Below are 230686 nucleotides of genomic sequence, written 5' to 3'. Positions count from 1 at the left end.
TAATTCCAGACCCGGGAATCATCTCCAAGATTGACCTTTCACTAAGCAATAAATTTCTCTTGGCAATTTATTGCCTAGTGAAAGACCGAGCTTGAAGACTTTGCCCGAACTTGGGCTTAGCAAAGGCTCCAAGTCGTGTCCACAGCGTTCCAGCCAAATTTTCTTTGCTATGGAGGACGGAATATTACTACTAACCGAAACTAAGAAAGAACCAGAATACAGTCTTATCGGACTATTATTCTAAAATGTTCTCTATCTTTTTAAAAATTAATTCTATTCAGTTTTGGCATCCCCAGAGTCAGCTTTTTTAGCAGATTTCTTCTCTGGTTTCTTACGATGAATCATACGGTCATCGTGCCACTTAGTCAAACTGATCAATGACGACAAGGTCAATGGCAAGATAATGACTAAGATAATCAAACCAAAGATTACACCTAAGGCCACTTGAATCAAGGTTGTAACACCTGAAGGAATCAAAGCAGCGAAGGTACCGCTCAAAATGATAGCCGCTGAAATAACCACGGTTCCAATGGCAGTAGCTGCGTTGAGCATTCGATCTTTCAAATCAGGCATTGGTTCATCCTTGAATCTGACCATCAAGAAGATACTGTAATCGACACCCAAAGCCATCAACATGATGAAGGTAAAGAACGGTGTGTTCCAACTCAATAAGTTGTCACCAAGCACACTCTTTGAGAAGATTCTCGTAATACCTAAAGCAGCTTCGTATGCTAACAACAAAGTTCCAATAATTGTCATTGGTTGCAAGATTGATTCAGTAACAACAATCAAGGCAATTCCGATACCGATAGTCATGATCAAAGCTGTTCTTCCAAAGTCGCCGTTAGCTAAGGTTCTCAAATCATTATTTTGAGAAGTTTCACCACCGACAGCCACTCTAGCATTCTTCAATGAACTGTGTTTTAGTTGAGCTTTCATATCAGTTTGAATCGTCTTCAATTGCTTAGAAGTAGTCTCACTATTAGGATCACCCTTGAAGACTAGAGTAATTGTAGCAATCTTACGATTGTTATCCATATAAGCATTCAATGCTGGTTTGAAAGCTTTACTCTTAATAGTCTCTTTAGGTAGATAGAAGGTATCACCAACGTAAGACTTACGTAAACCATCCAAATAAGTCTTCATAGTCGTGTTACCGTTAGCAATCGTCTCTAATCCACTGTCGGCAGAAACTAGACCTTCTTCCAACTGTGTAACTTGAGAACTCATTTGTTTGAATTGAGTATTCATTTGTTGAACACCGCTATTAACAGTTGCTGAACCAGTAGCTAAACTTTGTCCACCACTAGTCAAAGTTGAATTGGATGCTACCAACGTATTAGTACCACTGGCTAGTTGTGACATTCCTGAAGTCAAGGTAGGAATTTGTCCTTGTAATTGACTCATTCCACTTGAAACAGCGCTAGAACCACTGCTCAATTGACTAATAGCACTTTGTAATTGACTGATCTCACCAGCTGCAGCACTAGTATCTTGTCCTGAACTTTGTAGTAAGGTCAATAATTGTGTAGCTTGTCCTGATAAAGCACTAACTTGTGATTGTAGTTGGCTTAATCCAGATGTTAATTGTTGTGAGCTACTTGTTAAAGTCGAAACGCCACTACTCAACGTAGGCAACTGACTATTAGCGCTTTGCAAGCCATTATTAACAGTTGAAACACCAGAAGTATATTGATCAATTCCACTGGATAATTGTTGTGCACCGGCTTGCAATTGACTAGTTCCATCCGCTAACTCTTGAACTTGCGAAACACTGCCACTGATATTGGCACTTTGTAATTGCGAACTGGCTGAGTTCAAACCAGATTTGATTTTTTCTAGACCCTTAGTTGAAGTGTTCAAACCATTAGTAATCGTTACTAATTGATTCTTTAAGTACATACTCTTGATTTTTGAACCACCAGGTTGAGTGGCTGAAGTAACTGTCTTAACACCTGGTTCTTGCTTAAGATATTGAGTTAATTTGTCAATATCAGCTAAATTTTCTTGAGTCGTTAATTTAGATTTGCTTTGAATATAAATCGTTGCTGGAGCCGACATACCTTTACTGAAATGACTTTGAATAACTTTGTAGCCATATTTAGCTTGATAGCTGTCAGGCACCTCATCGGCATTATTGAAGTTCAAAGTTGAACTATCGTTCATCAAGAAAGGAACTGCTGCTACGGCAATAATTCCTAAGATAACTACTGGATATGCTAGAGCAGCACGTGATAATCCATACCAGATGTGACTCTTGCCACCACCTGCATTGACTTTACTTGGCCAAAACATTTTCTTGCCTAAAGCCTGCATAAAGAACATGTTCAAAGTCAATAAGACAGCTAATAAAACTAGTACACCGATAGCTACTCCGACAGCACTTTGATAGAAGGAGAATTTAGCTAACGAAAGAACGGAAAATCCAATTAAAACAGAAATTCCACTGTAAAGGATCGTTCGACCACCATGTATTTGAGCATCGTGAGCCGCTTCTTTAGCCGACAATCCCCGAGCCAACGCTCCTTTAAAGTAATTGTAGAGCAAAATATTATAATCAGTTCCAATACCAAACAAGACCACTACTAAAAATACTTGGGTAAAGTTAGAAATTGGGAAATTCATCTTTTCTGCAAGATTCATGACGATACTTAACGATGTAACAAAGGCCACACCAACGTTTAGCAAGGAAATCAATGGAACTATTGGTGAACGGAAAACTAAGATCAAAACGATAAAGATGAAAATTATCGCAATTACTTCAGTTTTTTGAATTCCCTTTTCTGTAACCGTTGAGAATTCATCGTTCAACACATCGGCACCAGTTACATACGTTTTAATTCCCGAAATCTTAAGTTGATTCTTTAATTTATTAACTTGTTGACCAACTGCTTTGTCATCTTTGACAGTCACTTGAGCCAACTGAGTCGTTTTATCCTTTGCAATCAACTGTTTCTTAGTTTGAGCGTTATCGCTAGGACCCATGACCTTTTTAATTTTCAGCGATTTTTCACTGCTCAATTGATTTAGTTTATTATCAATTTTACTCGATTGACTGGGAGTTAATTTGGCACCATTGCCATTTTTGAAGACAACGGTATAAGTAATAACCGATTTATTGCCATTAGCCTTCTTTTCAATCTTTGAGGCTTTTTGACTTTCGGTATAACTAGGTAAAGTGATATTCCCCTTGTTTCTGACCAATTGCGAAACATTAGGCATCATTACTAACGCTGCTACTACCACAATGATCCAGCCAATTAACGCTATAAGATACTTATTTTTAATCTTTCCCACAAGAATAGCTACTATATCAAACACGGAATTATGCTTTATACATAATCAGAAAAAATATAGTTTTTCCTTTCTCGAATTTATTAGTCATGATAATGCAGACATCACTACAATAAATTGATTAAGATCATTAAATTTAATTCGGCATAATCACCACATCCATGTTCATATTTCCTCATGCGTATCATGCCATATTAATCTTTTTATTACTAGAAATTTGCAATGCATATCACAATTATGAATATCGAATATATACTTTCTGAAAATTCATTCTCAATCATAAAATTATCGGTTTATTTATACAAGAGACAATAATTTTATATTAGCTCATATTTTGACACTTATTTAAATATGCAAAAATTTAGACATTAGTGAATATGGAATCAAGGAAATTCTTATGTTAGGCTTAAATTAGATTTCATTTGGGGGAAATATATATGAAGATAGATGTGACTAAACACCTGACCTTAGGAGCTAAAAGAACATTAAAAGCTTTTCGAATTGCTATGTTTGAGGAATTAAGCGAAAAAGAATTTGATAAAATCACAGTTAATGATATTTGCCAAAGAAGCGAATACCCAAGAGCTACCTTTTACAACTATTTCGATGACAAAATCGACTTACTTCAATATCTCTGGTCCTACATTGCTAAAGATGTACTCGAACAGTTATCAAAGGATACCTCTGATCGTAATACTTTGGTGAACGTTTTTAATTTATTACTGGGATTTTTCCACAGCAATGAATCACTTTTGAACAGCATTAAGCAAAATAATGGAGTTAATTCACACCTTTGGCACAATATGTCCGGATATTTAAAAAACGAGGTCAACAAGGTAGTCTACCAATATTGTGCTGACAATCCTTCCAATCAAGTTCCTGCCAAAATGCTGTCACGTTTTTTCAGCGATCTGTTAATTGGGATGCTCGAATGGTGTCTATTCGATGAACCTGAAATTGATACTAAAACAGCCGATGATTACTTAAATGCTTTATTAAATGGAAAATTTTAACAAAAAAAAGAGCTCGCAAAATGCGAACTCTTTTTTTTAATACAAATTACTTGTTTAGATATTCTTCAACAAGCTTCTTGTTATCTTCATTAGTGATTGATTCATTAACAGCACGGTCAGCTAATGTAGCTAAGTCCTTTGTGCTCAACTTCTTCATCAAACTTCTTACACGAAGTACTGATGTTGCACTCATTGAGTATTCATCAAGACCCATGCTCAATAGTAGTGGAAGCATTGTGTTGTCACCAGCAGCTTCACCACACATACCAGCCCACTTGCCTTCTTTATGAGCTGATTCAATAACATGTTTGATCAATCTCAAGATTGAAGGGTTATATGGTTGGTATAGGTATGAAACGTGTTCATTACCACGATCAGCAGCCATAGTATATTGAATCAAATCATTTGTTCCAATACTGAAGAAGTCAACTTCTTTAGCAAATTGGTCAGCAAGAACAGCAGCTGCAGGAACTTCCATCATCATTCCTAATTGAATGTCGTCGGAAACCTTAACGCCGTCGTTAACTAAGTTAGCCTTTTCTTCTTCAAAGACCTTCTTAGCATCTCTAAATTCTTGCAATGTACCAATCATTGGGAACATGATACGTAAGTTACCAAAAGCAGATGCACGTAGCAAGGCTCTTAGTTGTGTTCTGAAGATTTCTTGTCTATCCAAACTGATACGGATAGCACGGTAACCTAGGAATGGGTTCATTTCTTCTGGAAGTGGTAGGTATGGCAAGTGTTTGTCACCACCGATATCCATTGTACGGACAACGACTGGCTTACCTTTCATTCCTTCAAGAACCTTCTTGTAGGCCTCAAATTGATCATCTTCAGTTGGAAGTTTATCTGATTGCATGTACAAGAATTCTGTACGATACAAACCGACACCTTCGGCACCATTTTCAATAACACCTTGTAAATCATCAGGAGTACCGATATTAGCAGCAATGTCAAAGTGATTGCCATCAGCTGTAACTGAAGGTTCGTCCTTTAATTTTTCCCATTCTGCTTTTTCTTCGGCAAACTTCTTGGCTAATTCAGTGTAATGTTTGATATCGTCATCAGTAGGTTCAACAATTGCAGCACCGTCTAAACCATCAACGATGACTGTATCGCCTTCTTTAACGTCTTTAGTGATTGTATCTGTACCAACAACAGCAGGTAGTTCCAAAGAACGAGCCATAATAGCTGAGTGGGCTGTACGACCACCAATATCAGTAACGAAACCTTTAACATACTTTTTGTTTAATTGAGCAGTATCACTTGGTGTCAAATCATGAGCAACGATAACGACTTCGTGGTCGATCAATGCTGGATTTGGTAATGCTACACCTAGTAGATGAGCCATAACACGCTTTGTGACATCGCGTACATCGGCTGCTCTTTCTTGCATATATGGGTTGTCTGTCATTCCTTCAAAGATAGCAATGAAGTTTTCTGATACATCGTGCAATGCTTGTTCTGCATTAACATTCTTATCTTTTACTTCTTGTTCAACGGCACCCGTAAATTCTGGATCAGCCAAAATCATCTTATGTGCATCAAAGACTTGAGCTTCTTCTTCACCTAGAGATTCCTTAGCGGTATCTCTGATTTTTGTTAGTTCATCATCTGATGTTGAAATAGCATCTTTAAGACGACTGATTTCTGCATCAGCATCTGAAATACTTTTCTTAGTGAAAGACAAATCTGGTTGAACTAAAAGGTATGCTTCTGCAGTTGCGATACCATCACTAGCTGCAATCCCTTTAATAGTTTTAACCATTATTCTGCCAAACCTTCCTTTGTCATTGTATCTGTAATAGCTACGATTGCGTCAGCAGCATCGTCACCATCGGCTGTAATTGTAACGTCAGCACCTTGGCCAACACCTAGTGACATAACACCCATGATTGACTTCAAGTTTACTGATTTACCTGAAAATTCGATGTTGATGTCTGAGCTGAACTTGCTAGCTGCTTGTACCAACATAGTAGCTGGACGTGCGTGGATTCCTGTTTCTGCAATAATGTGAAATTCTTTCTTTTCCATAATAAATACCTCACCATATAGTTATAAAATTCTGTAGTAATACTACAAATATTCACTAATTAATTTACCATTATCTTTCATTTTTCACAAGGGGCATGCTCAAAAAAAGTTAATATAAGTCAACTGCGATAAGACGTTTAACGCTTACAACGCTACTGCCTGAAAGCGTTTATATTATCAAACTTTTTCAAAGAAATTTGAAAAAATATTTTTATCTACTATTAATATAATAAAATTTTTCAATCTCAAGACTTAGCACTTGCATTCGTCGAGTGCTAATTATATACTACCGTTGTATCCTGTGATAGAGGAAAGGTGGGGTGCGTATGTTATGTCAGAATTGTCATAAGAATGAAGCAACAATTCATCTTTATACAAGTGTTAACGGTCAAAGGACAGAAATCAATCTCTGCCAAAACTGTTATCAAAAATTAAGAAATCAAGCTAACGAAGGTATGAATAATATGGCACAAAATCCGAACGGTGGATTTTCTAGTTTTGAAGACTTGTTCAACGCCTTAAACGGCGCACAACAACCTAATGCTTTCGAGCAACAAGGTCCCCAAACCCAAACTGGTGGCGGCAATGGAAATGGTCGCAGACCTAGAGGTAACGGAGTCTTAGATCAATACGGTGTCGATCTTACTGACCTTGCTAAAAAAGGACAGATTGATCCGGTCATTGGTCGTGACAAGGAAATTAATCGAGTAATTGAAATATTAAATAGAAGAACTAAGAACAACCCTGTTTTAATTGGTGAAGCAGGTGTTGGTAAAACTGCTGTTGTTGAAGGTCTTGCTCAAAAGATTGTTGATGGCGATGTACCAGAAAAACTACAAAACAAACATGTTGTACGTTTAGACGTTGTTTCCCTAGTTCAAGGTACTGGTGTCCGTGGTCAATTTGAACAAAGAATGCAACAACTTATCAACGAACTCCAAAAGAATAAGAATATCATCCTCTTCATTGATGAAATTCACGAAATCGTTGGTGCTGGTAACGCTGAAGGTGGCATGGATGCTGGGAACGTTTTGAAACCTGCCCTAGCTCGTGGCGACATTCAACTAGTCGGTGCAACCACTTTAAATGAATATCGGACCATTGAAAAAGACTCTGCCCTAGAACGTCGTCTTCAACCCGTTCAAGTCAACGAGCCAACAGTCGATGAAACTGTTCAAATTCTCAAGGGTCTTCAACCTAAATATGAAGATTATCATCACGTTAAATACTCTAATGAGGCTATCAAGGCTGCTGCTGAACTATCAGCTCGTTACATTCAAGATAGATTCTTGCCTGATAAAGCCATTGATTTGATCGATGAAGCTGGTTCAAAGAAGAATCTACAAATCAATCACGTTGACGTAGCTGACTTAGACAACAAGATCTCTGATGCTGAAGTCCAAAAGCAAGCTGCCCTACGTAATGAAGATTACGAAAAAGCCGCTTATTATCGTGATCAAGTTACAAAATTCCAAGATATGAAGAACAGCAACAAAGATGAACCCGCTGGTCAAAATATCGTTACCGATAAAGAAATCGAAAAAATTATCGAAGAAAAGACCAACATCCCTGTCGGTGAATTACAATCTAACGAACAAGCTCAATTAAAGAACTTGGAACCAGATTTGAAGAAGCACTTGATTGGTCAAGATAAGGCCGTCGGTGATGTAGCACGTGCAATTCGTCGTAACAGAGTTGGTTTTAACAAGTCCGGTCGTCCAATCGGTTCCTTCCTATTCGTTGGACCTACTGGTGTTGGTAAAACTGAACTTGCTAAACAACTTGCTCGTGAACTATTCGGTTCTGAGGATTCAATGATTCGTTTCGACATGTCTGAGTACATGGAAAAGCATTCAATTTCTAAGTTGATCGGTTCGCCTCCAGGGTATGTCGGTTACGAAGAAGCCGGTCAATTGACTGAAAAAGTTCGTCGTAATCCATACAGTCTAGTTCTACTAGATGAAATTGAAAAGGCTCATCCTGATGTTATGCACATGTTCTTGCAGATCCTCGATGACGGTCGTTTGACAGACTCTCAAGGTAGAACTGTCAGTTTCAAAGACACTATCATCATCATGACTTCAAATGCCGGACAAGGTGTGCAAGAAGCTAATGTCGGATTCAGTGCTGAAGCAAATGGTCAAACAAATTCAATCATGAATCGCTTATCTGAATACTTCAAACCAGAATTCTTAAACAGATTCGATGGTATCGTTGAATTCAACTCCTTGACTAAGGACAACCTCTTGAAGATCGTCGACTTAATGCTAGATGACACCAACAAGATGATTGCTGATCAAGGTCTAAGCATTCATGTAACTAAAGATGCTAAAGATAAATTAGTTGATTTGGGCTACAACCCTAAGATGGGTGCTCGTCCACTTCGTCGTGTGATTGAAGAACAAATTGAAGATAAAGTTGCCGACTACTTCTTAGATCATCCAAAGGATAAACAACTAGAAGCTCACGTCGACAAAGATGAAATTAAAATTTCTAAGTATAGTGCACCTGATACTGAAGAATAATTAGTGGTGCTAAACAAAAACACGAAGCCATTTGCTTCGTGTTTTTTTGTATCATAATTAATCTTTTTCAGTTTTAAGAACTTTACCCTTTTGAGCATGAATTTGCACTTCAGTTTCAGAACTGCCATTAACTACTTTAACTTCCCAAAAAGTCACGCCTAAGTCTTGCTCTAATTTAAATTCCGTAGCTTTTCCACCTTTAGCAGCTTTTTGAGCAATTTGAGCAGCCTTTTTTAAACTGATTATCTTTTTCAGATTTAACTTTTCTGTCTTAGCTTCAGAACGGTCTTCTTCATCCAAAGGTTCTTCTGACTTTTGCTTAATCTTCTTATTGATGGCATTAATGTTGAGCTGATATTCGGTCGTTTTGTCAGCACCCTCAATCGTATAAACTGGCTTGCCCAAATGCTTTTCCAATTCAATCGAAACAATATCAGCTTTAGGAAAGTTCTTTTGATAGACTTTGATGGCCTCATTGACGCTGACCTTAGTTTTTTCGACTAACTCACTATTAGCTGCTGAGTTATTGTCAGAACTATTAGATCCGTTAGAACAACCAACAATCACTCCTGTCATCAACAATAAAACGATTCCCAAAAAATACTTTTTCATTAATATCACCCACCTCTATTTTTACATTATCTTAATTATATTGGAACATTGTGATTTTTACCAAAAAAACGAAGCGGACATTTATCCACTTCGTTTTTTAAATACTGTCGGTAAAGACCCAGTTTAATTTCGTTTCGTAATTACCTGAGGCATTTAATTGCTTATTGTCCAATTCTAAAAGGATTCCTTTATCTGCTTGCCAGCTTAAAGAAGTCATTTCTTGACCCGATTTTGTTTGAGAAATGATGGCTGAACCAGTTAATAAGTCCTGTTCATAATCGTCATCAAAAAATTTCAAATGTCCAGCCAAGGTATTCTTGCTATCTTCACTAACAAAATCACTGTCTTGAGAAACTGACAAGGTGATTGGTGTTTTATCTCTTCTCATATCGTCGACGTCCATAACATTATCTGGCCAATTGCTCTCATTGTTTTGGCGGAAAATCACTTGATCGTTGCCAATTGGTTTGATTGAACCATAGTCAATATCTTTGATCGTATACTCCAATTTATTAGTCGTTAAATTCAAAGAACGTGGCGTACCGATTTTTTGGACACTGCTTCCGGAATCATCTGTTCCCGTCAAATAAGCAATTGAACGATAACTTTCACGCTTATTGACTGTCCCTACCGTGGTATCAACTACCAAATCGGCTGACTTCTGAATACCTAGATTGATATTCTTTACAATTAGAGTCAATTCATTGGAATCCGAATCTTTTTTGACTTCATAATCCGTATCACTTAATTCTTGATCATCCAAAGTAACCTTATTAATCGTTGTTCCAGCACGTAATGGCAAATTGTACGTTGCATCTTTTAGTTGTCCGCTACTACTATTGTTAGTAATAGTGGTTTTAAAGACTACATTATCATCGCTATTAACGTCATAGAGATTGGTCGAATTATCACTGCTATTGTCAAAGGTCTTATTTTCCAAAGTATCTTCTAGAGAAATATCCGGACCTCCATCGGGTAAAACGTGCAAAGTTGCTTCATTAGTCGTATACTCATAAGTTTTACCATTAGCTTTAACCGTGATATAAGCAAAGAATAACGTACCATCATCATTTAAAGTCGTCTTAGGAGTTGTATGTGAAGTTGCATTATTACCAACTTCGATTTCTGATTGTTCATGCGTAATTGGATCTTCTTTGAACCAACGAATCGAATAATTCATATCTTCCTGTTCATCAAACTCGCCAATATTACCCATCAATTCAAATTTAGCGGTTTCTCCGGCTTTGACAGTTTGATCTTCCAAACCACCACCAACGGTAACTTCAGCACTGCCAGAAACCTTAGTACCGTCATTGTTGATAGCTGTTGCCGTTACCGTAACAACTCCCGATTTAGTTCTCGTATTAGCCGTGATCAATCCGGAATCTTCATCAATCGTTGCTAAATCAGTATTATCGATGCTCCACTTGATATCGCCAGTAAAATTAGTAGGCGTAACTTTAGCGTGAGCATAAGTTGAAGTTGTAGTAATTTCGGAATCATAGTTATAAATATAATCATCATCGACTGAAACCTCAACGTCAGTTGCAGAAACGTGTTTATCTAAGGCATGAACAGCCGCAACTTTTGAATAGACGGTTGGTGCAAGAATCGTTGGAATTGCCATGTACCACTGTACTTCCTGTTGATAATATTTCGTACCTATTTCTTTAGGAGTAACTGTTAAATTCTTCTTTGTTCCACCATTCTTTTTAGAGACTTCAGTCCATTTTGTTCCATCAGTTGTTTCATACCATTGATAGTGTGCCCATGATGTTATAGTAAAAAGTGCTGTCCAAAAGGATCTCCCTTGGTCAGTTCTCAGAGTTGTCGAACTATCAACTACGGTATAGTTATTTGGTTGTGGCTGGAGATTATAACCAGATGTCATCCAAATACCTAAAAATTTTCTAACATCTCCAGTTGGTGTTTTATAAGGTGTGATATCTTCTACGGGAATCTCTTCATTGGCCGATACTTCTCGCTGAATCTTGTCAGAGAAAAGGCATGCAGCCATAAATGTTAACATGGCAATTAGGAAAGCCCATTTAACGTTTAATTTCTTCATGATGAAACCCCTTTCTTCATATTAGCGAAGAAATTATATCACGATACAAATAGTATATTAATTCACATTACACAATATTATTTTTATAAAAGTGATATATGTTTTAAGACGATTCATTTGACTTTTAGAAAAAAATTTATTCCATAATACTCACTTGTGGCAAAATTGTTAAAAAAGTCTTTACTGTTTATTATTTTTCCTTTAAATATCTTTAAGATACCTATATAAAAGGAATCCTACTGATTTTTTCATGTTAGAATGACAATAATTTAATGTTAGAAGGGAATTATTATGGGAAAGAAAACTCGTCAGCACCATTTTTCCCATAACGGGGAAAAGACTATGGAAAATGATGTATTATCACCTAAAATCAAAAAATTAACCCGCGATGATGTTGAGATCAAGGTCCACTATGTCAATTCTTTGGGTAAAGATATCGCTAAACCGGTCACTATCAAAGGCCATTATTTAGATAAATTAGATATTCCTTGGCAAGAAATACCCGGATATGTTTTGTCCTCAGTAACTAACTTCCAACAAACATTCATCCCCAATTCTGACGGAATCTATCTAGTTTATGCCAGTCAGCTTTCGGCTCCGGTAATTGTTTACCATCGCAATACTGAAGGTAAATTGATTTCTGATCCGCAATACTTGGTTGGTGACTTAAATCGCGAATTCGATACGCAACCTTTAGAAGAAGCTGACCATTTCTTAGTCCACTCTCCTAAAAAAGCTAACGGTCAATTCACATCTAAAGTTCAGGAACAAGAATATATTTACAATGTTCTTCCTATTAAAAAATATCGAACTAATAAAGACCTATTCGTCGAAACTTCCGCTAACGTAAAAGTCTTTGATCAACCACTCAATAAAGTTCCTCTAGAAAAAACTTTGCCTTACGGAACTTCTTGGAAAGTCTATCGAGCTGTTCAAGAAACATACAACGGAACAGTTTGGTACAACTTGGGTGGCAATACTTGGGTTCCTAGTACTGAAAGTATCGCTACTAAAATCATCAAACAAACATCACCTCGTCAAGAAATGTTGAACAGTCCACTTGCTCAATCGGCCGAAAATATCAGTTACACTTACTCGGTTATCGACAACATGCCAATCAATAAGGCTGTCAAAATCATGTATTATCGTGACCAATACATCACTGCTTGGAAGACTCCTTACGGTGACATGGACAATCAACGCTATCAAGGTGGTCAAAATGTTTTTGTTAAACAATTGGTCCAACTCGACAACTACAGCGTTTGGGCTGAATTAAAAGATGGCTACTATATTGAAAGTAAATATTTAAATATTTAGGATCAAAAGACCTCGCTAGAAATTAATCTAACGAGGTCTTTTTTTACATATCACTATCAACTAAGGTCCAAGTTAATTCACTTGAATATTCTCCTGGCAAATTCAAACCATTTAATTGTAACAAGATACCTTCATCACTATCCCAAGCGTCAGCAACATCAGTGACCTTATCAACTTTTCCACCAGTTGAGTCATAAGCTATCAATTGTTTCTCATCTATTAAGGAACGAACGTCATCATTTTCATCTTTGAAAATCATCCCAGCGTTCATAACCGTATTAAAATTATTTTCTAAAACAAAGTCACTCGTCTGTTGAGCAAATAATTGACATTTGGCATTGTAACTATTTACCTTTACATCCCAATCTCCTTGACGTGAAATCAACTTTTTTCCACCTAAGTTAACTGGATTGAAGCGGTAATCGTTTACGTCTAGTGACAGATCTTTATTTTGGTAAATAACTGAATAATTGATAGTGTTGCTCTTTCTACCATAATTATCGTAAGTAATCAGACTAATTTCATTCTCTTCCTTAGTTGAAAGATTCAAATCACCCCAGTCAAAGAAACTTTCAAAGTCAGCCGTTTGTAAGAATTTTTCAACGTTTGTTCCCTGGTTAAAGTCTATATGAGTATCAATATTGGGGCTAGAATAAAATTCACGCAAATCAGTTTGAGAAATATAATAATTTTCACCGTCAGTATATGTAATAAGTATACTTTGGATGGTTATCATGAAAGATACTTCTAGCTACAATAACCGGCGATTCAGTAGTTATTTCTGAATGCAACTTAGGTACATTGATCGTATAGACTAAGGTATTAGACTTGTAAGTACCATCCTGGACCGTCACATAAATTTCATTTTTTCCTTCTCTTAACCCAGGGTGTTTACTATCTTTTATTATTTTATCAAAATCATTAAAATCAATTCCAACTGTAACGTTATTTAAGATTGGTTTGATTCTCAGATCGATTTTTCCTTCAGTATTATAAACTGCAACTGGATCTTGCTCACCTAATTCAGTCTTAATAACATACGAAACTTTTGACCCATCTGTAGAAGTAAATTTTGAATTATCACTATAGTAAAATGACCCTAATAAAGTTACTGGATCATTATTATCAACAGTAATATTTTGCGTTGATTCGTCGGCCTTTGCAATCAATTCTTTTTCTAACACGTCATAAGTGTAAGTTAATGTATTAGACTTTCTAACTCCATCTGTTACATAAACATCAATCGTATTTTTACCAACTTTTAAGTCAGTTCCTAATACTTCTCGGGAATAGTCTAATGAGGCTACTGGCTTATTTTTATCATAAATGTAAGTGAAATCTTCACCATTAATAATGTGATGCCAGACCATTATTGAGGGATAAAAGTCTGCATCGTTATCATATTTCAAAGTAGCTTCTAATGATGACTTTTGATGCGTATAAAGTGAATGGTCTAATTTATCGGAAGTTATGATTAAATTGGTAAAATCTGCAACATTAATCGTATATTCAATCGAATTAGAAACGCGATTCATACTATCAACTGCATACACTTGAACCTTATTTTCGCCAACTTTCAACCAACTATTATTAGTTGACGCAGAAATCATAGAAATATCAAAATCAGCTGATAATTCATCACTAGCAATCATCAAGCTACCATTGGCTAAACGTGTTTTACCATTAATAACAGTATAGACTTTCGTATCACTATCCATCTTCGAACCATTTGTATACTTTAACTTTCCTGACAAATTAAAATCATCTTCATAAGCGACGTCTTTGGTTAACTCGTCAGTAGTTTCAGCTTCCAAACTGTCGTTGATAATAAACGAAGGACTCATTGCATCATCAATATAATATTGTCCCTTATATGAAATGTGCTTATTAGCAACAGTCGTTGACGTTTTATCAGCGTTTGCTTGACCGTACAATTGAATTGACAACTTTTCATTTTCAACTTTCAAAGCGCCTAGTTTTAAATTAATGATCTGATTACCGTCAGCATCCGTAGTAATATCACTGACAGAAATATCAGTCGTTTTGTCATTGTTGCCATCACTGTAAATAATTTGACCGATTGTATCGTCGGCTAAATCTTCATTAATACCTAGTTTAAAATCAACTTGTTCAGGTAAATTAATGACAGTGGTTAATTCTCCTGTACCAGTAAAACCAGAATTATAAATGATCTCATAATCGAATCTTAATTTATCTTTATTAGAAACGTTGAATTTGGGATCATCCTTTGACTCTGTAGTTTCCTTTTTTTCCAAATCACTAATTTTACGTCCTAACTTTCCTGAAGAATCGTACTGCGACAAATCATATAATGACGTTGAAGCATCGGCATTAGCAACGTTAGGCATTTGTTGGAATAAAATTGCATAATCTTTAGGAACTGAATTTGGAGAACCAGTAGCGGCTGTAAAGCCCCACCTTACCTTGGTATTACCACTATCTCCCTTAATTTTACTAATATCAATTTCTTGATTTATTCTTTTATCCCAATTGCGATAAGACTTAGCTGTTCCGTCGTAATTTTTATCATTGTAAATATAAGAAATATGGGCGGCATTAGAGCCCTCAGTTGGCGGAGTGTAATCCACTGTAATGTGGCGCCAAGAATTGTCTGTCGATTCATCAAAATCATATCCAGATAAGTATAAGTTATGAATCTGCCCTTTATGATTTAAACCATAGTGAAAGTATTCTAGACCTAAAAAAGAGGTTTCCATAAATCCTTCATATGTATCACTTTCTCCAGGATATCCAAAAGCAATATGTTGTCCTTTAACCATATTAGAACCCGAGGTCGATAAACCATCAAAGAAATCATCAATATAATTTGTGTACATCACAAATTTATTAGCATTTCTGATCGTGTCGAACTCCAAAGCTATACTGTTTTGAATAGCACTTTTATCCAAATCAAATGTTCTACCAGACAAGACAGTCTTATTAGAGGGCGGATCGTATCCATCTTGACCACTACCCCATACCCCCAAAGTTTCTCCATAAGCTGGGTCTTCGAAGTACTCCTGAGCACCTCTAGCAATAGCTAAATCACCACGACTATCATTTTGTATAACAAGAGCGATTCCATCTGAAGTTTTACCTGATTCTGGATCAGTTTCATCATAAAAAGTATCACCCAAATAAATCCAAGCTGAAATTGTTTGTCTTTTTGTTAGGTCAAAATAGTTATAATATTTTGAATTGTCATTTGGATCTTTATAGGTTCCCCAAAATGCGGCTATTTGGTTTTGATCTCCACCGCTATCTAACATTTGTATGATTTCAGTTGGATTATTGTATGTACTATTGCCTTTCTCAATAATTGTAGCTTGATTCTTGAATGGTTCGCCTTCTCTTCGAGAATATTCTTCTGGAAGTGTTAAAAATTCTTTGACATCTATTCCTTCAGGGGCAGCTTTATAAACTTCCTCTTTAGTTGGTGCAGCTGCTAATACGTTATTTATTTCTAAGAAACCGATTAGGAATGATATAAAGAATAAGGCTAATGTTATGACACAAAGCTTCTTCTTTTTCATTTTTATTTCCCCTTAATAACAATAATTATTCGCCACATACATAATTTTTTAATCATTTATGTATAATTATTTTACTATATAAAAACGATTAATTTGATTCACAAACGGTAAAGACTACTTTTCATTACCAGAAAACGATTACAAAGAAATCCCATTAAATTGATATTTTCCAATAGAAAACATCCAATTTAATGGGATTTTGATATCTAACTATTTTTAATAACCAAACCGGTAATAACATCAGCACAATCTTCACAAGCATCGAGCACTCGTTCAAAACCAGCATAAACTTTTTGCCAACGAATAACGTCGATTGGATCAATATCTTCTTCTCTAAATAATTGACTGAGCTCTTTAGTATAAAGATTGTCTCCTAAGGATTCAATATGATTAGCTTGGTCGACGTTTTTTTGTAAAGTCTTGGAATTTTTATAATGTGAAAACTCACGGACTGATTGCTGAACGGCTTTAACAGCTTGGCAAATCAAATCCATAAATTCTTCTGTGTTTGGACGTAATTCCTGCACATTTAGATAATGAAATTCATAAGTCAAACCATTGATACCATCAATGATATTGTCTAATTTATCAACTAATTGAACGATATCTTCACGGTCGATTGGCGTGATAAAAGAAATATACAATTCGTGCATGATTTCCTTAACATCCTCATCACCATCAGCTTCAATTTCATGTATCTTTTGGCTCTGCTCCAACAATTTCTTAGTATCAAAATTATTTATAATTTCATTGAGCAATTCACTAGATTTTAATGCATCACTCGACATATGCTCCATTGCAATAAAAAAATCAAACTTCTTCTTTTTGAAAACCATCTCGTTTGCCCCCTAGAAAATTGCCATAAATAATTTTGACATAAAGTAAGCTATCAAGCCACAGCCAGGAAAAGTTAAGACCCACGCTAAGACCATATCTCGAACGACGCTCCAATCAACGGAAGAAAATCTTTTCGCAGCACCAGCTCCCATGATTGCGGTTGTTTTAGTATGCGTAGTTGAAACCGGAATTCCAAATAAAGATGAGAAAAACAACGTGATTGCTGCACCCAAATCGGCAGAAAAACCTTGATATCTCTCCAACTTAACCATATCCATCCCAACAGATTTAATGATCCGCATTCCACCAACTGAAGTTCCTAATCCCATCGTGACTGAACACAAGACCATGACCCAAATCGGAATTGCGAAACCACCGCCAGCCGTCTTACCAACCAAACCATTGTAATAAAGTGTCAACATGAATACGCCCATGAACTTTTGCCCATCTTGAGCACCATGCAAGAAAGCCATTGCCATTGCACTGAGAGCTTGTCCAACGGTGAAGAATTTATTGGCAATCAAACGATTGATTGGTCGAAAGATTAAAATAACGAGTTTGGTAATGATATAGCCACCACCGAGTCCAAAAACAGTTGAAACAATCAAACCAATGATGACTTTCCACCACTCTGTCATATTAACTGCGTTCAGACCACCCAAGGCCATCGCTGCTCCAGTTAACCCAGCAATCAAAGCATGCGACTCACTTGTAGGAATTCCAAACCACCAAGCTGCTACCGCCCAAGTGACAATAGCAAACAAAGAAGCTGCTAAAGCAATCTGACTAGTATTGCCTGCACCATCAAAACTGACGATATTACTGATTGTTTCCGCGACTTGAGCATTGAAAAAGGTCATTACTAAAGCACCCAAAAAGTTCATTACTACCGCAATATAGATAGCAATATTAGGTCGTAATACTCTAGTCGATACTGCTGTAGCAATAGCATTGGGCGCATCGGTCCAACCATTAACAAAAACCACTGCCATAACTAATACGATTGTTACGATCAAAGCAACATTCATAATGACACCCACTTCATTATTTTTATTCTATATATTTATGATAGCGTATTCTAAAAGTGATGTCTTTAACAAATCGAAATTAATTATAAGTTTGTACTAAAATTCCGTCCTCCACAGCAAAGCAAACTTGGCTGGAACAATGTGGGCACGACTTGGAGCCTTTGCTAAGACCAAAACCGGGCAAAGTCTTCAAGCTCGACCTTATTCTAAGCAATAAATTGCTAAGAATAATTTCACATTTGAGCCAATTTGCTTTGCTGTTTCGGACTGGATAGTGGTTTTATTTCTTATATAAACAGATTAATAGCACCTACCCCATCTAGTAGATGCTATTTTCGAATCATATAAAAATAAAAGAAATTGCCCATTAAGAAACCAAAAAATCAGTAATGATCTTTTGTATTTTTAGATTATCATCTGGGGTACCAATGGATAGCCGTAACCAACTAGGACGCAATCCAGTTCTAATTAAATAACCATTCTTTAACAAAACTTGAGCTAACTCTTGGGCTGAATCTGCTTTAAAGAATATGAAATTGGCCTGACTGTGATAAAATTTCAAACCTAATTTTTGGAAAAGCTCTTCATACTTAGCTCGTTCGATTGCGTTTTTAGCAACAACTTCATCGACAAAACTTTGATCTTTGAAGGCTGCAATCGCTGCAGTTTGGGCTATTGAGCTGACATTATAAGGCAGACGAACCTTTTGAACTTCACCTGCGATTTGATTTGAAAAGACTGCATATCCTACTCGAAAATTAGCGAGGCCATATGCTTTAGAAAAAGTACGCATAACGACGATATTTGGATATTTCTTAGTTAGATTCATCGCTGTCGTGGGATTTTCTTCCGTCACAAAATCAATATAAGCTTCATCGACTAGGACCATTGTTTCTTTGGGAACTTGCTTAACAAATTCTTCGATTGACGACACGGTCTCATAAGTACCAGTAGGATTATTCGGATTGCACAACCAAACCAATTTAGTTTTAGCAGTAATATTTTTTAACAATGCGGAAAAATCTATTTGACCATTTTCTTTAGTAGCAACTTCCTTAATAACTGCTTCTTCAATTTCAGCGTGCAGTGCATATTCCGAAAATGTCGGCACGCTGACGAGTTCTTCATCCCCCGGTTGTAAAAAGACTCGCGATAGCATAACTATGACTTCGTCTAACCCAACGCCAAAGACAATCTGACTAGGATCTAGAGAAAATTTTTCGGCCACTAAATTACGTAATTCTTGAGCTGAACTATCTGGATAGCGATTGCTTAAATCGTAGTTCCAATTCAAAATAGCTTCTTTAACTTTAGGTGAGGTCCCGTAAGGATTCTCATTAGCTGACAAACGGACAATTTTCTCAAGTCCTAATTCTTCTTGTAATTGTTGTAACGGTTTCTCTGGAATATATGGGTTCAATTCTTGAATGATTTTCTTCATATTAATAGCCTCTTACAAATCTTTGATTTCAGGACGATCTTTAAACTGACTCATCAGACCTTCTCTTTTAGCCAATTCTTCTTTGATCTGGTCAAAAGTGACGCCCTGTTGAGCCCATAAAACGCAAAGGTGATACAACAAATCAGCCGATTCGTAGACTAATTCGCCATCACCACGTTTTTTGCCGGGATTCTTAGCAGCAACGATCACTTCGGTTGACTCTTCACCGACCTTTTTTAAAATTTTATCCAAACCTTCAGAAAACAAATAATCAGTATATGAACCCTTCTTAGGATTGTTTTGACGCTCTTTGACTAAGTTATATAATTCATCTAAATTTTGCATAATTAACCTTCTCTCACGGGATTAAAAAAACAAGTTCGATTGCCGGTATGACAAGCTGGACCATGAGGATTGACCGTAACTAATAAAGTATCGAGATCACAGTCTAAAGTTAAATCAATGACATCTTGGGTATTGCTACTAGTTTCGCCTTTATGCCATAAACATTTTCTAGAACGCGACCAAAACCACGTTTGACCACTAGTTAGAGTTTTTTGATAGCTCTCTTGATTCATCCAAGCAACCATTAAGACATCTTTAGTTGTTGCATCGACCACGACAGTAGTTAAGAGCCCTTTTGAAAAATCTGGTTGTATCATCTAACAATCACTCCTTTGGATTTTAGAGATTTTTTCACATCCGCAATTGTTAATTCGCCAAAATGAAAGACTGAAGCTGCTAAAGCTCCATCAACATCGGCTTTTAAGAAAGCTTGACTGAAATCTTCGACTTTGCCTGCACCACCTGAAGCAATGATTGGTACGTCAACTACTTGATTGAGTGCTTGATATAATTCAATATCAAAGCCATCTTTAGTACCATCTTTATCCATACTCGTGACTAACAATTCTCCTGCTCCAAGTTCAACGACTTTCTTAGCCCAAGCTATTGCATCCAAATCAGTCTTTTTTTGTCCACCATTTACATAAACGACGTATTTGTCGGCTATCTTTTTAACATCGATAGCAACTACGATACATTGATTGCCAAATTTTTGAGCACCTTGACTGATCAATTGAGGATTATTGACGGCAGCTGAATTAATAGCAATCTTATCTGCTCCAACTTTTAAAAGTCGATCCATGCCAGCCACCGATTTAATTCCCCCACCAATGGTCAAAGGCATGAAAACTTGCCGGGAAACTTTTTCTACCATATTAATTGTTGTCTGTCGTTTTTGATTCGTTGCAGAAATATCCAAGAACACCAATTCATCTGCACCTTGCTTTTGATATTCGGCTGCTATTTCAACGGGATCGCCGACATCAGTTAAATTTACGAAATTAACGCCTTTCTTGACACGACCGTCATCGACATCAAGACAAGGAATAATTCTTTTGGCTAACATTTTTCCACCTCCAAAATTTGAGCTAGAGAAATCGTCTTTTCAAAGATAGCTTTGCCGATAATACTCTGATCAATTCCCATTCTTTTCAAAGCTTTTAAATCTTCAATATTACGAATTCCACCGCTAGCAATTAAATTTACCTGTGGAATTTCTTCTTTCAAATCTCCCAATAAATTTAGATTAGGACCTTGCATCGTACCATCTCGACTGACATCCGTGACGATGAAGTTTTTGGCTCCAAATTCATTCATTTTAGCAATCAAGCTGCTCATTTTTACCTTTGACTGCTCCAACCAGCCTTCAGTCGCTACTTGTCCATTCTTACCGTCAATTCCAATAGCAATTTTTGAAGCGCCGAAATCATCGATCAACTGTTTCACCAACTGAGGATTTTTCAAAGCTGCTGAACCAATTACAATTCGATCAATTCCTAATTTCAAATATTGTTGAGCAATTTGATAAGTTCTAATACCACCGCCCAGTTCCAAAAAGCCAGTGAAAACTTGACGAATTTGTCTGATTATTGCGAGATTTTCTGGCTGGCCACTTTTAGCTCCATCCAAATCAACTAAATGCAGCTGCTTAACACCAGATATTTCAATCTGCTTTGCCTGTTGTATTGGATTAGCGTTAATCATCGTCACTACTTGATAATCACCTTGAAACAAACGTACGCTTTGACCATTTTTTAAATCAATTGCGGGAAAAATCATCTTCATTCACCATCCTTTGGAAATTCTTCAACAAATCTAATCCGACTTGACCGCTCTTCTCGGGATGAAATTGCATGCCGACAACTTTGCCATTCTGAACTAAGCTAGGAATCAATTGCCCATAATCTACTCCGGCTACAATGTTTTCCAAAGAACAGTCTGCATAGTAAGAATGAACGAAATAAGTGTATCTTTGATCGATTGGAAAACTAGTTTGTATGAAAGCTTGATTTTGATTCCAACCCATTTGTGGGATTTTTAGTTGGCGTTTGGGGATTGCTTTGACCTGACCTTTAATAAAACCTAAGCCTTTAGTAAGTCCGTATTCTTCACTAGATTCGAACAACAATTGCATTCCTAGACAAATGCCTAATATGGGAATTTGCTTTTCTTTGACTTGTTTCAAAACTGACACTAAATTACGGTCTTCTAGAGCTTGCATGGCTGGCTTGAATGCCCCCACTCCGGGTAAAATTACCGCTTCTGCTTGAAGGATAGTTGTCGGATCAGCCGTTAATTGATTTTTTATTTGTAAATAATCTAAGGCTTTTTTGAGATTTTGGGTGTTTCCAGTATCATAATCGACGATTGCAAACATCAGATCACACCTTTCGTAGAATTGACTCCAATAATTTCAGGATTAACTGTTACTGCTTGACGTAAAGCTCGACCGAAGGCCTTGAATAAGCTCTCTACCTTGTGGTGAGTATTTCGACCATAAAGGATTCGAGCGTGCAAATTCATTTCAGCGCTGAAAGCAACAGCTTGGAAAAAATCTTCGACCGTTTCAGTATCTAAACCACCCAAACGAGGATTTTCGAACAAAGCATCAAAGACTAAATATGAGCGACCACTGAGATCCAAACTGACCTGACCTAAAGTTTCATCCATTGGTACGAATTGAGTTCCAAATCTTTCGATACCGACTTTTTGACCTAACGCCTGCTTGATACATTCACCCAAAACGATACCGGTATCTTCAGTCGTGTGATGTGGATCAACGTCTAAATCGCCATTAACTTTCACTACCAAACCAAAGCGTCCGTGTTTAGCGAAGAGGTTCAACATGTGATTCAAAAAACCAATCCCAGTGTCAATATCTACTTGACTCTGATCATCCAAATTCAATGTCATCTTAATTTGTGTTTCCTTAGTATTGCGTTCAATCGTTGCTTGTCTCATCTTTTTTCCCTCGCATTATTCATAATATTTATCAAATCTTGATTCGATGGCTCTTGCGTGTGCTTCCAATCCTTCTACTCGTGCTAATGTCGTAATAGCTTTGGCCTCTTTAGCTAGTGCCGGCTTTGTGTATTGAATAAATGAAGTTCTTTTAACGAAATCATATACGCCTAGTGGAGATGAAAATCTGGCTGTACCACCCGTTGGTAAGATGTGATTAGGACCAGCAACGTAATCTCCCAATGGTTCAGAAGCATATTTGCCTAAGAAAACTGATCCGGCATTTTTAATTTGATTGAGATATTGAGTTGGATTTTCCAATTGAATTTCCAAGTGTTCTGGTGCTATCAAATTCATCAAAGTAAACATATCAGCTGGTTCTTTTACGATAGCAATGAATCCTTTGTTCAAAACTGATGCTTGAGCAATCTCTTGTCGTGGCAAGGTCTTTAGTTGTAAATCAACGTTTTGACTGACTGCTTGGGCTAATTTTTCACTGTCGGTTACTAAGATAGGACGAGCTAATTTATCATGCTCTGCTTGGGATAGTAAATCAGCTGCTAACTGTTTAGGATCAGCCTGGTCGTCTGCTATAATACCAATTTCTGAAGGACCCGCCACCATATCGATAGCTACCTGGCCAAAAACTTGTTTCTTGGCAGTTGCAACAAAGATATTTCCGGGACCAACAATCTTGTCAACTCGTGGAATTGTCTCTGTTCCAAAAGCTAAAGCAGCAATTGCTTGAGCACCGCCAACTTGATAAATTGAATCGATTCCAGCAATCTTGGCAGCAGCTAAAACAGCCTTAGAAATACCATCTTTTTGTGGTGGCGTAACCATGATTATTTCTTTGACCCCAGCAATCTTGGCAGGTAGAGCACTCATTAAAATTGTTGAAGGATAAGCAGCCGTGCCACCAGGAACGTATAAGCCAACCTTTTCCAAAGGCAATAATTTTTGACCTCGCAAAACACCGACCTGCTCTGAATCGATGAAACCCTTGCTGACTTCTTTTTGGTGAAAACTTGTGATATTTTTCTTTGCTAATAACAAAGCTTGTTTGACATTTTCGTCTAAAGTTTCGTAAGCTTCGTCAATCACCGCTTGATCTAATTTAAAATCGGTCAATTTCACTTGATCAAATTTTTCTTCATAATTACGAACAGCCGTATCACCATTTTCAGCAACTTGTTCAATAATCTGACTAACGGCCTGTTCAACCTTTGGATCCGTCAATTGACGTGTTTTGTTTTGAACGATTTGTTCCAATTCAGTTAAGCTCTTTTGATAAATTTTCATTTTTACCTGCCTCTTTTTTCTTCTTTCTTAAATTTAATTAGATTTAAAGTGCCGTCACTCTCGACTAGATAACGTCTTCTGTTATTTATTCCAAATAATTAAGAAAATAAAATAGAATTTCTATCTAGTCCGGAATAGTAAAGAAAATTGGCTCAAATGTGAAATTTCTCTTGGCAATTTATTGCCTAGTGAAAGGTCGAGCTTGAAGACTTTGCCTGGTTTTGGTCTTAGCAAAGGCTCCAAGTCGTGCCCACATTGTTCCAACCAAATTTTCTTTGCTATGGAGGACGGAATACTTACACTAACCAAGATTAAGAAAGAGCCTTTTCTTCAGTAACGACTTTTTTTAGTTGATCTACAAACTCAAAAATTTCTTGGGGATGCTGTTTCAAAGCCATACGATTGACGACTACCCGAGTGGAAACCTTATTCAAATAATCAAAAACTTTTAAATTGTTTTCACGTAATGTGGTTCCTGTTTCAGTAATATCAACGATGGCATCTGTCAAACCGATTAAAGGTGCTAATTCGACTGATCCTTCAATCTTGATTATTTCCACATCTTGACCAAGAGTATCGAAATAATCTTTGGTGATATTGGGATATTTAGTTCCAATAATCTTTCGTTTAGGTTCATCTGGGTCGAAGTCGTTAGTCGATGCTAAGACAAATTGACATTTTCCCGTCTGTAAATCTAGCAATTCATATTGGCTGTTGCGATGTTCGGTCAAAATATCGCTACCGACAATGCCTATATCGACTACTCCTCGTTCCAAAAAAGTTGTGACATCAGGACCTTTGGCTAAGATAAATTCAAAAGGTTGTGATGTGGAATTAAATATCAAACGCCTTTTTTTATTTCGTAACTGGGTACAATCAATTCCGGCTTTTTCTAATAGTGGAATGACTTGCTTTTCAACTCGACCTTTAGTTAGAGCTATTTTCAAATTCATCTTCATCCTCCTCAATATCAATCAATTTAGCTTGAAGTTTTTGAGCCTCTTTTACAGCCTCTACTTTCGTATTACTCAAAGATAAAGTCGCATTTGGCAATTTCTTTACCAGTGCTTGTGCCTTTGACCAATTCTTTATCGAACTAAAGACTAATGTTTTTGGTATACGATTGAATTTTTTTACACATAAGTCTGTTAATAAGTCGATGTCAATTCCCATACCTACTGCTGGTTCATTTTGAGCTTGAAAATTAGCTAATAAATTGTCATAACGTCCGCCACTGAAAATATAATCTTCCCCACTTTTGGCGAACCCTCGAAAGGTCAAACCAGTGTAATATTGCTGTGGAGCACGACTACTTAAATCGATGGCCAATTGTTGCTTGGGAAGAACCTGTCTAACTAAGAGAACAATTTCTTTGATTTTTTTCAATCGTAATGTCACTGATTCCGGCAACTCATATTGATTTAATTCTTGGAAAATAACATCTGGTTCTCCAAAAAGTCGCGGCCATTTTTTTAACAAAGGATACAAACGCTGATCTTCAAAAGAGGATATCAAGCGTTCATATTCAGTTATTTTTTTATCGAACAAGGCTTGAGCTATTTGCCTTCTCAAATCAACATCAGTAGTAAAAATATCGAGAAAGATTTTGGCAAAATCGGCATATCCTAATTCAATCGTTATTTGTTCATCTAAAATTTCTTGGCTCAAATCATAAATATTAATCAGACATTCCAATTCAGCTTTGGTCGACTGATAACCAACCAATTCAATTCCCGCTTGAGTCAGTTGATTGTATGAACCAGAAAGGCTGCGACTAAGTCGAAAAATATCACCCACGTAACAAAATTTTTGTGGCAAAGGAATACTTGTTGAGCTGAGAAATCTCGCAATTGGTAAGGTCAAGTCAGGTCTTAAAACAATCGTGTCGCCTTCTTGATCCAACAAGCGATACATTTTTGAATTGACCAATTGGTAAGGTTGAAAAACGGCTTGTTTCTCAATGATTGGCGTCGAGATTCTTGCAAAGCCTAAATTATTAAAATGTCGTTGAATCACCCCGATAATGCGTTGCTTTTCTTCAGAACGAACACCAAATTCATCTCGAGTTCCCAATGGTAATAAATTGTTTTTCATTTTCTTGACCTCCCCTGAAATAAAAAATTAGATAAAAAAATCCCCTTAGCAAAATAAATTGCTAAGAGGACGTAATTTGCGCGGTTCCACCTCATTTCGTCTAACCCTTGCGGATTAAACCTCACGTTGGCTGAGTCAACTCGGATAACGAAACCGATCGGCAAAGCCTACTTTGTTCAGCTCTGCAATTCATAGGTGTGGATTCACTGACCACCATGTTCTCTTTCCACTGCCAAGAACTCTCTGTAAAGGTCGGGTCAACTACTTTTCCTAATCATTATTTTTATCATTAAAATTAAATTTAAATTAGAATTATTAGATATCATTTAAATTGTTTCTAATGATATAAGCTGCTTTTTAATTTGTCAAGTTTAATTTAGCACTTTTACTAAATGATAACCCCGACCAACTGACAAAATATCGTGAGCATCGGATCCATAAATTAGCGGTATGTCTAACTTTTGGGCACGAGTTAAAATCGATTGGCCTGGATAAAAATCATTGCAAAAAGGTTTATACAATCCAGCTAAATTTAAATCCAATTGTCGATCTTGTTGTTTAACATCTTGCAAAATTTCATCAACCAACAGTAAATTCTTCTCGTCATAGTGACTTGGTAAATGGAAATAGTCTTGATACTTTCTGACTAAACTCATGTGACCAATTCTGATTGGACGATAAGTTCCTAAATCCGCCTGAACAGAATTTCTAACTGTTTGAAAATAATGCGTAAAGACATCTTGAGGTCGTTCTAATAAGCTTTTGAATCCTTGTTGAAAATCATCCACGCCAAAATCAACGCACCATAACTTCTGATCAGTTCCTCGCATAAAGTGAACTGACAAAATATTTTCTTGCGTTCTAGGGCCATATTCATCCAAAAAATCTTTAGTCCAGTCTTCAAAACCTGGCAAATAATCCACTTCAAAACCAATCGTAATTTTAATTTCAGATTGATACTTCTTTTGCAAACGGGTCATTTCCTGAAAGTATTTTTCCAAGTCAGAACTTGCCATTGAAGCTTCAGTCAGCCCCTCTTCAGTTCCTGCATAGTCATCTTTAAAGTCCGGTGGCAAAGGTGCATGTTCAGTAATACAGTACTTCTTGAAACCCAACTTGATTGCCCGTTGGATCATTAATTCAGCGTCTTGACCACTGCCATGTGGACAAAACTGTGTATGCGTGTGTCCATCAGTTAACATTTCAATCACCTCGTTTTAATAATTGAAGCACTTTTTCTAATTTTGAACAGTGAACTACATCGGCACTAAAGTACCGAGCTTCTAGGAACATTCCATACTTGCCAACTAGTATTTCAACTAGTCAGTAGAGGCCAGAACTATTTTACTAAGGCTTGTTCCAAGCCATTATTTAATATATTTTTACTTGCATTGATGTCGCGATCATGATGAATACCACAACTAGGACAATCCCATTCTCTAATATCTAACTCATGTTTACCATCATCGTAACCACAGTTGGAACAGATTTGACTAGTCTTGAATGGATTAACAACCAGAAATTTCTTACCGTACCATTCACATTTGTATTCAAGCATTAACCTTAATGCTCTCCATGATTGGTTAGCAATAGCACGTGATAGTTTATGATTACCAAGAAGATTTTTGGTTTTCAAATCTTCAATAACAATCAAATCATTATTCTCAACTAATTCACGAGTTATTTTATGAAGGTAGTTTTTTCGTTGGTTAGCAATTTTCTCACTATACTTAGCTACCATGAGTTTTGCCCTCATATAGTTCGAATATTGTTCTAAAGGCTTTGGATCAATCAATCCAAATTTCTTTTTATACTGAATATCCCTTAGAGCTTGATTACGTCTTCTAGCTAATCGTTTTTCCCAATAGTGTTTCTTTTTAGCAAGTTTCCTATCAAAACGGATAGTCTTATACTTACTTCCGTCTGAACAGATTACTAGGTCACAAACACCCATATCAAGACCGACAGACCTGTTTGTCCTTGGTAATTGAGTAATATCTTCATCAACCGTAAGAATAGCGTAATATTTGTTAGTCAATGATTTACGAATAGTCACGTACTTGATTACACTAGGAATTGATTTTTTGTTCTTATATTTCATTACTCCAAGTTTAGGTAACTTGATATAAGAATCATCAAGTATTGCAACATTGTTATTAACAAATTTAGATTGATAACTTTGTTTTGGATATTTCTTACTTTTGAATCGTGGAAACTTACGCTTTTTACTAAAGAAACCTTTATAAGCCTCAAATAAATCTTTATTAGAAACTTGAAGACTAGTGCTTTCAGCTTTCTTTAGCCAAGTGTGTTCTTTTTTGAAAGTTGTTAAAATATAGTTCAAGTCGAATGCTTTCAAAGATTTCAAATCAGGATTATTTTCATGACGTTTGATCATCATGTCTAACATATTGTTCCAAACAAAACGATTAGCGCCAAAATTATATTCAATCAGTTCCTTTTGGTAACTATCTGGATAAATACGTAGTTTGATACCCTTTAAGACCATATGAACCCTCTCCCATGATTTGGTATCGTAATTATATCACATAAGGGGAACATATGTTTGCAAAAATACCTCAAATCGCATAAATCATTGATTCATCACAGCAATAAATTACCGTATTTTCTCAATTAGCGATTTTTATAAAAAAAGACCTTCCGGTCTTATAAAACATTTCCCAAAGCAAAAACCAAAGGAATCGTAATTAAACTCAAAATTGTCGACAAACTCATCAAAGAAATTGCTGGAGCAGCATCCCCTTGTGCCTGTAAAGTGAACAAAACTACTAATCCAGCAACTGGACAGGCTGCCATCACTACTGTTGTATAAAAGGCAATGCCAGTCACTCCCAAAAATTGCAGGATGAAAATAGCGATAATTGGAAATAGTAAATTACGTAAGATAATCGTCAAACCAATTTCTTTGTTCAACATCTTTTTACTAAAAGTGATATTCCCCAAACTGTTACCAATAACAATCATCGATAAAGGCGTATTGACAGAACCGATGTATTTGATGATTTGGTTAGGAACGCTGGGAATCTTAATTGAAAAAACAAACAAGAAAACGCCCAAAACAATTGCAATAATATTTGGATTCAATAAAACCTGCTGCCAATCAGTTTTCTCCTCATTTTCATTAGTTTTAAATAGAGAAACTCCTTGAGTCCAACTAAAAATATTAAAACCTGCCAAAGATACGACCGCAAAAAATACTCCCGGTGCACCGAATAAAGAACTGATCAGAGGAATCCCCATAAAACCGGCATTCGAATAAATACTGCCATATTGGGCAATACGTCTGAGATTCTCATTTTTTAAACGTCCAAAAACTAACTTGGCAACAATAATCTCTACAACGTACAAGATGACAACTCCCAAAATTGCCAACAAAAATTGCTTGATCCGTGAATCAGAATAAGGTTGTTCAAAAGCGTTGATGATTAAACATGGTGAAACGATATACAACAAGACGTTGGTTAAATCACTAGAGGTTTGTGCGTGCATAAATTTTAACTTATTGATCAAAACCCCAATCAGCATTAAACCAAACATCAAAATGATTTGATTTATCAATTGTCCAATATTCATAAATATATTCCCCTCTTTGGTTAATACATTATACAAATATTTTATGCCAAAAAGCGATTTTTATTAAAAATAGTGTAAAACTTTTGATTCTTTTCCAAATTTGGTTAGTGTTAAAATTCTGTCCTCCATAGCAAAAAGCATCTATTCGGACAGCATTAAATCCGAACAGATGCTTCGATAAATCTTTTTTATTTTTTCAAATACGACGACTAGTTGATGGGAAACCTAATTGTTCACGATACTTGGCTACTGTCCGACGAGCAATTTTTAATCCATCTTCTTGTAGCATGTCGGAAATCTTTTGGTCACTCAATGGTTTCTTTTTATCTTCATCATTGATGATATCTTTGATCTTAACTTTAACTTGATCAACTGACTTATCCTCACCCACAGTTACCTTACTACGACGGGAGAAGAAACGCTTCAATTCAAAAATACCAAAGTCAGTCTGAATGTATTTACCATTGATTGTTCGACTGACTGTTGATTCACTGATCTGCAACTTTTGAGCAACATCCCTGATCAATAGTGGCTCTAAGGCTTGAGTATTTTGCATGAAGAACTGATATTGAGCTCTGACAATACATCTACCAATGATTGAAATAGTATCAATTCGACGTTGTAAATTGTATTCCAAAGTCTTGTATTGATTATATTTATCGTGAATATATTTTTGAACATCATCATCGGTTGATTTAACTAAGCGGTCATATGTTTCTTCAGCGAAAACCAACTGTGGTTGTCCATATTTAGTGATCGACAAAGTCAATTTATCTTGATTCTTTTTAACTTGCAATTCTGGGACGACATACTGTTCATTTTGTGATGTATATCTTTGACCCGGATTAGCTGACAACGATTGAATAAAACTAATATCTTTTTGCAACTCAACATTAGAAATCTTCAAACTACGCTTCAATTGCTTCCACTCATGTTTAGTGAATAATTCAAAGTTATCGCTCAACATGGACATAACCTCTGCGTTGGCGTTATCTGCTTGAGCTTGCAAGTATAAGCACTCTCTTAAATCACGAGCTCCAATCCCTGGAGGGTCTAATTGTTGCAACAATGTTTTGGCATCGAGCAACATAATTGGCGTAATATCTTTTACTTCCTCAAAAATTTCTTTATCTGACAAAGTCAAATAACCATTTGGATCTAATTGTTCAATCAAATAAATAACTAAGTCCCGCAAAGGTGTCTTTCTCATCGTTAACTGGACTTGATCTAATAAATATTCAAATAATGATTGTTGTTCATCTTTAATTTGATATGAAGTATTATTACTATTTTCAATAAATGGCATATCCAAATTGACATGGACGTCAAATAATGGATTCTCCAAACTTTGTTCATTTAAATAATCTGCTAAATCAATTGCATCAGACTGCAATATTAAAATGGACTGACGCATACCTTGAGTCAAAGACAATCCCTGAACTTGTTTTTGATTCAAGTTTTGTTTTAATTCCATCAGATTCACTCCCTTCTTAACAACGCTTTCATTTAATAACTAATATAATGATAGCGCTTTTTAAGTAATTTGTATTCCTCTCTAAAAAATTAATTTTCCAAATTACGGTTAATATCCAAAAAGCTCTTTAATCCTGATGAATTAAGCCGGATCAGACGATCTCTAAATTCACTTCTATCAAGATGCACTTGTCCATCGTTATATATCCGAAACAGCATCAAAGTATTACGAATCAAAAAACTAGCACAGACATAGGCGTCCAATTTACAAAGATCAAATTCTTTTAAAATAGCATCAGCCAAACCTCTGGAAACCATTGTCTCTACTTGTTGTCCGATAAAACTATAATCGGCCGACGTCATCATGAAAGTATAGAATTCTCGTGATTGGGAAAAGAAATCAAATACTTTATCGAAGATAAACCCAGGGACTGACAAACCTTCTCTAAGTGGCTTTTCCAAAATCAACTGTAAAATTTTTTCAGAAATTTCATCCGCAACCATTGCTGAAAAGTCGTCGATTGAATCGTAGTGCAAATAAAAAGTCTTCCGATTGATCTGAGCTGTTTTAGTTAATTGCTTAACTGTAATATCTCGGTACCTAGTTGTCTTAGCTAATTTTTTAAACGCTAATTGTAAGGATTGATTAGTTTTTTGTACACGTCGATCAACTTTTTCCATTATCCTCACCACCACTATTTTTGGCATCACTATAACATATTTTAGTTAATAATTTGTTTCGATTTTTTATAACTTTCAAGTAAAAACACTTCAAATCAATAGATAAAACGTCCATGGATTTGAAGTGTTTTTATTTGCATCTCTATGATTGGTATATATAAGAAATATTATCACAATGGTATAATTAATTAATTGATCTATTTTATTTACTTGTTTTTGACTAGGTCATATACTCTAGTTGTAACGAGAATATGTATGGGTTCGGCACCAATAATAAAGTTACTATTTTTTAATAACTTATCGCATTATAAGGGAGATGCTTTTTAATGAAAATGAAAAAATCATTGATTGTTGCATCCTTAATCGGATTGTTTCTAGCATTTCTAATCTTCTTTGTTCCCCAAATTTCAGTTCAAGCTGCTACAACGACGACAACTCCAACTGAGACCACGACCTCTCCGCCTGGGAGCACTGCAACTACAACAACCGCTCCAACGACTAGCACGACGAGTCAAACGACATCTACTAGTCCAACGATAACGCCTAAAGCTTTGACAATCACTGGCTTAGGTGCTGAAGATGCTACTTTGACTGATATCAACGGTAACCCGGTTACTCCAAGTGATAACTTATATACTTGGTTAAATTACAAAGTAAATTATAACTGGAGTATTCCTGATGGCGTTCAAATCAATACTGGCGACACAACTCAATTTACTTTACCTGAAGGTGTCGTTGCCAATGCTGATTTGTCTTTCCCTATTTACAATAGTAGTAACGTCGAAATTGGTACAGCTACTATCAAAAATGGTGAAACAGTTGGTACCTTAACATTCAACGACGTCCTATCCAATACTAATGCTAATCGTAAAGGTACTTTGACCTTAGTTGCAAAAGGTACTAATACTAGCAATAATACTGAAGGCGAAGATTGGATGTTTAACAAATTAGGTTGGGTCTCTGGGTTTGATGCTAACAACGTTCCAAATGAATTGACTTGGAATATTGCTTTTAACCCTAACGAGCACAACTTAAGTGGCGTTGTTATCACTGATACTTTAGGTCCTAACCAAGAGTACATCCCCGGTTCTTTGAGTGCTATCGGTGGATCTTACGGAACTGGTGGTTTTGTAAGCAATGGTCAACAACTAAATCCAACAGTAACTACTGATGGCAACAAAGTTATCATCTCCTTCCCAGAAAATGTAACTACTGCCGTTGATATTTACTACAGAGTTAAAGTTACCGGAACTAATGCAGATGGTTCAACTACTTGGACTAACAACGCAACCATGGCTTCAAGCGAAGGATCATACAACATTAGTGCCTCCACTTCTTGGGGTGGTTTCGGAACTGGTAATGGTGATGAAAATGTCGGATCTATTTCCTTGCAAAAGACTGATTCAGCCACTGGCAAAGCTTTGAGTGGTGCTGAATATCAATTAGCTAACGGAACTGGCTACGTCATTATTTCAAATGCTGAAACTGATGAAAATGGTCAAATCAATATCAAGAATTTACCTTATGGTTCTTATACCATGACCGAAGTAAAAGCTCCTGATGGTTATTTGATCAATTCCAGTCCAATCGAATTCACTATTCCAGATGCTGACGGCAACACTGATCTCAAAGTCAGTCAAGCCGATAAATCTATTCCTGGTTCAGTCATCTTAACTAAAGCAGATGCTGAAACTAAGAATCCTATTGCTGGCGCTACCTTCGAATTATTAGATAGTACTGGTAAAGTTATCCAAAGTGGACTTGTAACTGACAGTAGCGGTAAATTGGCTATCGACGACTTGCCTGTTGGCGACTACTCCTTAGTTGAAACTGCTGCCGCTCCCGGTTATGAATTGGATGCTACACCATTGAACTTTACAATTGCTTTAAATCAAACTACTCCATTGGCTCTTGAAAAATTCAACACTGCCCTTGATACCACACCAGAAACTGGTAGCGTTGTTTTAACAAAAGTTGATTCCAGCGATATTAGTAAAGTTTTGCCTGGCGCTGTTTATGATTTGGTAGATAGCACTGGAGCAATTCTTCAAACTGGTTTGACTACTGATTCCAATGGTCAAATCACTGTTCCTGATTTACCAACTGGTACTTATTCATTCGTCGAAACTAAAGCTCCTGAAGGCTATCAATCAAGTCTTCAACCAATCAGCTTTACTATTTCTAAAGGTGAAACTACTCAAGTAGAAGCTAAGGATACTTTAATTGAAGAAGATATCCCTGTAGTACCCGGAGAACCTGAAAAACCTGGTACTACAACACCTCCTACAACAAGTCCAGAAAATCCAAGTACCACTGAACCTCCTGTAACTGGTCCAACAAATCCTAGTGAACCCGAAAATCCTGGTACTGTTGAACCTCCTACAACTAATCCAACAAATCCTAGTGAACCTGAAGCTCCAAGTACTACTGAACCTCCTGTAACTAATCCAGAAAGTCCTAGTCAACCTGAAAACCCAGGTACTACTGAACCTCCTGTAATTAATCCAGAAAGTCCTGAAGAACCTGAAACTCCAAGTACTACTGAACCTTCTGTAACTAGTCCAGAAAGTCCTAGTCAACCTGAAGCTCCAAGCAACGCTGAACCTGTTTATCCAGAAATTCCTGGCACACAAGGCGTTGAAGAAGCCCCTAGTTCTTCCACACCATATCCAGTGATTCCTGGTACATCATCCAATATGAGTCCTAGTTTGAAACCATCTGTTCCAACTAGTGGAACAAGCACTTCAACAATTCCTACTTCTGGTCAATCATCATACGAAAAAGGCACATTCCCACAAACTGGTAATGAAAACGGCTTATTCATGATGATTAGCGGATTGTTTATCGCTTTGTTCTTACTTCTCAAATATTGGATCAAGAAGCTTAGTTATTAAGCTTTCTGAAAAAGAAGATCTTGCAATCATATTTTGATTTGCGAGGTCTTCTTTTTATATACACAATGGCTACACGTCAAACAACCCTTTTGAAAAATAATAAGTTATTATATCTTTTGATAACAGAATATTAATAAAAACCTAGCTATCTTTTTCAGAAAATTAATTTATATTGTATGTAGTTCAAAGGAGATAAAAATCATGAAATTAGTTCAAAAGAGTCTTTTGTTCGCTTCATTATTTGCTGTCGGAATGGGTGCTGCAACTATCCCCGTTATTACTAATGGCAACGGTGCTGTTCAAGCTGCCACAGTCGTCAAAGGTACAACTGCCAATGCTTACTTCTTCAAAATTGGCAAGGATAAATTTGTCAAAGGCGAAGATGTCAAGATCTTAACTAACGACAATCAAACTGATGAAGACATGGTTTCAACTATCGAAGCTAACGACTACCGTTTGGAAGTAAATGTCCCTAAAGCTCAACTTTACAATAAAAAAGGTGAAAAGATTGGCAAATGCTTAACTCAAGGTACCGTCTGCAAGATTGGTGACCAAAACGCCTTTTACAATCATACCTACTACAAAGATTACAAAGGCAATATCTCACAAATGAACAACAGCACCTTGATTTCATAGACATTTCGACAACGTCTTGAAAGCACTACTTGATCATTTATGAGTTAAGATATTTTTGATAACAAATTAATCGTTATCATTTTATTACTGAAAGTTAGTTCAAGGAGATAAAAATTATGAAATTAATTCAAAAAAGTCTTTTGTTTGCTTCATTGCTATCCGCTGGTGCTTCAGTAACTACTATTATCCCAGCCGTTTCTAACGTAGCCGTAGTTCAAGCTGCCACGAAATGCAGTTCTAGTTCAAAGATCAAAGTTAAGGTAGCTAAAGCTCAACTATATAATGAAAAAGGCAAGAAATTATCTCGTTGTTTAACTAAAGGTAAGACTTGCACACCTAAAGAAAAGACCTCAATCAAAGGTCAAAAGTATTACAAAGTTGGCAAAGATGAATTCGTCAAAGTTAATGATGTATCCTTAGAAAAATAGGATCTCTCAAAAATAGCCCCGTTGAAATTTTCAACAGGACTATTTTTTGTTGATTAATAAAAAATTCTCACTCCAAATGATGGTTTGAAACTATTTGAAATTGAATCTATCTTCACATTAGTACCAGGTTTTAAAGCATTGAGATATTGGTTATTGCCAAGATACAAACCGACGTGATAAGTTGCTCCGGCATTTCCCCAAAAGACTAGGTCTCCACGTTCCAATTGATTGACGGAAACCTTAGTTCCAGCAGATTCTTGAGGAACCGTCCAACCACCGATATTTTGACCAGTTACTTGACGAAAGACATATTGCATTAGTCCCGAACAGTCAAAATTATTTGGACCTTTACCATTCCAAACGTAAGGTTTACCCAATTGTTGTTTAGCAACATTGACGATTTCTTCTATTACTTCACTTCTAGTTTTACCATTCAGACTAACCGGACTTCTCTTCACGGATATTTCACTGACGGCAGTTGATGGCAACCAGCCGCCGTCACTCTTCTCATACCAAATTGTATTGCCAGTCAAAACAGTTGAAACTACTTGTTCAATTTTACCAGCATCGATGCTGCTATTCGTTGCCGAATTAAAATTGCCATCAGAATAAATAGCCGTCTTCTTGTCTGCTTTTACTGCAGCATAATTTGGATCCCAGACTTGAGCTGCTGATTGAGTAAATTTATCATTATGAATCTTGGTAAAAGCTCCTGAAATCCACTGATTACTACCGATTTCATACCAAGCATCCCCATTGAAATCAACTACTTTATCAAAGAACTTCCAACTAGTTCCATTGGCTAATTTTCTACCTGTAGCGACCTTGTCATTTCCAAAACCCTGCCATAAATCGAGTCCAACATCTGAAGCATAAGCAATTGTAGCTGTTCCGGTATTTTCAACTTCGAGGCCATTGTACTTTGTCGCATCATTGCTGTTGATCCACATGTCAGTAGCGATTTGATACCAAGTCTTACCGTCAGCATTATCAACTCGACTATACTTCCACATGCTACCTACGGACAATTTGTTGTCAGCTGCAGTATACCTGCCATCGCTATAACTGTAGACTAAAGCTCCGTTATTTCCGACTTTGACAGTTCCAGCGCTAGCTTGCCCGTGTTGCAATTCCACATCGCTTGCTTTGACAAACTCATTAGTTGCGACACGATAGACCGAACCGACACCATTCAAATCGATTCTTTGATCAGTGACCCAAGGCGTATTATTAGCTAAAGCTCGGTTACCAATCAATTTCCCTTCATTATTGTACAGACGCGCCATATTCTTAGTTGTGACGACTCCCTTAATACTGTCAGCTTTGACTGGCTTAGCAATCGCCATCGTCCCTAAAATACTGGCACTAATTAAAAAAGTCGTGATAATTTCTTTCTTCATAAACGTTTTACCCCTATAAAACAATTTATAATTACACCATTAGTGTAGTATTTTCCTGAATCAAGTACAATCAAAAAAACATCTATTCAGACATAGTTCGTTGCGACTAACCTGAATAGATGCATTTTTTTATATATTTTTTTTATCCACTAAGTATTTAACGAGAATAGTATTTTTTTCATAAACTTCAATTGATTTTAGTTTAAATCCAATTGGTTGATGATTCTTGCTAAAGGCACCGTTAAATACTGGAGTACTATCGGTTGTTCCATCGATAGCGGGGGCAATAACAAAATTAACCTCATCACATAGACCAGCGGAAACAAAACTCCAATTTAGGATTCCACCACCACCTAGCATGACATGCGTCATATTGAGCTTAGAATACAGTTTTGACAACATTAATTCTAAATCGATTTCAGTAGCTCCACAGATTATGTAAGGGATATTTTTTTTTCTTAAAAAAGCTTTATACTTATTTGATACTTGCTCAGTAATAACTTCCAGAACATTTGCAGAATGACCATTATAAGCTGTTAAATTACTCTCCCATCCCAATTTTCCAGTACGATCTAAGGCAATATAGTATCGGCTAGCATTTTGGTCTGGCAAGAAATCGCCACTAGGTACAGGTACATCGTTTTCGGGCAGGCTTGAAATTTCGTGAGTAAAGTATGAAAGTGAAGTTTTACTACCATAAAGCCATCCTTGAAAGTGGAAATTTTCACCATCCTTATCGTCAAAATTAAATTCATTAAAGACTTTTCCGGACTCTTTGGCAGCAGGCGCTTTGCCAAAAGGACCTGTAATTTGACCATCAATGGACATGAGAATATAAAGTGTTACAAAAGGTCGTTTAATCATTCGTTAGGTCTCCTCTATATTATTTATATAATTAACATAAGATTGTTAGACGTTAAGCTATAATTTAATTTAGGAAATACTCAAATTGTATTTCTGAGCCTCACATATAGCTGTTTAACATTTTAAAAGTATAACGCTATTTTAGTGAATGTAAATAACAACAAGATATTTTGGGATAAATGTAATAATGATAAAATTTGAAAATAAGATAAAAAATGCCCTATTCGATTGTAACTTTCTTGAACGACTAATTTGTTTTAGAAAATCGCTTTTTGTTTGGCATAGCAGTTGATAGTTATTTCTATAATAAAAAAAATATAATAAAGAAATGGGAGAATTCCGATGGAACTAAGAGCATTAAACTATTTTTACGTCGTGGCAAACGAATCAAATATTACTAAAGCTGCCGAAACATTACATGTCACCCAGCCAACCTTATCACGCCAGATTAAGCAACTGGAAGATGAATTGGGTACTAAATTATTTGCCCGAGGTCAACATGGTATAACGTTAACAAACGATGGTCGACTATTACGGCATCGTGCTGCCGATATTTTAGGATTAGTTGAAAAAACTGAACTTGAAATTTCTAGAAATGATCAGTTTATTTCTGGTGAAATCCGTTTAGGATGTGGTGAATTAAAAAGCATGAATCAACTAGCAACTAGTATGTCCGAATTTCGACATCTCTATCCAGAAGTTAGTTTTCATATGCATACTGGAGCTGCGAGTGAAATTAAGGATCGATTGCATCAAGGTTTATTAGACGTTGGCCTACTGATGAATCCAACGGACCTAGGAGATTACAATTCCCTTGAACTGAATGAACAGGAGAAAATCGGAGTATTAATTGCCGAAGATTCTCCACTTGCTAATTTGGATGAGATCCATGCCAAGGATCTAGAGAATGTACCGCTCATCATGATGAACCAACTTATGGTTCGTAATAGTGTCATCAACTGGTTAGGTGATTTTTACAGTTCTAGTAATGTAGTGGCAACTTATAACTTACTTTATAATGCTGCATTGCTAGCACGTACTGGTGCGGGTGTTGCATTTGGATTGAGCCTAGATAGTCATTTTGAAGGGGTTGTGTTTAAACCAGTAGCCCAAGAGATAAAGAGTAAGAGCTTTTTAGTTTGGGAAAAGCAACGGCAACTATCATCTACAGCGAACGCCTTTATTGAACACGTCAGAAATACAAAATAGTAATATCTAAAAGTTTGATATAAGTATTTAACATTCCTGTGATGTGCATATATAATAAATTCATGCTTTAAGAAAGCAACTAAGAAAAAGAAGGTTGAATTTTTATTATGGACAATTACATTTTTGAATTAAGTGATAAAGTAACTAGAACCACGGTTTCGTATCCTAACCGATTTGGAATTAATTTGGATGCAGATTTATATTTGCCGAAGGAATTTGATGCATCACAACAACATCACGCTATTCTTGTTGGGGGCCCTTACGGTGGAACTAAAGAACAAGCTCCTGGTATTTATGCTCAAACAATGGCTGAACGAGGATTCGTTGCTTTGGCCTTTGATCCATCCTTTTATGGATATAGTGGTGGACATCCACGTTTCGTTTCATCACCTGAAATTTACGTTGAAGATTTTAGTGCCGGAGTTGATTATCTCGGAACACGTGAATTTGTAAATAAAAATCAAATTGCTGCTATTGGTGTTTGTGGTAGTGGTGGATTTGCATTAAGTGCAGCACAAATTGATCCTCGTATTAAGGCAGTTGTAACTACAAGTATGTATGATATTTCTCGTTACATCCGCAATGGTCTTGGAGACACTCAAACTGAAGAACAACGTAAACAATTGTTAGATGAGATTGCAGAACAACGTTATGAAGATTTTAAAACTGGCCGACCAGTACTTGAATCTCGTAGTATGCAACTCTCAGCTTTAACTGAAGAAAATCCAACTCCAGTAGCTAAAGAATTTGCTGATTTTTATCTCCAGCCACGTGGATATCATCACAATGCATTGGCACAGCACACCATGTCAAGTATGCCTGCCTTTATGAATTTTTCACTATTAAATCACGTTGATGATATTGCACCTCGTCCAATCCTATTAATCGCCGGCGAAAATGCCCATTCACGTTACTTCAGTGAAGATGTTTACAAACAAGCTAAGGAGCCACGAGAATTGTTCATCGTACCTGGTGCAAATCACGTTGATCTATACGACAAAGTAGATCTAATACCGTTCGATAAAATCACTGATTTTTTAACTAAGAATGTATAAAAAAACACTTTGGATAGGAGTAGCGTTATTAGTTATTGGAATTTTCGTAGTTAGTGCTGAAATCCGTTCTCAAAAAATTGCTAATCAAATTACCGACCCAATAACTAGACAAACAGTCCGCACACATAAGAAAATGCTTAATCTAGAAATTAAACAAAAGAAATTAACAGCAACTATGGTCGATAATTCATCGACACGAGCTTTAAGCAAATGGCTAGCCAATGGTCCTAAAACGATTAAATTAAATGATTTTGAAGGAATGGAAAAAGTTGGTGACCTAGGAGAGAATTTCCCACGTAATGATACATCGATTATGACTAAAGCAGGGGATCTTATCTTGTATCAAGGAAATAAATTTGTTTTGTATTATGCACCTAACTCATGGAATTTTACCCGACTAGGAAAAATTAATGACATTAATGCTAAGCAATTGAAAGAATTAATTGGTAAAGATAGTGTCACCGTCACACTCTCGATGGATTAGGAGGAAGAATTGTGCAATTAAATGAAAAAGTTATTATGATTACCGGTGCTTCAAGTGGAATCGGCGCTGCAACTGCAAAACGTTTAGCTAGTGCTGGCTCAAAATTAGTTTTAATTGCTCGGCGTGAAGACAGACTGAATGAAATTCAACAGGAATTTCCAGAGGCTGAAATACTAATTGAGTCGCTTGATGTCACAGATTACACAGCATTTGAAACTGCTGTTCAAGATACGATCGATAAGTTTGGTAGAATCGATGTTTTGTTTAATAATGCAGGAATTATGCCTAACAGTCCTTTAGCTGAAAAGCACCGTAATGACTGGCAACGTATGCTTGATATAAATGTTATGGGCGTTCTGAATGGTATTTCCGCTGTATTACCAACTATGGAGAAGCAACGTTCAGGACATATACTAACAACTAGTTCTACTGCCGGACATAAAGTATTTCCAGGCTTTGCAGTCTATAGTGGTACTAAGTTTGCTGTTCGTGCAATCATGGACGGTTTACGGCAGGAAGAAGCCATGAACCACATTAAATCGACAATTGTTACACCGGGTACTGTTGATACGGAACTGTTCAATACTATTCCTGATGCAGAAGCTCGTTCAGCAGAAGCAGCTCTGCATAAAAATGTTAATAGATCACTTTCCGCTGATCAAGTTGCCGCTGAAGTCGTACATGCAATTGATTCACCCGATAATGTTTCAATTAGTGAAATCAATGTGCGTCCTATTGAACAATTAGCCTAATCAAACTTTGATTGCTAGAAAACATTAGTAGATATTATTAATAACGTACATATAAAAATATAAGCAAATAGCATCTGTCTAGAATGTGAATCCAAATTTGGAACTTATTTTCTAGCACAGATGCTATTTTTGTACATCAAATTTTTAGAAATTTAACAAAAAAATAGTATAAATAGTTCATATATCGAATTGACATTATACCTTTTGAGAAGTCACAAATCTTTTTGCTGTAGACATTAATATTCAAACTCAAACTGCGGAGAACGTTGGGAAGATAAGAAGTAACGTAATAAATATCTTAAAAATCAACTGTCTTCCATACATTGACGACCGTGATAACGAAAATAAACCTTGATGACTTTAGACTTTTTAATATTTGAAGTTCTCAAAATATCACATAAGTTCACCAATTTGGAAAAACGAGTAAAAGAATGATGAATTGTAGTAATCGATTATTGTAAAATAGATATGGACATGAATACTCCTTTATGATTGGTTTGGATGCCTTAATTATATTGATATGAGTAAGCTCATGTCTATTTTTATACAATAAAACCCCGGCATGCCGGGGTTATTTAGTTATATTTATTTTTCACTTTTAAAGCGGCTAATTATAAAACCAAATACTAAACCAAACAAAGCTGGTATTACCCAACCTAGACTCAATTTTGACAATGGCAAATATTGATTCCAAGCTAAAATTTGTTGAATAAATCCACTTTGCATTGTTTTAGGCAAGGCAGCAATTCCGGCAAAAAGCGCAGGTATCAGAGTGAACAAAACTGTGATGCCGAATAACCACTTTGATTCACCAATGATTGGATTCAAAACTGAAATTATGATCAAAACGATAGCCAATGGATATAAGAACATTAACACCGGTGTCGAATAATTGATCAACTTCGTTAGACCAATATTAGCAACTAAAAATGACAAACCAATTGCCAAGGCTAAAACAGCCTGATAATTGAATTTAGGAAACATTTCTGTAGCTGTTTCACCAAAAGCCGAAGTTAAACCAATAGAAGTTTTTAAACAGGCAATGATAGCAATCAGAGCTAATAACAAACTACCAAAAGAACCAAAATAATAATTGAATACTTGAGCCAAAGTCACTCCACCATTAGCTGCCAAAGGAAATTTATTGACACTCATCGTCCCTATCAAAGCCAAGAAAGCATAGATGATTCCCATTAAAATCACACTGATCAAACCGGATTTGATCGTATCTTTAGCAATTTGTTGGGGATGTTTTACTCCTAATGACTTGATCGTGTCGATTACCACTACGCCAAATGCCAATGAGGCTAAGGCATCCATCGTATTGTAACCTTCAGTAAAACCACTCAAGATGGCATGATCAACGTATTGACCTTGAGGAGCCACATTTAAACTCCCCATTGGTTTGATGAAAGCTGTCACTACTAAAATTCCTAACAAAATCAAGAAAATTGGCGTCAACCACTTACCAACATACGTCATCAACTTACTAGGTTTTCTCGCTAACCAAAAAGTTAAGCCGAAAAATAAAGCTGAAAAAATCAGCAGAACGAAACTTTGATGGTTTTTACTGATGAATGGTGCCAAACCCAACTGAAAAGAAATTGTTGCCAAACGTGGAATCGCAAACAATGGTCCCATCGTCAAATACAACAAAATCGTAAAAATATAGGCAAAAGGTCGATTAACTTTTTCTGCTAAGTCAAAGACACTGTTGCTACCAGTCATTCCCATACTGGCAACTCCTAGAAGTGGCAATCCCACTCCCGTTATCAACAATCCGATAATAGCGCCAAAGACATTACTACCAGCTTGTTGTCCTAAAAATACGGGGAAAATTAAATTTCCAGCTCCAAAAAACAATCCAAATAACATTAAGCCGATAAAAAATAAATTTCTCCAAGTTAACTTTTCATTCATATAAACTACTCTCTCATTTTAAAAATACATTTACTAATAATAAACGAATAAGACCCTTAGGACAACAACTAATGCAACAAAAAAACGTCCCCCTAAGAGAACGTCCAATAAAATCAAATTAAGCTAAATATGTATCTTCAACCCATTCGTTAGTAGCAACACGATAGTATGTGTGACCGTTATATGATTTAGTTTGGTCAGTATACCAAGGTGTGTTGTTTGCTAAAGCACGGTTAGTAATCTTCTTAGCAGAACCATCACTGTTGAAAGCCAACAATGGAACATAATTACCATTAGTGTTATTTACATTAATAGTATTGCTGTTAGTTTGTGAACCACCGTTTGTTTCAGCATTACCGTCGTATTGAGTTAGATTGTAAGCTTGAATCAAATTGTTCAATGATGAAGCATAGTTTGGAGCTGTTGCGTATCTACCTTGTAGCCAAGCAGTAGCATCCTTATATGAACTAGTATTTTCTTTCCAAGTACCACTGTAATAACTTGAATTCCAAGCAACACCGTTACGAAGCTTGTTACCATTGTCAGCAAATGATTCGTAGTAACTTGGGTACTTTCTGAAGTTGGCGTTGATTGTGTACCAACCTTGAGAAGCACTCCATTCTGATGTTGGCATTGTTACATAAGCGCCATTGTAATCACCTTTAATACCAAAAAGGTTGTGGCCTTGTGTAGCTAAAGTTGAAGTACCCCATGCACTTTCAAGAATAGCTTGAGCCAACATAACTGAAGTATAAACCCCATATTGTGAAGCTGCCTTTTGAGCCATTGGCACAGCACTAGCTAAGAAAGCTTGTTGTTGTGCTTGTGTGATTCCTGAAGCGGCTTGAATAATTGCAGTAGTTCTTGAAGCATTTGTTGCGGATTCACTAGCTGCTTGAACAGTTGCAGAGTTAGCAACAGTTGTATCAGCTTTCTTTTCGTCTGATCCGGCAATGATATTAGTTTTATTATCTTCTGATTTGTTATTTACTTGTTCGGTACCTGCTTGTGATGCAGCTTGACTAGCATCCTCAGTTGTTGCAGCTGACACTACAGAAGGTGTAGCGGTTGCAGCTAATGTACCAAGTACTAAAGCACTTGTAAGTAGATTTTTTTTAGACATAGATTGGTTACCCCTTAATAAATAATCTAGTTATAGACTACTATTTAAAAAAAGCACTTTCAATAAAACTCAAGATTTGTAACAAGAATTAAACATTCGAAAATAAATTGTAATTTTTTGTTACTTGACTTTAAGAAATCCTTAAGAATCTAAAGAATTTCTATATCTGATTAAGGAATATCTGATAAATATCACTAAAAATCCCCGAATAATTACAGAAATATTACGAATAATTATTGATAAAATAATCGGTAGTTAGAATTATATTATTTTAAATTTTGAGATAAAAAATCTCCGAATGCTACAGGCTCAGGCTTTATGAAGTACTTTTTTTCGACCTCCTTTATTGTGAATTTTTGTACTACCACTAAAATTTTACAATAAAAAAAACCGCCATTCAGCGATTTCCTATAATTTTGAACTTAACTTAACATCTGGATATTTGTTAGCAAACCAGTTCTCAGCAAATTTATTTTCAAATAAGAACAATGGTTTGTCGTCTAAATCTTTAACAAGCATATTTCTAGTTGAAGACATAGCTGGGTCTAATTGTTCTGGGTCGATCCAACGAGCAATTCTTGAGCCGATTGGTTTCATGACAACGTCACAATTATATTCATTCTTCATTCTAAATTGGAAGACTTCAAATTGTAGTTGACCAACAGCACCCAAGATATAGTCGTTAGTAGTATATTTCTTATACAATTGAACGGCACCTTCTTGGACTAGCTGTTGCATACCTTTATGGAATGACTTTTGTTTCATAACGTTCTTAGCTTGAACTTCCATGAACATTTCTGGCGTAAATTGTGGTAAATCTTCGAATTGAACTGATTTCTTACCGGTATAAATAGTATCGCCAATTTGGAAATTACCCGTATCATAAAGTCCCACGATATCGCCAGCAACCGCAGTCTTAACCGTTTCTCTTTGGTCAGACATAAATTCCGTCGCATTGTTCAAACGCATAACTTTGCCAGTTCTTTGTAGTTTAACATCCATTCCTCTGACAAACTCACCTGAACAAATTCTGACAAAGGCGATTCTATCACGGTGATTAGGATTCATATTAGCTTGAATCTTGAAGACAAAGCCAGAGAATTCTGGGTCATCGGGTTTAACTACCTCATCACTATCTTGTTGCTTGTGTTCAGCAGGAGCTGGAGCCAAATCTAAGAAAGTATTCAAGAATGTTTCAACACCAAAGTTTGTCAAAGCAGAACCAAAGAAGACTGGAGTTTGGTTACCAGCTTGGATCTTTTCAAGGTCGAATTCATTACCGGCCTCTTTGATTAAGTCAACTTCACCTTGAGCTTGTTCGTAAACGCCCTCTTCTTCGATTGGATTGTGTTCGACTAGTTGTCCTTCATCATTCATTGGCAAGAAACGGTCATCGCCATCTTTTCGATAAAGTTCCAAACGATTGTTACGAATATCGATCAAACCTTTTAGTTCCTTACCCATACCGATTGGCCAGTTCATTGCACAACCTTCGATATTTAGTAATTCTTCAAGTTCAGCAATCAAATCTAGTGGATCACGACCATCACGGTCCAACTTGTTCATGAAAGTGAAGATTGGAATGCCACGTTTTTTAACAACTTTAAATAACTTCTTAGTTTGAGGTTCAATACCTTTAGCGGAGTCGATAACCATGACGGCAGCATCAACAGCCATCAAAGTACGGTAAGTATCTTCAGAGAAATCCTCGTGTCCTGGGGTATCCAAGATGTTGATATCCTTGTCATGATAGTGGAATTGCATAACCGAACTAGTAACGGAGATTCCACGTTTCTTTTCAATCTCCATCCAGTCACTGGTAGCAAATTGTCCAGACTTTTTAGCTTTAACTGTACCGGCAGAACGAATAACCCCACCAAAGTACAACATTTGTTCAGTAATAGTAGTTTTACCGGCATCCGGGTGAGAGATGATAGCAAAAGTTCTACGTTTATTTACTTCTTGGTCTAATTGTTTTTGATCCATTTTTTAAGCGCGTAAAAACAAAATTCTACGCATTTCCTTCCTATATATAAAATTCAAAATTGGATAAATCAGTAATTTATTTACAACATAATTTTCCTCGAAAAAAAAGAAATACACTAGTATTTCTCTTTATACATATTAGTAGTTACATTCTTTAGTTTACCATCAGGAACCGTTACGATAACATTTTCAATTCGTGAACCATTCAATTCACCAGATGTAATTGTTACACCATCATCCAAGGTATAGGACTTGGGATGTTTGGCATCAGGAATCTCACCGATTTGCATGATCAAATATCCAGCAATCGTATCGACATCGTCGACTTGAATTTCTTCTTCAAAGAGTTCATCAAAGTCTTCCACGGTCATCAAGCCGACAACAGAAAACTTATTTGCACCTAATCTTTGGAAATTCTTAGTTACCGGATCGTACTCATCGTCGATTTCTCCAACAATTTCTTCCAAAATATCTTCAATAGTTGCAAGACCAACGATACCACCATATTCATCAACAACCATTGAAATTTGCGTTTGCGTGCTACGCATCTTCAACAACAATGTATCAATATTGGTAGCTTCAGGAACAAACAATGGCTCTGTCATGATCGATTTCAAATTGATTTTTTCAAAACCGACTTCACGAGACTTCTTCAATAAGTCTTTGATATGGATAATTCCAATGATATTATCCTTATCTCCACCGTAAACTGGGATTCGAGAATACGGTTGATTCAAAATAGCATCGATATTTTCACTGACCGGATCATTGATATCAATCATAAAAGTATCTGTTCTTGGAACCATAATTTCTCGTGCTGTCTTATCTCCAAAACGAATAATTCCTTGTAACATCTGATATTCATCAGAATTAATCGTTCCACTATTACGAGACTTTCTCAAGGTCGCAATCATTTCATTTCTGGTAATCGGTTCATCCGCCTGGTCAAAATCAATCGGTGTGATCTTGATCAACAGATTAATCGTTGCTTCCAACAACCAGACAAAAGGCTTCAAAATCAAGCCGAAAAAGCTGATCATTGGCTGGGTGAAACTAGCTACTTGGTAAGGTCGTTGTAGCGCTATACGTTTAGGATACAATTCTCCTAAAACTAACGTAATAAAGGACAAAATTATCGTTATAACGATAACAGAAATTTCCTTACTACCAGGAAATTCTCCAATCAAAACTTCCATCCTAGCGCTCAAGGTCGTTGCCGCACTAGCTGATGATAAGAACCCAGCTAAAGTGATTGCCACTTGAATCGTCGACAAAAATTTATTTGGTTCATTGATCATATGTAAAATTTTCTTGGCCTTTTTACTGCCATCTTTTACTTTTCCTTCAACGGACGTTTTATTCACGGATACAATCGCCATCTCGCCTGCTGCAAAAAAAGCATTTAATAACGTCAAAACTATTATTAAAATCAGCTGCCCAGAAAGCGACGCTCCAGAAGAGTCACCACTCATTTAACTCGCACTCTCTTTCATATGTAAACTTAAATATAAACAAAACAATTATAACAGGTGTTATTGTATTCAACAATAAGCCTTTTTAATGATAAAATAGGTCTATCAGTATATAGGGAGTTTTCTAAAATGTCTAATAAAAAAATTGCGGTAATCTATTTATTCTTCTTTATAATCCCTTACATTCTTTGTCTGTCGATTATTGGCGTTTCTTATAACTCATTAGTTTTACACGCTTTAACTTGGAGAATCATTGTCGGTGGAATCGTTGGTGCTTTCGGTATGTTTGCGGTCAAAGTTATTGCCCAACGTCCCGTTTTGATTATGTATCGAAGTTCAACACGTAAAGTTTTAAAAGAATTGCTTTTCTTCTTCATTTTGGAAAGAAGTAAACTAGTTATCGGTGCCAATTTAGCCGTCGACTTTTGCTTATCAGTTCTCAGTATCTATTTGGTAGCGACATTTTTACCACTAACTTTGATTCTTGGTCGAACACTTGGCTGGTTAGTCTTAATCCTAGTCGTATCACTTACTTTGGCATCTTATCTTGAATTTGAATCACTTTCAATTTACTCAGAGAAAAAGAAATAATTCTTGACTTATTGTTTTTTTAATTGTAAATTTGAACCATCTTAATTGCAGGAGGAATTAGACATGTTGAATTTTAATCAAAAACAAGTTGAATCATGTTGTTGTGTAGTAATGAACGAACATTACTATACTTTTTCAGCATGTCTAATACCACTCAATTGATAATCAAGTAGTGCAAACTAAAACTATCAAGCGAAGTTGACATTAGTCGGCTTCGCTTTTTTTGTTTTTCTACTTAGGAAGGAGTTACTTGTGGAACCTATCAAAATTGGAATTCTTAATTTAATGCAAAATAAACTCGATACGATGCGTAATTTTCAAATAGTGCTTGGCGATGAAGTAGAAATTAAATTTTATTATTCAGCTACTCGTTATGTTGACCGTCAACTCGATTCAAGCATCACTGACAATATGGAACCATTGAATTTGGATGAGATCAAAGACCTAGACGGCTTTATCATTACCGGCAGTCCAGTTGAAAAGTTAGATTTTCCTCAAGTTTCGTACTTTGATGAAATCAACGATTTAATCGACCTACTCGATCAATTAAATATTCCTCAACTTTATGTCTGTTGGGGCGCCATGGCCGCCTTGAATAGACTATATGATATCGACAAAAAAATCTTACCGCATAAAACTTTCGGAGTTTTCCAAAATCAAATTTTAACTGATACCCCACTGCTCAACAATATCGGCGATAATTTTCCAGCACCGCATGCTCGCAATGCCGAAATGGATCATCAACAATTAATGGAGAATCCCGATTTAGTAATCGACGCTGTCAGCGAAAATGGCTTGTTGACTTTGGTTGAATCAATTAAAAAACATCAAACATTTATTTTTTCACATTTGGAATACCAAAAAGATGGACTAGATGATGAATTAAAACGTGAACAAGGCAGTCCTAAGATCAAGCATCCCATGCCTGCTACAGGTTATTATTCACCACTAGACCAAAAACCAGTATTTTCTTGGAAACAGACTCAACAAAATTTTTACAACAATTGGTTACAAACAGTTGCGGAACATAAATTAACTACTTGCTAAGGAGAGAATCATTATGACAAAAATTGCACAAAATATTACTGAACTTATTGGAAACACACCTATCGTAAAGCTCAACAAAGTCGTACCAGAAGACGCCGCTGACGTTTACGTAAAATTGGAATTCTTCAATCCTGGTAGCTCAATCAAGGATCGAATCGCTTTATCAATGATCGAAGCTGCTGAAAAAGCTGGTAAGATCAAGCCCGGCGACACTCTAGTTGAACCTACTTCTGGTAACACTGGTATTGGTCTTTCATTAGTTGCTGCTGCTAAAGGTTATCACTTGATCATCACTATGCCAGAAACTATGAGTATCGAACGTCGTAAATTGATGCAAGGCTATGGTACAGAATTGATCTTGACACCTGGTTCAAAAGGTATGGGTGGTGCTATCAAGAAAGCTACTGACTTAGCCAACGAGAATGGTTACTTCATGCCAATGCAATTCCAAAACCCAGCTAACCCTGCTATTCACGAAGCTACTACTGGAAAAGAAATCGTTGAAGCTTTTGGTGACACTCCAGTTGATGGTTTCGTTGCCGGTGTCGGTACTGGTGGTACTCTCTCAGGCGTTAGTCACGCTTTAACTAAGGCATACCCTGATGTGAAAGTTTACGCTCTAGAAGCCGCTGAATCTCCTCTACTAAAAGAAGGAAAAACTGGTGCTCACAAAATTCAAGGTATCAGTGCTGGATTCATCCCTGACACTTTGGATAAAAACTCATATTCAGATATCGTTGAAGTAACTAGTGATCAAGCTATCAAGATGGCTCAAAAAGTTAGTCACAAAGAAGGATTCCTACCAGGTATCTCCGCTGGTGCTAACATCTTTGGTGCCATCGAGATTGCTAAAAAGCTTGGCAAAGGAAAAACAGTCGTAACAGTTGCTCCAGATAATGGTGAAAGATATCTTTCAACTGATTTATTTAACTTTTAAAAGTCATAATCTTTTTAACAAGCTTTATTTTATGCGAGAATAGTAAATGATGATTTTCTATATATAGGGGGATTTTTTAAAATGAAAAAGCGCATTGCTTTAATATTAACTACACTTGTCGCCTTGATCTTGGTTTTGACAGGTTGCTCAAGTAACAAGAATGCTAGTGATACTAAAACTAAAGGTACACTAACAATTGGTTTGGAAGGAACTTATGCTCCTTATTCATACCGTGAAGATGGTAAGCTTAAAGGATTTGAAGTTGATTATGGTAAAGCCGTTGCCAAGAAGCTTGGTCTAAAAGCTAAGTTTGTTCCAACAAAATGGGATTCATTGATTGCCGGTTTGAATTCTAATACTTTCGATGTTGTTATCAATAACGTGGCTGAAAATGCTTCACGTAAGAAACAATATCTCTTCTCAACACCTTATGTTTACTCAAGATCCGTTGTTATTACTAAAGATGGTACAGGTATCAATTCCGTTGACGATATCAAGGGTCAAAAGATTGCTGCCGGTACTGGTACAGATAACTACAATGATGCTAAGAAATTCGGTGCCGATGTAGTTCCTTCAAGTGATTTCCAAACTTCAATGTCAATGATCGACCAAGGACGTGTCAAGGGTGCCTTTAATTCTAAAGAAGCCTTCTTAACATGGAAGAAAGATCACAAGAACACTGACCTTAAGTACATCACCGTTCCAGAAAGCAAACTTAAATCTTCAAAAATTGCTCCAATCTTCAACAAGAAGTCAACTAAGTTAAGTAAAGATGTAACTAAAGCTACTAAAGAACTTCAAAAAGATGGAACTTTGAAGAAACTTTCTATTAAGTACTTCGGTGAAGATATCACTAAAAAATAATCATTAAACCCAGGAGGATTTTTATTTCATGTGGCACATTATCATTACGTCATTGCCGGAAATGATTACTGCGATGTTGCAGTACACCATTCCCCTAGCTCTAGTTTCGTTTTTCTTCGGATTGATCTTAGCCGTTTTAACAGCTTTGATTAAATTCATTCAACCTAGTGAAAACAAGTTGATCAAATATCCTTGGCTAGTTCTAAGAGCCATCGCTAACTTCTACGTTTGGGTCTTTCGTTCAACCCCATTGCTAGTTCAATTGTTCATTATTTTCTTCGGTCTACCTAGTGCCGGAATTCAATTATCACCCTTCATTGCGGCGGTAATTGGTTTCTCAATGAACACTGGTGCTTATGCTTCAGAAACAATTCGTTCAGCCTTGTTATCAGTTCCTCAAGATCAATGGGACGCTGCCTTTACACTGAACTTCACAACTAAGCAAACCTTGATGAAAATCGTTTTGCCTCAAGCTGTCAGAATTGCTTTACCACCACTTTCTAACTCATTCATTAGTTTGGTAAAGGATACGTCTTTGGCTAGTTCAATCACGATCTTGGAAATGTTCCAAGTCAGTCAACAAATCACTGCCAAAAACTATCAACCACTACTAATGTACACGTTAGCCGCTGCCCTTTACGCTGTGATCTGTACGTTGCTTACTTTCTTGCAACACTATCTAGAACGCAGAACTTCAAAATATGTTAAAGGGAGTGAAGCTTAATGATCTCTGTTAAAAATATTGTTAAAAAATATGATGGCAAAGAAGTTTTAAAAGACTTGAGTGTCGATTTTCCATCCGGTAAAACTACAGTTATTTTAGGACCTTCTGGTTCAGGTAAATCAACTTTGCTTCGTTCACTTGATTTACTCGTTCGTCCAGAAAGTGGAATCCTAGATTTTGGTGATATCAAATTAGACTATTCCCAACCTGTTTCTAAGAAACTCAGTTTTGATATTCGTAAAAAAACTAGCATGGTTTTCCAAAACTGGAATCTCTTCCCTAATTTAACCGTGTTGCAAAATATTACTACCGCACCAATCACTGTTCTAAAAAGACCTAAGCAAGAAACTGAAGAAAAAGCTCGTAAATTGCTAGAACAAGTTGGCTTAGGAGAATACGCTGATCGTTTCCCTAGTCAATTGTCTGGTGGTCAACAACAACGTATCTCTATCTGTCGTGCTTTAGCAATGAATCCAGAATACGTCTTGTTGGATGAACCAACGAGTGCTTTGGATCCAGAGCTAGAAACACAAGTTCTTTTGATTCTAGAAGAACTCAGTAAAATGGGACAATCGATGATTATCGTGACCCACAATATGGAATTTGCTCGTTCAGTTGCGGACAAGATTGTCTTCGTTGAAGATGGCGATATCCTCTTCGATGACACTCCTGATAAGTTCTTCAATCATCCCACAACTAGAATTAAAGACTTCCTATCCGGTATTACCTTTAATGACGAAAAGACCACAAAATAAAACCTCAAAAAAATCCGTATCAACTATTTTTAGTTGGTACGGATTTTTTAATTGCCTATAAAAAAAGACTACCATTACGGCAGCCTAATCAGGATATAGCAATCCTAATGGTGTGACAGTTCCTTATATCTTTGCATCCAAAGATCAACATAAGCTTGTGAAAATGGTCCCTTGCCTTTATCGATCCAATCAATTAAAACGTCGACATTATAATGTAAAATCGTATCTATTTCTGGTGGATAATTCCACATCTTACTGTGTGCGGCATATTCATCCACATCGAGTAATCTTTTCTCCCCATCTGGGAAAACTTTAACATCTAAATCGTAATCAATATATTTGATGGCCTCTTTGTCTAAAGCAAAAGGTGTCGCTAGATTGCAGTAATAAGATACTCCACTCTCTCTTATCATAGTAATGATATTGAACCAATACTTCTTATGAAAATAGACCAGTGCGGGCTCTCTAGTTACCCAACGACGTCCATCTGCTTCTGTGACAAGAGTATTCTCATTACAACCAATAATTTCGTTTTCACTTGTCTTTAGCACCATTGTTTCACGCCAAGTACGATGTAAATGACCATCATGCTTATAACTCTGGATTGCTACGTAATCCCCTTCTCTAGGAATCTGCATAACTTACCAGCTTTCTCAAATCTAATTCTTATCCAAAAAAATTATAACAGAGCTGTGAAACGATTGAAAGATATCGTTATTAAATATAGTTTATTCTTAAGTTTGATTAGGGTTAAGATGCCGTCGTCCGTTCGGCACTGGAAAACGCTGGAGAATGTGCCCACAACTTGGAGCCTTTGCTAAAACCAAAATCGGGCAAAGTCTTCAAGATTGGGCTTTTTGTAAGCAATAAATTGCTAACAAAAATTTCACGGCTGAGCATTTTCCAGTACCTCTCTCCCGACTAAATAGTGGTTTCTATCTTTATATATATAACTTCAGAAAATTAATAGAAGATATTATTAAAATTGCAGTATATTGCTGTGGTTTTAGTAGTATCTTCTTTTTTTATGAATTGATACAAAGAAACTGAGCTGTTATTAAAAAAGTATGTGTCTGACTCTATTTAAATAGAATTTGGAATCTAGTCGGGAGCAAAAATCCTGTGGCGGCTCAATAGCCAAATTATTCTTAGCAACTTGTTGCTTAGAATAAGACTGAGTTTTGAGCTTTTGCGCACTTGGTTTATGCAAAAGCTCAAAATCACGTCGGCTATGTTCCAGCCAGCCACAGGATTTTTGCGGACGACGGCATATTTAATTAACCCTAGTCATCAGAATCTTCAGACAAAACTTTTTTAATCTCGTCAAAATGAAAGCCTTTGGTCATTAAATACTTGATCAATTTTTCTGGCTTATCATAACGATGCTCAACTTTTTGGACTAATTTACGTAACTTTTCCAATTCATCGTCTTCGTCTGGTTCCAATTCCAAACTCTTAAGCGCTTCTTCGATAATTTCGTTATTATAGCCTTTTTGATAAAGACTTTGTTTAATCTTCGTCAGCATCTGTGAAAATGAGGCCCGCTTTTGTTTACGAGCTTGTTTTTTAGCAAATTCAGTCGCATTCTCGATTAAGGTGTCTTCATCGATTTCAAACAGCTTATCTTGAATTATCGTATCTGGAACACCTTTTTGATGAAGTTTTTGTTCGATAATTTTAGGACCATTAGCAGTTGTTCGTAATTGTGTATTGATAAAACTTTTAGCGTAATTTCCATCATCTAAATAATGCAATTTTTCTAGTCTAGCAATGACATCATCAACGGCATCACGATGATATTCTTTTTTATAGAGGTAATCTTTGATTTCTTTTTCAGTTCGCAATTGGTAGCTCAAATAATTGACCGCATCGCCATAAGCTTTATTGACGTTTTCACGATCTTTGATTTCTTTGATTTGGTCATCAGTTAATTCGACTCCGTTCATCAGACGAAATTCAATCAAAGTCGTCTCTGCTACTGGAAACGCATACTGTCCGTCAAGAAAGACATTGTAGCGTCCTTTTCGTTTTTGTGCTTGAATCTTCGTTACTTTTGCCAATATATTTTTACCTCACCATGTTATACTCATTAGTAGTTTATCTCAAAATCATTCAAAGGAAAAATAATGCATACAAATAATATTACGCAAGAATTAAAAGTCGGCGATAGATTTCCATTAACTATCAAACGTATCGGAATCAATGGTGAAGGGATTGGTTTCTTCAAACACGTTATCGTCTTCGTTCCTAAAGCGGTGCCGGAAGATGTCATCGTCTGTGAAATTACCGATGTTCATGAACGCTTCTTAAATGGTCGTATCCACAAGATCAGACAAGCATCCCGTTTTAGAAATCCCGAAACACCTAAATTGGCTGATGAAGTTGGTGGGTTAGAATTTGCCCACATCAAATACAAGGAACAACTTCACTTCAAAGCTAACATTTTACGTGAATCACTCGACAAGTATAAGCCTTACGCTTATCAAAAATACATGATCAAACCAACTGCGGCCTCAGTCCAACAAGAGAAGTACCGTAACAAAGCGCAATTCCCTATCCAAGAAATCGATGGTGAAATCCGTTGTGGCTTGTACAAAACAGGTACTCAAGAATTAGTTGACCTCAAAGAAATGCCAACTCAAATGGACTTGACGATGTCAGCGATGAGAAAAATTGTTCAAATGGTCAAGGACTTAGAAATTCCTGTTTTCAATCCGGAAACTAAATCTGGTATCTTGAGCATGATTGTTATCCGTGAATCAGTTGAATTTAACCAATTACAAGTTACCTTCATCACTCGTTCACCTAAGTTCATCAAAGAACACCAATTGATTGAACGTATTCAAGAAGAGATTCCTGAAGTTAGTTCAATTTCTCAAAACATCAACAAAGAAGACAAAGCTGGCGTTTGGGGCGATGAAACTAAACTCTTGTGGGGTGACAAATACTTACAAGAAGATATCAACGGTTACCTATTTAACTTCTCACCTAGAGCCTTCTTGCAACTAAACTCACTTCAAACTGACAAACTTTACGATTTAGTCAATGAAGCCCTAGAACCCAACCAACGTGATGTCTTGTTAGATGCGTACTGTGGTGTCGGTACAATCGGTATCACAATGGCTAACAAAGTAAAACACGTCTACGGTATCGAAATCATCCCTGAAGCAATTGAAGATGCCAAAGAAAATGCTAAATTAAATGAAGTCGACAATACTGACTACTACGTTGGTTCAGCCGATGAAATTTATCCAAAGCTCTTAAAAGAAGGCAAGGAAGTTAACGCTATTGTCGTCGATCCACCAAGAACTGGACTTGATAACAAGTTATTAACAACTTTGACACGCAACCCCGTTAACAAATTAGTTTACGTATCATGTAACCCTTCAACTTTGGCAAAAGATCTAGTTCGTTTGTCTGATTCATATCGTGTGGTTTACTTACAACCAGTTGATATGTTCCCACAGACTCCTCATGTTGAAACAGTTGTTAAACTTATTAGAAGATAAAACTAAAAAATACGTTAAGTTGAGTAAAATCTCAATTTAACGTATTTTTTTACCAAACTCTAAACCAATACGAATCCAAAAATACAAATACAATGCAAGATACTACCTACCATACATAAAATATGAAAAATTGCATGCATTCCTTCTTTTCTAGTTCCTAGCCCATAAAATAACAAACCTACTAAGTAGACCAATCCACCACTTAACAAAAGAGCAACACCTGTCGATCCCATAATGTGGAGAAAGCTGCTGGAACGAATAGCCAATACAACTCCCATTACAACATACATAACTGTCGCAATACTCTTAAATCTCTTTATGCTAATAGATAGTAACAAAACACCTACTACAGCTAAAATCCAAATTAGAGAATAAAATATCCATTCAGACTCATCTGCTGTTTTAGCAATTTGTCTCAAAATCAATGGCGTACCAGTCCCAGCAATCAGAATAAATATGGAACTATGATCCAATATTCTAAATCTTTTTTTCCAGTTCACAAAAGTCATTGGAATACCATGATAAGTCGCTGAAACGCCATATAAAAGGATTAACGATATACCGAAAATAACGCCACTAAGTTTTCCCAGATTAGAATACGGAGTTACGAGACTAGTTATCACGGCTCCAATACCAATAAAAATCCCAATGATATGAGAAATAGTATTAAGTCTTTCCTCAGAGTTGGTATATTTCGGCAACCCATATTTGTTTTCTTTTGCTCTGCCAAAATATTTATCAGTATAAATAAATATATACTTATTCAAAAAATCATCCACGAATTTAACCTCCTGTCTTAGTTATAACTGACGATTAATCCTCCTTGTTCAGCATAGTAACTGCACAAACCTCTCGTTGGTAACACAAGAATCTCCGCATTATGCCAAGAATCTAAAATATTTTGCTTCAATGTCTTTACAAATTTAGGATTTTCACAATGGCTGATACATACTTTTCCTCCTGCAAAACCATCGGCTTTCATTGACTGAATCAAAATTTTAATGGCCTTTTTCGAACCTCTAGTCTTGTCTTTAACAACTATTTCACCATTTTCATTTCCATAGCCAATTCCTAAAACGTTAAATGTTTGAGCTAACAGTGCTTTGATTCTACTCAATCTTCCATTCGCTATTAAGTGTTTGAACGATTTCAACATAAACAATATGTGTGTCTCTTCAAGAAATTTTTTGGTTGCAAAAACTACTTCATCAAACGACATACCCCGTTGAATCCAAGTTTCCATCTGTTCCACACAAAGTGCTAATTCAGGACCGGCAGATTTAGAATCAATAATTTCAATCTTTTTATCAGGATTTTCTTCTAGAATCATTTGTTTGGCTACTGATGCGCTATTCAAACTACCTGAAAGGCTGGACGATATCGTGAGTGCAATGATATTGCCAGGTTGTCTAAATTGTTCTAACCAATCTTCAGGTGCTGGACATGAAGTCTTACCAACATCCCCTTCATTGATTAAATTCAATAATTTTTTCTTATTTAATTGTTCATCATCTCGAAAAGACTCTGCTCCTATTTGAATATTAAATGGTACGCTTGAAAATTTTATATCACCTTTTTGATAATCTTTTGAAAATAAGTCACAACTTGAATCAGTTACAATATTCCATTTCATCTTTTATTTCTCCTCATTACTTGAACTAACAAAGTAACTTTAACTTACTCATATTTATGAACTTGCAATATTTTGTTAATGAAATGTTAAATTTAAAAAAATAGACTTAACAACCATTATTGGATTGTTAAGTCTATTTCATTCTTTAACTCAATTTTCAGTATCAAGTACTACGGTAAAAGTAGCTCCTTTGCCAGGTGCACTATCAACAAATATCTTCCCATTTACTAAATCCATGATTCTTTTTACGAGCGCTAATCCTAGGCCGTTTCCCTCAGAAGCATGCGAAGTATCTCCCTGATAAAACTTTTCAAATACTCGTCGGCGAGTAACTTTATCCATTCCATCCCCTGAATTGTAAACACTGATTGACACCTTTCCATCAACTACTTCAGAAGCGACTTTTATTTCTCCACCTTGATTGGTGTATTTAACAGCATTTGACAATAAGTTATTCCAAACTATTTCCATTAAGGAATCGTCATAATCAACTACTACATCTTCAACATCAATATCAAAATCGATATTTTTTGCTTGCCATTTATCCATGAATTCCAATGAACATTTACGCAATTGTTCACTCAATTGATATTTCTTTTTCCCTAAAGGTGACTGCTGATTCTCTAACTTGCTGAGCCTCAAAATATCAGTTACGATTTTATTCAATCTTTCTGTTGCCTTTATTATAGTGTCTATGTAGTTCCCTTTTTCATTCTCGGAATATACATTATCCTTTAAAGCTTTGGTATAACTTCGAATAACTGATAAAGGCGTTTTTATTTCGTGAGATGCATTTGAAATGAAGTCGCTTTTAAGCATTTCGTTGCTATTCAAATCATCCACCATCATATTAAAATCCTTAACTAAAACGTCAATTTCATTTAATTTACTCTTTTTGGGATCGATTGGTATTTGAACACTGAAATCCCCCGCTGCAACTTTTTGAGCCGATCTTGCAATTTCTCGCAGTCTAATCCCGATTACCTGGCGCCAGACTAACCAAATGATTCCCGTCAAAATTAAGCAGACAAAAACCAAATAACTCATCAATCCAATTACCATTAGACCAATGTTATTTTCAAGTGCATCAACAATTACAGCTTGTACAGCAATCAAGATAGCCATAAAACCCATAACACTCAAAATGAGTGGCCATGAAATCATCGGAGCAGTAACACGACTATCCTTAGATCTACCAAATGATATTTTCATACTTCCTAAGTTCATTTGATCACCGCCTTGTATCCAAATCCATGAAATGTAACTATCTTAAAACTATCAGTTTCAGCAAATAATTTTCGTAATTTTGTAATGTAAACATCAACTGTTCTCAAACTATTATCATCCATCATCCCTGTAAATTCCCCCATCAGATCACTTCGGGTAAAAATCTTTTTAGGATGTGACAATAGTTTAAAAAGGACTGTAAATTCTCTTGGCGAGATATCGATTTCCTTGCCATCGTTGTAAATAGCCATTTCATCCATATCTATCGGTTTGACCATATAATCGTCGATACCTTCGTGAAAACCTCTCTGTTTTGAACCAAAGTCATCCAATGCTGTTATGAATAAAATTGGAATTTCACTGTCTTTCTCACGAATATCTTTAACGAAATCAAATCCATTAATTTTGGGCATCATTATATCGGAAATTATCAAAGAATACTTATTAGTATAGAACTTATCAAAAGCTTCCATCGGATCTTGATATCCTTGTACACTATATCCATTACGCAGTAAATACGTACACATAATACGGTTAAATTCCGCATCATCTTCAACAACTAAGATATTTTCCATAAGTACCTCCAAATTCGGTTCTCATTGTATCATATAAGTTTTATAAGCATTTTCAAAAAAATAAAGTACCTTACATTCACTTATAGATAACTAAGAAATGCAAAATACTTTATTTTATAAAGTGGTTTTTCCCATGATCAATTTAACGGGCAAAACATAATTTTTTTCCAACTGACAATCTGGATCATCGATTCGTTTCAACAACAAGTCGATCATCATCGTTACGATATCAGTAATCGGCTGCATGATAGTTGTCAATTCGGGATGGTAGTTTTGAATGAAATTAGTCCCATCATAACCAACTAAACGAATATCGGTTGGAATTTGTAAATTCAGAGCTTGAGCTTGTTGCTTAACTAACAAAGCTGTTAAGTCGTCGGTACAAAAAATACCGTCGATTTTTTTATTGGTCAATAATTCTTTGATTTTGAGACTTTTAATATTTGGCGATGAACTGAATGGCAATTCAATCAAATTGTAGGATAAATCATGTTTTTCTAAGACGTCTTTAAACCCAGTCAAACGGGAATTTGTCGGACTGTTGGGGCGATTAGAACCAGTGATGATTTGTGGATTCTTACTGCCACTGCTGATCAACGATTGAGCTGCTAGTTGTCCACCTTGATAATTATCGGAACTGACAATAGGAACATTGTCTGACAAGTAACGGTCAAAGGAAATAATTGGTAATCCGACTTTTTGGTATTCCTCAATTCCCAAATTGTGCGAACCAGCAATTATTCCGTCAACTCGATTTGCCATCAACATTCGTAAGTAATCTCTTTCCTTTTGAGCGTCGTTTCCAGCGTTACAAAGAATCATCTTAAAACCTTTTTTGAACAGTTGATCTTCGATTTCTTGCACCATCTGTCCAAAGAATGGATTGCTGACACCAGGCAAGATCACACCAATCAATTGAGTTTTCTTACCTTTGAGTGAGCGAGCTAAACTATTGGGTTGATAATTGAGTTCTTGCATCGCTGAGAAAACTTTTGTCTTGGTCTTCTCTGATAAAGAACCATAATTGTTGATTACTCGTGAAACGGTCGTTGCTGATACCCCAGCTAGTTTTGCAATATCATCTAGTGTCGCCATAACTTATCCTCTCAGTAAATCTTCTTTAACCGCTGTTTTGTAACTGGTAAATCAGATTCCACGAAGAACTTCTTTCCTTGTGGGAAAATCCTACCGGTAAAGACTAGTTCACCATTATTGACGTACAATTCAAAAACAGTATTATCCAAATACAAGTCTAATTGTTTGATTCCTTTCGTTACTTTCGCATTTCTCGTTGTGCCAAAGTCAGTTGCAAAAGGAATTCCTGCCTTGGTGCGGTCAACTAATATTTTACCATTAGGAGCATCGATAATTATTTTTATTTCTTCAGCCTCTTCAGTCGTGATTTTAATAGTTCCCTCTAAACCACTAACTGCAGCTGAAATTTTTGTTTGTGCTGAAATTTCTTTTGAGTCGATAGTTGCTTCGACTAATTGATTGTTTTCCACTACTGGTTGTTGATAAAGTTGTCCCCCGATGAGTTTTAGTTCCTTAACTAAACTATAACAATGCGCCCAGCCTTCAACGTCACTTGGATAAGTCGTATCAGGCAATCCAATCCAACTTATCGATAAAACTCGACCGTCTGGAGCATTGAATGCTTGAGTTGCATAAACGTCGAATCCTTCGTCTAAATTCTTAATAGTTGAAGGATTGCTGAATTCAAATTTATCCCAGTCAAAACCTTCTCCGACTACATAGGCATTAGGATAAATATTTTGATGCTTCAAAACATCCTGAGAAATTCCTTGTGGACAAAAGATCAACACTGGTTTGTCATCAATAAAGACTAAATTAGGACACTCAATCATGTAACCCATTTGTTCATCAGTAAATTTCAATTCAGTCTTGTATGACCAAGGTCCTGTGACGTTTGGTGCTTGATAAACTAAGACGTGTCCAGTGTCATCTTTTTTTCTAGCACCAATCAAACAATAATATTGGCCGTCGTGTTCAATAATTTGGGGATCACGGAAATGGTCAGTGAAACCTGATTTAACTTGGTCGATCAATGGTGTCGCAATTTTTTGTAAGTGATTATTTTTGTCCAACCACGCACCATCTTGTTTAGGATGTCTGACCCAGTCTTTGTCTCTGACATTTCCGGTATACATTAGAAATAATTTGTCATCAACGACGATACCTGAACCAGAATATGCACCGTGACTATCTTGAGCATCCCCAGGCAACAGTGCTGGTCCGTGATCTTGCCAATTTACTAAGTCTTTAGAAGTTAAGTGGGTCCAATTTTTCAAACCATGCACTGGTCCGTAAGGAAACGATTGATAAAACAAATGCCACTGGTTATTGAAATAAGAAAAACCATTTGGATCGTTCATCAATCCACTACTAGGTTGAATGTGATAACCCAGACGCCAGTGAGAATTATTGATATTTTGTTTGATATCAGCGATTTGTTCCGCTGGCCAATCCTTATATGGTAAGTATCTTAATTTTGTCGTCCATTTTGTAATCATTGTTCTAACTCGACTTTCCTTGATTAGTTATCATTGTAACCGCTTTTACTACAAATTGTCAATCGTTTAACATTTATAACAATTGTTATTCTAAACGTGCTCTCTGATTCCCAATTAAACAATCAAATTATTTTTGATAAACGTTTGACATTTTCTAAAAAGCAGGTATTATTAAATTACGAAAAGCGCTTACATGTATTTTTTAGGAGGAACGTATCATGAATCATGAACAAGTTGCTGATCGAGTAATCAAATACGTTGGCAAAGATAACTTAATTGCTGCTGCCCACTGTGCTACTCGATTGAGATTAGTAGTTAAAGATGTTAAAAAAATCGACCAAAAAGGTTTGGACAATGATGATGACGTCAAGGGTACTTTCAGTATCAACGGCCAATATCAAATCATTATCGGACCTGGTGATGTTGATAAGGTTTATGCCTTCTTCATCAAAAAAACTGGCTTAAAAGAAGTCACACCCGACGACTTGAAAAACCTTGCCACTGACGGCAAAAAAGCTAACCCCGTAATGGCTTTGGTTAAACTTCTTTCTGATATTTTCGTACCTTTGATTCCTGCTTTAGTCGCTGGTGGTTTATTGATGGCTTTGAACAATGTTTTGACTTCTCAAGACCTCTTCGGGGCTCAATCAGTCGTTCAAATGTATCCCGGCTTAAAAGGTGTTTCTGAACTGATCAATTTACTAGCTTCTGCACCATTTACTTTCATGCCAATTTTGATTGGATTTTCTGCTACGAAACGTTTTGGTGGTAATCCTTATCTTGGTGCCGCTATCGGTATGGCAATGGTTATGCCTAGTTTAGTTAGTGGTTATGACGTTGCTAATGTGATGGCTTCTGGCAAGATGGCTTACTGGAATATCTTCGGTATGGACGTTGCTCAAGCTGGATATCAAGGACAAGTTTTACCAGTTCTAGCTGTTTCTTGGATACTTGCTACAATTGAAAAATGGCTTCACAAACACATGCCTGCTACACCAGACTTTATCTTTACACCGTTAATTGCCGTTATCATCACTGGCTTGTTGACTTTCATCGGTGTCGGACCAGTTATGAGAACATTGTCAGATGCTTTAACTAACGGTATCGTTTGGATGTACAACACAACCGGCTTTATCGGTACAGCTATCTTTGGTACTTTCTACTCACCTATCGTAGTTACTGGATTGCACCAAAGTTTCCCCGCTATTGAAACTCAATTACTAACTAATATTGCCAAAACTGGTGGAGACTTCATCTTCCCAATCGCTTCAATGGCCAATGCTGCTCAAGGTGCTGCCTGTCTAGCTGTCTTCTTTATCTCTAAAAATGAAAAGCAAAAAGGACTAGCTTCTTCAGCTGGTGTTTCAGCTTTACTAGGAATTACTGAACCTGCAATCTTTGGTGTTAACTTGAAACTTCGCTACCCATTCTTCTGTGCCATGATTGCTTCAGGTATTTCTTCAATCATCATCGGTATTTTCCACGTCTTATCCAGTGCCTTAGGTGCTGCCGGAATTATCGGTTTCATCTCCCTACCACCTAAGTCTTATCTACCATTCTTCATCAGTATCATTATCAGTATCGCCTTAGGATTCACTTTGACATACGCCTACGGTAAAAAATTCGACAAAGTAACGACTGCCACTCCTGTTTCTGAAGGAAAAGACATCGAAGTCGCTGACGAAATGATTGCTGCTCCAGTCAGTGGTGAATTGATCAATTTATCCGAAGTTAACGACCAAGTTTTCTCAGCTGAAATTATGGGTAAAGGTGCTGCCATCAAACCTAACGATGGTAACGTCTATGCCGTAGCTGACGGAATTTTGACTGTGGCCTATGAAACAAAACACGCCTACGGAATTCAAACTGATGATGGTGCCGAAATTTTGATTCACTTAGGAATTGATACAGTTGATCTCAAAGGACAATACTTCACTTCTAACGTCACACAAGGACAACACGTCAATAAAGGTGATTTATTAGGAACTTTCGATCTACAAAAGATTCAAGCTGCTGGCTACGACACAACTGTTATGGTCGTCGTAACTAACAGTGCAACTTATTCAGACGTCGACCGTTTGAACAAATCTGATGTCACTTCAGGTGATGACATCGTGGCTTTAACTAAACCAACACTTGAAACAACTCCGGTTGCTACTGCTTAATCCTTCATAAATCAAATAAGCGCAAAAAAAAGATGCCGATCTAATTTTCAGCATCTTTTTTAATTTTCTAAATTATGTCTAACATGATAAGCAAATTCATCACTGCGAGCAGTACTCAAAGTAAACTCAATAATGTGCTTTTGTTCATCATAAGTTTTTCTTTCCAAATGCAAACACGGCGTTCCCGGTTTTAACTGCATAAATTCACAGTCACAATTACTAATAACATCGGCTGAAAAATACTCGTCAGCGTAATCGATTTTTTCGTCAAATTCTTGTTCAAAGACGTTATACATCGAATCATTTTCAAGCATTTCTTTAGTCAAATTTGGAAATAACTTCACCGGCAAAAAGCTTCTCTCCAACATCATCGGTTCATCGTCAGCTAAACGCAATCGCCTGACTTTATATATCTTTTCACCAATTTCTAAATTGAGGTTTTTAGCAAAATAAGCATTAACATCTTTTTCTTCAAAACTAATAATCTTCGTACTAGGAATTTTCCCTAACAGCCGCATTTGCTGGCCAAATTTATAGCTGCTGCCGAGGTCACTTTGAAGATTGATTCGATTGACAAAAGTACCCTGACCTTGAACTCGGCGAACTAACCCAGTTGATTCCAAATCCAATAACGCCAAACGAACAGTATTGCGTGAAACTTGATATTTATCCGCTAATTGTCTTTCAGAAAGTAATTTAGTATTTGCTGGCAATGTTTGAATGTAACTAGTTAATTGATCCATCAATCGCTCATGTAAAGTATTCATAATAGTTTCCTTTCTGACACTTGTTTAAATTGTATTGTCATGCGAAAACTTGTGCAAACAAAAACTATGCCTAATAACTGGACGAATCGTACAAAAAAAGATGAATCCACAATGGACTCACCTTATGCTTTTGCCATGACGAACATATTGCCTTCAGGGTCTTGGAAATTAAAGGTCAAAACACCATTAACTTCACTGATCTCACTGGCACTCAAAATTTCTTCATGCAAATGATAAAAGTCTTCTGAGAAGAACATCAATGATGGCACAGTCTCAGGAATTTCTGGAGCGTAAATTTGGATATAGTCTTTGGGAAAAATCGACAATTCCATTTCTGATGAAACTTTAACGATGACATTTTGATAGCCACCATTTAAAGTTTGACGATCAGAGACTTCGCCACCAAACTCCATTGTCCAAAAATCAACACTCATATCAACATCATTGACGTACAATACAACTCTAGTTTTCATTTTCAAAATCCTTATCCCAGACGACACCCATAGTCTTTTCACCGGTGTGAACACTAATAGCTGGTCCTAAATGGCTCTTAGAAATTCTAGCTTTAGGAAAATCTTTTTGGAAATCATTCGACCACTTATCTAGCATTTCACGGTTGTTAGAATCAACAACAGTAATGTGCAAATTCCAATCAGGGTGTTCTTCTGTATATTTCTTAATTTCTGTAGCAATCATTCTGTAAGCACGGTGCATGGTTCTTTCTTTGGCAATCGCATAAATCTTACCATCTTTAAAAGTCAACAACGGCTTCACATTCAACAAACTACCAATAATAGCAGAATGGTTGCTTAGACGTCCGGTTCTACTCAAGTGCTTCAAGTCATCGACAGCAAACAAAATGTGTGTAGAATCTCTTAAATTTTCCAAACGTTTAATTATTTCAGTGGGTTCAACGCCTTGTTGCGCAAGTAATCCTGCCATCATGACTAAGTCAGCTTCTGCACCACTGGCGGCCATAGAATCGAATGGATAAACTTTAGCCTTGTCATAGCTCTTAACGAACATTCTCAAATTGTCCATAAAGGAAGTAATCCCTAATGACAAGTGAATCGAAATAATCGTGTCATAGCCCTCATCAACTAGACGGTCATAGGCTTCTTGAATTTGTCCCATTGATACTTGAGAAGTCGTTGGCAATTCTTTTTCGTTACGCAAATAATCAAAGAATTCTTGGTCTGTTAATTCCTCAGTTTCTTTGTACTGCTTATTCCCCAAAATAACTGTAATTGGTAAAACAGTAATGTTATATTTTTTAATTTGTTCGGGTGTCAAATAAGACGCTGTATCAGTTACCACTGCCGTTTTCATTGAATTCTTCCTCTTTTTTCCAGTATGGGCACTCATGCATATAATAATAACATTTTATAGGAATAATTAAATCTATACTACTTGTTTTAGTTATCGGAAAGCGCTATCATTTTTGTTAAGTAAATATTTAGTAAAAATGGAGAATGATTATGGATACGAAAGAAATTTTACAAGGATATCAAGATATTTTTAACGAAACTGCTGAAAAGCTCTTCTTCTCACCTGGTAGAATCAATCTAATCGGTGAACACACTGACTACAACGGTGGTAACGTCTTCCCATGTGCTATCAGTTTAGGAACTTACGCTGCTTTTGGTAATCGAGACGACAAAACAATTCAAATGTATTCCGCTAATTTGCCAGACACAGGAATTATTTCAGTCACTTTAGACGACTTAACTTATAAAAAAGCAGATAACTGGTCAAATTATCTTAAAGGGATGATTTATTTAATTCAACAAGCTGGCTACAAGATTGACCACGGCTTCAACATTTACGTTCATGGTAACTTGCCGGATGGCGCTGGATTGTCATCTTCTGCTTCAATCGAATTACTAATGGGTAATATCTTAAATGACGTCTTCAACTTAGGAATCGACCAAATCGACCTCGTTAAGATGGGCCAACAAAACGAAAATAAATACATCGGCGTTAATTCCGGAATCATGGACGAATTTGCTGTCGGTATGGGTAAAAAAGACCAAGCTATCTTACTCGACACTAATACGATGGAATACCACTACGCCCCAGTTGAACTCGGCGACCACGTGATCGTAATTATGAACACTAACAAGCAACGTGCTCTAGCTGACTCCAAATACAACGAACGCCGCAGCCAATGCGAACAAGCCCTAGCCCTTCTTCAAACTAAACTAAATATCAAATCTCTAGGCGAATTATCAATCGACGACTTCGACCGCAATTCTTACTTGATCAACGATGATATTTTGATTCGTCGTGCTCGTCATGCCGTCTTTGAAAACCAAAGAACTCTCAAAGCTATCAAATATCTAAAAGAAAACAACCTAACTGAATTTGGAAAACTCGTCAACGCTTCTCACATTTCACTTCACTACGATTATGAAGTTACTGGTGTCGAACTCGATACCTTAGTTGAAGCTGCTTGGCAACAAGATGGTGTCCTCGGTGCAAGAATGGTCGGTGCCGGATTTGGTGGTTGCGCAATTGCCTTCGTTCAAAAAGACCAAGTGGAAACATTCAAACAAAACGTCGGTCAAATTTATCAAGAAAAAATCGGCTACAACGCTGACTTCTACATTGCTGAAATTGCTGACGGACCAAGTGAAATCAAAATCTCTGAGGTGGAAAAATAATGTCCTGTGTTGACCAATTTGTCGACTTGATCGTTGATTCTGACAATGATTATCAAGAACTCGACAAAACTTATTTATACAATCGTATCTGTGCATTAGTTGGTGACGACAATCATCAAACAGACGACAATATCAAAACTGCTTTAATTAAAACAGCTATCAAAAATGGCAAGATTGAAGATAATCAAACTGAAAAAGAAATTCTCAACGACCAGTTGATGAACTTCGTGACGCCACTACCTTCTAAGGTCAACGCCAAGTTTTGGAATCTCTACCAAAAAAGCCCTGAAACGGCCACGAATTATTTTTACAAGTTGAGCCAAGACAATGACTATATCAAAGTCAAAGCCATCGCTAAAAATATCTCTTATCAAGTCAAAACTGACTACGGAAATCTCGAAATCACTATCAATTTGTCCAAACCCGAAAAGGACCCCAAAACTATTGCTCTAGCCGGCAAACAAAAGCAAACTGGTTATCCTAAATGCCAACTGTGCATGGAAAACGAAGGTTATTTAGGACGTCTCGGCTATCCAGCCAGAAGCAATCACCGTATCATCCGCTTCACTCTCGGTGGACAAACTTGGGGCTTCCAATACTCGCCTTACGCTTATTTCAGCGAACATGCGATTTTCTTGAACAAAATTCATCAACCAATGATCATCAATCAACATACTTTCAACAACTTGCTTGAAATCATCAAGATGTTTCCACAATACTTTGTCGGCAGTAACGCTGATTTGCCAATCGTTGGTGGTTCAATGCTCAGTCACGACCACTATCAAGGTGGACGTCATCAATTTCCAATGATGAAAGCTAAAATTGACCGCGATATTTCACTTCCAGTAAAAAATGTCAAAGCTGGTATCGTCAAATGGCCACTTTCAACGATTCGTTTGACTAGTGATAATCCAGAACAATTAGTTGCCGCTGCCACTTTGATCCACGAAAATTGGAAAAACTACTCTGATGAAACGGTTGACGTCAGAGCTTTCACCGATAAAACTCGTCACCACACTGTCACACCAATTGCATACAAAGTCGATGACAATTACGTTTTAGATATCGTTTTGCGTGACAACCAAACTTCAAAAGAATTCCCTGATGGTATTTTTCATCCCCACCAAGATGTTCAACACATCAAGAAAGAAAATATCGGCTTGATTGAGGTCATGGGTCGGGCAATTTTACCCGCTCGCTTGAAAGATGAACTAAAAGAAGTCGAACGTTATTTACTCAAACAACCTAACCAAATGGCAGAATATCACAAGGCTTGGGCTGATAAACTTCAAGAAAAATACGACTTCAATGAAGACAACGTGTCAGAAATCGTTGATAAAGAAACTGGTTTAGTCTTTGGTCGAGTGCTTGAAGATGCTGGAGTTTTCAAATGGGACCAACAAGGTCAAGAAGCCTTCGATAAATTCATAGGAAGTCTTTCATAATGGCTACCTTACGAGATATTGCCAAAAAAGCCCACGTTTCTGCCGCTACGGTTTCACGAGTTTTAAATAACGATCTGACTTTATCAGTCACCGACCAAACGCGAGCTAATATTCTAAAAATTGCGACTGATTTAAACTACCAAAAAGCTAACCACAAGAATTCTCGCTTTCAAAAGCACATTGCTTTAGTTCAGTGGTATTCCGAATCAAAAGAACAAGATGACTTGTACTACATGACGATCCGCGAAGGCATCGAACAACAAGCTCCAAAATATGGCTTTGAAATATTAAGAATCTTTCACAATGATCTAGAACAAATTCCTACTGACATCGACGGAATCATTGCGATTGGAAAATTCAGTTCAGACCAAGTAACGACTATGAAAAAAATCAGTTCGAATTTAGTCTTCATTGATGATGACCAATTTTCAAAGGGCTTTGATACAATTTTGCCCGATTTCAATTACGGTATCGAACAAGTTGTTGACTACTTTGCCAATCAAAATATTGCTGACATCGGCTTAATTTATGGTGAAGAAACTTCAACTGATGACAAACGAATCATTCCCGACTTTCGTTACGATAGTTTTCAACAAGCTATGAACAAGCACGGCATTTTTAAACCTGAACTCTGTTTCAAAGGTGACTTTACGAAGGAATCTGGTTATCAACAGATGAAACAAGCCATTCAGACATTGCCTAATTTGCCACAGGCTTTCTTCGTTTCTAACGATCCAATGGCTAGTGGAGCCTTGAAGGCTTTACAAGAAGAACAAATTTCTGTACCTGATCAAGTTCAGATTTTTAGCTTCAATGACACGTCCATAGCCAGTTTAGTAAATCCTGAACTCAGCTCAGTAGCCGTGGCGACGGTTCAAATGGGTGAAACAGCTGTCGATGCTATCCAAGATGTCTTGACTAACCCTCGACACGTTGCCAAAAAAGTTATTCTAATGACCAAATTGGTCTTTCGTCAAAGTACCAACTAAGCAGTTTGATTGCTCCTAAAATGCTTCTTACTTACAATTAAAGTAGAAATACTTTAAGGAAGTGATAACTATGATGGGATTTGCTAATTGTCGTGGTTTTGGTGGTGGCTTCATGGGTTCTGGTTTTTGGTTCTATGGAATCATCATCCTATTAGTTGCTTTAGTTGTCTTGTACTTACTCAATAATAATCGCAGTCATTCAAAAACTAGTGCCCTGGAAATTCTTGATCAAGAATACGCCAAAGGTAATGTTTCTGATGATGACTATCGCAAGAGAAAAGAAAATTTACTGAAATAAAAAAGTAGCAATTCCAAACTGCAGTTTTGGATTGCTACTTTTTTTCATCAAAATGCTAAGATTGAAAGTGTATCGAGGAGGCAAAATATGATTTGGTTATGGACACATTTAATTACTTGGATGGTCATGGCAATCATGATCCTTTTAGTATTATTTACTAATTCACACACAAAGATTTACGAAATGATCACGCGTGTAGGTTATCTCGTCATCATCGCTACTGGTATCAAACTGGCAATCAAAGCTTGGTCGGTTGAACCAATGCTGTTGATCGTAAAAATCATTGTAGCCTTAGCATTTATTGCATTGGCTGAAATTGCTTTTGCTCGGAAGGCACAAAAAACTATCAGCAAGTCACTGATTTGGGCAGTTATTGTCTTTTGCATCGTTACTGCTTTAATCGGCTTTGCACTTGCTGGATGGTACCCATTTGCTTAATAGTTTTTTAGCTTATTTTTTAAATAGAAAATTGATCAATACTTTATCAACTTGTTTATTCTCATGCAACTTGCTATGTGCTGCCATCTTACCAACAATCTTCTTTTCTTGATAAGACTTAGCACGTCCAGAGACTAAATACTTCAAAGACTTAGAAGAAGCATTCGTTACCGCTCCATCAGAATGAGTTCCGTCATTTTTATCACCATAGATATTTAAAACTTTAATGTTTGTAGGATATGTCTTTCTCAAAGCTAATAATTCTTTATAGAAAGAGTTCATCCGATCTGGCTTACCATTTTTATCTAATGTTGTTTCATTAGGTTCATCATCTTCGTCGATTATGCCATCAAAGTGACCGGCGATATCGACAACTTTATTTATCTTAGGTAAACCTTTTAATCCGGGATTGTCCAAAATATAATAGTTGATTGCCATATTTCCCATTGAATGCCCAACTAGATTAACTTTCTTACACTTGTAATCTTCTTGAACAACTTTAATAACATTTTTGGCCCACTGACCTTGAGTGTGGTAATCGCCATTGCGACTGTTGTCAAAATTCACTTCTACAATAGGATTCTTAGCTTTTTTAGGAATTGAACCAATCATCTTAGCATAGCCATTAGGACTGACATTGACACGCACGATAGTCTTCGTTACACCGGCTTTTTTAATAGCCCCGGTCATTTGTTGCTCAGCATGAAAACTGCTGGCATAGCCGTGAAAAAAGATGGTTGGAATCGATTCTTGAACATACTTCTTTTTAGTGGCAGCTTGAGTTGAATTACTGAAACTAAAAACTCCAACAATCAACAACAAGGAAGCTATAATCGTAGCGATAGTTATTTTCTTTTTACTCAAATTAAATCACTCCTAATCTAAATAATGTCTTTTGATATTAAATTTAGAAGCACTATCTAGTCCGGAATAGCGAAGAAAATTGGCTCAGCTGTGAAATTTCTCTTGGCAATTTATTGCCTAGTGAAAGGTCGAGCTTGAAGACTTTGCCCGGTTTTGGTCTTAGCAAAGGCTCCAAGTCGTACCCACAGCGTTCCAGCCAAATTTTCTTTGCTATGGAGGACGGAATAATACTACTACCTAACTTAAAAAAGAGTTATTTCAATCTTATTGTACCTAGTTTTCATTTTTTTGCTTAATTAAACGGATTATTAAAAAAATTCCAATTTACCATTGACACTTTTTGGCATGTTAACTATTATGAATCTAATAAATTTAATAATGTTATTAATTTATTAGACAAAATTTAACAAAGGAGATATAAAATATGGCAAAAGCAGATGCAACAAAAATTGATTGGAACAATCTAGGTTTCAATTATATGGACTTACCTTACCGTTTTACTGCACATTGGAAAGACGGCGCATGGCAAGATGCTGGACTAACAGAAGATAGTACACTTCACATTAGTGAGGCTTCCCCAGTCTTGCACTACGGTCAAGCAGCTTTTGAAGGTATGAAAGCGTATCGTACCCCAGATGGCAAAATTCAATTGTTCAGACCAGACCGCAATGCTAAACGTTTAAAGGACTCATGTGAACGACTCTTGATGCCTGTTTTCCCAGAAGACAAATTCGTAGAAGCAGTAAAATCAGTTGTAAAAGCTAATGCTGACTTCGTACCACCTTATGGCAATGGTGCCACACTTTATATTCGTCCTTTGATTATCGGTACTGGTGAACAAATTGGTGTTCACGCTGCCCCAGAATATATCTTTACCATCTTCGCAATGCCAGTTGGTAATTACTTCAAGGGTGGACTTACACCAGTTAACTTCACTACTTCACAATACGACCGTGCCGCTCATAAAGGTACTGGTCAAAGTAAAGTTGGTGGTAACTATGCTGCCAGTCTTTACCCTGGTGAAAAAGCTCATGATAATGGCTTTGCCGATTGTGTTTACTTGGATCCTATCGAACATAAGAAGATTGAGGAAGTTGGATCAGCTAACTTCTTTGGTATTACTAAGGACAATGTCTTTGTAACACCTAAATCACCTTCTATTCTTCCAAGTATCACTAAATACTCACTACTTTGGTTGGCTAAGAACCGTTTGGGACTTGAAGCTGAAGAAGGCGACGTATACATCGATCAACTAGACAAATTTGCTGAAGCCGGCGCTTGTGGTACTGCTGCTGTTATCTCACCTATTGGTGGTTTGGAACACAACGGTAACCTTCACGTCTTCTACAGTGAAACTGAAGTTGGTCCTGTAACTAAGAAATTGTATGACACATTAACTGGAATTCAATTTGGTACTGTTGAAGCACCTGAAGGTTGGGTTCAAGTAGTAGAATAATAACTAATCAAAAAGGCCGCAGATTAACGTCTGCGACCTTTTTTCATATATTGTTGAGAAGTGAGGTAGTAGGATCCAAAACCACAGCCCTCAAACCCTGACCCGTCCCCCTGTGGAAACTAAACTCAATAGGATTCTTGTGCTTTTGAATCTCACAGGTAAATTGTATATACAAATTGACTATTTATAACTTCTATTTTAGTAAAACTTTCTATTAAATATTGGAATATTCTATTTTATAAAAAATGGTATATTGCGTATGTTTCGCTATTCGGTATTTTTATACATTTATCCATGCTAAACTATTACAGAACAAATAAAAGAAAGAAGGATTTAATAATAATGAAAATCTATTTTGCCAACGGATTGTTTGCTTTGGCTGACCGTATGTTTAACGAATATGTAGTTGAGAAGATCAGAAAGATGGACAGCAACATCGAAGTCTATCTTCCCCAAGAAAATGGCGACATCAACGACAAAATGAATTACGCTGATTCAATCAAAATTGCTCAAGAAGACAACAAAGAACTTCTTTCTTCTGATTTAGTAGTAGCTATCTTAGATGGTGACACAATGGACGACGGTGTGGCTTCAGAAATTGGTGTGGCCTTCGGTAAAGAAATACCTGTTATTGGTGTTTACACTGACCTACGTCAACACGGCTTCGAAAACCCTGAAAAGCTTGAGGCTGTTAAGACTATCGGTGAAAATCCTTTTGCTTATATCAACAATTACACGATTGGTTTGATCAAAATGAATGGTATGATGGTCAACAATATTGACGACATGCTTGAAGGAATCAAAAAATATTCAGAAAAATAATTACTATTTTTTGACTATTTTGTGTTTCAATACCATTACGTGTCTTTTACAGTTAAGTTATAACTAATTTACAGTTGGGTTATATTCAACATTTTTTGGTCTATACGTTATATGATACTCTCCGTTGAGAAAAATTAATAAAAACAAATACAAGTTTTTATAATTCGGGGGAATCATTTTATAATGAATATCAAAAAAATTGCAGCATCCATTCTAACAGTTACAACACTTGCACTAATGGGAATCAGTACACAAACACAAACTGTTAATGCTGCAGTTGCATCAGCAGATACTAGTAGCGTCATCTATATTACAAATAGCAATGGGGCACCACTTTACTCATTGTCAAATGATACAATGTCTACAACAAGTCGTAGTCTAGCTAACAAGTCAGCTTGGATTACAAATAAAGTTGCCAATGTTAACGGCGTAACATATTATCAAGTTGCTACAAACACATGGGTTTCAGCACACGATCTTTCTACTGAAGAACCTGTTACAGCTTTAGATAAAACTATGTACGTTCAAGCTAATGGTGACGTAAATATTTACGATGCACCAAATGGTAATTATGTCAGTTCAATCAGTGGCGGCTCATCACTTCACGTTTATGCAAGCAAGACCGATTCTAACAATACTACTTGGTATGATGTAGGCCAAAGTCACTGGATCAACGGCACATACCTTTCAAATGACAACGTTAAGGAAACTTTGACAATGTCAGCTACAGCCTATGATCCTGTCGTTTTAGGTTCAAATATGGGTTACAGCGGTGTTGCTGCTAATCTTTCAAAATTCCCTAAGGGTACACATTTAAGAATTACTGATGGTAGTGGTAATACTTATGATCGTGTTGTTAATGATACAGGACTATTCGCTTACAGCAATCCTAACCAATTAGACATCGCCATGCCTAATTCACAAGCATTACAATTTGGTCGTCAAAACGTTACTGTTCAAGTAATTGGCTAAAGTTAAATAGACAAAATAAAAAAGATTGAATCTGTGAGGGGTTCAATCTTTTTTTGTATGCTCAGCTTTTTCTTCAAAATCAAAAATGTAATGAAACAAGAACAACATCCCTATAACAAAGGCAATTATTGCCACGACTAATGGTGCAGTAATCATTATACAAAGATCAATGATAATCAAAATCAATTGTAATAGCTTTTTCATCGCTACTCACCCCTTTTGATATTTACCACATTCTAAGGCGAGTTTTATCTTTGACCCAATGATTATAGCTTGAGGTTGCTGATTCGTCTATTTAAAACGCAAAAAAAAGAACTCCCACACTCCGGGAGTCCTCAGTTAGATATAAGTGGCAAGATGAAATTTACTGTAGTTTCATCAACTTTAAAACTTAAACATTGAATCTAAATTCTAAATCTTACTACTTGCAACATATCTTACTTTACGAACACATGTATATTGTTCAACTAATGGATCCTAATGCAACATGTATTGAGTTTGCGCGACTACTTTAATAGGTCGATCTTATGTTAACCTTTGGCACTAGTCCCAAAAATGTCGTTGAACTGTACTGACTCTAACTTTCATTTGCTTTGTACTAATCTTACCAAACTTCAGAGATAAAACTTTCTTAATCAAAATCATTCAGGGCTACAGTTCCTGACACTTCATCTTTACCACATCTATAATATAGCACCTTCCGTAACCGTTTACAACTTTGATGCTGTATACGTTAAGGATTATATCATTTGCCCTATTTTTGTAACATCTCATTGTACTACTAAACGGGTTCTGCAAGCTTGCACCACCCTCTGCACTAAAAAAGGACCCCCGTGAGTTGGGAGTCCCTAGTTAGATATAAGTGGTAAGATGAAATTTACTGCAGTTTCATCAACGTTAAATGAATCTAAACTTTAAATGAATCTTACTACCTGAAACATATCTTACTATATATGAATATGTACTTATGTTAGTCCAACTATAGGATCCTAGCGAACTATGTATTGAGCTTGCGCGACTACTACTAATTAGGTCGATCTTATGTTAACTTTTTTCGCTAGTTCCTAAAATGCCGTTGAACTGTACTACCTTAATTTTTATTTGTTCTAGACTAATCCTACCATCTCCTGGAAAACGATAACATTTTCTGAATCAAAATCTTTTTAGGGCTACAGTTCTTGACACTTCATCTTTACCACGTCTTTAATATAACATCATAGGTAAGCGTTTACAATGTTTTATTTCATTTTTTTATAAATACGTTCATTTTCTTTGATTTCACTCAAATAGAACTTGTCGCTAACAGTTGATGGATCAACGATCGTATCGTTTTTATATTCAATTTGATAGATTTTTTCGTAATCATCAATAGTGATTTTTTGACGATTATTTAACATATCAATCAAGGCTTGCTTGTCGATAACTTGTTCAAAACCTGGTTGGATCTTGGCACTGAACAATTCACCGACAGCACCTGACCCGTAACTGAACATCAAGACGTTCTCATTGGCTTTTGCACCGTTAACTAAGTATGACAACAATCCTAAATAAAGGGAACCTGTATAAAGATTACCCACGTCACGACTGAATTTGATACTGTTTTGATAGTGCTCTGTCAATTCAGCGTATTTTTCATCGGAAACTTTTCCTTCTAGAGTTCTCAATGCTTTAGTTCCCATCTTTGTGTAAGGGATATGGAAAAGCATCGTTGAAAAGTCATCAGCTGTTGCATCGTATTTCTTCTGGAATTTAGCCCACAATGTTTGGAAAAATTCGACGTAAATTTCATTGGAGAACTTTCCTCTAGCAAAAGCTGTCTTTGAGAAAGTTGGACGCCAGAAGTCACCGACATTTTTTGTCATGTAAACTGATTCGTGATTCAACTTCAAAACTCGAGGATTTTGACTGATCAGCATTGCCACTGAACCCGCACCTTGAGTAACCTCACCTGGTGTCTTGATACCGTACCGAGCAATATCAGTTGCAATGACTAGAACCTTTTTATCAGGATTCAAGCTGACAAAATCATAAGCAGTTTGTAAACCGGCTGTAGCTCCGTAACAAGCTTGTTTGATTTCATAAGCTCTAATATCTTCCGGAAGGTCCAACAAATCCATCAAAAAGGCGGCAGTTGACTTAGATTCATCAACACTGCTTTCAGTTCCGACAATCAGCATCCCTAAATCTTTTTTGTCCTCGTCTGTCAAAATACTATCAGCTGAACTAGCACCCATCGTTACAGCGTCTTGATGGGGCAAAGGAACAGCTTGTTTGTCTTGACCGATTCCAATCGTAAATTTGTTAGGATCAACGTCTCTTCTCTTAGCTAATTCAACAATATCAATATAATCTTTTGGTACGTAAAAACCTATTTTATCAATACCTATATCCATTATTTTTCTCTCAACTCTTTCAAAATATTTTCAGCATTCTTGATTGTATAATCTTTCGTTTGATTCAATTTTTCAGCAACTGCGTGAATTTCTGAACCGACCGCTCCAGCAGAAACAGCTAAAGATTTACTCTGTAAGCCCATGTGACCAGTTTGAATACCAGTCGTAACTAAAGCTCTGATAGCCGACAAATTATTGGCTAAACCGACTGCTCCAACGACTGACTGTAATTCTTGACTGTCTTTGATCTTCATAATTGCTAAACTCAATTGAGCCATTGGCAATGCTCTGATAGCACCACCAACACTTCCTAATTCAATCGGCATCTTCAACGTTCCAACCAATTGAGCATCTTCTATATGCCACTCGCTGAACGGTTGGTATTGTCCAGATTCAAAGGCAAAACTGTGAGCAGCCGCCTCTTGAGCTCGAAAATCGTTACCAGTAGCTAACAAAACAGCATCGATTCCATTCATGATACCCTTATTGTGCGTAATTGCTCGTTTAACCGACTTTTGAGCGAAACTGGATAACTGAACGATTCTGTTAGCAACTTGCTCACCAGTCATGTCCTTAGTCCCTAATTGGGCAAAATCAACTCGTGCTTCAACGGTGATAACTTGACCTTGACCACTGTTGGATAAAATACTGCACAAAACGTCATCATTAGTTAATTCAACGATTTTGTGAGCCGTCTTTTCTAGAATTGTGTTGACCATATTAGCACCCATTGCATCAACAGTATCAATCCCTAATTCAATTTCTGTAAATTCATCGTAACGATTGAATTTCAACGATACAATGCCACCGCCACGTCTTAGCAAACTAGGATGGGCATTTTGAGCAAAATTAAAAATTTCAGAACTATTTTGTTCCAATTGTTCAAAATCAATATCAGTAATTTTTTCCAAAACAATCTGTCCATAGACGATTCGCTTAGAAGGAAAAGTTTTGAAACCACCGCTATGCTTGATTCTTTTAGCACCATTTGAAGCCGCAGCAATAACTGAAGGTTCTTCAATCGTCATCGGCACTAAATAATCTTTGCCATTAACCAAGAAGTCAGTGGCGAATCCGTAAGGCAAACTAAAACTGCCAATTTGATTTTCACTCAAACTATCAGCCAAATCTTTTGAAATAGTCTGTCGCTTTAGTAATGAATCGGCTTGTCGTTGGTCAATATATTCATTTTCCAGCAAGTATTTGATTCTTTGTTCAAGAGTTAACTCATAGATTTTCATTAAGCTTGATACCCATAGCCATGCCCATGCCGCCACCAATGCAAAGTGATGCTAAACCGGTCGTTTTATTCTCTTGTTTCAATGAGTTGATCAAAGTAGCAATCATTCTCGTACCGGTTGCTCCAAGTGGATGACCTAAGGCAATTGCCCCTCCATAAATATTTAATTTATCATTTGGAATCTCTAAGTCGCGACCAACTGCAACTGCTTGAGCTGCAAAAGCTTCATTAACTTCAAATAAGTCGTAATCAGCTAGGTCTGTTTGATAACGTTTAAAATACTTTTTGATTGCATAATAAGGTGCATAACCCATATAGTTAGGGTCAATTCCAACTTCTGTGTAACCAGTGATTTGAGCTACATAATCTAAGCCTAATTCTTTGGCACGACTAGCTCTCATCAAAATTAAAGCGGCTGCTCCATCGTTGATTGGTGAAGAGTTACCGGCTGTAACAGTTCCTTTTTTGTCAAAAACAGTTCTCAAGTTGCCCATTTGTTCTAGAGTCGTAGTTGGACGAACTGATTGATCTGTAGTGATTTCTTCGCCATTGACTTCGATTGGAATAATTTCTTGTGCCAGTTTATCTTTAGCATTAAAAGCTCTTTGATGTGACTGGTAAGCAAACTCATCTTGTTGCTCTCTAGTGACGTGATATTTTTTGGCAACATTTTCAGCTGTCAAACCCATTGGCAAGTGACTGAAAGCATCATTCAAACCATCGTTGAACAAAGCATCAGATAATTTAGGAGAAACTTCCATCTTGCCAGTTCTAGGTGCGTAAAATGGAGCATTTGACATACTCTCAACTCCACCACTAACGACGATATCAGCGTTACCCATTGTGATAGCAGAAACACCTTCATAAATAGCTTTCATCCCTGAACCACAAACTTGGTTGATTGTCATGGCTGTAGCATCGACACGTCCACCAGCATTTAGTTCGATTTGTCTGGCTGTATTTTGTCCCATACCAGTCTGATAAACATTTCCAAAAATAAATTGATCAACTAATTTGGGGTCTAGATGATTTTTTTTCAATAACTTAGAAACTAGTTGTGTTCCTAATTGAACTGCTGTCATATCAGCGAATTGACCTCTAAATTTACCGATGGCAGTTCTCTTTGCGTCTATAATTACTATTGGATCCATATTTCATGTCCCTTCAAACTTGGTAAAATATCCTTAAGCCTTAATAATAATTTAATTAAGCCAGAAAAACAAATAAAAGTGGTGGAAATTTCTTATGCGTACTATTGATTTAATCTTATTGTTAAATGATTTTAAAAAAAATAATCGAATTTTCGTCGAAACTCCTGATAAGAATTTACCCGTCGTCGATATTGAAATTATTGATGATGAAGTGATCTTAAAAACATCTGCCAATTTGCACGGTTTAAAAAATTGGGAATTCCTCGTTCTTCTCAACAAGAAAGAATATTATGAAATGCCAGTTTTCTTCAACAATAAAAACAGCCATCAACAACTCTTTGGTTTCAGAGTTGCTAATGACTGTTTGTTACTCGGTTAATTATTTTGATGATTTTTTAGTTGCAGGTTTTTCTTCGGCTTGAAGTTTCTTAGCAAGCTCGAGAATGTATGGTTTCAATTCACCTTCAACTTCGGGGTGAGTGAGTCCATATTCAATATTAGTCTTAACGTAACCAAACTTGTTACCGACATCGTATCTTTGGCCTTTAAATTCATGAGCGAAGACACGTTGAGTTTTGTTCATACGGTCAATAGCATCTGTTAATTGAATTTCGTTACCAGCACCTGGTTTTTGAGTTGCTAGTAAATCAAAAATTTCTGGAGTTAACAAATAACGACCAATAATAGCTAAATTACTTGGAGCATCTTCAACTTTTGGCTTTTCAACGAATTTCTTAACATTGAATAAACCTGGTTCATTTTCGCCTTCAGGATCAATGACACCGTATTTTGAAACGTCTCTTTCTGGGACTCTCATAACGGCAATTGTTGAAGCATGAGTCTTTTCATAGTCTTCAATCAATTGTTTTGTCAAAGGAACCTTATCCTTCATCAAATCGTCACCTAACATAACTACGAAAGGTTCATCGGCGATAAATGATCTAGCTTGAGCAACAGCGTCTCCCAACCCATTTGGATGAGCTTGACGACTGTAATACAAGTTAACGCCAAGGTTAGTTGTATCTTGAACTACCTTCAACAATTCTGTCTTATTCTTAGATTCAAGGTTTTGTTCCAATTCTGGTACAGAATCAAAGTGATCTTCGATAGAACGTTTGTTTTTACCAGTAATAATTAAAATATCTTCAATACCTGAAGCCTTAGCCTCTTCAACGATGAATTGAATAGTTGGCTTATCAACGATTGGTAACATTTCCTTAGCCAATGCCTTAGTTGCTGGCAAGAATCTTGTTCCTAATCCTGCGGCTGGGATAATTGCTTTTCTGACTTTCATTAATTATTCTCCTTTTCATGCGACTGCAAATAACTAGTTAATCGACCAGTACTTTTCCTTAAATATGGACCGCCAAGTGACTCAGCGAAAGCAACGTTAATTGCATTTCCAAATAAAAAGATTGTCACTGACATATTCACCCACAACAAAAACACAATAATGGCACCAATTGCACCGTAGTTGTCCCAAGCTGATCCGAAATACTTCAAATAGTATGAGAATAATTGCGATAGACCTAGCAGTCCAACACTAGTAATGATGGTACCAGTTATTATGTAATAAAATTTTAGACGAATATTAGGTAAAAAATAAAATAAAGCAAACACGATCAAAATCATTATAACAATAGCGAACGGCCATTTCCAACGCGCAAATTCATCTAACCAACGCGAATTCACGTGTAGCAACGGAATTAGCCAATTCAAAAAAAGTTGTCCGAATGTAAACGTTACAATTGCTGCCACTCCAACAACTAACAACATCAATGTGGTAAAGAAAGCTAACCCACGACGAATGATGTAGTTAAGGAAAGTTTTTTCAACAAAAAGACTGTTTACATCCAAACCGTAAGCTTCATTCATGGTCATTTGTACAATATTCAAACCTCGGGAAATAGCCCAAAGAGCCACAATAATACCAACTGACAAGATACCTCTATTAGAATTAGACAAAACCTTTATGATTGTCGGCAATAAATAGTGATGAAGATCGTCTGGCAAAATGAATTCAATGTAACTGATCACGGTTGGTTTATCTAATCGTAATAGTGGAATCAAATTTCCAACAATAATAACTGCTGGAAACAATGACAACAGGATATAATATGTGATTGCCTTTGAAGCCATGGGTACATTCGAGTCGCTCATTGCTTGGGTAACATATTTAACGAAACCGATAAATTTCTCTCTTTTTTTTACCGATTGCTTAAATAATGGCACCTGCTGTTTATTATCATCCATTATTTCACCAACATTATAGTAAATATTTAGCATCGTATTCTGGATCTTGTGATGTCAAAATCTTAGGACCATCTTTGGTAATAGCAATAGTATGTTCATATTGAGCGGAATTAGTACCATCGGCAGAAACAAAGTATTCCCAACCGTCGGCTTTGACAAATTTATCTTTGATTTCCCAAGTACCTAAATTAACCATTGGCTCAATTGTAATCGTCATACCTTCACGTAATCTTAAACCTTGGCCAGGTTCTCCATAGTGGGGAACATTAGGAGCTTCGTGCATTGTAGGCTGGATTCCATGTCCGATTAAATCTCTGACATCCCCCATATGGTTTTCATCTTCAACATAGTGTTGGATAGCATAACCAATATCACCTAGACGATTGCCAACTACTGCTTGGTCGATTCCTAAGTACAAAGCTTTGTGAGTTACGTCCATTAATTTTTGGTCTTGTGCGGAAATATCCCCTACTGCATAAGTCCAACAAGAATCACTTTCGTAACCATTCAAGTTGACAGTCATATCGACTTTTAAAACATCCCCACTCTTTAGGATCAAGTTCTTACGAGGAATTCCGTGAGCAACTTCATCGTTGACACAGACGCAAGTAGCATATTTATAACCTTCAAATCCCTTTTCTGATGGACGGCCACCGTGAGATTCGATATAGTCGTTAGCAAAATTTTCGATTTCCATTGAGGAAATTCCCGGTTTGATAATATCGCGCAAACCAATGTGTGTGTTAGCAAGCAATTCTCCAGACTTTTGCATTCCTTCGATTTCTCTTGCAGATTTTAATGTAATCACGTTTTAACATGTCCCTTCAAAAATGTTATTTTCATTATAACATTGTCCGAGTTTTTTTAATTGCGTGGCTGTTAATTTCAATATTTGCTATAATATCCCAAGATATAAATAAATGAGGCGACAATTAATTATGACAAAAGTAAAAATCGTATTTGCCAGTATCACTGGTAATGATGAAGATATCGCATACGTTTTAACAGAAAAATTCGAGGAATTAGGTTGCGATGTCGATATGAGTGAAGTTTCTCAAACCGATGCAGCTGATTTTGAAGATAGTGATATTTGTGTGGTAGCTAGTTACACCTACGATCAAGGTATCGTCCCTGATGAAGCTTTAGATTTCTATGATGACATGCAAGATCTTGATTTATCAGGCAAAGTTTACGGCGTCTGTGGTTCCGGTGACACTTTCTACGAGGACTTCTGTCGTGCCGTTGACGAATTTGGCAAGATTTTCGACCAAGTTGGAGCTGTTAAAGGTGCTCAATCTGTCAAAGTCGAATTAGACCCTGAACAAGATGATATCGATAATCTAGATCACTTTGCGGAATCAATTTATAAAAAGGCTCAAGAAATGGATCTTTAGTCATGGGATTAATTAAAAAATATCGTAATTTTTGGGTGTATTGCTTCTTTGGTTTCCTAGCATCGCTAATCAATATCGGTATCTTTGATCTGTCACACAATTATTTCCACATCACTTTGTGGATAGCTAACACTATCGCGTGGTTTATTTCCAACTTCTTCTCATTTTTTGTGACGAAACTCTATGTTTTCAAATCAGAAATAGAAAATCCAAAAAAATTGCTCAAAGAAGGTCTCTACTTCTTAGTCTCACGGATCTTCTCATTGATTTTTGATGATATTTTCATGATTGTCGCAGTTTGGATTTTCCCTTGGAACAACTTGATTGTTAAAGCAATTGACCAATTGATCGTTGGTTTGTTCAATTACTTCTCTTCTAAGTTGATTTTCAATTATAAGAATCGTCATTTGATTGAACGATTAAAAGGTCTTAAAGAACGACGAAAAAGTCGCAATGAAGCTTAAAAATATTCCGTCCTCCATAGCGAAGAAAATTTGGCTGGAACAATGTGGGCACGACTTGGAGCCTTTGCTAAGACCAAGACCGGGCAAAGTCTTCAAGCTCGACCTTTCACTAGGCAATAAATTGCCAAGAGAAATTTCACATTTGAGCCAATTTTCTTCGCTATTCCGGACTAGATAGTAGTTCTTTTCTTTATCCTTTAATAGTTTGAAATAAACAACGAACGATGACAATTTAACACTACATTAACTAAAAAAACTCCACCAGAACATTTACCCTATCAAGTAAATATCTAGTGGAGTTATTTTTTACTATTTAAATTCGTCAGGTTTTTGGTCAGTTTGTTTGAAGTAATAACTAATTGAATCAAGGATTCTTTCGGATGCTTTACCATCACCATAAGGGTTTTTGGCATTAGCCATACGTTCGTATTCATCCTTATTAGTAATCAAGTTAGTCATTTCCTTCTCAACAACATCGGCGTCAGTTCCGACTAACTTCAAAGTTCCAGCTTCGACACCTTCGGGACGTTCTGTTGTATCACGCAATACTAAAACAGGTTTTCCTAATGAAGGTGCTTCTTCTTGAACACCACCGGAATCGGTCATAATAAAGTAACTTCTCGATGCTAAGTTGTGGAAATCAACGACATCGAGTGGTTCGATCAAGTGAATTCGATCAACGCCACCCAAAATATCTTTGGCAGTTTGTTGAACAACTGGGTTCAAATGCACTGGGTAAACTAATTCGATATCATTATGCTTAGCAACGACTTTCTTCATCGCTTTGAAGACTTGCTTCATTGGTTCGCCTTGGTTTTCACGACGGTGCATAGTGATTAAGATCATCTTCTTATCAGGATCGATGACGTCCAAAATATCGTGATGATAATCTTTGTGAACGGTACTTCTCAAAGCATCAATAGCTGTATTACCAGTTACGAAGATATTTTCACCATGATGATTTTCCTTCAACAAGTTAGCTTTACTTTCGTTAGTTGGGGCAAAATAAAGGTCAGTCAAATCATCAGTCATTTGACGGTTCATCTCTTCAGGCCATGGTGAGTACTTATTCCAAGTTCTCAAGCCAGCTTCCACGTGTCCAATAGCTGTTTGGTGGTAAAATGCTGAAAGAGCTGCACTGAAAGTTGTTGTTGTATCACCATGAACTAGAATGATATCAGGAGTTTCTTTTTCGATGATACTATCTAATTCCTTCAAAACTAATCCTGTGATACCGCTTAGAGTTTGGCGTTCTTTCATAATGTTCAAATCATAGTCTGGTTTGATTTTAAAAATTTCCAAGACTGAATCAAGCATCTCACGATGTTGTGCCGTAACAACAGTTACAGTTTCAAAACAATCACTATTTTGCTTTAATTTTAAAACGAGTGGTGCCATTTTAATTGCTTCTGGTCTTGTACCAAAAACAGTCATAACTTTAATTTTCTTCAAAATTATCACCTCAATAAATTAGTTCCAGTATATCAAAGATATCTGTATTAATATAGGTAGTTAGGTTTTCTCTTATTTTCTGAAAAAAGGTCGGTTATCCCAACATGATAAATTTACCAGTTTTAATAATTTTAAGCATTCTCACCACCTTAATTGCTTTTTTCGTCGTTATCGCAATTTACAACACGCTCATTAAATCAAAAGGAAAAAAATACTGGTGGTATATTTTAATTTTTCTCATTATCCTCTACTTAATGGCTTTCTATTGTTATTTTCATTTTCGGTAAGCGTTTACTGAAATAGTTTGATAAAAATTGTAGGAATTTTTCGGCTTTTGAGTTAGAATTATTAATGTATTCAAATAATGAATGGAATTTTTGGAGGATTATCGATGGTTTTAACAAACGGTAACGAAATTTTCAACAATGCCCGTAAAGGCAAATATGCTGTTGGTGCTTTTAACATCAACGACTTGGAATGGACACGTGGTATTTTAGCTGCTGCCCAAGAAACACAAACACCTATCTTGGTTCAAACATCAATGGGTGCTGCTAAGTACATGGGTGGTTACGAATTATGTCTACACCTTGTACAAGACACAATCAAATCAATGGGTATTACAGTTCCAGTTGTAATGCACTTGGATCATGGTAACTACGAAGCTGCCAAAGAATGTATCGAAGTTGGTTACAACTCAGTTATGTTCGATGGTCATGACCTACCATTCGACGAAAACCTTGAAAAGACAAAGGAAATCGTTAAATTAGCTCACGCTAAGGGTATGTCTGTTGAAGCTGAAGTTGGTTCAATCGGTGGTACTGAAGATGGTATTACTGGTCTTGGTGAACTAGCTGATGTTGAAGAAGCTAAGACACTTGCTGCTACAGGCGTTGACTACCTAGCTGTTGGTATTGGTAACATCCATGGTGTTTACCCTGACAACTGGAAAGGTCTAAGCTTTGACCGTCTACAAGAATTAGCTGCTGAAATCTCAACACCACTTGTATTGCATGGTGGTTCAGGTATCCCTAAGGAACAAATCGTTAAGGCTATCTCAATGGGTATTTCAAAGGTTAACGTTAATACTGAATTACAATTAGCCTTTGCTAAAGCTACACGTGAATACATCGAAGCCGGACATGACCAAGATGTTGACGCTAAGGGTTATGACCCACGTAAGTTGCTTGCACCTGGTACAAAAGCTATTACTGATACAACTATCGAACGTATCAAGTGGTTCGGTACACCATCAATCTAATGACTTTATTAAGACGAAGATTTTGATCTTCGTCTTTTTTTGTACCCTAAAACTTTGTGAAAAAATAACTAATTATTAAAAAAATCTTTTTTTAGCAAGAAAGTACGCAAACTCCTTGATACTCCTTAATTCTGTGTAGTTTTCCATTTACATATCATGAGCTTTTGAATTGTGAAATAAAAAGAAACTTGCTATAATGACTTTGTACCAATGAGAGAAAGCGCTAACATAGAGGAAGGAGGGGCTAAAATATATACTTTGCCAAGTCTAGAATAAGCTTTTCAAAGTTTATTTTTTGCCTCCCATATAGAATAAATTATCTATGCATAGATGCTTATTCTAGATATCCAGTTGATAAGTTGTAACTCCCAATTACAACGCGATAGGAGAAAAAAACTCATTTCTTAAATTTGCCCAAAAATACAACGGATCATAATAATCTCCCCGATTCATTGAATACCCCATCATTCAATGACGTAAATTAATTTCTTGCTCCTATCGATCAACCTAAAAAACCAGTCAGGTTCCCCACCTACTGGTTTTTTTGTTTGTCTTCATTTGGCTGTGTCCGTCCTTCAACCGTAAATGAATTCCGTCCACTATTCTTAGATTGATATAAATAACGATCAGCTCGCTTGAAAACATCACTGAAAGATTTATCGGTAGACCTTAAAGTAGTCACGCCAAAGGACAAAGTTATATTCAAACTCATATCCTGTGTAAAAAGCGGTACATTCCTCAAAGTCTTATTGATAGATTTAACTAATTTAACACTCTCATCACCATTTACTCCTTCAATGATAATGAGAAACTCTTCTCCACCATAACGGAACAACCTGCCCCCATCATTGTCTAGGTGAAGCTCTCTTTCAACTAAATGCGATACGTACCGAAGCACTTGATCCCCTATATCGTGTCCATAATGATCATTGAAGTTTTTGAAACCATCGATATCAAAAATTATGACTGTCAATGGTTTCCACAGATCTTTACAGTGTTCATCATAAACTGCTTTTGAAAATTTATTTAAATTAGCTCGATTTCTAACTCCAGTCAAAGCATCGTAATTAACTTTTTTCTTCAGCCGATTGAATGTATAAAAATAGTTTTCCATCTTTATTTCAATTATTCGAGCTATAAACATATAAACCTCGAATAAAATCAACATACCAATAATATTGGCCAGTGGCCAACGAAAATCAATCCAAAGTAGACACCACCAACAGATTCCAAATAAAATTTGTCCCACAATATATCTGTAATCAAAAATGTATAATTCATCTTTGTGCGTATACAAATATTCAGTGACAACAGCTAACAATACATAAGCACCAATGAATAATGGCCAAACTATTTGGTGATGCTGCTGGGAATCGGAAACTAAATGGTACAACAATGGCAAACCAATATTTAAAATAACTATCAATCGATTATTAAAAATAAACATGAAATAAAAAAACAGCGTTAACTCTGCATTAATGAACAAGCTACCTAATTCGATCCGACTACCCACCGTCAGACTTTCAAAAACTTTGATCACGACAAAGCTAGCTGTAAAAAGCAAAATAACTTCTGATAATCCTGAAACTAATTTATTTGCCCAATCTGAAGACAATTCAATATCTTTTTCAAAAGTAAGCGCAATATAGGTGATGATGGTTATTAGCCCGACCGTCACGATTCCGGTAACTAAGGCATTAGTGCTCAAGCAAATCCGAATGATTTCACCTAAACCCATATGATCACCCTCAAAATATTCTATTAACTACCAAAATTCTAGCATTCGAAACGCCTTTTTTAATATACATTTTGACAAGGAAAAATACCATTCAAAAAAGCAAATTTTTATTTTAATTTTTTTATAACATTATTATTTTAAAAGCAAAAACTTCATTAATTTTGATTAGTAATAATATTCCGTCCTCCATAGCAAAGAAAATTTGGCTGGAACGTAGTGGGCACGATTTTGAGCTTTTGCATAAACCAAGTGCGCAAAATCTCAAAACTCGACCTTATTCTAAGCAACAAGTTGCTAAGAATAAATTCACTACTGAGCCAATTTTCTTTGCTATTCCAGACTAGAGAGTTGTTTTATATTTTTATACAGTCAAACAAATAAGCATCAATTCAGATAAATAGTTAAATGCTATATCTGAATTGATGCTATTTTGATTTACTTGAAATAAATAATAAATGTCGTTATTTAGTCGGTAGTGGCAGCTTTGTGGATGCTCAGTACTGAAATTTCACTTAGCAATTTATTGCTTAGTGAAAGGCCAAGCTTTAAGACAGTTCCCGGTTCTGGAATTGGCTTAAAGTTGCGCCCAGTACGTTCCAGCGTCCACAAAGCAGAACGGACGACGACATCTATAACCTAACTTGAGAAAGAACCGTAAAAAACTGAATAGATGTTTCTTCAGTTCATTGATTTAACTTGAAGACTACTCCTTAACAGCTTCATCTTCTTTATCGATTGCCATTTGTGCAACCAGATTCAAATAATTCAAAGGATTATCATAATTTGGTTGGAACAGCATGTCAACATAGGCTAAATCATCAATCGTATTATTGTTTTGAATACAAATCGAAACAGCATTAGCTGATTGGGCTACTTCGTGTTTACTGAATAACTGTGCTCCTAGAACCTTGCGGTTATCCTTATCGTAAACCAAGTAGATCGTCAACATATCAGTTGTTGGCATATAATTAGGACGATAGTAATCTTTGTAAACCACATAATCGGCATTGATTCCATTGGCAATAGCTTTTTTATAAGTCAAACCAGTTTCAGCCAAAGTGTAGCCAAAGATTTCCATCGCAGTTGTAGCTTGTGTTCCCATGTACTTGCGGATGTTGCCAAAAATATTGATTCCCGCTAAAGTACCTTGACGAACGGCACTGGAAGCTAATGGAATATAACGCATTTCACCAGTTGGATTGAATTTAACGACACAGGAATCGCCACCTGCATAAATATCAGGATTTGATGTCTGCATGTAATCATTGATTATGATGGCACCGTAACCGTCCATTTGTACTTGTCCACGCAACAAATCAGTATTGGCAAAGAATCCAGTGCAGACAATTACTAAATCGGCTTTGTAATCATTACCGGCCTTAGTCTTGATGGTTAATTGTTCGCCATCTTCAATTGCAGCTACCCTTTCACCGAGGTGAACTTTAACATCGTGTTCTTTTAGCTTATCGATGATTTCTTCTGACAGACCATCATCAACGTAATTATTTAAAATTTGATCACGAGATTGAATCAGTGATACTTCGTGAACGGTATTAGCATAACTTTCAGCCAATTCGACACCAACATATCCAGCACCAACGATGGCGATGCTTGGATAATTCAAGGCCGATTCATAGATTTTCTTAGCTTGTGCGTAACTCTTACACAACAAAACTCTGGAATTATCCATTCCTTTAATTGGAGGTACCCCAACTTCTGAACCAGTTGTCATGATCAACTTGTCATAAGTATCTTCAAAGATTTCTTGAGTTTGTAAATCTTGAACGACAATTTTTTTATTTTTTGAATCTATCTTCAAGACATTGTGCTTCATATGAACTTCAGCGCCATAGCCTTCAAGTGTGGTAGGATCCGCGTAAAACATGTCTTCAAGACGATTAACGATTCTCCCCAAATACAAAGCAATACCGCAAGATAAAAAGGCAATGTTATCATCACGTTCGTAGACTGTTACTTCAGTCTCTGGGTGTTTTGTTAAAATTTGTTCAACTGCAGCTGTTCCAGCATGTGTACATCCGACAACAATAACTTTCATTCGTCGGTTCCTCCTCTACAGTACATTTGTATACTAGTCTCTATTCTTTTAAGCATAACACAACATATATATAAATTATATCAATCGTAAAATTAAGTGATTTTTTAAAAATTGTATTTTTTTATATCAAAAATAGAACAAAAATCGAGTAGCATTTGTAATATAATTATCTTGTGTTGACTTTTTTAATAACGGGGTTGGTAAAGATGTATCAAATTAAATATACGACTGATATAAATTCTGAGATTTATCGTGACAGTTTAAACATACGAACAACCGTCTTCGTAAAAGAACAAAACGTTCCCGAAGATATTGAAATTGATAAATTAGAAGATCACTGCACTCATTTTGTGCTCTATGACGATCAAACTCCTATGGCAACTGCCCGATTTTTCGTAACCGAAGATAATGGGATCCACGTTCAACGTGTGGCTGTTTTAAAAGAATATCGTCAAAAACATTTAGGTTCAAAATTGTTAAAATATATTTTCGATTTTGCTAAAAAAGAGAACTATCAATATGTTATTCTAGGTGCACAAGATCATGCCCAAATGTTTTATACCAAATTAGGTTTTAAAGTCGTTGGCGAACAATATAAAGAAGCCGGCATTTTGCATCACGACATGAAGCTAGAATTGTAGTACCATTATCACAGGTTTTAAACATGACTTTGGGAATTAGAAGATTGTCAAAAGGAGTTTGTTATGTACAGATTTTTTATTCAGCCTCAGCTTGACAAATTTAATAACTCTTTAATAGGTTATGAGTTATTAATGAAGAAAAAGACTGAGCAAGGATGGAGACCACCTCATAATTTTTCGGATGTCCCATCTCATACAATGGCTTCAGTCTTAATAGCGACAACCAAATTATTATCACTCAAAATTGGTTCCGTTTCAGTCAATATCAATCGTAATCAGTTGATGGACCCAGAAGTTCGTACAGCTATTATTGAAGCACAAAGGATTTTGCGTCCCTTGCGTTTAGTTGTCGAACTTACTGAAGATACACCCGATCAAAATTGGCCCAATTCTCAGTTGGTTCCCTTAATAAAAGACTTCATTGATTATGGTATGGACTTTTCCCTAGATGATTGTGGAACTGGTGTTAACCAACTAGAAAATATTAAAGAATTAGTTCCTCTCGCTTCAGAAATTAAATTTGCCATTCAAAACTTTGGCGAAAAACTACGTGACCCCGATATTGAAAGCAAAGTTATCTTTTGGCGCGACTTTAGTCGAAAACATAATTTACGTTTCATTCTTGAGGGTATCGAAGACGACAATGACGATCAATTAGCTGATTCCTTAGAGATCGACTTACGACAAGGTTACTATTACGGCAAACCTCGTCTACTTAAATTGGAACCAGATGATGATAAATTTTAAAGCAAACAAAAAGCATCTACTCAGATTTTCGAATTCTGAATAGATGCTATTTATTTGGCCTTAACTTCTCTTTCTTTAGCCAAAGCTTTTTGAGCAACCAAGTTCAAGTAATTGAATGGATTGTCATAATTTGGTTGGAACAACATATCCATATAAGCCAGATCGTCGATTGTATTCTTGTTTTGAATGCAGACCGACATCGTATTAGCTGATTGAGCGACTTCGTGCTTGCTGAAAAATTGTGCTCCCAAAATCAAATGATTGTCCTTATTGTAAACTAATTTGACCGTCAACATCTCAGTCGTTGGCATGTACTTAGGACGATAATAGTCGTGATAAGTTACTGTATCGGCGTTGATCTTGCTATTCAAAGCATGTTGTAACGTTAAACCAGTTGAAGCAATTGTATAGCCAAATAGTTCCATGGCAGAGGTAGCTTGTGTCCCCATATACTTTTTAATATTGCCAAAGACATTAGTTCCTGCCAAAGCACCTTGACGAATAGCATTGGTAGCCAGTGGCATATAAGCGTGCTTGCCGGTTGGATTGAAAATTACTGTACAAGCATCCCCAGCAGCGTAAATATCTGGATTAGACGTCTGCGTATACTCATTAATAATGATTGCCCCGTGACGATCCATGTCGACTTGTCCCCGCAACAATTCAGTATTAGCGACAAATCCGGTACAAACAATTACCAAATCAGCTTTATGATCAGCTTTAGTCGTTTCAATTAAGATACTGTCATCATCATCCCTAGTAAAACCAGTTACACGTTCATTCAAATAAACATCCACGTCATGTTCTTTCAACAATTCGATAACGTTTTGCGACATATCCTTATCCAAATAATTATTCAAAACTTGATCACGAGACTGAATCAAAGAAACTTTGTGATCAGTATTAGCATAACTTTCAGCGAGCTCTACTCCAATATAGCCGCCACCAACGATGGTAATATTCTTGTACTCTTTAGCAGTTTCATAAATAGCTTCTGCTTGAGCATAACTCTTACACATCAAAATTCTTGTATCAGAAATTCCCATAATTGGTGGTACTGCAACAGTTGAACCCGTCGTCATGATCAACTTGTCATAAGTGTCATTAATAATTTGGTGAGTCTTCATATCTTCACACATGATTGTTTTATTCTTGGAATCAATTTTTAAAACATCATGTTTCATATAGACTTTTGCACCTAGTTTTTCCAAGTCTTTAGGATCTGCATAAAACATATCTTCAAGATGTTTTACCTTATGCCCTAAGTAAAGCGCAATTCCACAGGATAGAAACGAAATATTGTCATCACGTTCGTAAACTGTGACCTGTGTTCCAGGATGTTCTTCCAAAATTTGTTCCACAGCTGCGGTTCCTGCATGCGTACAGCCTATAACTACTACTTTCATTACTAATCCCTCATTTTATAATAATTATCTGCTCATTAAAATGAACTTTAAACATAATTTTGTAATTATCTATTTATATTATAATAACGCATTTTATCTATAAATGTTTAAATATCTTTTTTACTAATTAATTTTTTGGTAAAATAATAATTTAAATTTACGTTATACATCTCATGAATTATCTCGTATAATGTACAGTATGTGATAAAAAAAACATGCTAAATATTTGAAATTAGCCATGCTTAAAAAATTTAAATTGAGGGGTAATTGTGTCAAACATTATCTTAGAACGTATTATGAATAATTATCTGAATATTAATTCAGCAATTATCACGCTTGTTACGATTGGATTAATTACAATAATCACAATTGTTGCCTACTCGCTCGAACGAAGAATCAGCAACTCTTCCCCAATCTATCAACGATTATGTGCACATTTAATCGAAGGAGCCGTCTTGGCTTTCAGCATGATAATGTTGCAGCAAATCTTCCATATTTTGAACGATGGTTCGATCAATAATGGTTGGTTATATGCAAATGCCCAATTGACGATCCTGCTATACTGCATGTATTTGATCAGAAACCAGATCACTTTGTGGATAAATATTCTCATGCCCTTTGTCTACTACAATTCAATGAATATTGAACGTTTGGAAAATAAAGACTTACCATTTTTTATTGCATCCTATATTTTCTTAGTAGCAATCGTCATTTTCATTTATCTACAAACTGAGAATCTTCAAAATTCAGAATGGAAGTACTTAGTTCTACAAGTCCTCTTCGGCTTGTCTTGGTGGATTTTGTTGTGGGTCGACCACAGTTTCCCAGTTTACGAGATTGCCAATATGATGCTAGTCTTCTTGATCTACATGTCGATTATTCGATTCTGTGCTAAAAAGGTTCAAGAAACAATGCTAACCTACAACGATTTGCAAGTCCAAGTCAATTATGACGAACTGACTGGAATTAGAAACCGTGCTAATCTAGATAAAACTGCCCAAGAGATCTATCAAACTTATCACAGTGAAAATGTTCCTTTAACAGTTACGATGTTTGATATCGATCACTTCAAAGAATTTAATGATCAATATGGCCATTCTACGGGTGATGAGGTGCTTAAACACGTTGCCCATACAATGGAACGTGAAATGTTTTTAACGGACACTAAGGGCCAATTATTCCGTTTTGGTGGCGAAGAGTTTATCATCGTCTTTCGTGGTAAAACTCCTAAACAATGTATCCCCATCGTCAAGGACCTGCGGGATTCGTTAGTCAACACACCACTCTTTTTAAAGGGACAGAAATTAAACGTCAGTATCTCCTTTGGTATTTCTCAATTAAAGAAAACTGACTCAGATTTTGATGACCTATTCAACCGTGTCGACAAATACTTATATGAATCCAAAAACTCTGGAAGAAATCGTCTGACTGTTGAGGGTGAAACGATAAACTTCGATGAAAAAGAATTAGAACTGTAAACAAAAACCTCGCTAAAATGTAATTTAGAATACATTTCAACGAGGTTTTTTATATACAATTATTTTAATAAGATCCCTTTTCACGACAAAAAAATAGTGAGAAATTAATCTCACCGTTGGGAAGGAATCAGTTGTTTTTAAATCTGGTAGTCCCTACTAGTCATAGTAAACCATGTGGGCTTCTATCGCAAGACAATTAGGCAATTATTCTAACTCTTTTTATAATAATTTTCTAAAATGAGTAATGATGCTTTAATGAAGGAACAACAATTTTGTCTGAGATACCAATGATGACGCCTTGGAAAAACATCGCTAAGATAGTACCGATCCCAACTGACAAAATATGTCCTGTCATTGCAAAACAAATAACCATAATTACTACTGGTGGCGTGTAGCTTAACAACTGTCCCCAACCAGCAGAACCGTGCAAATATTTGAAACGCAATAAGTAAGCCAATTCATCATTAGGATGTTGAATCAAATTGCACCTTTGATAAATCGATGTTCCAATCGACACTCCGACTAATCCCAAGATGTTGACTACTAGTCGCATTAACAGGGGCAATTGATTTAGTCCGAGTGGATTTAAGACATTCGAAAAGATACCGACCAAATAGCTAAATGGAAATGAGAATAATAAGTTAGAAATAAAAATATGACTATCGAATTTTCTCAAAAGTATCTGATTAGCAATCGTGACCAAAACTGCATAAACGAACAAGGTCGTTCCATATGGTGAATGCAAAAATGACGAAATATTGACCGCTGAAGACATCCAAACGGCACTGCCCATATTGCTGTCGATCATCACGGCATTAGAAAAAGCATCCAAAACAATCGCAAATATCAAATATCCTAAACGAACTTTAAATTTCCCCACATTACTTTCCTTCTTTGAGAAAAGAGGCAATACCAACCAACGTTAGTATTGCCTCTTTTTATTGACAAACTTCACAAATCGAGTTTAAAACTAGTCAATTTTTTTGTCAATTTTATTTATTTTTTGGGTGATTCATCTCATCCATACTAATTAAATGATATTTATGTTCATGATTTGGATCATAAGCTTCAATCTGAGCCATCATACCAGTGTCTTCGTGTTCGAGAATGTGGCAGTGATACATGTAAACACCAAATTTAGTGAATTGAACCGCGATTCTAACTGTTTCGCCAGCATTGACACCAACAGTATCTTTCCAACCGTGTTCATTAGGATAAGGTTCTTTGCCATTACGACTGAGAACTAAGAATTGGCAACCGTGCATATGGAATGGGTGAATCATACCACCGTCCATATCATTAGTATTAACGACATCCCAAAGGACAGTATCGCCAATCTTTTGTTTACGGTCGATTCTTTGCATATCGAAGAGCTTGCCATCCAAACGTACTTGGTCATCCATTCCTGACATAACAGTTCTCGTTACAGGAAGTCCTGGAGTAACCTTTGGTGCATCGATAGTTGTCAAATGTTCTGGCAATTTCGTATCATCCTTGGCAAATTCACCAATCTTGAATTTCATAATTGGCATATCGTCACTCATCAAAGTAACCACATCACCGGGCTTCTTGTCGCCAAAGTCAACGATAACTTCAGCACGTTCAGCACAAGTCAACATCAACTTAGTGAACTTAACTGGTTCAGGTAACGTTCCACCATCGGAAGCAATTTGGGTAAATTCATGATTGTCGTCAAAATGCAATCTCCACTCACGACGGTCAGAACCATCCAAAATTCTTAGACGAACCCTTTGAGTCGTAACGTTGAAGACACCGTTGATCGTACCATTAACTAAGGCATACTTACCTAAAGTACCGTCGACATCGTAGTCAGCTTTGTAATCCAATTGATTGTCGTGATAACTTCTGTCTTGCAAAATAACCGGAATATCATCGACACCATAATTTCTTGGGAATGGAAGTTTAGCTTCTTCATCATCAGTTACTACAACTGCAGCAGCCAAGCCGTTCCAAACTTGACGAGCCGTATTTGGACATGGATGTGGATGGAGCCAATCTGTTTGTGCTGGTTGATCCAAAGTAAAGTCAATATCACGACTGCCATCTGGATAAACTGGAGCGTGTGGCCCACCATCAACGACTGGTCCAGTAACATTTAATCCGTGCCAGTGGAAAGTAGTAACTTCTGGTAATTTGTTAACGAGGTGAATGTGATAATGTACACCTTGTTTAAAGACAATCGTTTGACCAAGCAATGAAGCGTTATAACCCCAAGTCTTAGTCTTCTTGCCAGGAAGGATCTGTGTTTCCCCTTCTTGAGCTGTAATCGTATAGTAGACGTCATTTCCATCTACTTTGTCCGGCTTGATGACTGCAGGAATATTCAATGGTTGATCTTTTACATCAGCCTTTTCTAGCGGAATATAGCCACCGTCGTGCAAGTCAAAAATTGGTTCATCGAAAAAGTAATCATTGTAAACTTTTGAATCTGACATTTATAATCGCCACCCTATTTAGTTTTTGATTGAAACGTACAAACACAATTCACTAAAGCCTCAATAAACATACCGATTGCCATCATATACATTGCAATCATATTTTTATCAGCGAAAACAAAGTACAACAATATCGCATAAAAAATCAGCATGAAAACAGAGAACGCCTTAGAACCACTTGCCATGTTATCACCACCAAAATTTATTACAGTTCTATTCTAATACAGTTATCCACTTAATAAAAATCGTTTCGGAGTACCTAACTTAATATTTATAAACCACTAATTGACCACTAATATAGTTAGCCATATAAATATCTGAAGCCTCCAAACCACGTTTTTGCAATTCATTTTCGATCCAGTCATTGTCTTTACCGATAGCTTCTAGTTCGTCATGATCGATCTGACCATCCAAAATTACCGGATACTTGAGATTGTCTTCATTTTTCATAATGATCGTCAATTGACCATTACGTTCAAAGACAGCTCTTTTAACGTTACGAACATCCATGATTCCAGCTTGACGCAATTTGAATGACAAATCGTTAGCTGACAAACCATTTTTCAAAGCTAAATTAACATCGATCTTGCCATTCTTGACAATAACTTTGGGATCACCTTGAATAACCTTTCTGAATAAATTATTGTGATTAGTCAAGAACTTGGCCACGAAAACCACCAAGGTCCAAATCAACAAGACTAAGGAGAATTGCAAAATCGTGATACTGGAGTTGTAAATCATCCCACCGACGATACCACCTAAAACGTAATTTTGTAGTTGGTCAATGGCACTAGTTGGCGCAATGTTGCCACGACCAAATAAATTAATTTGCAAAACCATGAATAAGAATCCAATAATAAACTTTAAAGTTAAATCACCGTATTGTAAGACCATTATTTCACCTATTTCTTGATAAGATTAATTTTTTGCGAACTGATGATACTAGCTTTCGTTAACGTGTAACTACTCAAATTATTATCAAAACTGACCCGATAAATATTCTTGCCTGCTTTTATCAACATGCCTTCTGTCAAACTAGAATTATTCGAATACAGTTTTTTCTTGGAAACTTTCTTTTCCTTAGCGACCGACGCCATCAAATCTAAGGTCTGACTAGTTTTATTGCTAATATCCAGTTGTTGCTCATAATTGTTGTAATTGATTCCGACAAATAAAACGATTCCAAAGGCAAAAATAATCAACAAGTCACGATATTTATTATCAGAACGATTTCTAAAATACAAAAAAGCGGTCACAAAAATTGCCACAGCTAAAATTATTATTCCTATAATAAATAGGAAATTTGGTTCATTGTTGTGATCGACTAAATATTGATACGAATAAAAATTCATTTTTATACCCTCGCCTATTTAATATACGATTAGTATAGCAAATCGCTAATTCATGGTTAATAATCTTTGCTTGCACAAGTAATAAAATTGTTTCATAATACTAAATCGTTAATATTTTTTATTGGAGGTGACGATTATCAATCAACCATCAAATGTTTGCACTTGGTTGAGCATGAAACATTTCGAAAATGACATTCAAACCAAGCTGGAAAAAATCTTGATTAAATATGATTTATCACCTGCTGAATTTAGTTTCTTACACTATCTTTATGACCGCTATGACTCTAAAGCTAGCTTGTTAGAGATTAAAGACTCCTTGCACCTCAGTTCAGCTGCCGTCTCAAGAATGGCTGTCAGACTGGAAAATAAGCCTTGTAAGCCTATCATTCGCTACCACAGCGATGAAAATCAAAAAGAAGTCTGCTTACAAATTACCCAATCGGGGATCAATCATTTTAAAGAAACTGCCAAAATCGTCGACGAAGCGCTACAGGAATCTTTTGCCAGTAAGGATTTTGAAGCATTGCGCGATATGATTTTAGCTACTAATTTACATTAAGAATCCATAGCGATTCTTTTTTCTTTGCCTAAATATACTTGAAAGTTCGGTCAACATTATGCATAATTACAAATTTCAAACTGCCATTCTCGTTTTGTTATCATTCGTACTCGGTAACAATGAATTCTTAGTCATGGGAGTTCTCTCCAATTATTGAAAAATCGACTATAAAATGAATTAAACAGGCATAATAAGCCTGTTTTTTTTAATAAATTTTCCTCAATGTAACAAAACGACAATACGTGTCGTCTTGATTTGTTATATTTTTCTTGTAAACAACTACATGGAGGGATTAGATATGAAGAAACATTATGGACCAATTGTTTTAGGGATTATTGCACTAACACTCGCTGCACCAGTAAGTAATGCTACTACGGTTTTGGCTGGAGAAGTGACTGGATCAGAAGGCACTACTAAAAATCAAAGCCAAGATTCATTAACGAAAACGTTTGACGTAAAAACTTATGATATTGAGTCAAAGGAAGTTAAGAGTATTTCTGTAACACACACTTTTAAGGAATTTGGCGTTGCTGAAGATGTAGAATTAACTCTTCCAGCAAATTATTTTATTGTTGATCCAAAAAATAATGATGAATCAACAAATGATTACAACGTATCATTCACACTTGATGAAAATGGTAACGTAACGATAGACCCTACTAAGATTAACGACCAAGGACAATTACCAATAGTCGACACTACTGGCGATAAAAATCCAGAAAATGTAAAAAATGCTCTTGACAACTTCACTCCTAAGTATGATGAATTCAAAAGCTCAGTTCCAATTGATTCATTAAACGGTTCAACAACAACTACTAAAAACATTCAAAATTTCATTACTGAAACTGATGAAAAGATTGATAACGCAGAAGTTAAATCTATTTCAGAAATAAAAGAATTAACAACTCAAATGAATCAATTACAACAAGATTATCAAAATAAAATTTTGCTGAATGATATTACCGTTTCAGTTAAATCATCTGACGATACAACTTCTACTACAATTATTACAGACGTGCCTACGGAATCAGGCAGTTCTACTTCTAATATCGATGTAAGTAAGGGAAGTGTTCCTGGATTATCTGTTTCCATCAATATCTCTGCTGATGGTACAGTGACCTCAAATGGTGATTTGACTATCGATAGTGAAAAATCAACAATCAAAGCTGCACAATCAGAAATTGAATCACTAAAATTTGATTTAAAAGTTGAGAAAACTGGTCATTCTCCCTTTTCAAATTCAAGCAAAGTTCTAAATGAAGCTTATAAAGCCTATGCTGAAAAATTAGATGAATTAACAAGCAGCATAACTCCCGATAAAAGTTCAGATGAAATCAAGGCAATTAGAACTAATTTTGACAATTCAAAAAATGAATATACAACTAACTATCAAATCATTAAAAATGATAGCACGGGATCTATTAGTACCTTCTCATTTTTGAAAATAAAAAATGGAAGTATCACTGATATCGTTCCTCCTAAGGGATTTATAACAGTAAACTTTGATAAAAATGGAAAAATAGAAAAAGCTTTTGTTTCTGACAGTGATGGTAATCAAATAAAAACAAATGATAAATTTACACTTTGGGCTGGGGATATTGAATATGGTGAAAATGGTCAAGCTATAATTCCAAAGGATGCTATAACTACAACAAATTCAAGCTCATCATCCAATAACTCTAATACACATAGTTCTAACACCAACAAGACAGAAACAGAAAAACCAGTAACAAAACCAACTCACACCAAATCAATCTCTAACCACCAAACTACTTTCTACGCACTACCAAACACAATCGCAACTTTATTCGATGAAAACGGTAATGAATTGAAGAACCGTGCTTTAGGTGGAGACTCATCATGGTACGCTGACAAGTTAATGAATCTTGATGGCGTAAACTACTTACGTGTGGCTACTAACGAATGGGCTAAATTAGCTGATGGATTAGAAGTTACACCACTTGATCAAAACGTCTTCACAAAGAATGACGCCAGATTATACCAAGCTAATGGCCAAAAAGTTACTAACCGTGCTTTAGCTAAGAACACAGCCTGGAGAACTGACAAGTCAGCTACTATCAACGGTCAAACAATGTACCGTGTTGCTACCAACGAATGGGTCAGTGCTAACGATTTAATCTAATCTCTTATATCAAAAAGACCAGAAATCATATGACTTCTGGTCTTTTTTGCGTTTTAAAGTTTAGAATCTTTTTCAACCTGTTTCAATGATGAAGCTCGACGAATCAATTTTTCAATCAAAAACATTGCTGGTGTCTGGGTAGTCACATTGTCGCTTTCAATCATTTGTTGCGTTGCAAAATAAGTCAGCGTATATTGGCTCATCTTGGCAATTGTCGAAGTAACGTTATTGGTGATAGCCACGACTGGAATCTTATGTTTAATAAAATTGTCGATATATTTGATGATGATATGATTTTCTCCAGAAACTGAACAAACGATTAAACACAATTCGTCAGTGGCAGTTTCATCGAAATCAACGATTGGATTGTCGATGGGATTTTGAATCAAAAGCGATAAATTAACAAAACTAGAATAGTTGACTGCCCCAAATTCAGCCAATATTTTAGAAGTTCCCTGACCAATCCAAAGTACTTGCTTGCGTGTCAAAAGCATCTTGGCAACTTCGTCAATTTTTTGCCGCCCATCTGGCGTATCGGTTTCCATGATTGAACGAACGACTTCCCCACTGTCCAAATCAGTCGGATACTCTTGATTCAAATTTTTATTTGCGACGTACAATTTCAAACGTGTCTTAAATTCTGACCAACCAGCACAATCAAATTTCTGACAAAACCGCTGAATACTGGCTGTACTACAATACGTTATTTTGGCCAAATCACGAATCCGCATGTAAACAACTGTGTTCATGTTTTTGACTATTATGCGATAAATTATCATATCTGTTTCTGTCAATTCTGGCGTATGATCTAAAAAGAGCATTCCCTTACCTACTTTGTAAACGTTTTATTTAATTCTACATTACATGAAATTAGCTTCGCAAGAGCATTTTAACTCATCCGTGATAAATATGACATTATTGTCACTGCCTGTATCATTTTGGAGAAAATAAAAAGGATGAGCAATGTCATCCTTCTTTAGAACGTTAATTAATCATCGAGCAATTTGTTTGCTTTGTTGATTTCCATAGCTGTACTCATATAAACAAATGGTGCATAAATGAGGGCAGCAACTGCAATATTAAGTGCTGCAATAACCCCTCCTTGCCAACTTGCGGTAGCGATGATCCCCCCAATGATTGGTGGCGTTACCCAAGGCGGCATACTTGTTGCAGCTGGCATAAAGCCACTAGCTGTAGCAAAGTAAGCAATACTTACACAAACCATTGGAGCCAAAATATACGGTACGAATAAAATTGGATTCAATACTAATGGAAGACCAAACGCTAATGGTTCGTTAATATTGAACAAACCTGGAGCTGATGCTAAGGATGCAACTGACATATAAGGTTTATTTCTTCTACCAACGATAAAAATGGCGATGATCAAACCGATTGTTACCCCTGTACCACCGATATTAACGAATGAATCCATAAATGGTTTATTGACGATATATGGAATTTCCTTACCTGCCTTCAATGCAGCAACATTAGCTTGAATAGCTGGAGCATTGATAGTTTGCATGAAAGGCTCGATCATGTTGGCACCGTGAAGACCAAAGAACCATAAGAATGGTGTGATAAAGGAAATCAATAATGCTGTTGGATATGAATTTGCCATACCCATGAATGGTTCTTGAACAGCCTTGTAGAAAGCTGTAACAACATTTTCGATACCCATAGCATTTAGAAGCATTGTAATAAAGGCAAAGACAGTGATTGTGATAATAGCTGGAAGTAAAGCAGCGAATGACTTAGCAACTGCTGGTGGAACTCCGTCAGGCATCTTAATTGTGAATTTATCTACATCAGATAAACGTCTAAATAATTCAGTAGAAAGTAAACCAACCAATAAGGCTACGAACAATCCGGCTGAATCCATTCCTTGTGCACCACCAACGGCAAAGAAAGAACCTAATGATACGATACCGGCAGAAATTCCGTCAACACCGTAAGATTTAGCTAAGTTGTGAGCAACTAAGAATGAAATAAAGATAGAAAGAATAGCGAATGAACCATTCCAAATATTTCCACCTAATAGAGTCCAAACGTATGAATCCCCCATCTTTTGGCTGAAGACCCCATTCATAAACTCTTGGAATCCGGGAATAGGTAAATTGTTAATCAGTACGGCAAAGGCACCAACGATCATTAACGGCATTGTGTACGCGAATGCATCACGAATCGCAATTAAATGACGTTGATTACCGACTTTTGAAGCAACTGGTAAAAAGTGTTTCTCCATAAAGGCAATAAAACTTTTCATCTCTTAACCCCCTCGTTTTTGTATACATAATTTATATCACGTTAATGAAAGGGCTTTCAATGATACCTGTGACACTTTATTGCCAAGGAAACTTCAAACTAATATTTTGATTAAACTTTTCTTGTTCTAACAATTTTTCTAAACGTTCAGATTGACGTTTTTGATAACCGCTGCAAACATACTCTGCTTCATCGCTATCAGGCACAATACTTGGCAAGACGATGCTTTTATCAGTCACCACAAATGTAGAAAAGCAAGTCAAACCTAGAAATCTCTTGCCAGTCTTTAGATGTTCTCCAATTATTTTAGTAAAGACTTCAATTGAGCGACTACCAACACCGGACACGTAAGACTCGGTACACATCGAATCTTGTAGACCAAACGGTAAAATAAAATTAACTTGATCTATCGAAGCAGTCACTGTTTCAATCCGAGCAATTCGTGACGCCGATATAGATGAATTATCGTCAATCGTCATCAATGTTTTGCCACCAAAGACAGTATTGTGCTCATTCAAATCAGATGAAAAGACCCGATGGTTACTGATTGATAAGGTGTCACTACATTTTAAGTTTTGCATGGTTTTCTCCTAATTATTTGGTAAGATATATTTAATTATATATTTAATTATATCTTCATTATTAGCACAAAATGAGTCATCATCTTCGCATTGAGAGTGTGGAATATACTCAACAAAATAATTAGATTTCTTTCCATCATCATGTACTTCAGCAATCGTACCAGTCCGACCATCTTTGACCTTTATCCATGTAAATTCGGGTAATATTTTATTGATCTGCATTATAATCATTTCCTCCAAAATAAAAAATCGGTTAAAAACAGTTTAATATTACGATTTAATTCACTAATATCTTTTAAGGAGTCGTACATTATGAAAAAAACGTACCACAAACATAACACTACAATATCAGTTGAACTTTACAAACCAACAAAATGGTATCAATGGTTAGTCATAATCATACTATTTTTAGGTATACTCTATTTTTTAATTAAATAAAATATTAGATACTTAGATTTCAATCCATCCTTCTTTATCCAAACTCATTTTCATAGTTTCCCCTAACGATATAATTTCATCAAGTTGTTCTCTTACAAGTTTAGCATACGCAATATTGCCGCTTTGGAAACTATCCATCCTTAGGTATAGTGCATATTTATCAGGCTCATAGCGACCACTTGAAGCTTCGATGTAAAAATATCTATAAGCATTCGACTTAGGATTTAATTCTATAGTTCTTTTCTTTATTTCTCCATGACGATCGAAAAATGTATTTTGAATTAAGAAAGGTTGTCCCTCTTCATCATCATCTGTAAGAATGGTAGACACCAATATTTTACGATCATATCTTTTCATTTTTTACTCCCCCCTTTAAGATCATTGTTCAAAATACCTAGTTTAAGGTTTACCTTCTTGTTTACGCGTTTCTATTAATTTCCTGCAATCTTTTTGCAGAATAAAGTTCACATTTTTTCTCTTTCTCGTTCATTTTTCTATCTCCAAATATATTTTGAACTCGACTTCATCATTTCCCTATTAATATGATTATACGAAACTTTTCATTTCTATCACAGATATCCTTATAAAAAACGCTTTAATTGTCTAATTGTACTTAAATTATCAACGTTTCATATCCATACCAGTATTTAAACTTTAGCCTTATATATAAATAAAATTAATAATTATTATTTACCATATAATTTGTTTAAAAACTTTGAATTACCTCACTATTAATGGATAATAAGAAATAAGGAAATCTGTCATTGTAATAATTAAAAGCTTAAAAGTCTAGTAAGACATTAGTATGCCTCATCCTGTGAGCTAAGATATATATTTTATTATCTATATCAAATGTGGCATTTTTTGGCATTGTTGTAAGCGCTAACTTAGTGATTGAAAGAAAAACTAAAGTTATTTTTGCACAATCCTTAGAAAAAGTATGATTACGCTTCGTCCAAATCCTGATGACAATAAAAGCTGACTTTCTGTGGGGGAAAACAAGATGAAGAAAAAATTACTACTATTCCTATCTATTTTAGGGATGGTAATGATCTTTGCTACGGCCTGCTCAACCAACACCAAAATGAGCAAATCGGATTTAGAGGAATCCTTTAATACCACAAATGCTGCTACTTTGAAAGCATACAAGGTTACTCGTAGAACAGAAAAGAAATCTAAATATTTAAAACAGGTAAAAAAAAGTATTGATATTATCGATCAGGAAGATCAAAAGTTAGAAAAGAATACCGAAAACAAAAAATTAACTAAAGCACTCATGAATATGAATAAAAAAATGCGTCGTACATTAAATAGTTTCAAAGATGAGGAATTTGAAGATTACTTCTATGCCTCTTCTAAAAAAATAGCAGACCAATATTTTGATGGTTCCGACACAAAGGCTATAAAAAATTGGATAAAATGGGATAAAAAAATAGATGCCGAAAATGATAACTCATCAGACGAAAATACTGACGATGAAACAAATGATTCCGAGGGTTATAAATATACGGATATTAAAAAACATAAAACAGATTGGTCTGATTCTTCATGGGCAGGCGTACAAACAATCATCGATAATATCAACGTTGGAAAGTTCGATGGAGATTATGAAGATAGCGATGGAACTACCTTACAGGGATTAATCGGGGTTCATTTTAACGTAAGTAGTCCAGATTATGATGTTAAAATTTACCCAAATCAAGGCACATTGACTACTAACGATGGCCAACAAATAGATGCAGATATATATGAGAGCGACGATGTCGGCGGTGATTTACTTAAAGGTGCTAAAAAAGATGGTTGGGTATACTTCTTTATTCCTAATATGCAAAATGCCACTGATATAACTAGTGTCCGGATTATATTTACTGGTAACAATTATGGTGATGATGATTTTGCATATGATACCCATAAGGACTACGATACTGGAATAATTCAACTTTAATAAATAAAAAAGACCTTAGATGGTCTTTTATTTTATCCAAATATTGGGAGAAACTATATAAAATGACACAAATATATAAAATGACACAAATATATAAAAGAGGTGGTCTATAGTCCTACAGAGTTTTTTATTACGATTCTTAGGAAAAAAACATCCATTAATAAAGACGGAAACCAAAAGCCACGAATGTTATTAAATTAACATTCGTGGCTTTTGGTAATTTTTTTAAGGATATTATTTGGAATAACACCAAATGATCCCTCCCGGAATAGAACCAAAATGCGCCTGTTTTTTTAACAGGCTCTCTACTCCTTGCAGGACAGTGGATACAGCGGATAGATTTTTTTCACAAACTTTTTTTACTTCAAAAATGTGGCAAAAATTTAAAAAGTCATTTTTTCCTTTTTTAGACAATGTTTTTGCCGTTACAAATCTCCACTTTCTATAATTGAATTATATCCTATATTTATTGATATTCCAAAGGACAAAATTACTTAAATTCAATCCATCCTTCTTTTTTTAATTTCTTATTTATTTTTTCTGCCAATGATACAATTTCATCAATTTGTTCTTTCACTTCCTCAGCATAATCAATATTGCCACACTTAAAATTATCCAATCTTAAAATTAATCTAAACTGGTCCGGTTGATAACGATCACTTGAAAATTGAATATAAAAATATTCATATGCATCTGACCTAGAATCTAATTCTAAAGTTCTTTTCTTTATTTCTCCATGACGATCATAAAATGTATTCTGAATCAAAAACGGTTGTCCAACTTTATCATCATCTGTACGAGTGGTAGACAATAAAATCTCTTGATCAAATCTTTTCATTTTAATTCATCCTTTTTATCTATTAAAAATTTTATTTCTTTTCGTTGTCTATCTGATTACATTCACATCATAACTCGAGTTATTTAAAAGTAAATCACAACTTACTACATTATAAAAAAAGACATCCCCTGAAGGGATGCCGTCAATTTAAGGGCTGCAACCGATTACACCGGTCGCTTTTTTAGTATATCAAAGCAACGATTAATCATCAAATATGCCTATGGCATGAGTAATGACCTGTTTTGTTAAATAAATAAAATGTTTTTTTAGTTCTTCTTCATCTTTTATTCTCGATATAATTTCAATATCATGGAGGATTTCATCTCGTAATTGATCATCAAAGTTAGCAATATGAACTTCTTGATTTTCAATATTACCGTGCGTCAACGTTGCAAAAAAGTTAGGCTGCGAACAATGCTGCAATAAGTCTACATTTCCCATGTCCAACATAAAAACCCAGTTTCCACTCGTCAACCTTTTCAATCTTATTCCTTCTAGATATGTCCTATTATTATCATATCTGGGATGTGATATTAAGTAAATAATACTTTTATATAATTTAAAAGTTTCTTTAATAGGCCCAAAACAATTTGAATTAGGCCGTTTTTCATGGATAATGAATAATGTAAGAAGTTAAGGCGGTGGCTAACCGAACAATTGCGAGGTGATGCCTATGGATAAAACTAAAAGAAGTGCGCGTTGCCCCGAGAAAGGGCAGCATGAGCGTATACCAAGCATTATCGTTAATGATTTCATTTGCGACATTGGTTGTTTTAATTCTAAAGTTTAATCAAAAAAAATAACCGTCACTAAACTTTGACCAGTTTAACGGTTATTTTTTAACAAGTTAAGTTTGTCACCGCCTCTAGCGGCTTACAAGGGAATCGATGTTACCTGCATCGGTTCCTTTTTTATTACATCCACATTATAACCCATCTCTATTTTTTCATCAATAATACAAATTCTTATGATTTATAAGTGTTGATTTAACAGCGTTTATAGCATAAGATACAGAAAAAAAGAGATAATGATAGCTATGGAATTTTAGTACAAAAAAGAACCTAACAATCGAAATCACCATAAACCTTTTCGGATTATTAAAGCTCTCTATCAAAACCACAAGAGATGGTCCCTAACGGAGTTCCATACTTATCTAATAATTAGAACATGAAGAAAACATATCATATATCATAATATCTAAGGTTTGCCTTCACGTTTACGCTTTTCTATTAATTCTCTGCATCCCTTTCTAAACTCTTCCATCCGAGCTTTTTGTTCCTTTGTTGGATGTCCATGTTTAATTGTTTCTAAATCGCTCAATTGTCCATGCCATCTTTTAGCAGAATAAGGTTTATAACTTTCTTCTTCATTCATTTTTTACCTCCAAATGTCTTTAGAGTTTATCTCAATCACAACACTTCATTAATTGATTATACGAAAGTTTTTTGCTTAAGATGCCCTCACTATTAGAAAAGAAGTCACTTTAATTAATCACACAAAAAATGTATTTTTCTTGATATTTCAAGAGTGTGTCAAAAAAGATCTGGGTCAAAGATATCATAAGAAAATGGTTGAAATGATTCCTCCCGGAATAGAACCAAAATGCACCTGTTTTTTTAGCAGGTTCTTTACTCCTTGCAGGACAGTGGATGCGGCGGATAGATTTTTTCACAAACTTTTTTTTACTTCAAAAATGTGCCAAAAATATCCGCTTTCTATAATTGAATTATATCCTATATTCATTAACATTCCAAAGGACAAAATCACTTAAATTCAATCCATCCTTCTTTTTTTAATTGTTCGTTTATACTCTCCCCCAATGAAATCATCTGATCGATTTTTCCCTTTACAGCTTCAGCATAATCAATACCACCGCACTTAAAACTATCCAATCTTAAAATTAATCTATATTGATCCGGTTGATAACGATCACTTGAAAATTGAATATAAAAATATTCATATGCATCTGATTTAGGATCTATCTCTAAAGTTCTTTTTTTTATTTCTCCATGGCGATCATAAAACGTATTCTGAATCAAAAATGGATGTCCGACTTTATCATCATCTGTACGAGTGGTAGACAATAAAATTTCTTGATCAAATCTTTTCATTTTAATTCATCCTTTTTATTTACTTCTTTTCGTTATCTATCTATTACATTCACATCATAACTCGAGTTATTTAAAAGTAAATCACAACTTACTACATTATAAAAAAAGACATCCCCCTGAAGGGATGCCGTCAATTAAGGTCTGCAACCGATTACACCGACCGCTTTTTTAGTATACCAAAGCAATGATTAATCATCAAATATGCCTATGGCATGAGTACTGACCTATTTTGTTAAATAAATAAAATATTTTTTTTAGTTCTTCTTCATCTTTTATTCTCGATGTAATTTCAATATCATGAAGGATTTCATCTCGTAATTGATCATCAAAGTTGGCAATATGAACTTCTTGATTTTCAATATTACCGTGCGTCAACGTTGCAAAAAAGTTAGGCTATGAACAATGCTGCAATAAATCTACATTTCCCATATCCAACATAAAAACCCAGTTTCCACTCGTCAACCTTTTCAAATTTCATCCCTCCATGATATGTCGTATTATCATCATATCTAGGATGTCGTATTAAGTAAATAATACTTATATATAAAATAAAAAAATTTAAAAGTTTCCTTAATAGACTCAAAACAATTTGAATTAAGCCGCTTTTCATGGATAATGAATAATGTAAGAAGTTAAGGCGGTGGCTAGCCGAACAATTGCGAGGTGATGCCTATGGATAAAACTAAAAGAAGTGCGCGTCGCCCCGAGAAAGGGCAGCATGAGCGTATACCAAGCGTTATCGTTAATGATTTCATTTGCGACGTTGGTTGTATTAATTCTAAAGTTTAACCAAAAAAATAACCGTCCATAAACTTTGACAGGTTTAACGGTTATTTACTAATCTTAAGCTAGTCACCGCCTCTAGCGGCTTGCAGGAGAACCGATGTTACCGCATCGGTTCCTTTTTTATTACATCCACATTATAACCCATCTCTATTTTTTCATCAATAATACAAATTCTTATGATTTATAAACGTTGATTTAACAGAGTTTATAAATCATAAGGTATAGAAAAAAGAAGAGATAATGATACCTATGAAATTTTAGTACAAAAAAGAACCCTAACAATCGAAATCACCATAAACCTTTTCGGATTATTAAAGTTCTCCACCAAAACCGCAAGAGATGGTCCCTAACAGGGTTCCATCCTTACCTAATAGTTATAACATGAAGAAAACATATCATATATCATGATATCATAAGGAAATGGTTAAAATGATCCCTCCCGGAATCGAACCGGGGACCTACTGCTTAGGAGGCAGTTGCTCTATCCAACTGGGCCAAGGGACCATAAGCACACCTTTTATTTTAACGCAAAAAGTGTGCATATTCTAACGTAGTTTGATTTAGTTTTATTCTTCTTTTTTGTGGAACTTACGTTTACCTTTATTCTTCTGATCACGCAAACGTTTCTTAGGTTTAGCGGCAGCTTTTGATTTATTTTTATCGTTATAACGTTTCTTTTTATCAAAGGTTGGCTTCTTAGTAAGCTTACCATCATGGTCAATGTAGACCTTTTTAAGCGTTACATCAACGATATCTTGGAGGTTTCTCATATCGTGACTGTTACCAAAAGTAATTACATTACCGCTCCTACCCATTCTTCCGGTACGACCAGCACGGTGAACGTATTCACTGTTATCGCGAGGAACCATGTAATTGACGATCGTATTAACGTCAGCGATATCCATTCCACGAGCAGCTACGTCAGTTGTCAATAACAAGTTAACGCGCTTGTTAGAGAACAATTGGATGGCTGTTTTTCTTTGTTGAGAGGACATCTTGCTATCTAGCGTTACGAAATTAGTTTTATCATGATTCATATCACTGATAGCTTTGTGCAAGGAACGAGAATTATTGAAAAAGACAATTCCTAAGAATTTCTTGTCATGAGCTAATTCACGTAACATTGCATTCTTGATGAATTCACTATTAGCATCAACGAAATAATGCTTGATACCAGCCGTATAACTAGTGTCGTTTCTTTGGTCGATAACTAGAAAGTCTTGTCCAAACCACTTGTGCATGTCTTGGAAAATATCGTTGCCTGTGGCTGAGAAGAAAGTCATTTGTACGTCGGCTGGCATTTGTGAAATAGTTTTTCTAACACTCTCCAACTTGCTTTCATTCAACATTTCATCAGCTTCATCAACGATAACTGTATTTAAATTGCCGAGTTTAACTTTTCTAGCTTCAGTTAATTCATTCAAACGGCCCAAAGTAGCGACGATGATCTCTGGTTTTTCTTTCAATTTCTTCAATTGACGAGTTGGATTAGCCCCACCAGTCAATGCTTGAACCTTGCAATCAACTAACTTTGCTAGTGGTTGGATAACATCTCTAACTTGCATGGCTAGTTCCTGTGAAGGTTCCAATATCAACACTTGTAATCCGTCTTTAGGCACGAGTGTCTCAATCATTGGCATAACGAATCCTAACGTTTTACCAGATCCAGTTGGTGCCATGGCGACTAAATCTTTGCCCTCTTTAAAAGGCATGTAGACTGCATCTTGAATTTTAGTCAAAGTTTCAAAATGGTTTTGCTCAAAATAAGCTTGATATAATTTTGGTATTTCCAATTTATTTTTCCTCATCTGCTTCAAAAACAAGACCTGCGCTTGTTCTTGCTTGTTCTAGAACTCTGTTTACTATTCTAGCGTATCCTAACAGTTTATCATAAGTAGCCGAATCTTTTTCTAACATAATTCTGGCAAATTCTCTAGCTTCAGAATCCATAGGATTTTGGCTCTTAACTGTTGGTACATCTGTAACATTCTTATTGTCGTCAGCCCAATCAAGATGATGAATATCCCCACCGTTATCTAGGACTAAAGTGTCACGTCCAAAGTAAATTTCAGATGACATGTAAGAATTCTTCGTCTTACCGATAATGATATTGACATCAAAGTTTGGATACTTCAAAGTCAAACTACCGCTACCGTCGATACCTGAACTGAGAAATTCAGCGCTATATTCGACTTTTTCTGGTTGACCGAATAAGACGACAGCATCATAAACTGTGTAAACGCCCAAATCATACAAAGCACCACCAGAGAATTTAGTTGTAAAGATATTAGGATTCTTACCTGCTAAATAGGCGTCATAACGGCTCGAATATTTCATGTATGAGAAGGTTGCTCCACTGAGTTCATCACGATGTTTATCAACGATTTCTTCAATCTTCTTAAAGATCGGTTCGTGAATGTGTCTAGCAGCTTCAAAGATGTACAAGCCTTTTTCTTGAGCCAGCTTCTCCAAAACACTGAACTCTTGAATGTTAGAAGTACTTGGCTTTTCCACAATCACATTCTTGTTGTTTTCAATCGCCAACTTAGCTTGACTGAAGTGCAAAGCGTTTGGAGATGCAATGTAGACTGTATCAAAATCCTTCTTGAAGAAGTCATTCAAATCAGTACTCATGTCGATATTTTGCTTTTTTAAATCAGCGATAAAACTCTGAGCTTTCTCCAACGTTCTTGAATAGACATGCGTCAGTTCAAAAGTCTTCGTCTCATCTACTGCCTTAATAAATTGTTCTGTGATCCAATTTGTTCCTATTATTCCTAAACTAATCATAAAATCACCTCTAAGTTCAATTTTACTTATATGTAAGCGTAATTACCATAAAAAAAGTTTCGTAGTATTAACAATATGGTATATAATTTTATTTTAACCATTTGAGGGGAGCACTTTTTACTTTATGAACGACGAAACAGATAAATTTAGCCTCAAGAGGGATCTCGGTTTCTTTCCAGCACTATCTACAGTTATGGGCTTAGTTATCGGTGGTGGAGTTTTCTTCAAGATTTCTAGCGTTACAACGGCTACTGGTTCTTCTAGTCTGACGATTTTAGTTTGGCTATTAGCTGGTTTCATTACAATCAACGCTGGTTTGACGGTCGCTGAACTTGCCTCCGCATTACCCGTTGCTGGTGGTATTTATAAATATATTGAATATATCTATGGTAAAGTTCCAGCATTTCTTTTAGCTTGGGCTCAATCAGTTATTTACTATCCTGCAGGAATTTCTGCATTATCGATTATTTTTGCGACACAAGTTATGAATCTTTTGAACCTTCCTAGTACTTGGCAAATTCCAATCGCTATTACCTTGGCAATTTTCTTATATTTGGTCAATTTGCTCGGTGCCAAAGTCGGTGGAAGCATTCAATCAATTTCTTTAATTGCTAAACTAGTTCCGATTGTTTTGATCATCGCAGTTGGTTTATTTACACCATCAACGCATGCCGTTTCACTCTTTCCAATCAATTCAGGAACACACGCTAATTTCTGGTCATCTTTGGGTGGCGGATTGTTAGCAACGATGTTTGCTTTCGACGGTTGGATGAACGTTGGTAATTTAGCCGGTGAAATGAAGCGTCCGGAAAAAGACTTATCTAGATCAATTATCGTTGGTTTGTTTTTGATCACTTTAATCTACGTCTTGATTAGCTTTGTCTTCATCAAATTCTTGCCTTTCCATCTCATCCCTGGAAATCAAAATGCGGCTTCTGAAGCTGCCATCAGAATTTTCGGTGATATTGGTGGAAAAATCGTTACGATCGGTATTTTGATTTCAGTCTTTGGTTCCGTTAATGGTTACACAATGACTGGTCCACGTGTCAGTTACGTTTTGGGAACTGATGATGAAATCGTCTTTTCAAAATTCTTTGGAAAACTTACTAAAAAAACTCGTGTACCCGCTAATGCCGGTTTGATTCAAACTATCATTGCTATCGTGATGATTTTCATGGGTAGTTTTGATTACCTTACCGATATGTTAGTTTTCGTAATGTGGATTTTTTCGATGATGATGTTCATTGGAGTATTCATTTTACGTCGCAACGAACCAGAATTGGAACGTCCTTACAAAATTAATTTCTATCCGATTCCACCGCTGATTACCTTGGCTGGTGGGGGTTACATCATTATCTCTACTTTGCTTAGACAACCAGGATTAGCTTTCATGGGAATTGGAATTACCTTATTAGGCTTGCCAGTTTATTACATTCATTATTTCAATAAAAAAAGGTCGCTATAATGGCGGCCTTTTTTGTTTGAGGTTATACTTTTCTTGGAAACATAAATGAAAAAATTGAGGTCTTTTCATGCAAGTTCAATTTAATAATAAGTTTGAAGAAAAACTAATTCATTTAACTTTAAGAATTCAAAAATTGCTGTTATATCGGATAATCCAGCGAACTCTGTTGTTGATTTTTCCATTCGCCTTATTCGGTAGTTTTGTCAAAATCATTCAAACCATCGTCTTGGGTCGAGAGGGTTTCTTAACTGACATCTTCCCTACGATCGGTAATGACCTTATTTATCGAGAAATTGAAGATATTGCTAATGGTTTGTACAACATGTCACTCGGTTGGGTATCGGTGATTGCTGTCTTTGGGGCTGCTAAATACAGTGCCAAGTATTTCAATCGTGATGATCAGTTAGCTGGTATCACTGGTATCAGTTCATTCTTGATTATCGACTACTCCTACTCAAAAGTTCAACCAATCTCATTTCATCCCCAAATTTTAGGAATGAAAGGCTTACTCTTTGCAATTCTTTGGGGTATTTTTATCGGTTGGTTGTTCAAGAAATGTAGTCAGCAAGTTCCTACTACTCCCAACAACAACGTTTTGGAAAGAACCTTCATCTCTTTGAAACCAATCGTCTTTTCACTATTGATTGCGATGTTAATTAGTGTTTTCGTCAACATCACCTACTATTCAGAAGCTCCCGGCAATTTCATCAATTCACTCGCTTCTGAGTACACTTCTAATAATGATTGGGCTCAACTATTCAAAACACTGATCTTTTCAGTTTATACTCTGATCATGTCCTTCTTTGGCTGGTCAGGAACTTATTCAGCTCTCGGCGTTGAAAAAATGGATGTTCTTTCTACTGTTAATTTGAATTACGCTCTGGAAAAACACACTGCTTGGAATGCTCCTAACCCCTTCACTAGTTCAACTCTCTATCATGCCTTTGCTACTTTTGGTGGGACAGGTTCAGTCCTTGGCTTGATTATCGCTATTCTGATTATTTCTAAAGATAAAAATTTTCAAACGGTCGCTCGTTGGGCCATGGTTCCTAGCATCTTTAATATTGGTAGTGGTGTTATGACAGGAATCCCAGTTTTGTTCAATGTTATTTTTCTGATTCCATTTATCCTAGCACCAATTGCCAACATGTTAATGGCTGCTGTTGCCATAGCTTTGCATTTAATGCCACCTAGCGTCTATCCTGTGCCCATTGGAACGCCAGGACCACTAATTGCCTTCATCGGGACAAACGGCAGCTGGAGAGCTCTATTGTTCTCAATTTTGGCGGTAATTATTTCGACATGGATCTATATCCCCTTCGTCAAAATGGCCGCAAAGGTCAAAATATTGGACAATTTAAGTCTTGAAGAAGGTGTTAAGTAATGCGCCGTGACTTAAGAAAGAATAAAAACATCAAATATCTAATCTTCTTGATTTTAATTTTCATCGTCTTGGGTGTGCCTTCCTACATTTGGACCAGAAAAAATGTTACGACTTTAGCTGGACGATACAACTCACCCATGTCGCCTGTCATCATGATCCCCGGTTCTAGTGCTTCTGCTAATCGTTTCGATAGCCTAGTAAAAACTATCAACAACCAATTTGGCGAGCATCATTCTCTTTTGAAAATGACCGTCCACACTGATGGCAAAATCACTTATACCGGTAAAGTTCGGGCCAGTGACAATCAGCCTTTCATCGTCGTCGGCTTTGAAAATAATAAAGACGGTTATTCAAATATCAAGAAACAAGCCGCTTGGTTCAACATCGCCTTTAATAAGCTCAAGCAAAGATACCGTTTCAATACCTTCAATGCCTTCGGACATTCTAATGGTGGTTTGATCTGGACCTACTTCTTTGAAGATTATTTCGACGACTCCTCAATCAGCGTTAACCACATGCTGACAGTTGGAACTCCTTATAACTTTGAAGAAAAGAACACCGCCAACCGGACTCAAATGCTTCACGAATTGATCAAGAATCGTGACAAAATTCCAACTGATTTAACTTACTATTCAATTGCTGGAACCCAACTGTATACTGATGATGGAATCGTTCCACTAGGTAGCGTCGATGCGGGTAAATACATTTACGAAGGTCACATCAAACGTTACACCTTAATTACCTTAACTGGTTCTAAGGCTCAACATTCCGATATGATCGACAATGAACAGTTTATCAACATCTTTCATCAATACATCGTTGGCAACGGCATCAACCAAGCACCAAATAAAAAAGTGCCCAAACCCTGATTAGAAACCTATCAAAGTTTTGACACCCCAAATTAACAATACTGCCGCAAAAATTAAACTAAATATCAAAGCAATCAAGGCCAAAATCACTGGACTTGATTGTTTTTTTATACTGTCGAAATACTGCTTAGAAACAACAATCTGCCAAATTGCTATTAAGATTGCTCCAATCGCAAAAATTATCTTCATCGATATCTACCCTTATTTCTTCATACTGTCTTTTGCTTTCATTTTATCCAATTCTTGCTGCAGTTTCTTGTTTTTTGATTCACTACCAGCGTTGTAAATCCCAATAAAACTGGCCAATCCAATCATCGGCATTACAATATTACGTAAATTCCAATGATAATCTGTCATCATCATCAAATAAAGTACTATCGCACAAAAAACTACCGGGATAATTGCTCCCAAATATTTATTCTGTTTGTAACCAGTAAAGGACTGAAAGGCAATTAAAGCAACTATAAATAAAATCAACAAAAAACTACTCATTTTTACTGTCCTCATACTTTTCGATTATTTTTTTTGCAACGTCAAATTCTAATTGTTTATCGACAACCATCTGCATGATCGATACTTCAAATGAATCTTTGTTTTGATCTGATAACTTAATCTGACCAATCAATTTATCAACACGCAAACGAACCGTCGGATAACTGACCCCATAATTTTTGGCTAATTGTTTCAAAGAACCTGAGGCTAAAACAAACTCCTTAATAAATTCTTGATCCTCTGGTTCTAAATTTATAAACCAATTCATTATCCGCCTCCTCTTCTTTAACTTTGTTTATTTTATTTTAACATTATTAAAGATAAAGTTAAATATGTAATGAATCTATTTTATAAATCTTTTTTCCCTTTTGTAAACGCCAAACTGTCCGAACTTGCTCTTTTTTAATTTCCCAAAAACATCCCTGTACAGCAAATCCATTTTGGGTCCATTCACCATGTTGTATGGTAATGTCAAAAATTCGTTGCCAAGATGCTTCTTTAACTTGAGCTTGTTCATTCTCACTCAAATTATCAAACCACTTATCACATTTATCCCACTCTTCTTCACTGGTCGCTGATGAATAGAACCAATCATTTAATACAAAATGCCACCCCTCAAAGTCACTCAATAGTACTTGTTCTTCAGGAACATCAAGTTCAATACAGACTGCATCATCGAACCCCTTCCAACGTCGAAAGTCCGGCCTTTTATGCGTGAAATTATTACTACGATACCAAGCCCAGATAGGTGTTCTTATTTCTTTAGGTGGTAGACCAACTTTTTTTATCATTTTTTGAGTCATCCACTTATAGGCCAGTTGAAAATTATCGAATTCTAAATTCTCCGATTTAGCCGGATTACAATAAAAGACTCCATTTTCCATCAGTTGTTGATACACCTCATACGGCTGAATCGTCCATACAATCATGATTTATTATCCTTTTTTACTTTTGATTTTCATAATTATACGTTGAGTTGATTGCCACATTCAATAAAATAACAGCATACAAAAAATTCCTTCAAAAAAATAAATTTTCGAAGGAATTTTTTAATAACTATTTCAATTTAAGTTGAGTAACACTTTCAATATGGTTCGTCATTGGGAACATATCAACTGGTGTCACATCGCCAATTTCATAAGTATCGCTTAACAATGACAAATCACGAGCCAATGTGGCTGGGTTGCAACTGATATAAACAATCTTTTCTGGTTTGATATTCTTCAATGAATCAATCAAAGAACTAGCCAAACCTTTACGTGGAGGATCGACCATCAAAACATCAACTGAGATGTCATTTTTAGCCCATTCGTCCAATACATCTTCAGTCTTACCAACAACGAAGTCAGCATTTGTGATGTTGTTGAGTTTAGCATTTTGGTCAGCATCTTTAACGGCGTCTTCGATAACTTCGATACCAGTAACGTGTTTAGCCTTATCTGCAAGTGACAAACCGATTGTACCGATACCAGAATAAGCATCGACAACATTTTCTTTACCAGTGAGTTCAGCCTTGTCGATAGCCATTTGATACAAGTTTTGAGTTTGAACAGGGTTAACTTGGTAGAAAGAACGTGGTGAAATTCGATAAGTGTGACCCAAAATTTCATCGTCAATGTACTTCTTGCCACCTAATAAAGTCATCTTTTGACCAAAAATCACATTAGTGTTCTTTGAATTGATGTTCAAGAACAATGACTTAACTTCTGGGTTGTCCAAAATTTCTTTCGTGATGTCTTTGTAATGAGAAATATCAGGCGTACGAGAAACTAAGACAATCATCATCTCACCAGTAAAGTAAGCACGACGTACCATGATAGTTCTAATTTGACCCTTTTGATTCTTTTCATCATAACCACGAACATTGTATTTACGTAAAATATCACGTACACGCAAGATTTCAGCATCAATCTTAGGATCTTGGATCAAGAAGTTTTCCATTGGTACTAAATCGTGTGAGCGACGACGATAAAAACCAGTTGTCAATTTACCATTAACTTGGCGGACAGGCACTTGAGCCTTGTTACGGTAGTTGAATGGTGATTCCATTCCCAAAGTCTTATTAACAACAACATCTTTCAAACCAATCTTGTCAAAGTCAGTTACGACTTGATTACGTTTGAATTCAAGTTGTTTGTCATACTTCAAATGACTCAAAGGAGCAATTCCAGTTTGAGCATAAACTGCATCGATATCATGAACACGATCTGGAGATTCCTTCAAAACTTCCAAAGTTCTCGCAAAGCCAAAGTTTTTATTCACACGAGTAATAACAGCCTTAACTGTTTCATTTGGCAAAGCATTGTCAACGAAGAGTGTAAAGTCGTCAACTTTAGCAACACCCTTACCTTCGTATGATAAATCTTCGATATTCAATTCTATTTCTTGGTTCTTTTTTAAATTTGGTTTTTCCATTTTTCACCTATACATAGAAAAAAGAAGTGTCCAAAAATGAGATTCTTTCTTAACCTTAGTTAGTTGAAGTATTCCGTCCTCCATAGCGAAGAAAATTTGGCTGGAACAATGTGGGCACGACTTGGAGCCTTTGCTAAGACCAAGACCGGGCAAAGTCTTCAAGCTCGACCTTTCACTAGGCAATAAATTGCCAAGAGAAATTTCACATTTGAGCCAATTTTCTTCGCTATTCCGGACTAGATAGTTGTTCTATTCTTTATTTCTTAATTATTTAATATAAAAGAAACGAAACATTATCTAGTCGGTAGTGACAGCAGTTCAAATACTAACCTAACTAAGAAAGAATCAATATGATCCACTTCTAAATTCTTTTTTATTTATCTTCTTTTTTATCATCGTCAAGATTTTTTTCTTCTTCGATGATCTTTTCACCAGCATCTTTTTCACTAAGAGTTGATGTGTCAATTGCTTTGAGCGGGATAGAATCCACATTCGCATAAATATTTAAATGATTATGCAAATTAGTGAATACCATTGGCGCATCCCCACCATATTCACCATCGAGGTTAACCATCAGACGATTGCCATCGTTGGCGTGAACCGAGATTTTCTTCGTCTTAGTATAAATAACCTTTGGATTGTAAACATGACGACCACCGTTAAGAACTAACGCAATCAAATGTACGAGATCACGCAAGTTTGTCTCTTTAACAATGATCAATGAGAATGTCCCATCGCCAATTACTGAGTTAGGGGCAATTTGTTCCATTCCACCGATTGAATTAGTCAAACCAATCAAAAACATTGTTGCTTTGCCATCGAATACACCATCATCGTATTCAATGTGCATATCAACTGGACTAACTCTTGGTAGTAATTCAGCACCTTTAACGAGATAAGCCAAGTATCCCAAAATTGATTTATAAGCTGAAGGAACCTCATAAGTCAATTCGGTCATCGACCCACCACCGGCGATATTAATAAAGTATTTTTCACCAGCTTGACCGATGTCGACTGGCAATTTTTGACCTTTAAGAATAACTTTAGCTGCTTCAACTACATCATCACGGGGAATCTTCAAAGCTCTGGCGTAATCATTAGTTGTCCCGGCCGGAATAATCGCTAACTCTGGACGTTTGTCCAAATCGGCAATTCCGTTGACAACCTCATTGATCGTACCATCCCCACCAGCAGCAACTACTAATTCAAAGCCCTCTTTAGCTACTCGTCTGGCTTCATCTTTAGCTGAGTTTTTCTTCGGTGTCGTTCGATAGGCACTAGCCTCATAACCAGCTTTTTCAATAATATTCAAAATGTCTCCAACATTACTGTTCATGGTCTCGTGGCCTGAAGTTGGATTATATATCAGTCTAGCACGCATATCTTTCCCTCACTAACGACTATTTAACTCTGCCATCAAAATCTTGTTAACGACTTTAGGGTTAGCTTGTCCGTGTGTTTGTTTCATGATTTGACCAACCAAGTAACCGACAGCACGATCTTTACCGTTCTTAAAGTCATCGATTGATTGTTGATTGTTGTCCAAGATTTCCAAAATCATTGGTTTCAAGACAGCAGGATCAGATTCTTGAACAAGACCTTTAGACTTAACCCATTCTTCTGGTTCTGTTCCGTTACTGATTGTTTCCTTGAAGACTTTCTTAGCAATCTTAGAAGAAATAGTTCCATCAGAAATCAAATTGATCATCTTAGCTAAGTGTTCTGGTGTCAACTTAGTATCTAACAAACCAACTTTCTTTTCGTTCAAGTAACCATTAACTTCACCCATCAACCAGTTAGAAACTAGTTTTGGATTAGCTTTGTAAGAAACGGCTTCATCAAAGAAGTCAGACATTTCCTTAGTATCTGTCAAAACGCCGGCATCATATTCAGGAATTCCTAATTCGTTGATGTAACGAACACGTCTTTTGGCAGCTGATTCTGGCAAACTAGCTTTGATTTCAGCAACCCAATCTGGTGAAATTTCATAATCTGGCAAGTCAGGTTCTGGGAAGTAACGATAATCGTCAGCACCAGACTTAACACGCATTAAGAATGTTTCGCCAGTCTTTTCATCAAAACGTCTAGTTTCTTGACCGATGTGTCCACCTTGTTTCAAGATGTTAGCTTGACGTTTTTCTTCATAAGCTAGACCCAATTTAACGTGGTTGAATGAGTTCAAGTTCTTCAATTCGACTTTTGTACCATAAGTGTCTGAACCGACTGGGCGAATTGAAATATTAGTATCAACACGCATTGAACCTTCTTCCATCTTAACATCAGATGCACCAGTAAATTGGATGATCTTACGAAGGTTTTCTAGATATTGATAAGCTTCTTCAGGAGAATGCATATCAGGCTTTGAAACAATTTCAATCAAAGGAGTACCTTGACGGTTCAAATCAACGTATGAATAACCGTTGTTACCGTGAGTATTCTTACCAGCATCTTCTTCGACGTGAAGTTCTTCAACACCGATGTGCTTCTTTTCCCCATCAACTTCAATTTCAACATAACCATCATGACCTAATGGCTTGTCTTGTTGAGTAATTTGGTAAGCTTTAGGATTATCTGGGTAGAAGTAGTTCTTACGATCAAAGTGTGTGTGGTGTTCGATTTCAGCGTTCAATGCCAAAGCTACCATGACACCTAGACGATATCCATTTTTATTTACAGTTGGTAATGTTCCTGGAAAACCAAAGTCAATCACATTGGTATTAACGTTAGATTCAGCACCATAAGCAACTGGTGAAGGACTGTACATCTTGGACTTAGTCTTTAGTTCAACGTGAACTTCTAGTCCGATAGTTGTTTCAAAATTCATTAGTCTTCCCCCTTAAGTGCAGTTGGTATTTGTTCATAGAATTTATTTTCTTCTTGTAATGCATAAGCTGCATTGAAGACATCTTGTTCAGCAAATGGTTTACCGATAATTTGTAGACCAACTGGCATACCGTCAGCTAAACCTGCAGGTACTGAAGCAGCTGGCAATCCAGCCAAGTTAGCAGGAATAGTCAAAATATCGTTCATGTACATTGCCAATGGATCATCAACTTTTTCACCAATCTTGAAAGCAGGTGTAGTTGTTGAAGGTCCCATAATTAGGTCATAGTCCTTTAAGACATTTGACATTTCATTGATGAAGATAGTTCTTACTTGAGCAGCTTTCTTGAAGTAAGCATCGTAAGCACCAGCAGACAAAGCAAATGTACCAAGCATGATACGACGTTTTACTTCATCCCCGAATCCTTCAGATCTTGAGTTTACAAACAAGTCTTTGATGTTCTTGACGTCTTTAGCACGGTAACCATATCTAACACCATCGTATCTTTGAAGGTTAGATGAGGCTTCACTGGAAGCTAGGACGTAATAAACTTCAACGGCATGCTTCAATGATGGCAAGCTGACTTCTTCAACAGTAGCTCCCATCTTCTTGTAAGCTTCAAGGGCTTTATTTACACTGTCCAAAATATCTTTGTGTGTGCCTTCGTGATAGAACTCTTTAGGAACGGCAATCTTAACGCCAATCATATCTTTGTTCAAGTTAGCACGGTAATCTGGAACTTCTTTTTCTGAACTAGTTGAATCATGATCATCATGTCCAGCAATGACAGAAAGAACTTCAGCTGAGTCTTCAACACGTTTTGACATTACACCAACTTGGTCAAGACTTGAAGCAAAGGCGATAACGCCCCAACGTGAAACACGACCGTATGTTGGTTTGATACCAAAGATTCCGTTAAAGGCAGCAGGTTGTCTGATTGAGCCACCAGTATCTGTACCTAAAGCAGCCACTACTTCACCTGAAGCAACAGCAGCAGCGGAACCACCTGAAGAACCACCAGGAACACGACTGAAGTCCCAAGGATTCTTACTTGTTCCAAAGTGTGATGTTTCAGTAGATGAACCCATAGCAAATTCATCAAGGTTAGTCTTACCAATATCGATTGCACCAGCATTTTCTAGTTTTTCTAGAACTGTAGCACTGTAAACTGGCATAAAGTTGTACAAGATCTTACTTGCAGCAGTAGTCTTGATGCCATTTGTGACGATATTATCCTTGATAGCGATTGGAATACCAGCTAAACGTCCGTTGATACCCTTTTCGTCAACTTTTTTAGCATCATCAACAGCCTTATCGTTAACTGTGATAAAGGCGTTTAATTTGTCTTCTTTAGCATTGATATCATCTAAAGTTTGTTGTGTTAAATCTTGAGCAGTCAACTCTTTGTCAGCAAGTTTTTGGTGCAATGAATTGATTGTTTCCTTCATGTAATCCACTATTCGTCGTCCTCCTTGTCAACAATTGTTGGTACCTTGATAAGGTTGTTGTCAGTTTCAGGAACATTTTCAAGCATTTGTTCTCTAGTTTGAGTGTGAATCCCCTTATCTTCACGGAAGACCGTACTTGTGTCACCCATATTGTATGTAGGTTCAATTCCAGTTGTATCAACGCTTGATAGTTTGCTTTCCATGTTGACGATCTTATCTAATTGATCGACAAAACTATCAACTTCGTCAGGTTGGAATTTCAAATTAGCCAATGTGGCAACGTGTAAAATTTCCTCTTTTGAAATCATAAGTTTCTCCTTTTTTAATCTGCATCATAAACATGTGAATAGAATTTACCATTATTTCTAGTTACGACTGACTGTTGCTCGTCGACTGTTTGAATATTGATATCCAAATCAGCACCAGATGGTAAGTATTTAGTGGCACTCTGTTGAACGAATTGAGTAAAGCTAGTTACTTGAGCTAAACCATCAAATTGAGTATTGATCGTAATATCCATTGACTTGAGGTTCGTGCCATCGTAATGAGCTTGAGCTGTGACACCAGAAAGATTAGGGAAGTAATTTTGGATGTGTGTCTTAAAGTTAGAAAAGGCATCGGCATCGCTACTGCTAATCGCTGTATCACCATTAACAACTGGCAACATTTGGCTCTTGTATTCTAAATCTTTCCAACTACCTAATTCGCCACTCTTACTGAAGGAATATTGGAAATAATTTCCTCCAACTAAAGTATCGGCAGGAGCTACTGAATATAATCCCACAACAATAGGAATATTACCCACTTTATCATCTTTACGCAAGCGTTGAACAATTTCTTGGGCAATTCTTTGACCTTGTTCTTTTTGTTCAGCTTCTGTAATAGAAGTCTTGTAGGTCGCACCGTATTGTTTCTTTTGGTAGTAATCGATCTTGTTCATCGCAACACCGATCGAGATGCCAGCCAATTTATATTTGCCATCTTGCTTTTGAAGGTAGTCTTCTTCAAGCAATTGTTGGAAATACATTGGTGTTCGTTTGTTAGCAGCCGTTGAACCATTAGAAGCCGGATTCAATCCAGTAGGATTCTTCTTGCTCTTGCGGGCTAACCACTTATTAACCGTGCTGGCAGAAAGCACTTGGCCTTCTTGGAAAACATATGAATTAGTTGAGAATTGCTTTTTAGACAATTTCATCAAACCACTTTCAAAGCTTCTGCTGTTGAATTGATTAGCATTATCAGCCGCAGTTAAGCCAGAAATTGGACTAGTTTTGTACTTTCCATCACTTAATAAAACATCGTAACTACTAGAGTCAGACGATGAAGCAGTCTGAACCGTACTCTTTGAAGAATCGCTACCACCCGATGAGAGGCTGGAATCTTGTAGATTACCACAGGCAGCTAAAAAAATCGAGCACATTAATAGTAACGTTGTAGTTTTTAAGAATTTTTTCAAATCTGTTCTCCTACTCTTCATCATCCAAATATTCAGACAATGTTGTTTCATCAATAATTTGCGTTCCTAATTGCTGAGCCTTGGTCAATTTACTACCAGCTTTTTCACCAGCAATCAAAATGTCAGTCTTTTTAGTAACTGAACTAGTGACCTTAGCACCGAGGTTCTCAAGCTTTTCAGACAATTGCGAACGTTTATAATTTTGCAAAGTTCCGGTTATAACAATTATTTTATCAGTAAAATGGCTATTTGTTTCATTAGAATTTGAACTACCAATAAAATTCATGTTAATACTTACCGATTTTAGTTCATTTATCAACTTTTTAACATCATCATTGGCAAAATAAGTCACAATACTGTCAGCAATAATTTCACCCATCGTGTTAACTTCTAGGATTTCTTCTTTAGAAGCTGACATCAATTCATCCAAACTGCCAAAGTTCTCGGCCAAAATTCGACCAGCTTTAGCACCGACATGTCTGATCCCGAGGCCAAAAATCAAGCGTTCAACAGAATTACTCTTGGAGTTGTCAATCGCTGTTAATAAGTTGTTAATTGATTTTTCTTTGAAACCATCTAAAGTGGCTAAATCATCAGCCGTCAGCTTATAAATATCAGCGACATCTTTAACCAATTCTTTTGTATAAAGCTGCTCGATAATTTTAGGTCCTAAGCCGTCAATATTCATCGCATTTCGAGAAGCAAAGTGAGTCAATTGTTCTTTGACTTGAGCCGGACACTTAGGATTGATGCAACGCAACGCTACTTCATCCTCTAGGTGAATCAATTCTGAATCACAGTATGGACAATGCGTTGGAATCACTGCTGGTACTGAATCTTTAGGACGTTTCTTCAAAACTACTTGTGAAACTTCTGGGATGATGTCGCCAGCCTTGTGCAAAAGTACGGTATCGCCAATACGAACATCCTTTTGACGAATCATATCTTCATTGTGCAAAGTTGCTCTGGAAACAGTCGTTCCTGCTAATTGAACTGGATCCATTACCGCTGTAGGTGTTAAAACCCCTGTTCGACCGATTGTCCAAGTAATATCACGAACTACTGTTTCTGATTGTTCTGGTGGGAATTTGTAGGCAATTTCCCAACGTGGCACTTTGACAGTATTCCCAAGCTGTTGTTGCAAGGCCAAATCATCGACCTTCAAAACAACCCCATCGATACCGTAATCTAAGTCGTCACGAACTTCGCCGTAATGTTCAATAAAGTTTTGCACACCTTTTAAACCAGTCGTTACTTGAGCAGTTGGATTAACGTTAAAGCCAAGTTCTTGCAACGTTTCGAGTGCTTGATGTTGAGTTGTAACATTCATCCCATCAAAAGTTACGATCGTATACATAAATGTATCGAGTTTTCTTGAAGCCGTTACCTTAGGATCGAGTTGACGAAGACTACCGGCAGCAGCATTTCTTGGATTAGCAAAGACTTGTTGACCTTCATTTTCACGTTCTTGATTCAAACGTAGAAATTCTTTTTTCGACATGAAGCATTCGCCACGAACTTCGATTGAAAGTGGACGACTGAGTTTTTGAGGAATATCTTTGATAGTTTTGACATTTTCTGTCACGTTTTCGCCGATTGTTCCGTTACCACGAGTTGAGCCCTGAACTAAGATACCATTTTCATAAATTAATGACAGTGATAAACCATCAATTTTTAATTCAACATTATAATCAACTTCATGTCCAACGTTTTTTTCAATTCGGTCATTAAATTCTGCTAATTCTTCTTCAGAAAAGACATCCCCCATTGAAAGCATTGGAATATCATGGGTTACTTTATTGAAATCAGGTAAAGTCACATCACCAACTTGTTGCGAAGGTGAATCGGGAGTTACTAATTCCGGATACATTTGTTCTATTTCTAATAAACGATTGTATAACTTATCGTAGACGTTATCTTCCACGACCGGAGCATCTTTAGTGTAATAAGCATCACGCCAACTGTTTAGCTGGGGACGGATTTTGTCTAATTCTTGACTAGCTTGTTCTTTAGTTAAATCAGCCATGCTTTCACCTCTTAATCAGTAACTTTTTTAATTGGAGCATATTCTGCCAACAGACGTTTAACACCCTCGCTCTTGAAGGCCACATCTAATTCAGCATTGTTGCCAGAACCGTTAACTTTGACAACCGTACCTTGACCCCACTTCTTATGTTCAACTTTGTCGCCGACATTCCAAGTGAGTTTTTCAGCACCTGAAGCACCTTTAGACTTCAAAGTTGGTGATTGATAAGTTGGAGTTGTTGCCATACGATGACGATTCTTGCTAAATGGATATTTTTCCTTCTTAGCACCACCAAGGTTGCCAGCGACTGGATTGACTGGTTCAATGGCATCTTCTTGAATTTCGTTGACAAATCTTGAAGTAGGATTGCTTTGAATGCGGCCATATAACATTCGACTGATGGCATTAGTGATGTACAAACGTTTCTCAGCTCGAGTGATACCCACATAAGCTAAACGACGTTCTTCTTCTAGGTCGTCTTCTTTTAACAATGAACGTCCTAATGGGAAAATTCCCTCTTCCATTCCGACTAAGAAGACTACTGGGAATTCCAAACCTTTAGCGGCATGCAAGGTCATCAAGGTTACTTCTTGTTGGTCTTCTTCAACCTCATCTTGATCACTGACTAATGATAATTCAGTCAAGAAGGTTGTCAAACGAGTTTCATCAACGTCAACATCTGGTTCATAGCTTTGATCAAATTGAGTCGTAACAGTCAAAAGTTCTTCGATATTTTCAACACGAGCTTGAGATTCAAGATTGTTTTGTTTCTTCAATTCTTCAACGTACCCAGAATCCTCTAATAAGTGATCCATCAAAATCGTCATTGATTGGTCTTCAGATAATTTAGTTAAATCGTCAATCACTTTGGCAAATTCACCGATAGTCTTACGTGGTTTGGCTGCTAGTGGTGACAATTCAATATTTTCAGCTGCTTCTAATAATGACCAGTTGTGTTCGTCAGCGAATGTTTGCAATTTTTCAATCGTACCTGGTCCGATACCACGTTTGGGACTGTTGATAACACGTTGAAAACTCATCGAATCATCATGGTTAGCAATCAAACGCAAGTAAGCTAGGATATCTTTGATTTCTTTACGGTCATAGAACTTATGTCCACCAATAATCTTGTAAGGAATATTAGCCTTCATAAGCTTATCTTCAAAGTTACGTGATTGAGCATTAGTTCTGTACAAAACAGCAAAATCACCATAGTTATAGCCTTGCAACAACAAGTCTTTGATTTGATCAATTACATACAATGACTCATCAGTATCGCTTTGACCACGGTAAAACTTGATCTTGTCCCCTTCAGAGTTGTCAGTCCACAATTCCTTAGGTTTACGATTGGAATTATTGTTGATAACTTCATTGGCAGCTTTCAAAATCGTCTTAGTAGAACGATAGTTTTGTTCCAATTTAATTGTTGTAGCTTCAGGATAATCTTTTTCAAAGTTCATGATATTTTGGATGTTAGCACCACGCCAACCATAAATACTCTGATCAGCATCACCAACTACACAAACATTACGATATTTTGCGCCTAATTGTTTAACTAATTTGTATTGAGCTTCGTTAGTATCCTGGTATTCATCAACGTGGATGTATTGGAATTTTTCTTGATACTTTTCTAATACATCAGGATTTTGGTCGAACAATTCACTCGTCTGCATGATCAAATCGTCAAAATCAAGTGAGTTGTTACGGTCCATCTCTTTAGCATAAGCATCATAAACCGTCGCAACCGTTTGTTCATAAGGAGTAGCGGCAACTTTGGCATATTCAGCTGGAGTTTGTAATTCATTTTTAGCATTACTGATTGTTCCTAATAGAGCTCTAGGATCGTAGCGCTTAGGGTCAAGATTCATCTTCACTAAGATTTGCTTCATCAAAGTTCTTTGTTCGCTAGGGTCAGCAATCGTAAAAGTCTTAGGCTTACCCATCTTGTCGATATCTCTTCTTAAAATTCTTACACAAAGAGAGTGGAAAGTTGAAACCCAAACATCGCCTGCTGATTCATTGAGCAATTTACCGATTCTTTCCTTCATTTCCTTAGCGGCCTTGTTAGTAAAGGTAATGGCTAAAACGTGCCAAGGCATAATGTTTTTTTCTTCAATCAAATAGGCCACACGATGAGTCAAAACACGTGTCTTACCTGAACCGGCACCTGCCATGATCAAAAGTGGTCCTTCTGTTGCCTTAACTGCTTTTTGTTGTTCTGGGTTAAGACCTTCTAGCATTGTATTGTCCAATTTATAACTCCCTCAAATCTTTGTGTAAAAAAATTAGTTGTACTTAAAAATAGCTGTTTATATTGTAGCAAATTTTTATCAATAGAGCGAAAATCTATGGCTCAATTTAGAACGTATGTTTTTGTTTTTGAAGCGATTTCTTACTAGGTATTTCTGAATTTGTTTGATTTTGATTTTGTGTGGAAAAATTTATTATTTAGTTAAATATGCCGTCGTCCACAAAAGCCCTGTGATTGGCTGGAACGCTGGCGACGCAACTTGGAGCCTTTGCTAAGCCCAAGTACGGGCAAAGTCTTCAAGATTGGTCTTATTCTAAGCGATAAATCGCTAAGAATAAATTTGCCGGCTGAGCCATCACAGGGCTTTTGCTCCCGACTAGATTTCAATTTCTACTTGGATAGAATTAGACACAGACTTTTTTAATAACTACTCTATTTCTTTTTTTATAGCACCATATAAAAAGAAGACATCACTAGAAATGCAGCAATATACCGCAATTCCAATAATATCCTCTATTAATTTTCTGAAGTAATTTATATAAAAATAGAAACCACTATTTAGTCGGGAGTGAGGTCCTGGAAAATGCTCAGCCATGAAATTCCTCTTAGCGATTTATCGCTTAGTGGAAGGTCGAGCTTGAAGACTTTGCCCGGTCTTGGTTTTAGCAAAGGCTCCAAGTCGTGCCCATGGCGTTCCAGCAATTTTCCAGGGCCGAACGGACGACGGCAGCTTACTACAAATTTCTATTCCAACCCAACGCGTTTAAAAATTTCATCAACATTTCTTAAATGCCAGTGATAATCAAAAGCATCATCAAGATCAGCATCAGAAAGTTTATCAGTCACACGTGTATCATTTTCGAGCATAGTTCTGAAGTCTTTCTTTTCATCCCAAGCTTTGGCAGTCATTGGTTGAACAATGTCATAAGCCTGTTCACGAGAATAGCCAGCTTCAACTAACTTCAACAAGACACGTTGTGAGTAAATCAAACCGTGAGTGATGTTCATATCTTCAATCATCTTATCTGGGAAGACTGTTAGATCTTTTGTGATCTTAGTAAATCTTCTCAAAATGTAATCCAACAATTCAGTTGTATCAGGAATAATGACACGTTCAGCAGAAGAATGTGAAATATCACGTTCATGCCACAATGGCACATCTTCTAGAGCTGTGAAGGCATGTCCTCTAATTACTCGAGCTAAACCTGTAACATTTTCTGAACCGATTGGGTTACGTTTGTGCGGCATAGCACTTGAACCTTTTTGTCCAGCAGCAAAGAATTCTTCAGCTTCCCTAACTTCAGTTCTTTGCAAGTGACGTACTTCTAGAGCAAAACGTTCAATTGATGTAGCAATCAAAGCCATTGTTTGGATGTATTCAGCGTGAAGATCTCTTGGAAGAACTTGAGTTGAGATTTCTTGAGCACGGATACCCAATTTATCACAAACAAATTTTTCAACACTAGTTGGCACATTAGCGTAACTACCAACTGCACCACTGATCTTACCGGCTTCAACACCCTTAGCTGCATGGTCGAATCTTTCGATATCACGCTTGATTTCTGAGTACCAGTTAGCTAGTACCAAACCAAAAGTAGTAGGTTCAGCGTGAACACCGTGAGTTCTACCAATCATTGGTGTATCTTTGTACTTCAAAGCTTTTTGTTTAACTACTTCGAGAAATTCATTCAAATCTTCACGAATAATATCATTAGCTTGTTTCATCAAGTAACCATAGGCTGTATCAACAACATCAGTTGAAGTTAAACCGAAGTGGACCCATTTTCTTTCTGGTCCTAGGTAACGTGAAACATCTCTAGTAAAAGCAACTACGTCGTGCTTAGTTTGTTTTTCGATTTCAGCAATTTCTGAAACGTCAAACTTAGCATTTTGAGCAATCAACTTTGCATCTTCAGCAGGAATTTCTCCTAGTTTGCTCCAACCTTCTACGGCTGCAATTTCTACTTCGAGCCAAGCTTGAAATCTATTTTGGTCCGTCCAAATTGGTTTCATTTGTTCAGTTACATATCTATCAATCATGAATTATTCTACTCTCCAAATATTAGTTGTTAAGATATCATTCTTTAATTCTTCGACATCGTCAGAAAAAATTGAAATATAACCGACATCCCTATCGGCTTGATTCTTAGCTTTAAAACCTGTGTAATAGTTAAATTTCCATTGTGCTTTTTCCTGAAGCAAGTCCAAACTCTGTGGCAAGTTACCTTCAATTATCTTCAAGGTAGCCGCGTTGACCATTGGAAAAATTTCAGGAATGGGCCAATCACAAATCGCTCTGATATGTAATTCAAATTGAGAAATGCCGGTTGCTTCTTGATAAACGTTAGCTGAATAGTTGATTCCTGGGAAAATTCGTTTGACGTACAAAACCCCGGATTGAGATAGGATGAAACCTATGCCAAAGACTCCTACGTAATCAACATTTTCCGCCACCATCAAGGCAACTCTTTGCATTTCTGCTTCCACATCGGGATTATTCTTCTTATAAATGAAAGAACTCATCAAATGCGTACCATCGTATATTTCTCGAATCATCGGAAAAGTATGGATTTTTTTATCTTTACTCTTGCTGACCATAATTGAATACTCAGCCTTCGTATCGATCCAAGCTTCCAAAATATAAGTTCCATCTTGGAGCAATTTTTGGACTTGTTCGACATCTTCAGCGTTGTACAAAATATGGCGCTTTAAGATAGTTTGATTCTTTTGAATCGGTTTTAGTGCACATGGAAAACCAATTTCTTCGACGGCTTTTTTTATATCATTGACCGTAACGATTGAAAAGAACGGTGGAACGTTAATATTCAAATCATTCAAAAAGGTTCTCTCGATATACCGATCTTGGGCAATGCCTAATAAATCAGCTCCTTGAACCACATTGAAGTCTTCTGACAACTTTTTCAAAAGCGTACTGTCGAAATTCTCATCCATGTACAAAAGAAGGTCACTTCTACGGCCCAATTCACTTAGATTTTCAAGGTTCTCTAAAGTACCGACCAAAAAACTGTCTGCAGCTTGTGTCGCAATATCTTTTTCTTCATCAGTTAAAAGCATGGTTCTAAAGCCCATTCTCTTAGCTTCCAATTCAAATATATAAGTTTCACTGCCGCCGCCAATTATACCTAAAGTCTTACCGGGCGCAATAAAAGTCATAATTCCACCTTCTTATTACTAATCCTCTTCGTCTTGGAAGACCACTTGGCCATTTTCAAAAGCTTTGATACGTGCCAATGAATAAATTGGAATTCCTGATTTGTCGATCAATTGTCTACCCTTTTGGAAAGATTTTTCGATCACGATACCAATACCAGCCAAAGTTGCACCAGCATCTTCAATAATCGTATCCAATCCATTAACAGCTTGTCCATTAGCCAAGAAGTCATCAATGATCAATACCTTGTCGTCACTAGATAGGTAACGCTTGTCGATACTGATGTGGTTTGAAGTCTTCTTTGTAAATGAATAAACCTCTGATGTATACAAGTCATCAGTCAAAGTAACTGACTTGTGCTTTCTGGCAAAAACAACTGGTACGTGAAATTGCAAACCAGTCATAACTGCGGGTGCGATACCTGAAGATTCCACTGTCAAAATCTTGTTGATACCAGCATCCTTAAAATGGTTGTAAAATTCTTCACCCATTTTTTCCATTAACATTGGGTCAACTTGATGGTTTAAAAAACTATCAACTTTAAGCACATCTTTGCCTAAAACTCGACCATCTTTTCTGATTCTTTCTTCTAGTTCCTTCATTACGTTCTCCCCTATTTAATAGAATAATTAGAGTCTATCATACTTTGATTTTTACTTGATACCCTGATCGTACTTTTTTAGATTATATTTCTGTATAATCCGAATAATTTTGCTTGTGTAACCAGGATCAGTCGCATATCCATCACTTTGCAAAGCAACGGCCGCATCAATATAATTCTTGGATTGAAGAACTTGCCTATATTGTTGCGGATTCCACGTAGTACCATTAACCAATAATTTCGTATGATCCTTCATTGACTCACGAAAATCCGAATAAACCCGAAAACGTCCGTTGATAGTTATCCACTGACCATTAGTGTATTCCTTCGTCTCTAAAAGCTTGGTATTATTAGGATCTTCTCCTTTGATACCAAAATAGTTGTTGTACTGACTAGCTAAGGTACTATTACCCCAATCGCTCTCTAGAATTGCTTGAGCAATCGTGATACTTGGTAATACGCCGTACTCCTGCCCTAATTGGACTGCATATGGAGCAACCTTTTTGACGAAAGTATTGTGTTCTTCTTGGACCATCTCAACCTTTGTTTCGTTTTGATATTGGACATATCTCCTGTATCCAAAAAAGCTGATTACAAAAACAGCGACGATGGCTAACAAAATAAGAGTTGTATTGTTGTTTTTTCTGCTTCGTTTGCGCCGATAACTCTTGTGCGCTGTATATCTTCTCTTTTGTGGCAATTGATCTATCCCTTTTAAGTTTATTAACTCTAATTATAGCCGATAACTTTGAACTTTTTATGATTTGAAAAAGAATTTTAAAAATGTCTTAGACTATCAAGTTTTATTGCTTGTCGTTTCGTATACAAAACCCACAATATCAAAGCTAAGGCTTCTAAAATAGCACAGAACAGAAAGATACTTTTATAACCTAATCCCGTAGCGATCACAGCCGCAAGCATTGGACCAAAAACATTCCCAAACGACTGTGCGGATTGATTATAACTGAAAACTCGTCCAAAAATTTGTTTCGGTACGTTTCGTACAGTTAAAACTTGAATCGATGGAATCAAAGCAGCGTCAGAAATCCCCAAAATAAATCTCAAAACGATTAATTCCCAAACGTTTTGTACCAAACTAGTCAAAACCAAACTGACAACAGCTAGTACTAAAAACAACACTATGCTTTTTAAAGCTCCCATTTTATCAATTAGACGACCAACTACTCCTGCCATGAGAATCGTTGCTAACCCTGGAGCTGCTGAAACGATTCCTGTGATGAGAACCAGATTAGAACCGTGAGAATCAAGCTCTCTGACTAATAAACTGATCATCGGTGTAATTGCATTGGTCGTCGCTTGAATGGCTAAGAGCGAATAAAACAAGGCTATAAAAAATGGCCAACCGATTTTCTTCATTAAAGGTAAAGCTGGTTGAAGTTTCTCCTTGGCAATCGGTACGAAATCTTCTTTAACCCCAAATAATGTCGTTAAGAAAACCAAACCCATCAAAAAACTCGTTAAAAAAAATGCCCCTCGATAACCAACACTCGTAGCTAGAAAACTCCCAATCAGAGGTCCAATCAGAGTTCCTGTGATACTACCAGTTACGAGTTTACTCATCACACGTCCTTGAATGCCCTTTGGTGCAGAAACCGACATCAGAGCATTGGCATTGTTAATATAACCTGAGAACGCTCCTTGCAAGGCCCGAAAGAACAACAAGAACCACACATTTGGTGACAAACCAATCATGAAAATCGTTATTGTCATCACGCCTGAAGCTCGTAAGCACATTAATTTCCGTCCCTTTAGATCAGCCAAGCGCCCCCAAAGCGGTGAAACAAAAGCTTTCATTAAATAGGTTAGAGAAAAAGCTGTCGCTCCTAAAAAATTCAATTGCGTTTGCGAAAAATCACCCAACGTATCGATAAATAAGACGACAAAAGGCAATGTCATCGCATTGCCCATATCAGTAATAAAGCTACCAAACCATAAAATCCTAAAGTTCTTTTGCCACGCTTTTTGCATATTGACCCCCACAATGTTGAGTCTTAAGCATAAACTACTAATGTTTAATTACTGTAAAGTTTATGTAAATTATTGTGGAGACAAAAAAAGAGCATTAAAAAAAGCTAACTCATGTGAGTTAGCTTTTTGCTCAAAGTTTATTAATTAGTCCTTAACAACGTTTGAAGCTTGTGGGCCACGATCTGAATCTTCGATATCGAATGTTACAGCTTGACCTTCTTCAAGTGTCTTGTAACCGTCACCTTGGATTGCTGAGAAGTGAACAAATACGTCACTACCATCTTCGCGTGTAATAAAACCATAGCCTTTTTCTGCGTTAAACCATTTAACTGTTCCGTGTTCCATCAGACTATTCCTCCTGATAACTAAAATATTTTTTGTGCATTATTTCGTGGTACATCATGGAAGAAAGTCTAAAATACGAAACATTCAAACCATTCGAACCATTCACCATTCAAAAATACAACTATTATATTAACATGTTTGACCAATTATTACAATGAACTTAGAGTAAAGTTTCGTTTACAAATACTTAAATTTCAACATCTTTGACATAAGGAATTGAATTCTGAGCACCTTGAGTTTGAACTGTAATAGAAGATGCTTTACTAGCAAATTTCATCGCTTCCTCGATATTACTTAAATCTGAATCTAACTTAGAAGCTAGATATCCGATAAATGTATCACCGGCAGCTGTTGTATCAACAGTGTTAACTTTATAGGCATTAACGAAACCACTCTTTTCAGATTGTGAATAAAATGATCCATTAGCACCGACGGTTATTATAACATTCTTTACACCCATTGCGTGCATTTTTTTTGCAGCTTGGGCCATTGAAGGCTCGGCGACGACTTCAATTCCAGTAATTGCTTGAGCTTCTGTCTCGTTAGGAACGATGATATCAGTGAGTTTCAACAACTCTTCGGGAATATTTTGTTTAGCTGGAGCAGGGTTTAAAATGGTTAAAACATTATTTGCTTTAGCAATTCTAAAAGCTTCTGTCGATGCTTCCAGTGGTGTTTCAAATTCAGTGATCAAACAATCGGCTGACTTAATTGTCTCAGAAGCATTCTTAATATCTTCAACTGTAATTGTTTGGTTAGCTCCACCATAAATTAAAATACTATTTTGACCATGATCATCTAATAAAATATAAGCTTTACCAGTACCAGCAACGTTATCTTCAGTCACATTTTGGATGTTCAAGCCATCATTTTTAAAAGTATCGATCATGAAGTCGGCTGCATGGTCTTTCCCAATCTTAGCGATAAATGAAGTCTCAGCACCAGCACGAACAGCTGCAATCGCTTGATTAGCACCTTTTCCACCGCCAGCAATTGAACGGTCATGCATTGCCATTGTTTCGCCGGGTAAAGGCAAACGAGCAATATTTAAAATAGTATCGATATTAATTGAACCTAATACAACAATTTTCTTCATATTAAAACCTCTCTAAAAGACAACGCCACTTTCAAGCAAAATATTTGAATATGGTGTTTCCTCTCCTGTTCGAATGAACGCTTTAGTATCACTCAAGTCTTTCTTCATTTCTTCATGGGGAATAAACTCAATCGGCGTATCGCCGACAACTTTTTTCACAGCTGCCAATTGTTCTGGATTTTGAACTTTGATTTCTTCAGCTAAGTAGACCTTTTGTACTTCTAGTTCACTCAAGACATTTTCCAATACTTGTATGAAACTAGGTAGGCCAGCTTCAACCGCCAAATCAATTTTTTCAGTATCTGCTGGAACTGGCATTCCGGCATCACCGATTCCAATCGTATCAAAATGCCCCATTTGAGCGATGACACGTGAAATATTAGAGTTGATAACTCTTGTTTTTTTCATGAAATTTTCACCTTTTCTGTAATCGTTTGCAAAATCAATCTTAACATGCACAATTATCTACGTAAATATTTTATCAATATGACATAACTAGTAGCAAGTATAGTTTTTTTGTTGCTAGAAAATCAAAATGAATATATCCTAGTAAAAAGATACTCAAAGAGGACTCAATATGACAAGAACAGCTAAATTAAGTTTTTATTTCATCATTTTCATTATCTTCGGACTAGTTGGTCTATGGATGCCGTTACTTGGTGACGATTTGCACTGGGGTACCTACTTCGGCAGCAATTATTTCCCTCAAGGCATCTTTCTAAGATACGATGGACGATATTTAGGAGATTTTCTCATTATTGCTATTACTAAGATCAAACTGTTATCGTTTATTGCTTACGGAACTTTCATGACTTTAATCGTCTTTTTAGTTCAAAAAATCAGAGATCAAATCAAAGCTCCTAAATCTTTAGGATTAGTTTCTTCATCTCTAATGACAATCGCCATTTTAATAGCGCCAAAAATTATTTTTCAACAGATTTTAGGTTGGCATTCAGGTTTTGCTAACTACGTTCCATCGGCAGTTTTCCCATTATTCATGCTCTACCTAGTCTTAAAAAATTACGATCAAGAAGTACATTATTACCGTACAATCATCATTTTAATTTTCTTAGCTTCAATCATGGCGCAATTCTTTGCCGAACACGTTACGGTTTTGAACTGTTTTAACAGCGTTTTGGTTTGGATTTTCTTGCGAAAGCATTTTGGAACGGAATTCAAAAAAATTCTCAACTGGATTCTACTAGGAAACTTTATCGGTGCCTTTCTCATGTTTATCAATGGTGCCTACTTGAAAATTCTCTTCGGCAAAGACTCCTATCGTTCCGTTTCCGGTTCTAACAAAACTGATACGATGATCAGCTATTTTAAAACCCAATTCACTCCTAGAACTTTAATTACGGTCGGAATTCTACTATTAATATTTAGTCTTTTCGTTATCTGGTATTCCACTAAAGTAAAAGACGTTAAATTGCGAATCGCTAACCTATCTCTACTATTATCAGGCTTCGTCGTTATCACACCATTTTTGGTCGTATCGCCATTCGGTGCTAGATGCATGTTCGCAACTTACGTACTCTTTTCTACTATAGTAACTATCAATATCGACTTGCTAACTGATACTTATGAGAAATACATTTTCCCCGTTTTCGCTTTAATGGCTTTAGTCCTCGGTGTAAGAGCCGATTTGATAGCTAGAAATTACGGTCAAACTTTTAATATGCAGATCGAATATTCGCAATACCAAAATACGATCGATAGTAAAAACCAGTACTACTTGCAATATCAAGATACTCACTACATCTGGTTGACTACCTTGATTCAAGATGACCCTAATTTTGCACAATTGTATATCAAAAATAACAATCGAAATAAGATTCCTATCAACTATTACGATTGGGTCGACGTTCAAGATCAGCTTCAAAACAAGCATTTTGCCAATCGCAACGATTATATGAAAGCTTTCAACAAAGGTATTTTAGAGAAAGTTAAATTGATTCAGCAAAAAGAAAAACAAAAGTAATAAAAAAACAGGAGTTTACCTCAAATCAAAAGGTAAATTCCTATTTTTTATGATTCTATTCCTAACATATCCTCAACATAGGATAATAATTCTTTATACTGCTTTGCTGTGATTTTGTTTACCACTTTGCCATTTCTAGTTCTATAGTCAAAATTTTGTAACTGCCAACCTACTACATAACCTTTAACACCAGTCTCTTCGCCACCCATAATAAGGATAGGATAATACTCTGGCTTATTTTTATACTTAGGAGACGTTGTTATTGGCATTGCCAAAACCATTCCAGTTGCTTCATTATACCCACTGTCACTCATTACAACCATATGTCTTCTAGTATTTCCAATCGTAGGATTATGTTCTCCATATTCTTTACCAGAATGTGATTCTGCATCAATGACAATTACATCCATTTGTTTTGGCATCTGCATTAGAATGGTTTCTCCTTACCAAGAGGTTTAACTTCAGCAATCTCAGGATCATCTTTTAAATCGGATTGATAATCATAATTTTGAAATTCAGAAGTATGAAAACGATTGATATGCTTCACAGGAGTATATAAAACAGATCCATCATCTTTTTGAGTAACACTGTATTTACGCCCCACATTTTTATTCAAATCAGCTGGGGCAGTGAATATAAGGCTGTTACCGGATTTTCTTAAAACAATTTCTTTACTCATATCATTCCTCCATAATAAGTACTTTGGTAAAACTAATTATAAATCACATTTTCTAAAAAGCGATACATTTGTATATACGCTATTTTAAGCTAAAACATATTCATTTGTAGCAACACGATAATATTCTCGACCATTGATAGTGGCAAGTTGATCTGTCTTCCAAGATGTTCCTGGAGCTAATGTTCTACCAATTAATTTACCGTTATGGTCATAAAGTGGAATTTCTCCTTTAGCTGTATAAGTAGAAGAAATTGGTTGATAAGTCGTCAATGAACTAGCAGGAACCCATTCATCAGTAGCGACACGATACATCTTTTCACCATTGATTGTGGCGTAGCTGTCAGTTCTCCAACTAGTATTAGCTGGCAAAGTTGTTCCGATGCTTTCACCTTGAGAATTATAAATTGGTGTTGAACTAGTAATTCCAACTGAAGTAGTTTCTGGCACTGATGTATAAGGAATACCACTAGCTACGGGTACGAATTCATCTGTAGCAACTTGATAATAGTCATCGCCACTAATAGTTACAATCTTGCTGTATTTCCAGCCTGAACTTGGAGATACGACTCTGCCGATTTCTTTACCAGAACTATCAACCAAATCAACCGTACTATTAAAGGTTCTGACTGTACCAGGTTTAGAAAATTCAGTGTCAGTAAATGAACTAGCTTCAACCCATTGGCCATAACCTACTTGATAGAATTCTTGACCGTTAATAGTTGTCGTTGCTTTGACTCCTAAGCTAGCTAAGAGTTCATTTTCTCCTGTTTGAGAGCCCGACAAAGAGTTAACTGTTATAGGAATTCTTGATTGTACTTCATCGTCAGAAGTTGGTGGAGTGGTTGGTTCTGATGGAGTTGTCGTTGTTGTCGTTGAGCTAGAACCAGTTGTTCCAGTATAAGTTGACTTAGGAATAGCTTTGTATGCCAAAGTTATTGTTTGTGGATCTTGCGTATATTTACCTTGTAATGTTGGTGTTGGAGTTTCCAAAGTATATCCATCAACTGCAGTATCGCCACTCAAATCAAAACTATCACCAATCGTTGTTCCAGTAACGGTTTTAGTTAATGGTTGTCCATTGGCATTCAAAATTGGTGTACCATCACTATTAGTATATTTGATCTCAACACTAGGACTAGTTTGCCAAACGACTGGTTGAGCATGAATCATATTGTTGATCCACTGCGTTGTGCCATATTGTTTGACTAGTACGCCACCAAGATTGTAAGTAGGATTATATTTAGGATCGAATCCAGAATCACCATAAACTAATTTATTATATGAACCAGTAGGATCTTGAATTACATAAGTGTCATTGCCTTTGGCAGTCAAATTACCATACGCTGGACTAGCAGTATTCAAAGTGAAACCATAATTTGAAGCTACATCTTCGCCATCAAGTCCTTTGACCGGAGTTGAAGTGAATTGCATTGGTTGACCGACGACACCATAAACAGTCGTTGGATCATAGACGCCACCAGTTGTATTGAGACTGAAGTGAGTATTTCTATTGATGCCACCTAATGGTGAAAAGTCACTGATAGTATTGCCGTTCATAGTTAACCCACCATAAGTCGAGTTATTAGAGAATTGAACGACCCAAGGTGCTAGAGTCTTTAATTCATCGTTAGTAATGCCGTTAAAGCCATCATCCCCAGCTAAATAGGCACTAGCAATTGGTGTTTCCAACTTAGCAATTTGGCTGACATTGATTTCTTTCTTGGAGGGATCACTATAATTACCAATCAATTGCAATTGGTTAAGCTTGATGCCATACATAGGTTCCAAACTTGGATTAGCATTGGCATCTGAACCCAATTTACCAGTGAAGCTAATCGTATCATGTGGCAATAATTGCAAATATTGCATCCCGTCCAAACTTTCGATAGGAACGTAATCAGCTTGGGCTACATAACTAGTACCAGTGGTCTTAGCTAAATATTGACCTTCATCCAATGTCAAAGTAACAGTCAATGGTTGATAAGTCTTGATATCTCCAACCGTAATTGGAGCCGTTGCACTCAAACCCAAAGCTTGTCTTACCATTCCTGCCAAAGTGGAATCTGAGAAATCAACTACCGTACTATCGGTCAAATTAGTTGGTAGTTTGTAGCCACCAGTATCAGCGACAATATTTGTTTGTCCACCGGGCAATGTTGTTGGAACGCTTACTGGCAAACTTGAAGCTGGTAAAGTTGCTCCGGCAGTGCTACCTGAAGAACTAGAACTCGTTGTACTTGTACCAGTAGTAGCAGTCGTAGTCGAACCTGTAGTTGATCCAGTTGTTGAACTAGTTGTTGGTGTAGTTGTAGTACTTGTGCTCGTACTTGGCGCTGTTGTAGTACCACTACTCGTGCTAGTTGTTGGACTTGTAGTTCCAGTTGTACTTGCTGTCGAAGTAGTTGGTGTGGTTGTTCCAGTCGTACTTGTACTTGTTGTTGATGTAGATGGTGCAGTTGTTCCAGTCGTACTTGTACTTGCCGTTGAAGTGGTTGGCGCTGTTGTAGCAGTCGTACCTGTACTTGTCGTTGATGTAGTTGATGTAGTTGATGTGGTTGTCACTGGTGCAGTCGTCGTACTTGTTGTTGAACTTGTTACCGGTGCAGTGACACTAGTCGTTACCGTTGGCGATACTGTAGTCGTTGCAGTAGTTGGCGTAGCCGTCGAACTAGTGGACGTAGATGTCGTCGCAGCTTCCACCGTTTGTCCTGATAAAGACGTTAATACTAACGCTGAAATAATAGTCGTTCCTAATTTCATACATTTCTTATTAGTTAACATATCAATCACTCTTTTCCTAATCCTCAAAACCGATATTAGAACGTTATTTTTATATATACCAATATAAAGTTGCTACAAAAAATAAATAAAATAATACGGTTTTAAGGACTCCCGTCACACCAACAAGTTCGCAGATTATGCGTATACCAATTGTAGAAATAAAAAAATCTCCAACCGCTTTTGCAAACGACTGGAAACTTCTTTTTAGACGACTTTTACATATTCATCGGTCGCAACTCGATAATATGCTTGTCCGTCAATATAAACAATTCGGTCTACTTTCCAATCAGTATCAGCTGGCAAACTTCTCGTCAACATCTTGCCATTTTGATCGTATAAATAGGTCGCTTCGTCTGTATGAAACGTTTGTGAAACTGGTTCAAAATCGGTCGTACCTGCCGCTTTGATCCATTCGTTAGTAGCTACTCGATACATCTTTTCGCCATTAATCATCGCATAACCATCGGTTACCCAAGTACTACTATTAGGTAAGGTTCTATTTAACAATTGTCCGTTGGAATCATACAAAGGTGTAATTTCTGAAACTGTTACATTAACCGTGGCTCCCATTGAATTAAACTCCAAACCACTGTTGTAAGGCAAAAATTCATCACTTGCGACTTGATAGTAATCCTTTCCGTTGATCGTAACGATTCCAGAATACTTCCAAGCCGTATCTAATGATAATTGACGAGAAATTGGTTGTCCTTTCGAATCATATAAAGTGACATTAGTTGATGTAGTTCTGACGATACCTTCGCTGTCCTCTTTGACGCCATTGTATGTATCGGCTGCAATCCAATCACCATATCCAGTCATATAAAATTCCACACCATTGATCATCGTTGTAGCTTTGACACCCATTTGGGCTTCAGGAGAATCTGGTGTGACATAATTTACTTCCACTTCAATTCGATTATCAGTCGGTTCATCTTGTTGAGGTGTCTCAATTGGTGGAATAGTCGTTGTTCCCCCGCCACCTGTAGTCGCATTTCTCGTGTATTGAAGATAAATTCCTTGCGGCGCTTGAGTGTACTTTCCTTGTAGCATCGTAGTTGGACTAGTCAAAGTATAACCATCTATCGCACTGTCAGTTGTGAAATCAAAACTATCGCCAATCAAATTTCCAGAGAAAGTCTTTGTCATTGGTGAGCCATCATCGTTTAACATTGGTTGTCCAGCTGAGTTTTGATAATAAATTGTTACTGTAGGATGATCTTGCCAAATCAAAGGTCGTGTTGTCATTCCGTAATATCTAAATTCAAAATTACCGTAAAATTTCCGAACGTAATCTTGCGTATTAGCAGTATATCCAATATCGCCATATTTCAATTCAGTGGCTGATTGATTCGGGTCAGCTAATGTATAAGTGCCGTCAGTAGGATTATAAACAATATTGCCACTAACCAAATCATCACTCGCAGCACTTGGAGAATAACTATAAGTAGCAGCCAAATCATCTCCATCAATTCCAATATTAGGACTTGGTTTGAAAGTGATTGGTTGATTGTGAACAGCGTAGACAGGCGAATCCGTCATCTCACTTTGAACGTCAAACAAGCTGGCTTCACTAGTCCGACTCACACTATCCAATGGTGAAAAATCAGTTACTGAAGCATTAGTCATTGATATTAAAGCATCACTATATTTATTCGTAATGGCCGCGTACCAAGGACCAATTTGCTTGAATTGTTCATTAGTCACACCAGAATGACTAAGCTTTTCATTATCGCCATATAATCCAACCAGAGAATTATTGCCGGAAATATTCAACTTAGTTAACTGGCCAACATCAATCTGTTTAGCACTCGTATTACCAAAATTGCCAACTACCGAAAATTTGTTCAAGTTCAATTTATCCAAAGGCGTCAAATCGGTGTTAGCTTTATCATCAGAAGCCAATCTAAAGCCAAGATACACTTGTGTTGTTGATGGTAATAACTGTAAATATTGCATACCATTGAGGCTTTCGATTGGAGTGGCTTGTTGCGTAGAATAAGTTGGTAAATTATTCAAGTGCATCTCGTAAGTAGCTTCATCGACATTGAAAATAGGCTGTTTAAACCCTTTGATTGAGCCCACTGTGATATCTTGAGCTGTTGTGAGTCCAAGCTGTTTTTTTACGATATCACCGAGTAATGAATCACTGAATTGAACCACCGTATCATCAGTCACATCACTAGGAATCTCATAAGTTAAAGTTCCATTGTCCACTGTCCCTGTAACCGTAGTCGTATCTGTTGTCGGAGTCGTCGAGGTGCTCGTTGTGGGAGATGTTGTAGTTGTTGTCCCCGTAGTTGTGGTTGTTGGACTAGTCGTTGGTGTAGTTGTAGTACTCGTTGTACTGGATCCAGTCGTGACAGTCGATGTGACGGTCGTGGTACTCGTAGTAGGACTAGTTGTAGTCGTGCTTGGCTTGGTCGTGGCTGTTGAAGTCGTCGGTGTCGTACTTTCTGTTGGAGTTGTTGCAGTCGATGTTGTAGTTGGACTAGTCAAAGTAGAACTGGCTGTACTAGTTGTGGTAGTGGACGTCGTTGTGCTTGGCGTGGTGGAACTAGCCGTTGTAAAACTAGTTGGTGTCGTACTTGATGAAGTTGCACTAGTTGGCGTAGTCGCACTTGTAGAAATCATAGAAGTCGTGGTCGTTGGTGTGGTCGTAGAATCTGTAATTGCAGTTTTTTCGGTGGCATCCGTCGTTCCTGTATTTTGAGCCGTGGCAGTAGAATCCGTGGTTGTGTCGGCTTTAACTGTTTTGGCTGACATAGACGTGAGTACTAATACTGAAAACAAGGTTGTGCCTAAATACATATATTTTTTATTAATAGTCATACATATCCCTCTTTTCTTTAATTGAACTAATAATATTCTTAGTTTTTGACATATACCAAATAAAAACAGACGTCTATTTTTTAATCAAATATCCCCTTTTCTCTAGAGAGACATGCTAACTAGAACAGAAAAGTCGAGGTAGACCATTTGGAATAAAAAAAGGATTCATAATTATTATCAGAAAATTAATCCAAATAATAATCATGAATCCTTAATTCTTAATTTTAAATAACGTCACTAGCTGGAATCCATTCGTCAGTAGCAACACGATACATTTTGACACCATTGATCATGGCATAGCCGTCAGTATACCAACTAGTACCACTAGACAATGATTGTCCTAAGCTCTTACCTTGTGAATCGTAAAGAGCAGTTCTGGTTTGAGTTTTAACTGTACCTTTAGTCGAAACAAATTCAACCCCGCTTTGGACAGGCAAAAATTCATCTGTGGCGACTTGATAATATTTAGCACCGTTGATAGTTACGATCTTGCTATATTTCCATTCCGTATTAGGCATTAATTTTTCGGAAACTGGTTGGCCATAAGCATTTACCAGACCACTTGTGCTATCAAAGGTTCTGACCACGCCACTAGTTGGTGAAACAACATCGCTATAATCGCTGGCTAAAACCCATTGACCATAACCTACCAAGTAGAACAATTGTCCATCAATTTGAGTAGTTGCCCGAACTCCCATATCCTCTAGTTTTTCAGCACTTGGAGAGTCGCCTTCCACATCATAGACGGCAATAGGTACTCTACCAGATGTCGATGATGTAGTAGTTGTCGTAGTTGGTTGAGTTACTACTGGTTGCGTAGTTTCTGAAGATGAAGTTTGTGGAGTTACTTCATATGTCAAATCTACGACTTTAGGACTTTGTGTAAAGGTTCCTGTCAATGACGTTGTTGGACTAGTCAAAGTATATCCTGGAACTTGACTGTCAGATGTCAAATCATAGGAATCACCAATCAAATTACCGTCGATTGTCTTAGTCATTGGCGCACCATCGGACAAAATTGGTTGACCTGATGAATCCACATAATTAATCGTGACTGTGGGATGTGCTTGCCAAACTAATGGTTGAGAAACCATGGTTACATTTTCAAATAAGGTTGTTCCCTTGGTTTCATATGTATAAGCATCAGGAGTATAATCAGCAAAACCAATTTGACCATAAGTTAAGTACTTGGCATTAGGATCTGCATTAGTCAAAGTATAACTATCGTTGTCATTATTAGTTAAATTGTCATCTTTTAAAGCAGTTGAAAGGACTGAACTTGAATAATGATAGTTGCCAGCTAAATCTTTACCATCCAAATCAAGTAATTTAGGTGCGGTAAACGTGATTGGTTGACCTGTTACTGCATAAATTGGTGTTGGATCATTGACTGTATTCGATACTGCAATGACAGATACGCCTTGTCCAGATTCAACTCCTTGCAATGGCGTAAAGTCGGAAATACCTGAGTAACCTAATTCAATTGTGTGATAACTCTGCCCATTATTAGCAAATTTAACAATTGTTGGAGCAACCTCAGCTAATTCTTGATTGTTCAAACCTCCAGTTGGTTCTGTAGTTGAACCGCCACTCAATTCAAAGTACGTTGCTTTAGAAAGATTTAGATCAGCTAGTTGACTGACATCGATTTCCTTAGCATCTGAATCACTAAAGTTACCGTCAAGTGTAAGTTGGCTAAAGTTAATACCATCTAGTGGTCTCAAATCTGTATTTGCATTCTCATCTGATGCCAATTTAGCTTGGAAGATGACACTAGTTTTAGTTGGCAACAATTGCAAATATTGCATCCCATCAAGACTCTCAATTGGTGTATCTTGTTGGTCGGTCATCGAAGATCCAGGTTGTGGACTACCTCCACCAGCTGGATGATCCATTTCATAGCTAGTCATCATAATTCCTAATGTTGGGTTGACGTATCCCTTAATGTCGCCAACCGTAATTGGATCACTAGCAGGAATATTCAAAGCCGTCTTAACAGCTGCACCTAGCAATGGATCAGCAAAGTTAACAACTGTACTATCAGTCACATTACTTGGAATGACATATGGATTAGTCCCCGTTGTAGCCGTCGAAGTCATAGTTGAAGTACCAGTTGTGTCCGTCCCCGTGGTTGTTGTGGTACTTGTTGGACTTGTCGTTGTTGTAGTTCCAGTTGCTGGAGTTGTAGTCGTACTTGAACTAGTACTTGGAATAGTTATCGTACTTGTTGTAGTAGTAGATGTTGTTGGTGCCGTAGTTCCACTCGTTGAAGTACTTGTAGTAGGACTAGTTGTTGTACCTGTCGTGCTAGTTGAAGTAGTTGGTGCTGTACTGCTACTTGTTGTCGTTGTCGGACTAGTTGCTGTACTACTTGAAGTAGTGCTTGTGGTTGGACTAGTACTTGTCGAAGTCGTTGGTGTCGTACTGCTACTTGTCGTTGTCGTCGGACTAGTTACTGTACTCCCCGTCGTGCTAGTTGAGGTAGTCGGTGCTGTACTGCTACTTGCTGTCGTTGTCGGACTAGCTGTTGTACCACTTGAAGTAGTGCTTGTAGTTGGACTAGTACTTGTCGAAGTCGTTGGTGCCGTAGTACTGCTAGTTGCGGTTGTTACTGGACTAGTAACGGTTGTCGTACTTGGACTTGTCGAGGTTGATGACGTTGAACTAGTAGTCGAGGTTGTCGTATCACTAGTTGTAGCAGCTTTAGCCGTTTGGGACGTCGTGACTCCTCCTAAGATCAATGCCGAAAATAACGTAACTCCTAAATAAACACATTTTTTATTCAATAACATATCAATCACGCTTCTTTCTTCAGCGCCCATACTAAATATTTCGAACCAATATGCCAGAATAATAATTTTGCTTGTTTTTTCTTTTTTTTAAATTTCTTACTCTCCCAAAGGTTTGACCATTTTAGTCGTATACCATTCGTAAAAAGTGTAAATTTATAATAATAGCCATGATATTTATATTATCTTGTTCATTTATCGAAAAAAATTCATTAACTGAATTGATAATATTACCTTAATAAAGTTTTATTCCACTTTTGGAAAAAACCTCTTACAAAAATTGAATCAAAATTATGAGCAAGTGATAGTACTATATTACTTGTAATAAGGAAAGACCTCATATATATCGTTTAGATAATTCAAGTACATTTGGCAGTGTACACGAAATTGATATGTATAAAATAAAAAGGATGTCCATGGTCGGCATACCACGAACATCCAGATTAATAATTCACACACACAGTTATAAAAAATAAATTAAATAGTAGCCTTGAAAGTTTGTTCAACAACATCGTACATGGCAACGTACTGATCAGGAGCAACACGTAAGAAAGGCATATCGTTAGACGTATTGATAACAGTATCTGTAGCCCATTTGGTTCCAGATGCTAAAGATACGTCGCTTTTTTGTACTAAATTATGGTCGTAAACATTAACAGCTTTATCTTTGCCGTCGAGTGATTGAACTTTGATAACCATTCGACGGTTTTTGTATGCAAAACTATCCTTTGCACTCAAAAATTGGTTAGTTGCAACTTGGAAATAGTCAGTTCCGTTAATATTTTGAGTCTTAGCAACTTGCCAAGTACTGTCCTTTTGAAGAGCAACATCAGTAGCATTTCCGTTTTGATCATAAACAGGTGCTTCTTCACTACTTACTTGAGCAAAATTCCCCTTACTTACTGATTCGGCATTAACATCAGTAGTTGATACTAAAGAACCTCCGACACCTAAAAGTGCACACACTAAAAACAAGATAGATTTTTTCATTTTTCCTTGATCTCACTATAATTCAAATATTTTAACCCTCTGTACACTTATTTTTTGGCAGAAAAAAAGCGCACACAAAATTGGTTTTATGTAATAAAATAAAAAATTTAATATTTCACACAGTCAGCTATATAAATTTGGCATAATTATAAGCAACTTTATAGTACAAGGTTTGGAAGACTATTACAAGAAATATCGTTCAAAAATCCTTATTTTTTCTATCAAATTTTCAATATATCGTATATCACAAAAATAAGAAAACGTTATAACCCTTGATAATATTGACTTTTGTAGACCTATACATCATGAAAATAAAAAAAGATTATCTTTTGATCAAGATAATCTTTTTTTGGTTATTTATAATTTAGCTGAGAATTCTTGTTGCATGACATACCACATGCCCACATATTCATCTGTCGCTACACGTACAAATGGCATTCCGTCAGGTGTGAAAATTACTCTATCCGAATACCAAGAAGTACCTGGTGCTAGTGCTACATCCGATAATTGAACAAAGTTATGATCATACAAAGGTACATCTCCATCAGTCGATGAAACCTTAATAACCTCCGGTCTATTACTAAAGGTATAGCTATCCTTGGAGCTCAAATACTCATCGGTAGCTACTTGATAATAGTCCGTATTTTTAATACTAATAGTTTTCCCAAGATACCATGTACTATTTTTTGGAACTTTTCTCCCAAGATTATCTCCATTGGAATTGTACAGATCCGCTGAAGATGAATCCACATCTACAAAACTTCCGTTGTCCACGGATTCAGCCTTGACACTAGTCGGTGAAAATGAAAAACCTAAGCCAAGTAAAATCGTTAAAAATAATACTGCGAGCTTTTTCATTTTTTAAACTTCCTTAGTCTCCTTAGACTAATTAAATGATATGATGTTTAAACAAATATTACAATAATTGAGCTTACACATTTATTTATAAAAAAAATCACCAGATTGAATAATCCGATGATTTTTAATTTTATTTATGATCTATCTTCTTCAATAAATCACTATTTTCATTCACTTTAGCTAAGTAATAAGCCAAGTTGTTGAAAGTTTCATAATCGGCCTTTTTGCTCTTATCATCTTTGATTGACAAGGCAGCAAAGTAATTTAGTTCATCCAAGAAATATGAAACATGTTTTTCATTTGCGAATTTTAAACCACGTTGACTGAAGTCAAATGATGTTTGATAAGATTGCATTTCTGCAAACGAACCAGCTAAAGTCTTGCAAATAAAGAGGATTTCCAATTCATTGGCATTTTTGAGTTCGACATCCTCATCACAAGCGTTAGAAATCATTTGGAAATAGTATTGCGCGCGGTCATTATGTTCTTGTCCTAAATAATCTAGTCCTTTGAACAAATAAGCTAACAAAGTATAAATATCATCATCAGCTGATTTGGTATACTGCAAAACTTTATCAAGGGTAAACAATGAGGCATCAAAGTTACCCTTCCAATAATCCAACACACCAGTAATTAATTCGTATTGCTTCATGTCATTATCACTCAATTTTCCTTCAAGTGATGACAATCTTTCTGCTACATCCGAAGTGTTCTTCAACAATGTATCTTTTTCTAGCACATCCAGGGCACTGTCCTCTTTGGCAGAAGTTTTACTTGAGAAATCGCTAAAAACATCGTTTAATGTTAAATTTAATTTCAAGCAAATCTTAATAAGGATATTGACCGTGGGTGCGATATTATGTTTCTCAATTTTGCTAATTGTATTCTGAGTACAAATATCATCAGCTAACTCAATTTGAGTCAAGTTCATTTCTCGTCTTTTATTGTAAATAATTGATCCAAGAAACAATGGCAACACACTCCCATCTATCGTTATGACATTTATCAATAATACTATACCACCGGATAAGAATATATATATAGTTATCATAAATAAATAATCCAATATCAATATATATTTTTATAAATATTTGCACATGCACAATTTTTTTTGTGCCCGATTGCCAGTATCGTCAACAACTGCAAAAAAAAAGCAGTCGAACAAATTAATGTCCAACTACTCTAGTGATGCGGGTAAGAAGATTCGAACTTCCACGGAGATAATTCTCCACAAGATCCTTAGTCTTGCGCGTCTGCCAATTCCGCCATACCCGCATGCACGTTCTACTATACACATAAATAAAAAAATTATCAAGACGAAATGGTAATATCTTTGATATATTTTAGTTTTCCATGACATTTTCCACAGACATAACGACGGGTATTTATTTTTTTAATTCGATGGTAAATATGCTGACAATTGGTACATTCATAGACATGATAAGTTTTCTTATGAATAGAGCTTTTTATCGGTGAAAAACGACTGCCACCAACTTGTTGCAAAAGAATCTTAAAGGTCCGATCTTTGTGCTGAGCTGGTAGTCCATCATTGTACAAATGATAGTGACACAGTTCATGTTTTATGACACCAACTAATTCTTCTTTACCAAAATCTCGATATATTTTTGGATTAATATCAATATTCCTATCTCTTAGATGAAAACGACCACCAGTAGTTTTTAATCGACTATTGAAATACGCTTGATGAATAAAAGGTTTCCCAAAATATTCTTGGGAAACCTTTTTTACTAATGTAGTTAATTCTAAATCTGTCATTTTAAGCTAAGTTAGTCAACTTTTGAATCAATTTAGAAAACTTATCCATGTATTCATCTTGCTTCTTTTCTGCTTCATCAAACTTGTGACGGTCAATCGTCTTATTGTCGCCAATGCTTTCAGTCATATCAGCACAACCAGCAACATAATTTTTGAAAGCTGAAACTAAATTAATGTGAGTTCCCATCAATCTAGCTGGAGCCTTACCTTTTTCCAATTTAGCCAAGGTTGTTCGGTAATTCTTTGTTCCAGTGGCGAAATCTTTTTGAATTTTTGTGTATTCCACATCATCCATCTTATCAACCTTGCTACGGTCTAGCGCATCACGTAATTTTTCAAATTCTGGATTAAGTTTATCTTGTTCATCTTGAATTGATTGAACAGTACTGTTGATCAAATTGCCATATTGCATAGCTCTTTTTTGTGCGGCATTCATAGTAATTACCTCTTGTTTTCTTTTTGTGTTTTTTCAGTGTAAATATCTCTTTCAATAGTAAATCTTGGACGTTGTTTGACCTCGCTAAAGATTTTTCCAACGTACTCACCGATCACACTAATACTAATTAATTGTACACCACCAAGTGCCCAAATAGATATCATTAGTGACGACCAGCCATCGACAACATTACCATTGATTTTTTGAATAAAACTATAAATCAATAAAACTAAACTAACTAAAACGATAAAAAATCCTAATCCCATGATCATCTTAATGGGAACGATAGAAAATGACGTGATTCCATCCATCGCAAATTTGATCATCTTGCGTAGCGGATACTTAGATTCTCCAGCAAATCTTTCTTTACGAGCGTAATAAACTTTGGCGGACTTGAAACCTACCAATGGTACGATGCCTCGTAAAAACAAGTTTCTTTCACGATAGCTCAACAAGACTTGGCAAGCTCTTTGACTCATCAAACGATAGTCAGCTGAATCAGGAACCAAGTGAACGCCCAAAAAGCCCATGAATTTGTAAAACATTTCGGCCGTATTACGTTTGAAGGCTGTATCTGTATCACGATTATTTCTAACGCCATAGACCACTTCAGCGCCATTGAGATATTCGTCGACCATTTTAGGAATGGCATTTACGTCATCTTGTAAATCGGCATCTATCGTTATAACGGCATCTGAATCTTTTGACGCGCTCGTAACTCCAGCCAACAAAGCTCCTTGGTGACCAAAATTACGACTTAATTTAACACCAGAAACTATATCAATTTCTTTAGAAAAATTATTAATCATTGCCCAAGTTTTATCTTTACTACCATCATCAACGTAAACGATTTTACTATCAGCAGAAATCTTACGTGACTCAATTAGACCATTAACAATTTGTGATAATTCTTTAGTCGTTTCTGGCAGAACTTCTTCTTCGTTGTAGCAAGGGACTACAATACTTAATTTGAATAAATCAGACATTCATTTTCCCCCATTTTAATTTAAACCAATCGTAAATCCAAGACAGACCAATTCCGCCTAAGATTGCGATAACAGGTAGAAACTCTAGTCGATACCTACCTTGTACTTCAATTAATAATTGTACAACGGCGTACGCCATTAGTGGTAATAATAATAGAAATAACTCTTTGTTGGTACCCTTCAATAATTTGATTGAACCAAACCACGATGTGATTATCAAGACCAATGAGCCTAAATAGCCAAGTAATTTGATAAAGTTGCTCGTCTTCAGTGAATGGTTCGTTTCAACTCCGGTGAAGTCAATGGTAATTGCCCGTTGAGCCCACAATTTAGCATTCTTATACCAAAGCAGTTTTAGCCAGCCGTGAGTTTCGTTAAGATTAGCGATGTTCTCACGAATAACTTGATGCTCTTTAGCACTCATCTTAGCTCGACTATCCTTGAGATTGAAACGGTCGACCATCTTTTGATCATAAGCACCATCAGAATTAGCATCCAAACCGACAACAAATTTCCATTCAGAATCTCGATTAGTTAAACCATAAGAATTGAGTCCCGAATTCTTAATTGCCAAACTAGCTCCAGAAAAAATCACTTGATAAATCAACAGAGTTATCAACACTTTGATGATTTTTGACCAATTGAAAGAGTTATTCTCAATCAATAAATAAATCAAAGCGTAAACAACGATACCGGCAATAATGACTGGACCAATTGGCCGAATAATACTTCCCACGCCAAGAGTTAAACCAGCTAGTGCATAAGACCAATAACGATCTTTCAATATCAAATAAAATGTTACTAAGAACAGAAGCATCCCGAGATACTGGTTATCTGCCTGGCTATTCAAGGCAAACCAATCTAAGTCGATCATCAAAATAAAGACTGACAAACGAGCTAATTTAACTTTTTTTGTAATCTTGACAGCTAATAAATAGACCATCAATAAGATCAAAACTTGATACAAGACGTTTAACAATTGAATTGCTATCACGTGGTGTCCAAAGATTTTAACCACCGTCATAACGTAGACTAAAAAGCCGGTTTGATAAGCCCATTTGGCGAAATAATCGTTGTCGTAACTAAAAATCTTTTCGCCATCCAAAGCTTTCGATGCCATTTTCCAAAAAGCTTTGAAGTCACTGACTTGTGTCTGCGGAACTAATTTCAACCAAATTAAAGCTGCAATGGCAAAGACTAACAAGAGACTGATTAAAATCAGACGGTTAAGATTTTTATCATCGTCATGAATTCGGTAGAGTAAAAGTCCGATTCCACCGACAAAAATAATTGCACAAAGAAAAACCAGTATCGCTAATACTGGTTCTATTTTTAAATAATTTAATGTATAAAATTGTCCAGCTTGGATCAAAACGACTGACGTAAAGATTACCAAGCAGACGATTACTAATTTGCTAATGATACTTTGAAATTTACTTAGCATGATACCCCTTATACTTGATGAACTAGTTTACTGTGCTTCTTCACAAAATCACCAAGTTTATCTAAGCAAGCATTGATATTGTCCATACTTGCAGCATAGCTCAAACGCAAATGACCTTCGCCACCGATACCAAAGAAACTTCCTGGTAGGATTGCTAAATGTTCTTCTTGCAACAATTCGTTGGCAAATTTGACATCGTCTTGTTCAAGACCTTCTGGAATCTTAATGAACAAGTAGAAAGCACCGTCAGGATCAGGACATTCAAAGCCTAAATCCTTTAATCCTTTATGCAAAACATCACGACGAGCTTGGTATTCTTTGCGCATCGAAATTGGGTCATCGTAGCCATTCTTATAAGCTTCTAAGGCAGCATATTGTGTAATAGAAGTAATTGAAGTCGTGGCTAATTCGTGAATCTTGTTGATCTGAGCAATAACATCGGCCGGTCCACAGACAACACCAAAACGCCAACCAGTCATAGCATGCGATTTAGATAAACCATTCAACAAAATAGTTTGTTCAGGCAAAATTGTTCCGAATGATACATGCTTAAAATTATAAGTCAATTCACTGTAAATTTCGTCACTAACGACAAAAATATCGTGTTTTTTTAAGACTTCAGCCAAAGCTTCCAATTCTGTCTTAGTATAACTAGCACCAGTTGGATTGCTTGGATAATTCAATAATAAAATTTTAATTCTAGGATTAGTTCTCAAAACTTCAGCTAAAGCTTCTGGAGTCATCTTAAAGCCAGTCTTTGAAGTATCTAAATAAACTGGCGAAGCTCCATTGAAATTAGCATCTGGTCCATAAATCGTAAATGAAGGCGATGGAATCAAAACTTCATCCCCAGTTTGCAAAATTGCATTAAAAACTGAGAAAACACCTTCCGTAACACCAGCTGTAGCCAAAATTTGGCTCTCTGGATCATAATTCAAATCGTACTTGTCATGTAGATAAGTAGCTACTGCATGTAAAAGCTCATGGTCTCCTTCAGGAACTGTATAGTGAGTTTTGTTCTCTTCGATTGCCGCAATAGCAGCTTTCTTAATATGATCAGGAGTTGGAAAATTAGGTTCACCAACGGTCATATTAACAGCTCCGGGTATACTCTTAGCTTTGGCATTAAACTTAAAGATATCTTGCTGCTTAATGGCCACAACTGATGGTTTCATAAGGGAGATTAAATCACTTTTCACTGTTAAACACCTCTTCTTAAAGATTACAGTTTAATTCTAACATATGATTTTCATTAGATAGAACTGATTAAGACATTAGTTTGTTATTGTCTGTCAACGGGTTAAGCGTATTCAAATATTCAATCAAACCGATAAAAAAGTCCAACCAATTCGAAAAATTGGTTGGACTTATTATTACACATCAAAAACTGTATAAGGCAAACGACGCTTGTGAGCTGTCTTCTTATACCAATTTTCAATAATTTCAGCATGTTTTGGATCGATATCTTTACCTTCAAGATAATCGTCAATATCTTTATAAGAAACTCCCAGAGCTTTTTCATCAGGTAAACTTGGACGGTCTTCCTCCAAATCAGCTGTAGGAATTTTTTCATAAAGATTCTTTGGTGCAGCTAATTTCTCTAACATTGCCTTACCTTGGCGCTTATCAAGACGGAATAACGGCGTTACATCAGCAGCACCATCACCGTATTTCGTATAAAAACCAGTGATATTTTCAGCTGCATGGTCAGTTCCGACAACGACACCTTTGTTATCTCCGGCAATCGCATATTGAGCAATCATTCTCGTTCTAGCTTTGATATTACCCTTGTTAAAGTCAGAAATAGTTAAACCATTATCTTCAACGGCTTTTACCATTGCATCAACACTGTCTTTGATATTTACACGGACAACCTTATCAGCTTGCATCCATTCGATAGCTTGCATAGCATCTGATTCATCAGCTTGTTCACCGTAAGGCAAACGAACAGCAATGAATTGATAGTCATTATCTCCAGTTTCTTGACGAAGCTCTGTCATAGCGATTTCTGATAATTTACCAGCTAATGTGGAATCTTGTCCACCAGAAATACCCAACACTAAAGTTTTCAAAAAGCTGTGTTGTTTTAAGTAAGTCTTCAAAAAATCAACTGAGCGTCTAATTTCAGCCTCAGGGTCGATTTCTGGTTTAGCATGTTCAAATTCAATAATTTCTTTTTGCAATGGTCTCATTTTTAGTCACCTAATCTAATATTGTTTACATCATTTCTAATCTTCTCGATATACTTCATCTTATGACTGTATAGTTTTGAAGATAAGTCGACTGGATAAACTTGTGGATTCAAGATACGTTTGTATTCATCCCAAAGTGAATCTAAGTTGGCTGCACAGTAGTCTTTGATTTCTTTGACAGTTGGTAAGTCATAAACCAATTTTCCATTAACGAAGATGTCATGAAGCAATGGCTTAGCTTGGAAATCTTCAACTGTCTTGTTGATATATGTGTATTGTGGATGGAACATGTAAAGTGAATTGTGCTCACGAGGATCTTCATTCCAGAAAGTTACGTAGTCCCCTTCTGACTTGTCATTCTTCTCGTTGTTAGTAATACGCCAAACTTGTTTCTTACCTGGTGTAGAAATCTTAGCGGCGTTGCTAGAAAGTTTCAATGTATCCATCATATTACCCTTGGCATCTTCGATACTTACTAACTTGTAGACTGCACCTAAAGCTGGTTGGTCAAAGGCTGTAATAACCTTAGTACCGATACCCCAGACGTCAATTTTGGCATCTTGCATCTTCAAGTTCAAAACAGTCTTTTCGTCCAAATCATTTGAGGCATAGATCTTAGCATTAGGGAATCCAGCTTCATCAAGTTGTTTTCTAACACGCTTAGAAATATAAGCCATATCACCAGAGTCGATTCGAACGCCTAAGAAGTTGATCTTGTCGCCCATCTCACGAGCAACCTTGATAGCACTAGGAACACCGCTCTTCAAAGTATCATAAGTATCAACTAAGAAGACACAATTCTTGTGGGTTGTAGCATAAGCTTTAAAAGCATCGTATTCATTACGGTAAGTTTGGACTAAAGCGTGGGCATGCGTTCCAGAAATTGGAATACCAAATAATTTACCAGCCAAAACGTTACTTGTAGCATCAAAACCAGCAATGTATGCGGCACGTGTTCCCCAAATAGCGGCATCGACTTCTTGGGCACGACGAGAACCAAATTCCATAACGGGATCATCGCCACAGACAGTCTTGATACGAGCGGCTTTAGTAGCAATAAGTGTTTGGAAATTAACCATATTCAAAACGGCAGTTTCAATCAATTGGCATTGTGCTAGTGGTCCTTCAACTTGGAAAATTGGTTCTTCATTGAAAACCAAATCTCCCTCTAGAGCTGAACGCACTGTACAACTGAATTGCATATCTTTTAACCAGCGTAAGAATTCTTCATCATATTCCCCATATTCACGCAAGTAATCGATATCTGAATCTGAAAAACTTAAGTTCTTAAGATAATTAACCACATGTTCTAGGCCTGCAAAGACAGCAAAACCATTATCGAAAGGCAATTTACGGAAATAAACTTCAAAAACTGCCCGACGATTGTGCAGCCCCTTCTTCCAGTATGTATACATCATATTGAGTTCATAATAATCAGTATGCAAAGTTAAATCTTCATTTTGAAATTGAGTCATCATATCTCCCTTAATAATTTGATTAACAGAATTTATTTTACATTAATTAGCATCCAAAGTCGCTTGATAGCCGTCATTTACTTTTTGAGCTAATTTTTCTATTGAGTAGTTGTCACGCGCATCTTGGTACAAAGTTAGTCCTTTACGATCAAGGTTATTATCTTTCCATAATGAATGGGCATCATTTAAGGCACTGATCAATTCCTGCTCATTATCAGACTCTACCAACCATCCATTTTCATTATCAATAATTTTACTTGTAGCTCCAACGTTTGTCGCAATAACTGGTTTTCCGTAAGCTGCTGATTCCAGATATACCGCTGGCATACTTTCTGACTTAGATGTCAAAACAGAAACATCACATTCCTGATAATAATCACCAGTATTTTCTTTAAAACCGACAAAATCGACTTTATCATTAATTCCCAGACTCTTCACTAACTCTCGTAATTCATCCATCAGAGGACCATCACCTACTAAAGTCAATCTGAAATTAAAGTCAACTTTGCTTAATGCATTCAATAGCAATCTATGATTTTTAACATCAACCAACCTTGCTACTTCCAATAAACTAAAAGTAGATTGTCGATTAAAGGTTGGATTAATTCCTGTAAAATCAATCGCATTAAAAACTTCAAAGGTTTTACCAGTCGGAATTTTCAACGATTCAAAGTATTCTTCCAAATCGGGGTTGACGTAAAAAAGCAAATCAGCCTTCTTTAGAGCGTGCAGATTTAATTTGAGCATAACTGAACCTCTAAGACCTGAAAAGTCGATACGAGGGTCAGAATGGACTGTAATAACCCATTTAGCGTTAACTTTATTCCGAATTAAGGAAAAAATATAGTTAGCACGTGGTCCATGAGTATGAACAATATCAAAATTATTATTATTTATATATTTGATCAGTGGTTTCAAAATAGACAAGTCAAAACGTTGCTTTTGCTCAATCACTGAAACACTTAGCCCATTTTCCTTAGCCATCTTTGAAACTGGACCTCTTTGGAAAGTCAACAGAGTACTTTCAACTCCAATATTCTTTTGACCTTTCATTAAGCTAATAATATAAGTTCTTGCTCCACCGTCTTCATTACCGGCATTAATATGTAAAACGCGCATTTTGACACCTCTCAAATTAATCTTTCTCGTGTATAATAATACATTAAAGGAGAACGCCATGCACAAAAATAGAGTAAATATTTTAGGTACAGAATTTGACAACTTTACCGCTAAACAATTCCACAAATATTTGGATGACGATTTAGACCTTAAAGCTAACAGATTCATCGTAACACCTAATCCTGAAATTGTTCTATCGGCCAGAAAAGATAGCAATTTTTCAAAAATTATCAATAATGCTGATTATGTCATCCCTGACGGTATCGGAATCATTAAAGGAGCCAAGAGTCTAGGCACTCCTCTCCATGAAAGAATTACTGGTTTTGATACTTTAGAATACCTAATTTCAGCTGTTAATCGCAAACAATTAAAACTTTACATGCTGGGTGCTAAACCGGAAGTCATCGAAGCCAGCGCTAAAAAAATCAAAAAACAATATCCTCAAGTTAACTTAGTTGGTTATCACGATGGATATTTCAAAGACGATGCACCAATTATCGAAGAAATCGCTGCTAAAAAGCCTAATGTTGTTTTGGTAGCCTTAGGATCACCAAAGCAAGAATTCTTTATCGACAAGTATCGTAAACAAGCTAACGCTATTTGGATCGGTGTCGGTGGTAGTTTCGACGTCTTCTCAGAAACTAAGAAACGCGCTCCCAAGGTCTTCCAAAAGCTCAATCTTGAATGGTTCTATCGTTTAGTAACCGAACCAACAAGAATTGGTCGTATGATGGCAATTCCTAAGTATATGAATATGATCAATAAAGAAAAGAAAAACATGAAATAAGGTTCTTTCTTAACTTTGGTTGGTGGAAATATTTCGTCCTCCATAGCAAAGAAAATTTGGCTGGAACAATGTGGGCACGACTTGGAGCCTTTGCTAAGACCAAAACCGGGCAAAGTCTTCAAGCTCGACCTTTCACTAGGCAATAAATTGCCAAGAGAAATTTCACATTTGAGCCAATTTTCTTCGCTATTCCGGACTTGATAGTGGTTTCTATCTTTATATAAATTACTTCAGAAATTAATAGAGGATATTATTGGAATTGCAGTGTATTGCTGTGGTCTTAATAGTACCCTCTTTTTTTATGTAGTGTTACAAAGAAATAGAGTACTTATTCAGAAAGTATGTGTCTAATTCTATCCAAATAGAAATTGAAATTTAGTCGGGAGCAAAAGCCCTGTGATGGCTCAGCCGCCAAATTATTCTTAGCAACTTGTTGCTTAGAATAAGACTAATCTTGAAGACTTTGCCCGAACTTGGGCTTAGCAAAGGCTCCAAGTTGTGTCGGCAGCGTTCCAGCCAATCACAGGGCTTTTGCGGACGACGGCATCCTTACACAAAAAAATTCCCGTTAGAAAATAAATTCTAACAGGAATTTTTTATTATTCTTCTACATCAATTGTATAAGGATCTTCACCAGTTCTTAAGAAGATTCGAGCATTCAACATCGCATAACTCAAAATGGTTACGAAATAAATACTTACAGAAGGTGCTTCAATAACGTGTCCGGTCATCAAAGCCATTCCGAATCCTACAGCGACACTAGCTACTAACATTGCCCATTTAAATGACCACATGTACTTGAATTTTCTAAGGAAAGCTCCAATTAGGTAAATCAAGCAATAAGCTAATGGTGCTAGGTAAACGATGGTTCCGATAAAACCAAATTGGAAGAAGATATCGACATAATCCATTTCAACCAACTTAGCTTGTTTTACTTTCTTGAAGTTTGTAGCATAACCCATTCCAAAGGCCTTTTGTGCAGGCGTTGCTTTGGAGAAGTTGTGTGCGGCATTTTCAAAGTAAACTGTCCGACCACTGAATAAGTAAGAAACAGTCTTATTAGTTTCGACGTATTTCTTCTGATCTTTAGTGATACCTTTTTTTGTCTTAGCTTGTTTTTTCTTGTACTTAATCATATCACTGTGCAATTCAGCAGTTCTAGAAACAGCCATTGCAGGATATGCGGCAAAAATTCCACCAAGCGTTATAACTAGCATAGCGGCGATTCCTGCTTTAAACTTGCGTTGACCGCCGTTTTGGAAAAATTGAATTGCTGTAGCTAAAATTGCCATGCAGATTCCAAAGATGATAGCTAATAATGAACCCTTTGTTCCAATCAACAGAGCTGAATAAATTGCAACAACGACTGTTAACCAGTAATAAATTCTTGACCAAGTATTAATTTTCTTAAGTGCGTACCAAATCATAATTGGGAAAGAAATTGAGACAATCGCACTCAATTCATTGGCTGCGAAGAACCAACCACTCTCTCCTAATTTGTAGTATGAGTATGAACTGAAACTAGTATTAGTAAAGTGAGCCACAATCATGATGATACTGATAATGTTGACCGCGATAAAGACAACTTTGGGGAAGAAACGATTGATGATCCTATCTTCAGCTAATTCCTCAAAAGCATAAAAATATCCGAGCAACATAATTGGATAATACAAACTCTTTGCTAAAGTCGTAATTTCCAATGACGGAACAAATAATGTCTTCGTCTTGTAATTGACGACCAAATTAATGACCGAAACAATCGCCAAGACGACAAAGTAACCCATTATTCGAAATCCGTGTTTATTATCTCGATTCAAAATCAAGAACAATAATATGTAGAACACCGTTATTGCCATGACGATCATTCTGATCAATACCCCGAAGGTAATATTGATGTTAAAACGCATCATCGTACCAGTAACAGCATCTAATACTGGTTGAAAGATAATGTACAGCATCAAGAAGATACTATACTTTTTTATAAAGCTTTGCATAAGTGACTCCCAGTTTAAAAATTTAAAACGTGTGTAGGTTATATCTTACCTTAAATCTAATTTTAAAGAAATTGATTATCTATCTTTCTAGATAAAATTCAAAACGATCTCCAGCATATTGTGAACGAACGTATTCGAATGGTCTACCATCATCCAAAGTTGTCACTTGGCGAACACGTAAAATTGCTGAACCACGCTTAACATTCAAGAAATTAGCGATTTTTTCCGAAGCTAAAATAGCTGAAACAGTTTGCGTGGCGTTACCTAATTTTAACCCAGCTTTGTCTTCAAGTGCTTTATAAAGTGAAGACGTTATGTCTTTTTTGTTCAAAGTGTTGACAATTTCTATCGGGATAGTCGCCACTTCAAAACAAATTGGTTGTTGATCAGCATAACGAATTCTTTCCATTCGCAAAACTTGATCGCCATCTTTTAATTTTAATTTTTCTAATTCACTGATTGATGGATCGGCCACATGATAAGAAACCGTCTTACTTGAAGGCTTCTTACCTTGGCTTTCAGTAATTTCGGTAAAACTAGTCGTTCCTGACATTTTTTCTTGAACCTTGCTGCTAGCAACATAAGTTCCTGATCCAACTTGTCGTTGTAAAATTCCTTCATCAACTAAAGTTTGGATTGCTTGGCGAAGTGTCATCCGGCTGACGTCAAAATCTTGTGAAAGCTGTCTTTCTGACGGGATACGTTCCCCAACAGCCCACTTGCCAGATTCGATTTCTTTTCTGATCTCATTGTGAATTTGTATATATACTGGTACCTTCATTTATTTGGCACTCCCTTTAAGCATTACTTCTGTTAATTATACAGTATTTTTGTAAAAAATTAAGAATTGGTCTAAAAACAATTATAACAAATCCAATAATAGGTCTATATCAATTGACATAAAAAACTTATCAGTATATTCTAATTTGCAAGTGACTACACGATCTAACAGCGTTGCTTCCGTTACGGCTGTCTAAAAACAAATAAGGAGATTTTTTATCACATGGATAATTATTCCAATAATTCAAATAGTAGTTTCACTGAACGTTTTTCAACTGCATTAAGAGATTTGCCAAATGCACTCGGACAAGTATTCAACTTGCAACGTAATGTGCACGAATTAAAGACTCTCAAAAAGACGACTAAAATCATGATGACCATTATGCTTCTAGCAACTTGGGCTTCATTTATCTTAGGAAAAGATTTTGGATTCTCCGGCTGGATTGGTGTCATCACTGGTACTTCCGTTGTTTTGAATCTAATCCTAGTTGACCAAGGTCGTTTGACTAATTATAGTTGGGGCGTCTTAGGTTGTGTAGTGTGGCTAATTATTGCCATCAACAACCGCTTAATTGGCGATATCGCTTCGCAGTCATTTTACTTAATTATGCAATTCGTTGGTCTTTCGGTTTGGCATCGTGAGATTACCCAAGCTGACCAAGAAGAAGTAAGTTCTCGCAAATTAACTTGGCGTGAAGGAATTTTCTGGTTCTTGGCGACCTTTATTATTTATTTCATCGTTTTATTCTTCAGTAAACATTTGAATGGTGTCCAAATTTACTTGGATGCTACTCTTTTGCCATTAGGAATTGTTGGACAAGTTCTAATGACTTATGGTTATCGTTCCCAGTGGATTGCTTGGATCACGCTTGATGTCATCAATGTCATCATCTGGTTCAATCAATTGCAAGTAGTTAGTCCTGCTTCCACTTCGATGTTCGTTCTACAAATAATCATGTTGATCAATGCCATTTACGGCGCTTATCTGTGGTTTAAACCTAGCGACCAATAAGATTATTTGAAACACTCAATATAACCGTCAAAAGCAATTATCCATCGTGTAGTCACTTAGACATCGACAATCGTCGGTGTTTTTTCTTTGTGGAATAAAAAAAGCCGTCAAACAAGTATATTCTTGTTGACGACTAACTGGTAAAAATTATTGGGTTAGATGGATTCGAACCATCGCATGACGGGATCAAAACCCGTTGCCTTACCGCTTGGCTATAACCCAATGAATGGAGGGGAGTGGATTCGAACCACCGAACCCGAAGGAGCGGATTTACAGTCCGCCGCGTTTAGCCAGACTTCGCTACCCCTCCATGTGTTTACCACATGTCTTTATCCGACTTAATTATATTACCGAAAATAACAGACCATTTCAAGAGTTTTTTGCAAAAAAAGATGAATCATTTTCAGATTCATCTTTTAACTATCTTATAACGTCGACATTATCGGCTTTGACGAACTCATTTGTCGCTACACGATAATAATCTTCATTATTAATTTTAATTACTTTATCAATCTTCCAATCAGTTTTAACAGCCAAAGCACGATTAGTTACTGTATCGCCGTGAGAATTATCTAGTAAAATGTAATCTGCTCCGTCATGAGTTCTGACTACTGAATATTTGGGTGTGTACAAGTAAATATCAGAAGCCTTAACGAATTCATTAGTTGCTACACGGTAGTACTTCTCACCTTTGATGGTCATGTACTCGTCAGTTTGCCAATTTGAGTCTGGTGAAAGAGCAACAGTTTTACTTAGGTTGCCCTCTTCATCGTAAATATTGGCAGAGTCTTGATCTGGGTATGTGGTTAAGACTTGAAGTTTATGAGTGTATTTAGAAGTTACTGTTGGAATTGTTGGTGTCGTTGTAGAAGTTGATGTGTGATGTGTTGATGGTGTTGTGGGTTTCACCGCAGGTTTATCTTTGGTGTAATAGATAGTATATGAAAACGATTCTGTTTGTCCCGTTTCTTCATTTTTCAGTGTAACTTTTTTATCAATATTATTTATTTGGGAAAATTCACCATCATATATTATTTTGAAAGAATCAGAGTTAGAAGTATATCCTTTAATAACTGGAGCTTTAATATTTACCAGATCTCCATAGAATTCTGGAGCCTTATTTGCACTTTTTGAAACAGTCACACTATATAGATATGCAGTATCATCTATCGAAACAGTCGGTATATTTTTTATTTCTTCATTAACGTTTTCTTCCAAAGTGGCTGTGACACCTTCTTCGGCAAAATTTAATGGCTTATTTGAACAAACATTAAGAATGGTCATATCCGAATTCTTATCATCTTTTGATACAAGTCTTCTCCAAGTACCACTATCAATTTTTGCGCCATCAAAATTAACTGGAGTTTTATCATCAGAATCCATTCTTACCCAATTTCCGGTAGTCCCAGAGTCTGCTAAATTTATACCTCCTAATTTAATTTTTTCTACATATGCAGGATAACTAGACTCTTTTTCAAATATATTAGTAACTATATCTTCTGGATTAGTAAATCCACTTAGATCAATATTCTTCGCACCAAGCATAAACATTTCAGTGAGATTTACTTTTTTTGAAGTTTTGAAACTACTTAAATCCAAATTTCTAAGGCTTGTCTCGTCACTAAACATATAAGAAAAATCTGTAACGTTACTAATATCAAGTTTATTCAAACCAACAAATTCAGTAACCGATGACAAACTTCTAAAAAGTGCGGACGAGTCTGTTGGCAATACTAAATTGCTCTTAGTATCTGGATTTATTACCACTTTTGTAATTTTGCTACTAATCGTTGGTTTTAAGTAATCGTCAGGATCTTGATTCCAAGGCGTATCCATTATTTTTCTAGCTACTACCCCATTGTGGGCACTATAGGTAGGTTGCAGTGAAGTTCCATCTAAGTAAAGTACGGAATCCTTAATCCACCAAGTAGCATTATCCCCCCATTTATGTGGTTCTGCCAATTGGGCATCCGTCTCATCATTTACATTTTCTGTGGAATCATCAGCCAAAACATTCAACTGCCCCATTCCAAAAATCCCAATAAAAACAGCCAAACTATAAATTAAAACTTTAACCATTTTCTTCATCAAATCACCCCTTTTAATTAGGATTATTATACTTCTAAATGAAAATATTTTTATACCAAAAATAAAAAAATTGCTACCCGATTTACACTCAAGGTAACAATTTTTTGATCATTATTAATCCGTGCAGCTTTGGTAGTTTGAGCAATTCCTAAAACTATCGCCAGTGCTGCGATGAAACTAAGAATCAACAGCTTGATTTTCTTCCTCATGAACACTCGCTCCTCCACAAATGTTTATATTAATATTGTAAACGATTTCATGAAGGATTTTAAATGTTTTTTTATCAGAAAACAAAAAAGCCATAACCGAAGTTATGACTTAGTTTAATATACAACTTTTTAGTTAACACCGGCCATCAATTTCTTGATCTTAGGTACAAACATAATCAAGATAACTGCGGCAACTAATGTAACGATACCAGTTATACCAAAGAACATCATTTCGTTTTGTGGGTTTCCTGGTTCGAATAACTTAACTAATTGAGCATTAGCAGCTTGTCCGGCTGAATCAGCTAGGAACCACATACTCATCATTTGACCTCTGAAAGCCTTAGGAGCAAGTTTTGTTGTAGCTGACAAACCAACTGGAGAAATCAACATTTCACCAACTTCAATGATAGCCCAACTTAGAACTAGCCATAGTGGACTAACTTTGCCATCTGGAGATAATCCAATCAAAGGAATAATCAAGACAAAGTATGAAATAGCTGTAGCAACTAGTCCCATCCAGAACTTAGATGGTGATGATGGTTGACGTTTAGCCAATTTAATCCATAACCATGCAAAGAATGGTGTATAGATAATGATGAAGAATGGGTTAAGCATTTGGAATTGTGGAGCTGTCAAATGCAAACCAGCAAAGTTTAATTGAGTTTGTTCAGCAGCGAAAAGTGCCAAAACAACAGAACCTTGTTCTTCAATTGCCCAGAAAATTGCGGCAGCGATGAACAATGGAATATAAGCAAATACACGTGATCTTTCGACCTTAGAAACTTTCTTACTTGTTAGCATCATAATGAAGTAACCAACAGGTAAAGCGATACCTAAGATACTCAAGATAGTGATGAAGTTATCAACTGTGAAGGCATGCATAGCAATCATAGCCACAACGATAACGACTAAAGCAATTACACCCATAATGACACGTTTGTAGAATTTACTACGTTCGGCATCAGTAATTGGATCTGGGGCTTGTAAACTTTCTTTAGGAAGGTACTTACGACCGTCCCACCAGTAAACTACTAAACCTAAGAACATACCAATGGCAGCTAATGAGAAACCAGCGTGGAAATTAAATCTGTTACTCATCATACTTACAGCTTGTGGTGCGAACAATGAACCTAAGTTGATACCCATAACGTAAATACTGAAACCAGAATCACGTCTAGTATCACCTTCACTGTACAATCCACCAACCATTTCGGATACGTTTGGTTTCAATAAACCAGTACCAATAACAATAAGTCCGATGGATAGGAACAAACCAGTTTCGCCCATTGGGAGTGACAATACGATGTGACCAAACATGATCAAGACACCACCCCAGAAGACAGTTCTTCTAGGTCCCAAAAGTCTATCACTGATAAATCCACCAAGCACACTAGACATATAAACTAGTGAACCATAGATAGACATGACAGATGCTGCAGTGGTACGGTCCATACCAAGTCCGCCCTCTGTAACAGCATAGTACATGTAAAATAGCAAAATGGCACGCATACCATAGTAACTGAATCTTTCCCAGAATTCAGTTAGGAATAATGTACGTAACCCTATCGGTTGACCGAAAAATCCTCGGTCCTTCTTTTCGTCCATTAAAAATTCTCCTCACATTACACAAATAATGTATTTATATTAAACTTACAGAGCGTATATGTCAAAGCATTTTTTAATAAACAGTCTATAAAGCCTTATATATAGGCAAAAAAAAATAAGAGCCTTTTAATATAGGTTCTTATTATTTTGCATTATGTTTGAAGGCCATTGTTGCTTTAACAGCCTCTTTCCAACCATCGTAAAGATCATTTCTAAGAGATTCTTTCATTTTTGGTTGATACAGTTTTCCAGTTTGATAATTCTTCTTAATATCGTCAATATCTTTCCAGAAGCCTACTCCTAATCCAGCCATAAAGGCCACTCCTAAGGAAGTAGTTTCTAATTCTGAAGAACGCTGCAATGAGATTCCCAAAATATCAGCTTGGAATTGCATCAAATAATCATTAGCTGATGCTGCTCCATCGACTTTTAGGACTTCAATTGGCATCTTAGCGTCAGAACTCATCGTCTCAATGATATCTTTTGTCTGATATGCAATCGCCTGCAAAGTAGCTTTGACCAAATCTTTATCCGTTGTACCACGAGTAATTCCAAACATCGTACCATGTGCTTGATTATCCCAATAAGGTGCACCCAAACCGGCAAAAGCTGGAACGACATAGACCTCATCGTGATCAGTCGAACTTTTGGCATAGTCTGAAGTCTGCGGAGTATTGTTGATCAAACGCATGTCGTCACGCAACCACTGTAACGCCGCTCCAGCCACGAAAACACTGCCTTCTAAGGCATATTTGATTTCACCATTGATGCCATAAGCAATCGTTGTCAACAAATTATTGTCAGACAAAGCCGGTTTATCTCCAGTATTCATAACGGCAAAAGCACCAGTTCCATAGGTATTTTTGACCATCCCTTTTTCAAAAGCCATCTGTCCAAAGAGGGATGCTTGTTGAGAACCGGTCATCCCAGAAATTGGAATCTCCGAACCATAAAATTGATAATTCTTCGTCATTCCAAAGACTTCTGAATTGGATTTAACCTCTGGCAACATTGCTTTAGGAATGTTAAAGAGTTTTAATAAATCTTTATCCCATTGCAAAGTGTTGATATTGAAGAGCATCGTTCGACTAGCGTTGGCATAATCAGTCATGAAACTAGCACCATCAGTCAGCTTCCACAACAACCAAGTGTTGATAGTCCCAAAGAGCAATTCGCCTTTTTCAGCACGTTCTTGAGCACCTTCAACGTGATTGAGGATCCAACGGATTTTTGTAGCTGAGAAATAAGGGCTGATAATCAAACCGGTCTTTTTGTGGATTTCATCTTTGAAGCCAGCCTTGATCATGTCATTAGCCAAATGGGCAGTTTGTCGACTTTGCCAAACAATCGCGTTATAAATTGGCAAACCAGTCTCTTTATCCCAAACGACAGTTGTCTCTCTTTGACTAGCAATCCCGATTGCTTTAATTTGATCAGGTTTGATACCCGAATCGATCAAAGCAGTGGCAATAGTTGTCTGTACGGCATTCCAAATTAGATTGGGATCATGTTCGACCCAACCGGGATTCGGTAAAATTTGTTGAATTGGATGTCTAGCAACAGCTACCTTCTTACCACTGTGATCAAAAATAATAGCTCGAGCCGTCGTTGTCCCCTCATCAATTGCTAAAATATATTCTTTTTCCATTGTTAACTCCTAAACACGAAAAAAGGCGTCTCCGCCTTTATGATTCTTTCTTAAACTTAGTTAATATTAACTTTTCGTCATTATCGACTAGATAATATCATTTATTAATTATCATAAGAAATCAAAAAATAAAACCACTATCTAGTCCGGAATAGCAAAGAAAATTGGCTCAAATGTGAAATTTCTCTTGACAATTTATTGCCTAGTGAAAGGTCGAGCTTGAAGACTTTGCCCGAACTTGGGCTTAGCAAAGGCTCCAAGTCGTGCCCACATTGTTCCAGCCAAATTTTCTTTGCTATGGAGGACGGCATACTACACTAACTAAAGTTCAGAAAATCCTCTTTATTTTGCTTTATGTTTGAACGTTCTTGTTGCACTAACTGCTTCTTTCCAACCTTCATATAGATAATCTGCACGTTTAACATCCATTTCTGGTTCGAAAGTAGCACCTGTTGCGTATTGTTTCTTAATATCTTCTAGACTATCCCAATACCCTACTGCTAGTCCAGCTAAAAATGCGGCACCTAGAGCAGTTGTTTCCAAATCTTTGGCGCGTTGAACGGGTGTTTGTAAAATATCAGCTTGGAACTGCATTAGATAACGATTATTTGCAGCACCACCATCAACTTTTAAGGTTGGAATATCAATTCCTGTATCGCGTTTCATTGTTTCAATAACATCACGACTTTGATAAGCCAATGATTGCAACGTTGCTTTGATGAAATCGTTCTTCGTTGTTCCTCTAGTCAAACCAAATACGGCACCACGGGCGTCAGCATCCCAATAAGGTGCGCCTAATCCAGTAAATGCTGGTACAACGTAAACTTCATCATCGTCATTGGAATTTAAAGCGGCTTCTTCTGATTCGGGAGCTGTGTCGACTAAATGCATTGCATCACGCAACCATTGAATAGCTGAACCAGCCACGAAAATACTACCTTCCAAAGCATAGTAAACTTTACCATTGATTCCATAACCAATCGTCGTCAACAAGTTATTGTCGGATAATTGTGGTTTTTCACCAGTGTTCATCACGATGAAGGCACCAGTGCCATAAGTATTTTTGACCATTCCTGGTTCAAAGGCCATTTGACCAAACAAAGCTGACTGCTGATCACCAATCATACCGGCGATAGGAACTTCTGACCCATAGAAATGGTAACCCTTTGTCTTAGCATAAACTTCAGAATTAGGACGAACTTCCGGCAACATAGCCTTAGGAATATTCAACATTTTCAAAATGTCGTCATCCCATTTGAGGTCGTGGATATTGAAAAGCATTGTCCGACTAGCATTTGAATAATCCGTTACGTGAGCAGCTCCACCAGATAATTTCCAAAGAATCCAAGTGTCGATGGTACCAAAGAGTAATTCGCCTTTTTCAGCACGTTCTTGAGCACCTTTTACGTGATCCAAGATCCAACGAATCTTTGTGGCTGAGAAATATGGATCAATTAACAAGCCAGTTTTTTCATGAATCATATCGCCGTAGCCATCTTTTTCTAACTTAGCGGCAATATCTGAAGTTTGACGACTTTGCCAAACAATGGCGTTATAAATTGGCAGGCCAGTTTTCTTATCCCAAATAATAGTAGTTTCACGTTGATTGGTAATTCCAATACCTTTGATTTGCTTAGGTTTGATACCTGAATCGATAAAAACATTGGCAATTGTCGATTGAACGGCATTCCAAATCTCATTAGCATCGTGTTCAACCCAACCAGGTTGTGGAAAATGTTGCGTAAATTCACGTTGGGCATCGGCAATTTTTGTCCCGGATTTATCAAAAATAATTGCACGGGTACTAGTAGTTCCTTCATCGATTGCCATAACATATTCACTTGACATTATTTCACCTCATTCATTAATGTAAACGCTTCATACCAAAATATTATAACATCTTCAGAATAATGCAAATATTTCCGGTATTTTTTCTAATATTTTGTTTTTGAAATCAATTAATTAGATTTTTTTGTTCTATATTTTAAGAAATCAAAGCCTATAAATAGAATTATCGACACAATTGAAACTATCCAACCAATTTTAAGCCCTGGCACTTGATAGTTCAATTCCACTTTATGCTGTCCTTTGGTTAAATCAATTGCCATCAAATTGTCGACTACTTGATGAATTTTGACCTTCTTACCGTCAACCGTAGCACTCCAACCGTCATCGTAAGGAATACTGAACAACATCGGCGCAGCTTTTTTGACATTGATAGTTCCACGAACTGTATCGTGATTCAAGTCAGAACTAATCTTTAGAGAATTATCTTGGAATTTATCCAAAGACTTCAAGAACCTAGGTTGATCTAATGACTGGAAATATTCCGGATTCAAATCAAAGGTCTTATTCGTCAAAATCTTTATTTGGACTTTTTGATTCTTCTTGAAATGCCTCAACCGCAAAGTGGCCGCTTTATAAACGTTCATATTGCTAGTTTTGACCCGTTTGCCATCGACATAAATCTTGGTCTGATCATAATTTAGCGGCGTCTTGTAGAAATACAATGGACCACTGGCACGAGTCGTCATCTGGTACGTATATAGGGTCTTATTCTTCACTGTCGTCTGTTGCATGCTATTGAGTGTAGCATTCTTTAAATATTCAGTACTATTGCCATTCAAAGCTTGCCACAAACGATCCTGATTATCCAAAGCGTGACCATTTTTCATCTTATAGCCATAAACATCTTTATTAACTAGAAAACCTAATGATGGCGCATTGTAATTTTCTTCGACGTAGTAATGATTATCCCACTGACGAACTCGATAATAAACGCCTAGCAAAGCATTGGTCAAATTCGTCCCACCAAAGTAACTGATTCGACGGACATTGATACTGTAATAACCCAAATTATTCATCATTTCCAAAGTCTTCTGATTCAAAGTAGAACTGTACAAACTCAGACCGTTGATATTGAACAAAATTGGGTCGTTGTAATTATTGTATTTCTCCGGAAAAGCCTTATTAAGCCCTGATTTAGAAACGATGATTCGATGTCCCAAATGACTTCTCTTCTTAACATCAGCTAAGATATCATTTTCTTTACGAAATTCTTCACGATAAACCAATTGATTTCCTAAACCAGCAGTACTGATAACTGAATTGAAATTAGCAACTATTTCAAAGGCCATCATCAGCATCAACAAGCCAAAGAATTTTTTATTACTATTAAGCACTAATAAAATTATGCCGGAAATCACGATACAAATAATACTCAACCAGAAGAAATAGCCGTTGTAATCATTATCTGGAATTGCAAAGCCAAGTTTTTCAATAATCTTTGGCAATAGCCATTCCGTTGAATAACCAATACAGAGCAAGATTCCTGCCACGCTGGTAGATTTGATAATTGTCGACTTATCCTTGAAAACTCCAACCTCAAAGGCCTTATAAGCGATGAAAATACAGACGAACGAGAAGATAAAACTATTTCTAAATGGGAAACCAGCAGGATTTTGGAACATGTGCCAAACCGTATTGAAAGTTGTTACAAACATACTGATCAACAAAGTTCCTAATAAGAACGTAGAATTCTGCTTGTCTTTATTGTTTACTCGAGGACTGAAAAAATAAGCCAATAACAAAATTAAAATCGTCGAAGTCATAAAGACCGATGGACCGTGCTCAAGTCTCTGTTCAAAAGTGTTCCCACCGATTCCTAGTTCTGTCAGAGCTTCCAAGCCGAATCGAGCTGATGGCAAGTAATTCATGACATTAAAGGAAGTTTTGCCTGTTTTCATCATCCCAACTAAAGTTGGCAATAGGACTACCGCTGAACTTAAACCAGCCAATACTGAAGTAGTTAAATAGTTGCCGATAATTTTCCACTTATTTTTTTGATGAAAAAGATTCGTCTCTAATCCCGTATAAATAAAGAAACATAACGAGAAAATACAGAGCATATATCCTAAGTAATAATTGAAGATAATTGCTAAAAGAATTGAACAATAATATAGGACATATTTTTGTTCTTTAATGACCCGCATAACGCCTATTGCTACTAAAGGTAACATTATCAAGGCATCCAGCCACATCAAATCATAAAAGTATGACGCTACGAATCCACAAAAACTATAAGCCAGAGTAAAAATATAGTTGGTAAATTTAATTTCTTTAGAGTATTCCTTCAAGAAATAAGCCATCGCCACACCCATTGAAGAAATTTTCAACATGATGATGATATTCGCTGCCGCAGGAATTCCCATGGGACTAAAGAAAACCAACAGCAAATTAAAAGGCGACAGTAAGTAGTAGCTCATAACCGGGAAGAAATTATCTCCCAAAGACTGACTGAACAAATAAAAATGCAAGTTGCCAGAAGTTAGCTGGCGCCGTAATTCAGTCAAAAAGGTCAGATATTGCGTGCCTAAATCACTACTCAAGAAATTGTTGCTGCCAAAAGGTACTAATTTAAAATACGCAAAAATAGCTGAAATAATAACAAGATTAAGAAAAAACGCTCCAAGATAATACCGGACATGACGTTTAAGCATATTTATATCTCCTTACTAACTATCCAAATAATATGGGATAAACTAAATAATTGCAAAGAAGATGCCAAACAAAAAAACTCCACCAGAACAGCTTTTAAGTTCTAGTGAAGCCTCTATTATTTTTTCAAAATACTAGCTAAAGTATTTTCAAACGGATAATCACATTTCTGAGAATACAGTCGAATCGTCTCAACCAATTTATCTGGTTGATAATTCCAGTAATCGTAAACAAATTCTGGTGACTTTACATCTTTCATATTATAGAATTTCTTACACCATTCATGAGCCGGTAATTTTTTACCACTTTTATTCGGCTTTTGATTTTTAAACTTGTCAAAGTCCCCTTTGTATACAATAAAAAGAATTTCAATTTCAGGAGTTGTAAGGATATCAATTCTTGAAGATACCAATCGAGTATATGGCTTAGGAAGTGAAAATTCTTCTTTACGAGAATCTAAAATACGAAAAATTGATATCTGATTTTTTGCAAATCCATAACTCAAATGCTCTCTAGCAAATGTTTTGGCATTTCTATCTCTTATAACATCTTCTTCTAACATATCACTTCTATTAAATTTTAAGAGGTCATGATCTAATAGAACATTAATAATAGCTTTTTCAGCTCCACCTTCGACTATCACAGCAATGTAATTATTGCTCATCTTTACATACCTCACGTCGATGTCCGTAATTTTTGATACTATTAATCGTTGCTTTTTTCAACGCAATATATGCACTATACTCTGGTGCTGTACCATCAATACTATTCGACATGAAGACGTCAGATCTCAAAATATCACTCCTTATTTTCGTACTTGAATATCTAGTCAATGATATTTTGGATAATCTTCTAGCTATAAATATTTGATCATTTCTATCCATATCATCTAAAAACTCCGAATAATGGGTGGTAAATACTAATTTGGCGTTATTTATATTAATCGCAGAATCTTTAAAATAATTAATAAAACTTCGAGCTATTGCATGATTAAAATGATTTTCAATTTCGTCAACGAAAATAATCCCACCACTCTTTAAAGTACGTAAAATTTGAGTATATAAAGAAATTCCTTTCGCTGTACCTGAAGATAAATAATATTCAATGGTAGCAAAATTTTGATCAGTTAATTCTTCTTCCCTATCTTTAAATTTTAATCGATAAAAAACTTTATTATTATCAGCCTTCTCAATTTTTAAATATTCAATACTTGGATCCAAATACTCAAGTATTTCACTAGGAACATCGCCAAGGTTAGGAATAAAGAAATTAGTATTTGTAAAAATTGTATTATCGGTAATCATTGGAATACGATAATTGCCAGCTCTAACAATCATTCTAAACATTGAATCATCTGATGCCAAAGCGGCAGCAACATCACTTTTCAAATTATTTCTATCTAAAATTAAATTCCTTTTCGAGAATGTTAATAAATCTCTTTTAGGTTCACTAACTTTAGCTTTCTTTTTAAAAATCTTTTCAGACTTAACTTCAAAATTGGACTCTAAACCATCAAATTTACTTCCAATAATAATTTGATCTTGATATAGATATTTATCGTTCCCATACAGGTACACTGTAAATTTTACATCAGAATCATCAAACAACACTTCTTTTAGTCTAGTTTCTTTTACAGACTTACCGTTGAACAATAACGACAGAATTCCCATAGTAATTTTCATTATCATGGTTTTCCCTGTAGCATTTTTACCTACAATTGTTGTTATATTGTTAGTGTAATTAGAACCAAATAAATGCATAAGAGAATCCGCATAATCTTGCGAAACTCTGCTATCAGTCAATAAAGAAAAATGCAAATTATTTTCAAATAAAGGATATCCTTCGATATCTAATGACAAAAAGCGTAATTCGTTTTCCATTTTTTCACCTCAACATTCAACTAGTAATTTAACTAAATAATATCAAAATATCCGTCCTTTAACCATAAAATATGTTTGAAAGCCTATATTTTTGTATTAAAGTCGCAAAAAAGGCTTGCTTGCGCAAGCCTGTCATCATATTATTTTTCATATTGCATACCTCTTGATTTAACGTAATTTGTGTTTTGCTTTGAATGTGTGTGAATGGTTTTTAATTCTTGTATTTTTGTATTTTTGAGTAATGTGATTCTAGTTTAAAAATTTCTTACCATTGTAATTTCTGATCATCTTAGTACAAACAGTTGCTAAGACGGAAACACCAGTAAGCACGAGCAAAGGATGTTTTCTCATAAAATTCACCTCGTTTTTTGTATAGCCATATTTGACTATGTATACATAGTACCGAGATATTATGAAAAAGTTTGTACTAAAATTTGAATTATTTGTGAATTAACTAAGAGGTGGTCGGTGCTTATCTATATTATTGCGAAATTCTTCTATCATAGCTTGATCAACTTCTGGTATGTCGGTTAATTTTCTCAACAGCCATTGTCCCAAGACAAAGTATTGCCCTTCTTCTAGAGTGAACTTCTGAGCGTAAACGTACTGAATTGCTTGCTCGTATTTTTGATGCATCAACAGCTCAGTTATATCACGATGGATCTTGTCACCTTGACCTTGTTGCTGTTCAAAGACTACTTCTGTCTTCTCGCCGTCTTTTTTGCCGACCATATAACCAAAACCTTCCGCAAACGACTTAATTTGACGCATGATGAAATCACTGTCTTCAGCCATAATATTCCCTCCACTTTACTCACAGTATAGGAAGAAATTGATCTTTTAGCCACAAAAATACCCGAAAATCACATTTAATATCTGATCTTCGGGTATTTATAAATTAATTATTTATCAGCTTTTTCCACAGCAGCTCCGGCTAAGGCACTGACGTAGTTAACTGGTTTGTCAAAGTTAGGTTGGAACAAGAAGTCGACCATGGACAATTCATCAATCGTAACTTTCTTTTGAATAGCTAATGACAAGAGGTTAGCTGATTGTGATACATCATACATACTTGTCAAAGCTCCACCGAGGATTTCTCTTGTTTCTGGGTCCCATACGAGGTTCATCAAAACAGGAGTAGTTGTCAACATGAACTCTGGACGATAATTGTCTTCTAGAGATACGCTGTCAACCTTCTTACCTAGGACTTCAGCGTGTTCTTTAGTCAAACCACTAGCAGCATAAGTTCTGCCAAATAATTCAACCGCTGAACTAGCTTGTGTTCCCATGTAAGGGGCTGTATCTTTTTCGATATTCTTACCAACCAAGATACCTTGACGAACTGAGTTAGTTGCCAAAGGAATGTATTGGTTGTCTCCAGTTGGATTGTAGTGAACGGATGCGGCATCACCGGCTGAGAAGACGTCTTCTTTACTTGTGTGCATGTATTTATCCACAATCAAGGCACCGTTTGGCAAAGTTTCGAATTCGTCAGCGAACATCTTTGTATTAGGACGGAAACCGACACACATAACAGCGATATCAGCTTCATAAGTATTTTTATCAGTTTTTACAATTACACTATGATCTGTTTCTTCAAATGATTGAACTTTTTCACCCATACCGAGTTTTACACCGTTATCAATGTAATCTTTTTCGGCAACAGCTGACATGTTAGGATCGAGGTTCTTACCTAAAACGTGTGGCAAAGCATCAATCAAAGTAGTTTCTTTACCAAGAGTAGCGTAACCTTCAGCTAGTTCAGCACCGATGTAGCCGGCACCAATAACGATGGCACTCTTGATATCTTTAGCATTTTCTTTCAATTCATTGGCGTTAGTCCAATTCTTGCAAAGCATTACACGACTTGAGTCAATGCCTGGAATTGGAGGGATAACTGGAGCTGAACCAGTAGTAATGACTAGCTTGTCATAATCTTGTTCAAAAGTTTCCCCACTAACTAGGTTTTTAACGGCTAATTTCTTATTATCAAAGTCAATATTTGTAACATCATGTTGCATGTGCATATGTGCGCCTAGTTCTGTCAAAGCTTCTGGACTAGCGTAAAACATTTTGTTAGGGTCTGAAACACGATCACTTACCCAAAGTGCGATCCCACATGATAGGAAAGAAAGGTTATCATTTCTTTCAAAAACAGAAACTTCCCAATCTGGATGTTCCTTCAAAATATTCATTGCTGAAAAAGTTCCCGCATGTGTGCATCCTACGATACTTACCTTCATAATAACTACCACCTTTTATGATTTAATATCATTATAGTTAATATTTTAACATAATTAAAGCGTTTACATACTATATTAAAAAATATATATAAATTATAAAGAAACCTAATTAAAAGTATAAATCACCTCACTTACGCCCCATAAATTGCTAAAGTGTCGTTTAAATCCTCACAAAACGAAAAAATAAACTTACCATTATAGTCACATAAATTAAAGTATTTGTGAAACTAAAAACAAATAATTATTTTTTCCTAAAATGAATTTAATTGTTTAAACACATGTGCTATATTATATGTGTGAAAGAGATAGAGATATGGTCAATGCAATTCCTTCCTTTTTTAACTCGAAAGGTTGCGATACACATCCTCATATCGTAACCGAATAGCTTACTCGCATTCAGGATAAAGTTGCCCCCCTCAATCAACTTTATCCTCCCCCCTCAAATGCGTTATCCCATTACAATAATTTACTTTGAATGCTTTCATTAATTAATTAATTACAAATCCCTCTCTATTTGACAAATATGGAAACCTCATAAGCATTCATACCTTTGTCTCTGACACTACTGGTAATGCCGTTACACATTAGGTGTAACAAAAAAACAAGCCCGTCCCCCCAGATGAGCTGTTTTTTTTTGCTCTTTTTTTCTTAATAGATCATACAAGCATTTTTATGGGTAATTCATTATATCAAAAAAATGGTCTATACATCGTGAAAAAATTTACAATGAGTTAAATATAATAACACGATATTTACATATTTATTTATTCAAAATCAAAAAATTATTTTTTCTAAAAGTGAATGTATCTGTTTAAACATATATGCTATATTATTAACTGTGAAAGGGGCAAAGATATGAAATGCAATTCTTCTTTTTTAACCAAAGAAGGTTGCGATACATCCTCATATCGTAGCCATAAAAACTCACTCGCATTCAGGATAAGTTGCCCCCCTCAATCAACTTATCCTCCCCCTCAAATGCGTTTCCCATTACAATAATTTACTTTGAATGCTTTCATTAATTAATTACAAATCCCTCTCTATTTGACAAATATGAAACCCTCACAAGCATTCATAGCTTTGTCCCTGACACTACTGGTAATGCAGAAAAAGACAAGCCCGTCCCCCCAAGACGAGCTGTTTTTTTTGCGTTTTTTTTATTCGAACGATAATCATCAATTTATTCCATTAGATTTTGTTTAAACATTACGAAGACAAACGTATTAGTCATATATGGTTAAACATATTTTTAATGATAATTTCACGCACCAATACAAAAATCCCGTTAGATTGTAAGCAAATTACATTCTAACGGGATATTTATTAACATCATTCAATACTTAATTTTTAGAAGCACTAGATGTGGCATCTACTTTTACTTCTGGTTTGACAGCAGGTTCATCAACTGATTCTGAAGCTCCAGAGTTTGCATCAACTGCTGGTTCACTTTCAGCTTTAGAAGCACCGGATGTAGCGTCCATTTTGGCATCTGGATCCGGAACTAATTTTTGACCAGTCTGTTGCAAGTATTGGTCAACGATTGGTTTGAGATCAACGGCCCATTCGTTAACACCTTTGCAGTTGTCGTTTTCATCATGCATTGCTTTGTAATAGTGCATTACGTGATGATCTTTGTCTCCACCAGGTACTGGCATAGAAACCAAATCTGTCTTGCCACTTCTCAAGTCATAGATAACTTGTTTAACATGCTTCATAACACGTTCGATATTAGGGTGAACTTTATCTAAAGCATCCCCAACTTGAGCAGGAACACGTTTAGCTAACATATCCTTTGCTTCGCCAACTTTGTTGTAGTAGATAAATTGATTATTTTCATCAACGTAAGTCAATTCAACAGGCATAGTCTTTAGGAAGTAGTTCAATTGATCAACTGTCAACAGGCCACTGTCCAATTTGACGTAAGTGCCACCTTCAACGGCGTTAACTTTCTTAGCAGCTTTGTCCAACCAGTCGTCATCGTTCATGTCGATACCTTGAATAGTTGTGTCAGTTCCCTTCTTAGCGGAAAGGTCTTCATCTTGATAGCCGTTTGATTGACTAATCAAGTTGATAACTTTGGCAAATTTGATAAAGTTTTGCAAAGTAGTTTGTAAGAAATCAACTGTTCTTTGGTCCTTCAAGTCACCATTTTCGTCAAAAGCTGTCTTAACGTCGCCTAATAAGAATTCATTACCAGGCAAGACAACCGCATTAACACCGGGTGCTTCAAGAATTTGTCTCAAATGTAGTTGGGCACGTGATGACCCTTGAGTATGATATGAAGCTCCGACGATCATAACAGGTTTGCCGTCGAAAGGATGTACTTCATAAGATAGCCATTCGATAACGTTCTTCAAGGCTACAGGAACAGTGTGATTGTGTTCTGGAGTAGCAATAATAACACCATCAGCGGCTGTGATTTTCTTACAAAGATTTTGAATAACCGGGCTATTTGTTTGGTCGTCATCTTGGTTGAACATTGGTACTTCATTGATATCCAAGACATCGACGTCGATTAGTCCTGTAAAATGTTTGGCGATAAAGTTTAATAATGTACGATTATATGATTGATCAGCGATTGATCCTGCAATTCCTACTAATTTCATATTACCCCTCCTAGTCTTTGTCCCATGAAAATGCGGCAGCCTTTTGTTTTGTAACGTCTTTAGCATTATTCAATTGTTTAGAAATATTAACGAATTGAAGAAAGTCTTGGAAAAGACCGTCTAATTCTTTAACAACATCTTTATCCTTTAAGTCACCATTATCATCAAAGGCTTGCAATGAATGTGCCAAAAGAAATTCTGAACTAGGCATAATTCTAGCTTTTAACTCTGGTGAATCGAGGATTTGACGTAATTGAGCTTGGGCACGTGATGACCCGAGAGATCCATAAGAAGCACCGGTAATCATAACAGGTTTGTCGACGAATGGATGGATTCCATATGATAGCCAAGCTAAGGCACTCGACAAAACGGCCGTTACAGAGTGATCGTATTCAGGAGTAGCAATAATGACACCGTCAGCGTCCTCAATCTTTTTGGCAATATCCTTAGCCAATTGAGGAACGTACTTGTCTGCACTCTTCTTGAAGATTGGCAAATCCTTGATTTCAACTAATTCAATTTCAGCGAAATCCTTGAAATGTCTCTTCATATACTTCAATAATTCACGGTTGGTTGATTTTTGGGAATTTGATCCCACAATAGCGATAAATTTATTCATAGCATTAATCATCCCACTTCTATTTTATTGTCATGTTAATTGTAAAATGTTTCACTAGGTAAAGCAATATAATTATGTGATTGTTTTCATATAGTATAGTTATATTTTCTTGAAGACGTCTTTCAATCCACTAGTTACAAAGGTTTCCAAATCTTTAGTAATAAAGACTGCTTCAATTCCCTTTTGTTCTTCAATCAAATCCATGCCACGTTTTATACCTTGATAAAATCCAATCGTTGACCAAATTTCGCCGTCGATCGACTTGTCGCTAATAATCGTCACACTGGCAAGGTTGTTCTTGATTGGATAACCAGTCTTTGAATCAAACATGTGGTGATATTCATGGCCATCAATTACCAACTTGCGTTCATAAATACCAGACGTTCCAATTGATTTTTCAGGAATATGCACGACACCTAAAGGAACATCTCGCGGTTTAATGGGATTTTGAATACCGATATTCCATAACTTGTCCTCATGCAAACTATCACCGACTAACAAAACATTGCCACCTAAATCAATAATTCCAGTCTGAACGCCACGCTTTTGCCAGAGTTTTTTGATTTCGTCAGCGATATAACCTTTGGCAATACCACCGAGGTCGATCTCCATACCCTTTTCTTGCAAAAATACGCTCATTTTGGCGTCGTCGAGGATTATTTTCTCTGGGTCGATAATTTGTAAGCGTTGCTTGATATCTTTGTCACAAGGCTTGTTAGCACCCTTAAAACCAATTTTCCACAGCTTGACCAAAGGTCCGATTGCTACGTTAAAGCCTAGGTGCTTACGACTGACTAAAACAGCTCGTTTGATTAGACCATACGTATCTTCTGGTACCTGAACTGGCTTGATACCGGCGTTATGATTGATCGACATGACCTCTGATTGGTTGCGATTGACGGTCAACTTATCTTCGAAGTTTTGAATCAACTTGTAGCCAGCTTCTAAATCGTCTACACCGCTAGGTTCTGCTACTGACAAATTGATCACAGTTCCCAATGCATAATAGCTCTTGTTAATTAACCCCATTGAACTTTCCTCAATTCATAAAAAATTATTTTACGATAGTGAACATCCTCTATCATAGTCTTTTGTGTCGTTCTCGACAAAGGTAAGTTATTCACAATATCCATAAAAAGAGTTATATTAATCCTAACATTTAGAGGAATTGGAGTGAATGAAATGTTTGAGGATTCAAAATTAAATTGGAACGCAACTTATGACGTTATCGTTTTAGGATTCGGTGGTGCTGGTGCTAGTGCTGCTAGATTTGCGGCTGACAACAACGCCAAAGTTTTGATTACTGACTCAGCTCCAGAGGGTCATGAGGGTGGCAATACTCGTTATGCTGGTCAAGTTATTTCATCAGGTGACAATTTAGATGATTTACGTAAATATTACGAAGATTTAGCTTTCCCATTGTCATATGACAAAGATTTGATGGAAACTTTCGTCAAAGGACTCTATGACATCCCTAATTACCTAGAAAATTATCTCGGCGTTAAACCATTTATCATGGGCAAACACCCAGAATCACCTGTATCTAAAGCTTTGTACTTCATGGCTCACGAATACCCAGAATTCCGTGGTCAAGCTACTCACGAATTAGTTGCTGTTCACGAAGGTGTCGCTGACTCTGCTCTTTGGAAGAATCTCCGTCAACAAGTCTTAGACCGTGCTGACAAAATCGATGTCTTGTATCAAACACCTGCTAAACACTTGATTCAAGATCCCGAAACAAAGGCTATCGTCGGTGTTCAAATCGAACGTAACGGCAAATTGCTCAACGTTAAAGCCAACAACGGTGTCGTCATGGCTACTGGTGGTTTTGAAAACAATCCTGAAATGGTCGAAAACTACCTCGGCGAAACTAGTCTAAATCCTATCGGTTCCCTTTATAACAAAGGTATTGGTGTCACAATGGCTAGTGAAGTCGGCGCTAAACTTTACAACATGAACAACTATGAAGCCTACGGTATTTTCCACGGACTAACTCCTAAACCAGCTAAGGGTCAACGTTCACAATTCTTGCCATTCGACTGGCCTGCTTTCCACCAAGGCAGCTTGATTGTTGTCGGCGATGACGGAACTCGTTACTTCGATGAAAATGAAATCCACCGCCACGGACACATTCAAGATCACGGCAACTGGAGAATTCCTCTAGCACAACGTCATCCATATGTTGTCTTTGACCAAAAGAAGTATGACGAACTAAAGAATGACAAGAACGCCCCTTACCCAGAATTCTTAGACTCAGTCGTTAAAGCTGATGATTTGAACAGTTTAGCTGAAGTTATGGGTGTTGACGCAGACAAATTGGCAAACACTATCAAAGACTTCAACCACTTTGCTGATATCAAACGTGACTATGCCTTTGACCGTGATGCCGATACTTTGACAGCCTTCGATGATGGTCCTTACTACTGCTTAGCCATGGTTCAAGGATTGTTGAATACACAAGGTGGTCCTGTTCACAATTCCAATGCAGAAGTTGTTGACGTAAACGATGAAGTTATCCCTCACCTATACGCTTGTGGTGAATTAGGAAGTTTGATGGGACGCCAATACAACGGTGGTAGCAATTTAGCTGAAAACTTGATTTTTGGTAAGATTGCTGGTGAAAATGCTGCTAAAGAAAAAGACGTTGAATCTGTCAAAGTCGATGCTAATACTTCAGCCAGTGTTCACGAAGAAGGTTTGGGATCAGACGTTGGCGAAGAACATTTTGAAACTAACGACAACCAATATATCGGAAAATCAACTGCTGGTATGGGAAATGAAATCGTCGTTCGTGTCACTGCCAATAGCAAAGACGACATTCAAGATATCGAAGTTTTGAAGCAAAGTGAATCTGACGATTACGGTCTCAAAGCTGTTAAGGAATTGCCAAAAGAAATCGTCGAAAAGAATACGGTCGATGTTGATACAATTTCTGGTGCTTCTGCTTCAAGTAAAGCTATTAAAGAAGCTGTTTCTAATGCTTTGGAACAAATTAAATAACCTGAATATTAAAGTCATTGAGTCATTTTTCTTGAAAGATGGCTCTTTTTTTTGGAAAAATCTAATTAAAAAGCTCTCATAGAATGAGTTAACACAATTTCATTCTATAAGAGCTTTTTAGAATTTAGTAACGTGGTATACCAACAGAATACTAATCTATAGTCATTCATCAAAAAAATTATTCATCTTCATCATCTGTAAATTTCAAATTTATTTGTTGAGCACCTTTTTTGTGTTCTAAGACTTTTTTCACAGTATACTTGCTTTTTAAATTTCCTTCTTTACTGATGTATTGCTACGTTTGGAGTTCAACTTTCAATAAATCAGTAGATCCAAATTGTTGGAAATTCTTTTGAATTGATTTTATGAATTCGGAATCTTCAATATCGGCAAAAAATTTCGTTATACCATCAGAGAATTTCCACTTTTCACGTTTTAAATCCATGCTTATAATTTGAATAAATATAATCTTTATCGTGACATCTAAATACTCTATTTCATCCATTGATAGCCAATAACCTTTCATTAAGAAAAATAAAAAGGACACCGCTAAACGATGTCCTTCATGGGAGGTATTTCATAAAATTATCAATGCCGTGTGCAGGAGTCGAACCTGTGACCGCCGGTTTACGATACCGATGCTCTACCAACTGAGCTAACACGGCTTAAAAAAATACACCTAATTCCAATGAACTAGATGTAATATATTGAGACACCTAGGTATTTCCTAAGTATTTATAACTCCGGATGTCAGACTCGAACTGACGACACCCTGATTAACAGTCAGATGCTCTACCAACTGAGCTAATCCGGAATAATTCAATAGCTCTTTAACAGAACTATTAAATCTTATCAATTTATAAGCCTCAGGTCAATAACTATTTGGCATTTTCTTTAGTAATTTTTGTAACTCCACCCATATATGGCACTAAAACGTCTGGAATTGTTACAGAACCGTCTTCGTTTTGGTAGTTTTCCAAAATAGCGGCAACTGTACGACCAGCAGCAAGTCCTGAACCATTCAATGTGTGAGCTAGTTTTGTCTTACCATTTTCGTCACGATATCTGATGTGAGCACGACGAGCTTGGAAGTCTAGACAGTTTGAACAACTTGAAACTTCACGGTACTTGTCTTGAGCAGGCATCCAAACTTCAAGATCGTAAGTCTTAGCAGAACTGAAACTTGCATCCCCACTTGAAAGAACGATTACGTGATATGGAAGTCCTAGTTGTTTAAGGATATTTTCAGCATTGGCTGTCAATTTTTCTAGTTCATTGTACGATTCTTCAGGTTTTGAAACTTTAACCATTTCAACCTTGTTAAATTGGTGCATACGAATCAATCCACGAGTATCACGACCGGCAGAACCAGCTTCAGAACGGAAACAAGGTGTCAAAGCTGTAACGTACTTAGGCAAGTCTTTTTCATCCAAAATCTTGTCAGCAAAGTAGTTTGTCAAAGGAACTTCGGCTGTAGGGATCAAAGTCAATGGATTTTCATCAACCATAACCGTGTAGACATCTTCAGTAAACTTAGGGAATTGACTAGTACCAAACATGGCATTGTTGTTAACCAAGTATGGAGGGATTACTTCTGTATAGCCTTCTTTTTGGTGTTGGTCCAACATGAAGTTGTAAACAGCACGTTCAAGTCTAGCACCCATACCAATGTAGTAAACAAAACGTGAGCCAGAAACTTTAGTAGCTTGTTCAAAGTCTAAGATTCCTAGTTCTTCACCGATATCCCAGTGGTGTCTTGGTTTGAAGTTTTCCTTAGGAACGGCACCGACTTTTCTGATTTCAACGTTAGTACTTTCGTCAGGACCAACGGGAACAGAATCGTCAGGAATGTTAGGTAGACGAACTAAGATGTAGTTCATTTTGCCTTGTGTTTCTTCAAGATCAGCATCGATTTTCTTGATATCGGCACCAACTTGTTTCATAGCAGCGATTTCGTCACTAGCATCTTCTTTATTGCGTTTCTTGTTAGCAATTCCTTGAGAAACCTTATTTCTTTCTTCCTTCAAAGTTTCTGTCTTAACTAACAATTCACGACGTTTTTCATCGTATGAAAGCAATTCGTCGATTTCTTCACTAGTAACGCCGCGTGAAGCTAATTTATTTTTGATCCATTCAGGGTCTTTTCTGATTAGCTTAATGTCTAACATAAATTCATCCTCCATTATTTGTGAACTTGCACGATTAGCCTATGTAACTTGTTTCCTGCAGTATAGCGGAAACGAGCTACTCAAGGGCTAGCCGTCCTTGTTCCGCTCTCTAATATAAAAAAAGGTCGAAACATCCCAATAAAGGGACGAATCGACCATTCGCGGTACCACCCAGTTTCAGAGTATACAAATACCCTGCACTTTCAGATTTTATCGGATCAACCCGAACGGAATTACCCGTTGCCAGAATGCTGGAATAAAACCTTGACGATTTTCACCGACCATCGTCTCTCTGAAAGGTTTGTGAGTAGGCACTCTCTTAGCTTTATATTCATTGTTAATCATAATTTAAAATGTTCTAAATATCAACTAGTAATGACCACCATTTTTAGTAGCTTCAACATCGATATCTTCTAGCTTCAAGAACTTTGTCTTATGCTTGACCTTGTAATAGATCCAACATACGAACAAAATAATCAAACCACTGTAACTGATCAAGAGACGGCCAATATTGAAGTCAACCATTGAACGCACATCTTGACCAATAATAATGATGATACCTAGGATGATGGCTAAAATTGGACCAAATGGGAACCACTTAGCTTTGTACTTCAAGTCATCAAGTTTGTAGCCTTTGTACAAGTAAGCTTTTCTGAAACGATAATGAGAAAAGGCAATCCCAATCCAAGCGATAAATCCGGTCAAACCACTGGCAGCAACCAATAGTTCGTAGAATGAATCACCATACAAACTAGTGAATAAGGCTGCTCCACCAACTAAAGCAGTTAGTAGAAGTGAAAAGACTGGCACACCACGACCATTAGTTTTTTCAAAAACCCTTGGTGCCATATTATTTTTACTCATTGACCAAAGCATACGACTGGCAGCATATAGTCCTGAGTTAGCCGCAGAAATAACTGATGTCAAAATAACAGCATTCATAATTCCGGCAGCTAGTGGAATCCCAACTTTCTTGAAGACAATCGTAAAGGGACTGATAGCAATATCACCAGCGTCTGATCCCAAAAGATTTGGACTAGTATAAGGAATCAAAGCACCGATAATAGCAATAGACAAAATGTAGAACAAAAGAATTCTCCAGAAGACTTGTTTGATAGCCTTAGGAATACTCTTTTCAGGAGTTGCTGATTCACCCGCTGTGATACCGATCAACTCAGTACCTTGGAAGGAGAACCCGGCAACTACGAACACGCTTAGAATCGCTGGAACGCCTCCAACGAAAGGTGCTTTCTTATATGTATAATTTGTCAAGCCAACAAAGTTTTGATTTCCTAAAATTCCTAATATACTTAAGACGCCGACAATCAAGAAGATGATAACGGCGGTAACTTTGATTGATGACAACCAGTATTCAGTTTCACCAAATGAACCTACAGAGATAAAGTTGATTACCAATAGAACAATCATAAAAGTCAAACTGATTTTCCATGAGGTCCAGCTTGGGAACCAATATTTTACAACTAAAGAAATTGTGGATAAATCGACCGCTAGAGTAATCGCCCAGTTGAACCAATAATTCCAACCTAACGCAAAACCAAAAGCAGGATCGATGAATTTGGTAGCATATGTCGCAAATGAGCCGGAAACTGGCATGTAAGTTGCCATCTCTCCCAAACTAGTCATCAAGAAGTAAACCATAATACCAATAGCCACATAAGCTATCAAGGCACCTCCAGGACCAGCTGTTGAAATTGAGGAACCACTTGCCACAAACAAACCGGTTCCAATTGACCCACCAAGTGCGATCATCGACAAATGACGGGTCTTCAACGACCTATTCACATCATTATTTTCCATCTTTCATTCCCCTTTTTGGATATAAAAAAAATCCTTATTATCAGAGGAACTACCGACAATAAGGATTATAATTATCCCATTAATCAATAGCTCAACGAATTAGAGAGTGTCTTCGTTTGCCGGCAATATTGCGGAAACGAGTCGCGAATAGCAGGTCCCTGTGCTTTTGCCCAGAACCCGAATGCCATTCTCCACTCTCTAAAATCGACAGTCCACCACCTATTAAGCAGCAGCCCAATCAAATTACCAAGTAGGGATAATTGATTTCGGCAAACTTTCCTTTCATATCTTTTCAAAGTACCCTATCCATACTCCAAAATATTAATAATAAAGATTGCACCTCTATCTGATTACAAAACATTATAAATAAATGTTAAGATAGTAGCAAGTAGTGTTTCATTTATTATTAAAATATTTTAATTAAACGTTACCGGGGGAAGACAAATGTTGGAGCAAATTTTCTTAGTTAAGCAAGACGTAGAAAAATACCGCATGCTTACTGTAATAAAATCTTTACCTCCTCGTGAAGTAAACTTAAGTAACATTAGTAATCGACTGCAATTCACCTACCAAAAAACGTATAATATTTTTCAAGCATTATTGGAAGATCTAGCTGATGTCGCTCCCGATATTGACCCTACCGACACAAAAATCGAGTCAATCGACTTCAGAAAAGTTTCCATTGATACTTACCGACTATTTTTGGTAAAAAACTCAGTCGTTTTCCAAGCCTTCAATTATGGTTTGACTAATGCCAATCCGTCATTTGAAAGCTTTAGTGACGAACACTTTACGAGTAAGTCCACTTTAAATCGTAGAATGTCCAAATTCAGAGCCTTTCTCAAAAACTTTGGTCTCAAGATTTCCAACTCGACACTTGAAATCAAAGGTAATGAGAAAAACATCCGTTGGATGGCATACTACGTCTATTGGTATACATATCACGGGCAAGAATGGCCATTTAGTTTGATTCAAGAAAACTCAATCGACCAGATTATTGGTCGTACCGATATTACTTTCGACAACCCGATCGTACACTTCCAATTAAAATATTTTCTAGCAATTTCTCGGATTCGCTTGATCAAACGTCACTATATTGACGAATTGCCATATTACAGCGATGTCTTTGGTACCCAAAATCTGGGCGAAGATATTTTGACGCAAGAAGACTATCCAATCGTGCCAGTAACTGCTTTGGACAATGAAAACAAATTGGTCAACCTCTTCAGAAGAACTGCCTTCCAACCTAGTGATACCTCATTTGAGCAACCAATCAACGCTAACGCCAGAATCAATCCGAAGTTCTATGCGCTCGTTTATCACTTTATAGATTTCTTGAAGGAACATTATCACGATGATATGTCGCTCTACCACAATCAAAAGACTTTGAAACATATTATGACCTATGTAACGCGTGATATCGTCTTCTATTACATCATGGCGCCTTATTCTTTGATGCATCTGGATTCGATGTACCCTAATGAAGATAGCGAGAAGAACTTTACCGACTTGTACAAAGACGTCTACACATTCTTCTCTAACATCGATCAAAATGAGTTCCCCGGAATTTACAACGCTGCCGAGTTGATTTCTAAAGACTTATATCAAGTTTTGCCTAGTTATATCTCCACCATTCGTGCTGAAGATATTATCAAGGTCAAAGTCTTGATTGATCCTGGTAATCAAACCGCTGAAGTTGTTTTGAGAAATATCCGGACTTTGGACTTCGTGGAAATCGTTCCTAGCAATGTTTTCGATGATGTCGATGTATTGATTACTTCATTGGATGTGTTGCCTTTGGATATCGAACGCAAGAAGTATCCTGAGAACTTGAAGGTTATTCCTTGGGATATCTCTTCAACGCGTCCTGATTATATTTGGCTGTTGATTCAGTTGAACCAAGTTTATGTTAAGAAGATCAAGACTAAACAAGAGGAAGAAAAGAAGAAAAAGGCATTGTAGTGCTATACTGCCGTCGTCCGCAAAAGCCCTGTGATTGGCTGGAACGCTGCCGGCACTATTTTGAGCTTTTGCATGGCCCCAAAGACGCAAAATCTCAAAACTAGGCCTTTCACTAAGCGATAAATCGCTAAGTGAAAATTTGGCGGCTGAGCCATCACAGGGCTTTCGCTCCCGACTAGATAGTTCTTCTACTTCTTAATTACGTTAAAAATCAAAATAGCTCTATAAGGATGCAGTTTACAACATTCTTATAGAGCTATTATTTTGTCTAATTTGTAATTGAATTGACCAAGGTCCAATTTAGTGTTCCTTGATATTTACCTGCAGGAGAAATTTGATTCTGATCTGGTTCTAGTAACAGGCCAGTATCTTTAGTCCAAGTGGCTGATAAGTCGCTAACGGTTTTGTCTTGATACGAATTCAAGTCTTGAGCTATCAACTCATCTGAACTGGTCAACGGTTGGGTACTTGCTTGGCTCTTTTTATAAACCAAATTGCCATGGAAAGATTTGCCGTTTAGTGAGAATCCATTCGTGGCTACATCTAGTTTCCAAGGAGATCTAAGACTTGTTACAGTCAAATCAAAATCGCTTTTTCTATCGATATATTTCTTCATTGTTTGATAATTAATATCTTGAAAGTCTAAATCTTTTGAAACGTTCAATTTCAAAATTTTATCAGGGACTTTGTTGCCTTCAATTTTAAACTGAGGTGTACTCGTCGTTTCAATCGCATTGCTTCCTTTGAAAGTTGATGGGGCTGGTGAGACGGTTATTTCTTGGCCGGTTGAATTAGTGGCGGTTCCGTTCAAAACGATGTCAGCGCTCGTATATCCACTATTAGCGTTGATTGTTCCGAGGTCCTTAGTCAAAGTGTAATTCAAAGTACTATTGGTCATCCCTTTGGCGTCGGAAATCGTAATGGGACTACTACTATTGCCATTGGCATCTTTATAAGTGATAGTAGCCGTGCGGTAAGTAACGTCCGTTGGTAAATTCAAACTCGAGACGATGTCTTGCCAGTTTTCACGTGAGGTACTATCCCACTTCAAGTTGTAGTCAAAACTCAAATTATCGCCATTTTTGACAGTATTATCGGTTGAATCGTCAGTGATAGTTTTGTTCAAATCATTATCAGTCAATGAAGCAGTCGCTGTGGCAGTGGCTAGTGCGGGGATTGATTCGAAGACGGCTAGTTTACTGTAATTAGCCTCAGTATTGTTAGCACCCGTCAAGCCCCAGTAAACTTTTCCATCAGTTGGATTGCCAAAAGCACTCGGATCAACGGGAATAGTTTCTTTGACTTCATCGTAGTATTGCGTTTGGCCAGTATTAGTCGTCCCGTCAGGATACTTGTCGTTGTAATCGTAGCTGACAGTAGCGGGATTGCCATTTTCGGCTGGATTCCAAGTGAAAGTCAAATGATGCCAGTAAACCGGATTGCCATTTGGGTCGTTAGCATCAGTCAAGTGAGTTCTCGTCGGCGCCGCTTGATAGGTAGACAAAGCTTTACCTTTATTGGAAATACCAGTTAAATAAGCCCATTCACTTCCGTTAGCAATCGTAGTCATATTGGCTATCAATTTCGTGTCATCACCACGAATACTATCCAAATCCAGAGCTTTATAAGAAATCGGATTTCCCGGATAAGTCAGATTGATTAAACCGTAAGGACTGCCGGTATTTCCTAATACCAATGAGTGAATCGAGCCACCAAAATCTGTATTCAACAAGTTCAAATATCCAGGATAAGTCTTTGGTGGAGTGTCATTACCATTAGTAGTATCAAAGCCATTCAAGGTGTAGTAAATAGATTTTTTACCAGCAGTGTGGAGAAAATCTTTATAAGTTACCGCTGATTCAGCGATTTTAAGCGGATCTTGCAATTTATTACCCATCAAAGTATTGTCTTGGGCCTTAAAATTCAAAGCAATACTGTTACCGACCGCAGATTGAGCAGCTTGTTCCGGCGTATTGGTCGTAGCTCCAGAACTTGAATCTTCACCCCAGCTCCAATTTCCAAGCACATTAGTACCATTAGAAGTAATCTTGGCTGTATCGGCACCCATTGAACCTAAGGCTTGATATCCAGCACCCATAGCTGAAGTTTTTCTGGGGTCATTTTGAAGAACCAGTGACATCCCCTCACCATTGGCAAAGACATCAGCACCATCGCCTGAGCCAAAATAAAGCCAGACGGAGACAGTTTGCTTCTTATTGATATCAATATAGTTATTATTGCTATTCTTCGACCAAGCAGCTCCGACAGCTCCTGGGGCACCACTTTTAGCCATATCTAACACACGACCATTGTGCTTGTCCGAAGTGTCATTAGCATTGTCATAAATCGTGGCAGAATTATCCGTATAAGCGTAATCGCCATCCTCAGACGAAGTTTTTTCAAAGTTCCCAACATCAAAGTACTTGGAAATATCCAAACCAACTGGTGCATCGTTAATAACGTCGGTGTCAGTATCTGCTAGAACCACTTGAGCAGTAAACGGCATGAGCATAATAAATAAAGCCGATATAATAGCCAGTCTACCTTTATTACTGAACGTATCGCGTCACTCCCTCAATTATCTCTATTCTTATAATAGTTCATAATTAAAGTGTTGGGCGTTAATAAATAATAAAATTATTTTTGATTATTGAATTATGAGAACAAAAAAATCGCCTTACCAATCAAAATTAGTAAGACGAGTTTTATCTATTTCTTATGACGTTCTGAACGAGTACTACCTGATCTTGAATCTTTTGATTTGTCAGGTTTCTTAGTACTTCTCATATTAAGTTTGCCACGACCTTTAGTCTCGCCGTTGCCTTTATTACGTTGTGAGTAATAGAGGTACATCCAAACTACGACCGCAATCAAGACGATAATTCCGACGATGATTCCAATCCACTGTTTGTTATTGGACTCTTGCTTTGGTGCGGCAGCATCATTGACGTTATCAACTTGACGTTGTTTGACAGTAATATTGTAATTAAACGACTTTTCAAAGCCAGAATCGTTCTTCAAAGTAATGTGTGCTTTGTAAGTTCCAGCATCTAACTTCTTCACCGGAATAAAGTAGTTGAATTGCGAATTAGGAGCGATTTGAAGGTTATCTGCACTGTAGTTGGTCTTCTTACTACCATTAGTGATTTCAGCCTTCAGAGACACTTTATTGATGTTTATCGGTGCTGTATTGTCCAAGGTGTAGGCAATTCCTGTTGAACCGGCTACGGCCTTTGGTGCAGCGGAAGTCAAATGCATATCAGGCATGACACCATCGTCTTTGGAGCGCAAAACTACCCCTTTGACGTAGCGAACTTGATTCTTGATATTGATATTCTTAGATTTCGTTGGACTAACTGAAGCTGTAGTCGTAACACCACCCAAAATAATTCCTGCATATTCAGAATCAGGTGACTTTACTTTGAACTCGACCGTCTTATTTTCACCAGTAGCCAAGTGGACAGTCTGTTTACGTTTGCCCTCGACTAAAGATGTCAAAGATGGCAGTTTTGACTTGTACAATTGAGCATTGGACTTATCATAGCCAATCACACCGGAGTCCGCCGTATAAGCGTTATTGACTTCAGCCGTAACCGTGATTGATTTACTACCAGTATTGGCAATCAAAACTTTCAAAGTCTGGTCTTTGTTAGGCTCAACCTTGAGATCAAAGAAAGATTCATCCTTGTTGATTTGATTGTCTGGTAAAATTGCCTGAATCGCATAGGACTTATCAGGCACAGCTTTGACTGTTGTCGCGAAAGGTAAAAATGTCGCAATTAATAGTAATAATGTGGAAAAAAAGACAATTATTCGTTTCTTCATACTTTTAACTCCTACCTGAATGCCATATTGCCCAGAAAATTAGGAAAATCAACGATACTAAGACGCAGACGATTAAAATATAAGTCGTTGTCTTATTATAGATCAGACCCTTACAACGCTTGTTAATGTCATTAGCCTGATCTTGGGTGATGGTATAAGTTTTGTGGAACGTCCAAGTAGCCTTCCCACTTCGAGCCGCACCTTTGACGACATACTTCCCGGCTTGAATTGGGGTTGTATTTTGATCAAAGTCAACTGGAATACGAGAATTTGGGGCTACTTTAGGATATGTGAGATCCGCTGACATAGTTTTGGGACCTAAGTTGAATCTGTCATGCGCATCTCCCGTTTGTGGGTATGAAGACATATTATTGATATTCACCGAAGGAACGAAATCAGTATCTTTAGTCTTAGCCTCAGTACCAGTACTTGTACCGGTATTATCACTATTTATTAATACTGATCCGTTGGAACCACCACCACCGCCACCTAAGCTGGATTCAGTGTCATCTGACTTACTGGCGACTACCGCAACCGGTGCTGACCTGTCAGCGCCACCTCCTGTCGTGCTGTTGGATTCGGCGATTACATGTGTAAGACCAAATCCTCCAATCACACCCAACAATATAACGGCAATTGCGAAGAAACCGACTACTCGCTTTTTGACATTGAGACTTTTTCTAGTTCTCATTCTTTTTTTCATATAAAAAACCTCTTCATCAAAAGTCTGTCTGTTTTCTCCTTACGCTTTGTATAGTACCATCTGTCTACCTCATAACTAGTCCGAAATTGTTAAGAATTTCTTACAAGAAGTGAATCATTTCTTCAAAAGGTAGTATTTGACCAGATTCGACTGCATTGCGTATGGAAGCGCTTGATTGACTTCATAAATGTATTTAAACCCTAATGATTCCAATAAATTCTGTGGTGCTTGGTTATCTTTTTCACTTGATGCCCAGATCTCGGTCAAGTTCAAATCGTTGAATCCGTACTTAATCAACAGTTGAACTGACTCTTTGGCGAAGCCTTGTTTGCGAAACTTCCTATTAACTACGAATCCTACTTCCCTAGTCAACAGCAAGTCGCCACTTTCGCCACGCTTATTCATTTCCACTATTCCGACCATCTGATCAGTGTCTTTTTTGGCAATTACGAAGGCACCGTCTCGTCTTTGATACATTTCTAATAAACTGTGGGCAAAATTTTCGTCGGTCGTATATTCTAATCCGGCTAAATCATGGTTAGTTTTGTCATATACCAATTCAAAGAATTCAGGAAAGTCTTTTTTTTGAAAATCTCGAATAATTATTTTATTTCCTATTAAATTCATGGCTATATTCCTTGTCTCCCCAGTCTAATTTCTGGGTTTTTGATTAACGGTCATTTATAATAAATTTAGTTCGAATAGAAAGGTGTGATTTGTATGGATTTAGATTTTAAGGGACAAACAATTACTACTTATGGTGATCCTTTGACTGTAGGTGAAAAGTTCCCTGATTTTACTGTTCTAAATAAAGATAACAACGAGGTCAAGTTGAGCAGTTTCTTAGACAAGCCTCTACTTATCAGCGTTGTTCCAAATATCAATACTAGTGTCTGCAGCGTGCAAACTAAGCATTTCAACGAAGAGGTTGACGGACATTCAGAAATCAACTTCGTTACTATTTCAACTAACACTCCGGAAGAACAATCTCACTGGTGTGCTGCTGAAGGTGTTAAGAATATGGTCATGTTATCCGATATCGACCATGACTTCGGTAAGAAATCAAAGATTTGGATCAGAGACATTAACATTTTAGCTCGTTCCGTTTGGGTCGTTGATAAGAATGGTGAAATCATCTATTCCGAAATCGTACCTGTTCAAACTGATGAACCTAGCTATGATAAGGTTCTCGGTCAACTAAATGAATTAGTAAAATAAAAAAAACTAAGGTAGCCGTTTGACTGCCTTTTTTTAATGCCTAATTTAACGCCGACGATGCTTTACAAAGGTCATGAAGTGCAAGATACAAGCCAACAAGACGAAGAATATCACTGTAAAGCTGACATAGTTCAACCAGAAGTTAGTGCCGATCCAGTTTTGAAGTGGTAATTGAATCCCCATTGTAATTAATGCCATTACTGCAATCATGAAGAATAATTGAATATATCTTTTCACAGTTGAATCATCCTTTCTCTTTTTGACAGATATCTTTTTTGCATACTTGTGACACAGTTCTTTCTTATTATTAGGGATTTCTTTCATCCCAAAAGTATTCGGCAAAACTATCTCGCCAACTTTGATCACGCCAGCAGCTGACATAACTCGATCAATCGTCTTGAAACTTTCGTCAGTCACACCGGTCAAAAAGTTCTCTAGTGTTGAAACGTAGCAAGAACTGATGCTCAAATAATGCTTATTCTTGAATTGTCCGGGGATCGTGTCACCATTTTCTTTGAAATAAACTAGTTTTGGTCGCATACAATCGAAGAAATTCTTCAAGACACCAGATAATTCACGAAAATAAGTTGGTGCCGCGAAGACCCAGACGTCGCTGTCCATCAATTTTTGCGATAATTCATCCAAAACAGCATTTTTTTCATGATATTTATGCGGAGTTATATCGTAATTTTCTAAATAGATAGTTTCAGTTTCGACACCAGGATTAACATTGTCTAAAACTTCAGATAGCATTTTGGCGTTCAATCCATGTTCCTGATGCGAGGCTAATATTCCTAATATCTTCATATATACCCTCCCCTTTTTATTAATTTTAGTATACACACATATAAGATACAAAAGACTAGCATTATCAAAAAATTGTTGCTACAGTATGGTTAAATAAGGAGGTTTTGAACTATATGAAAGTTCTTATCATTGGTGCTCACGGAAATGTCGGACACCTATTAATTGGAGAATTACAATCGAGAAACATCGACTTTGTTGCTGGATTGCGTAGTCAAGAACAAATCAAGGCCTACAACGAAAACAACATTGAAACACAATACATTGATTTGACCGCATCTTTAGACGAAATCAGTGCATCTATTGAAGAAAGTGGTGCTGATGTCATCGTCTTCTCTGCCGGTGCTGGTGGTGCAAGCGATGCTTTAACTATGGAAATCGACCTCGACGGTGCTATCAAAACGATGATGGTCGCTGAAGCCAATAATATCAAGCGTTACATCATGGTCAGTTCTCTATTCAGTGACGACCGCGACAAATGGGACGCTACTGGTATCAGACCTTACATGACCGCTAAACATTACGCTGACGACCATTTACGTGGCACGAGTTTAGATTACACGATCATTCATCCCGGTGCTTTAACTAACGATGACGGCACAGGCAAAATTCAATTGTTAGGTCCAAATGAATCCGGTTCGATTCCCCGAGCTGACGTTGCCAAGGCTTTAGCTTTGATTATTGAAAATCCAGCTACGATCAAAAAAGAATACACTTTTGCTAGTGGTGACACTCCAGCTGAAGAAGTTTTTAGATAGTTTGTCTTTTAGAAAAGTATTTTGCAATCTGGTTTGTGAGATGCTTTTTTCTTGGCTTAAATAAATATAAATCCGAACAATATTTGATATAATTTTATTATTAATCGTCTTTTAGTTGTATTTTCTCATAATATCTGTAATACTTATGAAGTAAACAATAAAACCTCAGGGGGTTAATATCATGGAATCAGATCCAAATCTCAGTTTCATGGAAAAACTATTTCATCTCAAGGAAGCTAATACAACTGTTCGTCGTGAAGTGTTAGCTGGTTTAACAACGTTCGTTTCAATGGCTTATATTTTATTCGTCAATCCGCAAGTTTTAGGGGCTGCCGGAATGGATAAAGGTGCCGTCTTCACTGCTACTGCTCTTTCTGCAATTTTAGGTTCCGTCTTGATGGCTCTACTCGCTAACTATCCAATCGCCATCGCCCCAGGTTTGGGTGACAATGCCTTCTTTACTTATTCAGTAGTTCTCGCTATGGGTATTCCTTGGCAAACAGCAATGGCCGGAGTATTCATGTCCAGTATTTTATTCTTATTGATCTCTGTATTAAAATTACGTGAATTAGTCATCGATTCTATTCCACATGACTTAAAATTAGCTATGGCTTCTGGTATCGGTTTGTTCATCGCCTTTGTCGGTTTACAAGGTGGTGGCTTAGTCACAGCAAGTAAATCTACTTTGGTAGAAATGGGTTCTTTGACTGTTCCTACAACTTGGCTAACAATCTTCGGACTAGTCGCAACTGGTTTGTTGATGGCCAAAAAAGTTCCCGGTTCAATCTTCATCGGTATGGTTTTGACAACTATCATTGGCTTAATTACGAAATTAATTCCACTTCCAAAACAAATCATCTCAACTATTCCTAGTATGAAACCAACCTTTGGTGTCGGGGTTGCTCACATGCCTGATCTCGCTAACCCACAACTTTGGGCGGTCGTCTTAGTCTTCTTATTGGTAGCATTCTTCGATACAGCCGGTACTTTGATCGGTTTGGCTGAACAAGCTGGCTTCATGAAAGATAACAAAATGCCTCGTATTGGTAAGGCTTTGATGGCTGATTCCATTTCAATGCTTGGTGGTGCTGTCATGGGTACTACTCCAACCGCTGCCTTCGTTGAATCTTCTGCTGGTATCGCCGTTGGTGGTCGTACTGGTCTAACAGCTCTAGTCGTCAGTGCAATGTTTGCTATTTCAATGTTCTTCTCACCACTCTTGTCCATCGTAACTACTAACGTTACCGCTCCAGTTTTGATCATCGTTGGTATTTTGATGGCTCAATCAATGAAACAAATCGACTGGACTAAATTTGAAATCGCCATGCCAGCCTTTCTAACGATCGTTGGTATGCCTTTGACTTATAACATCTCTTACGGTTTCGCCTTTGGTATCTTGTTCTACCCTCTAACAATGTGGGCCGCTGGTCGCCGTAAGGAAGTTACTCCTATTATGTATATCTTGTTCTTTGTCTTTATCTTATTGCTTTATATTATTAATATTTTGCCTGGTAAATAAATCCGAAAACACTATCTAAAACTTTCTTTCACTCCAGAAACGTGTTATTTTTATGTTACTAACTTGGTGCGAAAGGTAGTGTAATCATGTCAGTCAAAGTTAAAGCAATCAATGGCGAGCAAGTAATAACCATTCCTAGTACCATCCACCCAATGGCAACAGAATATGAAATGTATCAAGGTTACGACGGAACAATCGTCTGCCTTCCTAAAAATAATGACAACAAAAAATCCGAAGCTGAATAATTTTAGCTTCGGATCTTTATTTGATTGATAAAATTAATTCTTTTGGATATAATACCTTTGTAAACGAAAAGAAGCCATGGGAGTCGTGGTCCCATGACTTCAAACATCAGATGGAATAGATTTGGAGATTAGCTAACCTTCTCGGTTAGCTTTTTTGATTATCGCGATACCATTTGCAAAATGCTCGAAAGCAATTGCAAAGATATACACTACAAAAGCGGTTTGCACCACACACACTCCAAACTTTTCCGAATGACATAGCAGACACCTCCATCTTCTGGAATAAACGAGGGGCGTTGCTCTACTCAACATTCTGACTAAGCCAACTTGGGAGCTACCCAAGAGTGCATGACTATACAGTTAGTATATTTAATTTCTGATGAATTTCCTAATTTATATATTTGTTTTTAAATAGAATAATTCTTTTATAAAACGTTGATATATCAATGATAAAATGGTATCAACTAATTATAAATGAGGTTTTCTGATGCCTAAGAATAGAACTGGACATGGATCAATTTATGGTTCACCTTACGCTAATGGTGAAGATATTTCTAAAGAAGCTGTCCACAGAAGATATGAAAGAGAAATTGCTAGAGTTACAAAAGAGAAAAATACAAAAGGCTTTAAAAAATATATCAAAAAGAATGGTATACCTGTTAGTCCATCTAACTATGAACGTTTAGTTGTTCTACTATTCAAGCAGCAAAATATTCCAGCAAGACTAAGTGATTTTAAATATAAAGACGCACATCATGTTGAAGTAACGGCTTTTGATTCTAGATGTAATAAACATATGCGCTGTAAAATTGATTTAAAACAAAATAAAATTGAGGTTATTAGTATGCTTGATTAACATTATTAGGTTGCTACAACCCCATACACATATCTATAACTAAAAAAACTGACTCCACAATTGGAATCAGTTTTTGTTTTACTTATCGAAATTTATTAATTGTAAACGAATGGCGTTTAATACCGCAATCAGAGTAACACCAACGTCGGCGAAAACTGCTTGCCACATATCAACCATTCCCAAAGCTCCCATTAATAAGAAGAGAACTTTAATTATTAACGCAAAGGAAATATTTTGGATGACGATTTGACGGGTGCGTTTGGCAATTTTCATTGCTTTGGCTACTTTGGATGGTTCATCGCCCATGATGACGATATCCGCAGCTTCAACGGCCGCATCTGATCCTAATCCACCCATGGCAAAACCGATGTCAGCTGTTGCTAGGACTGGCGTATCATTGATTCCGTCACCAACGAAAGCTACTTTATGATTTGTCTGGTGAGACTTCTTCAACAACTTATTAACGATTGAAACTTTGTTTTCTGGTAATAAATTAGTGTAAACTCCACTCATTTTGAGCTTTTTAGCAATCGAGTGGCCGACTTTTTCATTATCCCCTGTCAACATGACCGTTTGCTTGATTCCACGATTGTGCAACAAGTGAATGGCTTTTTGAGCATCAGTCTTGAGTTCGTCCGCAATCACGATGTGACCCCAGAATTTCTTGCCGACTGCCACATAGACGATTGTTCCGACAGCAGTTGATTCGACGAAATTGACCCCAGATTCACGCATTGATTTGGCATTACCAACGATGACTCTTTGATCATCCACTTCGGCAGTCAAACCGTGACCAGCAGATTCAGTGGCGTTTTCAATTGGTAAAATTTTACCTGTATAAGCGCTTTGAATCGAACTAGCAATCGGATGAGTTGAATTCTTTTCGACACTTGCGGCCATTTGTAACAATTGGTCTTTGGTGATACCGGCAACTGGAGCGACTTTGACCACGGCGAATTTTCCACGAGTTAAAGTTCCAGTTTTGTCAAAAGCAACGGTATCGACTTTGTTCAAGGCTTCTAGGTAATTGCTACCTTTGACCAAGATTCCCTGCTTAGATGTGGCACCGATTCCTCCGAAGAAACTCAATGGCACCGAGATGACCAAGGCACATGGACAAGAAATTACTAGGAAAATCAACGAACGGTAAATCCAAATGTTCCAAGCTCCCTGCATAACTAGTGGTGGGATCACAGCCAACATGACGGCCAAAGCTACGACGATTGGTGTGTAGATCTTGGCAAATTTAGTAATGAACTTCTCGGCACCGGCCTTTTTGCTGCTGGCATTTTGTACTAGATCCAAAATCTTAGCAACGGTCGAATCACTATAAACCTTGGTAACTTTGATTTGTAGCGTTCCATTTTGATTGATTGATCCACTCAAGGCCGTGTCGCCAACTTGAATATTTTGGGGCATCGATTCCCCGGTCAAAGCTGACGTATCAACTGATGAGCTACCCAAAACTACTGTTCCATCCAAAGGGATTTTTTCTCCAGGACGAACGACGATAATTTGTCCGATTTGAACCGTATTAGGGTCGACTTTTTTCATTTTGTTGTCGATTTTTAACATTGCAAAATTAGGTTTAACTTCTAATAGTGCAGAAATTGACTTCTTGGAACGGTTGACAGCAATATCTTCGAAAACATTTCCTAATTCGTAAAACAACATGACGGCAATCGCTTCGGGATACTCTCCCAAAATGATGGCACCGATCGTGGCGATACTCATCAGGAAGTTCTCGTCAAAAATTTCACCGTGGAAAATATTACGAATGGCTTTATAAACAATCCGACTACCGATGACTAAGTACGCGGCGACCAACAAAATAACATTAATTGGATTCGTTACCAGCGAACTTGAGCCTAATAGTAGTAAGATAAAAGATATTAACAAACGAATAATGGTAAACTTAGTTTCTTTGCTAAACTCATTTTTTATTCGTTTGACTTTATTTTTTGCTTTGTAATCAGTTTGGACATCGTATGATTTCATCGAGTTATCCTCCTTAAAAAGGTTTACATGTTCATTTGAATATATGAGCAATCATTCATATATAAATTATAATATAATAGGTTCTAATGAATTTCAACCTATTGTGATCAAGAGGACAACTTATGCCAGAACAAAATTTTGAAGTAGAGCACCAAAATGCGCTCCATAATTTAAAACAAAATATCCCTAACGACGACGATCTCGAAGCGATGGTCAACGTCTTCAAAGCCTTCGGTGACATGACGAGAGTAAAAATAATTCTTGCCTTGGCTGAAACACCATTAAGCGTTGGCGAGATTGCGGATACCCTTGATATGAGCCAATCTTCCATCTCACATCAATTGAGTATTTTAAAACAGCTCAATCTTGTTTCTAACGCGAGACGTGGACGTAACATCCATTATCGTTTGAGTGATCAGCATATTATTACTATTTTTAAGCAGACTAAAGAGCATATTATTGAGGATGAAAATGACTTTTAAACCACTATTTTTTAGTGGCTTTTTCTTTGGGCAAAAATTGGCAGTTTTTTGTCTAAGGATGCCGTCGTCCGCAAAAACCCTGTGATTGGCTGGAACGCTGGCGACGCCACTTTGAACTACTGCATAAACCAAGTGCGCAGCATTTCAAAGCTGGGTCTTCTACTAAGCAACAAGTTGCTAAGTAGAATTTGCCGGCTGAGCCATCACAGGGCTTTTGCTCCCGACTAGTTTTCTCTTTCTATTTGAATTCTCTTAAACCCCTCAAAGACAAAAGACAAAAACTTAAAACATAAAAGATAAAAACATAAAGAACAAAAGCACTAGGCTACCATGGCGACGTTTCTTACTTCACTTAGGTGGAACTTCTTGCCATTGTCTAGATAGAACAAGTCTTCATCGTAGCCTTTTATTTCTCCGGTTAGATCGTCTTTTACGTGATTATTTAGGTCAAAGACATTTAACTGTACTTTAACAATTTGATTGTAGGTATACGACTGCATTAAGAACTTAGTTATTTCTGTGAGTTCTTGTTGTGGTCGTAAATTATTTTGGTGGGAAGATTTCTTGGCTTGTTTTTTTAAAGCGGCAGTATGATCTGATAAATAAAAACCTTGCCACTTAATTTTGCCACGGTCGTGGTAGTAATTATCGAAAAAAGTTTGAACCATTTCGGGGTCTGCTTGGTATTTACTATTCATCGTAATGTTTCCTTTTCTGAATTAATTCTTGTGTTGTGGGCCATTTCTGACCGGTGAAACCATCATACATAAAGGATAAATGGATATTTTTTTGAATTTCATTAATAATTTTTTCTAAATATGATAAATCGTATTGTTCTATCGTATGAAGTGGAATAGAACGGACTCTTTGGCCCTTTGGTTGAATGTTGATGAAGAAATTATACGTTTTGTCATATTGATCATTGACCACTTGTAGCCAATACCTTGTTTGGTAGCGCCGAGTGAAATATTGCCTGATTCGTTCTAGGATGAGTCTTAAATCATCATTCATATGCATTACCGCCATTGTGTCCGCCGACTAGACTGGAGCGATTGATGGCCGTACCACCTTTTAATAAACTGTTGGCGTAAACGATGGACTTGAAACCGTAACGAGCTCTGATTTGGTCGATGACGGCTAACTTATCTTCATTGTCACATTGAGTTTTTATCGGTGTAAAGAAGTCTAATTGTTGCGCTACTTTGGTGACTAATTTGGACGAATAAACTGCCAAGTTCCTGACTGGTTGTCCTTGCCAATAATTCTCGAACATATAAATCAGAGTCTGGTTGATTTCCCAATCCTTGTCAGTCACATCAATATTTCGAGCCACACTGAAACCGCCACGTTCACTGTCATCCCCAGAATATGAATAAGTCACGGTCAGAGAAATACATCCAGCTTGTTTGTGATGATGGCGCAATCGAGAAGCAACTTGTTGGCCCATTTCTTTGATAACTGTCTCTATCTCAGCTTGGTTAAAATAATCTCTAGGCAAAACTTGTGAATTGCCGATACTGTGATTCTTAGGTTTGAGCTCATCAGACAAATTTGTTCGATCAATCCCCCAACTAATCGCAAACAACTGCTCGCCAATCAGGCCTAATTCCTGTTTTAAGTAAAAAGGATTGACGTGGGCTAATTCATACATGTTGTGAATTCCCAGGCGATTAAGGCGTTTTTTGGTCCGTTTAGCGATACTCCAGACATCAGTTAACTCATTGATCGTCCAGATTTTCTCCGGAACGGTTTGATAATGGATTTCAGCGATTAACTCAGGATTGTGCTTAGCGTAAATATCCAGAGCAATTTTGGCTTGCAAAGGATTATCACCGATTCCAACTGTAGTGTACAATCCCAGTTCCTTTCTAACCTTGATTTGAATCAAACGAGCCACCTGTTTAGGAGAGTCGCCGAATAACTTCCAAGAATGCGTCATATCAATGATCGACTCATCAATCGAATAAGGCCAAACATCCTTTTCTGCCGCAAATTCACGAAAAATATTGTTAATTTGAAGATTGCGTTTGATGTAGAGATTCATTCGAGGTGGAACAACAATTAAACGTGGATCCTGGGGCAAATCACGTTGACGAGAAACGTTAGCTTTGAGATGAAAAACTTTCTTTGCCATCGGAGAAGTCGCCAGAATCAAGCCACTACCTGCATTATCAGCCTCACTCATCACCACCAACAACTCCTTGAGCGGATTCAAACCACGTAAAGTCGCCTCAACACTAGCGTAAAAAGATTTGTTATCAATCAGAAAGTAAACTCCATGGGGTTCCTTGCGATAATCCATTGTTCACACCTCTTTTTGTTTATATTTTCATTATACGAACATATGTTCTTTTTTGCAATAAAAAAATAAGACCCCCAAACAGGAAGTCTTATTGATTATTAATAGTTTGCATTTGATGTAACGACGTATTCGATGTTACCTGTTGTAGCTTTTTCCAAGCCTAGGTTGTCACGAATTGAGTCTGTAACACGTTGCAATTCTGAGTTCTTAACAGTTTCCATGCTTTGGCCATCAACTTCAGCAGCTGTTCCCTTTAGAGAATCATCTGTTGTTGTCTTACCAACGGAACTGTAGTTCTTAGCTAATGTTGTCATTTGGTCAAATGTCAAATCAGTTTGAATTTGATCAGTAACAGAGTCAATCAAATCTTGGTTGAACAATGTTGCAATTGACTTACTTTGGCTAACTAAACTAGTAAGAACTTGTCTTTGACGACCTTGACGAGTTGTGTCGTCATTGGCACGTGAACGAACGTAAGCCATAGCTTTGTTTCCATTCATATGTGTCTTTACACCCTTAGTGAATGTGTAGCCACCGAATGAGAAACTAGTTTCTGGTGTTACGTCAACACCTCCAACTTCGTTAATAGCTTTGCCCATACCACCCATGTTTATGAGTGCGTAGAAGTCAACAGGAATGTTCAATAGCTTTTCAACTGTTGTAATAGCTGTTCTTGTACCATTAACTGAGTACGCTGAACTGATTGTTGCAGCTTTGTCACTGTTTGAACCGTTGATTTTCTTAACAGCAATATCACGTGGAATACTTGTGATAGTTGTCTTTTGAGTGTCAGGGTTCAAAGTTAGAACCATCATACTGTTTGTATTACCTTGGTAATTCTTAACTGAACTATTAGTATCGATACCCACCAATAAGATTGAAATAGGTTTCTTGTTCTTTAGTTCTGAATTAACATCACGTTGCTTGATAATACCTGAAGGTGCGAATGAACTATTAGCAGCACTCTTTACACTACGATAACGAGTCATACCAAATGCAGCCCCACCTAAGATAAATAGCAAGACGAACCACATACCAAGATTTCTCAAAGTATGCTTTTTTCTTCTATTGTTATGCATATATTTCCCTCCCTATAAGATTTGGTCAATTTTTTTACAATCGACTATACCCTATATTTTAACTCTATTTTTGTTAATTTGAATGGTGATTCCTAAATTACTGAAATTAAATCTATTTACTTGGATATAAAGTTCTTTTGATTTTTGAAATTATTCTCTTAAGCAAATATATATTTTTATACTTTTTAGATAATGGCTTAACTTTATTAATGAAATAATCTATATCATCTTTTGATAATGCTTCTTGATAGTATTCAGGAACTTCCAGACAAATTTTTTCTCTTTGATCTTGTACCTTTTTTCTTATCCAAGGAATATTGGAGCTGGGCTCAATTCTCTTTTTAGGAATCCATTCATTATTTTTTTGCTTTTTAAATAGTCTATATGCCATCTCATATTTCGTATGTTTAAAATGAGAAGCCTGAGATCTATAAATAGTATTTTCATCTACAGAATCCACAGTTAATTTATCATTCCTTATTCCATTATTAATAATTTTTTGAATAACCGGATTCCTTACAATAACAATATTGTTCCCCTTATTATCCTTGGTATATTCTGGAAGCCAAGCATCACCCAGTGTGACGTCTGCTGTTTCATTCATAACATCGTCAGTAAAATCAGAAGCTCTGACCTTAAAGAAACCTTGTCCCCAGTCGTTACCTAATAAATCTTTCATTTCTCGAATAATTGTTTGTTCTTTACCGTCGACTTTTCCAGTTATTTCAATAGCATATCTATCAGCAGGATAATTATCTTGTTTTTTTCTAAAATTAATTTTCTCCAGATTCCCTGGCTTAATTCCACATTGCCATGCTAAAAATTCCGCAAATTTAGTTGATTTTTGATGACCACAAACCAGACCTATTGTATATTTCAATCTTTCCTTTATAACAGGATCAATAGTAGCAAGCAATCTCAATTCCATAATAAAACTAGGTAACCCAACTATTGCATATCTACCAGGGTTTTCCTTCAATACATTTATAACTTTTGAAAATTCAACTGGGTAGTATTTAGTCTTTGCCCCATTCTTGATTCCCTTTAAATTATCAGAAATACTATACTCAAATAACTTTTCATTATCCTTTGACCCAGTAACATTTATAGCAAAGTCTATCTCATCATTTTTCAATAACTGAGATAAAATCCACGTTCCGAAACCACCAGAACTACCATTTTTTCTATAATCGCCCTCAACGACATGTCCTACATATAAACCTGAATAGTAACCAAGGTCCTTATTATATTTGATTTTTGGTACTTGAGAATATAGTCTTTTAGAAATATCAGATTCATTTAAATCACTTGTAGATAAACAAGATTCTTTAAGATTATTTGCCTCATTTTCAGAATATTGATAATCATTATTTTTTTGATAAGGATGATATTCTCCATACTTATCCAGTCTCATTTCAATATTTTTATTTACAACAGCCCAAGATCCAGTACCAAAGTCATACTTATTTCTCACTACTTTATTATAAATATCTTTAAAATCACTCAAATATGTCCCCTCGACCTTCAATTATCTTTTAACGAAACCCATTAGTATCCGCTTTTCAGCACCGTTCATTATGAATTTAAGGTAAATAGCAATATATATACATGAATAAATCAAGCCAAACACAATAAAACGAGAAATAGAATTTACAGACACATTATTTTGAATAAGAATTAATGGAATTGTTGATATAGCAAATGGAACTAACATTTTACTAGTTTCACCCCAATACCTTTTAATCTCCAATCCCATTTTTTTTGAGTAATACCAATTCATCGATATACCATTTGCACAAAGAATAGTTACAACGTAACCCATAGAAGCGCCAATTAGTCCAAAATAAATAGATCCAACAATTGTTATTACTATATTTACAACAGCAAAAATCACATAAACAATTGACCGAAATATATGTTTGTTCATGGCTCGTTGAATTTCTATACCAACGTTTTGACATAAGGGGATTATTGAAGGTAAAACCATTATAATTACCAAATAATACGCCTCAATATTCTCGCTTCCAGCCCACAGCTGAACAAAAAATTTTCCGACAACTATAAATCCACCTAAAACAAAAAAAAGTAATGCCATTTGTATTCGTCCTACTTTTATCATCAAATCAGTAAGAACGTCGGTACCCTTTTCTAAATTAACCAACTTATTAACTCGAGGTACAAACACATTAGACAGAGATGTTGACAACATAAAAAACATATTTTTAACTTGCACAGCTATGGCAAAAGTTGCTACCATTTTTGCACCTTGAAACATACCAAGTATAAAATTTGGAACATTATTATTAACAAGATCAACGATTTGATTCAAAAATATGAAAAACGAAAATATCCCTAAATCCTTCAATAACGAAAAATCAATGTTAGTAAAATCAAAATGCATGTTTAACTTTCTAATACAATAATTAATATTTAGTATTAAAAATAGCGTCGTTACCGAAATTTGAGTTATTTCTATCGAAAGAACACCTACTCCCATAAAAACTAATGGAATACATATCATAGGAACTAAAAACGTCTGCATCAATTGTCTACTTTGCTGAAAAATAAATTGCTCGTTCACAGTAATATTTGAATCAAATACAGATGATATGAACGTAATAGCCACATCTAATACCATGATGGCCATCAAGTATTTAGTAAGTTGTATCTCTGATGCACTTAAACTTCTACCAAAAATAGCTCCAGTATTTAAAACGAGTATCGTCCCTATAATTAAGGCAATTACACTAATACAGCCAAATAATATTAAATATAAAGCATTAAGTTTTCTAAGTTGCCTATAGTTCTCCTCTACTTTATATGTAATATAAAACTTTACATACGCACTTGAAAAACCCATTGATAAAAGGCTCAAGCTAACCATGACTGAATTAGTCATTTGAAACAATCCATAATTAGCTTGACCTACAAACCTAAGTAGAAAAGGAGTATATAGAAAAGTAACCAAATTCTTGGCAATAATATTTAAATAAGATAGTACTGCACCAAGTTTCCTTTGATTACCCATTGATATTCACTTCTACTCTTTTCAATGAATCTTTTAAAAATGACATAGATTCCCTTTTACGTATGTCTAATAATTTCATTGTTTTATAATAATCTATCGGCTTACCTTTTTCACATTTTGAGTGCCATCTATCTGCCAAATCTAAATCTCCTAATAAAGTATCAATTCTAGAATTCATGGACGGTCCCTTAAAATTTCGTTCGAACACTTCAAAGTACTTATTAAAAATGATAGAAAACGCCACAGCATGAAAAGAGTCCGTAAATACCGCCTCAGATCCACTAAATAAACTGATAAACTCTGACGGCCCAGATTTCCATAACTTTTCATCATCATAAGATAATAATTTCTTTATTTCATAACCTTTTTCTTTCGAAAATCTCTTAATATACTTCATATTATCATCAGAAATATCCCCCAAAAAATACACCACGACATATTTTTCAGTATATTTTTTATTACTTGATACCCTCATCCACTGATTTTTTGATAACAATAAGGTAGGATCTAATACAACTTTCGAACTCTTATCAGTCAATTTTGAAACTATTTTTTTACCGGAATGTTCCCGAACAGATATATAATCTATATTACTTAAACCTGCTTTATAAAATGAGTGTAATTTTTGAGGAATACATTTGACTCCAAACGATGCTGCATAACTTATTTTAGGCTTTTGGGAATACTCAATAAAATCCAATGATGAAAATCTGGGAAAAAAATAGTTCCAGACTTGATCACTTCCTACTACATAACAATCAATTTTTTTATCGAAATCAAAGTTAGCCGTGTCCTTATTGATAATAAATTTGGACTCTTTTATATTTTTAGACGTGAATTTCCGGAATTTTATTGCCCTTTCTACATTTAATTTCTTCTTGTAAGAAAATAATGAAAAAAATCGTTTTAAAAAGAAAGTCAAATTTGAATTTTCTCCTAGAATAGACATTACTGTCTTCTTTAGAAAGTTTTTTTCAGGTAAGCCTGAATAATTTTTAATTGTTATAACATCATTTCCGAGTGATGTTATAACTTCTTGTAAAGCGTAATTTTGAAGTCTATTACCATAATTCTCATAATCATTAATCGTACTAATAGCTACTTTCATTTATTCTCCCATAAACTGATAAGATTATTTCTTTAAACTATACCTATACTTGTCGAATTTTCGTTTCAATTTAAATACAATTACAGAGGCATCAAAACTATAATCAGCTATAAACAAACTAACTCTTTCTGTTTTGCTTAAATTGAATTTCTTTATTTCTTTAAGTCTATTTTCCTTTTTATAAAGTTTTTTAAAATTTAAATATTTAGATTTATCCATAAAAATCAAATTTGATGCAAATTCAATGTATGCCATTCTTCTTTTAACGTTAATCAAAGATATAAACTTATTTGGAATATTTTCTTCTACTAATTTCAATGCTGAAAAAAAAGTTAAATTTTTTAAATCGAAGGTATGTACTATTGAATTCTTTCGCCACCTATATGAATACAAACAATTTCCAATACACATAATCTTATTAGAATTATTCACAGCCAACACATTAAATAACATATCTTCTAAAAAAGTAATATCTTTATTAAACCTCTCATTTGTTAATAAGGAACGCTTATAAACTTTGTTCCAACAATATCCCCCAATATCCGAAAGAATACCCTCAATAGCTTTGTCCTTAGATATTCCCGTTCCCAAGAATTGTGTTCGAAAAACATGTCTTTTTACTTCATTTGGAAACACATCATAATAATTAAAAAATAATAAGTCAACGTCACTATTTTTTAACAAAGTATTTTTTAAATATTTCATAGACTCACCTATTAAATAATCATCAGAGTCCATAAACATAATATACTTTCCAACTGCCTTTTCCAAAGCTACATTTCGTGCAGCAGATACCCCTGCATTATTTTGTTTAAAAAGTTTTATATTTGCTTTCCCTTTTATATACTGTGAAATAATTTTAAGTGAACCATCCGTCGAACCATCATCCACAATAATAATTTCATAATCACAAAAATTTTGATTTAAAATAGAACTAATACAATCTTCAATATACTTTTCTGTATTAAACATTGGAATAATAATGCTAAAAAATGGTTCCGATGATTCCATAATTTCTCCTTCTAATCTAATTATAATATTGACTTTATGAGATTAATTAATGTCATAAGTTCAATAAAAATTTCACTATAAAATATTCATCTTTTGATTTTTACAAAACATTTCTATAAACCATCAAAAATCATTTTTATTTTTTTATCATAATATTTCTTGGAGAAATATGATCTGCCTACTTTCTGATTCATATTCTCTCTCTTGGACATTGAATTTAATTTCATATTTCTTATTTCATCTGCCCAAAAATCATCCGATTTATCTAAAGAAACCTCCAAAATCGATTTAGTAACATCAGCTACTTTAGGAATAACATCCTTAGAGGCAATTATTGGCAATCCAGATCCCTGTGCTTCAATTACCACAAAGGGTAATCCCTCATATAATGAGGGAAGTAATAATATGTCACTGCCACTCATTAAACATGGAATATCATTTCTTTTCCCAAGTAATTGAACATATTTTTCCAGTTGATATTTCTTTATTTCATCAATAACAACATCTCTTAAAATCCCATTCCCTACTATCAAGCATCTATAAGTTTCATCATAGTCAATAACCTTTTTTAAAATTCTTATAGCTCTGAGAACATTCTTCTGCTTGGATAATCTTGAAACAATAATAATAACTTTTTGATTATCTTTAAACCCAAATTTATTACGTACCTTTGCTCTCTCTAATTGATTAATTTTCCATTTATCTATATCTATTGCGTTATAAACAATAGTCGCATTAGTATTATTAAACATGAACTTACTAGCATCTCTAGATACGGACAGACATGTAGCATATTTTAATATTCTTTGATTATAGGGCTTTAGAAAAAATGAGGCAGCTTTTTTTAATTCTAATCGATTTCTAAATATTGCATCATTATGCGAATGATACACTGCTGGTAATCCCAAATCTTTAGCTGCTTTTACCCAAAATGCGCTATAAACACTTAAAGCATTCACATATACAATATCTGCTTTTACTTTACGCAAGATTCTTCTTGCAATTCTTGTTCTTCCGATATAGTGTTTTAAAGAATATTTGTCCTTAGCAATAAATACTTTTCCACCACGTGAAACTATATCACTTTGATATGCTATTTCTGAATAAGGATTTGCGTTTATAAAAATAATTTCATTTTTCTTATGCATACTTGCAAAGAAATTCATCAAATAAGTTTCTACTCCACCTGGATTATTTGTCATACCAACAACCACAATTTTTTTCATATTAATTTTCCTTCATTCATCTTTAAATATTAATAAATTTTGATAATAAGTTATTTCAGAATTTAAAACTAGTTGAATAAGGTACAACGCCAGAAAAATTATTAGCTAATTTATAGTACATAATTACCAATCCAATTAGAATTATGATGAATATGCCAAATAATTCTACCAATCTCTTTTCCAAAAACTTATTCGAAATTTTCTTTATTGCAGTAGGCATAAATACAGGTACAAAAATCAAAAGATAGTTTGCTATTCTAATTATTAATTGAGAGTTTCTACCAACTATATAAAAAATAGATCCCATAATTGTAGAAAACAACGTAAAAGCAAAGATGTTATCTTTTTTTATATCAATCATAAAAAAGGATAATAAAGATATTAGAATAAAAAAGGAACCTAAGAAAAGAACTCCTCCACCCGCTGATAGAGACGAATTATTCATCGAATTTACATACATATTATAATGACTAAAAAACATAGAAAATATCATTAGAATCTTGTTATATGAGAACAATATTACCGTCATAAAAAGAATGAGTAATGTTAAATATTTACCATTCTTCTTTACTCTTACTAAGAAAAAGTTTATTAATGCCAAAAAAGCTGTACTATGTATTCCTATTGCTAATAAAAGTAACAATACTGATTTTATATTTTTACCCTCAATAAATAAACACACAGAATACATTGCAATCGAAACTGCAAGCATTTGTCTCTGCATATTAAAACTATCGAAATAAAAATAATACGTTATATAAATGTATATTGATAGAAAAACACTTATAAAATCATTCTCTAATTTAATTAAAGATGCCAAAAAAAAGAAAACAGATAGTGCAGACATTAGTAAAATAAAGATGGTATAATTCCCATTTGCTAATTGAAAAATAAACTTACTAAAGATGTTATATATTAATGCACCATTAGAATTATACGACGTATTTTGATTTAAAAAATAATTCATATATAACTGCGTGTCAGTCCCCACTAGATAAGATCTAAGTCCCATGAGTAAAGACAAATGCATAAAAGCAATAAAAAGATACCATTTTATTATTTCTTTACTTCTAAAAAAATAAAAAAAGAAACTGTACATCAAAAAAAATGACAATTGCAAAAAGTAAAATTCCATTTAATTCCCCTCATAAAATATGTTCATATAACAAAAAGATTGCTCATCTTTTTCTCACAATTTTATATATATTTCTATATATATCGGTTCCTAATAGACTAGCATATACTCCAAATAATACATTTCTATTTTCAATTTTTGTAAAGAGTATCTTGGATCTATTTTTCTTAATTTCAGACCAAAGTAATCCATATTCCCTTTCATATTTATCTTTATTTATTTTCATCCATACATTAGAATATGCAGCAAAAAGTTTGCTGGATACATCATTTTCTAACTCCGGATACTTACAAAGTATCGTCTTCCTTGCTTTTTCCCCCATTTCTAATATATCCATATTTTTTTTATTAAAATCACTGTTCATTGTATTATTACTACGTTGAACATAAAAATAGTCAGGTGAATCAACAAAAGAAATTTTTTTTGCTTTACACATTAAAGCAAACGTCATATATAAATCCTCATATATTTTGCCAATAGGAAACTCTAAATTCTCAAAAAGTTCTCTTTTAAATAATTTCCCACATATTTCATTATCCGGCTTCTGATGTAAAACTCTTCGTATACTTTCCTTGCATCTGCTAATAGAGATATTGCTGGCATAATGTTTTCTATTATTGAGAATCATTCCTTCATCATTTACAGGAATTATGTCTATCATTGCAATTTCTGTATTAGAGGTAATCCCATCAATTAAATGTGCCAAATATTCAGAACTGACATAGTCGTCACTATCAACAAAAGTTACATACTTACCACTAGATTTACTGAGACCATTGTTTCTAGCGACACTTCTGCCACTATTCTTTTCCCTTACACATTTAATTCTAGAATCTTTCTTGGAATAATTTTTCAATTTATTAAACGTGTCATCTTGAGAACCATCATCTATCGCTATTATTTCAAAATTTGTAAAACTTTGTTTCAACAAAGAATCAATACATTTAGAAATATATTCTTCACTATTATAAGATGGGACGATTATACTAACTAGCGGATCTTTTGAATTATTCAATATACGCTCCTTTGCCGTTAAATACTATTTAAAAAAAATCATTTTCCGTTTGAATATACTTTTTTATATTTTTTTATCATTTCATCTTTAGAAAAATGATTCACAATATATGTATGTGGATCCTCCTTAAGCTCTTTTCTTTCATAAAATTTTTTCTCAAATTCTTTAGTAGTTTTGAATAAATAGCCATTAATATTATCATCTATAACATCACTATTACCCGTAGTGTCCGTCACAAAACAAATCTTAGAAAAATACATGGATTCCAACAAGGAAATCGGTAATCCTTCCCATTTCGAAGTCAATATAAAATACTTATATGGTTGAATTTTTTTTAATACTTCTTCTCGTGACATCCATCCTGTTACTAATATATTACTAGATGCCAATTCTTTTCTTAGGGGTCCATCTCCAATCCATACGAATTTTTTATTTAAATTTTTACGAGCAATATCATTAAATAACCTTGGATTCTTTTGTTCACTTATTCTCCCAATTGTAAAAATTGTATCTACAGAGTTAGAATAATTTTTTTTAAATCTTTTCAAAAAGTTAGTATCTACAGAGTTATTAATAAATATTGAATTTTTAGTTACTCGTTCACTTTGCAAATACTCACCATTACTACATGCAATTGTAAGTACATTTCTTTTACCGAGAAGTTTTTCAGCAAATAAATATATTTTACTTTTTATACTGTTTTGAGACTCATCTAAAAATGCATAACCATGCGGCGTGTAAAACAGTTTTTGCTTTTTATCATATTTGATTATTCTTCCAATTCCTCCAGCTTTAGACGAATGGAAGTGGACAATATCCGGATTTATTTCCCTTAATTCCCGTTTTATTTCTAGGTAAGCTTTAAAATCTTTTTTTACATTTAAATTTCTTGTAAAATTTTTTATTTTTATTAATTTCACTCTTTTATCAAATTGTTTTTTTAAATCCTTTGGGGTTTGATCTCTAACCCCATACAATATATATACTTCATACTCATCAACTAACCCTGAAGTCAAATCCAACAAGTAAGAATATACTCCTCCTCCGAATGATTCAACTATATGCACTATCTTTTTCATAAACAAAATTCACCTACTAAAATAGATTTAATACAAAAAGGCAGAACGTTATTCAGCTTAATGAATAACAATAAAAACGCCAATTAGAAATACAAATGTTACAATATAATAACAATACGTCAAAGGATGGGGCTTATGTCAAAACACGCTTACTTACTAATCGCACATAATAAATTCGAACAATTATCACTCTTAATATCACTTCTTGACGACTATAGAAATGATATTTTTATCCTTATAGATAAGAAATCCAAGTTAACTGATGAAATCAAAAGTTCTTTATTTAAGTCAGCTAAAAATTCTTACATTCAAATTTATCATGACAAAGACATCTCCTGGGGAGATTATTCTCAAATAAAAGCTGAAATGGAATTATTCAAAGCAGCTAACGAGCATGGAACATATAGTTACTATCATTTACTATCTGGACAAGATCTTCCCATTCAAAATCAAAATTACATCCATACTTTTTTCGATAAACATCCTAATAAAATTTTTTTAACAATAGTACCCTTCGAAACTTTTAAAAAAAATAAAATAATGTCAAGAGTAAAATACCATTACAAATTTATAAAATATTATAGTCATTCAAATCCACATAAACTTGAACGTATCTTTTTCAAATTATTAGAACATATTAATTTTATCTATCAGAATTTAAATGGAACTGCAGCTAGACGTCTAAAATCATTGCCCAAAATCGGCTATTCTTCCAACTGGATAAGCTTAAATGAGGATGCTGTGAACTACATTTTAAGTAAACACTATGAAATTTATGATATTTTCAAAGATTCCTTTTTATGTGATGAATTATTTGTTCCTACCATTTTATTCAACAATCAGAAATACAAAAATATGATATTTTATAACACGCCAAGCCATGATAAACCTGAAGAACTTCAAGGGAATCTCCGATATATAAATTGGTGGGACGGATCTCCTTACACATGGACCGATAATGACTTAAATACAATTCAAAGAGCCCGAGAGTTAGGTCATTTATTTTCAAGAAAATTTAATTTAGAATCTTCTCCTAAATTAAAAGAAAAGATAACTTTTATCTGTAAGGGTCAAAAAACTATTTAATATTTAAAATACGGAAAATTCTATGAAAACTCATAGGATTTTCCGTTTTTATATACTGAGTTTTATTTAACTAAGTTATATCAATATGCTCCCTTACCTTTAAATATACTAATGAAGTTACCAAATATGATTTTTAAATCTAATAGCATATTAGCCTCATCAATATACTTCATTTCAATGTTAGCTCTTTCCGGATAGCCAACCTGACTTCTGCCAGATGCTTGCCACAATCCCATTGCTCCAGGTTTTACTGAAAGAAGCTTATAGCTATCATATTCTTTCAATTCTTCCTCAATAACCGGACGTGGACCAACTAAACTCATATCACCTTTAAGAATATTAATAAACTGCGGAATTTCATCAATTGAAGATTTTCTCAAAAATCGACCAAATCTAGTAATACGTGGATCCTCATTAGGTTTTAATTTATAATTATTCTCCACATATCTCTTATACAATTCTTCATTATTCTTAAGTTTTTCCTCAGCACCGACAACCATTGATCGAAATTTATACATTCCAAACTTTCGACCATACTGTCCCATTCTGATTTGTTTGTACAACAATGGTCCTCTATTAGATTTACTAAATTTATTAATAATCCAAACAATCAAATAAACGGGGCTTGAGAGTAATAATGCAATTAATGAAATAACGATGTCAAATATTCTCTTATTGATTAGATAAAGTGACCAACGCTTTGTAAGTGCTATTTCTTTATTGTGTACACTGTCAGACTCTATCATTTAGATTTCCCCCCTCATATATATTATTTATCCTAAAATAACCAAAATCTCTTCTTCTTCTTAAACATTTCAGAAATCTTCTGGCTGTCCATATCTGCCACATCATCGCCATTGATGATATTTTTAGCATTTTCATTGAACAGTTCAGCTTTTTCTTGTCCTCCTTCTTCCACTAACTTGCTGAAGGCTTCTTTCATCAAGAACCTTCTCCCCTCAAAGTTGTGGGCATCAGAAGCAAAGGTATAACCGAGATTGGCTTTGACCATTTTTTCTGTTAACCGTTGAACCTTTGAACCAAAGACTCCAACGTAGCTGCTGGCTGTCAATTGAGTCAAGCAGCCCATTTTTACAAATTCATATAATTTATCTGGATCTTTTTGAAATCCCGCGTTTCTTTCTGGATGGGCCAATACTGGCGTGATACCGCGAGTGATTACATCAAACAACATGTCAGTCGTATACTCCGGCACACTGTCATGAGGTAACTCTAGCAATAGGTAACGACGTGTTTCATCCATAAATAGTACGTCACCGATTGCAATTGCTCTGGTTAAATCTCCAGTCAGATGTACTTCCTGCCCCGGAAAGACTTTTAGAGGTATCCGATTTATTTCCAAAGCGTTTTGAAAATAAGCCGTTTGACTAACGACATCTTGACTGTGGTTGGTATAAGTTCCATCCATATGATGCGGTGTTAATAAAATATGACTGATTCCTTGACTCACAGCTACTTTCGCCAAATCTAGCGACATTTGTAAGTCTTTAGATCCATCATCAACTCCTGGCAAAATATGGCAATGCAAATCAATTAGTTTCATTTTTTATCAGCTCCGTAATAGCCGCCATAGTGACCACCGTAATAGCCACCGTAGTAGCCGGTACTTTCTCTTATGACACGATTCATCACAAATCCTAAGATATTAGCGTGGACAGTTTCTAGTGCTTGTTGTGCATGAGCGACACCAGATTTTTCAGCGATTCCCTGAGGAATTACTAAAATAACTCCGTCGACTTTTGTAGCCAATACTTGTGCATCAGTAACTGAGTTAGCTGGTGGTGCATCAAGTATCAACAAGTCGAATTTGTCAGCTAAACGAACTAGTAAGTCCTTTGTTCGCATACTACCGAGTAGTTCTGACGGATTAGGTGGAATTGGTCCACTAGTAATAACGTACAAGTTGTCGACCATTGTCTTTTGAACGACATCTTCTAATTCAGCGTTACCTAATAGGTAATTTGACAATCCAAACTTATTGCTGAGGTTAAAAGTCTTGTGCATCGTTGGACGACGTAAATCAGCATCGATCAAGATAACTTTGTCACCTTGTTTAGCCCAAGTAACCGCCACATTGTTACTAACCGTTGACTTACCTTCTGATGGTGCTGAAGAAGTGAACAAAATCGACTTCAATTTCTTATCAACTGATGAGAATTGAATGTTTGTTCTAATCGTCTTGAATTGTTCTGACACTGTACTTGTAGGGTCGTCATAACTGATCAAGCCGACACCGTGTTTCAAACTGTAATTGTCTAGTTTTTTTCTCTTGCCTTTAAATAATTTCATCTTCACCTAGACCCTTCTGTGACTTTCTGAATTGTTGCCACGAGTAGTTTTTGCACGAATTCTTCTAGTTTCAGCAGTCTTTTCAATATCTTTTTGGTCGATTTCATTAACTATCCCTAAACTAGTTAATCCTAAATCGCCAGTCAAAAAGTCTTCTGTTGTAACTGTCTTATCCGTAATTTCACGAATAAAGGCTAAGGCGATTCCAAGTAGTAATCCTAAGACGATTCCTGCTAAGAGGTTCAAAGTCTTTCTCGGACTGACGGGCTTGTGATTGACTGCCGCATCAGAGACGATTGAGACGTTGTTGATACTCATAATCTTAACGACTTTTTTCTTGAAAACTTTAGCTGTGGAATTAGCGATTGCGGCCGCTGTTCCTGGGTCTTCTGACTTAGCTGTCACTGAGAATACTTGTGAGTTTTGAGAATTACTGATTGATAAGGAATCTTTCAAAGCACCAATTGAACCAGGATAGCCTGGATATTGCTTGATTTCCTTATTAACACTCTTCAAAACAGTTGGACTAGTAATGATGTCCTTGTAAGTACTGATCATCTGTACATCAGCTTGAACTTGTTGAAATTGTGCCCCTTGCATGTCAGCTGAAAGTTTACGATTGACCAAAATCTCAGTCGTTGCACTGTACTTAGGCGTCATAACGAAGAAAGTTACGAACACCGAAGCCGCAAAGACAACGATGGTAGTTCCTAAAATTGCACGAAAATGTTTACGCAATATGCCCCAAATTTGTAGCATACTAATAGTTTGTTCTGATCCCACTATATCCTCCGAAAAATGTAAATAAATCCTTCATACCATATATACTAAGATATATATTTTGTATTTTGTGCCTAATATTTGTTATATAAAAAGTATAGTCTTCTTGGCAATTCCTAACAATGGCAGTTTGAAATTTTATTCTATGAAGGAAAATATTAGAAATCATAAAAATATTAACAATTGGAATAGGCATCCTACTAATTATTCCACACATTCCTTATTTAAACATAAATTCCTATACTAAACAGCAAAATTTTATAAAAAAAAGCCCATCAATCATTTGATGAACTCTTTACAATCTATTTTTCAACCATTCGATATGATTTTTTTCACGTTCGATAGCCCGCGTTAAAATCAAATAATGGCCAAAATTTGCTTTAATTTCTTCTTTGTCTGTGAAAACCTTTCTCAATCGCCCTTGTAAGTATTCATATTTATCTTGTTTGAGCTTCAATTCTTGTTCCAACAATTCTTTCAACAATGGATCAGTCGCATCATTTATAAAATATAGCTTTAATGAGAACAATTCTTCATTGCCATCGAGTGGTTCTCGCATCCAATTGCGCAATACTTCGTGACCCGTTGTCGTCAACGTATAATAAGTAGCCTTGCCCTCTTCTTCGTCAGTGACCCAGTTGTCTTCTTTCATTCGAGCGAGTTCTGGATAAATCTGACTGTGTGAGGCATGCCAAAAATCGCCAACTTCATGTTTGAACTCTTGGCTGATTTGATATCCTGACAACCTCTTCTTATTGTTGATCAATCCTAATAATACGTATGGTAAAATTCGTTTCTTCGGCATAATTTTCTCCACAAAAAAATGATATACAACTCTGTATATCATTCTAACACGCTATTTATTGATACGACGGTAGTTTTCGTCAAAGTATTTGCCATTTCTAATGTCGTCTGGCAAGCTCTTGTAAGGTGCTTCACTAATAACATCTTCGTTGTTTTGTCCAGCATCGCCCATGTATGTGATGTTGGCAAATTCGGGAACGACCATCTTAGGATATGTTTCGTACTTTTCACGTGATTCTTCCATTAAGTCGATGTGTTCATTTTGGTAAGTAACGGTAATTTCCGGGTGTTCTTGGACCCACTTAGGGAAGAAGATTGTTCCGTGAAGTTTCTTTTCGTTAGGCATGAAGTCCAAAGCAACGTCTGTACCAGTAGGTTCTGTCCAAGAAATTTTGTAGATACCTTCTGTAAGCATCACGATGTCAGCTTCTTGATCAGTTACCCAACGGCCACCAACCATGCCGCCATGAATACGGTAGTCAACAGTGTGGTCGTTTTTGGCATACCATTCGTATTCCCAACCGTTATCGTAAGTGTAAATAAAATGTGTTCCTAAAAAGTCTTCTAAAGTTTTAAATGTTTTTGTCATATTTATGGTTCTCCTTGTTTCTTGTATGTCGTTATCGACATTTAATAGTATATGTCGTTAATGACACGTAGTCAAGGATTTGTTTTGAATATGATTGCAAAAAAAATAGCCTAGGGCTCGTGAGCTACCTAGACTTGATCCTATATTTATTACTTATCATTAGCCATCTGATTCATAACTTGTGCTGTCACAGGAATATCAGAATACTTCCCAATCTCATCTTTACTCATCACAACGGTATTGGTTGGTGACTTAGCCAATTCGGAAAAGGCTTGAATTTGTTGCGCTGTGAAGTACTTATTATCAACTGAAGCCAACATATCATTCAATTTCTTAATCTCATAAGCTTTGGCATCGGCTCTAGCAATCGTGGCAGCAGCTTCAGCTTTAGCAGTCGAAACCGTGGCGTCATTTCTAGCTTTGGTCTCGATCTCAATACTTCTAGCTTCACCATTTGCTTTGGCGATTGCAGCGGTCTTTTCACGGTCAGCTCTGATTTGTTTCTCCATTGATTCGGTGATGGATGCGGAAGGCTTCAATTCATCGATATTGACACGGTCGACTTTGATTCCATAAGTGTTGGTCAAATCCCCGATTGCATTAGCCAAGTCAGCGTTGATTTTTGAAGTGGAACCTAGAGCTTCATTCAAGTCAATCTTACCGATGATATCACGCAAGTGACCACGGACTAATTGGATCATTGACTCAACTGAATTGCTATTCTCGTATTCGAACTTTCTCGCATCAGTCACGTGATAATTCAAAGTTACGTTAGTCTGCACTTCAGCGTTATCTTTGGTAATAACTGAATAACCTTGCAAAGCCAACGGAATCATTGCCAAATCGACGATTCTGACCTTTTGAAAGATAGGAATGTAAAAATTTAATCCTGCTCTGACTTCTCGACTGTACTTCCCTAACGTTTCCACCAAACCAACATGATTTTGACGGACTACTTTTAACCCAAACATATATTTTCGCCTACTTTTCTGATTTTAGTTCTTGAATTGTTAAAATATTGCCATTTGCTTTGATGACTTGATAACTCTTCTTGCTATTAACGGAATCGTTTGCCAACAAATCATAGCGATAGTAAATACCTTTGACCTCAATCAAGTCGTTTGCCATATTGATCTTGTCGCCCCCAACGACTGACCCTACTATTTGGCGCTGCTCGAGGTTGTTAGTTGGTACTGCTTCACTAAGTTTGGTGACAATATAGTTGTTCACACTGCGATTTTCACGGTTAGCATCTTCCGTGATCCGTTCGTACAAATCCTTATCTAATCGCAATGCTATCATTTTATCTGCCATAACTTTATTATATCACTCCAATATCAAAGTGATATCACAATGATATTGACATAGTGTAAAAAAAGGCCGAACCTAAATCGATTCGGCTTTGTGTTGATAATGCTTATATAATCCTGAATAGCGTTCTTTGTAATCTAGCTTCCAAGGTTTGTCCCGACCACAGAAATGCAAAATCACTGTATGATCGATTACCCAGTCGATATCCCACTTACCATTACTCTTGGCAAAATACAGTGGATTCATTCTGGCATCATAATTGTAAATTTCATCTGGTATCATCATAATATTTTGGCCGTACAAGCCATTGAGAATATCTTGATCAGGCAAAAATAACGTCCGCCCTTTTTTATTAATGTAATCAAAAATATCTTGAGCTTTGACATTTTTTCGGATAGCTTCCAAATCCATCAACATGACACCTGAATTGTAGTAACTTTCTGTTTCATAATTCCCTAGTCTTAATTTATTCAAGTTGTCGGTCACATCTAAAGAAACGTGGCTGGCGGCCGCATACCAATAATCTTTCAAATCCAAGTTATACAGAGGCTTCAAGTCATTGATCACCAAAATATCGACATCCAAATAGAGAATCTTTTTGATATTTTTAGGCAGGTACTTATAAGCCAACAAACGATAATAAATCGTCTTAGGATAGCGGTCAGTCGTTGGTGCCTGATCGAATTGGTCATCTTTGATAATAACCGGATGATAGTGCATCCCTAGCTTTTGGCAAAATTGCTTGATCCTGTCAGTTTCCTGCAATCTCTTGTCTTGAATCACGTAAACTGAATATTTATCAATAGTAGAATTTTGTTTGATTGAGTACAAAGTCGTCATTAATTGTTGCGTCACGTTGTCATCAATCGCAAATAATAAATTCATACTTCCCCTCCTGTGCAATCCTAGTTATTTCTATTATACTAATAATTATCAAACGAGACAGAGGCACACAAATGATAAAATCAATTAACCACGATACAACTTTTCTAGCTCAAAAAGCTGAACTAGCAACCAAAGCTGACCAAAGCATCGTGACTGACTTACTAGATACCTTAAAAGCTAACTCCAAGGATTGTGTCGGCATGGCAGCTAACATGATTGGCGTCAATAAACGTATCATCGTCTTTTCTATGGGCATGATGAACGTTCCGATGATAAATCCTACTATTATTAGTAAATCTGGCAAATATGAGACTGAGGAAGGTTGTCTTTCATTAGTTGGGCAACGCAAGACTAGTCGTTATAATAGGATAAAAGTTAAATATTTGGATAGCAATTTCCAAACTCATACACAGGAATTCAGTAATTTCGTGGCTCAAATTATTCAGCATGAGATCGACCACTGCGATGGAATCTTGATATAACAAAAAAGGCGACTTCATTGAGTCGTCTTTTTGTTTACATTTTTTATCTTTGTTCTGAATTTCTTTCAGCAGTAGCTTCTTTGTCGAATTCTTCTTCTGAACCGGCTGAAGCTGACATCTTAGCTAGATGTTCATAAGTTGATGTAACATCTTCTTTTGCCAAAACGTTCTTAAGTCTTTCGTTACCTTTGTGCATGTCGATAATTGTCCAAATCAATAGTGCTAGAACAGCAGCAATCAATACGTAAGCAATGATATTAGCTTGCATAGTTTGTGCACCTGTTGGGTTATCTCCATAGAAGGCTTGGATTTGACCTGGTAGACCGTAAAGGTTCAAGAATGTCAAAGCGATAACTGATAACCAACCGAATCCCTTGATCCAAGGAGCATTCTTGAATTTGTTACCCATTTCTGTAGCACTATCTGTCATCAATAGTAGTGGCAACATTGAGAATGGAAGTGCGAAGGCCAAGAAGACTTGTGAGTTGTTCATCAATGTGTTCAAGGCTTCGTGCTCATCAATTACACTCTTACCACTTGTTAACATAACACAGATAAGAACAGGGATAACTGAAATCAAACGTGTAACCAAACGACGTAACCATAGAGGCATTCTCATGTGAACGAAACCTTCCATGATAACTTGTCCAGTCAAAGTACCAGTAATAGTTGAGTTTTGACCTGAAGCAAGCAAAGCAACAGCGAACAATGTTGAAAGTACACCTGACTTAGCAACGGCAATCAAAACACCATTACTCAAAGTTGATGTATCAGATAGAGCTTGGTACAAACCGAAGAATGATGGATCTTTAACAGCACCACTCTTGAATACGGCAACACCCATGATAAGTAGTAAAGCATTAACGAAGAAAGCAGCTGTTAATTGAATATTTGAATCCCAAGCTGAGAAACGAACATTTTGAGCAACTGATTTTTCATCAGCATGGTTAACTTTTCTAGTTTGTGAAATAGCTGAGTGTAGGTACAAGTTGTGAGGCATAACAGTAGCACCAATGATACCTAGAGCACCTGTTAATGGTGTTTGACCACCGATTGATGGGCTTGTTGAGAAAGTCTTACCAGTTGGGATCAAGCCAGCAAATACGCCACCCCAATCAGGATTTGATAGTGCAACTTGATAAACGAAAACGAATAAAATAACAAGAATTAAACATACAACGATAGCTTCGATTTTTCTGAAACCAATCTTTGTTAATAGTAGTAATACCAAAACATCACCAACAGTGATAAATACGGCAATTACTAATGGAATATTAAATAATAAGTACAAGGCGATGGCACCACCGATAACTTCGGCAATATCAGTCGCCATAATGGCTAACTCGGTTAGAATCCATAAAACGATTCCCAGTGATCTACTAGTTCTAGCACGAATAGCTTGCGCTAGATCCATCTTACTCACAATTCCTAGTTTAGCAGCCATATATTGCAGTAACATGGCAATTAAACTAGACATTAGAATAACTGACATTAATAGGTATTGGAAATTTTGACCACCGGTAATTGATGTTGACCAGTTACCTGGATCCATGTATCCAACAGCAACTAGTGCCCCTGGACCTGAGTATGCGAACAAAGTTTTGAAAAAGCCCTTGTCTCTTGGTACATCGACGGTTCCATTAATCTCTTGTAGAGAAGGACCGTTTGCGTATTCGATTAATTTATGCTTTTCAGCCATGATTAATCTCCCCTTATTATGATTTCTTTATAATTTTTAACGAATGATCATTACTGAAATCGGTGCATGTTTTGCCATGTAGGCAGCTTGTGAACCGAAGTACTTCTTGATCCCCTTTTTGGAAAGTGACCCGATAACTAAAAGATCAGCATCACACGAAGGAATAACATCCTTAACGATAGTCTCACCAGGATCTCCTTCGGCTACCATGAGTTCAACGTTCTTAACTCCAGCATCCAAAGCAACCTTGCGATATTCCTGCATATGTGCTTCTAATTCCTTGCGTTCGCCGTGAACGTAGTCTTTCGTAAGTGCTTGGTAAACATTCATCTCATTATTTTCCAAAATAGAAGTAATGATCAACGTTGAACCGTCCTTGATACAACGGTGCATCGCATATCTAAATGCTAATTGGGCATCGGCTGAATCGTCGACACCAACCAAAACACGTTCAAAAGTGTTGTTTTGATTCGACATTGGTTTGTCCTCCAATACATTTTTCTTAAAACAAGCAGTCCTGCTCGTCTTTCCAAAACCCATTCTACCCCAATTTAATTCGTTGTAAACTATTTTTTAAGGTCACCTAATAAAAAATATCTAAATTTTATATTTTTCAGAATCTTTCAGAAAACGGTTACTTTCTTTATTACCAATAGTTTGAGAGATTATTATGAGGTATATCAAGAAAATTTTACCCCCTGCTTAACTATTTTGTTCAAAACAATTATGTTATATTAAAAGCGTTCGGGATAAGATTTATAGTAATTTTATACTGTTTTACAAATAAATCTATATACATATGGTATAGTTATTGACTTTTTTATAATTTAGTCTTGATTTTATTAGGATTAACTAATTATTTACTGTATCAAAATACTTATGGGGGTTAATATGACTTATCTAAACCACACTAATAAACTATCTACTATTAATAATCAAAAATTCCAAACACACAATTGGATCACTTCTGAACTCTTGATAGGCATGTATTCCGGAGTTTTTACTAATTTATTATTAGTAGATAATCAATTATTCAAATAGGATTATATTGTTATTTATTTTTAGAATATTTGTAACATCCCAAATTCAAAAAAGTGGTGAACAAAAATGAATGATCTAAATTTCCTACGTTTGATCTTCGAATTAGGCGGCAGTTTTCAAAATGTGAACAACATCGACCTCGCCGTCAAAGCTAATGTTAGCAAGGCTTCTATCTCTGATCGAACGCAGCATTTAGCAAAGTTAGGCTTGGTTAAATATACAAAATACTATGGAACCAAATTGACCAAAAAGGGCTTGAACGCAGTTATACCATTGATTCAACAGCACAGTCTCCTAGAAATTTGGTTATTTGAGAAACTCGACATTCCACTAAGTCAAGTGTATGAGAAGGCAACTCAATTGTGCGAACGTCCTGATCCATTAGTAATTGAGCGCTTAAATATTTATTTAGACTATCCAAAGACTTGCCCACACGGGAATATTATTCCAATCAACTGCCCTATTCCCGAGTTTTCTGAGGAGACCCTGCTCTCCAAACAGAGTACTTCTGATAAAATTTGGAAAATCATCAACTTTTCTGAGGACAACTATCTCTTCCAAATTCTTGGAAATATCGACATCAAACTAGGCGACCAGATTCAAATTTTAAATATCAATGACTACGACCACTCAATGGTAGTTTTGAACTTACGCAATAATATCAAGCAGATTTTACCCAAGAACATCACTAAGATGATTAGAGTTGATAAAGTCACAGCAATGGAAAAGAGCGTTTGAGGACACATGATTTTTACATCACGCGTTGTCAAACGCTCTTTTTTTGGTTTTATTATTCTATTGGGTCAATAATAGTAGAAACTACGGCTTCAATGGAAGAAACTAGTGGACTGTCAGGAGTGATGCCGGATTTAGCAAAGCGGTCTTCCCACCATTGACTGCGGATATGTTGAACCGTATCGACGACCTTGTTGCCAGTTTCGGTCAAATTCAAAATCTTCGTCTTGCCTGCTCCATCTGATTTAGTTAAGTAATTGAGTTTTTCCATTTTATTAATTTCTCTAGTGGCTAAACCTTTGTCGATGACTAAAGATCTGGCAACTTGATTTTGGCTAATATTTTCATAATCGCTGACGGCTAACAAAATACAAGCGGCGGTCGGATTTAAGTTGATTTGGTTGAACTTTTCCCTCGTATCCTTGTAATATTGTCTATGTAAGATAGAAATATCTTGTGCTAAATATCCAATGTTTTTCATTTACTTTCACTCCACTGAAAAGTTTTCTGTGTTGACAAATCAACACGAATGTTTTAATTTTTATCTATATGATAATAGAAATTAGAAAAAGAGGCTAGATATAATGACAAAACAACCTAATGGTGCTCAAGCTTTGATTCAAAGTATGATCAACCAAGATGTTAAATACGTCTTTGGATTGCCTGGTGCCAAGATTGACCAACTATTCGAAAATCTCGAACATAACGATAATTCCAAAACTCCTAAACTAATCATCACTCGTCACGAACAAAATGCGGCTTTCATGGCTGCTGGTATCGGACGTTTGACTGGTAAACCTGGCGTTGTCGCTACTACTTCTGGACCTGGTGTTTCTAACTTGGCTACTGGTTTGATCACAGCAACTTCTGAAGGGGATCCGGTCGTTGCTATAGGTGGTCAAGTGCCACGAAACGATATTGCTAGATTAACGCACCAAAGCATCTCAAGTAAAGAGCTTTTATCTGCGGCTACTAAGGATAGTGTCGAAGTTCAAGATGCCAACAATCTTTCGGAGTCTTTTGCAAACGCTTACCAAACAGCTACTGCAGCTAAAGCCGGAGCTACTTTTATCTCAATCCCCCAAGATGTCCTAAACGACGACGTCACACGCAAAACTATCAAGAGCCTTTCACCAGTTGAACAAGGCAGTGCTGACCAAGATACTGTTAATGAAATTATTGAAAAAATCAAAAACGCTAAGTTGCCAGTAATCCTAGCTGGTATGCGTTCTTCTACTAATGAAGTTACTCATAAGATCCACAAATTCTTGCACAAGTTCTCAATTCCCGTTGTCGAAACTTTCCAAGGTGCCGGGGTCATTTCTCGTGATCTTGAAAAGAACTATTACGGCCGTGTCGGTTTATTCAGAAACCAAATCGGTGACACTATTTTGAAGGAAAGTGACTTAATCATCGCCATCGGTTACGATCCAGTCGAATATGAAGCTCGTAATTGGAACGTCGGCCGCACTGGTGAAATCATCAACCTCGATAGCATCGCCCCAGAAATCACTAACGATTACCAACCAGACTTGATTGTTCAAGCTGACATCGCTAAAACTTTGGACGAAATTAGTGAACAATTGCCTGAAGATATTGATCTAGGTGAAAAGATGCATCAACATTTAGCTGACCAACAAGAGAAATTTACCAAAAAAGATGCCATTCCCGAAAATCATTCCGACAAAAATGGTATCCACCCTCTAGCTATTATCCACGCTTTGCAAAACCAAGTTAACGATGACACGACCGTAACAGTTGATGTTGGTAGTTTATACATTTGGATGGCACGTCATTTCAGAAGTTATAAGCCTAGACACCTATTATTCAGTAATGGTATGCAAACACTTGGAGTTGCTCTTCCTTGGGCGATTGCAGCAGCTTTGGAACGTCCTGAACAACCTATCGTTTCCGTTGCTGGCGATGGTGGCTTCCTCTTCTCTGGACAAGAACTAGAAACAGCCGTCCGTTTAAATCTCAACATCGTGCAACTAGTTTGGGACGACGGATATTACGATATGGTCCGTTTCCAAGAAATTGCCAAATACGGTCACGACTCCGGTGTCAAATTAGGACCCGTTGATTTCGTCAAATACGCTGAAAGCTTCGGTGCTACTGGTATGCGTGTCGAAAGAACCGATGACCTAGAACCAATGTTAGCCAAAGCTTTCGCTACTAAGGGACCAGTCGTTTTGCACATCCCTGTGGATTACTCTGACAACATCAAACTAGCTTCCAAGTTGGTTGACGACGTCTTGAATTAAAAATACGAGGTACTATTATGTCAAAAACACATACACTTTATCAACACGGTACATTAGCTTTGTTAGTTCCGGGATTATTAGACGGTACAATTACGATGAAAGAACTATTAAAACACGGTGACACTGGTATCGGTACTGGCGAAGGACTTGACGGTGAATTAATAATTTTGGACGGTGTGCCTTATCAAGTCGATCACGAAGGCAACGTCAATGTCGTTAATGATGATTTTACTTTACCATTTGCCAACAGCCACTTCGCTGAATACAAACGTTTGACTGATATCGAAGAACTATCGCAAGCCGAATTGGACAAAAAAATCGGTGCTATGACTTCGGCCAATACTTTTTATTCCATTAAAGTTCACGGTACTTTCACTAATATCAAAACTCGCGCTGTTAAGAAATCTCATAAACCTTACGCTACTTTGGGAAAGACAGCTGAGGATCAAAGTATTTTCTTACGCGAATCAGTTGAAGGAACACTCTTGAGCTACTACTCCCCTCAAATCTTTGACGGTGCAGCAGTTGGCGGTTTCCATCACCATTTCTTATCCGATGCGCATGACTTTGGCGGTCACGTATTAGGATTCGGTGGCGCTACTGGTAACGTTGAAATTCA

At 36.3% G+C, this 230686-nt stretch carries 214 protein-coding genes, 6 tRNA genes, 1 riboswitch and 1 other annotated feature (1 of these 222 only partly in view); of the genes, 59 read left to right on the top strand and 161 right to left on the bottom strand.

The window, feature by feature from the left end:
- Positions 1-273: 273 nt before the first annotated feature.
- A complete protein-coding gene (locus LF20184_RS03535; protein ID WP_050783097.1) occupies positions 274-3297 on the bottom strand; it encodes an MMPL family transporter in 3024 nt (1007 codons plus the stop codon).
- A gap of 434 nt (positions 3298-3731) precedes the next feature.
- Between LF20184_RS03535 and LF20184_RS03530 the strand changes: the two genes are divergently transcribed.
- Positions 3732-4307, top strand: a complete 576-nt coding sequence (locus LF20184_RS03530) for a TetR/AcrR family transcriptional regulator (RefSeq protein WP_010020611.1) — start codon at positions 3732-3734, stop codon at positions 4305-4307.
- Between the two features lie 46 nt (positions 4308-4353).
- Here LF20184_RS03530 and ptsP read toward each other — a convergent pair whose 3' ends face one another.
- Both ptsP and LF20184_RS03520 read right to left on the bottom strand, forming a co-directional pair.
- On the bottom strand, positions 4354-6078 hold the full coding sequence (gene ptsP, locus LF20184_RS03525; RefSeq protein ID WP_010020612.1) for a phosphoenolpyruvate--protein phosphotransferase: 1725 nt from the start codon (positions 6076-6078) through the stop codon (positions 4354-4356).
- A complete protein-coding gene (locus LF20184_RS03520) occupies positions 6078-6344 on the bottom strand; it encodes a phosphocarrier protein HPr (protein WP_010020613.1) in 267 nt (88 codons plus the stop codon). Before LF20184_RS03520 ends, ptsP begins: the two co-directional genes overlap by 1 nt.
- Before the next feature lie 326 nt (positions 6345-6670).
- On the opposite strand from LF20184_RS03520, the gene LF20184_RS03515 reads away from it, so the two are divergent.
- Entirely contained in the window at positions 6671-8869 is a 2199-nt protein-coding gene (locus LF20184_RS03515; RefSeq protein ID WP_010020614.1) for an ATP-dependent Clp protease ATP-binding subunit, read from the top strand.
- Positions 8870-8926: 57 nt separating this feature from the next.
- On the opposite strand, the gene LF20184_RS03510 is transcribed toward LF20184_RS03515, so the two are convergent.
- Together LF20184_RS03510 and LF20184_RS03505 are read right to left on the bottom strand one after the other, a co-directional pair.
- Complete coding sequence (locus LF20184_RS03510; protein ID WP_010020615.1) at positions 8927-9481, bottom strand: PepSY domain-containing protein; 555 nt, start codon at positions 9479-9481, stop codon at positions 8927-8929.
- Positions 9482-9578: 97 nt separating this feature from the next.
- Entirely contained in the window at positions 9579-11549 is a 1971-nt protein-coding gene (locus tag LF20184_RS03505; RefSeq protein ID WP_010020617.1) for a cell surface SD repeat-containing protein, read from the bottom strand.
- Positions 11550-11840: 291 nt separating this feature from the next.
- Between LF20184_RS03505 and LF20184_RS03500 the strand changes: the two genes are divergently transcribed.
- Positions 11841-12866, top strand: coding sequence for a MucBP domain-containing protein (locus LF20184_RS03500; protein ID WP_010020619.1), 1026 nt, complete (start codon positions 11841-11843; stop codon positions 12864-12866).
- Positions 12867-12909: 43 nt separating this feature from the next.
- On the opposite strand, the gene LF20184_RS03495 is transcribed toward LF20184_RS03500, so the two are convergent.
- From LF20184_RS03495 to LF20184_RS03405, 19 genes are all read right to left on the bottom strand, one after another.
- Positions 12910-13602 carry a hypothetical protein gene (locus tag LF20184_RS03495; RefSeq protein ID WP_010020621.1) on the bottom strand — a complete coding sequence of 231 codons (693 nt, stop codon included), beginning with the start codon at positions 13600-13602 and terminating at the stop codon, positions 12910-12912.
- On the bottom strand, positions 13565-16420 hold the full coding sequence (locus LF20184_RS03490) for an L-type lectin family protein (protein WP_010020622.1): 2856 nt from the start codon (positions 16418-16420) through the stop codon (positions 13565-13567). Before LF20184_RS03490 ends, LF20184_RS03495 begins: the two co-directional genes overlap by 38 nt.
- Before the next feature lie 206 nt (positions 16421-16626).
- The gene (locus LF20184_RS03485) at positions 16627-17256 is read right to left on the bottom strand and encodes a DUF47 domain-containing protein (RefSeq protein ID WP_010020623.1); all 630 of its coding nucleotides are present in this window, start codon (positions 17254-17256) and stop codon (positions 16627-16629) included.
- Positions 17257-17268: 12 nt separating this feature from the next.
- Positions 17269-18285: an inorganic phosphate transporter gene (locus LF20184_RS03480; RefSeq protein WP_010020625.1), complete on the bottom strand. Its 1017-nt coding sequence runs from the start codon at positions 18283-18285 to the stop codon at positions 17269-17271.
- A 367-nt stretch (positions 18286-18652) separates the two neighbouring features.
- On the bottom strand, positions 18653-19726 hold the full coding sequence (gene hisC, locus LF20184_RS03475) for a histidinol-phosphate transaminase (protein ID WP_010020627.1): 1074 nt from the start codon (positions 19724-19726) through the stop codon (positions 18653-18655).
- 12 nt (positions 19727-19738) lie between these two features.
- Positions 19739-20071: a phosphoribosyl-ATP diphosphatase gene (gene hisE, locus LF20184_RS03470; protein WP_010020628.1), complete on the bottom strand. Its 333-nt coding sequence runs from the start codon at positions 20069-20071 to the stop codon at positions 19739-19741.
- Between the two features lie 2 nt (positions 20072-20073).
- The gene (gene hisI, locus LF20184_RS03465) at positions 20074-20385 is read right to left on the bottom strand and encodes a phosphoribosyl-AMP cyclohydrolase (protein ID WP_029606569.1); all 312 of its coding nucleotides are present in this window, start codon (positions 20383-20385) and stop codon (positions 20074-20076) included.
- Positions 20385-21137: an imidazole glycerol phosphate synthase subunit HisF gene (gene hisF, locus LF20184_RS03460; protein ID WP_010020631.1), complete on the bottom strand. Its 753-nt coding sequence runs from the start codon at positions 21135-21137 to the stop codon at positions 20385-20387. Before hisF ends, hisI begins: the two co-directional genes overlap by 1 nt.
- Positions 21131-21850: a 1-(5-phosphoribosyl)-5-[(5-phosphoribosylamino)methylideneamino]imidazole-4-carboxamide isomerase gene (hisA, locus tag LF20184_RS03455; protein WP_010020632.1), complete on the bottom strand. Its 720-nt coding sequence runs from the start codon at positions 21848-21850 to the stop codon at positions 21131-21133. The genes hisF and hisA overlap by 7 nt, the downstream gene beginning before the upstream one ends.
- Positions 21831-22448 (bottom strand): imidazole glycerol phosphate synthase subunit HisH, encoded by a 618-nt coding sequence (gene hisH, locus LF20184_RS03450; RefSeq protein ID WP_010020634.1) that lies wholly within the window; start codon positions 22446-22448, stop codon positions 21831-21833. The genes hisA and hisH overlap by 20 nt, the downstream gene beginning before the upstream one ends.
- Positions 22448-23032, bottom strand: coding sequence for an imidazoleglycerol-phosphate dehydratase HisB (gene hisB / locus LF20184_RS03445; RefSeq protein ID WP_010020635.1), 585 nt, complete (start codon positions 23030-23032; stop codon positions 22448-22450). Before hisB ends, hisH begins: the two co-directional genes overlap by 1 nt.
- Positions 23033-23047: 15 nt before the next feature.
- Positions 23048-24334 carry a histidinol dehydrogenase gene (gene hisD, locus LF20184_RS03440; protein WP_010020636.1) on the bottom strand — a complete coding sequence of 429 codons (1287 nt, stop codon included), beginning with the start codon at positions 24332-24334 and terminating at the stop codon, positions 23048-23050.
- A gap of 311 nt (positions 24335-24645) precedes the next feature.
- Positions 24646-25287 (bottom strand): ATP phosphoribosyltransferase, encoded by a 642-nt coding sequence (gene hisG / locus LF20184_RS03435; protein ID WP_010020637.1) that lies wholly within the window; start codon positions 25285-25287, stop codon positions 24646-24648.
- Positions 25262-26428: an ATP phosphoribosyltransferase regulatory subunit gene (locus LF20184_RS03430; RefSeq protein ID WP_010020638.1), complete on the bottom strand. Its 1167-nt coding sequence runs from the start codon at positions 26426-26428 to the stop codon at positions 25262-25264. The genes hisG and LF20184_RS03430 overlap by 26 nt, the downstream gene beginning before the upstream one ends.
- A gap of 62 nt (positions 26429-26490) precedes the next feature.
- Positions 26491-26715: a binding site (T-box leader), on the bottom strand.
- 84 nt (positions 26716-26799) lie between these two features.
- Positions 26800-27630, bottom strand: coding sequence for a histidinol-phosphatase HisJ (gene hisJ / locus LF20184_RS03425; RefSeq protein WP_010020639.1), 831 nt, complete (start codon positions 27628-27630; stop codon positions 26800-26802).
- A 137-nt stretch (positions 27631-27767) separates the two neighbouring features.
- Positions 27768-28937, bottom strand: a complete 1170-nt coding sequence (locus LF20184_RS03420; protein ID WP_010020641.1) for an RNA-guided endonuclease TnpB family protein — start codon at positions 28935-28937, stop codon at positions 27768-27770.
- A gap of 158 nt (positions 28938-29095) precedes the next feature.
- Positions 29096-30022: an AEC family transporter gene (locus LF20184_RS03415; RefSeq protein WP_010020642.1), complete on the bottom strand. Its 927-nt coding sequence runs from the start codon at positions 30020-30022 to the stop codon at positions 29096-29098.
- 196 nt (positions 30023-30218) lie between these two features.
- On the bottom strand, positions 30219-31496 hold the full coding sequence (rpoN, locus tag LF20184_RS03410; RefSeq protein ID WP_010020643.1) for an RNA polymerase factor sigma-54: 1278 nt from the start codon (positions 31494-31496) through the stop codon (positions 30219-30221).
- Between the two features lie 89 nt (positions 31497-31585).
- On the bottom strand, positions 31586-32176 hold the full coding sequence (locus LF20184_RS03405; protein WP_010020644.1) for a TetR/AcrR family transcriptional regulator: 591 nt from the start codon (positions 32174-32176) through the stop codon (positions 31586-31588).
- A 326-nt stretch (positions 32177-32502) separates the two neighbouring features.
- Between LF20184_RS03405 and LF20184_RS03400 the strand changes: the two genes are divergently transcribed.
- From LF20184_RS03400 to LF20184_RS03390, 3 genes are all read left to right on the top strand, one after another.
- Positions 32503-35070, top strand: coding sequence for an MSCRAMM family protein (locus tag LF20184_RS03400; protein WP_010020645.1), 2568 nt, complete (start codon positions 32503-32505; stop codon positions 35068-35070).
- Between the two features lie 201 nt (positions 35071-35271).
- On the top strand, positions 35272-35706 hold the full coding sequence (locus LF20184_RS03395) for a hypothetical protein (protein WP_010020647.1): 435 nt from the start codon (positions 35272-35274) through the stop codon (positions 35704-35706).
- A gap of 116 nt (positions 35707-35822) precedes the next feature.
- Positions 35823-36134 carry an SLAP domain-containing protein gene (locus tag LF20184_RS03390; RefSeq protein ID WP_010020649.1) on the top strand — a complete coding sequence of 104 codons (312 nt, stop codon included), beginning with the start codon at positions 35823-35825 and terminating at the stop codon, positions 36132-36134.
- A 53-nt stretch (positions 36135-36187) separates the two neighbouring features.
- Here LF20184_RS03390 and LF20184_RS03385 read toward each other — a convergent pair whose 3' ends face one another.
- Entirely contained in the window at positions 36188-37534 is a 1347-nt protein-coding gene (locus LF20184_RS03385; RefSeq protein WP_010020650.1) for a C40 family peptidase, read from the bottom strand.
- Positions 37535-37663: 129 nt separating this feature from the next.
- Complete coding sequence (locus tag LF20184_RS03380) at positions 37664-38398, bottom strand: RibD family protein (RefSeq protein WP_056945190.1); 735 nt, start codon at positions 38396-38398, stop codon at positions 37664-37666.
- A gap of 342 nt (positions 38399-38740) precedes the next feature.
- Here LF20184_RS03380 and LF20184_RS03375 point away from each other — a divergent pair, with 342 nt between their 5' ends.
- The 4 genes from LF20184_RS03375 to LF20184_RS03360 all read left to right on the top strand — a co-directional run bounded on the left by LF20184_RS03375 (position 38741) and on the right by LF20184_RS03360 (position 41898).
- On the top strand, positions 38741-39607 hold the full coding sequence (locus tag LF20184_RS03375) for a LysR family transcriptional regulator (RefSeq protein WP_010020651.1): 867 nt from the start codon (positions 38741-38743) through the stop codon (positions 39605-39607).
- A 107-nt stretch (positions 39608-39714) separates the two neighbouring features.
- Positions 39715-40662, top strand: a complete 948-nt coding sequence (locus LF20184_RS03370; RefSeq protein WP_010020652.1) for an alpha/beta hydrolase — start codon at positions 39715-39717, stop codon at positions 40660-40662.
- Positions 40655-41146 carry a cyclophilin-like fold protein gene (locus LF20184_RS03365; protein ID WP_010020653.1) on the top strand — a complete coding sequence of 164 codons (492 nt, stop codon included), beginning with the start codon at positions 40655-40657 and terminating at the stop codon, positions 41144-41146. The genes LF20184_RS03370 and LF20184_RS03365 overlap by 8 nt, the downstream gene beginning before the upstream one ends.
- 11 nt (positions 41147-41157) lie before the next feature.
- Positions 41158-41898, top strand: a complete 741-nt coding sequence (locus LF20184_RS03360) for an SDR family oxidoreductase (protein WP_010020655.1) — start codon at positions 41158-41160, stop codon at positions 41896-41898.
- Between the two features lie 585 nt (positions 41899-42483).
- On the opposite strand, the gene brnQ is transcribed toward LF20184_RS03360, so the two are convergent.
- The 4 genes from brnQ to LF20184_RS03340 all read right to left on the bottom strand — a co-directional run bounded on the left by brnQ (position 42484) and on the right by LF20184_RS03340 (position 48399).
- Positions 42484-43818 carry a branched-chain amino acid transport system II carrier protein gene (gene brnQ / locus LF20184_RS03355; protein ID WP_010020657.1) on the bottom strand — a complete coding sequence of 445 codons (1335 nt, stop codon included), beginning with the start codon at positions 43816-43818 and terminating at the stop codon, positions 42484-42486.
- Positions 43819-43936: 118 nt separating this feature from the next.
- A complete protein-coding gene (locus tag LF20184_RS13085) occupies positions 43937-44941 on the bottom strand; it encodes a glycoside hydrolase family 73 protein (RefSeq protein WP_010020658.1) in 1005 nt (334 codons plus the stop codon).
- 408 nt (positions 44942-45349) lie between these two features.
- Positions 45350-46927 carry a peptide chain release factor 3 gene (locus LF20184_RS03345; RefSeq protein WP_010020659.1) on the bottom strand — a complete coding sequence of 526 codons (1578 nt, stop codon included), beginning with the start codon at positions 46925-46927 and terminating at the stop codon, positions 45350-45352.
- A gap of 116 nt (positions 46928-47043) precedes the next feature.
- Positions 47044-48399: a hemolysin family protein gene (locus LF20184_RS03340; protein WP_010020663.1), complete on the bottom strand. Its 1356-nt coding sequence runs from the start codon at positions 48397-48399 to the stop codon at positions 47044-47046.
- Between the two features lie 129 nt (positions 48400-48528).
- Here LF20184_RS03340 and LF20184_RS03335 point away from each other — a divergent pair, with 129 nt between their 5' ends.
- The 6 genes from LF20184_RS03335 (at position 48529) to LF20184_RS03310 (ending at position 53317) form a co-directional block, all read left to right on the top strand.
- Positions 48529-48990, top strand: coding sequence for a hypothetical protein (locus LF20184_RS03335; protein WP_010020664.1), 462 nt, complete (start codon positions 48529-48531; stop codon positions 48988-48990).
- Between the two features lie 252 nt (positions 48991-49242).
- Positions 49243-50037, top strand: a complete 795-nt coding sequence (locus tag LF20184_RS03330; protein ID WP_010020665.1) for a homoserine O-acetyltransferase/O-succinyltransferase family protein — start codon at positions 49243-49245, stop codon at positions 50035-50037.
- Between the two features lie 13 nt (positions 50038-50050).
- Complete coding sequence (cysK, locus tag LF20184_RS03325; RefSeq protein ID WP_010020666.1) at positions 50051-50974, top strand: cysteine synthase A; 924 nt, start codon at positions 50051-50053, stop codon at positions 50972-50974.
- 81 nt (positions 50975-51055) lie between these two features.
- Positions 51056-51838, top strand: coding sequence for a transporter substrate-binding domain-containing protein (locus tag LF20184_RS03320; RefSeq protein WP_010020667.1), 783 nt, complete (start codon positions 51056-51058; stop codon positions 51836-51838).
- Between the two features lie 28 nt (positions 51839-51866).
- A complete protein-coding gene (locus LF20184_RS03315) occupies positions 51867-52562 on the top strand; it encodes an amino acid ABC transporter permease (RefSeq protein WP_010020668.1) in 696 nt (231 codons plus the stop codon).
- A complete protein-coding gene (locus LF20184_RS03310; protein WP_010020669.1) occupies positions 52562-53317 on the top strand; it encodes an amino acid ABC transporter ATP-binding protein in 756 nt (251 codons plus the stop codon). The genes LF20184_RS03315 and LF20184_RS03310 overlap by 1 nt, the downstream gene beginning before the upstream one ends.
- Before the next feature lie 104 nt (positions 53318-53421).
- Here LF20184_RS03310 and ntdP read toward each other — a convergent pair whose 3' ends face one another.
- On the bottom strand, positions 53422-53955 hold the full coding sequence (ntdP, locus tag LF20184_RS03305) for a nucleoside tri-diphosphate phosphatase (RefSeq protein WP_010020670.1): 534 nt from the start codon (positions 53953-53955) through the stop codon (positions 53422-53424).
- 645 nt (positions 53956-54600) lie between these two features.
- On the bottom strand, positions 54601-55377 hold the full coding sequence (gene recX / locus LF20184_RS03300) for a recombination regulator RecX (protein WP_010020674.1): 777 nt from the start codon (positions 55375-55377) through the stop codon (positions 54601-54603).
- A 66-nt stretch (positions 55378-55443) separates the two neighbouring features.
- Between recX and rlmD (LF20184_RS03295) the strand changes: the two genes are divergently transcribed.
- Positions 55444-56826 carry a 23S rRNA (uracil(1939)-C(5))-methyltransferase RlmD gene (gene rlmD / locus LF20184_RS03295; protein WP_010020675.1) on the top strand — a complete coding sequence of 461 codons (1383 nt, stop codon included), beginning with the start codon at positions 55444-55446 and terminating at the stop codon, positions 56824-56826.
- A gap of 59 nt (positions 56827-56885) precedes the next feature.
- On the opposite strand, the gene trhA is transcribed toward rlmD (LF20184_RS03295), so the two are convergent.
- The 6 genes from trhA to LF20184_RS03265 all read right to left on the bottom strand — a co-directional run bounded on the left by trhA (position 56886) and on the right by LF20184_RS03265 (position 62795).
- Positions 56886-57605: a PAQR family membrane homeostasis protein TrhA gene (trhA, locus tag LF20184_RS03290; protein ID WP_010020676.1), complete on the bottom strand. Its 720-nt coding sequence runs from the start codon at positions 57603-57605 to the stop codon at positions 56886-56888.
- 17 nt (positions 57606-57622) lie between these two features.
- Positions 57623-58459 carry a DegV family protein gene (locus LF20184_RS03285; RefSeq protein WP_010020677.1) on the bottom strand — a complete coding sequence of 279 codons (837 nt, stop codon included), beginning with the start codon at positions 58457-58459 and terminating at the stop codon, positions 57623-57625.
- A 150-nt stretch (positions 58460-58609) separates the two neighbouring features.
- Positions 58610-59686: a sensor histidine kinase gene (locus LF20184_RS03280; protein ID WP_010020678.1), complete on the bottom strand. Its 1077-nt coding sequence runs from the start codon at positions 59684-59686 to the stop codon at positions 58610-58612.
- Positions 59683-60261, bottom strand: coding sequence for a response regulator transcription factor (locus tag LF20184_RS03275; protein ID WP_010020679.1), 579 nt, complete (start codon positions 60259-60261; stop codon positions 59683-59685). Before LF20184_RS03275 ends, LF20184_RS03280 begins: the two co-directional genes overlap by 4 nt.
- Before the next feature lie 114 nt (positions 60262-60375).
- Positions 60376-61356: a LacI family DNA-binding transcriptional regulator gene (locus tag LF20184_RS03270; RefSeq protein ID WP_010020681.1), complete on the bottom strand. Its 981-nt coding sequence runs from the start codon at positions 61354-61356 to the stop codon at positions 60376-60378.
- A gap of 11 nt (positions 61357-61367) precedes the next feature.
- Positions 61368-62795 carry a sucrose-6-phosphate hydrolase gene (locus tag LF20184_RS03265; protein WP_010020683.1) on the bottom strand — a complete coding sequence of 476 codons (1428 nt, stop codon included), beginning with the start codon at positions 62793-62795 and terminating at the stop codon, positions 61368-61370.
- 218 nt (positions 62796-63013) lie between these two features.
- Between LF20184_RS03265 and LF20184_RS03260 the strand changes: the two genes are divergently transcribed.
- Complete coding sequence (locus tag LF20184_RS03260) at positions 63014-64960, top strand: sucrose-specific PTS transporter subunit IIBC (RefSeq protein ID WP_010020685.1); 1947 nt, start codon at positions 63014-63016, stop codon at positions 64958-64960.
- Positions 64961-65019: 59 nt separating this feature from the next.
- On the opposite strand, the gene LF20184_RS03255 is transcribed toward LF20184_RS03260, so the two are convergent.
- The 3 genes from LF20184_RS03255 to LF20184_RS03245 all read right to left on the bottom strand — a co-directional run bounded on the left by LF20184_RS03255 (position 65020) and on the right by LF20184_RS03245 (position 67056).
- On the bottom strand, positions 65020-65727 hold the full coding sequence (locus tag LF20184_RS03255; RefSeq protein ID WP_010020686.1) for a GntR family transcriptional regulator: 708 nt from the start codon (positions 65725-65727) through the stop codon (positions 65020-65022).
- Between the two features lie 122 nt (positions 65728-65849).
- The gene (locus tag LF20184_RS03250) at positions 65850-66200 is read right to left on the bottom strand and encodes a VOC family protein (protein WP_010020687.1); all 351 of its coding nucleotides are present in this window, start codon (positions 66198-66200) and stop codon (positions 65850-65852) included.
- Positions 66190-67056 (bottom strand): DegV family protein, encoded by an 867-nt coding sequence (locus LF20184_RS03245; RefSeq protein ID WP_010020688.1) that lies wholly within the window; start codon positions 67054-67056, stop codon positions 66190-66192. The genes LF20184_RS03250 and LF20184_RS03245 overlap by 11 nt, the downstream gene beginning before the upstream one ends.
- Before the next feature lie 149 nt (positions 67057-67205).
- Here LF20184_RS03245 and LF20184_RS03240 point away from each other — a divergent pair, with 149 nt between their 5' ends.
- The 5 genes from LF20184_RS03240 (at position 67206) to LF20184_RS03220 (ending at position 71560) form a co-directional block, all read left to right on the top strand.
- Positions 67206-68390: a galactokinase gene (locus LF20184_RS03240; protein WP_010020689.1), complete on the top strand. Its 1185-nt coding sequence runs from the start codon at positions 67206-67208 to the stop codon at positions 68388-68390.
- Entirely contained in the window at positions 68390-69835 is a 1446-nt protein-coding gene (locus tag LF20184_RS03235) for a UDP-glucose--hexose-1-phosphate uridylyltransferase (protein ID WP_010020690.1), read from the top strand. Before LF20184_RS03240 ends, LF20184_RS03235 begins: the two co-directional genes overlap by 1 nt.
- The gene (locus tag LF20184_RS03230) at positions 69832-70824 is read left to right on the top strand and encodes a LacI family DNA-binding transcriptional regulator (protein WP_029606572.1); all 993 of its coding nucleotides are present in this window, start codon (positions 69832-69834) and stop codon (positions 70822-70824) included. Before LF20184_RS03235 ends, LF20184_RS03230 begins: the two co-directional genes overlap by 4 nt.
- A gap of 70 nt (positions 70825-70894) precedes the next feature.
- The gene (locus LF20184_RS03225) at positions 70895-71122 is read left to right on the top strand and encodes an SHOCT domain-containing protein (RefSeq protein WP_010020693.1); all 228 of its coding nucleotides are present in this window, start codon (positions 70895-70897) and stop codon (positions 71120-71122) included.
- Positions 71123-71209: 87 nt separating this feature from the next.
- The gene (locus LF20184_RS03220) at positions 71210-71560 is read left to right on the top strand and encodes a DUF1516 family protein (RefSeq protein WP_010020695.1); all 351 of its coding nucleotides are present in this window, start codon (positions 71210-71212) and stop codon (positions 71558-71560) included.
- 12 nt (positions 71561-71572) lie between these two features.
- On the opposite strand, the gene LF20184_RS03215 is transcribed toward LF20184_RS03220, so the two are convergent.
- On the bottom strand, positions 71573-72424 hold the full coding sequence (locus LF20184_RS03215) for an alpha/beta hydrolase (RefSeq protein WP_010020697.1): 852 nt from the start codon (positions 72422-72424) through the stop codon (positions 71573-71575).
- A gap of 424 nt (positions 72425-72848) precedes the next feature.
- On the opposite strand from LF20184_RS03215, the gene LF20184_RS03205 reads away from it, so the two are divergent.
- From LF20184_RS03205 to LF20184_RS03195, 3 genes are all read left to right on the top strand, one after another.
- On the top strand, positions 72849-73880 hold the full coding sequence (locus LF20184_RS03205; RefSeq protein ID WP_010020698.1) for a branched-chain amino acid aminotransferase: 1032 nt from the start codon (positions 72849-72851) through the stop codon (positions 73878-73880).
- A gap of 342 nt (positions 73881-74222) precedes the next feature.
- Positions 74223-74702: a nucleoside 2-deoxyribosyltransferase gene (locus LF20184_RS03200; protein WP_010020699.1), complete on the top strand. Its 480-nt coding sequence runs from the start codon at positions 74223-74225 to the stop codon at positions 74700-74702.
- Between the two features lie 183 nt (positions 74703-74885).
- Positions 74886-75674 (top strand): RlpA-like double-psi beta-barrel domain-containing protein, encoded by a 789-nt coding sequence (locus LF20184_RS03195; protein WP_010020700.1) that lies wholly within the window; start codon positions 74886-74888, stop codon positions 75672-75674.
- 42 nt (positions 75675-75716) lie between these two features.
- On the opposite strand, the gene LF20184_RS12685 is transcribed toward LF20184_RS03195, so the two are convergent.
- The 4 genes from LF20184_RS12685 to LF20184_RS03180 all read right to left on the bottom strand — a co-directional run bounded on the left by LF20184_RS12685 (position 75717) and on the right by LF20184_RS03180 (position 80458).
- The gene (locus LF20184_RS12685; protein WP_010020701.1) at positions 75717-75878 is read right to left on the bottom strand and encodes a hypothetical protein; all 162 of its coding nucleotides are present in this window, start codon (positions 75876-75878) and stop codon (positions 75717-75719) included.
- Between the two features lie 1034 nt (positions 75879-76912).
- A complete protein-coding gene (locus tag LF20184_RS03190; RefSeq protein WP_010020702.1) occupies positions 76913-78067 on the bottom strand; it encodes a hydroxymethylglutaryl-CoA synthase in 1155 nt (384 codons plus the stop codon).
- A complete protein-coding gene (locus LF20184_RS03185; protein ID WP_010020704.1) occupies positions 78067-79308 on the bottom strand; it encodes a hydroxymethylglutaryl-CoA reductase, degradative in 1242 nt (413 codons plus the stop codon). Before LF20184_RS03185 ends, LF20184_RS03190 begins: the two co-directional genes overlap by 1 nt.
- Positions 79295-80458 (bottom strand): thiolase family protein, encoded by a 1164-nt coding sequence (locus tag LF20184_RS03180; RefSeq protein ID WP_010020706.1) that lies wholly within the window; start codon positions 80456-80458, stop codon positions 79295-79297. The genes LF20184_RS03185 and LF20184_RS03180 overlap by 14 nt, the downstream gene beginning before the upstream one ends.
- Positions 80459-80552: 94 nt before the next feature.
- On the opposite strand from LF20184_RS03180, the gene LF20184_RS03175 reads away from it, so the two are divergent.
- Positions 80553-80837: a hypothetical protein gene (locus LF20184_RS03175; RefSeq protein ID WP_056945189.1), complete on the top strand. Its 285-nt coding sequence runs from the start codon at positions 80553-80555 to the stop codon at positions 80835-80837.
- On the opposite strand, the gene galU is transcribed toward LF20184_RS03175, so the two are convergent.
- Genes galU through map form a run of 3 tightly spaced genes read right to left on the bottom strand, consistent with a single transcriptional unit; the run spans position 80838 to position 83519 of the window.
- Positions 80838-81752, bottom strand: a complete 915-nt coding sequence (galU, locus tag LF20184_RS03170) for a UTP--glucose-1-phosphate uridylyltransferase GalU (RefSeq protein WP_010020709.1) — start codon at positions 81750-81752, stop codon at positions 80838-80840.
- Positions 81752-82711 carry a YihY/virulence factor BrkB family protein gene (locus tag LF20184_RS03165; RefSeq protein ID WP_235699483.1) on the bottom strand — a complete coding sequence of 320 codons (960 nt, stop codon included), beginning with the start codon at positions 82709-82711 and terminating at the stop codon, positions 81752-81754. Before LF20184_RS03165 ends, galU begins: the two co-directional genes overlap by 1 nt.
- 13 nt (positions 82712-82724) lie before the next feature.
- A complete protein-coding gene (map, locus tag LF20184_RS03160; RefSeq protein WP_010020713.1) occupies positions 82725-83519 on the bottom strand; it encodes a type I methionyl aminopeptidase in 795 nt (264 codons plus the stop codon).
- A gap of 130 nt (positions 83520-83649) precedes the next feature.
- On the opposite strand from map, the gene LF20184_RS03155 reads away from it, so the two are divergent.
- Positions 83650-84105 carry a flavodoxin gene (locus LF20184_RS03155; RefSeq protein WP_010020715.1) on the top strand — a complete coding sequence of 152 codons (456 nt, stop codon included), beginning with the start codon at positions 83650-83652 and terminating at the stop codon, positions 84103-84105.
- A 2-nt stretch (positions 84106-84107) separates the two neighbouring features.
- A complete protein-coding gene (locus tag LF20184_RS03150; RefSeq protein WP_010020716.1) occupies positions 84108-84569 on the top strand; it encodes a GtrA family protein in 462 nt (153 codons plus the stop codon).
- A gap of 309 nt (positions 84570-84878) precedes the next feature.
- On the opposite strand, the gene wecB is transcribed toward LF20184_RS03150, so the two are convergent.
- Positions 84879-86021 (bottom strand): non-hydrolyzing UDP-N-acetylglucosamine 2-epimerase, encoded by a 1143-nt coding sequence (wecB, locus tag LF20184_RS03140; RefSeq protein ID WP_010020717.1) that lies wholly within the window; start codon positions 86019-86021, stop codon positions 84879-84881.
- Positions 86022-86412: 391 nt separating this feature from the next.
- Between wecB and fba the strand changes: the two genes are divergently transcribed.
- Positions 86413-87279: a class II fructose-1,6-bisphosphate aldolase gene (gene fba / locus LF20184_RS03135; protein WP_010020718.1), complete on the top strand. Its 867-nt coding sequence runs from the start codon at positions 86413-86415 to the stop codon at positions 87277-87279.
- A gap of 532 nt (positions 87280-87811) precedes the next feature.
- Here the strand turns inward: fba and LF20184_RS03130 are convergent.
- The gene (locus LF20184_RS03130; RefSeq protein ID WP_010020719.1) at positions 87812-89017 is read right to left on the bottom strand and encodes a GGDEF domain-containing protein; all 1206 of its coding nucleotides are present in this window, start codon (positions 89015-89017) and stop codon (positions 87812-87814) included.
- A gap of 703 nt (positions 89018-89720) precedes the next feature.
- A complete protein-coding gene (locus LF20184_RS03125) occupies positions 89721-91073 on the bottom strand; it encodes an FAD-dependent oxidoreductase (protein WP_010020720.1) in 1353 nt (450 codons plus the stop codon).
- Positions 91074-91279: 206 nt separating this feature from the next.
- Between LF20184_RS03125 and LF20184_RS03120 the strand changes: the two genes are divergently transcribed.
- On the top strand, positions 91280-91714 hold the full coding sequence (locus tag LF20184_RS03120; RefSeq protein ID WP_010020721.1) for a GNAT family N-acetyltransferase: 435 nt from the start codon (positions 91280-91282) through the stop codon (positions 91712-91714).
- A gap of 63 nt (positions 91715-91777) precedes the next feature.
- Positions 91778-92461, top strand: coding sequence for an EAL domain-containing protein (locus LF20184_RS03115; protein WP_029606576.1), 684 nt, complete (start codon positions 91778-91780; stop codon positions 92459-92461).
- A gap of 50 nt (positions 92462-92511) precedes the next feature.
- Here LF20184_RS03115 and LF20184_RS03110 read toward each other — a convergent pair whose 3' ends face one another.
- Positions 92512-93867, bottom strand: a complete 1356-nt coding sequence (locus LF20184_RS03110) for an FAD-dependent oxidoreductase (RefSeq protein WP_010020725.1) — start codon at positions 93865-93867, stop codon at positions 92512-92514.
- 269 nt (positions 93868-94136) lie between these two features.
- Here LF20184_RS03110 and LF20184_RS03105 point away from each other — a divergent pair, with 269 nt between their 5' ends.
- On the top strand, positions 94137-95345 hold the full coding sequence (locus LF20184_RS03105; RefSeq protein WP_010020726.1) for a GGDEF domain-containing protein: 1209 nt from the start codon (positions 94137-94139) through the stop codon (positions 95343-95345).
- 232 nt (positions 95346-95577) lie between these two features.
- On the opposite strand, the gene LF20184_RS03100 is transcribed toward LF20184_RS03105, so the two are convergent.
- The 5 genes from LF20184_RS03100 to LF20184_RS03080 form a co-directional block, all read right to left on the bottom strand.
- Positions 95578-96225 (bottom strand): DUF6198 family protein, encoded by a 648-nt coding sequence (locus LF20184_RS03100; protein ID WP_010020727.1) that lies wholly within the window; start codon positions 96223-96225, stop codon positions 95578-95580.
- Positions 96226-96337: 112 nt separating this feature from the next.
- Positions 96338-97801 carry a multicopper oxidase family protein gene (locus tag LF20184_RS03095; RefSeq protein WP_010020728.1) on the bottom strand — a complete coding sequence of 488 codons (1464 nt, stop codon included), beginning with the start codon at positions 97799-97801 and terminating at the stop codon, positions 96338-96340.
- 14 nt (positions 97802-97815) lie between these two features.
- Positions 97816-97986: a nitroreductase family protein gene (locus tag LF20184_RS12835; protein WP_010020729.1), complete on the bottom strand. Its 171-nt coding sequence runs from the start codon at positions 97984-97986 to the stop codon at positions 97816-97818.
- Between the two features lie 79 nt (positions 97987-98065).
- Positions 98066-98695, bottom strand: a complete 630-nt coding sequence (locus LF20184_RS03085) for a DUF421 domain-containing protein (RefSeq protein ID WP_010020731.1) — start codon at positions 98693-98695, stop codon at positions 98066-98068.
- 8 nt (positions 98696-98703) lie between these two features.
- Entirely contained in the window at positions 98704-99153 is a 450-nt protein-coding gene (locus LF20184_RS03080) for a DUF3290 family protein (RefSeq protein WP_010020732.1), read from the bottom strand.
- Between the two features lie 172 nt (positions 99154-99325).
- Here LF20184_RS03080 and LF20184_RS03075 point away from each other — a divergent pair, with 172 nt between their 5' ends.
- Together LF20184_RS03075 and LF20184_RS12940 are read left to right on the top strand one after the other, a co-directional pair.
- Positions 99326-99712, top strand: coding sequence for a helix-turn-helix domain-containing protein (locus LF20184_RS03075; RefSeq protein ID WP_010020734.1), 387 nt, complete (start codon positions 99326-99328; stop codon positions 99710-99712).
- A 298-nt stretch (positions 99713-100010) separates the two neighbouring features.
- The gene (locus tag LF20184_RS12940; protein ID WP_010020736.1) at positions 100011-101855 is read left to right on the top strand and encodes an SLAP domain-containing protein; all 1845 of its coding nucleotides are present in this window, start codon (positions 100011-100013) and stop codon (positions 101853-101855) included.
- A gap of 53 nt (positions 101856-101908) precedes the next feature.
- On the opposite strand, the gene LF20184_RS03065 is transcribed toward LF20184_RS12940, so the two are convergent.
- The 5 genes from LF20184_RS03065 to LF20184_RS03045 form a co-directional block, all read right to left on the bottom strand.
- Positions 101909-102676, bottom strand: coding sequence for a MurR/RpiR family transcriptional regulator (locus LF20184_RS03065; protein ID WP_010020737.1), 768 nt, complete (start codon positions 102674-102676; stop codon positions 101909-101911).
- Positions 102677-102843: 167 nt separating this feature from the next.
- Positions 102844-104118, bottom strand: coding sequence for a PTS sugar transporter subunit IIC (locus tag LF20184_RS03060; RefSeq protein ID WP_010020738.1), 1275 nt, complete (start codon positions 104116-104118; stop codon positions 102844-102846).
- A gap of 76 nt (positions 104119-104194) precedes the next feature.
- On the bottom strand, positions 104195-104698 hold the full coding sequence (locus LF20184_RS03055; RefSeq protein WP_010020739.1) for an acyl-CoA thioesterase: 504 nt from the start codon (positions 104696-104698) through the stop codon (positions 104195-104197).
- A 9-nt stretch (positions 104699-104707) separates the two neighbouring features.
- Positions 104708-104920: a hypothetical protein gene (locus tag LF20184_RS03050; RefSeq protein WP_010020740.1), complete on the bottom strand. Its 213-nt coding sequence runs from the start codon at positions 104918-104920 to the stop codon at positions 104708-104710.
- A gap of 228 nt (positions 104921-105148) precedes the next feature.
- The gene (locus tag LF20184_RS03045) at positions 105149-105493 is read right to left on the bottom strand and encodes a hypothetical protein (RefSeq protein ID WP_010020743.1); all 345 of its coding nucleotides are present in this window, start codon (positions 105491-105493) and stop codon (positions 105149-105151) included.
- 646 nt (positions 105494-106139) lie between these two features.
- Between LF20184_RS03045 and LF20184_RS03040 the strand changes: the two genes are divergently transcribed.
- Positions 106140-107081, top strand: a complete 942-nt coding sequence (locus LF20184_RS03040) for a hypothetical protein (protein WP_010020745.1) — start codon at positions 106140-106142, stop codon at positions 107079-107081.
- A gap of 234 nt (positions 107082-107315) precedes the next feature.
- On the opposite strand, the gene LF20184_RS12825 is transcribed toward LF20184_RS03040, so the two are convergent.
- The 3 genes from LF20184_RS12825 to LF20184_RS03030 all read right to left on the bottom strand — a co-directional run bounded on the left by LF20184_RS12825 (position 107316) and on the right by LF20184_RS03030 (position 108360).
- Positions 107316-107495 (bottom strand): hypothetical protein, encoded by a 180-nt coding sequence (locus LF20184_RS12825; RefSeq protein WP_153188446.1) that lies wholly within the window; start codon positions 107493-107495, stop codon positions 107316-107318.
- A 76-nt stretch (positions 107496-107571) separates the two neighbouring features.
- Complete coding sequence (locus LF20184_RS03035) at positions 107572-107919, bottom strand: hypothetical protein (RefSeq protein ID WP_010020746.1); 348 nt, start codon at positions 107917-107919, stop codon at positions 107572-107574.
- A gap of 201 nt (positions 107920-108120) precedes the next feature.
- Positions 108121-108360 carry a hypothetical protein gene (locus LF20184_RS03030; RefSeq protein WP_157769882.1) on the bottom strand — a complete coding sequence of 80 codons (240 nt, stop codon included), beginning with the start codon at positions 108358-108360 and terminating at the stop codon, positions 108121-108123.
- A gap of 278 nt (positions 108361-108638) precedes the next feature.
- Between LF20184_RS03030 and LF20184_RS13140 the strand changes: the two genes are divergently transcribed.
- The gene (locus tag LF20184_RS13140) at positions 108639-108722 is read left to right on the top strand and encodes a putative holin-like toxin (protein WP_418236080.1); all 84 of its coding nucleotides are present in this window, start codon (positions 108639-108641) and stop codon (positions 108720-108722) included.
- Positions 108723-109116: 394 nt separating this feature from the next.
- Here LF20184_RS13140 and LF20184_RS12680 read toward each other — a convergent pair whose 3' ends face one another.
- Both LF20184_RS12680 and LF20184_RS03025 read right to left on the bottom strand, forming a co-directional pair.
- Positions 109117-109293, bottom strand: coding sequence for a hypothetical protein (locus LF20184_RS12680; protein WP_010020748.1), 177 nt, complete (start codon positions 109291-109293; stop codon positions 109117-109119).
- A gap of 389 nt (positions 109294-109682) precedes the next feature.
- A complete protein-coding gene (locus tag LF20184_RS03025; protein WP_099240428.1) occupies positions 109683-110030 on the bottom strand; it encodes a hypothetical protein in 348 nt (115 codons plus the stop codon).
- Between the two features lie 718 nt (positions 110031-110748).
- Between LF20184_RS03025 and LF20184_RS13135 the strand changes: the two genes are divergently transcribed.
- Positions 110749-110841: a putative holin-like toxin gene (locus tag LF20184_RS13135; RefSeq protein ID WP_219729201.1), complete on the top strand. Its 93-nt coding sequence runs from the start codon at positions 110749-110751 to the stop codon at positions 110839-110841.
- A gap of 405 nt (positions 110842-111246) precedes the next feature.
- Here the strand turns inward: LF20184_RS13135 and LF20184_RS03020 are convergent.
- From LF20184_RS03020 to LF20184_RS03010, 3 genes are all read right to left on the bottom strand, one after another.
- Positions 111247-111320: transfer RNA gene (locus tag LF20184_RS03020), tRNA-Arg, on the bottom strand.
- Positions 111321-111382: 62 nt separating this feature from the next.
- Positions 111383-112609, bottom strand: a complete 1227-nt coding sequence (locus LF20184_RS03015) for a DEAD/DEAH box helicase (protein WP_010020753.1) — start codon at positions 112607-112609, stop codon at positions 111383-111385.
- A 1-nt stretch (position 112610) separates the two neighbouring features.
- Positions 112611-113606, bottom strand: a complete 996-nt coding sequence (locus LF20184_RS03010) for a Gfo/Idh/MocA family protein (RefSeq protein WP_010020754.1) — start codon at positions 113604-113606, stop codon at positions 112611-112613.
- Positions 113607-113730: 124 nt separating this feature from the next.
- Between LF20184_RS03010 and LF20184_RS03005 the strand changes: the two genes are divergently transcribed.
- The 3 genes from LF20184_RS03005 to LF20184_RS02995 all read left to right on the top strand — a co-directional run bounded on the left by LF20184_RS03005 (position 113731) and on the right by LF20184_RS02995 (position 117324).
- Positions 113731-115071 (top strand): APC family permease, encoded by a 1341-nt coding sequence (locus tag LF20184_RS03005; RefSeq protein WP_010020755.1) that lies wholly within the window; start codon positions 113731-113733, stop codon positions 115069-115071.
- Positions 115072-115138: 67 nt separating this feature from the next.
- Positions 115139-116455 (top strand): PTS transporter subunit EIIC, encoded by a 1317-nt coding sequence (locus LF20184_RS03000; protein WP_010020756.1) that lies wholly within the window; start codon positions 115139-115141, stop codon positions 116453-116455.
- Positions 116455-117324, top strand: a complete 870-nt coding sequence (locus tag LF20184_RS02995) for an alpha/beta hydrolase (protein WP_010020757.1) — start codon at positions 116455-116457, stop codon at positions 117322-117324. The genes LF20184_RS03000 and LF20184_RS02995 overlap by 1 nt, the downstream gene beginning before the upstream one ends.
- On the opposite strand, the gene LF20184_RS02990 is transcribed toward LF20184_RS02995, so the two are convergent.
- The 21 genes from LF20184_RS02990 to rbsD all read right to left on the bottom strand — a co-directional run bounded on the left by LF20184_RS02990 (position 117325) and on the right by rbsD (position 137847).
- Positions 117325-117513, bottom strand: coding sequence for a hypothetical protein (locus LF20184_RS02990; RefSeq protein WP_010020758.1), 189 nt, complete (start codon positions 117511-117513; stop codon positions 117325-117327). It lies immediately after the preceding gene.
- A gap of 12 nt (positions 117514-117525) precedes the next feature.
- Positions 117526-117816 carry a hypothetical protein gene (locus LF20184_RS02985; protein ID WP_010020760.1) on the bottom strand — a complete coding sequence of 97 codons (291 nt, stop codon included), beginning with the start codon at positions 117814-117816 and terminating at the stop codon, positions 117526-117528.
- Complete coding sequence (locus LF20184_RS02980) at positions 117809-118084, bottom strand: DUF2089 family protein (RefSeq protein ID WP_010020763.1); 276 nt, start codon at positions 118082-118084, stop codon at positions 117809-117811. The genes LF20184_RS02985 and LF20184_RS02980 overlap by 8 nt, the downstream gene beginning before the upstream one ends.
- Before the next feature lie 58 nt (positions 118085-118142).
- Positions 118143-118745 carry a DUF3841 domain-containing protein gene (locus LF20184_RS02975; RefSeq protein ID WP_010020764.1) on the bottom strand — a complete coding sequence of 201 codons (603 nt, stop codon included), beginning with the start codon at positions 118743-118745 and terminating at the stop codon, positions 118143-118145.
- A gap of 127 nt (positions 118746-118872) precedes the next feature.
- Positions 118873-120231 (bottom strand): 23S rRNA (uracil(1939)-C(5))-methyltransferase RlmD, encoded by a 1359-nt coding sequence (rlmD, locus tag LF20184_RS02970; RefSeq protein ID WP_010020765.1) that lies wholly within the window; start codon positions 120229-120231, stop codon positions 118873-118875.
- 373 nt (positions 120232-120604) lie between these two features.
- Complete coding sequence (locus tag LF20184_RS02960) at positions 120605-121612, bottom strand: diacylglycerol kinase (RefSeq protein WP_010020766.1); 1008 nt, start codon at positions 121610-121612, stop codon at positions 120605-120607.
- 12 nt (positions 121613-121624) lie between these two features.
- A complete protein-coding gene (gene gatB / locus LF20184_RS02955; protein ID WP_010020768.1) occupies positions 121625-123055 on the bottom strand; it encodes an Asp-tRNA(Asn)/Glu-tRNA(Gln) amidotransferase subunit GatB in 1431 nt (476 codons plus the stop codon).
- Positions 123055-124512, bottom strand: coding sequence for an Asp-tRNA(Asn)/Glu-tRNA(Gln) amidotransferase subunit GatA (gene gatA, locus LF20184_RS02950; RefSeq protein ID WP_010020770.1), 1458 nt, complete (start codon positions 124510-124512; stop codon positions 123055-123057). The genes gatB and gatA overlap by 1 nt, the downstream gene beginning before the upstream one ends.
- A complete protein-coding gene (gene gatC, locus LF20184_RS02945) occupies positions 124512-124811 on the bottom strand; it encodes an Asp-tRNA(Asn)/Glu-tRNA(Gln) amidotransferase subunit GatC (protein WP_010020771.1) in 300 nt (99 codons plus the stop codon). The genes gatA and gatC overlap by 1 nt, the downstream gene beginning before the upstream one ends.
- Before the next feature lie 14 nt (positions 124812-124825).
- On the bottom strand, positions 124826-125959 hold the full coding sequence (locus tag LF20184_RS02940; RefSeq protein ID WP_010020772.1) for a CamS family sex pheromone protein: 1134 nt from the start codon (positions 125957-125959) through the stop codon (positions 124826-124828).
- Between the two features lie 10 nt (positions 125960-125969).
- Positions 125970-127985, bottom strand: coding sequence for an NAD-dependent DNA ligase LigA (gene ligA, locus LF20184_RS02935; protein ID WP_010020773.1), 2016 nt, complete (start codon positions 127983-127985; stop codon positions 125970-125972).
- An 11-nt stretch (positions 127986-127996) separates the two neighbouring features.
- Complete coding sequence (gene pcrA, locus LF20184_RS02930) at positions 127997-130225, bottom strand: DNA helicase PcrA (RefSeq protein WP_035182375.1); 2229 nt, start codon at positions 130223-130225, stop codon at positions 127997-127999.
- A 438-nt stretch (positions 130226-130663) separates the two neighbouring features.
- Positions 130664-130831, bottom strand: a complete 168-nt coding sequence (locus tag LF20184_RS12675) for a hypothetical protein (protein WP_010020775.1) — start codon at positions 130829-130831, stop codon at positions 130664-130666.
- Positions 130832-130980: 149 nt separating this feature from the next.
- Positions 130981-132276, bottom strand: a complete 1296-nt coding sequence (purB, locus tag LF20184_RS02915; RefSeq protein ID WP_010020776.1) for an adenylosuccinate lyase — start codon at positions 132274-132276, stop codon at positions 130981-130983.
- Positions 132277-132279: 3 nt separating this feature from the next.
- Entirely contained in the window at positions 132280-133410 is a 1131-nt protein-coding gene (locus LF20184_RS02910) for an ATP-grasp domain-containing protein (RefSeq protein WP_010020779.1), read from the bottom strand.
- Between the two features lie 18 nt (positions 133411-133428).
- Positions 133429-134010 carry a xanthine phosphoribosyltransferase gene (locus LF20184_RS02905; protein ID WP_010020781.1) on the bottom strand — a complete coding sequence of 194 codons (582 nt, stop codon included), beginning with the start codon at positions 134008-134010 and terminating at the stop codon, positions 133429-133431.
- A gap of 51 nt (positions 134011-134061) precedes the next feature.
- A complete protein-coding gene (locus LF20184_RS02900; RefSeq protein ID WP_235699484.1) occupies positions 134062-134544 on the bottom strand; it encodes a glycoside hydrolase family 73 protein in 483 nt (160 codons plus the stop codon).
- Positions 134545-134786: 242 nt separating this feature from the next.
- The gene (locus LF20184_RS02895) at positions 134787-135998 is read right to left on the bottom strand and encodes an MFS transporter (protein WP_010020784.1); all 1212 of its coding nucleotides are present in this window, start codon (positions 135996-135998) and stop codon (positions 134787-134789) included.
- Between the two features lie 144 nt (positions 135999-136142).
- A complete protein-coding gene (locus LF20184_RS02890; RefSeq protein WP_010020786.1) occupies positions 136143-136343 on the bottom strand; it encodes a cold-shock protein in 201 nt (66 codons plus the stop codon).
- 187 nt (positions 136344-136530) lie between these two features.
- Positions 136531-137439 carry a ribokinase gene (gene rbsK, locus LF20184_RS02885; RefSeq protein WP_010020787.1) on the bottom strand — a complete coding sequence of 303 codons (909 nt, stop codon included), beginning with the start codon at positions 137437-137439 and terminating at the stop codon, positions 136531-136533.
- Positions 137440-137451: 12 nt separating this feature from the next.
- Positions 137452-137847 (bottom strand): D-ribose pyranase, encoded by a 396-nt coding sequence (gene rbsD, locus LF20184_RS02880; RefSeq protein ID WP_010020788.1) that lies wholly within the window; start codon positions 137845-137847, stop codon positions 137452-137454.
- A 169-nt stretch (positions 137848-138016) separates the two neighbouring features.
- Between rbsD and LF20184_RS02875 the strand changes: the two genes are divergently transcribed.
- Positions 138017-139420, top strand: coding sequence for a hypothetical protein (locus LF20184_RS02875; protein ID WP_010020790.1), 1404 nt, complete (start codon positions 138017-138019; stop codon positions 139418-139420).
- A gap of 47 nt (positions 139421-139467) precedes the next feature.
- On the opposite strand, the gene LF20184_RS02870 is transcribed toward LF20184_RS02875, so the two are convergent.
- The 5 genes from LF20184_RS02870 to LF20184_RS02840 form a co-directional block, all read right to left on the bottom strand.
- Positions 139468-139848, bottom strand: a complete 381-nt coding sequence (locus LF20184_RS02870; protein ID WP_010020792.1) for a type II toxin-antitoxin system PemK/MazF family toxin — start codon at positions 139846-139848, stop codon at positions 139468-139470.
- Positions 139848-140099, bottom strand: a complete 252-nt coding sequence (locus LF20184_RS02865) for a hypothetical protein (RefSeq protein ID WP_010020793.1) — start codon at positions 140097-140099, stop codon at positions 139848-139850. Before LF20184_RS02865 ends, LF20184_RS02870 begins: the two co-directional genes overlap by 1 nt.
- 84 nt (positions 140100-140183) lie before the next feature.
- Positions 140184-142880, bottom strand: a complete 2697-nt coding sequence (locus LF20184_RS02860; RefSeq protein WP_154646004.1) for an SLAP domain-containing protein — start codon at positions 142878-142880, stop codon at positions 140184-140186.
- Between the two features lie 204 nt (positions 142881-143084).
- Positions 143085-145709, bottom strand: coding sequence for an SLAP domain-containing protein (locus LF20184_RS02850; protein ID WP_154646005.1), 2625 nt, complete (start codon positions 145707-145709; stop codon positions 143085-143087).
- Between the two features lie 224 nt (positions 145710-145933).
- On the bottom strand, positions 145934-147808 hold the full coding sequence (locus LF20184_RS02840; protein ID WP_010020800.1) for an SLAP domain-containing protein: 1875 nt from the start codon (positions 147806-147808) through the stop codon (positions 145934-145936).
- A gap of 37 nt (positions 147809-147845) precedes the next feature.
- Between LF20184_RS02840 and LF20184_RS12820 the strand changes: the two genes are divergently transcribed.
- Positions 147846-148478, top strand: coding sequence for a hypothetical protein (locus LF20184_RS12820; RefSeq protein ID WP_198403326.1), 633 nt, complete (start codon positions 147846-147848; stop codon positions 148476-148478).
- Positions 148479-148975: 497 nt separating this feature from the next.
- On the opposite strand, the gene LF20184_RS02825 is transcribed toward LF20184_RS12820, so the two are convergent.
- From LF20184_RS02825 to LF20184_RS02770, 12 genes are all read right to left on the bottom strand, one after another.
- Positions 148976-149488 carry an SLAP domain-containing protein gene (locus tag LF20184_RS02825; protein ID WP_010020803.1) on the bottom strand — a complete coding sequence of 171 codons (513 nt, stop codon included), beginning with the start codon at positions 149486-149488 and terminating at the stop codon, positions 148976-148978.
- A gap of 357 nt (positions 149489-149845) precedes the next feature.
- Positions 149846-150346: an SLAP domain-containing protein gene (locus LF20184_RS02820; RefSeq protein ID WP_010020804.1), complete on the bottom strand. Its 501-nt coding sequence runs from the start codon at positions 150344-150346 to the stop codon at positions 149846-149848.
- 130 nt (positions 150347-150476) lie between these two features.
- Positions 150477-151397 (bottom strand): helix-turn-helix domain-containing protein, encoded by a 921-nt coding sequence (locus LF20184_RS02815; RefSeq protein WP_081454130.1) that lies wholly within the window; start codon positions 151395-151397, stop codon positions 150477-150479.
- A gap of 138 nt (positions 151398-151535) precedes the next feature.
- Positions 151536-151621: transfer RNA gene (locus LF20184_RS02810), tRNA-Leu, on the bottom strand.
- Positions 151622-151657: 36 nt separating this feature from the next.
- Positions 151658-152122, bottom strand: coding sequence for a SprT family protein (locus tag LF20184_RS02805; protein ID WP_010020808.1), 465 nt, complete (start codon positions 152120-152122; stop codon positions 151658-151660).
- 1 nt (position 152123) lies between these two features.
- A complete protein-coding gene (locus tag LF20184_RS02800; RefSeq protein ID WP_010020809.1) occupies positions 152124-152558 on the bottom strand; it encodes a hypothetical protein in 435 nt (144 codons plus the stop codon).
- 5 nt (positions 152559-152563) lie between these two features.
- Complete coding sequence (locus LF20184_RS02795; RefSeq protein WP_010020810.1) at positions 152564-153544, bottom strand: glycosyltransferase family 2 protein; 981 nt, start codon at positions 153542-153544, stop codon at positions 152564-152566.
- A complete protein-coding gene (locus tag LF20184_RS02790; protein WP_010020811.1) occupies positions 153537-154988 on the bottom strand; it encodes a glycosyltransferase family protein in 1452 nt (483 codons plus the stop codon). Before LF20184_RS02790 ends, LF20184_RS02795 begins: the two co-directional genes overlap by 8 nt.
- An 8-nt stretch (positions 154989-154996) precedes the next feature.
- Positions 154997-156187 (bottom strand): aminotransferase class I/II-fold pyridoxal phosphate-dependent enzyme, encoded by a 1191-nt coding sequence (locus LF20184_RS02785; protein ID WP_010020813.1) that lies wholly within the window; start codon positions 156185-156187, stop codon positions 154997-154999.
- A gap of 174 nt (positions 156188-156361) precedes the next feature.
- Entirely contained in the window at positions 156362-157180 is an 819-nt protein-coding gene (gene nadE / locus LF20184_RS02780) for an NAD(+) synthase (RefSeq protein ID WP_010020815.1), read from the bottom strand.
- 2 nt (positions 157181-157182) lie between these two features.
- Positions 157183-158658, bottom strand: coding sequence for a nicotinate phosphoribosyltransferase (locus LF20184_RS02775; RefSeq protein WP_029606580.1), 1476 nt, complete (start codon positions 158656-158658; stop codon positions 157183-157185).
- Positions 158659-158697: 39 nt separating this feature from the next.
- A complete protein-coding gene (locus tag LF20184_RS02770) occupies positions 158698-159774 on the bottom strand; it encodes a glycosyltransferase (protein WP_010020817.1) in 1077 nt (358 codons plus the stop codon).
- 58 nt (positions 159775-159832) lie between these two features.
- Here LF20184_RS02770 and LF20184_RS02765 point away from each other — a divergent pair, with 58 nt between their 5' ends.
- Positions 159833-160561 (top strand): WecB/TagA/CpsF family glycosyltransferase, encoded by a 729-nt coding sequence (locus tag LF20184_RS02765; protein ID WP_010020818.1) that lies wholly within the window; start codon positions 159833-159835, stop codon positions 160559-160561.
- 599 nt (positions 160562-161160) lie between these two features.
- Here the strand turns inward: LF20184_RS02765 and LF20184_RS02755 are convergent.
- Positions 161161-162555 carry an O-antigen ligase family protein gene (locus LF20184_RS02755; RefSeq protein WP_010020820.1) on the bottom strand — a complete coding sequence of 465 codons (1395 nt, stop codon included), beginning with the start codon at positions 162553-162555 and terminating at the stop codon, positions 161161-161163.
- Between the two features lie 79 nt (positions 162556-162634).
- A complete protein-coding gene (locus LF20184_RS02750; protein WP_010020822.1) occupies positions 162635-163336 on the bottom strand; it encodes a GntR family transcriptional regulator in 702 nt (233 codons plus the stop codon).
- 222 nt (positions 163337-163558) lie between these two features.
- Here LF20184_RS02750 and pnuC point away from each other — a divergent pair, with 222 nt between their 5' ends.
- A complete protein-coding gene (gene pnuC / locus LF20184_RS02745) occupies positions 163559-164347 on the top strand; it encodes a nicotinamide riboside transporter PnuC (RefSeq protein ID WP_010020823.1) in 789 nt (262 codons plus the stop codon).
- 150 nt (positions 164348-164497) lie between these two features.
- On the opposite strand, the gene LF20184_RS02740 is transcribed toward pnuC, so the two are convergent.
- The 15 genes from LF20184_RS02740 to LF20184_RS02675 all read right to left on the bottom strand — a co-directional run bounded on the left by LF20184_RS02740 (position 164498) and on the right by LF20184_RS02675 (position 182771).
- Positions 164498-164569 (bottom strand) — tRNA-Gln (locus LF20184_RS02740).
- A 5-nt stretch (positions 164570-164574) separates the two neighbouring features.
- Positions 164575-164657: transfer RNA gene (locus LF20184_RS02735), tRNA-Tyr, on the bottom strand.
- 110 nt (positions 164658-164767) lie between these two features.
- Complete coding sequence (locus LF20184_RS02730) at positions 164768-166435, bottom strand: SLAP domain-containing protein (RefSeq protein ID WP_056945182.1); 1668 nt, start codon at positions 166433-166435, stop codon at positions 164768-164770.
- 50 nt (positions 166436-166485) lie between these two features.
- Positions 166486-166644: a hypothetical protein gene (locus LF20184_RS12670; protein WP_010020827.1), complete on the bottom strand. Its 159-nt coding sequence runs from the start codon at positions 166642-166644 to the stop codon at positions 166486-166488.
- Positions 166645-166773: 129 nt separating this feature from the next.
- Positions 166774-168249: a peptide MFS transporter gene (locus LF20184_RS02725; protein WP_010020828.1), complete on the bottom strand. Its 1476-nt coding sequence runs from the start codon at positions 168247-168249 to the stop codon at positions 166774-166776.
- A 142-nt stretch (positions 168250-168391) separates the two neighbouring features.
- Complete coding sequence (gene glpK, locus LF20184_RS02720) at positions 168392-169897, bottom strand: glycerol kinase GlpK (RefSeq protein ID WP_010020829.1); 1506 nt, start codon at positions 169895-169897, stop codon at positions 168392-168394.
- A gap of 342 nt (positions 169898-170239) precedes the next feature.
- Positions 170240-171745, bottom strand: a complete 1506-nt coding sequence (gene glpK, locus LF20184_RS02715) for a glycerol kinase GlpK (protein WP_010020831.1) — start codon at positions 171743-171745, stop codon at positions 170240-170242.
- 110 nt (positions 171746-171855) lie between these two features.
- On the bottom strand, positions 171856-174396 hold the full coding sequence (locus LF20184_RS02710) for a YfhO family protein (protein ID WP_010020833.1): 2541 nt from the start codon (positions 174394-174396) through the stop codon (positions 171856-171858).
- Positions 174397-174512: 116 nt separating this feature from the next.
- Entirely contained in the window at positions 174513-175058 is a 546-nt protein-coding gene (locus LF20184_RS02705; protein WP_010020835.1) for a hypothetical protein, read from the bottom strand.
- Positions 175048-176274, bottom strand: a complete 1227-nt coding sequence (locus LF20184_RS02700; RefSeq protein ID WP_010020836.1) for an AAA family ATPase — start codon at positions 176272-176274, stop codon at positions 175048-175050. The genes LF20184_RS02705 and LF20184_RS02700 overlap by 11 nt, the downstream gene beginning before the upstream one ends.
- A 450-nt stretch (positions 176275-176724) precedes the next feature.
- On the bottom strand, positions 176725-177069 hold the full coding sequence (locus tag LF20184_RS02695) for a hypothetical protein (protein WP_010020838.1): 345 nt from the start codon (positions 177067-177069) through the stop codon (positions 176725-176727).
- Between the two features lie 107 nt (positions 177070-177176).
- Positions 177177-178517 carry an FAD-dependent oxidoreductase gene (locus LF20184_RS02690; RefSeq protein ID WP_056945181.1) on the bottom strand — a complete coding sequence of 447 codons (1341 nt, stop codon included), beginning with the start codon at positions 178515-178517 and terminating at the stop codon, positions 177177-177179.
- Between the two features lie 1340 nt (positions 178518-179857).
- Complete coding sequence (locus tag LF20184_RS02685) at positions 179858-181123, bottom strand: NAD(P)H-dependent oxidoreductase (RefSeq protein WP_010020841.1); 1266 nt, start codon at positions 181121-181123, stop codon at positions 179858-179860.
- A 10-nt stretch (positions 181124-181133) separates the two neighbouring features.
- Positions 181134-181742, bottom strand: a complete 609-nt coding sequence (locus LF20184_RS02680) for an NADPH-dependent FMN reductase (RefSeq protein WP_010020843.1) — start codon at positions 181740-181742, stop codon at positions 181134-181136.
- 99 nt (positions 181743-181841) lie between these two features.
- Entirely contained in the window at positions 181842-182771 is a 930-nt protein-coding gene (locus LF20184_RS02675) for an FAD:protein FMN transferase (RefSeq protein WP_010020845.1), read from the bottom strand.
- Positions 182772-182924: 153 nt separating this feature from the next.
- On the opposite strand from LF20184_RS02675, the gene LF20184_RS02670 reads away from it, so the two are divergent.
- Entirely contained in the window at positions 182925-184742 is a 1818-nt protein-coding gene (locus tag LF20184_RS02670; protein ID WP_010020846.1) for an FAD-binding protein, read from the top strand.
- Between the two features lie 295 nt (positions 184743-185037).
- Here LF20184_RS02670 and LF20184_RS02665 read toward each other — a convergent pair whose 3' ends face one another.
- The 5 genes from LF20184_RS02665 to LF20184_RS02645 all read right to left on the bottom strand — a co-directional run bounded on the left by LF20184_RS02665 (position 185038) and on the right by LF20184_RS02645 (position 188728).
- Positions 185038-185268 (bottom strand): hypothetical protein, encoded by a 231-nt coding sequence (locus LF20184_RS02665; RefSeq protein ID WP_029606581.1) that lies wholly within the window; start codon positions 185266-185268, stop codon positions 185038-185040.
- Positions 185269-185334: 66 nt separating this feature from the next.
- Positions 185335-185407 (bottom strand) — tRNA-Thr (locus LF20184_RS02660).
- 76 nt (positions 185408-185483) lie between these two features.
- Positions 185484-185556: transfer RNA gene (locus LF20184_RS02655), tRNA-Asn, on the bottom strand.
- A 64-nt stretch (positions 185557-185620) separates the two neighbouring features.
- Positions 185621-186910 carry a serine--tRNA ligase gene (gene serS, locus LF20184_RS02650; protein WP_010020849.1) on the bottom strand — a complete coding sequence of 430 codons (1290 nt, stop codon included), beginning with the start codon at positions 186908-186910 and terminating at the stop codon, positions 185621-185623.
- A gap of 369 nt (positions 186911-187279) precedes the next feature.
- Positions 187280-188728, bottom strand: a complete 1449-nt coding sequence (locus LF20184_RS02645) for an amino acid permease (protein WP_010020851.1) — start codon at positions 188726-188728, stop codon at positions 187280-187282.
- 173 nt (positions 188729-188901) lie between these two features.
- A riboswitch (Lysine riboswitch) is annotated at positions 188902-189081 on the bottom strand.
- Between the two features lie 91 nt (positions 189082-189172).
- Between LF20184_RS02645 and LF20184_RS02640 the strand changes: the two genes are divergently transcribed.
- A complete protein-coding gene (locus tag LF20184_RS02640) occupies positions 189173-190690 on the top strand; it encodes a helix-turn-helix domain-containing protein (protein WP_010020853.1) in 1518 nt (505 codons plus the stop codon).
- A 268-nt stretch (positions 190691-190958) separates the two neighbouring features.
- On the opposite strand, the gene LF20184_RS02635 is transcribed toward LF20184_RS02640, so the two are convergent.
- The 4 genes from LF20184_RS02635 to LF20184_RS02620 all read right to left on the bottom strand — a co-directional run bounded on the left by LF20184_RS02635 (position 190959) and on the right by LF20184_RS02620 (position 195845).
- A complete protein-coding gene (locus LF20184_RS02635; protein ID WP_029606582.1) occupies positions 190959-193196 on the bottom strand; it encodes a hypothetical protein in 2238 nt (745 codons plus the stop codon).
- Positions 193197-193399: 203 nt separating this feature from the next.
- Positions 193400-194515 (bottom strand): DUF916 domain-containing protein, encoded by a 1116-nt coding sequence (locus LF20184_RS02630; protein WP_010020856.1) that lies wholly within the window; start codon positions 194513-194515, stop codon positions 193400-193402.
- A 4-nt stretch (positions 194516-194519) separates the two neighbouring features.
- A complete protein-coding gene (locus LF20184_RS02625; protein WP_010020857.1) occupies positions 194520-195218 on the bottom strand; it encodes a WxL protein host-binding domain-containing protein in 699 nt (232 codons plus the stop codon).
- Positions 195219-195332: 114 nt separating this feature from the next.
- Positions 195333-195845: a GNAT family N-acetyltransferase gene (locus tag LF20184_RS02620; protein ID WP_010020858.1), complete on the bottom strand. Its 513-nt coding sequence runs from the start codon at positions 195843-195845 to the stop codon at positions 195333-195335.
- Positions 195846-195938: 93 nt separating this feature from the next.
- Between LF20184_RS02620 and tpx the strand changes: the two genes are divergently transcribed.
- Complete coding sequence (gene tpx / locus LF20184_RS02615) at positions 195939-196436, top strand: thiol peroxidase (protein WP_010020860.1); 498 nt, start codon at positions 195939-195941, stop codon at positions 196434-196436.
- 45 nt (positions 196437-196481) lie between these two features.
- Here the strand turns inward: tpx and LF20184_RS02610 are convergent, their stop codons facing one another.
- Complete coding sequence (locus LF20184_RS02610) at positions 196482-197243, bottom strand: flavodoxin family protein (RefSeq protein WP_010020862.1); 762 nt, start codon at positions 197241-197243, stop codon at positions 196482-196484.
- Between the two features lie 113 nt (positions 197244-197356).
- On the opposite strand from LF20184_RS02610, the gene LF20184_RS02605 reads away from it, so the two are divergent.
- The 4 genes from LF20184_RS02605 (at position 197357) to LF20184_RS02595 (ending at position 200618) form a co-directional block, all read left to right on the top strand.
- Entirely contained in the window at positions 197357-197998 is a 642-nt protein-coding gene (locus LF20184_RS02605) for an SDR family oxidoreductase (protein WP_010020863.1), read from the top strand.
- A 181-nt stretch (positions 197999-198179) separates the two neighbouring features.
- On the top strand, positions 198180-199517 hold the full coding sequence (locus tag LF20184_RS02600; protein WP_010020864.1) for an NCS2 family permease: 1338 nt from the start codon (positions 198180-198182) through the stop codon (positions 199515-199517).
- An 86-nt stretch (positions 199518-199603) separates the two neighbouring features.
- Positions 199604-199762, top strand: coding sequence for a hypothetical protein (locus LF20184_RS12665; RefSeq protein WP_010020865.1), 159 nt, complete (start codon positions 199604-199606; stop codon positions 199760-199762).
- Between the two features lie 487 nt (positions 199763-200249).
- Positions 200250-200618 carry a hypothetical protein gene (locus tag LF20184_RS02595; RefSeq protein WP_010020868.1) on the top strand — a complete coding sequence of 123 codons (369 nt, stop codon included), beginning with the start codon at positions 200250-200252 and terminating at the stop codon, positions 200616-200618.
- Positions 200619-200696: 78 nt separating this feature from the next.
- Here LF20184_RS02595 and LF20184_RS02590 read toward each other — a convergent pair whose 3' ends face one another.
- On the bottom strand, positions 200697-202616 hold the full coding sequence (locus LF20184_RS02590) for a heavy metal translocating P-type ATPase (RefSeq protein ID WP_010020870.1): 1920 nt from the start codon (positions 202614-202616) through the stop codon (positions 200697-200699).
- A 122-nt stretch (positions 202617-202738) separates the two neighbouring features.
- On the opposite strand from LF20184_RS02590, the gene LF20184_RS02585 reads away from it, so the two are divergent.
- Positions 202739-203098, top strand: a complete 360-nt coding sequence (locus LF20184_RS02585) for an ArsR/SmtB family transcription factor (protein ID WP_010020872.1) — start codon at positions 202739-202741, stop codon at positions 203096-203098.
- A 320-nt stretch (positions 203099-203418) separates the two neighbouring features.
- Here LF20184_RS02585 and LF20184_RS02580 read toward each other — a convergent pair whose 3' ends face one another.
- The 12 genes from LF20184_RS02580 to LF20184_RS02525 form a co-directional block, all read right to left on the bottom strand.
- Positions 203419-203796 (bottom strand): hypothetical protein, encoded by a 378-nt coding sequence (locus tag LF20184_RS02580; protein WP_010020874.1) that lies wholly within the window; start codon positions 203794-203796, stop codon positions 203419-203421.
- Positions 203789-204124: an acetyl-CoA carboxylase gene (locus LF20184_RS02575; protein WP_236906333.1), complete on the bottom strand. Its 336-nt coding sequence runs from the start codon at positions 204122-204124 to the stop codon at positions 203789-203791. Before LF20184_RS02575 ends, LF20184_RS02580 begins: the two co-directional genes overlap by 8 nt.
- A complete protein-coding gene (locus LF20184_RS02570; protein ID WP_010020876.1) occupies positions 204102-205400 on the bottom strand; it encodes a Y-family DNA polymerase in 1299 nt (432 codons plus the stop codon). Before LF20184_RS02570 ends, LF20184_RS02575 begins: the two co-directional genes overlap by 23 nt.
- Positions 205401-205498: 98 nt before the next feature.
- On the bottom strand, positions 205499-206479 hold the full coding sequence (locus tag LF20184_RS02565) for an LCP family protein (RefSeq protein ID WP_010020878.1): 981 nt from the start codon (positions 206477-206479) through the stop codon (positions 205499-205501).
- Between the two features lie 112 nt (positions 206480-206591).
- Positions 206592-207986 carry a Coenzyme F420 hydrogenase/dehydrogenase, beta subunit C-terminal domain gene (locus LF20184_RS02560; protein WP_010020880.1) on the bottom strand — a complete coding sequence of 465 codons (1395 nt, stop codon included), beginning with the start codon at positions 207984-207986 and terminating at the stop codon, positions 206592-206594.
- 21 nt (positions 207987-208007) lie between these two features.
- Positions 208008-209507 (bottom strand): lipopolysaccharide biosynthesis protein, encoded by a 1500-nt coding sequence (locus LF20184_RS02555; protein ID WP_082607436.1) that lies wholly within the window; start codon positions 209505-209507, stop codon positions 208008-208010.
- Positions 209500-210615 (bottom strand): polysaccharide pyruvyl transferase family protein, encoded by a 1116-nt coding sequence (locus LF20184_RS02550; RefSeq protein WP_010020881.1) that lies wholly within the window; start codon positions 210613-210615, stop codon positions 209500-209502. Before LF20184_RS02550 ends, LF20184_RS02555 begins: the two co-directional genes overlap by 8 nt.
- 24 nt (positions 210616-210639) lie before the next feature.
- Positions 210640-211626, bottom strand: coding sequence for a glycosyltransferase family 2 protein (locus LF20184_RS02545; protein ID WP_010020882.1), 987 nt, complete (start codon positions 211624-211626; stop codon positions 210640-210642).
- Positions 211627-211739: 113 nt separating this feature from the next.
- Entirely contained in the window at positions 211740-212852 is a 1113-nt protein-coding gene (locus LF20184_RS02540) for a glycosyltransferase (RefSeq protein ID WP_010020883.1), read from the bottom strand.
- A 55-nt stretch (positions 212853-212907) separates the two neighbouring features.
- The gene (locus LF20184_RS02535) at positions 212908-213987 is read right to left on the bottom strand and encodes an EpsG family protein (RefSeq protein WP_056945179.1); all 1080 of its coding nucleotides are present in this window, start codon (positions 213985-213987) and stop codon (positions 212908-212910) included.
- 43 nt (positions 213988-214030) lie between these two features.
- A complete protein-coding gene (locus LF20184_RS02530; protein WP_010020887.1) occupies positions 214031-215002 on the bottom strand; it encodes a glycosyltransferase family 2 protein in 972 nt (323 codons plus the stop codon).
- A gap of 38 nt (positions 215003-215040) precedes the next feature.
- Positions 215041-216081 carry a glycosyltransferase gene (locus tag LF20184_RS02525; protein ID WP_010020888.1) on the bottom strand — a complete coding sequence of 347 codons (1041 nt, stop codon included), beginning with the start codon at positions 216079-216081 and terminating at the stop codon, positions 215041-215043.
- A gap of 135 nt (positions 216082-216216) precedes the next feature.
- Between LF20184_RS02525 and LF20184_RS02520 the strand changes: the two genes are divergently transcribed.
- Positions 216217-217167, top strand: coding sequence for a beta-1,6-N-acetylglucosaminyltransferase (locus LF20184_RS02520; protein ID WP_056945178.1), 951 nt, complete (start codon positions 216217-216219; stop codon positions 217165-217167).
- Between the two features lie 80 nt (positions 217168-217247).
- On the opposite strand, the gene LF20184_RS02515 is transcribed toward LF20184_RS02520, so the two are convergent.
- The 9 genes from LF20184_RS02515 to LF20184_RS02475 all read right to left on the bottom strand — a co-directional run bounded on the left by LF20184_RS02515 (position 217248) and on the right by LF20184_RS02475 (position 223846).
- On the bottom strand, positions 217248-217913 hold the full coding sequence (locus LF20184_RS02515; protein WP_010020891.1) for a sugar transferase: 666 nt from the start codon (positions 217911-217913) through the stop codon (positions 217248-217250).
- 32 nt (positions 217914-217945) lie between these two features.
- A complete protein-coding gene (locus tag LF20184_RS02510) occupies positions 217946-218731 on the bottom strand; it encodes a tyrosine-protein phosphatase (RefSeq protein WP_010020893.1) in 786 nt (261 codons plus the stop codon).
- Positions 218728-219477 carry a CpsD/CapB family tyrosine-protein kinase gene (locus LF20184_RS02505; protein WP_029606585.1) on the bottom strand — a complete coding sequence of 250 codons (750 nt, stop codon included), beginning with the start codon at positions 219475-219477 and terminating at the stop codon, positions 218728-218730. The genes LF20184_RS02510 and LF20184_RS02505 overlap by 4 nt, the downstream gene beginning before the upstream one ends.
- Positions 219478-219483: 6 nt before the next feature.
- The gene (locus tag LF20184_RS02500; RefSeq protein WP_010020897.1) at positions 219484-220260 is read right to left on the bottom strand and encodes a YveK family protein; all 777 of its coding nucleotides are present in this window, start codon (positions 220258-220260) and stop codon (positions 219484-219486) included.
- A gap of 292 nt (positions 220261-220552) precedes the next feature.
- Positions 220553-221062 (bottom strand): PadR family transcriptional regulator, encoded by a 510-nt coding sequence (locus tag LF20184_RS02495; RefSeq protein ID WP_010020898.1) that lies wholly within the window; start codon positions 221060-221062, stop codon positions 220553-220555.
- Between the two features lie 51 nt (positions 221063-221113).
- Positions 221114-221650, bottom strand: coding sequence for a phenolic acid decarboxylase (locus LF20184_RS02490; RefSeq protein WP_010020900.1), 537 nt, complete (start codon positions 221648-221650; stop codon positions 221114-221116).
- A 149-nt stretch (positions 221651-221799) separates the two neighbouring features.
- Entirely contained in the window at positions 221800-222621 is an 822-nt protein-coding gene (locus LF20184_RS02485; protein ID WP_010020901.1) for an SPFH domain-containing protein, read from the bottom strand.
- Positions 222622-222631: 10 nt separating this feature from the next.
- Positions 222632-222964 (bottom strand): HicB domain-containing protein, encoded by a 333-nt coding sequence (locus LF20184_RS02480; RefSeq protein ID WP_010020902.1) that lies wholly within the window; start codon positions 222962-222964, stop codon positions 222632-222634.
- Between the two features lie 72 nt (positions 222965-223036).
- Positions 223037-223846 carry a glycosyltransferase family 8 protein gene (locus LF20184_RS02475; protein ID WP_010020903.1) on the bottom strand — a complete coding sequence of 270 codons (810 nt, stop codon included), beginning with the start codon at positions 223844-223846 and terminating at the stop codon, positions 223037-223039.
- Positions 223847-223917: 71 nt separating this feature from the next.
- Between LF20184_RS02475 and LF20184_RS02470 the strand changes: the two genes are divergently transcribed.
- Positions 223918-224328 (top strand): peptide deformylase, encoded by a 411-nt coding sequence (locus tag LF20184_RS02470; RefSeq protein WP_010020904.1) that lies wholly within the window; start codon positions 223918-223920, stop codon positions 224326-224328.
- A gap of 43 nt (positions 224329-224371) precedes the next feature.
- Here LF20184_RS02470 and LF20184_RS02465 read toward each other — a convergent pair whose 3' ends face one another.
- Positions 224372-226027 carry an Nramp family divalent metal transporter gene (locus LF20184_RS02465; protein WP_010020906.1) on the bottom strand — a complete coding sequence of 552 codons (1656 nt, stop codon included), beginning with the start codon at positions 226025-226027 and terminating at the stop codon, positions 224372-224374.
- Between the two features lie 36 nt (positions 226028-226063).
- Positions 226064-226504, bottom strand: a complete 441-nt coding sequence (locus LF20184_RS02460; protein ID WP_010020907.1) for a universal stress protein — start codon at positions 226502-226504, stop codon at positions 226064-226066.
- Positions 226505-226918: 414 nt separating this feature from the next.
- On the opposite strand from LF20184_RS02460, the gene LF20184_RS12660 reads away from it, so the two are divergent.
- Positions 226919-227068 (top strand): hypothetical protein, encoded by a 150-nt coding sequence (locus LF20184_RS12660; protein ID WP_010020908.1) that lies wholly within the window; start codon positions 226919-226921, stop codon positions 227066-227068.
- Between the two features lie 66 nt (positions 227069-227134).
- Positions 227135-227806: a metal-dependent transcriptional regulator gene (locus tag LF20184_RS02455; RefSeq protein ID WP_010020909.1), complete on the top strand. Its 672-nt coding sequence runs from the start codon at positions 227135-227137 to the stop codon at positions 227804-227806.
- Between the two features lie 52 nt (positions 227807-227858).
- Here the strand turns inward: LF20184_RS02455 and LF20184_RS02450 are convergent, their stop codons facing one another.
- A complete protein-coding gene (locus LF20184_RS02450) occupies positions 227859-228284 on the bottom strand; it encodes a MarR family winged helix-turn-helix transcriptional regulator (protein WP_010020910.1) in 426 nt (141 codons plus the stop codon).
- Between the two features lie 103 nt (positions 228285-228387).
- Between LF20184_RS02450 and alsS the strand changes: the two genes are divergently transcribed.
- The gene (gene alsS / locus LF20184_RS02445) at positions 228388-230067 is read left to right on the top strand and encodes an acetolactate synthase AlsS (protein WP_010020911.1); all 1680 of its coding nucleotides are present in this window, start codon (positions 228388-228390) and stop codon (positions 230065-230067) included.
- 17 nt (positions 230068-230084) lie between these two features.
- Positions 230085-230686, top strand: the 5' portion of a protein-coding gene (gene budA, locus LF20184_RS02440; protein WP_010020912.1) for an acetolactate decarboxylase. Its footprint extends 106 nt past the window's final position; the window shows 602 of its 708 coding nt (coding positions 1-602); it begins with the start codon at positions 230085-230087; the stop codon falls past the right edge of the window.

It is taken from the genome of Companilactobacillus farciminis KCTC 3681 = DSM 20184 (assembly GCF_002706745.1).
Classification (GTDB): Bacteria; Bacillota; Bacilli; order Lactobacillales; family Lactobacillaceae; genus Companilactobacillus; species Companilactobacillus farciminis.
Note: the sequence above shows the minus strand (reverse complement) of the source record. Positions and strands in the feature narration are given on the sequence as shown.

What these genes read in the sequence shown, in the direction of transcription:
- LF20184_RS02620 (WP_010020858.1), bottom strand. Translation starts at nt 195,845, where the DNA reads ATGAATTTAATAGGAAATAAAATAATTATTCGAGATTTTCAAAAAAAA.
- LF20184_RS02770 (WP_010020817.1), bottom strand. Translation starts at nt 159,774, where the DNA reads ATGCGCGTTTTACATATTAATGCCGGTAATGAAGACGGTGGAGCAAGA.
- LF20184_RS02675 (WP_010020845.1), bottom strand. Translation starts at nt 182,771, where the DNA reads ATGGGGTTAATTAACAAGAGCTATTATGCATTGGGAACTGTGATCAAT.
- LF20184_RS03385 (WP_010020650.1), bottom strand. Translation starts at nt 37,534, where the DNA reads ATGAAGAAAGAAATTATCACGACTTTTTTAATTAGTGCCAGTATTTTA.
- ptsP (WP_010020612.1), bottom strand. Translation starts at nt 6,078, where the DNA reads ATGGTTAAAACTATTAAAGGGATTGCAGCTAGTGATGGTATCGCAACT.
- gatB (WP_010020768.1), bottom strand. Translation starts at nt 123,055, where the DNA reads ATGAATTTTGAAACAACTATCGGACTAGAAGTTCACGTTGAACTAAAG.
- LF20184_RS02480 (WP_010020902.1), bottom strand. Translation starts at nt 222,964, where the DNA reads ATGGCAGATAAAATGATAGCATTGCGATTAGATAAGGATTTGTACGAA.
- LF20184_RS03095 (WP_010020728.1), bottom strand. Translation starts at nt 97,801, where the DNA reads ATGTCAGATTCAAAAGTTTACAATGATTACTTTTTCGATGAACCAATT.
- LF20184_RS02850 (WP_154646005.1), bottom strand. Translation starts at nt 145,709, where the DNA reads ATGACTATTAATAAAAAATATATGTATTTAGGCACAACCTTGTTTTCA.
- LF20184_RS02605 (WP_010020863.1), top strand. Translation starts at nt 197,357, where the DNA reads ATGAAAGTTCTTATCATTGGTGCTCACGGAAATGTCGGACACCTATTA.
- LF20184_RS03430 (WP_010020638.1), bottom strand. Translation starts at nt 26,428, where the DNA reads ATGAAAAACAATTTATTACCATTGGGAACTCGAGATGAATTTGGTGTT.
- LF20184_RS03010 (WP_010020754.1), bottom strand. Translation starts at nt 113,606, where the DNA reads ATGATTAGTTTAGGAATAATAGGAACAAATTGGATCACAGAACAATTT.
- LF20184_RS02710 (WP_010020833.1), bottom strand. Translation starts at nt 174,396, where the DNA reads ATGCTTAAACGTCATGTCCGGTATTATCTTGGAGCGTTTTTTCTTAAT.
- LF20184_RS02585 (WP_010020872.1), top strand. Translation starts at nt 202,739, where the DNA reads ATGCCAGAACAAAATTTTGAAGTAGAGCACCAAAATGCGCTCCATAAT.
- LF20184_RS02980 (WP_010020763.1), bottom strand. Translation starts at nt 118,084, where the DNA reads ATGAATTGGTTTATAAATTTAGAACCAGAGGATCAAGAATTTATTAAG.
- LF20184_RS03280 (WP_010020678.1), bottom strand. Translation starts at nt 59,686, where the DNA reads ATGAACTTAGGAAGTATGAAAATATCATTTGGTAGATCTAAGGATAGT.
- LF20184_RS02800 (WP_010020809.1), bottom strand. Translation starts at nt 152,558, where the DNA reads ATGAATGCCGCACAAAAAAGAGCTATGCAATATGGCAATTTGATCAAC.
- LF20184_RS03175 (WP_056945189.1), top strand. Translation starts at nt 80,553, where the DNA reads ATGCGTACTATTGATTTAATCTTATTGTTAAATGATTTTAAAAAAAAT.
- LF20184_RS02635 (WP_029606582.1), bottom strand. Translation starts at nt 193,196, where the DNA reads ATGCCGTTTACTGCTCAAGTGGTTCTAGCAGATACTGACACCGACGTT.
- LF20184_RS03515 (WP_010020614.1), top strand. Translation starts at nt 6,671, where the DNA reads ATGTTATGTCAGAATTGTCATAAGAATGAAGCAACAATTCATCTTTAT.
- cysK (WP_010020666.1), top strand. Translation starts at nt 50,051, where the DNA reads ATGACAAAAATTGCACAAAATATTACTGAACTTATTGGAAACACACCT.
- LF20184_RS02815 (WP_081454130.1), bottom strand. Translation starts at nt 151,397, where the DNA reads ATGATAACTATATATATATTCTTATCCGGTGGTATAGTATTATTGATA.
- LF20184_RS02475 (WP_010020903.1), bottom strand. Translation starts at nt 223,846, where the DNA reads ATGAATTTATTATTTGCGATTGATGACAACGTGACGCAACAATTAATG.
- LF20184_RS03060 (WP_010020738.1), bottom strand. Translation starts at nt 104,118, where the DNA reads ATGAAAAGTTTTATTGCCTTTATGGAGAAACACTTTTTACCAGTTGCT.
- LF20184_RS03510 (WP_010020615.1), bottom strand. Translation starts at nt 9,481, where the DNA reads ATGAAAAAGTATTTTTTGGGAATCGTTTTATTGTTGATGACAGGAGTG.
- LF20184_RS03485 (WP_010020623.1), bottom strand. Translation starts at nt 17,256, where the DNA reads ATGGTTTTCAAAAAGAAGAAGTTTGATTTTTTTATTGCAATGGAGCAT.
- LF20184_RS03030 (WP_157769882.1), bottom strand. Translation starts at nt 108,360, where the DNA reads ATGGGAAATGTAGACTTATTGCAGCATTGTTCGCAGCCTAACTTTTTT.
- galU (WP_010020709.1), bottom strand. Translation starts at nt 81,752, where the DNA reads ATGAAAGTCAGAAAAGCAATTATCCCAGCCGCAGGATTAGGAACAAGA.
- LF20184_RS03415 (WP_010020642.1), bottom strand. Translation starts at nt 30,022, where the DNA reads ATGAATATTGGACAATTGATAAATCAAATCATTTTGATGTTTGGTTTA.
- LF20184_RS12835 (WP_010020729.1), bottom strand. Translation starts at nt 97,986, where the DNA reads ATGGCAAGTGGTTCTAAGGCGTTCTCTGTTTTCATGCTGATTTTTTAT.
- LF20184_RS12665 (WP_010020865.1), top strand. Translation starts at nt 199,604, where the DNA reads ATGTCAGTCAAAGTTAAAGCAATCAATGGCGAGCAAGTAATAACCATT.
- LF20184_RS03195 (WP_010020700.1), top strand. Translation starts at nt 74,886, where the DNA reads ATGAATATCAAAAAAATTGCAGCATCCATTCTAACAGTTACAACACTT.
- LF20184_RS03120 (WP_010020721.1), top strand. Translation starts at nt 91,280, where the DNA reads ATGTATCAAATTAAATATACGACTGATATAAATTCTGAGATTTATCGT.
- LF20184_RS02510 (WP_010020893.1), bottom strand. Translation starts at nt 218,731, where the DNA reads ATGAAACTAATTGATTTGCATTGCCATATTTTGCCAGGAGTTGATGAT.
- rlmD (WP_010020675.1), top strand. Translation starts at nt 55,444, where the DNA reads ATGCATACAAATAATATTACGCAAGAATTAAAAGTCGGCGATAGATTT.
- rbsD (WP_010020788.1), bottom strand. Translation starts at nt 137,847, where the DNA reads ATGAAAAAAACAAGAGTTATCAACTCTAATATTTCACGTGTCATCGCT.
- LF20184_RS12660 (WP_010020908.1), top strand. Translation starts at nt 226,919, where the DNA reads ATGACTTATCTAAACCACACTAATAAACTATCTACTATTAATAATCAA.
- LF20184_RS13135 (WP_219729201.1), top strand. Translation starts at nt 110,749, where the DNA reads ATGAGCGTATACCAAGCGTTATCGTTAATGATTTCATTTGCGACGTTG.
- LF20184_RS02870 (WP_010020792.1), bottom strand. Translation starts at nt 139,848, where the DNA reads ATGCAGATGCCAAAACAAATGGATGTAATTGTCATTGATGCAGAATCA.
- LF20184_RS03380 (WP_056945190.1), bottom strand. Translation starts at nt 38,398, where the DNA reads ATGATTAAACGACCTTTTGTAACACTTTATATTCTCATGTCCATTGAT.
- LF20184_RS02470 (WP_010020904.1), top strand. Translation starts at nt 223,918, where the DNA reads ATGATAAAATCAATTAACCACGATACAACTTTTCTAGCTCAAAAAGCT.
- LF20184_RS02535 (WP_056945179.1), bottom strand. Translation starts at nt 213,987, where the DNA reads ATGGAATTTTACTTTTTGCAATTGTCATTTTTTTTGATGTACAGTTTC.
- LF20184_RS02790 (WP_010020811.1), bottom strand. Translation starts at nt 154,988, where the DNA reads ATGCTAAGTAAATTTCAAAGTATCATTAGCAAATTAGTAATCGTCTGC.
- LF20184_RS02460 (WP_010020907.1), bottom strand. Translation starts at nt 226,504, where the DNA reads ATGTCGAATCAAAACAACACTTTTGAACGTGTTTTGGTTGGTGTCGAC.
- nadE (WP_010020815.1), bottom strand. Translation starts at nt 157,180, where the DNA reads ATGAGACCATTGCAAAAAGAAATTATTGAATTTGAACATGCTAAACCA.
- ntdP (WP_010020670.1), bottom strand. Translation starts at nt 53,955, where the DNA reads ATGCAGATTCCTAGAGAAGGGGATTACGTAGCAATCCAGAGTTATAAG.
- LF20184_RS02990 (WP_010020758.1), bottom strand. Translation starts at nt 117,513, where the DNA reads ATGAAGATAATTTTTGCGATTGGAGCAATCTTAATAGCAATTTGGCAG.
- LF20184_RS02840 (WP_010020800.1), bottom strand. Translation starts at nt 147,808, where the DNA reads ATGACTTCGACGGCTACAACGGGGACTAATCCATATGTCATTCCAAGT.
- LF20184_RS03130 (WP_010020719.1), bottom strand. Translation starts at nt 89,017, where the DNA reads ATGGGTTTAGGTGAAATCATTCGGATTTGCTTGAGCACTAATGCCTTA.
- LF20184_RS12670 (WP_010020827.1), bottom strand. Translation starts at nt 166,644, where the DNA reads ATGAGGAAGAAAATCAAGCTGTTGATTCTTAGTTTCATCGCAGCACTG.
- LF20184_RS02975 (WP_010020764.1), bottom strand. Translation starts at nt 118,745, where the DNA reads ATGATTGTATGGACGATTCAGCCGTATGAGGTGTATCAACAACTGATG.
- LF20184_RS03035 (WP_010020746.1), bottom strand. Translation starts at nt 107,919, where the DNA reads ATGAAAAGATTTGATCAAGAGATTTTATTGTCTACCACTCGTACAGAT.
- LF20184_RS03375 (WP_010020651.1), top strand. Translation starts at nt 38,741, where the DNA reads ATGGAACTAAGAGCATTAAACTATTTTTACGTCGTGGCAAACGAATCA.
- LF20184_RS03275 (WP_010020679.1), bottom strand. Translation starts at nt 60,261, where the DNA reads ATGGAAAATATCTTAGTTGTTGAAGATGATGCGGAATTTAACCGTATT.
- LF20184_RS03240 (WP_010020689.1), top strand. Translation starts at nt 67,206, where the DNA reads ATGGATACGAAAGAAATTTTACAAGGATATCAAGATATTTTTAACGAA.
- LF20184_RS12675 (WP_010020775.1), bottom strand. Translation starts at nt 130,831, where the DNA reads ATGGCTGAGCATTTTCCAGGACCTCACTCCCGACTAAATAGTGGTTTC.
- glpK (WP_010020831.1), bottom strand. Translation starts at nt 171,745, where the DNA reads ATGTCAAGTGAATATGTTATGGCAATCGATGAAGGAACTACTAGTACC.
- LF20184_RS02515 (WP_010020891.1), bottom strand. Translation starts at nt 217,913, where the DNA reads ATGATAGAGTCTGACAGTGTACACAATAAAGAAATAGCACTTACAAAG.
- LF20184_RS02550 (WP_010020881.1), bottom strand. Translation starts at nt 210,615, where the DNA reads ATGAAAGTAGCTATTAGTACGATTAATGATTATGAGAATTATGGTAAT.
- LF20184_RS02765 (WP_010020818.1), top strand. Translation starts at nt 159,833, where the DNA reads ATGCACAAAAATAGAGTAAATATTTTAGGTACAGAATTTGACAACTTT.
- LF20184_RS03250 (WP_010020687.1), bottom strand. Translation starts at nt 66,200, where the DNA reads ATGAAAACTAGAGTTGTATTGTACGTCAATGATGTTGATATGAGTGTT.
- LF20184_RS03125 (WP_010020720.1), bottom strand. Translation starts at nt 91,073, where the DNA reads ATGAAAGTTATTGTTGTCGGATGTACACATGCTGGAACAGCTGCAGTT.
- pnuC (WP_010020823.1), top strand. Translation starts at nt 163,559, where the DNA reads ATGGATAATTATTCCAATAATTCAAATAGTAGTTTCACTGAACGTTTT.
- LF20184_RS03495 (WP_010020621.1), bottom strand. Translation starts at nt 13,602, where the DNA reads ATGATAACCATCCAAAGTATACTTATTACATATACTGACGGTGAAAAT.
- LF20184_RS03055 (WP_010020739.1), bottom strand. Translation starts at nt 104,698, where the DNA reads ATGCAAAACTTAAAATGTAGTGACACCTTATCAATCAGTAACCATCGG.
- LF20184_RS02565 (WP_010020878.1), bottom strand. Translation starts at nt 206,479, where the DNA reads ATGCATAACAATAGAAGAAAAAAGCATACTTTGAGAAATCTTGGTATG.
- LF20184_RS03220 (WP_010020695.1), top strand. Translation starts at nt 71,210, where the DNA reads ATGATTTGGTTATGGACACATTTAATTACTTGGATGGTCATGGCAATC.
- hisB (WP_010020635.1), bottom strand. Translation starts at nt 23,032, where the DNA reads ATGAGACAAGCAACGATTGAACGCAATACTAAGGAAACACAAATTAAG.
- LF20184_RS03260 (WP_010020685.1), top strand. Translation starts at nt 63,014, where the DNA reads ATGAATCATGAACAAGTTGCTGATCGAGTAATCAAATACGTTGGCAAA.
- hisA (WP_010020632.1), bottom strand. Translation starts at nt 21,850, where the DNA reads ATGATTTTTCCCGCAATTGATTTAAAAAATGGTCAAAGCGTACGTTTG.
- LF20184_RS03270 (WP_010020681.1), bottom strand. Translation starts at nt 61,356, where the DNA reads ATGGCGACACTAGATGATATTGCAAAACTAGCTGGGGTATCAGCAACG.
- LF20184_RS03085 (WP_010020731.1), bottom strand. Translation starts at nt 98,695, where the DNA reads ATGGTCTTACAATACGGTGATTTAACTTTAAAGTTTATTATTGGATTC.
- hisE (WP_010020628.1), bottom strand. Translation starts at nt 20,071, where the DNA reads ATGCAAAATTTAGATGAATTATATAACTTAGTCAAAGAGCGTCAAAAC.
- LF20184_RS02960 (WP_010020766.1), bottom strand. Translation starts at nt 121,612, where the DNA reads ATGCGTGCTAGACTGATATATAATCCAACTTCAGGCCACGAGACCATG.
- LF20184_RS02825 (WP_010020803.1), bottom strand. Translation starts at nt 149,488, where the DNA reads ATGAAAAAATCTATCTTGTTTTTAGTGTGTGCACTTTTAGGTGTCGGA.
- LF20184_RS03190 (WP_010020702.1), bottom strand. Translation starts at nt 78,067, where the DNA reads ATGGATATAGGTATTGATAAAATAGGTTTTTACGTACCAAAAGATTAT.
- LF20184_RS03065 (WP_010020737.1), bottom strand. Translation starts at nt 102,676, where the DNA reads ATGCTCTTTTTAGATCATACGCCAGAATTGACAGAAACAGATATGATA.
- LF20184_RS03500 (WP_010020619.1), top strand. Translation starts at nt 11,841, where the DNA reads ATGGGAAAGAAAACTCGTCAGCACCATTTTTCCCATAACGGGGAAAAG.
- tpx (WP_010020860.1), top strand. Translation starts at nt 195,939, where the DNA reads ATGGATTTAGATTTTAAGGGACAAACAATTACTACTTATGGTGATCCT.
- purB (WP_010020776.1), bottom strand. Translation starts at nt 132,276, where the DNA reads ATGATTGATAGATATGTAACTGAACAAATGAAACCAATTTGGACGGAC.
- LF20184_RS13085 (WP_010020658.1), bottom strand. Translation starts at nt 44,941, where the DNA reads ATGTCTAAAAAAAATCTACTTACAAGTGCTTTAGTACTTGGTACATTA.
- LF20184_RS02795 (WP_010020810.1), bottom strand. Translation starts at nt 153,544, where the DNA reads ATGTCTGATTTATTCAAATTAAGTATTGTAGTCCCTTGCTACAACGAA.
- LF20184_RS03185 (WP_010020704.1), bottom strand. Translation starts at nt 79,308, where the DNA reads ATGAAAATCTATGAGTTAACTCTTGAACAAAGAATCAAATACTTGCTG.
- rbsK (WP_010020787.1), bottom strand. Translation starts at nt 137,439, where the DNA reads ATGAAGAAAATTGTTGTATTAGGTTCAATTAATATCGATACTATTTTA.
- LF20184_RS02865 (WP_010020793.1), bottom strand. Translation starts at nt 140,099, where the DNA reads ATGAGTAAAGAAATTGTTTTAAGAAAATCCGGTAACAGCCTTATATTC.
- LF20184_RS03045 (WP_010020743.1), bottom strand. Translation starts at nt 105,493, where the DNA reads ATGAAAAGATATGATCGTAAAATATTGGTGTCTACCATTCTTACAGAT.
- ligA (WP_010020773.1), bottom strand. Translation starts at nt 127,985, where the DNA reads ATGGCTGATTTAACTAAAGAACAAGCTAGTCAAGAATTAGACAAAATC.
- LF20184_RS02630 (WP_010020856.1), bottom strand. Translation starts at nt 194,515, where the DNA reads ATGAAGAAACGAATAATTGTCTTTTTTTCCACATTATTACTATTAATT.
- LF20184_RS03050 (WP_010020740.1), bottom strand. Translation starts at nt 104,920, where the DNA reads ATGCAGATCAATAAAATATTACCCGAATTTACATGGATAAAGGTCAAA.
- LF20184_RS02985 (WP_010020760.1), bottom strand. Translation starts at nt 117,816, where the DNA reads ATGAGTAGTTTTTTGTTGATTTTATTTATAGTTGCTTTAATTGCCTTT.
- LF20184_RS03505 (WP_010020617.1), bottom strand. Translation starts at nt 11,549, where the DNA reads ATGAAGAAATTAAACGTTAAATGGGCTTTCCTAATTGCCATGTTAACA.
- LF20184_RS03490 (WP_010020622.1), bottom strand. Translation starts at nt 16,420, where the DNA reads ATGAAAAAGAAGAAGCTTTGTGTCATAACATTAGCCTTATTCTTTATA.
- hisC (WP_010020627.1), bottom strand. Translation starts at nt 19,726, where the DNA reads ATGAAGAAAATCATTCAAGAATTGAACCCATATATTCCAGAGAAACCG.
- LF20184_RS03405 (WP_010020644.1), bottom strand. Translation starts at nt 32,176, where the DNA reads ATGGAAAAAGTTGATCGACGTGTACAAAAAACTAATCAATCCTTACAA.
- LF20184_RS02690 (WP_056945181.1), bottom strand. Translation starts at nt 178,517, where the DNA reads ATGAAGGTAAGTATCGTAGGATGCACACATGCGGGAACTTTTTCAGCA.
- LF20184_RS02910 (WP_010020779.1), bottom strand. Translation starts at nt 133,410, where the DNA reads ATGACTTTTATTGCGCCCGGTAAGACTTTAGGTATAATTGGCGGCGGC.
- LF20184_RS12685 (WP_010020701.1), bottom strand. Translation starts at nt 75,878, where the DNA reads ATGAAAAAGCTATTACAATTGATTTTGATTATCATTGATCTTTGTATA.
- LF20184_RS03530 (WP_010020611.1), top strand. Translation starts at nt 3,732, where the DNA reads ATGAAGATAGATGTGACTAAACACCTGACCTTAGGAGCTAAAAGAACA.
- LF20184_RS03040 (WP_010020745.1), top strand. Translation starts at nt 106,140, where the DNA reads ATGAAGAAAAAATTACTACTATTCCTATCTATTTTAGGGATGGTAATG.
- LF20184_RS03310 (WP_010020669.1), top strand. Translation starts at nt 52,562, where the DNA reads ATGATCTCTGTTAAAAATATTGTTAAAAAATATGATGGCAAAGAAGTT.
- LF20184_RS02490 (WP_010020900.1), bottom strand. Translation starts at nt 221,650, where the DNA reads ATGACAAAAACATTTAAAACTTTAGAAGACTTTTTAGGAACACATTTT.
- LF20184_RS03315 (WP_010020668.1), top strand. Translation starts at nt 51,867, where the DNA reads ATGTGGCACATTATCATTACGTCATTGCCGGAAATGATTACTGCGATG.
- LF20184_RS02545 (WP_010020882.1), bottom strand. Translation starts at nt 211,626, where the DNA reads ATGGAATCATCGGAACCATTTTTTAGCATTATTATTCCAATGTTTAAT.
- LF20184_RS02610 (WP_010020862.1), bottom strand. Translation starts at nt 197,243, where the DNA reads ATGAAGATATTAGGAATATTAGCCTCGCATCAGGAACATGGATTGAAC.
- LF20184_RS03320 (WP_010020667.1), top strand. Translation starts at nt 51,056, where the DNA reads ATGAAAAAGCGCATTGCTTTAATATTAACTACACTTGTCGCCTTGATC.
- LF20184_RS02570 (WP_010020876.1), bottom strand. Translation starts at nt 205,400, where the DNA reads ATGGATTATCGCAAGGAACCCCATGGAGTTTACTTTCTGATTGATAAC.
- LF20184_RS03420 (WP_010020641.1), bottom strand. Translation starts at nt 28,937, where the DNA reads ATGGTCTTAAAGGGTATCAAACTACGTATTTATCCAGATAGTTACCAA.
- LF20184_RS03285 (WP_010020677.1), bottom strand. Translation starts at nt 58,459, where the DNA reads ATGAAATGGAATATTGTAACTGATTCAAGTTGTGACTTATTTTCAAAA.
- LF20184_RS02495 (WP_010020898.1), bottom strand. Translation starts at nt 221,062, where the DNA reads ATGCCGAAGAAACGAATTTTACCATACGTATTATTAGGATTGATCAAC.
- LF20184_RS03395 (WP_010020647.1), top strand. Translation starts at nt 35,272, where the DNA reads ATGAAATTAGTTCAAAAGAGTCTTTTGTTCGCTTCATTATTTGCTGTC.
- glpK (WP_010020829.1), bottom strand. Translation starts at nt 169,897, where the DNA reads ATGGAAAAAGAATATATTTTAGCAATTGATGAGGGGACAACGACGGCT.
- LF20184_RS02465 (WP_010020906.1), bottom strand. Translation starts at nt 226,027, where the DNA reads ATGGCTGAAAAGCATAAATTAATCGAATACGCAAACGGTCCTTCTCTA.
- LF20184_RS02450 (WP_010020910.1), bottom strand. Translation starts at nt 228,284, where the DNA reads ATGAAAAACATTGGATATTTAGCACAAGATATTTCTATCTTACATAGA.
- LF20184_RS02600 (WP_010020864.1), top strand. Translation starts at nt 198,180, where the DNA reads ATGGAATCAGATCCAAATCTCAGTTTCATGGAAAAACTATTTCATCTC.
- LF20184_RS02700 (WP_010020836.1), bottom strand. Translation starts at nt 176,274, where the DNA reads ATGGAAAACGAATTACGCTTTTTGTCATTAGATATCGAAGGATATCCT.
- fba (WP_010020718.1), top strand. Translation starts at nt 86,413, where the DNA reads ATGGTTTTAACAAACGGTAACGAAATTTTCAACAATGCCCGTAAAGGC.
- LF20184_RS02725 (WP_010020828.1), bottom strand. Translation starts at nt 168,249, where the DNA reads ATGGACGAAAAGAAGGACCGAGGATTTTTCGGTCAACCGATAGGGTTA.
- pcrA (WP_035182375.1), bottom strand. Translation starts at nt 130,225, where the DNA reads ATGCTAGAAGGTCTTAACCCAGAACAACAAAAAGCAGTTAAGGCAACA.
- LF20184_RS03165 (WP_235699483.1), bottom strand. Translation starts at nt 82,711, where the DNA reads ATGGATGATAATAAACAGCAGGTGCCATTATTTAAGCAATCGGTAAAA.
- LF20184_RS02900 (WP_235699484.1), bottom strand. Translation starts at nt 134,544, where the DNA reads ATGGTCCAAGAAGAACACAATACTTTCGTCAAAAAGGTTGCTCCATAT.
- LF20184_RS02590 (WP_010020870.1), bottom strand. Translation starts at nt 202,616, where the DNA reads ATGAAATCATACGATGTCCAAACTGATTACAAAGCAAAAAATAAAGTC.
- LF20184_RS03345 (WP_010020659.1), bottom strand. Translation starts at nt 46,927, where the DNA reads ATGGATCAAAAACAATTAGACCAAGAAGTAAATAAACGTAGAACTTTT.
- LF20184_RS12940 (WP_010020736.1), top strand. Translation starts at nt 100,011, where the DNA reads ATGAAGAAACATTATGGACCAATTGTTTTAGGGATTATTGCACTAACA.
- alsS (WP_010020911.1), top strand. Translation starts at nt 228,388, where the DNA reads ATGACAAAACAACCTAATGGTGCTCAAGCTTTGATTCAAAGTATGATC.
- LF20184_RS02645 (WP_010020851.1), bottom strand. Translation starts at nt 188,728, where the DNA reads ATGGAAAATAATGATGTGAATAGGTCGTTGAAGACCCGTCATTTGTCG.
- LF20184_RS02540 (WP_010020883.1), bottom strand. Translation starts at nt 212,852, where the DNA reads ATGAAAAAAATTGTGGTTGTTGGTATGACAAATAATCCAGGTGGAGTA.
- hisG (WP_010020637.1), bottom strand. Translation starts at nt 25,287, where the DNA reads ATGAATTTGAAAATAGCTCTAACTAAAGGTCGAGTTGAAAAGCAAGTC.
- LF20184_RS02595 (WP_010020868.1), top strand. Translation starts at nt 200,250, where the DNA reads ATGCCTAAGAATAGAACTGGACATGGATCAATTTATGGTTCACCTTAC.
- LF20184_RS02575 (WP_236906333.1), bottom strand. Translation starts at nt 204,124, where the DNA reads ATGGCGGTAATGCATATGAATGATGATTTAAGACTCATCCTAGAACGA.
- brnQ (WP_010020657.1), bottom strand. Translation starts at nt 43,818, where the DNA reads ATGAATGAAAAGTTAACTTGGAGAAATTTATTTTTTATCGGCTTAATG.
- LF20184_RS03080 (WP_010020732.1), bottom strand. Translation starts at nt 99,153, where the DNA reads ATGAATTTTTATTCGTATCAATATTTAGTCGATCACAACAATGAACCA.
- hisJ (WP_010020639.1), bottom strand. Translation starts at nt 27,630, where the DNA reads ATGTTAACTGATGGACACACGCATACACAGTTTTGTCCACATGGCAGT.
- LF20184_RS03075 (WP_010020734.1), top strand. Translation starts at nt 99,326, where the DNA reads ATGAAACATTTCGAAAATGACATTCAAACCAAGCTGGAAAAAATCTTG.
- LF20184_RS03365 (WP_010020653.1), top strand. Translation starts at nt 40,655, where the DNA reads ATGTATAAAAAAACACTTTGGATAGGAGTAGCGTTATTAGTTATTGGA.
- LF20184_RS03400 (WP_010020645.1), top strand. Translation starts at nt 32,503, where the DNA reads ATGAAAATGAAAAAATCATTGATTGTTGCATCCTTAATCGGATTGTTT.
- LF20184_RS02625 (WP_010020857.1), bottom strand. Translation starts at nt 195,218, where the DNA reads ATGAAAAAAAGAATGAGAACTAGAAAAAGTCTCAATGTCAAAAAGCGA.
- LF20184_RS03265 (WP_010020683.1), bottom strand. Translation starts at nt 62,795, where the DNA reads ATGATTACAAAATGGACGACAAAATTAAGATACTTACCATATAAGGAT.
- LF20184_RS02525 (WP_010020888.1), bottom strand. Translation starts at nt 216,081, where the DNA reads ATGAAAAAGATAGTGCATATAGTTGAATCATTCGGAGGAGGAGTATAT.
- rpoN (WP_010020643.1), bottom strand. Translation starts at nt 31,496, where the DNA reads ATGGAATTAAAACAAAACTTGAATCAAAAACAAGTTCAGGGATTGTCT.
- LF20184_RS02670 (WP_010020846.1), top strand. Translation starts at nt 182,925, where the DNA reads ATGTTTGAGGATTCAAAATTAAATTGGAACGCAACTTATGACGTTATC.
- gatC (WP_010020771.1), bottom strand. Translation starts at nt 124,811, where the DNA reads ATGATTTCAAAAGAGGAAATTTTACACGTTGCCACATTGGCTAATTTG.
- LF20184_RS03335 (WP_010020664.1), top strand. Translation starts at nt 48,529, where the DNA reads ATGTCTAATAAAAAAATTGCGGTAATCTATTTATTCTTCTTTATAATC.
- LF20184_RS03110 (WP_010020725.1), bottom strand. Translation starts at nt 93,867, where the DNA reads ATGAAAGTAGTAGTTATAGGCTGTACGCATGCAGGAACCGCAGCTGTG.
- LF20184_RS03245 (WP_010020688.1), bottom strand. Translation starts at nt 67,056, where the DNA reads ATGAAAACGGCAGTGGTAACTGATACAGCGTCTTATTTGACACCCGAA.
- LF20184_RS02680 (WP_010020843.1), bottom strand. Translation starts at nt 181,742, where the DNA reads ATGAATAAATTTATCGCTATTGTGGGATCAAATTCCCAAAAATCAACC.
- LF20184_RS02505 (WP_029606585.1), bottom strand. Translation starts at nt 219,477, where the DNA reads ATGAAATTATTTAAAGGCAAGAGAAAAAAACTAGACAATTACAGTTTG.
- LF20184_RS03370 (WP_010020652.1), top strand. Translation starts at nt 39,715, where the DNA reads ATGGACAATTACATTTTTGAATTAAGTGATAAAGTAACTAGAACCACG.
- LF20184_RS02995 (WP_010020757.1), top strand. Translation starts at nt 116,455, where the DNA reads ATGCGCCGTGACTTAAGAAAGAATAAAAACATCAAATATCTAATCTTC.
- hisF (WP_010020631.1), bottom strand. Translation starts at nt 21,137, where the DNA reads ATGTTAGCCAAAAGAATTATTCCTTGTCTTGATGTCGATGACGGTCGT.
- LF20184_RS03150 (WP_010020716.1), top strand. Translation starts at nt 84,108, where the DNA reads ATGGGATTAATTAAAAAATATCGTAATTTTTGGGTGTATTGCTTCTTT.
- LF20184_RS02875 (WP_010020790.1), top strand. Translation starts at nt 138,017, where the DNA reads ATGACAAGAACAGCTAAATTAAGTTTTTATTTCATCATTTTCATTATC.
- LF20184_RS02860 (WP_154646004.1), bottom strand. Translation starts at nt 142,880, where the DNA reads ATGTTAACTAATAAGAAATGTATGAAATTAGGAACGACTATTATTTCA.
- serS (WP_010020849.1), bottom strand. Translation starts at nt 186,910, where the DNA reads ATGTTAGACATTAAGCTAATCAGAAAAGACCCTGAATGGATCAAAAAT.
- LF20184_RS03255 (WP_010020686.1), bottom strand. Translation starts at nt 65,727, where the DNA reads ATGAATACTTTACATGAGCGATTGATGGATCAATTAACTAGTTACATT.
- hisD (WP_010020636.1), bottom strand. Translation starts at nt 24,334, where the DNA reads ATGAAAATTTATCAAAAGAGCTTAACTGAATTGGAACAAATCGTTCAA.
- LF20184_RS02555 (WP_082607436.1), bottom strand. Translation starts at nt 209,507, where the DNA reads ATGGGTAATCAAAGGAAACTTGGTGCAGTACTATCTTATTTAAATATT.
- LF20184_RS02775 (WP_029606580.1), bottom strand. Translation starts at nt 158,658, where the DNA reads ATGATGACTCAATTTCAAAATGAAGATTTAACTTTGCATACTGATTAT.
- LF20184_RS03225 (WP_010020693.1), top strand. Translation starts at nt 70,895, where the DNA reads ATGATGGGATTTGCTAATTGTCGTGGTTTTGGTGGTGGCTTCATGGGT.
- LF20184_RS02730 (WP_056945182.1), bottom strand. Translation starts at nt 166,435, where the DNA reads ATGAAGAAAATGGTTAAAGTTTTAATTTATAGTTTGGCTGTTTTTATT.
- LF20184_RS03115 (WP_029606576.1), top strand. Translation starts at nt 91,778, where the DNA reads ATGTACAGATTTTTTATTCAGCCTCAGCTTGACAAATTTAATAACTCT.
- LF20184_RS02905 (WP_010020781.1), bottom strand. Translation starts at nt 134,010, where the DNA reads ATGAAGGAACTAGAAGAAAGAATCAGAAAAGATGGTCGAGTTTTAGGC.
- LF20184_RS02705 (WP_010020835.1), bottom strand. Translation starts at nt 175,058, where the DNA reads ATGAGCAATAATTACATTGCTGTGATAGTCGAAGGTGGAGCTGAAAAA.
- LF20184_RS02665 (WP_029606581.1), bottom strand. Translation starts at nt 185,268, where the DNA reads ATGAAAGGTTATTGGCTATCAATGGATGAAATAGAGTATTTAGATGTC.
- LF20184_RS02805 (WP_010020808.1), bottom strand. Translation starts at nt 152,122, where the DNA reads ATGACAGATTTAGAATTAACTACATTAGTAAAAAAGGTTTCCCAAGAA.
- LF20184_RS02520 (WP_056945178.1), top strand. Translation starts at nt 216,217, where the DNA reads ATGTCAAAACACGCTTACTTACTAATCGCACATAATAAATTCGAACAA.
- LF20184_RS02485 (WP_010020901.1), bottom strand. Translation starts at nt 222,621, where the DNA reads ATGTTTGGGTTAAAAGTAGTCCGTCAAAATCATGTTGGTTTGGTGGAA.
- LF20184_RS03520 (WP_010020613.1), bottom strand. Translation starts at nt 6,344, where the DNA reads ATGGAAAAGAAAGAATTTCACATTATTGCAGAAACAGGAATCCACGCA.
- LF20184_RS03155 (WP_010020715.1), top strand. Translation starts at nt 83,650, where the DNA reads ATGACAAAAGTAAAAATCGTATTTGCCAGTATCACTGGTAATGATGAA.
- LF20184_RS03200 (WP_010020699.1), top strand. Translation starts at nt 74,223, where the DNA reads ATGAAAATCTATTTTGCCAACGGATTGTTTGCTTTGGCTGACCGTATG.
- LF20184_RS03180 (WP_010020706.1), bottom strand. Translation starts at nt 80,458, where the DNA reads ATGGATCCAATAGTAATTATAGACGCAAAGAGAACTGCCATCGGTAAA.
- LF20184_RS03340 (WP_010020663.1), bottom strand. Translation starts at nt 48,399, where the DNA reads ATGAGTGGTGACTCTTCTGGAGCGTCGCTTTCTGGGCAGCTGATTTTA.
- LF20184_RS03235 (WP_010020690.1), top strand. Translation starts at nt 68,390, where the DNA reads ATGTCCTGTGTTGACCAATTTGTCGACTTGATCGTTGATTCTGACAAT.
- LF20184_RS02890 (WP_010020786.1), bottom strand. Translation starts at nt 136,343, where the DNA reads ATGGAACACGGAACAGTTAAATGGTTTAACGCAGAAAAAGGCTATGGT.
- LF20184_RS02455 (WP_010020909.1), top strand. Translation starts at nt 227,135, where the DNA reads ATGAATGATCTAAATTTCCTACGTTTGATCTTCGAATTAGGCGGCAGT.
- LF20184_RS02580 (WP_010020874.1), bottom strand. Translation starts at nt 203,796, where the DNA reads ATGAATAGTAAATACCAAGCAGACCCCGAAATGGTTCAAACTTTTTTC.
- LF20184_RS02750 (WP_010020822.1), bottom strand. Translation starts at nt 163,336, where the DNA reads ATGAAGGTACCAGTATATATACAAATTCACAATGAGATCAGAAAAGAA.
- LF20184_RS02695 (WP_010020838.1), bottom strand. Translation starts at nt 177,069, where the DNA reads ATGGCTGAAGACAGTGATTTCATCATGCGTCAAATTAAGTCGTTTGCG.
- LF20184_RS03205 (WP_010020698.1), top strand. Translation starts at nt 72,849, where the DNA reads ATGGCAAAAGCAGATGCAACAAAAATTGATTGGAACAATCTAGGTTTC.
- LF20184_RS03005 (WP_010020755.1), top strand. Translation starts at nt 113,731, where the DNA reads ATGAACGACGAAACAGATAAATTTAGCCTCAAGAGGGATCTCGGTTTC.
- LF20184_RS02820 (WP_010020804.1), bottom strand. Translation starts at nt 150,346, where the DNA reads ATGAAAAAGCTCGCAGTATTATTTTTAACGATTTTACTTGGCTTAGGT.
- LF20184_RS13140 (WP_418236080.1), top strand. Translation starts at nt 108,639, where the DNA reads ATGAGCGTATACCAAGCATTATCGTTAATGATTTCATTTGCGACATTG.
- LF20184_RS03025 (WP_099240428.1), bottom strand. Translation starts at nt 110,030, where the DNA reads ATGAAAAGATTTGATCAAGAAATTTTATTGTCTACCACTCGTACAGAT.
- LF20184_RS03390 (WP_010020649.1), top strand. Translation starts at nt 35,823, where the DNA reads ATGAAATTAATTCAAAAAAGTCTTTTGTTTGCTTCATTGCTATCCGCT.
- LF20184_RS02640 (WP_010020853.1), top strand. Translation starts at nt 189,173, where the DNA reads ATGTTGGAGCAAATTTTCTTAGTTAAGCAAGACGTAGAAAAATACCGC.
- LF20184_RS02895 (WP_010020784.1), bottom strand. Translation starts at nt 135,998, where the DNA reads ATGCAAAAAGCGTGGCAAAAGAACTTTAGGATTTTATGGTTTGGTAGC.
- hisH (WP_010020634.1), bottom strand. Translation starts at nt 22,448, where the DNA reads ATGTTTGCAATCGTCGATTATGATACTGGAAACACCCAAAATCTCAAA.
- LF20184_RS12680 (WP_010020748.1), bottom strand. Translation starts at nt 109,293, where the DNA reads ATGAATGAAGAAGAAAGTTATAAACCTTATTCTGCTAAAAGATGGCAT.
- LF20184_RS03480 (WP_010020625.1), bottom strand. Translation starts at nt 18,285, where the DNA reads ATGAATGTTGCTTTGATCGTAACAATCGTATTAGTTATGGCAGTGGTT.
- rlmD (WP_010020765.1), bottom strand. Translation starts at nt 120,231, where the DNA reads ATGGAAAAACCAAATTTAAAAAAGAACCAAGAAATAGAATTGAATATC.
- LF20184_RS02755 (WP_010020820.1), bottom strand. Translation starts at nt 162,555, where the DNA reads ATGCAAAGCTTTATAAAAAAGTATAGTATCTTCTTGATGCTGTACATT.
- LF20184_RS03000 (WP_010020756.1), top strand. Translation starts at nt 115,139, where the DNA reads ATGCAAGTTCAATTTAATAATAAGTTTGAAGAAAAACTAATTCATTTA.
- LF20184_RS02685 (WP_010020841.1), bottom strand. Translation starts at nt 181,123, where the DNA reads ATGAAATTAGTAGGAATTGCAGGATCAATCGCTGATCAATCATATAAT.